196 protein-coding genes, 4 tRNA genes, 2 pseudogenes and 1 riboswitch (2 of these 203 running past the window's edge) are annotated in these 230,686 nt (G+C 42.6%); of the genes and pseudogenes, 143 read left to right on the top strand and 59 right to left on the bottom strand.

The genetic code is table 11. The annotated features are described in order from the left end of the window. Together DS891_RS05230 and DS891_RS05225 are read left to right on the top strand one after the other, a co-directional pair. A protein-coding gene (locus DS891_RS05230; RefSeq protein WP_174169059.1) for a collagenase crosses the window boundary here: on the top strand, positions 1 to 643 show its final stretch. The gene continues 2,156 nt to the left of window position 1, outside the view; only the last 643 of its 2,799 coding nucleotides appear in the window; the start codon falls outside the window, past its left edge; the stop codon is at positions 641 to 643. 232 nt (positions 644 to 875) lie between these two features. Beyond that, positions 876 to 1,628 carry a transporter substrate-binding domain-containing protein gene (locus tag DS891_RS05225; RefSeq protein ID WP_174169058.1) on the top strand — a complete coding sequence of 251 codons (753 nt, stop codon included), beginning with the start codon at positions 876 to 878 and terminating at the stop codon, positions 1,626 to 1,628. A 67-nt stretch (positions 1,629 to 1,695) separates the two neighbouring features. On the opposite strand, the gene DS891_RS05220 is transcribed toward DS891_RS05225, so the two are convergent. Continuing rightward, positions 1,696 to 2,136 carry a VOC family protein gene (locus tag DS891_RS05220; RefSeq protein WP_010604034.1) on the bottom strand — a complete coding sequence of 147 codons (441 nt, stop codon included), beginning with the start codon at positions 2,134 to 2,136 and terminating at the stop codon, positions 1,696 to 1,698. A 182-nt stretch (positions 2,137 to 2,318) separates the two neighbouring features. Here DS891_RS05220 and DS891_RS05215 point away from each other — a divergent pair, with 182 nt between their 5' ends. The 7 genes from DS891_RS05215 (at position 2,319) to DS891_RS05185 (ending at position 10,867) form a co-directional block, all read left to right on the top strand. Beyond that, the gene (locus DS891_RS05215; protein ID WP_174169057.1) at positions 2,319 to 3,488 is read left to right on the top strand and encodes a sensor domain-containing diguanylate cyclase; all 1,170 of its coding nucleotides are present in this window, start codon (positions 2,319 to 2,321) and stop codon (positions 3,486 to 3,488) included. A gap of 123 nt (positions 3,489 to 3,611) precedes the next feature. Next, positions 3,612 to 4,673, top strand: a complete 1,062-nt coding sequence (locus tag DS891_RS05210) for a DUF2066 domain-containing protein (RefSeq protein ID WP_174169056.1) — start codon at positions 3,612 to 3,614, stop codon at positions 4,671 to 4,673. Between the two features lies 1 nt (position 4,674). Further along, positions 4,675 to 5,379: a DnaA inactivator Hda gene (hda, locus tag DS891_RS05205; protein ID WP_010604037.1), complete on the top strand. Its 705-nt coding sequence runs from the start codon at positions 4,675 to 4,677 to the stop codon at positions 5,377 to 5,379. 83 nt (positions 5,380 to 5,462) lie between these two features. Next, positions 5,463 to 6,443 carry a phenylalanine--tRNA ligase subunit alpha gene (gene pheS, locus DS891_RS05200; RefSeq protein WP_010604038.1) on the top strand — a complete coding sequence of 327 codons (981 nt, stop codon included), beginning with the start codon at positions 5,463 to 5,465 and terminating at the stop codon, positions 6,441 to 6,443. A gap of 13 nt (positions 6,444 to 6,456) precedes the next feature. Continuing rightward, a complete protein-coding gene (gene pheT, locus DS891_RS05195) occupies positions 6,457 to 8,844 on the top strand; it encodes a phenylalanine--tRNA ligase subunit beta (RefSeq protein ID WP_174169055.1) in 2,388 nt (795 codons plus the stop codon). 2 nt (positions 8,845 to 8,846) lie between these two features. Beyond that, positions 8,847 to 9,146, top strand: a complete 300-nt coding sequence (gene ihfA / locus DS891_RS05190) for an integration host factor subunit alpha (RefSeq protein WP_010377997.1) — start codon at positions 8,847 to 8,849, stop codon at positions 9,144 to 9,146. 110 nt (positions 9,147 to 9,256) lie between these two features. Beyond that, positions 9,257 to 10,867, top strand: a complete 1,611-nt coding sequence (locus tag DS891_RS05185) for an EAL domain-containing protein (protein ID WP_010604040.1) — start codon at positions 9,257 to 9,259, stop codon at positions 10,865 to 10,867. A 40-nt stretch (positions 10,868 to 10,907) separates the two neighbouring features. Here DS891_RS05185 and DS891_RS05180 read toward each other — a convergent pair whose 3' ends face one another. Continuing rightward, positions 10,908 to 12,527 (bottom strand): alpha-glucosidase family protein, encoded by a 1,620-nt coding sequence (locus DS891_RS05180; RefSeq protein WP_174169054.1) that lies wholly within the window; start codon positions 12,525 to 12,527, stop codon positions 10,908 to 10,910. 635 nt (positions 12,528 to 13,162) lie between these two features. On the opposite strand from DS891_RS05180, the gene DS891_RS05175 reads away from it, so the two are divergent. From DS891_RS05175 to DS891_RS05155, 5 genes are all read left to right on the top strand, one after another. Continuing rightward, complete coding sequence (locus tag DS891_RS05175; protein WP_010604042.1) at positions 13,163 to 16,021, top strand: TonB-dependent receptor; 2,859 nt, start codon at positions 13,163 to 13,165, stop codon at positions 16,019 to 16,021. A gap of 158 nt (positions 16,022 to 16,179) precedes the next feature. Continuing rightward, complete coding sequence (locus DS891_RS05170; protein WP_174169053.1) at positions 16,180 to 17,694, top strand: tryptophan halogenase family protein; 1,515 nt, start codon at positions 16,180 to 16,182, stop codon at positions 17,692 to 17,694. A 119-nt stretch (positions 17,695 to 17,813) separates the two neighbouring features. After that, positions 17,814 to 19,688, top strand: coding sequence for an alpha-amylase family glycosyl hydrolase (locus DS891_RS05165; RefSeq protein ID WP_102056599.1), 1,875 nt, complete (start codon positions 17,814 to 17,816; stop codon positions 19,686 to 19,688). A 3-nt stretch (positions 19,689 to 19,691) separates the two neighbouring features. Further along, positions 19,692 to 21,191 carry an MFS transporter gene (locus DS891_RS05160; RefSeq protein ID WP_174169052.1) on the top strand — a complete coding sequence of 500 codons (1,500 nt, stop codon included), beginning with the start codon at positions 19,692 to 19,694 and terminating at the stop codon, positions 21,189 to 21,191. A gap of 10 nt (positions 21,192 to 21,201) precedes the next feature. Continuing rightward, positions 21,202 to 23,598, top strand: a complete 2,397-nt coding sequence (locus tag DS891_RS05155; RefSeq protein ID WP_174169051.1) for a glycoside hydrolase family 15 protein — start codon at positions 21,202 to 21,204, stop codon at positions 23,596 to 23,598. Positions 23,599 to 23,659: 61 nt separating this feature from the next. On the opposite strand, the gene DS891_RS05150 is transcribed toward DS891_RS05155, so the two are convergent. Further along, positions 23,660 to 24,679, bottom strand: coding sequence for a LacI family DNA-binding transcriptional regulator (locus DS891_RS05150; protein WP_039495539.1), 1,020 nt, complete (start codon positions 24,677 to 24,679; stop codon positions 23,660 to 23,662). 318 nt (positions 24,680 to 24,997) lie between these two features. On the opposite strand from DS891_RS05150, the gene glk reads away from it, so the two are divergent. The 6 genes from glk to adk all read left to right on the top strand — a co-directional run bounded on the left by glk (position 24,998) and on the right by adk (position 31,915). Further along, positions 24,998 to 25,999, top strand: coding sequence for a glucokinase (gene glk / locus DS891_RS05145; RefSeq protein ID WP_039495541.1), 1,002 nt, complete (start codon positions 24,998 to 25,000; stop codon positions 25,997 to 25,999). A gap of 10 nt (positions 26,000 to 26,009) precedes the next feature. Further along, positions 26,010 to 27,029 carry a LacI family DNA-binding transcriptional regulator gene (locus tag DS891_RS05140; protein ID WP_010378018.1) on the top strand — a complete coding sequence of 340 codons (1,020 nt, stop codon included), beginning with the start codon at positions 26,010 to 26,012 and terminating at the stop codon, positions 27,027 to 27,029. Positions 27,030 to 27,582: 553 nt separating this feature from the next. Continuing rightward, complete coding sequence (gene edd / locus DS891_RS05135) at positions 27,583 to 29,436, top strand: phosphogluconate dehydratase (RefSeq protein WP_174169050.1); 1,854 nt, start codon at positions 27,583 to 27,585, stop codon at positions 29,434 to 29,436. Between the two features lie 23 nt (positions 29,437 to 29,459). Continuing rightward, positions 29,460 to 30,080, top strand: coding sequence for a bifunctional 4-hydroxy-2-oxoglutarate aldolase/2-dehydro-3-deoxy-phosphogluconate aldolase (locus DS891_RS05130; protein WP_010378022.1), 621 nt, complete (start codon positions 29,460 to 29,462; stop codon positions 30,078 to 30,080). A gap of 17 nt (positions 30,081 to 30,097) precedes the next feature. Continuing rightward, the gene (gene gap, locus DS891_RS05125) at positions 30,098 to 31,102 is read left to right on the top strand and encodes a type I glyceraldehyde-3-phosphate dehydrogenase (protein WP_010604051.1); all 1,005 of its coding nucleotides are present in this window, start codon (positions 30,098 to 30,100) and stop codon (positions 31,100 to 31,102) included. Between the two features lie 168 nt (positions 31,103 to 31,270). Beyond that, positions 31,271 to 31,915 carry an adenylate kinase gene (adk, locus tag DS891_RS05120; RefSeq protein WP_010378026.1) on the top strand — a complete coding sequence of 215 codons (645 nt, stop codon included), beginning with the start codon at positions 31,271 to 31,273 and terminating at the stop codon, positions 31,913 to 31,915. A gap of 76 nt (positions 31,916 to 31,991) precedes the next feature. Here adk and DS891_RS05115 read toward each other — a convergent pair whose 3' ends face one another. From DS891_RS05115 to cmoA, 3 genes are all read right to left on the bottom strand, one after another. Continuing rightward, entirely contained in the window at positions 31,992 to 32,465 is a 474-nt protein-coding gene (locus tag DS891_RS05115; protein ID WP_174169049.1) for a hypothetical protein, read from the bottom strand. A 183-nt stretch (positions 32,466 to 32,648) separates the two neighbouring features. Then, positions 32,649 to 33,617: a tRNA 5-methoxyuridine(34)/uridine 5-oxyacetic acid(34) synthase CmoB gene (gene cmoB, locus DS891_RS05110; protein WP_174169048.1), complete on the bottom strand. Its 969-nt coding sequence runs from the start codon at positions 33,615 to 33,617 to the stop codon at positions 32,649 to 32,651. Between the two features lie 8 nt (positions 33,618 to 33,625). Beyond that, positions 33,626 to 34,351, bottom strand: coding sequence for a carboxy-S-adenosyl-L-methionine synthase CmoA (gene cmoA, locus DS891_RS05105; protein WP_102056606.1), 726 nt, complete (start codon positions 34,349 to 34,351; stop codon positions 33,626 to 33,628). Between the two features lie 115 nt (positions 34,352 to 34,466). Between cmoA and DS891_RS05100 the strand changes: the two genes are divergently transcribed. After that, the gene (locus DS891_RS05100; RefSeq protein WP_010378035.1) at positions 34,467 to 35,141 is read left to right on the top strand and encodes a DUF3334 family protein; all 675 of its coding nucleotides are present in this window, start codon (positions 34,467 to 34,469) and stop codon (positions 35,139 to 35,141) included. A 99-nt stretch (positions 35,142 to 35,240) separates the two neighbouring features. Here the strand turns inward: DS891_RS05100 and DS891_RS05095 are convergent, their stop codons facing one another. Beyond that, entirely contained in the window at positions 35,241 to 38,972 is a 3,732-nt protein-coding gene (locus DS891_RS05095; protein WP_174169047.1) for a response regulator, read from the bottom strand. Positions 38,973 to 39,077: 105 nt separating this feature from the next. Here DS891_RS05095 and DS891_RS05090 point away from each other — a divergent pair, with 105 nt between their 5' ends. The 13 genes and pseudogenes from DS891_RS05090 to DS891_RS05030 form a co-directional block, all read left to right on the top strand. Next, entirely contained in the window at positions 39,078 to 40,199 is a 1,122-nt protein-coding gene (locus DS891_RS05090; RefSeq protein WP_174169046.1) for a hybrid sensor histidine kinase/response regulator, read from the top strand. Between the two features lie 386 nt (positions 40,200 to 40,585). Then, positions 40,586 to 41,428, top strand: a complete 843-nt coding sequence (locus tag DS891_RS05085; RefSeq protein WP_017219251.1) for an isopenicillin N synthase family oxygenase — start codon at positions 40,586 to 40,588, stop codon at positions 41,426 to 41,428. 310 nt (positions 41,429 to 41,738) lie between these two features. Further along, positions 41,739 to 42,650: an N-acetylglucosamine kinase gene (nagK, locus tag DS891_RS05080; protein ID WP_102056609.1), complete on the top strand. Its 912-nt coding sequence runs from the start codon at positions 41,739 to 41,741 to the stop codon at positions 42,648 to 42,650. After that, positions 42,650 to 43,774, top strand: a complete 1,125-nt coding sequence (nagA, locus tag DS891_RS05075) for an N-acetylglucosamine-6-phosphate deacetylase (protein ID WP_174169045.1) — start codon at positions 42,650 to 42,652, stop codon at positions 43,772 to 43,774. Before nagK ends, nagA begins: the two co-directional genes overlap by 1 nt. 258 nt (positions 43,775 to 44,032) lie before the next feature. Next, positions 44,033 to 45,166: a transmembrane glucosamine N-acetyltransferase NagX gene (gene nagX / locus DS891_RS05070; protein ID WP_010604061.1), complete on the top strand. Its 1,134-nt coding sequence runs from the start codon at positions 44,033 to 44,035 to the stop codon at positions 45,164 to 45,166. Between the two features lie 262 nt (positions 45,167 to 45,428). Further along, positions 45,429 to 46,223, top strand: coding sequence for a glucosamine-6-phosphate deaminase (nagB, locus tag DS891_RS05065; protein ID WP_010604062.1), 795 nt, complete (start codon positions 45,429 to 45,431; stop codon positions 46,221 to 46,223). A 147-nt stretch (positions 46,224 to 46,370) separates the two neighbouring features. Further along, positions 46,371 to 47,273, top strand: coding sequence for an NAD(+) diphosphatase (nudC, locus tag DS891_RS05060; protein WP_010604063.1), 903 nt, complete (start codon positions 46,371 to 46,373; stop codon positions 47,271 to 47,273). A 2-nt stretch (positions 47,274 to 47,275) separates the two neighbouring features. Then, the gene (locus DS891_RS05055; protein ID WP_174169044.1) at positions 47,276 to 48,454 is read left to right on the top strand and encodes a cystathionine beta-lyase; all 1,179 of its coding nucleotides are present in this window, start codon (positions 47,276 to 47,278) and stop codon (positions 48,452 to 48,454) included. A 698-nt stretch (positions 48,455 to 49,152) separates the two neighbouring features. After that, positions 49,153 to 49,410 (top strand): hypothetical protein, encoded by a 258-nt coding sequence (locus DS891_RS05050; protein WP_174169043.1) that lies wholly within the window; start codon positions 49,153 to 49,155, stop codon positions 49,408 to 49,410. Then, positions 49,403 to 49,705 (top strand): hypothetical protein, encoded by a 303-nt coding sequence (locus tag DS891_RS05045; RefSeq protein WP_174169042.1) that lies wholly within the window; start codon positions 49,403 to 49,405, stop codon positions 49,703 to 49,705. Before DS891_RS05050 ends, DS891_RS05045 begins: the two co-directional genes overlap by 8 nt. Beyond that, positions 49,702 to 50,046 (top strand): IS66 family insertion sequence element accessory protein TnpB, encoded by a 345-nt coding sequence (gene tnpB, locus DS891_RS05040; RefSeq protein WP_174169041.1) that lies wholly within the window; start codon positions 49,702 to 49,704, stop codon positions 50,044 to 50,046. The genes DS891_RS05045 and tnpB overlap by 4 nt, the downstream gene beginning before the upstream one ends. Positions 50,047 to 50,126: 80 nt before the next feature. Then, positions 50,127 to 51,005: pseudogene (locus tag DS891_RS05035) on the top strand (IS66 family transposase); the annotation flags it as partial. A 13-nt stretch (positions 51,006 to 51,018) separates the two neighbouring features. Then, a pseudogene (locus DS891_RS05030) lies at positions 51,019 to 51,801 on the top strand (IS66 family transposase); the annotation flags it as partial. 414 nt (positions 51,802 to 52,215) lie between these two features. On the opposite strand, the gene DS891_RS05025 reads toward DS891_RS05030, so the two are convergent. From DS891_RS05025 to DS891_RS04970, 12 genes are all read right to left on the bottom strand, one after another. After that, positions 52,216 to 53,727 (bottom strand): NAD(P)-binding domain-containing protein, encoded by a 1,512-nt coding sequence (locus DS891_RS05025; protein WP_102056616.1) that lies wholly within the window; start codon positions 53,725 to 53,727, stop codon positions 52,216 to 52,218. Positions 53,728 to 53,729: 2 nt separating this feature from the next. Next, the gene (locus DS891_RS05020) at positions 53,730 to 55,466 is read right to left on the bottom strand and encodes an ABC transporter ATP-binding protein (RefSeq protein ID WP_174169038.1); all 1,737 of its coding nucleotides are present in this window, start codon (positions 55,464 to 55,466) and stop codon (positions 53,730 to 53,732) included. Positions 55,467 to 55,469: 3 nt separating this feature from the next. Beyond that, entirely contained in the window at positions 55,470 to 56,762 is a 1,293-nt protein-coding gene (darE, locus tag DS891_RS05015; RefSeq protein WP_010604503.1) for a darobactin maturation radical SAM/SPASM protein DarE, read from the bottom strand. 12 nt (positions 56,763 to 56,774) lie between these two features. Next, positions 56,775 to 57,449: an ABC transporter ATP-binding protein gene (locus tag DS891_RS05010; RefSeq protein ID WP_102056618.1), complete on the bottom strand. Its 675-nt coding sequence runs from the start codon at positions 57,447 to 57,449 to the stop codon at positions 56,775 to 56,777. Next, positions 57,442 to 58,680 (bottom strand): HlyD family efflux transporter periplasmic adaptor subunit, encoded by a 1,239-nt coding sequence (locus tag DS891_RS05005; RefSeq protein ID WP_010604505.1) that lies wholly within the window; start codon positions 58,678 to 58,680, stop codon positions 57,442 to 57,444. The genes DS891_RS05010 and DS891_RS05005 overlap by 8 nt, the downstream gene beginning before the upstream one ends. A gap of 8 nt (positions 58,681 to 58,688) precedes the next feature. Continuing rightward, entirely contained in the window at positions 58,689 to 60,992 is a 2,304-nt protein-coding gene (gene darB, locus DS891_RS05000) for a darobactin export ABC transporter permease subunit (protein ID WP_174169037.1), read from the bottom strand. Position 60,993: 1 nt separating this feature from the next. Further along, complete coding sequence (locus DS891_RS04995; protein WP_174169036.1) at positions 60,994 to 62,070, bottom strand: hypothetical protein; 1,077 nt, start codon at positions 62,068 to 62,070, stop codon at positions 60,994 to 60,996. Between the two features lie 65 nt (positions 62,071 to 62,135). Then, complete coding sequence (darA, locus tag DS891_RS04990; RefSeq protein WP_157782782.1) at positions 62,136 to 62,312, bottom strand: darobactin family peptide antibiotic; 177 nt, start codon at positions 62,310 to 62,312, stop codon at positions 62,136 to 62,138. Between the two features lie 370 nt (positions 62,313 to 62,682). Beyond that, positions 62,683 to 63,234, bottom strand: a complete 552-nt coding sequence (locus DS891_RS04985; protein WP_174169035.1) for a DUF4136 domain-containing protein — start codon at positions 63,232 to 63,234, stop codon at positions 62,683 to 62,685. A gap of 107 nt (positions 63,235 to 63,341) precedes the next feature. Further along, positions 63,342 to 66,119, bottom strand: coding sequence for an ATPase (locus tag DS891_RS04980; protein WP_174169034.1), 2,778 nt, complete (start codon positions 66,117 to 66,119; stop codon positions 63,342 to 63,344). Beyond that, positions 66,116 to 66,664: a hypothetical protein gene (locus tag DS891_RS04975; RefSeq protein WP_174169033.1), complete on the bottom strand. Its 549-nt coding sequence runs from the start codon at positions 66,662 to 66,664 to the stop codon at positions 66,116 to 66,118. Before DS891_RS04975 ends, DS891_RS04980 begins: the two co-directional genes overlap by 4 nt. Positions 66,665 to 66,668: 4 nt before the next feature. Continuing rightward, complete coding sequence (locus DS891_RS04970; RefSeq protein ID WP_174169032.1) at positions 66,669 to 67,913, bottom strand: hypothetical protein; 1,245 nt, start codon at positions 67,911 to 67,913, stop codon at positions 66,669 to 66,671. Between the two features lie 156 nt (positions 67,914 to 68,069). On the opposite strand from DS891_RS04970, the gene nhaD reads away from it, so the two are divergent. From nhaD to DS891_RS04950, 4 genes are all read left to right on the top strand, one after another. Further along, positions 68,070 to 69,317, top strand: a complete 1,248-nt coding sequence (nhaD, locus tag DS891_RS04965) for a sodium:proton antiporter NhaD (RefSeq protein ID WP_174169031.1) — start codon at positions 68,070 to 68,072, stop codon at positions 69,315 to 69,317. A 145-nt stretch (positions 69,318 to 69,462) separates the two neighbouring features. Then, positions 69,463 to 69,633: riboswitch (Lysine riboswitch) on the top strand. A gap of 88 nt (positions 69,634 to 69,721) precedes the next feature. Continuing rightward, entirely contained in the window at positions 69,722 to 71,068 is a 1,347-nt protein-coding gene (gene lysC / locus DS891_RS04960; RefSeq protein WP_017219273.1) for a lysine-sensitive aspartokinase 3, read from the top strand. 122 nt (positions 71,069 to 71,190) lie between these two features. Then, complete coding sequence (locus tag DS891_RS04955) at positions 71,191 to 71,721, top strand: DUF924 family protein (protein WP_174169030.1); 531 nt, start codon at positions 71,191 to 71,193, stop codon at positions 71,719 to 71,721. 79 nt (positions 71,722 to 71,800) lie between these two features. Beyond that, complete coding sequence (locus DS891_RS04950; RefSeq protein WP_174169029.1) at positions 71,801 to 73,126, top strand: sodium-dependent transporter; 1,326 nt, start codon at positions 71,801 to 71,803, stop codon at positions 73,124 to 73,126. Between the two features lie 61 nt (positions 73,127 to 73,187). Here the strand turns inward: DS891_RS04950 and DS891_RS04945 are convergent, their stop codons facing one another. After that, positions 73,188 to 73,988 (bottom strand): DUF2989 domain-containing protein, encoded by an 801-nt coding sequence (locus tag DS891_RS04945; protein WP_095727874.1) that lies wholly within the window; start codon positions 73,986 to 73,988, stop codon positions 73,188 to 73,190. A 188-nt stretch (positions 73,989 to 74,176) separates the two neighbouring features. Between DS891_RS04945 and DS891_RS04940 the strand changes: the two genes are divergently transcribed. The 7 genes from DS891_RS04940 (at position 74,177) to DS891_RS04910 (ending at position 83,164) form a co-directional block, all read left to right on the top strand. Then, positions 74,177 to 75,622 carry a glyceraldehyde-3-phosphate dehydrogenase gene (locus DS891_RS04940; RefSeq protein WP_010604517.1) on the top strand — a complete coding sequence of 482 codons (1,446 nt, stop codon included), beginning with the start codon at positions 74,177 to 74,179 and terminating at the stop codon, positions 75,620 to 75,622. A 245-nt stretch (positions 75,623 to 75,867) separates the two neighbouring features. After that, entirely contained in the window at positions 75,868 to 76,995 is a 1,128-nt protein-coding gene (locus DS891_RS04935) for a carboxypeptidase family protein (RefSeq protein ID WP_174169028.1), read from the top strand. 135 nt (positions 76,996 to 77,130) lie between these two features. Beyond that, positions 77,131 to 78,801 (top strand): sodium:alanine symporter family protein, encoded by a 1,671-nt coding sequence (locus DS891_RS04930; RefSeq protein WP_174169027.1) that lies wholly within the window; start codon positions 77,131 to 77,133, stop codon positions 78,799 to 78,801. A 108-nt stretch (positions 78,802 to 78,909) separates the two neighbouring features. Further along, positions 78,910 to 79,236 (top strand): hypothetical protein, encoded by a 327-nt coding sequence (locus tag DS891_RS04925; RefSeq protein ID WP_010604520.1) that lies wholly within the window; start codon positions 78,910 to 78,912, stop codon positions 79,234 to 79,236. A gap of 2 nt (positions 79,237 to 79,238) precedes the next feature. Further along, positions 79,239 to 79,520 (top strand): YeaC family protein, encoded by a 282-nt coding sequence (locus DS891_RS04920; RefSeq protein WP_010604521.1) that lies wholly within the window; start codon positions 79,239 to 79,241, stop codon positions 79,518 to 79,520. After that, positions 79,510 to 82,194, top strand: a complete 2,685-nt coding sequence (locus DS891_RS04915; protein WP_174169026.1) for a DUF349 domain-containing protein — start codon at positions 79,510 to 79,512, stop codon at positions 82,192 to 82,194. Before DS891_RS04920 ends, DS891_RS04915 begins: the two co-directional genes overlap by 11 nt. Before the next feature lie 355 nt (positions 82,195 to 82,549). Then, positions 82,550 to 83,164: a MarC family protein gene (locus DS891_RS04910; RefSeq protein WP_010604523.1), complete on the top strand. Its 615-nt coding sequence runs from the start codon at positions 82,550 to 82,552 to the stop codon at positions 83,162 to 83,164. A 146-nt stretch (positions 83,165 to 83,310) separates the two neighbouring features. Here the strand turns inward: DS891_RS04910 and DS891_RS04905 are convergent, their stop codons facing one another. Beyond that, the gene (locus DS891_RS04905; RefSeq protein WP_102056631.1) at positions 83,311 to 83,973 is read right to left on the bottom strand and encodes an FMN-dependent NADH-azoreductase; all 663 of its coding nucleotides are present in this window, start codon (positions 83,971 to 83,973) and stop codon (positions 83,311 to 83,313) included. A gap of 107 nt (positions 83,974 to 84,080) precedes the next feature. Between DS891_RS04905 and DS891_RS04900 the strand changes: the two genes are divergently transcribed. The 5 genes from DS891_RS04900 to DS891_RS04880 all read left to right on the top strand — a co-directional run bounded on the left by DS891_RS04900 (position 84,081) and on the right by DS891_RS04880 (position 90,872). Beyond that, complete coding sequence (locus tag DS891_RS04900; RefSeq protein ID WP_174169025.1) at positions 84,081 to 84,968, top strand: LysR family transcriptional regulator; 888 nt, start codon at positions 84,081 to 84,083, stop codon at positions 84,966 to 84,968. A gap of 119 nt (positions 84,969 to 85,087) precedes the next feature. Next, the gene (locus DS891_RS04895; RefSeq protein WP_174169094.1) at positions 85,088 to 85,891 is read left to right on the top strand and encodes a PhnD/SsuA/transferrin family substrate-binding protein; all 804 of its coding nucleotides are present in this window, start codon (positions 85,088 to 85,090) and stop codon (positions 85,889 to 85,891) included. 31 nt (positions 85,892 to 85,922) lie between these two features. Then, positions 85,923 to 87,536 (top strand): sensor histidine kinase, encoded by a 1,614-nt coding sequence (locus tag DS891_RS04890; protein ID WP_254605672.1) that lies wholly within the window; start codon positions 85,923 to 85,925, stop codon positions 87,534 to 87,536. A 244-nt stretch (positions 87,537 to 87,780) separates the two neighbouring features. Beyond that, on the top strand, positions 87,781 to 88,278 hold the full coding sequence (locus DS891_RS04885) for an RNA polymerase sigma factor (RefSeq protein WP_174169024.1): 498 nt from the start codon (positions 87,781 to 87,783) through the stop codon (positions 88,276 to 88,278). A 182-nt stretch (positions 88,279 to 88,460) separates the two neighbouring features. Then, positions 88,461 to 90,872, top strand: coding sequence for a TonB-dependent siderophore receptor (locus DS891_RS04880; protein ID WP_174169023.1), 2,412 nt, complete (start codon positions 88,461 to 88,463; stop codon positions 90,870 to 90,872). Between the two features lie 49 nt (positions 90,873 to 90,921). Here the strand turns inward: DS891_RS04880 and DS891_RS04875 are convergent, their stop codons facing one another. Next, positions 90,922 to 91,296 (bottom strand): VOC family protein, encoded by a 375-nt coding sequence (locus tag DS891_RS04875; protein ID WP_227387189.1) that lies wholly within the window; start codon positions 91,294 to 91,296, stop codon positions 90,922 to 90,924. Between the two features lie 229 nt (positions 91,297 to 91,525). Between DS891_RS04875 and DS891_RS04870 the strand changes: the two genes are divergently transcribed. Both DS891_RS04870 and DS891_RS04865 read left to right on the top strand, forming a co-directional pair. Then, entirely contained in the window at positions 91,526 to 91,831 is a 306-nt protein-coding gene (locus tag DS891_RS04870) for an NIPSNAP family protein (RefSeq protein ID WP_010604531.1), read from the top strand. A 27-nt stretch (positions 91,832 to 91,858) separates the two neighbouring features. After that, positions 91,859 to 92,374, top strand: a complete 516-nt coding sequence (locus tag DS891_RS04865) for a GNAT family N-acetyltransferase (protein WP_174169022.1) — start codon at positions 91,859 to 91,861, stop codon at positions 92,372 to 92,374. 49 nt (positions 92,375 to 92,423) lie between these two features. Here the strand turns inward: DS891_RS04865 and DS891_RS04860 are convergent, their stop codons facing one another. Beyond that, complete coding sequence (locus DS891_RS04860; RefSeq protein WP_174169021.1) at positions 92,424 to 93,323, bottom strand: EamA family transporter; 900 nt, start codon at positions 93,321 to 93,323, stop codon at positions 92,424 to 92,426. A 116-nt stretch (positions 93,324 to 93,439) separates the two neighbouring features. Between DS891_RS04860 and DS891_RS04855 the strand changes: the two genes are divergently transcribed. Further along, complete coding sequence (locus tag DS891_RS04855) at positions 93,440 to 93,922, top strand: MarR family winged helix-turn-helix transcriptional regulator (RefSeq protein WP_174169020.1); 483 nt, start codon at positions 93,440 to 93,442, stop codon at positions 93,920 to 93,922. 654 nt (positions 93,923 to 94,576) lie between these two features. On the opposite strand, the gene speB is transcribed toward DS891_RS04855, so the two are convergent. Continuing rightward, positions 94,577 to 95,497: an agmatinase gene (speB, locus tag DS891_RS04850; protein WP_174169019.1), complete on the bottom strand. Its 921-nt coding sequence runs from the start codon at positions 95,495 to 95,497 to the stop codon at positions 94,577 to 94,579. A gap of 3 nt (positions 95,498 to 95,500) precedes the next feature. Continuing rightward, positions 95,501 to 97,414: a biosynthetic arginine decarboxylase gene (speA, locus tag DS891_RS04845; RefSeq protein ID WP_174169018.1), complete on the bottom strand. Its 1,914-nt coding sequence runs from the start codon at positions 97,412 to 97,414 to the stop codon at positions 95,501 to 95,503. A 694-nt stretch (positions 97,415 to 98,108) separates the two neighbouring features. Here speA and DS891_RS04840 point away from each other — a divergent pair. From DS891_RS04840 to DS891_RS04810, 7 genes are all read left to right on the top strand, one after another. After that, positions 98,109 to 98,951, top strand: coding sequence for an alpha/beta fold hydrolase (locus tag DS891_RS04840; protein WP_174169017.1), 843 nt, complete (start codon positions 98,109 to 98,111; stop codon positions 98,949 to 98,951). 62 nt (positions 98,952 to 99,013) lie between these two features. Further along, a complete protein-coding gene (locus DS891_RS04835; protein WP_174169016.1) occupies positions 99,014 to 99,403 on the top strand; it encodes a hypothetical protein in 390 nt (129 codons plus the stop codon). 3 nt (positions 99,404 to 99,406) lie between these two features. Continuing rightward, positions 99,407 to 100,051: a DUF6058 family natural product biosynthesis protein gene (locus DS891_RS04830; RefSeq protein ID WP_174169015.1), complete on the top strand. Its 645-nt coding sequence runs from the start codon at positions 99,407 to 99,409 to the stop codon at positions 100,049 to 100,051. Positions 100,052 to 100,168: 117 nt separating this feature from the next. After that, positions 100,169 to 101,299, top strand: coding sequence for a type 1 glutamine amidotransferase domain-containing protein (locus DS891_RS04825; RefSeq protein WP_174169014.1), 1,131 nt, complete (start codon positions 100,169 to 100,171; stop codon positions 101,297 to 101,299). Next, a complete protein-coding gene (locus tag DS891_RS04820; protein WP_130126188.1) occupies positions 101,292 to 102,203 on the top strand; it encodes a dienelactone hydrolase family protein in 912 nt (303 codons plus the stop codon). Before DS891_RS04825 ends, DS891_RS04820 begins: the two co-directional genes overlap by 8 nt. Then, positions 102,203 to 102,904 carry a response regulator transcription factor gene (locus DS891_RS04815; RefSeq protein WP_174169013.1) on the top strand — a complete coding sequence of 234 codons (702 nt, stop codon included), beginning with the start codon at positions 102,203 to 102,205 and terminating at the stop codon, positions 102,902 to 102,904. The genes DS891_RS04820 and DS891_RS04815 overlap by 1 nt, the downstream gene beginning before the upstream one ends. Positions 102,905 to 102,925: 21 nt before the next feature. Beyond that, the gene (locus DS891_RS04810) at positions 102,926 to 104,188 is read left to right on the top strand and encodes a sensor histidine kinase KdpD (protein ID WP_174169012.1); all 1,263 of its coding nucleotides are present in this window, start codon (positions 102,926 to 102,928) and stop codon (positions 104,186 to 104,188) included. Positions 104,189 to 104,269: 81 nt separating this feature from the next. Here the strand turns inward: DS891_RS04810 and DS891_RS04805 are convergent, their stop codons facing one another. After that, the gene (locus tag DS891_RS04805; protein ID WP_174169011.1) at positions 104,270 to 104,965 is read right to left on the bottom strand and encodes a hypothetical protein; all 696 of its coding nucleotides are present in this window, start codon (positions 104,963 to 104,965) and stop codon (positions 104,270 to 104,272) included. Positions 104,966 to 105,207: 242 nt separating this feature from the next. On the opposite strand from DS891_RS04805, the gene DS891_RS04800 reads away from it, so the two are divergent. Further along, positions 105,208 to 106,059 (top strand): GNAT family N-acetyltransferase, encoded by an 852-nt coding sequence (locus tag DS891_RS04800; protein WP_174169010.1) that lies wholly within the window; start codon positions 105,208 to 105,210, stop codon positions 106,057 to 106,059. 6 nt (positions 106,060 to 106,065) lie between these two features. On the opposite strand, the gene DS891_RS04795 is transcribed toward DS891_RS04800, so the two are convergent. After that, positions 106,066 to 106,962 (bottom strand): LysR family transcriptional regulator, encoded by an 897-nt coding sequence (locus DS891_RS04795; protein ID WP_010604549.1) that lies wholly within the window; start codon positions 106,960 to 106,962, stop codon positions 106,066 to 106,068. 109 nt (positions 106,963 to 107,071) lie between these two features. Here DS891_RS04795 and DS891_RS04790 point away from each other — a divergent pair, with 109 nt between their 5' ends. Next, a complete protein-coding gene (locus tag DS891_RS04790) occupies positions 107,072 to 107,827 on the top strand; it encodes an SDR family oxidoreductase (protein WP_102056652.1) in 756 nt (251 codons plus the stop codon). A 24-nt stretch (positions 107,828 to 107,851) separates the two neighbouring features. Here the strand turns inward: DS891_RS04790 and DS891_RS24775 are convergent, their stop codons facing one another. After that, a complete protein-coding gene (locus tag DS891_RS24775; RefSeq protein ID WP_174169009.1) occupies positions 107,852 to 109,411 on the bottom strand; it encodes an ATP-binding protein in 1,560 nt (519 codons plus the stop codon). Between the two features lie 158 nt (positions 109,412 to 109,569). Between DS891_RS24775 and DS891_RS04780 the strand changes: the two genes are divergently transcribed. From DS891_RS04780 to DS891_RS04740, 9 genes are all read left to right on the top strand, one after another. Further along, positions 109,570 to 109,950: a BlaI/MecI/CopY family transcriptional regulator gene (locus DS891_RS04780; protein ID WP_010604552.1), complete on the top strand. Its 381-nt coding sequence runs from the start codon at positions 109,570 to 109,572 to the stop codon at positions 109,948 to 109,950. Between the two features lie 3 nt (positions 109,951 to 109,953). Then, positions 109,954 to 111,282, top strand: coding sequence for a M23/M56 family metallopeptidase (locus DS891_RS04775; protein WP_174169008.1), 1,329 nt, complete (start codon positions 109,954 to 109,956; stop codon positions 111,280 to 111,282). A 1-nt stretch (position 111,283) separates the two neighbouring features. After that, positions 111,284 to 112,627 carry a peptidoglycan DD-metalloendopeptidase family protein gene (locus DS891_RS04770; RefSeq protein ID WP_174169007.1) on the top strand — a complete coding sequence of 448 codons (1,344 nt, stop codon included), beginning with the start codon at positions 111,284 to 111,286 and terminating at the stop codon, positions 112,625 to 112,627. Then, positions 112,620 to 113,843, top strand: coding sequence for a DUF418 domain-containing protein (locus DS891_RS04765; RefSeq protein ID WP_174169006.1), 1,224 nt, complete (start codon positions 112,620 to 112,622; stop codon positions 113,841 to 113,843). The genes DS891_RS04770 and DS891_RS04765 overlap by 8 nt, the downstream gene beginning before the upstream one ends. A gap of 88 nt (positions 113,844 to 113,931) precedes the next feature. Further along, positions 113,932 to 114,516, top strand: a complete 585-nt coding sequence (locus tag DS891_RS04760) for a GNAT family N-acetyltransferase (RefSeq protein ID WP_174169005.1) — start codon at positions 113,932 to 113,934, stop codon at positions 114,514 to 114,516. Positions 114,517 to 114,632: 116 nt separating this feature from the next. Then, a complete protein-coding gene (locus DS891_RS04755) occupies positions 114,633 to 115,565 on the top strand; it encodes a class I SAM-dependent methyltransferase (protein ID WP_174169004.1) in 933 nt (310 codons plus the stop codon). A gap of 151 nt (positions 115,566 to 115,716) precedes the next feature. Beyond that, the gene (locus DS891_RS04750; protein WP_174169003.1) at positions 115,717 to 116,739 is read left to right on the top strand and encodes a sensor histidine kinase; all 1,023 of its coding nucleotides are present in this window, start codon (positions 115,717 to 115,719) and stop codon (positions 116,737 to 116,739) included. Further along, positions 116,733 to 117,443 (top strand): LytTR family DNA-binding domain-containing protein, encoded by a 711-nt coding sequence (locus tag DS891_RS04745; protein WP_039495643.1) that lies wholly within the window; start codon positions 116,733 to 116,735, stop codon positions 117,441 to 117,443. The genes DS891_RS04750 and DS891_RS04745 overlap by 7 nt, the downstream gene beginning before the upstream one ends. An 18-nt stretch (positions 117,444 to 117,461) precedes the next feature. After that, positions 117,462 to 118,316, top strand: coding sequence for an acyl-CoA thioester hydrolase/BAAT C-terminal domain-containing protein (locus DS891_RS04740; protein WP_095727840.1), 855 nt, complete (start codon positions 117,462 to 117,464; stop codon positions 118,314 to 118,316). Between the two features lie 43 nt (positions 118,317 to 118,359). On the opposite strand, the gene DS891_RS04735 is transcribed toward DS891_RS04740, so the two are convergent. Then, positions 118,360 to 119,127 (bottom strand): helix-turn-helix domain-containing protein, encoded by a 768-nt coding sequence (locus DS891_RS04735; RefSeq protein WP_174169002.1) that lies wholly within the window; start codon positions 119,125 to 119,127, stop codon positions 118,360 to 118,362. Beyond that, positions 119,105 to 119,566, bottom strand: a complete 462-nt coding sequence (locus tag DS891_RS04730; RefSeq protein ID WP_010604562.1) for a carboxymuconolactone decarboxylase family protein — start codon at positions 119,564 to 119,566, stop codon at positions 119,105 to 119,107. Before DS891_RS04730 ends, DS891_RS04735 begins: the two co-directional genes overlap by 23 nt. Before the next feature lie 133 nt (positions 119,567 to 119,699). Between DS891_RS04730 and DS891_RS04725 the strand changes: the two genes are divergently transcribed. The 3 genes from DS891_RS04725 (at position 119,700) to DS891_RS04715 (ending at position 121,630) form a co-directional block, all read left to right on the top strand. Then, complete coding sequence (locus DS891_RS04725; RefSeq protein WP_174169001.1) at positions 119,700 to 120,707, top strand: phytanoyl-CoA dioxygenase family protein; 1,008 nt, start codon at positions 119,700 to 119,702, stop codon at positions 120,705 to 120,707. A gap of 115 nt (positions 120,708 to 120,822) precedes the next feature. Further along, a complete protein-coding gene (locus tag DS891_RS04720) occupies positions 120,823 to 121,293 on the top strand; it encodes a DUF3291 domain-containing protein (RefSeq protein WP_174169000.1) in 471 nt (156 codons plus the stop codon). Between the two features lie 118 nt (positions 121,294 to 121,411). Continuing rightward, positions 121,412 to 121,630: a DUF6500 family protein gene (locus DS891_RS04715; RefSeq protein WP_010371761.1), complete on the top strand. Its 219-nt coding sequence runs from the start codon at positions 121,412 to 121,414 to the stop codon at positions 121,628 to 121,630. A 51-nt stretch (positions 121,631 to 121,681) separates the two neighbouring features. On the opposite strand, the gene DS891_RS04710 is transcribed toward DS891_RS04715, so the two are convergent. Continuing rightward, positions 121,682 to 121,867, bottom strand: a complete 186-nt coding sequence (locus tag DS891_RS04710) for a hypothetical protein (RefSeq protein ID WP_010604566.1) — start codon at positions 121,865 to 121,867, stop codon at positions 121,682 to 121,684. 146 nt (positions 121,868 to 122,013) lie between these two features. Here DS891_RS04710 and DS891_RS04705 point away from each other — a divergent pair, with 146 nt between their 5' ends. The 8 genes from DS891_RS04705 to DS891_RS04670 all read left to right on the top strand — a co-directional run bounded on the left by DS891_RS04705 (position 122,014) and on the right by DS891_RS04670 (position 127,056). Next, entirely contained in the window at positions 122,014 to 122,811 is a 798-nt protein-coding gene (locus DS891_RS04705) for a PhzF family phenazine biosynthesis protein (protein ID WP_010604567.1), read from the top strand. After that, entirely contained in the window at positions 122,798 to 123,238 is a 441-nt protein-coding gene (locus DS891_RS04700) for a GNAT family N-acetyltransferase (RefSeq protein WP_174168999.1), read from the top strand. Before DS891_RS04705 ends, DS891_RS04700 begins: the two co-directional genes overlap by 14 nt. A gap of 41 nt (positions 123,239 to 123,279) precedes the next feature. Beyond that, positions 123,280 to 123,738, top strand: a complete 459-nt coding sequence (locus DS891_RS04695) for a YaiI/YqxD family protein (RefSeq protein ID WP_010371749.1) — start codon at positions 123,280 to 123,282, stop codon at positions 123,736 to 123,738. Between the two features lie 2 nt (positions 123,739 to 123,740). After that, a complete protein-coding gene (locus DS891_RS04690; protein ID WP_174168998.1) occupies positions 123,741 to 124,178 on the top strand; it encodes a GFA family protein in 438 nt (145 codons plus the stop codon). Then, positions 124,175 to 124,570: an ACT domain-containing protein gene (locus tag DS891_RS04685; protein ID WP_010604570.1), complete on the top strand. Its 396-nt coding sequence runs from the start codon at positions 124,175 to 124,177 to the stop codon at positions 124,568 to 124,570. The genes DS891_RS04690 and DS891_RS04685 overlap by 4 nt, the downstream gene beginning before the upstream one ends. Positions 124,571 to 124,601: 31 nt before the next feature. After that, positions 124,602 to 125,150 (top strand): HPP family protein, encoded by a 549-nt coding sequence (locus DS891_RS04680; RefSeq protein WP_174168997.1) that lies wholly within the window; start codon positions 124,602 to 124,604, stop codon positions 125,148 to 125,150. A 31-nt stretch (positions 125,151 to 125,181) separates the two neighbouring features. After that, entirely contained in the window at positions 125,182 to 125,715 is a 534-nt protein-coding gene (locus tag DS891_RS04675) for a GrpB family protein (protein ID WP_174168996.1), read from the top strand. Positions 125,716 to 126,081: 366 nt separating this feature from the next. Beyond that, positions 126,082 to 127,056: a transposase gene (locus tag DS891_RS04670; RefSeq protein ID WP_174168995.1), complete on the top strand. Its 975-nt coding sequence runs from the start codon at positions 126,082 to 126,084 to the stop codon at positions 127,054 to 127,056. 166 nt (positions 127,057 to 127,222) lie between these two features. On the opposite strand, the gene DS891_RS04665 is transcribed toward DS891_RS04670, so the two are convergent. Beyond that, a complete protein-coding gene (locus DS891_RS04665; RefSeq protein ID WP_174168994.1) occupies positions 127,223 to 129,637 on the bottom strand; it encodes a hypothetical protein in 2,415 nt (804 codons plus the stop codon). 74 nt (positions 129,638 to 129,711) lie between these two features. Between DS891_RS04665 and DS891_RS04660 the strand changes: the two genes are divergently transcribed. Both DS891_RS04660 and DS891_RS04655 read left to right on the top strand, forming a co-directional pair. Then, entirely contained in the window at positions 129,712 to 131,457 is a 1,746-nt protein-coding gene (locus DS891_RS04660) for an MFS transporter (RefSeq protein WP_174168993.1), read from the top strand. 90 nt (positions 131,458 to 131,547) lie between these two features. Further along, positions 131,548 to 132,813, top strand: a complete 1,266-nt coding sequence (locus tag DS891_RS04655) for an amidohydrolase family protein (protein WP_174168992.1) — start codon at positions 131,548 to 131,550, stop codon at positions 132,811 to 132,813. A 189-nt stretch (positions 132,814 to 133,002) separates the two neighbouring features. On the opposite strand, the gene DS891_RS04650 is transcribed toward DS891_RS04655, so the two are convergent. Beyond that, positions 133,003 to 133,266: a RebB family R body protein gene (locus DS891_RS04650; RefSeq protein ID WP_174168991.1), complete on the bottom strand. Its 264-nt coding sequence runs from the start codon at positions 133,264 to 133,266 to the stop codon at positions 133,003 to 133,005. Positions 133,267 to 133,666: 400 nt separating this feature from the next. On the opposite strand from DS891_RS04650, the gene DS891_RS04645 reads away from it, so the two are divergent. Continuing rightward, entirely contained in the window at positions 133,667 to 134,971 is a 1,305-nt protein-coding gene (locus DS891_RS04645; protein WP_174169091.1) for an NAD(P)/FAD-dependent oxidoreductase, read from the top strand. 653 nt (positions 134,972 to 135,624) lie between these two features. On the opposite strand, the gene DS891_RS04640 is transcribed toward DS891_RS04645, so the two are convergent. Both DS891_RS04640 and DS891_RS04635 read right to left on the bottom strand, forming a co-directional pair. Next, positions 135,625 to 136,179, bottom strand: a complete 555-nt coding sequence (locus tag DS891_RS04640; RefSeq protein ID WP_174168990.1) for a M1 family aminopeptidase — start codon at positions 136,177 to 136,179, stop codon at positions 135,625 to 135,627. A gap of 320 nt (positions 136,180 to 136,499) precedes the next feature. Then, on the bottom strand, positions 136,500 to 136,928 hold the full coding sequence (locus tag DS891_RS04635) for a hypothetical protein (RefSeq protein ID WP_174168989.1): 429 nt from the start codon (positions 136,926 to 136,928) through the stop codon (positions 136,500 to 136,502). 420 nt (positions 136,929 to 137,348) lie between these two features. Here DS891_RS04635 and DS891_RS04630 point away from each other — a divergent pair, with 420 nt between their 5' ends. From DS891_RS04630 to DS891_RS04615, 4 genes are read left to right on the top strand one after another with little or no spacing between them, the layout of a single operon-like run. Then, positions 137,349 to 137,996, top strand: coding sequence for a TetR/AcrR family transcriptional regulator (locus tag DS891_RS04630; RefSeq protein ID WP_174168988.1), 648 nt, complete (start codon positions 137,349 to 137,351; stop codon positions 137,994 to 137,996). Continuing rightward, positions 137,993 to 138,934 carry an HlyD family secretion protein gene (locus DS891_RS04625; RefSeq protein WP_174168987.1) on the top strand — a complete coding sequence of 314 codons (942 nt, stop codon included), beginning with the start codon at positions 137,993 to 137,995 and terminating at the stop codon, positions 138,932 to 138,934. Before DS891_RS04630 ends, DS891_RS04625 begins: the two co-directional genes overlap by 4 nt. Positions 138,935 to 138,936: 2 nt before the next feature. After that, positions 138,937 to 139,869: an ABC transporter ATP-binding protein gene (locus tag DS891_RS04620; RefSeq protein ID WP_174168986.1), complete on the top strand. Its 933-nt coding sequence runs from the start codon at positions 138,937 to 138,939 to the stop codon at positions 139,867 to 139,869. After that, on the top strand, positions 139,853 to 140,995 hold the full coding sequence (locus DS891_RS04615) for an ABC transporter permease (protein WP_010371660.1): 1,143 nt from the start codon (positions 139,853 to 139,855) through the stop codon (positions 140,993 to 140,995). Before DS891_RS04620 ends, DS891_RS04615 begins: the two co-directional genes overlap by 17 nt. Positions 140,996 to 141,243: 248 nt before the next feature. Here DS891_RS04615 and metG read toward each other — a convergent pair whose 3' ends face one another. Continuing rightward, positions 141,244 to 143,280, bottom strand: a complete 2,037-nt coding sequence (gene metG / locus DS891_RS04610) for a methionine--tRNA ligase (protein ID WP_174168985.1) — start codon at positions 143,278 to 143,280, stop codon at positions 141,244 to 141,246. A gap of 202 nt (positions 143,281 to 143,482) precedes the next feature. Here metG and apbC point away from each other — a divergent pair, with 202 nt between their 5' ends. From apbC to DS891_RS04595, 3 genes are all read left to right on the top strand, one after another. Further along, complete coding sequence (gene apbC / locus DS891_RS04605) at positions 143,483 to 144,586, top strand: iron-sulfur cluster carrier protein ApbC (protein ID WP_174168984.1); 1,104 nt, start codon at positions 143,483 to 143,485, stop codon at positions 144,584 to 144,586. A 2-nt stretch (positions 144,587 to 144,588) separates the two neighbouring features. After that, positions 144,589 to 145,173 carry a dCTP deaminase gene (gene dcd / locus DS891_RS04600; protein ID WP_010371648.1) on the top strand — a complete coding sequence of 195 codons (585 nt, stop codon included), beginning with the start codon at positions 144,589 to 144,591 and terminating at the stop codon, positions 145,171 to 145,173. Positions 145,174 to 145,633: 460 nt separating this feature from the next. Then, positions 145,634 to 148,099 (top strand): EAL domain-containing protein, encoded by a 2,466-nt coding sequence (locus DS891_RS04595; protein WP_174168983.1) that lies wholly within the window; start codon positions 145,634 to 145,636, stop codon positions 148,097 to 148,099. On the opposite strand, the gene DS891_RS04590 is transcribed toward DS891_RS04595, so the two are convergent. Then, positions 148,059 to 148,847: a CLCA_X family protein gene (locus DS891_RS04590; RefSeq protein ID WP_174168982.1), complete on the bottom strand. Its 789-nt coding sequence runs from the start codon at positions 148,845 to 148,847 to the stop codon at positions 148,059 to 148,061. The genes DS891_RS04595 and DS891_RS04590 overlap by 41 nt on opposite strands. Before the next feature lie 9 nt (positions 148,848 to 148,856). After that, a complete protein-coding gene (locus DS891_RS04585; protein WP_174168981.1) occupies positions 148,857 to 149,447 on the bottom strand; it encodes a tRNA-uridine aminocarboxypropyltransferase in 591 nt (196 codons plus the stop codon). 119 nt (positions 149,448 to 149,566) lie between these two features. Here DS891_RS04585 and DS891_RS04580 point away from each other — a divergent pair, with 119 nt between their 5' ends. Together DS891_RS04580 and DS891_RS04575 are read left to right on the top strand one after the other, a co-directional pair. Continuing rightward, the gene (locus tag DS891_RS04580) at positions 149,567 to 149,911 is read left to right on the top strand and encodes an Hpt domain-containing protein (protein WP_010604592.1); all 345 of its coding nucleotides are present in this window, start codon (positions 149,567 to 149,569) and stop codon (positions 149,909 to 149,911) included. A gap of 198 nt (positions 149,912 to 150,109) precedes the next feature. Beyond that, complete coding sequence (locus DS891_RS04575; protein ID WP_010604593.1) at positions 150,110 to 151,324, top strand: pyridoxal phosphate-dependent aminotransferase; 1,215 nt, start codon at positions 150,110 to 150,112, stop codon at positions 151,322 to 151,324. A gap of 66 nt (positions 151,325 to 151,390) precedes the next feature. Here DS891_RS04575 and DS891_RS04570 read toward each other — a convergent pair whose 3' ends face one another. Together DS891_RS04570 and DS891_RS04565 are read right to left on the bottom strand one after the other, a co-directional pair. Then, positions 151,391 to 154,561, bottom strand: coding sequence for an efflux RND transporter permease subunit (locus DS891_RS04570; protein WP_174168980.1), 3,171 nt, complete (start codon positions 154,559 to 154,561; stop codon positions 151,391 to 151,393). Positions 154,562 to 154,566: 5 nt separating this feature from the next. Then, positions 154,567 to 155,742 carry an efflux RND transporter periplasmic adaptor subunit gene (locus DS891_RS04565; protein WP_010604595.1) on the bottom strand — a complete coding sequence of 392 codons (1,176 nt, stop codon included), beginning with the start codon at positions 155,740 to 155,742 and terminating at the stop codon, positions 154,567 to 154,569. Positions 155,743 to 155,978: 236 nt separating this feature from the next. Between DS891_RS04565 and DS891_RS04560 the strand changes: the two genes are divergently transcribed. Next, positions 155,979 to 156,227 (top strand): YkgJ family cysteine cluster protein, encoded by a 249-nt coding sequence (locus DS891_RS04560; protein WP_174168979.1) that lies wholly within the window; start codon positions 155,979 to 155,981, stop codon positions 156,225 to 156,227. Between the two features lie 261 nt (positions 156,228 to 156,488). Here the strand turns inward: DS891_RS04560 and rsmF are convergent, their stop codons facing one another. Then, positions 156,489 to 157,928: a 16S rRNA (cytosine(1407)-C(5))-methyltransferase RsmF gene (gene rsmF / locus DS891_RS04555; protein WP_174168978.1), complete on the bottom strand. Its 1,440-nt coding sequence runs from the start codon at positions 157,926 to 157,928 to the stop codon at positions 156,489 to 156,491. A gap of 355 nt (positions 157,929 to 158,283) precedes the next feature. Here rsmF and DS891_RS04550 point away from each other — a divergent pair, with 355 nt between their 5' ends. From DS891_RS04550 to DS891_RS04535, 4 genes are all read left to right on the top strand, one after another. Beyond that, the gene (locus DS891_RS04550) at positions 158,284 to 159,711 is read left to right on the top strand and encodes a sigma-54-dependent Fis family transcriptional regulator (protein ID WP_174168977.1); all 1,428 of its coding nucleotides are present in this window, start codon (positions 158,284 to 158,286) and stop codon (positions 159,709 to 159,711) included. 141 nt (positions 159,712 to 159,852) lie between these two features. Continuing rightward, positions 159,853 to 161,235, top strand: a complete 1,383-nt coding sequence (gene ccoG / locus DS891_RS04545) for a cytochrome c oxidase accessory protein CcoG (RefSeq protein ID WP_174168976.1) — start codon at positions 159,853 to 159,855, stop codon at positions 161,233 to 161,235. A 152-nt stretch (positions 161,236 to 161,387) separates the two neighbouring features. Beyond that, a complete protein-coding gene (locus DS891_RS04540; RefSeq protein ID WP_174168975.1) occupies positions 161,388 to 161,963 on the top strand; it encodes a cytochrome b in 576 nt (191 codons plus the stop codon). Between the two features lie 3 nt (positions 161,964 to 161,966). Further along, a complete protein-coding gene (locus DS891_RS04535; protein ID WP_174168974.1) occupies positions 161,967 to 162,539 on the top strand; it encodes a YceI family protein in 573 nt (190 codons plus the stop codon). Between the two features lie 94 nt (positions 162,540 to 162,633). Here DS891_RS04535 and DS891_RS04530 read toward each other — a convergent pair whose 3' ends face one another. Next, positions 162,634 to 163,464, bottom strand: a complete 831-nt coding sequence (locus tag DS891_RS04530) for a transporter substrate-binding domain-containing protein (protein ID WP_174168973.1) — start codon at positions 163,462 to 163,464, stop codon at positions 162,634 to 162,636. 283 nt (positions 163,465 to 163,747) lie between these two features. Here DS891_RS04530 and DS891_RS04525 point away from each other — a divergent pair, with 283 nt between their 5' ends. The 5 genes from DS891_RS04525 (at position 163,748) to DS891_RS04505 (ending at position 173,012) form a co-directional block, all read left to right on the top strand. Then, positions 163,748 to 164,335 carry a dienelactone hydrolase family protein gene (locus DS891_RS04525; RefSeq protein WP_102056692.1) on the top strand — a complete coding sequence of 196 codons (588 nt, stop codon included), beginning with the start codon at positions 163,748 to 163,750 and terminating at the stop codon, positions 164,333 to 164,335. A gap of 69 nt (positions 164,336 to 164,404) precedes the next feature. Next, positions 164,405 to 165,382 carry an acetoacetate decarboxylase gene (locus DS891_RS04520; protein ID WP_174168972.1) on the top strand — a complete coding sequence of 326 codons (978 nt, stop codon included), beginning with the start codon at positions 164,405 to 164,407 and terminating at the stop codon, positions 165,380 to 165,382. A 114-nt stretch (positions 165,383 to 165,496) separates the two neighbouring features. Beyond that, complete coding sequence (locus tag DS891_RS04515) at positions 165,497 to 167,737, top strand: NAD(P)-binding protein (RefSeq protein ID WP_174168971.1); 2,241 nt, start codon at positions 165,497 to 165,499, stop codon at positions 167,735 to 167,737. 250 nt (positions 167,738 to 167,987) lie between these two features. Beyond that, the gene (locus DS891_RS04510) at positions 167,988 to 170,228 is read left to right on the top strand and encodes a TonB-dependent receptor (RefSeq protein ID WP_174168970.1); all 2,241 of its coding nucleotides are present in this window, start codon (positions 167,988 to 167,990) and stop codon (positions 170,226 to 170,228) included. Positions 170,229 to 170,330: 102 nt separating this feature from the next. Next, on the top strand, positions 170,331 to 173,012 hold the full coding sequence (locus tag DS891_RS04505; RefSeq protein WP_102056696.1) for an ATP-binding protein: 2,682 nt from the start codon (positions 170,331 to 170,333) through the stop codon (positions 173,010 to 173,012). Between the two features lie 65 nt (positions 173,013 to 173,077). On the opposite strand, the gene DS891_RS04500 is transcribed toward DS891_RS04505, so the two are convergent. Then, on the bottom strand, positions 173,078 to 173,914 hold the full coding sequence (locus tag DS891_RS04500) for a hypothetical protein (RefSeq protein ID WP_174168969.1): 837 nt from the start codon (positions 173,912 to 173,914) through the stop codon (positions 173,078 to 173,080). A gap of 134 nt (positions 173,915 to 174,048) precedes the next feature. On the opposite strand from DS891_RS04500, the gene DS891_RS04495 reads away from it, so the two are divergent. The 3 genes from DS891_RS04495 to DS891_RS04485 are packed head-to-tail and all read left to right on the top strand — an operon-like array spanning position 174,049 to position 175,898. Beyond that, a complete protein-coding gene (locus tag DS891_RS04495) occupies positions 174,049 to 174,438 on the top strand; it encodes a hypothetical protein (protein ID WP_010604606.1) in 390 nt (129 codons plus the stop codon). Then, positions 174,420 to 175,412 carry an NAD(P)H-quinone oxidoreductase gene (locus DS891_RS04490; protein ID WP_174168968.1) on the top strand — a complete coding sequence of 331 codons (993 nt, stop codon included), beginning with the start codon at positions 174,420 to 174,422 and terminating at the stop codon, positions 175,410 to 175,412. Before DS891_RS04495 ends, DS891_RS04490 begins: the two co-directional genes overlap by 19 nt. 57 nt (positions 175,413 to 175,469) lie before the next feature. After that, on the top strand, positions 175,470 to 175,898 hold the full coding sequence (locus DS891_RS04485; RefSeq protein ID WP_174168967.1) for a GNAT family N-acetyltransferase: 429 nt from the start codon (positions 175,470 to 175,472) through the stop codon (positions 175,896 to 175,898). A gap of 291 nt (positions 175,899 to 176,189) precedes the next feature. On the opposite strand, the gene DS891_RS04480 is transcribed toward DS891_RS04485, so the two are convergent. The 4 genes from DS891_RS04480 to DS891_RS04465 form a co-directional block, all read right to left on the bottom strand. Beyond that, a tRNA-Val gene (locus DS891_RS04480) sits at positions 176,190 to 176,266 on the bottom strand. 11 nt (positions 176,267 to 176,277) lie between these two features. Further along, positions 176,278 to 176,354 (bottom strand) — tRNA-Val (locus DS891_RS04475). A gap of 124 nt (positions 176,355 to 176,478) precedes the next feature. Next, positions 176,479 to 177,474: a DUF3080 family protein gene (locus DS891_RS04470; protein WP_174168966.1), complete on the bottom strand. Its 996-nt coding sequence runs from the start codon at positions 177,472 to 177,474 to the stop codon at positions 176,479 to 176,481. Beyond that, positions 177,449 to 178,807: an MATE family efflux transporter gene (locus DS891_RS04465; RefSeq protein WP_174168965.1), complete on the bottom strand. Its 1,359-nt coding sequence runs from the start codon at positions 178,805 to 178,807 to the stop codon at positions 177,449 to 177,451. The genes DS891_RS04470 and DS891_RS04465 overlap by 26 nt, the downstream gene beginning before the upstream one ends. Before the next feature lie 175 nt (positions 178,808 to 178,982). Here DS891_RS04465 and DS891_RS04460 point away from each other — a divergent pair, with 175 nt between their 5' ends. Further along, positions 178,983 to 179,624, top strand: coding sequence for a riboflavin synthase (locus DS891_RS04460; protein ID WP_010604611.1), 642 nt, complete (start codon positions 178,983 to 178,985; stop codon positions 179,622 to 179,624). Between the two features lie 124 nt (positions 179,625 to 179,748). On the opposite strand, the gene DS891_RS04455 is transcribed toward DS891_RS04460, so the two are convergent. Further along, positions 179,749 to 179,952 (bottom strand): CPXCG motif-containing cysteine-rich protein, encoded by a 204-nt coding sequence (locus DS891_RS04455; protein WP_010604612.1) that lies wholly within the window; start codon positions 179,950 to 179,952, stop codon positions 179,749 to 179,751. 70 nt (positions 179,953 to 180,022) lie between these two features. Next, positions 180,023 to 180,877 (bottom strand): fructosamine kinase family protein, encoded by an 855-nt coding sequence (locus DS891_RS04450; protein ID WP_010604613.1) that lies wholly within the window; start codon positions 180,875 to 180,877, stop codon positions 180,023 to 180,025. A gap of 125 nt (positions 180,878 to 181,002) precedes the next feature. On the opposite strand from DS891_RS04450, the gene DS891_RS04445 reads away from it, so the two are divergent. After that, the gene (locus DS891_RS04445; RefSeq protein ID WP_174168964.1) at positions 181,003 to 181,695 is read left to right on the top strand and encodes a DUF445 domain-containing protein; all 693 of its coding nucleotides are present in this window, start codon (positions 181,003 to 181,005) and stop codon (positions 181,693 to 181,695) included. 70 nt (positions 181,696 to 181,765) lie between these two features. Here the strand turns inward: DS891_RS04445 and DS891_RS04440 are convergent, their stop codons facing one another. Beyond that, positions 181,766 to 182,110, bottom strand: coding sequence for a DUF3718 domain-containing protein (locus tag DS891_RS04440; RefSeq protein ID WP_010604615.1), 345 nt, complete (start codon positions 182,108 to 182,110; stop codon positions 181,766 to 181,768). A gap of 443 nt (positions 182,111 to 182,553) precedes the next feature. Between DS891_RS04440 and DS891_RS04435 the strand changes: the two genes are divergently transcribed. Both DS891_RS04435 and DS891_RS04430 read left to right on the top strand, forming a co-directional pair. Continuing rightward, positions 182,554 to 183,936 (top strand): amidohydrolase, encoded by a 1,383-nt coding sequence (locus tag DS891_RS04435; RefSeq protein WP_010604616.1) that lies wholly within the window; start codon positions 182,554 to 182,556, stop codon positions 183,934 to 183,936. A gap of 12 nt (positions 183,937 to 183,948) precedes the next feature. Then, positions 183,949 to 185,178 (top strand): amidohydrolase family protein, encoded by a 1,230-nt coding sequence (locus DS891_RS04430; protein ID WP_174168963.1) that lies wholly within the window; start codon positions 183,949 to 183,951, stop codon positions 185,176 to 185,178. 300 nt (positions 185,179 to 185,478) lie between these two features. Here DS891_RS04430 and DS891_RS04425 read toward each other — a convergent pair whose 3' ends face one another. Genes DS891_RS04425 through DS891_RS04405 form a run of 5 tightly spaced genes read right to left on the bottom strand, consistent with a single transcriptional unit; the run spans position 185,479 to position 187,495 of the window. Next, on the bottom strand, positions 185,479 to 185,808 hold the full coding sequence (locus DS891_RS04425; protein ID WP_045989037.1) for a TusE/DsrC/DsvC family sulfur relay protein: 330 nt from the start codon (positions 185,806 to 185,808) through the stop codon (positions 185,479 to 185,481). A gap of 5 nt (positions 185,809 to 185,813) precedes the next feature. Continuing rightward, the gene (locus DS891_RS04420) at positions 185,814 to 186,068 is read right to left on the bottom strand and encodes a DsrH/TusB family sulfur metabolism protein (protein WP_174168962.1); all 255 of its coding nucleotides are present in this window, start codon (positions 186,066 to 186,068) and stop codon (positions 185,814 to 185,816) included. Beyond that, positions 186,065 to 186,412 carry a DsrE family protein gene (locus DS891_RS04415; protein WP_368032160.1) on the bottom strand — a complete coding sequence of 116 codons (348 nt, stop codon included), beginning with the start codon at positions 186,410 to 186,412 and terminating at the stop codon, positions 186,065 to 186,067. Before DS891_RS04415 ends, DS891_RS04420 begins: the two co-directional genes overlap by 4 nt. 8 nt (positions 186,413 to 186,420) lie before the next feature. After that, the gene (tusD, locus tag DS891_RS04410) at positions 186,421 to 186,774 is read right to left on the bottom strand and encodes a sulfurtransferase complex subunit TusD (protein ID WP_010604621.1); all 354 of its coding nucleotides are present in this window, start codon (positions 186,772 to 186,774) and stop codon (positions 186,421 to 186,423) included. A gap of 55 nt (positions 186,775 to 186,829) precedes the next feature. Continuing rightward, on the bottom strand, positions 186,830 to 187,495 hold the full coding sequence (locus tag DS891_RS04405) for a Bax inhibitor-1/YccA family protein (RefSeq protein ID WP_010604622.1): 666 nt from the start codon (positions 187,493 to 187,495) through the stop codon (positions 186,830 to 186,832). Between the two features lie 297 nt (positions 187,496 to 187,792). On the opposite strand from DS891_RS04405, the gene DS891_RS04400 reads away from it, so the two are divergent. The 22 genes from DS891_RS04400 (at position 187,793) to DS891_RS04295 (ending at position 217,306) form a co-directional block, all read left to right on the top strand. Further along, positions 187,793 to 187,883 (top strand) — tRNA-Ser (locus DS891_RS04400). 42 nt (positions 187,884 to 187,925) lie between these two features. Beyond that, positions 187,926 to 188,016: transfer RNA gene (locus DS891_RS04395), tRNA-Ser, on the top strand. 172 nt (positions 188,017 to 188,188) lie between these two features. Continuing rightward, a complete protein-coding gene (locus tag DS891_RS04390; protein WP_010371562.1) occupies positions 188,189 to 188,566 on the top strand; it encodes a hypothetical protein in 378 nt (125 codons plus the stop codon). A 121-nt stretch (positions 188,567 to 188,687) separates the two neighbouring features. Further along, positions 188,688 to 189,146 carry a GAF domain-containing protein gene (locus DS891_RS04385; RefSeq protein ID WP_010604624.1) on the top strand — a complete coding sequence of 153 codons (459 nt, stop codon included), beginning with the start codon at positions 188,688 to 188,690 and terminating at the stop codon, positions 189,144 to 189,146. Next, the gene (locus DS891_RS04380; protein ID WP_010371557.1) at positions 189,146 to 189,424 is read left to right on the top strand and encodes a hypothetical protein; all 279 of its coding nucleotides are present in this window, start codon (positions 189,146 to 189,148) and stop codon (positions 189,422 to 189,424) included. Before DS891_RS04385 ends, DS891_RS04380 begins: the two co-directional genes overlap by 1 nt. A 15-nt stretch (positions 189,425 to 189,439) precedes the next feature. Continuing rightward, positions 189,440 to 190,090 carry an RNA chaperone ProQ gene (gene proQ, locus DS891_RS04375; protein WP_010604625.1) on the top strand — a complete coding sequence of 217 codons (651 nt, stop codon included), beginning with the start codon at positions 189,440 to 189,442 and terminating at the stop codon, positions 190,088 to 190,090. 10 nt (positions 190,091 to 190,100) lie between these two features. Further along, entirely contained in the window at positions 190,101 to 192,137 is a 2,037-nt protein-coding gene (gene prc, locus DS891_RS04370; protein WP_102056710.1) for a carboxy terminal-processing peptidase, read from the top strand. Between the two features lie 225 nt (positions 192,138 to 192,362). After that, positions 192,363 to 193,844 (top strand): Na+/H+ antiporter NhaC, encoded by a 1,482-nt coding sequence (gene nhaC, locus DS891_RS04365; protein WP_010371552.1) that lies wholly within the window; start codon positions 192,363 to 192,365, stop codon positions 193,842 to 193,844. A 135-nt stretch (positions 193,845 to 193,979) separates the two neighbouring features. Further along, on the top strand, positions 193,980 to 196,565 hold the full coding sequence (gene pepN / locus DS891_RS04360; protein WP_174168960.1) for an aminopeptidase N: 2,586 nt from the start codon (positions 193,980 to 193,982) through the stop codon (positions 196,563 to 196,565). Then, a complete protein-coding gene (locus tag DS891_RS04355; RefSeq protein WP_010604628.1) occupies positions 196,566 to 196,787 on the top strand; it encodes a DUF2835 domain-containing protein in 222 nt (73 codons plus the stop codon). A 249-nt stretch (positions 196,788 to 197,036) separates the two neighbouring features. Next, positions 197,037 to 199,136, top strand: a complete 2,100-nt coding sequence (locus tag DS891_RS04350) for a DUF1302 domain-containing protein (protein WP_010604629.1) — start codon at positions 197,037 to 197,039, stop codon at positions 199,134 to 199,136. Between the two features lie 11 nt (positions 199,137 to 199,147). Next, positions 199,148 to 200,515, top strand: a complete 1,368-nt coding sequence (locus DS891_RS04345) for a DUF1329 domain-containing protein (RefSeq protein WP_174168959.1) — start codon at positions 199,148 to 199,150, stop codon at positions 200,513 to 200,515. Between the two features lie 78 nt (positions 200,516 to 200,593). Continuing rightward, the gene (locus DS891_RS04340; protein ID WP_248298729.1) at positions 200,594 to 201,595 is read left to right on the top strand and encodes a YCF48-related protein; all 1,002 of its coding nucleotides are present in this window, start codon (positions 200,594 to 200,596) and stop codon (positions 201,593 to 201,595) included. Continuing rightward, positions 201,595 to 203,916, top strand: a complete 2,322-nt coding sequence (locus tag DS891_RS04335) for an RND family transporter (RefSeq protein ID WP_174168958.1) — start codon at positions 201,595 to 201,597, stop codon at positions 203,914 to 203,916. Before DS891_RS04340 ends, DS891_RS04335 begins: the two co-directional genes overlap by 1 nt. Before the next feature lie 211 nt (positions 203,917 to 204,127). Continuing rightward, positions 204,128 to 208,966: an NAD-glutamate dehydrogenase gene (locus tag DS891_RS04330; RefSeq protein WP_010604634.1), complete on the top strand. Its 4,839-nt coding sequence runs from the start codon at positions 204,128 to 204,130 to the stop codon at positions 208,964 to 208,966. A gap of 137 nt (positions 208,967 to 209,103) precedes the next feature. Then, positions 209,104 to 210,114, top strand: coding sequence for a quinone-dependent dihydroorotate dehydrogenase (pyrD, locus tag DS891_RS04325; protein ID WP_039495731.1), 1,011 nt, complete (start codon positions 209,104 to 209,106; stop codon positions 210,112 to 210,114). A 121-nt stretch (positions 210,115 to 210,235) separates the two neighbouring features. Then, the gene (locus tag DS891_RS04320) at positions 210,236 to 210,763 is read left to right on the top strand and encodes a cell division protein ZapC domain-containing protein (protein ID WP_174168957.1); all 528 of its coding nucleotides are present in this window, start codon (positions 210,236 to 210,238) and stop codon (positions 210,761 to 210,763) included. A gap of 90 nt (positions 210,764 to 210,853) precedes the next feature. Continuing rightward, positions 210,854 to 211,237 (top strand): zf-TFIIB domain-containing protein, encoded by a 384-nt coding sequence (locus tag DS891_RS04315; protein ID WP_174168956.1) that lies wholly within the window; start codon positions 210,854 to 210,856, stop codon positions 211,235 to 211,237. Positions 211,238 to 211,329: 92 nt separating this feature from the next. Continuing rightward, positions 211,330 to 213,441 carry a bifunctional 23S rRNA (guanine(2069)-N(7))-methyltransferase RlmK/23S rRNA (guanine(2445)-N(2))-methyltransferase RlmL gene (gene rlmKL, locus DS891_RS04310; RefSeq protein WP_174168955.1) on the top strand — a complete coding sequence of 704 codons (2,112 nt, stop codon included), beginning with the start codon at positions 211,330 to 211,332 and terminating at the stop codon, positions 213,439 to 213,441. Next, on the top strand, positions 213,434 to 213,664 hold the full coding sequence (locus DS891_RS04305; RefSeq protein ID WP_010371514.1) for a glutaredoxin family protein: 231 nt from the start codon (positions 213,434 to 213,436) through the stop codon (positions 213,662 to 213,664). The genes rlmKL and DS891_RS04305 overlap by 8 nt, the downstream gene beginning before the upstream one ends. Position 213,665: 1 nt before the next feature. Then, on the top strand, positions 213,666 to 215,582 hold the full coding sequence (locus DS891_RS04300; protein WP_174168954.1) for an ABC transporter ATP-binding protein: 1,917 nt from the start codon (positions 213,666 to 213,668) through the stop codon (positions 215,580 to 215,582). An 8-nt stretch (positions 215,583 to 215,590) separates the two neighbouring features. Next, positions 215,591 to 217,306 carry a DUF3466 family protein gene (locus tag DS891_RS04295; RefSeq protein WP_174168953.1) on the top strand — a complete coding sequence of 572 codons (1,716 nt, stop codon included), beginning with the start codon at positions 215,591 to 215,593 and terminating at the stop codon, positions 217,304 to 217,306. 116 nt (positions 217,307 to 217,422) lie between these two features. Here the strand turns inward: DS891_RS04295 and DS891_RS04290 are convergent, their stop codons facing one another. After that, positions 217,423 to 217,932 carry a DUF2062 domain-containing protein gene (locus DS891_RS04290; RefSeq protein ID WP_010371507.1) on the bottom strand — a complete coding sequence of 170 codons (510 nt, stop codon included), beginning with the start codon at positions 217,930 to 217,932 and terminating at the stop codon, positions 217,423 to 217,425. Between DS891_RS04290 and DS891_RS04285 the strand changes: the two genes are divergently transcribed. The 7 genes from DS891_RS04285 (at position 217,912) to tcdA (ending at position 225,331) form a co-directional block, all read left to right on the top strand. Continuing rightward, positions 217,912 to 220,158: a DNA internalization-related competence protein ComEC/Rec2 gene (locus DS891_RS04285; RefSeq protein WP_320076055.1), complete on the top strand. Its 2,247-nt coding sequence runs from the start codon at positions 217,912 to 217,914 to the stop codon at positions 220,156 to 220,158. The genes DS891_RS04290 and DS891_RS04285 overlap by 21 nt on opposite strands. Before the next feature lie 62 nt (positions 220,159 to 220,220). After that, a complete protein-coding gene (gene msbA, locus DS891_RS04280; RefSeq protein ID WP_174168952.1) occupies positions 220,221 to 221,960 on the top strand; it encodes a lipid A export permease/ATP-binding protein MsbA in 1,740 nt (579 codons plus the stop codon). Continuing rightward, positions 221,961 to 222,944, top strand: coding sequence for a tetraacyldisaccharide 4'-kinase (gene lpxK / locus DS891_RS04275; RefSeq protein ID WP_174168951.1), 984 nt, complete (start codon positions 221,961 to 221,963; stop codon positions 222,942 to 222,944). After that, a complete protein-coding gene (locus DS891_RS04270; protein ID WP_010371492.1) occupies positions 222,934 to 223,131 on the top strand; it encodes a Trm112 family protein in 198 nt (65 codons plus the stop codon). Before lpxK ends, DS891_RS04270 begins: the two co-directional genes overlap by 11 nt. After that, positions 223,119 to 223,880, top strand: coding sequence for a 3-deoxy-manno-octulosonate cytidylyltransferase (gene kdsB / locus DS891_RS04265; protein WP_174168950.1), 762 nt, complete (start codon positions 223,119 to 223,121; stop codon positions 223,878 to 223,880). Before DS891_RS04270 ends, kdsB begins: the two co-directional genes overlap by 13 nt. Continuing rightward, a complete protein-coding gene (locus DS891_RS04260) occupies positions 223,867 to 224,532 on the top strand; it encodes a TIGR01621 family pseudouridine synthase (protein ID WP_174168949.1) in 666 nt (221 codons plus the stop codon). Before kdsB ends, DS891_RS04260 begins: the two co-directional genes overlap by 14 nt. 1 nt (position 224,533) lies before the next feature. Then, positions 224,534 to 225,331, top strand: coding sequence for a tRNA cyclic N6-threonylcarbamoyladenosine(37) synthase TcdA (gene tcdA, locus DS891_RS04255; protein WP_017218707.1), 798 nt, complete (start codon positions 224,534 to 224,536; stop codon positions 225,329 to 225,331). Positions 225,332 to 225,360: 29 nt separating this feature from the next. Here the strand turns inward: tcdA and DS891_RS04250 are convergent, their stop codons facing one another. From DS891_RS04250 to DS891_RS04240, 3 genes are all read right to left on the bottom strand, one after another. Continuing rightward, entirely contained in the window at positions 225,361 to 225,768 is a 408-nt protein-coding gene (locus tag DS891_RS04250) for a SufE family protein (protein ID WP_010604648.1), read from the bottom strand. 4 nt (positions 225,769 to 225,772) lie between these two features. After that, the gene (locus DS891_RS04245; protein WP_174168948.1) at positions 225,773 to 226,984 is read right to left on the bottom strand and encodes an aminotransferase class V-fold PLP-dependent enzyme; all 1,212 of its coding nucleotides are present in this window, start codon (positions 226,982 to 226,984) and stop codon (positions 225,773 to 225,775) included. A 102-nt stretch (positions 226,985 to 227,086) separates the two neighbouring features. Further along, entirely contained in the window at positions 227,087 to 228,373 is a 1,287-nt protein-coding gene (locus tag DS891_RS04240) for a citrate synthase (protein WP_010371472.1), read from the bottom strand. A 416-nt stretch (positions 228,374 to 228,789) separates the two neighbouring features. On the opposite strand from DS891_RS04240, the gene sdhC reads away from it, so the two are divergent. The 3 genes in view from sdhC to sdhA are tightly spaced (each overlapping or abutting the next) and all read left to right on the top strand, a layout consistent with a single transcriptional unit that may run on beyond the window. Then, on the top strand, positions 228,790 to 229,167 hold the full coding sequence (sdhC, locus tag DS891_RS04235) for a succinate dehydrogenase, cytochrome b556 subunit (protein WP_125252744.1): 378 nt from the start codon (positions 228,790 to 228,792) through the stop codon (positions 229,165 to 229,167). Then, positions 229,158 to 229,505, top strand: a complete 348-nt coding sequence (sdhD, locus tag DS891_RS04230) for a succinate dehydrogenase, hydrophobic membrane anchor protein (protein WP_010371467.1) — start codon at positions 229,158 to 229,160, stop codon at positions 229,503 to 229,505. The genes sdhC and sdhD overlap by 10 nt, the downstream gene beginning before the upstream one ends. Next, positions 229,506 to 230,686, top strand: the 5' portion of a protein-coding gene (gene sdhA / locus DS891_RS04225) for a succinate dehydrogenase flavoprotein subunit (protein WP_010371464.1). Its footprint extends 592 nt past the window's final position; only the first 1,181 of its 1,773 coding nucleotides appear in the window; the start codon lies at positions 229,506 to 229,508; the stop codon falls past the right edge of the window. It abuts the gene before it with no gap.

Genomic DNA, 230,686 nt, shown 5'->3' with positions numbered 1-230,686 from the left:
ACCTGTCACGGTTGCGGGCGAGCAAGATGAACAAGTTGCATTTTCAATTGATGTCGCTGCTGGCACTGATAAATTAGTCATCAGCACGTCAGGAGGTACAGGTGATGCCGATCTTTACCTTAAGTTGGGCTCGGCGCCAACGTTCAGCGAGTATGATTGCAGACCATATCAATCCGGTAACGAAGAGGTATGTGAAATTACTACACCTGCCGCTGGCACCTATTACATTATGCTGCATGGTTATAATCGCTTTGAAAATGTGCAGTTGTTAGGAGAAATCGTAACAAATTCAACAATAGAGGACGTATGTCAGTCGCAGGGTAGTGTCTCTAATGGTAGATTAGCAGCGGATGAAACAATTTGCCTTGGAAGCCAAGAGCCGATGTGGTTTAGCCTTGAGAATGTAAGTGGTCAACAATCTGTGGTGATCAAAACAGCTCATGGTAGTGGTGATCTTGGGCTTGAATACAGCAATGCAGGATGGCCAAATGGTACTAATGTGGATGCAAGCTCGTTCAATCAAGGTAACCAAGAGTGCATTGAGATAAGTGCGCAATCTGAATATTGGGGATACTTGAAAGTGTCAGGCGCACCAATGGGGGCAGCGCTGAAAGTGTCTTATAACAAAGATGGTTGTCAGTAATTGCCTAATACTAAGGCAGACATAATGAAAGTAATAAAACGGGTGATAGAGATCACAGTTATTACTTGTTCATAATTTGTTTTTGTTATATTTTTGTAAAATAAGGGGCCTTTGGTCCCTTTGCTCATTTAAAAATTAAAAACATGTGAAAGGAATTAACCGATATGCCGAGAAGGAGCTAGGCTGTAGTTTTAGACTGTATTAAAAGTTTAGGTTAGACACGAGGCACTCAGTGTTAAAAAAGTACTTTATTGCCATTTCCACTTGGTTAATGGTGGCCTTTTCAGTGACAGCCGCTGAAACCCAAATTCTCTACGTATATCATCACAAGCCGCCCTATATTATTGATCTAGAATCGCAAAAAGGTCTTTATTTTGATTTAGCAAAACTGATTAATGCCGTGCAAAAAGAGCTGCAGGTAGAAGTACGTTTTGTACCACGTAAACGCTTAGATAAGCAGCTTGAGCAGCAAACACTCAAAGGATTTATTTTAGGGGTAAACCCAGCTTGGTTTGATGACCGCAAAAAACAAAAGTATTTGTGGAGCGGCCCGTTAATGTATGACACGGACGAATTCGTCTCGCATGTAGAGCAACCGTTTGAGTATTATCACCCTAGCTCATTGTACGGTAATCAAGTTGGCGCCATTGCTGGGTACTACTACCGCCACTTAGATCAAGGAGTGGAGCAAGCCAATATCCAGCGGGTGAACGTAAATTCCGAAGAAGCTCTATTGGAGATGATCCTCAAAAGGCGGGTGAGTATTGCGATCGTCAGTCGCTCTACGACAGAATATCTTGTTGCTAAAAATGGTTGGAAGCGAGTGTTTCACTTTTCTCAAAATCCCCATGAAACCTATTTTAGAGCAATATTGGCGCCTAAAAATTCAGCATCGGGTTTTGAGGCGCTACAACAGGTGTTGGATTCAAAGCCTTTCAAAAAGCAACTGGTGAAATTGCTTAAAAGCTACCATCTTGCTTATTGAAGTAAGGGGGAAGGAGCGGTAGTTATTCTGATTTCAGGTTAGATACATCGCTCCGGTGCTTTAGTGATCACCAACTACCCGTGTTTTCCATTGACTGCCAAGGCTCAGCTGGAGGCAACGCATCACCTTGTTGGAGTAACTCGATAGAAATTCCATCTGGAGATTTAACAAATGCCATGTGACCACAGCGCGGTGGTCGGTTGATCACCACACCGGCATCTTGCAGCTTTTGGCAAAGTGCATAAATGTTTTCTACGGCAAAGGCCAAGTGGCCAAAATTACGACCACCAGTGTATTCTTCCGGATCCCAGTTATAGGTAAGTTCGATAGTAGGAGAAAAGCTTTGCTGCGCCTGCTCAACTTGATCAGGGGCGGCGAGATAAATTAAACTAAAACGGCCTTGTTCACTGTCATAACGTTTCACTTCAACGAGACCCAAGAGGTCGCAATAAAACTTCATGGATTCATCAAGATCGCGTACACGTACCATAGTATGTAAGTATTTCATTATGTATTCCGTTTAGACTCTAGTCAGCAAATTTTAAAGTGTTACACATCAGATTGAAAGGTCAACAGACCTCAGGCATCCCGATGAGCGGATAAAAAAGTAATTGATTTCTGGTAATTTTTAGCACTGCTAGTTAAGCTTTTGTGAGATTGAGAATTAACGATTCAAAAGGGCGCTCAACGATGGCGGAACTTCCTGAAGTAATAGATAGCATGACAGATATCGTTTCGTGCTTAAACACCAGCGAATCTTTGGAGCACTTCTTGTTGAATGTGCACTGTATTGTGCAAAAAATTACTTACGCGGACAATTTCTATGTGGTTTTGCAAAGACAAGATGGCGAGTTTGAGTTTCCCTATTTCCATGATGTCAAAGACAGTATTTCGCTCGAGGAATTAAATAGCCTAACTAGCACAGAAATAGACAAAACGCTTACTAGTTATGCGCTGCGCTCTGACAGTGTAAAGAACTATTCTGAGCATGCTTTGATGGCACTGACCGAGAAAGGGGTTATTGAAATGTTAGGCAGTTTCCCCAAGCAATGGCTGTGCTTTCCGTTAATCAATCGCGACAAGCATTTAGGCGCGTTTGTGATCCAATCCTACCGTCGTAGCGATGAATATTCAGAAGCCATGGTGGATTTGTTGTATACCGTCAGTCATGTTATTGCCTCTGCGATGGATGCATTTGCAAACCAGCAAGCACTCATTGAAGCGAATACAGCGCTTAAAACACATGAGCTTGAATTGGAAGCAATGGTAGAAAAACGCACCCATGAACTTAGTGCGAGTTTAGAAGAATTAAGAACAGAGGTCGAAAAGCGCAAATCACTTCAAGAAAAGCTAGAGTTTGATGCCTACCACGATAACCTTACGCAATTGGCGAATCGAAAATACCTATTTAACGAGCTGAATAAAATGTCTGCTCGCTCGATGCGACAGCCAGTAAATGTGTATTTAGGGTATCTCGATTTAGATAACTTCAAGCCGATTAATGATAATCACGGCCATCATAGTGGTGACGAGGTTTTGGTTCATGTAGCAAGACGTCTACAAGAAGCGTTACGAGAGTATGACTTTGTTTGTCGTATTGGTGGAGATGAGTTTGTCTTTGTGATTAATGAAAAAATTGCCAGAGACTTGCTTGAAAGCTTAGCAAATCGCCTTTTGAGCGTGATAAATGAAGATATCTTGCTTACCAATGGTGAGTTGGTAAATGTCGGATGCAGCATCGGCATGGCGGTTTCTGAGGGCGTGGAATTCAGTGCGGAATCGTTATTAAAAGTTGCTGATCAAGCGCTTTATGAGTCGAAAGGAAAGGGTAAGAATCGGGTCTCATTTAGCTTTAAATAACACTGAATATAAGATTAATATTTTGTTATTTATCATGTTTTTATAAAATTTCATGATATTGTTCGTTGTCCTTTGCTTTAAGCAGATGATTGATTTAGGATCAGGCTTTATAGTCAGAAAAACATGGACATTATGATCATCAGGCTGATCCTTATTGCACTGTTTTGTTTTGCCATGACGGCAAAAGCAGTAGAAGTTCAAAATTTATATGAAGCCTCGCTGAGTGTTAGCGACAAATCTCGCGCAACGCGAGCGCAAGCGAGCCAACAGGCATTATTAAAAGTGTTGCAAAAGCTCACAGGTAAAGCCGATGATTTTTCTCACCCTTCTATCCAAGCGAGCCTTAAGCGCATCTCAGATTACATGCTGAGATATGAATATTATGATCGACAAGGCGTAACCAAAATAAAGGTGGAGTTTGAGCCTGGTAAGGTCGAAGATCTAGTCAGAGAAGCCGGCTTACCGCTTTGGGGCAACCGCCGTCCTATGGTCGCGATTTGGATGGTGATCGAAGATAACTTCCGCCGAGAGTTTGTTACGCAAGAAAGCTACCCTCAGCTCGAACGCTTGATTTATGACACTGCGGACGAGTGGGGCGTGCCGGTCGTTGTTCCTCTGATGGATCTTGAAGATCGCAGTAATGTGAGTATCGCAGAGGTGTGGGGAAACTTTTCTAACGAAGTAGAAGATGCGTCATTGCGTTATGAGGCGGAGCGCGTTATCACCGCCCGTTTGTTTCAGCCGCCCCATACAAATTCTTGGCAGCTAGACTGGCGCTACACTGACGCTGAATATTTTGAGCCTGAGCAATATGTCGGTGACAAACAGCAAGTTATTATTGATATGGTGAATCAGCTATCTAGCACTTTAGCTCAGAAATATGTTATTGACCCTAATCTCACTTTTGAAGCCCATCGAACTGAAATTGTGGTTGAGCAATTACAGTCATTTACGGATGTAGAAATGGCGAAGCGTCGTTTGCTATCTATGAGTACTGTAGTGGATGTCGATGTGATCTACCGTGCGAAAACAGCAGTGAAGTTTGCGATTGAACATACCTCTAGCGTATCAGACTTGCGTAAAACGATTGCATTGGAGCAAAGCTTTAAGGCGTACGAAGACCCGAGAGCCTATTATCAAATCGCAGACGATAACAACCTTAAATACAATTGGGTGGATAAATAGGATGGAATCGCCACGTCAAATGGCGTTGCCAGTGACGCTGCCTGATGACGAAACCTTTGCCTCTTATTTTGGCGGTGAAGCGTCATTGGAAGTAAGCCACTTAAAAAATGGCCTTGCCCGTCGTTTAATCGGTTTTCAGTACACTTACTTGTGTGGGTTGGCAGATTCTGGCAAGTCGCACTTGCTTTATGCCACGTGCATTGAAGCGCAAGAACTTGGACTCTCGACTATTCTATTGTCAATGCGAGAAGTGTTGGATTTTGGCCCGTTAGTGTTAGATGGGCTCGATGCACTGGATGTAGTTTGTATAGACGATGTGCATTTGGTTGCAGGAGATGAAGCGTGGGAAAAAGCCTTATTTAACTTTTTCAATCGTTTTAATGAAAAAGGCAAATGCCTAGTGGTCACTGCCGATCTGTTACCCAACATGTTGAATTTGTCACTACCAGACTTAGAATCGCGCCTAACCTGGGGGACGACTTTTCAGATCCGCTCGATGAGTGACGATGATAAAGCCGAAGCTCTAGTAAAAAGAGCGCATATGCGAGGCCTTGAGCTCTCTGATGAATGTGCACGATTTTTGCTCACGAGATTGAGTCGTGATATGCGCGCTTTACTTGATGTATTGGATAAACTCGATCACGCATCCATGGCTGCGCAAAGAAAGTTAACAATTCCTTTTATAAAAGCCACTTTAAAGCTGTAACAGGGCTAGAATATCGCCTTGCAATTCAGTTATCATAAGAGATTAAATAACAGCAAATTACCTCAGCAAAGATCAGGTAGACAATGAATTTAGAAAATATTTTAGCGCAAGCGCTTGAAGCCGTTGAGCAGGCAAGCGAAATTGCGCACCTTGAGGAAGTTAGAGTTAACTACCTTGGTAAAAAAGGTGAGATCACAGGTCTTCTTAAAACGCTAGGCAAACTCGCACCAGAAGAGCGTAAAGACGCAGGTCAGGTGATTAACCAAGCGAAGACCCAAGTACAAGATGCGATTACAGTAAAACGTGAAGCGTTAGCCAATGCAGCACTTGAGCAGAAGCTAGCAGCTGAGACGATTGATGTGACGTTGCCGGGTCGTACAATGCCAGCCGGTGGCCTTCACCCAGTTACTCGCACCATTGAGCGTATTGAGCAGTTTTTTGGTGAGCTAGGATTTGCTGTTAAATCTGGCCCAGAGGTTGAAGATGACTTTCATAACTTTGACGCGCTAAATATTCCAGAGCACCACCCAGCGCGTGCCGATCATGATACTTTCTATTTCAATCCTAAATTGGTACTACGTACACAAACCAGTGGCGTTCAGATCCGTACTATGGAAGCTGAGCAGCCGCCTTTGCGAATTATCTCGCCAGGTCGTGTATACCGTAACGATTACGATCAAACACATACGCCAATGTTCCATCAAGTTGAAGGCTTGATGGTCGACACTAACGTGAGCTTTACAGAACTTAAAGGAATTTTGCACGATTTCCTACGCAACTTCTTTGAAGAAGATATGGAAATTCGCTTCCGTCCTTCATACTTCCCGTTTACAGAACCTTCAGCTGAGGTGGACGTAAAAGGTAAAAATGGTAAATGGCTTGAAGTACTAGGCTGTGGCATGGTGCACCCGAACGTATTACGCTCGGTAGGCATTGACCCTGAAAAATACACTGGTTTCGCCTTTGGTATGGGGGTTGAGCGTTTGACGATGTTACGTTATGGCGTAACTGACTTAAGAGCTTTCTTCGAAAACGACTTAAAATTCCTAAACCAATTCAGATAAGAGCGACAAAAGTATGAAATTCAGTGAAAAGTGGTTACGCGAGTGGGTCAATCCAGCAATTGATACTGATGCGCTATCTGAGCAATTATCAATGGCGGGTTTAGAAGTTGATGGTGTAGACCCAGTTGCCGGTGACTTCCAAGGTGTGGTTATCGGTGAAGTGGTTGAATGTGGTCAACACCCAGATGCTGACAAACTTAGAGTAACAAAAGTAAACATAGGCGAAGACGAACTACTAGATATTGTCTGTGGTGCCGCTAACTGCCGTGCGGGTTTAAAAGTAGCGGTTGCTAAAGTGGGCGCAACGCTTCCAGGCGATTTCAAAATTAAGAAAGCTAAACTTCGCGGTCAACCGTCTCATGGTATGCTGTGTGCGTTTGAAGAGCTTGGCATGGCGGAAAGTTCAGACGGTATTTTAGAACTCCCTATGGATGCCCCAATCGGTCAAGATATTCGTGAATACTTCGGCTTGAACGATGTAACGATTGATGTCGATTTAACGGCTAACCGTAGCGACTGTTTAGGGATCAAAGGTCTGGCTCGTGAAGTTGGAGTACTAAACAGCATCGACGTAACAGAAGTTGCTATCACGCCCGTTACGCCAACGATTGATGATAAAATCTCTATTGAATTGGTAAACAGCGAAGCATGTCCACGCTACTTAGGTCGTGTGATCAAGGGCGTTAATGTTAAAGCAGAGACCCCGTTTTGGATGGTAGAGAAACTACGCCGCTGCGGTGTACGCTCAATTGATCCAGTTGTTGATGTTACGAACTACGTATTACTTGAGCTAGGTCACCCTATGCACGCGTTCGATTTAAGCCAAATCGAAGGTGGAATTAAAGTACGTAATGCCTTTGAGAATGAAGAGCTAGTATTGTTAGACGGCAACACGGCGAAGCTTAATCCATCAACACTTCTGATTGCTGATGATAATAAAGCACTTGCGATGGCAGGTATCTTCGGTGGTGAACAGTCAGGTGTTAGTGACGAGACAAAAGACATCTTGTTAGAAAGCGCGTTCTTTGCACCGCTTGCGATTGCAGGTCAGGCACGTAGCTACGGTTTGCATACCGATGCATCGCACCGTTATGAGCGTGGTGTAGACCCGGTACTGCAGCGTGATGCGATGGAAAGAGCAACAGGCTTGCTACTTGAAATCGTTGGCGGTGAAGCCGGACCGATTGTTGAAGCTGTGTCAGAAGCGGATTTACCAAAAGAGCGTCAAGTGACTTTACGCCGTGAGCGTTTAGACCGCGTGATCGGTTATCATATAGAAGATGCTAAAGTATCAGACATCTTGGCGCGTCTGGGCTTAGCAGTAACATTTGCAGGCAGCCAGTGGCAAGCTCAAGTACCAAGCTATCGCTTTGACATTAGTATCGAAGAAGACTTAATTGAAGAAGTTGCGCGCGTATTCGGTTACAACAATATTCCAAATGTGGCACCAACTGCTGCGTTAAAGATGACAGATCATCAAGAAGCACGTTTGCCTGTAGCGCGCTTTAGAGATGAGTTAGTAAGCCGTGGTTATCAAGAAGCCATCACATATAGCTTCGTTGATCCAAAAGCACAACAGCAGCTACACCCAGAAGCAGATGCATTAATTCTTCCGCACCCAATTTCGGTTGAAATGTCTGCAATGCGTGTAAGCCTGATGACAGGCTTGATCAATGCGGTTTCTTATAATCAAAATCGTCAACAATCGCGTATTCGCTTATTCGAAACGGGCCTTAAGTTCATCAAAGACGACAACGCGGAAAACGGCGTACGTCAAACCGCTGTGATCGGTGGTATCGCGTATGGTAATACGCATAACGAACATTGGTCAGTGCCTTCACGTAAAGTGGATTTCTTTGATGTGAAAGGCGATGTAGAAGCATTACTAGCGCTTTGTAACGATAAAGCACGCTTTAGCTTTAAAGCGGAAGTGAGCGATGGTTTGCACCCTGGTCAATCTGCTGCAATTTATGCAGACGGTAAAAAGGTTGGTTTCATCGGTGCAGTACACCCTCAGCTATTAAAGCCGTTAGAACTTAAAGATACGCCATATGTATTTGAAATCGACATGGCTGCTTTAGAAAATCGCCTGCTTCCAGAAGCGGTTAGTATCTCGAAATTCCCATCAAATAGAAGAGATATTGCTATTTTAGTTGCAGATGACGTAAAAATAGGCGATATTTTAGAGTGCATTGAGAAAGTTGGCGGAAATCAATTAGTTGACCTAAACTTATTCGATGTGTACAAAGGGCAAGGGGTTGAACCTGATCATAAGAGTTTAGCCATTGCTCTAACATTACAAGCGGTTGATAGAACGCTCGAAGAGAAAGACATCAACGCGGTTGTAGAAAACGTGGTGGCCGAACTGGCCAAACAATTCAATGCATCGTTGAGGGACTAGATATGGCGCTTACTAAAGCCGACATAGCTGAACACCTATTTGAAAAACTGGGGATCAATAAGAAAGATGCCAAAGACTTAGTTGAAGCGTTTTTTGAAGAAATCCGCTCAGCGCTAGAAAACGGCGAGCAAGTAAAGCTCTCTGGGTTTGGTAACTTTGACCTTCGCGACAAGAAGGAACGCCCAGGTAGGAACCCAAAAACTGGGGAAGATATTCCTATCTCTGCGCGACGCGTGGTAACTTTTAGGCCTGGCCAAAAGTTAAAAACCCGTGTTGAGGTCGGCACAAGCAAAAACTTGTAATATAAGAAAGCCTTGGTGGTGAAACCAAGGCTTTTTTTATATTGAAATAGTTTTGTCACATATTCGAGCTACACTCTGCGCCTGTTTGCGTTCCGTGGAGTGAGGAGCTTATGCGAGGAGCACACTCCTTAAGCAAGTTGTTTAAGAATATCTTTATTGCTTGGTTGTCTTGCACCTTTGTATTTTCAATCGTGGCTGCCTTCACCTATGTGCATCAAAAAGAAACCGCTAAATCCAACCTTGTCACTGTAGCGAGTCGGATTGTATCTGACATCAACAAAGAGTTTGTCGTTGTAGACGATACCTTAAAACATGCTATCCATCTTTCTCCAAATTGCGACCCTGAGGGTCTACACTACATGCGTAGATTGGTTTTTGAAAACCCAGGCATGAGCGAGATAGGGATCGTAGATAGTAAAGGGAAATTGGTCTGCAATTCTTTTGGGCAACTCACTCCACCTGTGAATACCAGCGCCCCAATAAAAAAGCCCGGGCTTAGATACTATGGCCCAATCATTACCGACTATTTAGAACTTCCTGCTTTTGTTTTAGCGCGCACGAGAGACGATGGTTATGAGGTAAATGTGTTGATGCCGGATCATTGGCTAAAGAGTATGCTTGATATCTCAGCTCATCATAATACCGATTTTGCTGCTTTGGTCGACAATAGCACGGGTGTGCCGGTTTTTTTAAATGGCAAATACGCTTTGCCAATCCGCCAAAAACTATTTCCAGTGGCTAATAGCCGCGCAGTAGAGGGGCTCTTTGATGATGCAAAGGTAAAGTTTGCGTATGTTGCAGCTATTCCAAGTTTGCCGCAGATGAGCTTAATTATTGCAAAAAATGATGAGCAACTAGTGAGTCTAGGGTGGTTGTGGCTAGTACTTTGGAGTGTGTTGTATTGTGCCTCTTGGGTTGGCCTCACGTTGTTATTAATCAGTTATGACAAGCGCCAGCTAAGCAGTAAAACACAAATATTAAGAGCATTGGCAAATGATGAGTTATTTAATGTGTATCAACCTCTCGTTAATGCACAGATACCATCGATAGTGGGCGTGGAAGTACTCATTCGTTGGCGTCACCCACTTGAAGGAGTGCTCGGCCCCGCTTACTTTGTGCCTGAAGCTGAGCGTGATGGTACTATTTTAGATATCTCGATAGCACAAGTCGAAAACGCTGTGCGTGATTTGACGGACATCTTAGTCGCTCAGCCAGACTTTAAGGTGTCTTTTAACGTTAATGGTTTACTTTTGGGCTCTAAACGCTATATCGATGCCTTACTTGCTGCAAAAAACCAAATATCTTCATTAACTATTGAATTAACTGAACGTGATGTGCTGACGCAGGCTCAAACGAAAACGGTACTAACCGAGCTCAAACGTGCTGGAATAGAAATCGCGATTGATGATTTTGGTACGGGGTATAGTGGTTTACAGTACTTGCAAAGTTTTCCGATCGACCTGTTGAAAATAGATCAGAGCTTTGTAGCATCAATTGGCCTAGATACTTTGCAATCCCCGGTTTTATCGGCAGTGATTGATATGGCGGAAAAGCTGGATAAGAAACTGATTGCTGAAGGGGTAGAGACTCAAGCTCAAGCTAGTTATCTCAAAAGTCGAGGGGTGAATATCCATCAAGGTTGGCTTTATTTCAAAGCACTAGAGCTACCGCAACTACAGCGTGAGATAGATAAAGTGTTAGATAACAAAAGAGCGGCTTAACCGCTCTTATTTAACCAAAGCTCAGAAAAAGACCTAACTATTATAAAACCTCAGCGAAGTAGCAACCAAATGCATCAAGTATTAGTGCATTTGCGCTCGCCGTGCCGCTTAGGTGCTTCAGGTCGCACTGCGTTAATGCAACTTCAGGAAGTGTCACGCTTTGTTGAGTAGCTGCTAAGTTGAATGCGCACAGCAATGTTTGGGTTTGGGTTCTACGGTAAAAAGCTAATACTGGCTCTGGAGTGTCAATAAACTCAATGTCACCTGTTTTTAGTGCAGGTTGCGCATTTCGCCACTGTAAAAATGCTTGATAGTAGCTGAGCGTTGAATTGCTATCTACTGCTTGTTTGTCTACAGCTCGTAGGGCATGCGCTTCAGAAACTGGTAACCAAGGCTTAGACTCTGAGAAGCCAGCATTAGTTTTTGCCTGTGTCCACGGGATCGGCGTTCTACAGCCATCACGGCCTTTAAAGTTTGGCCAAAAGGTAATGCCATATGGGTCCTGCAGCTCTTCGAAGGCAACGGCGGCTTCGCCAAGCCCTAGTTCTTCGCCTTGGTACATACAGACGCTACCACGCAATGAACCGAGAAGGGCGGTGAGCATTTTGACCTGTGCATCGTTTACCTTGCCATCTATACTCCAGCGACTTGCTACCCGTTCTACATCGTGATTTGCAAACGCCCAACATGGCCAACCTTCGGTCATGACTGACTCTAGGCGAGAAACCGTTTCTCTGATGTACTTTGCACTATAGTCGTTAGTTAGCAGCTCAAAGCTATAACCCATGTGTAGCTTATTACCATCGGCCGTGTACTCTGCCATTGTTTGCAAAGAGTCTTCTGAGCTTATCTCACCTAAGCTAACTGTGCCTGGGTATCTATCTAATAAGGCACGGATCTCTTCCATAAACGCTAAATTTTCTGGTTGCGTATTATTGTAATAATGGTACTGAAAAGCGTAAGGGTTGTCTTCGCTAAAGCCACGACCTTGACGAAGTTCAATGGGTTTAGCTGGATTATCCCTAAGCTGCTTATCGTGAAAACAGAAGTTGATGGCATCTAGTCTAAAGCCATCAACGCCTTTTTTAAGCCAAAATTCGACGTTATCTAGTACGGCTTTACGTACTTCAGGGTGATGAAAGTTGAGATCCGGCTGCTCAGTGAGAAAGTTGTGCAGGTAATATTGGCAACGTCTAGGCTCCCACTGCCAGGCAACACCACCAAAAATGGATAGCCAATTGTTTGGTGGACTGCCGTCTGGATTGGCATCGGCCCATACATACCAATCTGCTTTATCATTTGTGTTGTCTTCACGACTTTCGACAAACCACGGGTGTTGATTTGAGGTATGACTAAGTACCTGATCAATAATGATCTTAATATCACGTTTATGTGCTTCACCAATAAGCGTATCAAAATCGTCGAGCGTACCAAACATAGGATCGATATCGCGATAGTCGCTAATATCATAGCCAAAGTCTTTCATTGGCGATTTAAAAAATGGTGAAATCCATACTGCATCAACACCAAGCGATTTAATGTAGTCTAGTCGCTGAATAATACCCTGTAAGTCGCCAATACCGTCTGCATTACTGTCTTGAAAGCTACGCGGATATATTTGATAGATAACCGCGCCTTTCCACCATTCATTATTTGCCATGCACTTTCTCCAGGCTATGTGCGTGTTTATTCTGTGGCAGTGCTGAGTATCAAGTAAATACTATGCTGGGCACTTTCACCACTAATTTTGCCAAAGAATACGTCATGCTCGGTGGGGTGTAAAAAACCTGCATACGTATGCAGGTTTTGTGAGGTGAATTTATGATAACTCATTCACATAATTTTATTTTATAAAATAAATTTACCAATATTGACCTTTAAAAGGGAATAACCAGACAAATAAAGCTTTGTAAGAGTGAATTTTTGGTAAGACCAATTTAACTTAAGTATAGCTATAGATTACATGTTGAGGATATTTTGGTGTTCAGTCGACAATAATAGCCCGTGAAAGTTAAGATTTAGTGAAATTAAAGCTGGTAAATAAATGTGGTCGGCCTTTTGACCTTACCCAATAAAACTATATATATATCATTGAGTTGAGTTTTGTTCCTGTAAAAAACCTGTAAATTTCGTTGAAATGCACTAGCTTTGAATACGTATGCATAAAGTTGTTTACAAATTTAATCAGCCGCTAGTATTTGACTGACAACAACTGTGCTCGTTTGTTTTTTCATCAGTTTGCACGCCAGATGAACAAATCGCACAATATAATATGGTTAATTGGGATAAAACATTATGTCTAAGTTCAAACCGAGTATGCTAACGCTTGCGCTGATTGCTGCAGGTGTGAGCCATGCTGCTCCTGTTGAAGATAACACTGCTAATAATGAAGAAAAAAACGTTGAGGTGATCGAAGTTCGAGGTATCTCGCGCAGTATCATCGCCTCAATCGATAAAAAAAGATTTAGCGACACCATTGCAGAAGTAGTTGATGCTGGAGACTTAGCTTCCTTACCTGACGTATCAATCGCTGACTCGTTGAGCCGTCTACCTGGGATCACCGCGGTAAGAGCAAGTGGGCAATCTTCGCAACTTAATATTCGCGGGATGAACGGCGACTTTATTCAAACCACATTAAACGGACGTGAGCAGGCGAGTACCAGTGGATATACTGCAGGTAGTCGCTGGATTTCATTCGACCAATATCCGTCAGAATTAATTAATCAAGCCGCAGTGTATAAATCACCAAAAGCGTCGCTGATTGAAGGCGGTGTTGCGGCTACGGTTGAACTTAAAACGGCAAACCCTCTCGATGCTGAAAAAGAACATAATTTTAATTCTTCGGTAAGATATTCCTACAATGATGCTGCATCAGATGTGGGCGCGGATTCAACAGGCGAACGTATTAGTTTTTCATACCGAGGTAAATTCCTAAATGAGACACTTGGTTTTGCTATTGGTGGGGCGTATCTAAACCAACCAAATAACGCAATTGATATCTCAGCGCATGCTCCTACACGCTCTCAAGATTTTGATGGTGATGGTACAGAAGAGCGTTCGGTCAATGGCTTTCAATATCGTTCAGCCAAAGGCAGCGATGAAAGACTTGGCCTGTTAAGCACTTTGGTGTATCAGCCAACAGACGCATTCAAAGTCCAATTTGATTATTTCCATTCTAAGTTTGAATCGGAAGATAAAAAGAGCGGCTTAAATATTGAAGGATTCTCAAAAGATATTAACTCGTTGTATTCGGTTGATAATGCAGTTGTTAAAGACGGTTTTCTAGTTGCTGGGGATGTGACTATTACGGATCCCAATGGCCCATGGGTTGAGATGCGCTCTGAAGACCAATCAACGGATTCAACCACCGACAGCTTTGGCTTAAACTTGCAATACACGACAGATTCGTGGGAATTAAAGTTCGACTGGGCTCATAGTGAAGGGGAAAAAACGCGTAGAGATATGATTGCTTCAATGCATGCATATGAATACGGTACTTCTACACTGGAAGATGGAACGTTAGTTAACACTTGGCAAGAATTAAGAAATCAAACCTTTTCTTTCGAACAAAGAGAGAAAGACTCACCACTGTTAACACTTGGCAATGGGTATACCGACCTATCTAATATGCGACTGGGTGATTGGGAACAATTTCCTCACAAGTACACAGACGAGTTAGATAGCGTTAAGGTTGATTTTAAGTATTTTATTGAGAACAGCTTTATTTCTTCGATTGAAGTTGGTGCGCGTTGGTCTGACCGTGAATTTACGGATCAACGCTCGACATTTAGATGGGGCGCACGCGAAGGCCAAAATGGTTACCAGTTACCGGATGGCACCATCGTCACGAACAAAGGCTGTGAATTTAATGATCAGAACCACCCGTGTATTCCTCACGATTTGACGGGATATGTTTCGGTTAGAGATACTCGAGGTTTCCAATACTTGGAACTAGACCTTGAAGGTATCGCTAACGAAGTATTTGGTCCGGGCAATTATGAGGCACAGCAAACTTGGGGTCACAATTGGACGCTCATTGAAAGTGGAGCTGTTCGAGAAGAAGTATTAGCCGGTTATATTATGGCAAATATAGATACCGAAATTGCCGACATACCAGTGACGGGTAATTTTGGCGTTCGAGTAGTAAAAACTGATACGAAATCAATAGGCATTCAACAGATCCAAGGCGATGAAGTTGGTGACTCAATCATCGATGATAATGGCGTTGAAAGAACCGATTATCGCCATGTTAATTACGGCCCTGAGTATACGGACACATTGCCTTCACTAAACCTCAATTTCAGAGTGAGTGACACGGACCAAATTAGGTTTGCAGCTGCAGAAGTTATTGGCCGTCCACCTGTCTACCAGCTTAGAGGTGGTGCAGGGTCTTGGGCTGACACCGCAAATGATGGTACTAGTCCTCGTTATAATGTGTGGTCAAAAGGTAACCCAAATTTAGACCCGTTTAGAGCGACTCAAATTGATTTATCTTATGAGCGTTACTTTGAAGATGGTGGTGCTTTTGTTGCCGCGATATTCTGGAAAGATATTGAATCTTTGATTGAAAGTATTACTTATCAAGAAGGTGAGGTTGACTGGGCTGATATTGGCCTAGAGGTACCAGATGGGTTTGTTGCAGGTCAATACCAAACGACTCAGAACAATGATCAAGGTGGATACATAAGAGGTATTGAGCTGGCTTATACCACGATGTTTGATAATTTACCGGGTGTCTTTTCGGGCTTAGGTTTTAACGCTAACTATTCATATACCGAGAGCGAAACAACGGTAGATGGCGGTGGTAACTTCCCTGATCAGCAACTGCCACTCCCTGGTCTATCAAAAAATGTATGGAGTGCTACGGTATTTTGGAACATAGATTCGTTCACAACGCACCTGAATATCCGTTACCGTGATGAGTATGTATATGAAGGGGCTTCACCAGGAGGCTCTTCTCTAGCTTGGGCTGATGAATATACTGTTGTTGATTGGCAGGCATCGTACAACTTTGAGAATGGTTTGGAAGCCGTCTTACAGGTTAATAACCTAACTGATGAGCCAAATACTACTAATTATGGTACTGCACTTGCCACTGGTGAGTACAAAGAGTTTGGTCGCCAGTATTATTTAGGGTTCAACTATAGCTTCTAATTATTAGCAAGCATTCATGGCCACCAAAGTAACACCTGCTTTGGTGGCTTTTTTATAGTCGCTCACTGTGTAATGAGTGGTTATCATCAATTATCTAAATTGATATGTTTGTTTCACTTTCAATACGTGGTTTTTAATAGGTTTAAGGTGCGAAGGCGATGAAAAATCAGAAAATAGTGATTTTAGGTGGTGGAACTGCAGGTTGGATGGCCGCGAATATGATGGCAAAAAGCTGGGCAGATAAAGCGATAGAAATCACTGTGGTTGAATCTTCTAGCATCGGAACTATTGGTGTTGGTGAAGGGTCTACTCCGCAGTTCAAAGGATTTATGGATTATTTAGGTATCTCGGAAGCCGAGTGGATGCCGGCTTGTAATGCGACCTATAAAAATGGCATTCGGTTTATAGATTGGTCGACAAAACCTGGGTTTTCTAGCTATTTTCACCCATTTCCTGCACAACCTGATGACTACAGTGCACCGGCTTTTTTTCATAACAGCTTTGTTCGGCGTAAGGCGATTGACGTAGAGGGCCACCCAGACCACTTTTTTTTAGCAACTCACTTGGCTGATTTAAATAAATCCCCAATTGCTGCAGAAAGCTTCCCATTCGAAATTAATTATGGTTATCACTTTGACTCAGCTTTGCTTGGCCAGTTGTTGGCTCGCAAAGCGGCTGAGTTTAATGTAAAACACATTGATGCCACAATTACCGACGTTCGAAAACACGTTGATGGTGATATTGCGGCACTGATAAGGTCTGATGGTACGGAAATCGCTGGTGATATTTTTATTGACTGCTCGGGCTTCAAAAGTTTACTGCTACAACACACTTTAGGCGTGGGGTTCGAGTCATTCGAGTCCAATTTATTTAACGACGCTGCGGTCGTTATACCTACCAAGCAACTTGACACTATCCGCTCCGAAACACAATCTGTTGCGCGTCAATTTGGGTGGTCTTGGCACATTCCATTAACGAATCGTATCGGTAACGGTTATGTTTATAGTCAGCGTTACTGTAATGCGGATCAAGCCGAAACCGAGCTAAGGGCTGCTTTGGGGTTGTTGGACTCTGATGTAGAAGCTCGGCATATAAAAATGAAAGTCGGGCAAGTTAAAGCGCACTGGAGCAAAAACTGTATAGCGATTGGTTTATCTCAAGGATTCATAGAGCCTTTAGAAGCAACCGCTTTGCATATAGTCCAAGAAACCGTTCAGAGCTTTATTGAATGCTACCAAGATGCGGGCTTTACCGATGGTAACAGAGATAAACACAACCGCGCTTTGAGCGAACGGTATCAGGCTATTCGAGACTATATCGTCGCTCATTATCGTGTGAATAGTCGTACTGACACCAACTACTGGCTTGATAATGCCAACAATAACCACTTATCGCGGTCACTCTATCAAATTTTACAGACTTGGGTTTCTGGTAACAACTTATCGGATGAATTAGTTCGCCAAAACGTTGATCAATATTACCCTTCAGTCAGCTGGCATTGTTTATTGGCAGGTTATGGTATCTACCCAGAACAAGCTCAGCTTAAGTCAGGCAATGCCCTAGCAAACCAACATAGCATCGAAAAAGTGAATGACTTCATCAGACGATGTGGATTGAATTTTAAAGATCACCGAATGGAGCTAGAAAGCTTTGTGGCAAATGTTCACAAGTAACTTGGTATTAATCGTTATAAATAAAATCTAATTAAGGGTCTCTCTGAATACATATGTGATGGGTTCAGTACGTTCGTTTACGCAAATAGACTCTTTTAAAACAGCATTATGACAACACTATGAAAAATAAATCTCTACTATTGGCTGTGTCAGCGCTTTTGGGTGGTGCAGTGAGTTTAAGCGGCTGTGGCCCCAAGCCAGTTGATAAAAAAACCGAACAAATGACATTGCAATCGGAAGTGGCGCCAGTGAGCAAACCTGTTGTTTATCAAGTATTCACAAGGCTCTTTGGCAACACCAAAGCGGTGAACAAACCTTGGGGAACAATAGAGGAAAACGGCGTAGGCAAGTTTTCTGATTTTACTCCTACCGCGTTACAACAAATTAAGGCGATGGGTGTGACCCATGTTTGGTATACCGGCGTGCTCCATCACGCAGTAGTGACGGATTATAGTAAGTATGGGATCAGCCAAGATGATCCTGATGTTGTAAAAGGCAGAGCGGGTTCACCTTATGCAATAAAAGATTACTATAACGTTAACCCTGATCTTGCGAACGATCCTTCTGCGCGACTGGCTGAATTTGAAGCCTTAATTGAACGTACACATGACGCCGGCTTGAAAGTGATCATCGATATTGTGCCAAACCATGTCGCTCGTAACTATGAGTCACTCGGTGCGCCTAAAGGAACTGTCGATTTTGGCGCGAATGACGACACGCAAGTTGCATATGCTAGGGACAATAACTTTTATTACGTGGTTGGTGAGGAATTTACAGTACCAACGAGTGAAGGCTATCAGGTGTTAGGTGGTGGATCTCATCCATTGGCGGATGGCAAATTTGCAGAAAATCCAGCAAAGTGGACCGGTAACGGTGCTCGTGCGGCAAAGCCTGATATTAATGATTGGTATGAAACCGTCAAAGTGAATTACGGGGTGAAGCCTGACGGTAGCTACGATTTCGAACGCCTGCCTGACGATTATGCTCAGCAGGATTACCGTGCACATTTTGAATTTTGGCAACACAAGCAATTGCCAGATAGTTGGTACAAATTTCAAGCCATTACGCACTTTTGGTTAGAAAAGGGCGTAGACGGTTTCCGTTACGATATGGCGGAAATGGTGCCAGTAGAGTTTTGGAGCTTCCTAAACTCTTCGATTAAAACAAAAAATCCTGAAGCTTTCTTGCTTGCAGAAGTCTATAACCCCACTTTATATCGCCCGTATATCAAGCAAGGGAAGATGGATTACCTCTACGACAAAGTGGGTTTCTACGACACGTTAAAGGTGTTAATGCAAGGCAAAGGTAGTGCCCAAGCCGTATTGGATAGTCATCTATCGGTAGCCGATATTGCCCCACATATGTTGCACTTTTTAGAAAACCATGATGAGCAGCGTATCGCAAGCCCTGAATTTGTAGGCGATCCGCTAAAAGGTAAACCCGCTATGGTGGTTAGTCACCTGATAAGCACAGCGCCATCGATGATCTATTTTGGACAAACATTAGGGGAGGATGGCTCTGAGCAGGCGGGGTTCGGCAGCCCAAGCAGAACCAGTATCTTTGACTATATTGGTGTACCCGAACATCAGAAATGGATGAATGACGGGAAGTTTGATGGCGCGCTTCTTTCAAATGAGCAGAAGGCGCTTCGTAATTACTACGTCAAATTACTCAATCTTGCAAAACAGCCGGCGATTGCGGCTGGTGAATACCAGCAAGTCACCCTGAGTGCTGAGATGCCAAGCAATGCTGAAACAGTTATGGCATTTGGCCGTAAATTAGGTCAACAAAAGTTGTTGGTCGTGAGCAACTTTAATGCGGAACAAGAACAAATAGTCACCGTAAATCTGCCTAAAGATTGGCATGGTGCTTATAACGATATTTTAGAGTCACACCCGACTTTACAATTACAACCAACGACTGATGGCGAGCACGTCAACGCAACGATTGCGCTAGCGCCGCTTGCCAGCGCGGTTTATCAAGTAGAGAAGTAAGCTATGCAACAAGAACAACAAAAACCACAACTCAGTTTTTGGCAGATATGGAATATGTGCTTTGGGTTTCTTGGGATCCAATTTGGTTTTGCACTGCAAAACGGCAATGTGAGTCGTATTTTTCAAACCCTCGGTGCCAAGGTCGATGACATCCCTATATTGTGGGTTGCAGCGCCCTTAACGGGTTTAATCGTGCAGCCAATTATCGGCTACTGGAGTGATAGAACATGGGGAAAACTTGGGCGTAGAAGACCATTTTTCTTGTGGGGGGCTATTCTCACCACGCTATCGCTTTTCATTATGCCCAATTCTCCAACGCTTTGGATTGCGGCGGGTATGCTGTGGATCATGGATGCGTCGATCAACGTCACGATGGAGCCGTTTAGAGCATTAGTAGGTGATAATCTGAATGAAAAGCAACGTGCTACAGGTTATGCGATGCAGAGCTTTTTCATTGGCGTCGGTGCCGTGGTCGCGTCTGCGCTGCCTTGGATGATGACTAATTGGTTTGAGGTGAGTAACACAGCTCCTGCAGGACAAATCCCTGACTCGGTAAAATACGCATTTTACTGGGGGGGAGCTATCTTGTTCATCTCCGTATTGTGGACGATTCTAAAAACGAAAGAATATAGCCCTGAGCAACTCGCAGCCTTTGAACAAGCGCAAACGAATACGCAGAGCGCAACTCAATCAGGCTTACCTATGAACTTTTTAAAAGGCAGTGCGGTGAGCGGTTTCATTGGCGTTATTGTACTGCTTGCCGTTGCACTTCTTGGCCTTGAAAAAGAGCTTTATTTGCTTAGCGGGCTGCTCATCGCTTTTGCAATTGTATTTGTCATTGCGCATGTGATGCAGCAAAAGCAGCGCGTAAGTAATGGTTTTTATCATGTTATTTTTGACTTATTTACGATGCCAAAGACCATGCAGCAGCTTGCTGTGGTGCAGTTTTTTAGCTGGTTTTCGCTATTTGCCATGTGGATCTACACCACCTCAGCGGTGACGAGCCATCACTATGGTACGTCAGATGTAACGAGCAAGCTTTATAACGACGGTGCTGATTGGGTCGGGGTGTTATTTGCAGCCTACAATGGTTTTGCTGCTATTGCTGCGATGGTGATCCCATTCATGGTTAAGCGCATCGGTCTCAAAGGGGCACATGCAGCTAACTTGTTTTTTGGCGCAGTGTCTTTAATTAGCTTCAAATTTATCGCTGACCCCACATTACTTTGGTTGCCAATGGTGGGCATTGGCTTTGCTTGGGCATCTATTTTGTCATTACCTTACGCGATGTTAAGTAACGCTTTGCCAAGCAACAAAATGGGTGTATTTATGGGGATCTTTAACTTTTTTATCGTGATCCCACAATTACTCGCCGCCAGTATTCTAGGTCTAATTCTGCGTCATGGTTTTGATAACCAACCGATATTCGCACTCGTCATCGGAGGCGTGTCATTTTTACTCGCTGCATTAGCTGTTTCAAGAGTCACGATAAAGGCTCAATAAGGAGAACGAGATGATTAAACTATCAACAATCGCACTTGCCTTGGTAAGTGCTGGCCTCATGGGTTGCGGATCACAGCAATCTGGCAATGAAACCCTGACGGCACCAGGTGCACCTGGCGTTAAACCTTATTGGTCATACTCTGGAAAAACGGGGATTGGTACGTCGTACGAAGCGTACCAAGACGGCAAGTATAGCGATTCTACGGCTACTAAAGCAGTTTCAAAGGTATGGTTTTCTGTTGCAAAAGGGATGATCACAGAGACCATGTTTGGACTTATTCACCAAGCGCAGATCAAAGACATGCAATTTATCATCGTGGGTGACGGCTTTGCAGTGAAAGAATCTGATACTGACGCTCTAGATGTCACGATTGACTACCTTTATAAAGATGCCAGTGGGCGCCCGTTATCGCTGGCTTACAAAATATTAAGCAAGGATAAGCAAGGCCGTTTTACTCTTGAAAAGCATATTTTTACCGACCCTGATGGACAAACCTTGTTTGTTCGAGCAAAAGTAGATACTGAATTCAAAAATGTACAGGCTTTTGTGAACGTTAATCCATACGTGAATAACAATGGCTTAAACGATTTTGCAAAAGTGACAGAGCAAGGTTTGTTAGCATGGGAAGGTAAGAACTATCTCTCATTGCAGAGCAAAACCGGCTTTGTTGAAGCATCTGTCGGTTTTACTGGCACCAGCGATAATTTAGCGGCACTTGAGACTACAGGACATATAGCCCAGGCTTATACATCTACAGGCAAAGAGAGTGGCAACGTTAACTGGTTGGCAAACTTAGGAGAAGTAAAGGGCAGCAGCACCTTTGACCTTACCTTGAGTTTTGGTCATTCTCAGCAGCAAAGCTTTGCTGAGGGGGCAGCCACATTAGCCAAAGGTTACGATAAAGTACTGGCTGATTATAATGGTCAAGGCACTGCGATGGGCTGGCAAGATTATCTCGAAAGTTTAGCGCCACTAGAGTCCATGACGGCAAATACCGCAGACAACGGCAAGTTACTTTACATCAGTGCGCTTGTGCTTAAGGCGCAAGAAGATAAAACCCATGCCGGTGCACTGATAGCATCGTTGTCGAATCCATGGGGTGACACAGTACCAGCAGAGCAAGGCCATACCGGTTATAAAGCAGTATGGGTGCGTGATTTTTATCAAGTAGCGATGGCATTTTTGGCGATGGGAGATACACAAACAGCACTCACTGCTTTTGAGTATCTAGAAAAAGTGCAAGTTACGGATAAAACACCGGGTAACCATGGTGATACCGGCTGGTTCTTACAAAAAACGCATGTAGATGGCGAGCTTGAGTGGGTTGGAGTACAGCTTGACCAAACAGCAATGCCGATTATGCTGGCATGGAAACTGTGGCAAGCGGGTGTGCTAAGCGATGATAGACTGGTTTATTGGTACAATAAGATGTTAAAGCCCGCGGCTAACTTTTTAGTTGAAGGAGGGCTGGCTAAAATATTGTGGAATGACACGCAAATCATACCGCCTGCGACGCAACAAGAGCGTTGGGAAGAGCAAAATGGCTATTCACCATCGACTACCGCGGCAATCATTGCAGGCCTTGTGACAGCGAGCGACATTGCTAAATTGGCCGGTGATAAAGCGGGACAAGAGAAATTCCTTGCGACGGCGCAGCAGTACAATCGTGATGTTGAGTCATTCATGTTCACAACCAAAGGTAATCTGCAAAGCAAACACAGTGACGGTCAATATTTTTTCCGTATTGGACAAGACGAAAACCCTAATTCCAGTACGACCTTAAATGCCAATAATGGCCGCAGCGGAATGGATAAGAAGCAAATCATCGACGGTGGCTTTTTAGAACTTGTGCGTTACGGGGTTAGAGGGGCTGATGCCCCAAGCATCGTGGCTACCATGCCTGAATATGATGATGAGTCGATAGCTGAAAACTTAAGAGTAAAATATAGCTTTAAATTTGATGGCGATGTTAATAGTTATCCGGGGTATCGCCGTTACGGTAACGACGGTTATGGTGAAGACGAGAAGCGCGGTATTAATTATGCCGAAAATGGTCAGAATACCGATGGCCAACGCGGTCGAGTGTGGCCTTTCTTTACCGGAGAGCGTGGTCACTATGATATTGCGCTGGCGCTGCTCGATGGTGAGTTAAGTGCGGATGAACAGAGCAAAATACAAAATACCTACGTGAAGGGGATGGAGCACTTTGCTAATGAAGGCATGATGTTACCTGAGCAAGTATGGGATGGTGTGGGTAAAAATACCTTTGGCTATCAACTTGGCGAAGGAACCAACTCGGCGACGCCTTTGGCTTGGACACATGCTGAATACGTAAAGTTAGTGCGCTCTCTTAATGAAAAACAAGTGTGGGATCACTACCCAATCGTAGAAAGTAAACTGAAATAACAAACAGTAAGTAAACCCATAAAAAATGCCGAAGATGAGTTCGGCATTTTTATCGCTATTGCTACCGTGAAGACTGCCTAACAATCAATTTCGGTGGCAAGAGAGTAGAGGCTACCGCTTCACCTCGGATAAGCGTAAGTAAGTTATCGACCAGCATTTGTCCTGCCAATGTGGTGTTTTGCTGCACAGTAGTTAAAGAGGGAGAAACATAACCCGCAGCGGCAATGTTATCAAAGCCAACGACATGTACATCATGAGGCACGCGAACGCCTGCTTCTTGAAGCGCCTTAATCGCGCCAATAGCAATAAGATCGCTAGCAGCGAAAAGCGCGTTAAATTTAACATTGTTGGCGATTAAGGAGCGAGTTGCATGATACCCAGAGTCTTCTGTGGAAATCGCATTTGCCATCTTACGGTCGCTCACCTCAATACCTTTTGCTTTAAGGGTGTCTCTAAAGCCTTTAAAACGTGCAAAAAACTCCGGGCTGTGATCCGAAGCATCGCCAATAAACGCACAATCTGTTCTGACCATGTCAATTAAATGCTTTGCAGCCAATACACCACCACCGTAATTGTCGCAGCTCACAGTGAGGTCTGGACGGTTATCAACTGTTGCCCCCCAACAAACAAACTTTGTGTGGTTGTCGAGTAGAGTTTGTAACTTTGACTGGTAATCGATGTAATCACCATAGCCTAGTAAAATTAACCCGTCAGCACGGTGACTATCCTCGTAATCGGCATGCCAATCACTGCTCGTCGATTGGAACGATACTAAAAGGTCATAGCCTTCTTTTGCGCACGCTCGGGTAATACTGCCAAGCATACTTAAAAAGAACGGATTAATTTGTGACTCGTCTTCTGTGGGATCTTCAAATAGCAGCAAAGCCAATGTACTGCTTTGCTGAGTGCGCAGATTACTCGCGTTTTTATCGACCTTATAGTTAAGCTTTTTAGCAATCTCATGAACGCGACGACGTGTTTCTTCGTTAACCAAAGGGCTATTTCTTAGGGCGCGCGACACCGTAGATTGCGAAACGCCAGCATAATGGGCGATATCAAATGAAGTTGCTTTACCTTTCATGTTCTTCTCAACGCTTAAGACAGTGACATTGTCAGCCATTCAATTTTTTTTTCAACCAATTTCACCGAATTTGCAAATTTTTATTGATACAGTCTGACACCGGTGTCATAATGTCGATGTTTTATCATTTTGTTGTCAAAACGTATTTGGCTGCCCTATGCCAAGGGCAGCATTTTTTTACCAAATTAACAGAATAACAGGTAAGAGCAAAAGCCAAGGCGTGCAAATTTTGGCGAGTTGAGACAATAAATTGCAGGACGTGTGCTGGCAGCCCTGATGTTAGCCCAAGCATAATCGCAGTGATAAAGAGATAATAATATGAGCCAGACAACAAGCCATTCATCCGTGCCGTTTGAGCCGATTGTCGTTGCCGACATCGGGGGAACAAACGCCAGATTTGCAATCGTGTCAGATTTTGATACACGAACTAACCATTTTGTAATTACGCATCAAGCCACTTTTCCTAGTGCTGAATTCCAGTCTTTTGAATCCGCTATCCAAAAATATTTAACTGAGCTACCTGTAGCGCAGCCAAGCCGAGCCTGTCTCGCGGTTGCCGGTCCTATCAAATCTCAGCAAGTTCATTTAACTAATTTAGGTTGGCATTTTAATTCCGAAGACATCAAAGCCCAGTTCGATTTTACCGAACTTGCCGTGATCAACGACTTTGCCGCTTTTGCCTATGCGGCGCCCTACTTAGCACTAGAGAAAAACCTAGTGATTAAGCAAGGCCAGCCTGAGCTAGGTGCAAATATCGGTGTAATGGGTCCTGGCACTGGATTTGGTGCGGCTTGTCTTGCTAGAGATATTAATGGCAGCGCGGTGATGAGCTGTGAAGCGGGACATATCTCACTTGCACCGGTTACTGCCTTAGATAAAGAGCTGTTAACGGTACTGCGCGCGAGTATTCAACATGTTTCAGTCGAGACGGTGTTTTCAGGCCCAGGTATTGCGAGACTCTACAAAGCCATGGCAGAAGTGCGTGGTGAGCAAGCTAAAGATCTTAATGCGGCGCAGATCAGTGCGCTCGCGAAAGAGTGCAAGGTTTGTGACGCAACATTGAGTCACTTCTGTGACTGGATGGGGAGCGTAGCAGGCGATTTAGCACTGACTTTTGGTGCCTTAGGTGGTGTTTATATAGGTGGTGGGATCTTGCCGCGGATGAAAGCGCGATTACAAGCAAGTAGCTTTGTTGAACGCTTTACCGAAAAAGGCATGATGTCACAGTACACGAGCCAAATTCCAGTTACTTTGGTGGTACAAGATAATATCCCACTGATTGGCGCAGCAGCATGTATTCATGAGCGACGCCGGGCTTAAGGGTAAATCGATGAAAAAAGTAACTATTAATAGCGTTGCCGAATATGCCGGAGTGTCTAAAAAGACAGTATCTCGGGTATTAAATAACGAGCCAAATGTTAGTCCAGCAACGCGGGAAAAAGTCCTGAAGGTCTTTGAAGAGCTGAATTATAAGCCTAATCCTATTGCACGCGGTTTGGCACAAAATCGTAGCTTTATCATCGGTTGTTTATACGACAACCCATCAAAAAGCTATATCACGCGAGTGCAAAGTGGTGCGCTGGAGGCGTGTCAGAAACATAGTTACAATTTATTGATACATCCTTGTGAACTGCGCGGCCAAGACCTTATCGACAATGTTGATCAGCTGCTTACCACATCGAGACTTGACGGTATTGTGCTTACTCCGCCGTTTTCAGACTCCAACGAGCTTATTGCTTTTTTAAAGCAGCGCAATATTCCTTATGCACGCGTTGCTTCAGCCATTGAAGGCGATGATTCGATTTCAATTCGCAGTAATGACGAGCAGGGCGCTTTTGAGTTAACTGAGCACTTGATTAATTTAGGTCATACCGAAATTGCCTTTATTAAAGGTCACCCTGATCACAGTGCCACAGAAAATCGTTTTTCTGGTTACCAAAAAGCACTGGCAAAGCATGGTATTGAATATCGAGAGCGGTTAGTTGCAGAAGGTAACTTTAGTTATCACTCAGGTGCAGACAGTGCAAAAGCCATATTGGACCTAGAGCCAAGGCCAACGGCTGTATTTGCATCAAACGACTACATGGCTGCGGCTGTGTTAAAACTTGCTACACAGCGAGAGATCAAAGTGCCCGAGCAGTTATCTATTGCTGGGTTTGATAACGCACCTATCGCAAGGCATATTTGGCCGGGTCTGACGACAATAGCACAGCCTGTGGAAGAAATGACTCGGATAGCGGTAGAAGAGCTGATTAAGCATATATCTCAGCCGCAAGAAGCACCGTTTCAGCAAGTTTTAGAAGCTAAACTTATCACTCGAGAGTCGACGAAAGCGCGCTCGAATTCATAACTTTTTCAATTTTTATACTTGCCCCAAAGCCCAACGCTTAGCCGTTGGGCTTTTTATTTTCGCAGCTACTAGGGAATATTGCAGTTCCTTTGTAAATTATTCTACGTAAAGCTAGGACTAGATAAATGCGCAGATTTATGTCGCGATAATCAGGCTCGCTGACCCATAGATTAAAGCTCATGTTGCCAAGTTAAGGCTCATTGATAACTTCGCTATCAAATAATGATTTCGCTCAATCATTAATATTATTCTTTTTGTCATAATAATTACTAATAAAATCAGTTAGGTAATGATTTTAAGACTACAGATATCGGCAAAGTTTTAAGTGGTTATAATTTGGTCATTTTAAAAAGTTAGACTAAATTTATAAGAAGGGTTGACACCGGTGTCAGCTTTGTGCGTAAATATAGTGACACCGGTGTCAGGTTGGGGTGAGAGACAACCTGATAGCGTACCTTTGAACGGGTAAATCAAAGCAGCTCTGTACAAGGATTACCACGAATGCTGGTAATCGTGCAGAGCCTTTTTCCTCTAACACTAGAGAGTCAGTAATATGTTGCATCCACGAATTCAGGAAGTCACCGAACGCGTCATTGAGCGAAGCAAAGCAACACGTCAAGCCTATTTAGCTCGAATCCAACAAGCAAAAAAACAAACGCGCGTACGAGCAGGACTGGGCTGTGGAAACCTAGCACACGTAATGGCTGCTTGCTCAAGCAGTGATAAGACTCGTCTAAAAGAAGACGAGCAACCGAACCTAGCAATTATCAATTCGTACAATGACATGTTGTCTGCGCACGAACCTTATAAAGAATATCCAGATTTAATTAAAGCAGTGGCAAACAAGTTTGACGCGACTGCACAAGTAGCGGGTGGTGTACCTGCTATGTGTGATGGGGTTACCCAAGGTCGCGATGGCATGGAACTGTCTTTGTTCTCTCGTGACGTAATTGCCATGTCAACAGCGGTGGCATTATCACACGATGTCTTCGATGGGGTTTTCTGTCTTGGTGTATGTGACAAAATCGTCCCAGGACTATTAATCGGTGCTTTGTCTTTTGGTCATTTACCCATTTTCTTTTTACCAGCAGGACCGATGCAATCTGGGATCCCGAACAAAGAAAAGGCGCGCATTCGTCAAAAGTTTGCACAGGGCTTAGTCAGCCGCGAAGAGTTACTGGAAGCTGAGAGTGCTTCATATCACAGTGCAGGTACTTGTACTTTCTACGGTACGGCAAACTCGAACCAGATGCTAATGGAGATCATGGGTCTTCATTTACCTGGTAGCTCGTTTATCAATCCATACACAGAATTAAGAGATGGCTTAACGGCGAGTGCGGTTGAGACCATGCTAACTCAGCTACTTGACGGTAAAAGCGGCAATGCACTTGCGGATATCGTGAGTGAAAAAACGGTGATCAATGGCTTGGTCGGTTTGTTGTCTACTGGTGGTTCTACCAATCATGCCATTCACTTAGTCGCAATGGCAAAAGCGGCGGGTGTTCAAATCACTTGGAAAGACATGGCGGATTTGTCTGAAGTAGTGCCGTTATTAACGCGTATTTATCCAAATGGTCATGCCGATGTAAACCACTTCCAAGCGGCTGGCGGCATGGGCTTCTTAATGCGTGAATTAAGAGAAGGCGGCTTCTTACACAATGACGTAAAAACAATTGTGGGTGAAGGACTTGATGCTTACACGATGGAACCACTACTGGATATCAACAGCAATGTGATCATCAGCGATAACCAAGGTCCTGCCAAAGTGAAGTGGGTACCAGTACCCGAGAACTCACTGGATGAAGAAGTACTTCGCCCAGTAGCAAATCCATTTAACAAGCAAGGCGGCTTGCAACTACTTAATGGTAATTTGGGTAAAGCGGTGATTAAAGTGTCTGCGGTACAAGAGCAGCATCAAACGGTGACTGCACCGGCGAAAGTATTCAGCTCTCAAAGCGAATTACAAGAAGCCTTTACTGCTGGCAAGCTTAACCAAGACTTTATTGCCGTGATTAAAGAGCAAGGCCCTAAAGCGAAAGGTATGCCTGAGTTACATAAACTGACACCTGTCATGGCTACATTACAAGACCAAGGTTTTAAAGTGGCGATTGTGACAGATGGTCGTATGTCTGGTGCTTCGGGTAAAGTACCTGCGGCGATCCACCTTGCGCCGGAAGCGGTTGAAGGTGGTGCAATTGCAAAAGTACACGAAGGTGATTTGATCACCTTAAATGCACCAAAAGGCGAATTAGTGCTACATGTTTCTGATGAAGAAATGGCACAGCGCGAATTACAGCTCTCACCGCAATCGCAAACATTTGGTACGGGTCGAGAGCTATTCTCAGGATTTAGACACGTAGTGAGCAGTGCAGATCAAGGTGCATGCTCATTTGGCATCGAAGAATAATAACAGTGGGAATGAGGGTGAGCATGAGTATTAAAGAGATATTGTCAGCAGCACCAGTGGTTCCGGTTATCGTTATTGATAACCTAGAAGACGCGGTGCCGCTTGCTACGGCATTGTTTAATGGTGGCTTAAAAGCACTTGAAGTGACACTTCGTACACCGGTGGCAGCGCAAGCGGTAAAAGACATTAAAGCGGCTTTACCAGACGCCTATGTTGGTACTGGTACGGTAGTGGATAAGGCAACCTTTAATGCCTCTGTAGAAGCCGGCGCTGACTTCATGGTAAGTCCTGGTGTCAATGACGAATTATTGGAACTGGCAAAGTCGTCAAGTATTCCATTTCTTCCAGGTGCTGCAACGCCAAGCGAAGTGATGAAGCTTGCAAGTCACGGTTTTGAATTCTTAAAGTTTTTCCCAGCGGAAGCTGCAGGTGGTGCACCAATGCTTAAATCCATTGGCGGACCAATTCCACAAGTAAAATTCTGTCCAACGGGTGGTATTTCGTTGGCAACTGCACCTAAGTATCTTGCACTCGACAATGTGGTATGTGTGGGCGGTACTTGGATGCTTGATAAAGCACTTATCGCAAACAAAGACTGGCAAGCCATTGAAGCGCTTGCGAAACAAGCAAGTGAAGTAAAATAGATTAGGGGACAGTTATCATGATTAATATCGCAATTAATGGCTATGGACGTATCGGTCGTAACGTACTTCGTGCACTGTACGAGTCAGGTCAGAATAAAGACATCAAAGTCGTTGCCATCAACGATCTCGCACCTGCAAACGTAAACGCGCATTTGACTCAATTTGACTCTGTACATGGTCGCTTTCAAGAGCAGGTTGTTCTTAACGACAACACACTCGTTATCGGTGGTGACGAAATCACGCTAACGCAAGAGCGTGACCCTGCAAATCTTCCTTGGAAAGCGCTAAACGTTGATATCGTACTTGAATGTACTGGGTTGTTCACTTCTCGCGAAGCTGCGGCTAAACACATTGAAGCCGGTGCGAAAAAAGTGATTGTATCTGCGCCGGGCACAGATATGGATGCAACGGTTGTTCATGGCGTTAACAGCGAAGTGCTAAATGCTGAATCAACCATTATCTCTAACGCATCTTGTACCACAAACTGTCTTGCGCCTATTGCAAAAGTATTGAATGATACTATTGGTATTGAGCAAGGTAGCATGACAACCATTCATGCCTACACCAACGATCAGAATCTATCAGACGTTTACCACCCGGATTTATATCGTGCGCGTAGTGCTACTCAGTCGATGATCCCGACGAAGACGGGTGCGGCAAAGGCGGTTGGCTTAGTGCTTCCTGAACTTGCTGGCAAACTAGATGGTATGGCGGTTCGTGTGCCAACCATCAACGTATCACTGGTTGATTTAACGTTTGTTGCTAAGCGTGACACTTCAAAAGAAGAAGTGAATGCGGCAATCAAAGCGGCTGCTGAGGGCGCGATGAGTGCAATCCTTGAGTACAATGAATTACCTTTGGTTTCTATCGATTTCAACCACAACCCAGCTTCTTCAGTGTTTGACTCTACACAAACCAAAGTAGATGGAAAGCTGGTAAAAGTGATGGCTTGGTATGATAACGAATGGGGCTTCTCTTGCCGGATGCTAGACCAAGTTAAAGCACTAGGTGCATTTTTATAATCAGGATTAATTTCTGACCAAAAGCTCTGCAGATCGCGGAGCTTTTTTGTTTTTGACGGAAAAATTGCCATTCTTCCTTATCAATTAGTATAAGTTCCTTGAGGATCGGCACCGTATATGGAAAAATTCACCACACAAACACCAATAACTCCAAACGAGGATTCAATTATGCGCATCATCTTGCTAGGCGCGCCGGGTGCAGGTAAAGGTACTCAAGCTCAATTTCTAATGGACAAATATGGGATCCCTCAGATCTCGACAGGCGACATGTTACGTGCTGCTATCAAAGAAGGGACTCCGTTGGGTCTTGAAGCGAAAAAAGTCATGGATGCAGGTCAACTAGTATCTGATGAAATCATTATCGGCTTGGTAAAAGAGCGCATCGCAAAAGAAGATTGTGCAAATGGCTTCTTGCTTGATGGCTTCCCACGCACAATTCCACAAGCAGATGCAATGAAAGAAAATGGCATCAAAGTTGACCATGTTATCGAATTTGACGTGGCAGATGAGATCATCGTTGAGCGTATGAGCGGTCGTCGTGTACACCCAGGTTCTGGTCGTGTTTACCACATCGTTTACAACCCGCCTAAAGTAGAAGGCAAAGATGACGTAACGGGTGAAGACCTAATCATTCGTGATGACGACACTGAAGAGACAGTACGTAAACGTCTGGCGATTTACCATGAGCAAACAAAACCACTGGTAGACTACTACAGTGCGGAAGCGGATGCTGGTAACACGCAATATCACAAACTAGATGGTACACAAGCTGTTGATGCGGTAAGCAAGCAGTTAGGTGAACTATTGGGTTAATAACTAAGCGTTCGCTTGGTTAACGTGTAGGAGTCCTATGGGACTCCTACATTATTTCTAAACTAGCTAAATCGTTTTAATAAGTGCTGTAGTGGAAAGTAATACTTTCTTTTTGACTTGGTTCTGCATAATGGAAGTTGCCTGTGGCTTCTACTCTATGAACGATAGAGGCTGAAATACCCGCTTTAAATGCCTCACCATTAAACGTAGCTGTATTCCCTGAATCGTTAGGATTAATTTCAATGCACTTGAAAGGTGCCGTGCTGTATGCACGACTGAAACAAAGCTCCACCGTTTCATTGCCAGGATCGGCGTAACCCGCTGAAGTATAGCTAACTCCAGTGATAGTACCCGTTTTGCTTCCATATGGGATATCACTTAAATCGATGTTTAATACAGAAAACTCTGTAGTCGAAAGACCGCCTGCTGAGCTTAATACTAGCATCCGACTAGGTTGTTTTTCTTTCGTGATCATAAAATCGTCAGCAATTGCTTGACCACTAAGCGCGAGTGAAGAAATGAAGAGGGCGGTAAGAGACATCTTTTTCATTAACAATTCCTTATTGTATAGTCTAATTCAAGCTATGCAGTGCAACTGCATAGTGGCGTGATTGTAATGAACGAAGAATGTTTGGGTCAACCTTAGATTTGTAAAATAATACAACTAAATCATAGGTTTATGATTTTAATTTGATGGGTCTTATGAGTAAGGGGCTGGTGCCCCTTACCGGTTTTACGCTTTCGCGATAAAAATTGCACGGAGTGGAGCGGGGTAGCCTTCAATGGTCTTGCTGGTGTCTTTTGGATCTAAGAAATCAGCAAGCGACTCTGTTTCCATCCAAGGAGTTTGGCGCTGTTCGTCTAACGACGTGACATCTTTGTTTACTACCTTGATATCTTTGAATCCCACGCGCTCAAGCCATAATGTTAATGCGTCGCAGCTTGGAATAAACCAGACATTGCGCATCTTGGCGTAGCGATCGGTCGGCACCAATACTGTGTTTACATCGCCCTCAATCACGAGTGTTTCTAGCACTAATTCGCCACCTTTTCTTAGCTGAGACTTTAGCTGTGCTAAAAAGTCGATTGGTGAACGACGGTGATATAGCACGCCCATTGAAAACACAGTATCAAATGCTTTTAGCTCAGGAAGTTGCTCTACACCTAGGGGTAGTAAATGCACGTTCGGATCGGGGTTAAAGTGTTTAATAGTTTGGAATTGGCATAAAAATAGATCGGAGGGATCAATGCCAACAACAAGCTCTGCGCCTTCACCGCGCATACGCCACAAGTGATAACCTGAGCCACAACCGATATCCAATACATTACGGCCGTGAAGGTCGCTGATATGGGGGAGCAGTCGGTCCCATTTCCAGTCGCTGCGCCACTCAGTATCAATATGGACGCCATGTAAATGAAATGGTCCCTTACGCCATGGCATCATGCGTTTTAGTAAATGCGTTAACTGCTTTTGATGACCTTCATTGACGTCTTCGCCAGTACCTATCTCAACCTTGGTTTTTATATCAACATGGGTGGTTGAGATCTCTGGTAGATTTTTAATGACTTTTTCCCATTTCGGCCAGTCGCCATGTTGGGCTTCTTTTTGCCAATGGCTAAGCTGCGCAGGCAACGTTTCTAGCCAATGGCTCAAAGGGGTTTTCGCAATGGTTGCATAAAAGTCGGTAAACCAATGATTCATAATTGCCTCTATTTTATTGCTACCATTGAGCAGAAGTTAAAGCACTGATACCACACTTGAGTTTGATTAAAGCCAATAGCTTCTAATCTTGTCATATGGGTACTTAACAAGTCCGTGCGCATCACGTTTTCAATCGCGTTGCGTTTTTGGCTGATCTCTAATTCTGAGTAGCCATTGTGGCGTTTAAAGTCGTGGTGAAGGTCGATAAGTAAGTTGTCTTTAGTATCGTTTTCACCGCGGATTTTTTCACTTAATAGCAGTACACCACCAGGTTTCAAACCCTGATATATTTTTTCTAGAACCGCTTTGCGGTTTTCTGGTGGAATAAACTGTAGGGTGAAGTTCATCGCAACGACAGATGCATTGCTAATCTCTATTTCATTGATATCACCTAACGTGACCGAGACTGGGACGTCGGATTTAAAGCCTTTTAGATGCAGTTGGCAGCGCTCTACCATAGGCTGTGAATTGTCCACGGCAATGATATGACAGTTTTCTTTATCTATATTTCTACGCATGCTTAGCGTGACTGCGCCTAAAGAGCAGCCTAAGTCATATAAGTTTGAGTTACTTTGCGCGTAAGTACCCGCAAGTTTGCCCATTGTGCTTACTATTGTCGCGTAGCCCGGCACTGAGCGCTGGATCATATCTGGAAACACTTCGACGACATTGGCGTCGAAAGTGAAATCTTTCACTGCTTGTTCAGTGGCATAAATACTGTCTTTGCCCGTCACATTTAATCTCTCTTTGAAAATAATCTCGCTATTTTAGCATTTTATGCTGGATAGTCAGTGATAAATTCAGTAGCTTGGCTACTATTAATAATAAGAAGTAACTATGAGACCAAAAATGGCGAAAAGCAAAGTGATTAGCACAGAAGACATCCTCTCAACGCTATGCCACTCAGTAACAGAAGTTCTGTCGTCGGCAAGCGGCAACCAAATTAATTATTCCGCGATGGTACAAAAGATAACTCGTACCTGTATGAGGCCTGACATCGGCTGTTTCGTATTGTTTGATGGCGGCTTTACCGGTTTAGTCGTAACTAATTTTACCGCGCAAGCCGCGATGGAGGTGTATACCGACTACATGCGTAACATGGGCATGCCTGAAGAAGAAATTGCGCATAGTCATTTATCTGATGACGTTGCCAATGTATTGGGTGAGTTGATGAATCAGATTGTTGGTGATTTCACCAACAAAGTACGTGAGCAGCTACATACCTCTATCACGCAAAACCAGCCTAAGATGATGGCTATCAACAAACAGGTGCAGATCTCGGTAGACACAACGATGGATCGCCCGCAGGCGAGACGCGTTACCTTTACCACTCAAGGCCAGAATATTTTCTATCTTGAATTGGCAATGGATAAAACTGAATTCATTAAGCTACATGACTTTGATATTGCAGAGTCGGTAGACCCAGATGACATTATTGCAAGTCAGGCTGAGAAGAAAAAGCCAGCGAAGCCTCAGGAAGAAGATGTTGTAGATGACGACTTTATGGATCAGTTAGGACTGTAAAACCGTATTTAGAGCACCTAACAGAAAGGCCACATCTGTGGCCTTTCTGTTAGGTAAAAATCTTCATTGCGCCCTCGGATAAAATATATAGTAATGGCACTAATGCAGTGCGCCTTTTCCTGCATTGAGCTCAGGTGCTTCTTCTACATGCTTTATGGATGTTAGCATCATAAAGGCTTCATTGAACTCAAAGCGGGCGATGGCGGTTTTTAATTTCTGTAGTTCTGGTTCAGTCAAATAGCTACTTACTGAAATTGAGTCTACTAGCTCTGTGGCTTGAGTATCATAATCTCTTAATGCACATGCGAGCTGGATGAGTTCCTCTAATTGACTATTGCCACCTTTTTCTTCGTTGTTTTTCGTTACACTTTTTACCTGATGAGACGCTTCTTTTTTACGACGCTTTTGGCATTGTTCCAGTGCATATTTAACGTATTTAATCAGCTCGTCAATTTCGCTTGCATTAGGTGGGCGGACATTGAGAGAAGCCTCAATGTGCTTAAATTCCTCGGTCAGCCTAACAATCGAAAGGTTAGCACTAGCACCTTTTAATGCATGTAACATGCTATGTGCCAGTTCAAAATTTTCAATGGCTAAAGCCTGTTTTAAATTGATCAGCTCTTCAATCTGCTGGGACAGGAACTTTTCTAAGATATCGAAGTAAACCTTTTGGTTGCCAGCTGCTCGAGCAATACCCTCGGCAATATCAATACCTTCAAACTCAATGATCTCATCAATTTCCTCTATCTCTGCAACGACTTTTGGTGGGTTAACTTCTGGTGTTGTTAAAAGGCCATCGGCTTCGGGGCATACGTATTTCAAAATACTTTTAACGAGTTGTTCAACGTCGATGGGTTTGGTTACGTGGTCATTCATACCAGCATCGATGCAAGTCTGTATGTCTTCTTCCATGGCATTGGCGGTCATCGCTAGAATAGGAAGTGTATTTTTATCGAACTCTATGCGAAGGTTTTGCGTCGCGGTAATGCCGTCCATCACTGGCATTTGCATATCCATTAAAACAATATCTATGTGTTTGCTATGAACTTGATCAATGGCTTCTTGTCCATTGTCTGCGACCGCTACTTGCGCTCCGAAGCTAGATAAGATCTCCGCTGCTATCTCCTGATTGACTGGCTGATCCTCCGAGACCAAAATTGATATGCCATTTAGTGCTTGTTTACTAATCGTTTGTTCTTTTTTGGTGATAGTGGTTCTTACTTCCGGTGAGTCAAACACGGCATTTTGAATAACGTCCACAAGGTTTGACGGATTAATCGGCTTTAAAAGTACACCATCAATTAAACTGGCTTGGCTATCGTTGAGGTTTAATTCTCGACCATAAGCGGTGACTAAAATAAACTTACTTTGCGACACATCGACCTGCGATTGCAGCTTAGTGATCAGCTCAATGCCATCTAATTTTGGCATATGCCAATCGACAAAAATAAGATCGGGTAACTCTTGTGTCAGGACGAATTGATTTAACGCTTTATGAGGGTCTAAATAAGAACAAACCTGCATACCAAAGTTTGTTAGCATACCGCTTAACACGTCCAATGCGTGTTGGTTATCGTCAATAATTGTTGCTGATAGTTCTGATAAGTGGGTAGAGGCCATTTTCGCCTGACTCAGCTCGTCACTGACTTCCATTTCTAATGTGAAATAAAATTCCGAACCGACGTTTTCCTCGCTCTCAACATATATTTCTCCCCCCATAAGCTTGACCAATTGTTGCGAAATCGTGAGGCCAAGCCCTGTACCGCCATATTTTCGGGTGATCGAATTGTCTGCTTGCGAGAAAGATTGAAATAGGTTTTTTTGCTGGCGTTTATTCATGCCAATACCAGAGTCTTTTACGCTAAACTTAATTTTTGCTAACCCTTTTTCGACATTGACAAGGGCGACACGAATAACAACCTCACCGGTTTCTGTGAATTTAACTGCGTTACCCGCTAAATTGATGAGTACTTGGCTTATTCTAAATTGATCGCCAATCACGCAGTAGGGCACTTGTGAGTCGATATCAAAGACTAACTCTAGTTGTTTTTCTTGGGCTTTTACACTGACGATGGTGGCGACATTGTCGAGTAGTTTTTCTGTTGAAAAGGCCTGATATTCTAACTCGATTTTGCCAGCTTCGATTTTTGAAAAATCGAGTATATCGTTGATCAATCTCAGTAATTGCTTTGCGGCTGTATCTATTTTTGATACGTAGTCGTGCTGTTTTGCATTCAATTCTGTCGCGAGCGCGAGATGAGACATACCAATAATCGCGTTCATTGGGGTTCTAATTTCATGGCTCATGTTGGCGAGGAATTCGCTTTTCGCTTTTGCCGAGTTTTGGGCCAAGTTTTTTGCTTCTATGAGTTCACGTTGTAGTTGGTTCCTCTCCGAAACGTCAAGGTACATGCCAACAATACCAGCTACATCGCCATTTTCATTAAAAAATGGCGCTTCGTATACAATCAGTTCCCGCGGCTGTTCTTGGCCATCGAGCAATAATACTTCATAGGTTTGCTCCTGGGTTGTGGTGGTAATTTCGTGGGCTTTGGATTCAAATAGACTGGCTATTCCTAGATCAAAAACCTCGTCTAACTTGGCGCCAATCACATCTACTTCAAATTGATCTAACAGTGTTAAAAAGGACTTGTTTACGCCCATAAATACACCGTCAGTCGAACGATAATACGTGGGGTTTGGGATAGCATTGATAATATGGTGAGTAAGTTCGAGTTGTTCGCTTAAGGCCGATTCTGCCTTTTGCTGCTTTTCGATATTTTCATTGATGGCAAGCGCGAGGCTTAAGTCCTTACACAAATACTCGAGCGCTTCAAATTGGCTGTCTATCAACACCTGAGCACTACCTACTAGCAGCACATAGACAACATGATTACCGATGGCTAGTGGAAAGCAATAACGGCCTTGTAACTTCACTTCAACTTCTTGTTCTTTGAGCCACAACGGTTCTTGTTGTACTTGTGGTTCATTATTTGCTGCGCAATGCGCTAGAGTGGACGCAATAATTGAATGGCTTGGTGTCACCCCATGGCTTTTCACTAACGACAAGGCGTCGTCTTCTAAATTGGCATAGAGGCAAACACTCGGTGCATTGAACTCATTGGCAATAAACTCTAGTGCATGGCGCACGATAGGCTCGGAGCCGGTGATGGATTTTAGTTCGCGATTATAGTTTTCGATAATTGCGGCTGACGCCAACTTTTGGCTTTGAGAGGTGGTGGCAACATGGATCGCTTGCGTGAGCCGTTTTACATCGACGTCACTGTTTGTAGGCACCACAGAAAGAGGGGCGCCATTTAACGCTTGTGCACGTAGCGTATTGACGATGCGATATAGCGGGGAGAAATGTTTGGTGCGCATAAACCAAACATAAAAGCTTAAAAATAGTGTTAATACCGCGAAGGCAAGGCCGGTAATCAACAGTATTAGGAGTTGTTGATTTGTGCTTGTTTCAAGTTCAGCGTTTGCAATGAGAGGCAATTGTGAGATGGCATTTTGATAACTTTGAGGCAAATCGGCCTGCTCAACCGTATCTGCTAAAAATTGAGACTTTAGTCTTGCTTGGGTTTCATAGATTTGTTGTAACGGAAGTGGTAATGGATGACTTGGTGCAGATTTGATTTCACCTAGCCATTGGACGTTTTTATCTTTGCTATACATCTCTAGTGATAGGTGGTTGTGGTAAGCGGTATTAACGTCGGTCGCGAGAGTGCTGTGAGTAGTTGTTGAGTAGTAGATAAGCGTTGCGCTTCCTAGGGCAGCCATCAAGGCGAAAAGTGCGATCCAACTTAGTAATGCTTTTGAGGACATAAGTTATTATTTACGCGTGAATTTATATATAAACATAGTCGCGATATACAATATCTCAAGCTATGCTGTAAAAAGTGTCTATCTTAAGGACTTGAGTAACGTTACATGTCAGACATTTTAATTGTTGACGATATGCCGGAAAACCTCCAAGTATTGCAGCTCATACTAAGAAAGGAAGGGTATAAAGTATTGGCAGCACGGGGTGGGGATATTGCCTTAGGTATTGTTAAAAAGCACCAGCCTGAGTTAATTATTACCGATATAAAAATGCCAAATATGTCGGGGATTGAACTATGTAAAGTGCTTAAGTCCGACAATTCGGCGGCGGCCATTCCGGTTATTTTTGTGAGTGCTTATGAAGACAGCGAGAGCTTGGTACAAGCATTCGAAGTCGGTGGTGTTGATTACATCACCAAACCTTATAAACCCGCTGAAATCATAGCCAGAGTAAACACCCAATTTAAGTTAATTGAAGCGCAAAAGTTAGCGGTAAAACAGCAGCTATCTAAGGCTATAAACCAAATGGTGATGGGGATTGCACACGAAATTAATACCCCGCTTGGTACCAGTATTACGTCCAACACCTTTTTAGAAGGCGTCATGCAGGAGCTACAAAGTGCACTCACCGCAGGTACGCTTACGCAGGATGAGCTGGTAACGGGGTTTGAGCAGATCAAAGACAGTAGTGCGCTGTGCAGCCGTAATCTAGAAAAAGTGGCTAAGTTTGTCAGTTTATTAAAATCGGTCTCTCAGTCTGAGCGAGATAGCAGTTGTGCTGACGTTAAATTACAAGAAATAGAAACAAGACTGAAAAAAGATTTTTCAAAGCAAGACGTACAAATTCAGTTTGTTGGTAACACAGCAACTGAAGTTTACGTGGATGGTCAAGCACTGGTTGAGGTATTGAGCAACTTAGTTGAAAACTCTATTGCGCATGCCTGGATTGACCATGATCACCTTGCCACTATCACCTTTACGCGCTCAGGTAACAATTTACATGTTAATTATACTGACAATGGAATAGGGCTTAGAGGAATTAGTACACAAGAGTTATTAAAACCATTTGTGACGACAAAAAGAGGTAATGCAGGCCATGTTGGGTTAAGCGCAAATTTAACTGCTAACTTGGTTTCAGGGGCACTCAATGGAGAGTTTAGCGTGAAAAATACACCGCAAGGATTGGAGTGGGATATCCAAATACCGATAGATACCCCCGATAATGCTTGATCTGCATCAAAAGTCTCAGGCCCTATACATAAAAGCGGACATAAGTCCTTATATCATTTGTCCTAATTCAATAAGCTCGCTCGCTGTTAAAACGTAATCTTTAAAAAGTACTCTGCTGACCATGTAATTAGCTACACTTTTTGAAGAATTATCGACAACACGATCGTATAAGGGCTTTTTAGCCTTTGCTGTTGCTGTTTTGAGTGAGGCTTGTTAAATACAAGTTTACTGCTTAAAAACAACCCCCTAGGTTAACAGACCCGATAACATACGCCTTACCTTCTACTAGGTACGCAGTGTTGAGATGACACGGGAAGTGCGTTATTTACCCCGATGTGCAATTGAGTAAATAACCATGAATTACTAATAATTTTGGTGGAACCATTATGCAACAGTTACCTACCGTAGACTATCAATCGCCAAATGCTGCGAAAGAATTTGTAGAATCTTTAAGAAACACGGGTTTCGGTGTACTAAAAAATCACCCAATCCCACAAGAGTTGGTTGAATCAATCTACAAACATTGGCAAGAATTTTTTAATTCAGAAGAAAAACACGAATTCCTTTTCAATAAAGAAACCCAAGATGGTTACTTCCCACCAGAAGTCTCTGAAGTTGCGAAAGGTTTTACAGTCAAAGACATCAAAGAGTACTTTCACGTTTATCCAAAAGGTCGCGTACCGGCTCAATTAGAAGCAGAGATTCGTGAATATTACCGTTTAGCGAGCGAGTTTGCTCAAGAGTTGCTAAGCTGGGTACAAGCGGAAGCGCCTGCAGATGTGAGAGCGAGATTCTCTATTGATCTCAAAGATATGATCAAAGAATCAGAGCAGACATTACTGCGTATTCTTCATTACCCACCAATGACAGGCGATGAAGAACCAGGTGCAATTCGCGCCGCAGCGCATGGTGATATCAATCTACTTACTGTATTGCCTGCGGCAAATGAGCCTGGCCTACAAGTGCAAAGACAAGATGGCAGCTGGTTAGACGTACCATGCGACTTTGGTTCGTTGATTATTAACATTGGTGACATGCTGCAAGAGGCGTCGGGTGATTACTTCCCATCGACAATTCACCGTGTGATTAACCCAACAGGCAAAGCGTCGACGAAATCTCGTATTTCATTGCCGCTATTCTTACATCCAAGACCGGATGTTGTGTTGTCAGAGCGTTACACTGCAGATAGCTATTTGCAAGAGCGTTTGAGAGAGCTTGGGGTTAAGTAATCTGCGAATAACCTGAACGATAAGGTTAAATCGATAAAGCGACTTGATGTAATATTGAGTCGCTTTTTTATTATGTGTCTAACAATCCCTAATCTCTGTTAGTCCTTGTAATTTGACGATTATTGCAATTTTTCACTGACAATCCTCACAATCTGTGCAATATTAGTTTTTTTCAAAATGAAGAAATTTCTTGAAAAAATTAATGACAACGCTGTCATTTGTTGTGTAACATCAATTCAACATGAATGAAAAACCGTGTCCAACGAAAACAATAACGCGGTCTAATCCAGAACAAAGTAGGGGTCTTTACATGATGGCTAAACAGGTTAACCAAGACCAACTATACATCGGCGTCGATGGTGGTGGAACAAAATGCCGCGCTACAATTTATTCTCTTCAACATGGCGTTTTGGGTACGGGTCTAGGCGGTCCTGCGAATCCCCTACATGGTCTAGAGCGCACGCTTGAATCTATCATGGTGTCGACACAAATGGCGTTACAAGACGCAGGTCTTCGTGTTGAACAAGTACATGAGCTAAATGCAGGTCTTGGCCTTGCAGGTGTTAACTTACCCGCGCTCTATGACAAAATCATGCAATGGGAGCATCCCTTTAAACAAATGTTCCTTACCACAGACTTACACACCGCGTGTATTGGTGCTCATGAAGGTAGCGATGGTGCCGTGATTATTACGGGCACCGGCTCCTGTGGTTTTGCCTTAGTTGATGGTAAAACAGTGAACTATGGTGGTCATGGCTTTGCTCAAGGCGATATGGGCAGTGGCGCATGGATGGGATTAGAGGCGGTAAAAGCTGCATTACTCGATCTCGATGGCCTTGGCGAAAAAACGTCATTGAGCCAAGTATTACTAGAGCACTTCAGTGCGAAAGGGGCTATGGGTATTGCTGAACAAATGGCGGGACAACCGTCTAGTGGTTATGCAAAGCTGGCTCGTTATGTATTAGAGCAAGCCAAGCTAAATGATGAAATTGCTCTTACTATCGTAAAGTCTGGTGCGGAATATATTAGTCGTTTAGCGAAGCGTTTACTTGAACTAAACCCACCTAGACTCTCTATGATCGGCGGATTATCAGAGCCGCTACAACCTTGGCTCGACCCAGAAGTTGCAAAGCAAGTCCAATTACCTAAACAACCTCCTGAAATGGGGGCAATTTACTTTGCAATTCAAAGTGCAGGTCAAGAATTAAAAAAGGCGAACTAATGACGACTCAATGTTATTTTGCTCCAGAATTTTTTGATGGTGAAAGTTTTAGAAAAGACGTTTATTTCGAAGTTAACAACGGCCAAATTCGTTATGTAACTGAGTCGCTAGTAACCAATGTATCTAAGCTATCAGGGCTAGTTGCACCAGGTTTTATTGACGTACAAGTTAATGGTGGTGGCGGTGCATTTTTTAATGCCGAGCAATCCACGACATGCTTGGCGACTATGGTTAAAGCACATGGCCAGTTTGGTTCCACGGGATTAATGCCAACCCTTATCACTGACAAGATTGAAGTGATGCAACAAGCGGCAGATGCAACAGCAGAAGCTATTGCTACTAATCAGCCTGGAGTGCTTGGGATCCATTTTGAAGGTCCACACTTATCTCATCCTAAAAAGGGTACGCATAGCGAAAAGTTCATTAGACCAATTTCAGAGCAAGAGTTTGCGGTATACGCGCGTCAAGATTTAGGCATCAAAATGGTAACTTTAGCACCTGAAACTGTGCCACTTAGCGATATCGAACGCTTGATTTCTTTGGGTGTGAAAGTGTGTATCGGTCATTCAAACGCGGACTATGACACCGCTAACGCTGCACTCAATGTTGGCGTGGATGGCTTTACTCACCTATTTAATGCAATGTCTGCGTTTACTTCCCGTGAGCCGGGCGTTGTCGGTGCCGCGCTTTGGAATGACAATAGCTGGTGTGGTTTGATTGTTGATGGCCATCACGTTCATCCATTGTCGGCGCAGCTTGCGATTCGTACTAAGCAGCGCGGCAAAGTGATGCTAGTGACGGATGCCATGCCTCCGGTTGGGACAGATGATACGGAGTTTGACTTTTTTGATGGCAGAAAAGTTATTCGTACTGGCGATCGGTTAAATTCAACAACCGGTGAGCTTGCTGGTAGTGTATTGGATATGGCAAGTGCGGTGCGAAATACCGTCAATACGCTTAACGTGAGCCTAGCGGAGAGTTTGCGCATGGCCTCTCTTTACCCTGCGCAATATCTTGGCCTGTCTCAAAAGGGGCATCTAAGATCGGGTGCTGATGCTGATTTCGTGGTGCTCAACAGCGATTTGATTGTGAAGCAAACCTATATTGGTGGTCAGTTGCTGTAATTGATTTGCAATTGAATAGTGGACGGAAACGGCCGCTTAAGTTTCCCTGATAAAACCCCGCAGCAGTACCGCGGGGCTTTGTTTTTTAAGCTTAGCCGGTATTTGGTTAAGCATGGGTGGATCGACAACTCAGGAAGTTAATGTCGTGTGCGTAATGATAGAGTCATGATTGCAACGCGCATCAAAACTAACCTTGAGGCAAATGGATTTGCTTGATTGAGCGATCCATAGTTAATGTTTTCACGCGGATAAATAGCAATGACAACGAATAATAAGCCAAAGCGACTTGCGTCTTTAGATGCCTTACGCGGCATGGATATGTTCTGGATCTTAGGTGGCCAGTCTATTTTTGCGGCACTGTTTGTACTGACCGGATGGCAAGGGTGGAAGGCTTTTGAAGCGCACACACTGCACAGTCCTTGGCATGGCTTCACTTTTTATGATCTTATCTTCCCACTGTTTATCTTTTTATCGGGTGTGGCGATGGGCTTGTCGCCTAAACGTATCGATCATCTGCCCTTTAATGAACGTAAATCGTTTTATCTCAAAGCACTGAAGCGCCTTTTGTTACTGTGTGCTTTTGGCGTGTTATACAATCATGGTTGGGGAACTGGGATCCCAATGGATCCAGACGGTGTTCGCTACGCTAGTGTATTAGGTCGCATTGCGTTTGCTTGGTTCTTTTGTGCTTTACTGGTTTGGCATACGAGCTTGCGAACCTTGGCTTATGTGGGTGTAGGCATATTGACATTTTATTGGTTACTGCTTTGCTTTATCCCGGTTCCTGGTGGGCAAGCGGGGGACTTAAGTGCAAATGGTGTTGGTAGTTGGAATGCGTTCATTGATACGTATTTACTACCAGGGACCAGTTATCAAAATCGTCCGGTTGACCCAGAAGGTGTGCTGTCAAGCTTACCTGCCATTGTAAATGCTATCGCAGGTGTATTTGCTGGTCGTGCGATCGCCAATGCACAAACGCAGGGAGAGTGGAAAATTGTTGGTATTTTGGCAGGCTCTGGTGTACTCGCCTTAGCACTAGGTTGGCTTTGGGACATGCAATTTCCAGTTAATAAAGAATTGTGGACAAGCTCATTTGTGCTAGTAACCGTCGGCTGGAGTGCAATTCTACTAGCGGTATTTTACGCGATAGTAGATGTACTGAGCTTTCAACGTTGGGCGTATCCATTTGTTATTATAGGAGCCAACTCCATTATTATTTATTTGGCGTCAAGCTTAGTGAATTGGACCTTTATTAGTAAAAGCGTATTCGGTGGCGTGATTGCCGCCGTGCCGGCTGCGTGGCAACCATTAATTGCTGTTTTTGCGCTACTGGCGGTACAGCTTTTAGTGCTGCACTGGATGTATAAACGCCGTATTTTTGTAAGTGTATAATATTCACAAGCCTCCTTTCAAAAAGCCCACCGTTGTGGGCTTTTTAACACCTTTAGATTGCATAGAGTAAAAAATATCCATATTTTTTTTCACTTTTGCTTTACAAGCGAATTATTTCTGATAATAATGACAGCGTTGTCATAATGGTAATAACCTAATGTTGTGTATCCCAATTAGGTTCGATCTGACCTTGCTTTGATTGCACGCGAGGCAAGGCTCAGATCCCATTTTATTCTAATCATCTCAACATTTGGTTAATCGTATGCAAGTAGTCATTTTAAAAGACGCTGCCGAAGTGGCAGCATATGGTGCAGACATTTTTACAACGCAATTAAAGCGTAAAGCTAACTCTGTGTTGGGATTAGCGACGGGTTCAACACCGGTTGCTTTGTATCAAGAATTAATTAAGCGTAACCAAGCAAACGAAATCAGTTTTGCGGAAGTTACCAGCTTTAATCTAGATGAATATTTAGGCTTAGATGGCTCGCACCCACAAAGTTATCGTTACTTTATGCAGCAGCAGCTATTTGACCATATCAACATTGATAGAAGTAACACGCACGTACCGCCGGGGGATGCAAAAAATCCAATTACGGCGTGCGGCGAGTATGAAGCACGTATTAAATCTGCTGGTGGTATTGATGTACAACTGTTAGGTATTGGCAGAAATGGCCATATTGGCTTTAACGAGCCATCTTCTGGATTGACGTCACGCACTCGGGTTAAAACCCTAACGAAAGCGACGATTGATGATAATGCTCGTTTTTTTAAAGCTGATGAGTACCAACCTCATTTGTCAATCACAATGGGTATTGGCACGATTTTAGATGCTAAAAAAGTCGTGTTATTAGCGACTGGTGAAAACAAAGCTGATGCCGTTGTTGCTATGGTGGAAGGCCCGTTAACTGCGGCGTGTCCGGCTTCGGCACTACAAATGCATCGTGATGCTGTAATCGTCATCGATGAAGCTGCGGCATCTAAGCTAAAAGATATTGAATTCTATAAGCATATTGAAAACGAAAATCAAAAGCTGTTGGACTATCTTGCCTCTCTGTAGTGTGAAATCACACTGTAGTTTTCAAAAGCCCATTTATGGGCTTTTTTTTTGCCTGCACCTTTGTGCTATGGTAGCTTTAAGGTCTCGCCGAGGTGGATAAAATGTTCCAGAACACGAAGGAATAGGGGCTTGCTGTATTACACTCAAATGACGTTAGACAGAGCGTCTAACGAAAGAAAAGATCAAAACTGGTTATTATCTCAAATGGGTGACAATAGTCGCTGGTTATTAATTCAAGACGACGCTAATTTAGTGCGTGTCGGAGATAATGAATTACATTATCTTTCTCGCACAGAAGTCGCTGATTTAGCACTTCAAGACGCGATATTCTTAGGTCGTGACGAAGCGCACAGCTATTTTGCGCTTGATGTCTCTAAACAACGAGACAAGCTTTCTTTTATTGACTCCGAGTCAGAATTCATCGATATGCGCCAAGTGGGTCGTAACTTACCAAAGCAACAAGGCTCAATTGGTGTGCTTGCACGAGGCTTATGCTACTGGCATAAAACCCATTGTTTTTGCGGACGTTGTGGGCAACCCAATAAAATGGTTGAAGCAGGTCATGCAAGACGTTGTGTTAACCCTGAATGCCGCCACATGACGTTTCCACGTACAGATCCAGCCGTTATCATGCTTGTCACTCATGTTTTCCCTGATGGCGTTGAACGCTGCTTGTTGGGCCGTCAGGCTGTTTGGCCAGAAGGGGTATTTTCGACGCTGGCTGGGTTTGTTGATCCCGGCGAATCGTTAGAGCAAGCCGTGATAAGGGAAGTGATGGAAGAGGCGGGTGTTGAAGCATACGACGCCACTTATATTGCCTCACAGCCTTGGCCGTTCCCGTCATCACTTATGCTGGGGTTTATCGCGAAGGCAAAAACCACAGAGATTTTTGTCGAGCAAGATGAGCTTGAGCAAGCTAAATGGTTTTCACGGGCGGAGCTTAATACATTTTCAGAGTGGGGTGATACAAAGCCCGGCTATAAACTCACCAGAGAAGACTCTATCTCCAGATATTTAGTTGAATACTGGCGTGCACAATCAGAAGAGTAATTATGAAAAAGCATACTAAAATCGTTGCTGCTGGAAGAAAAGCAGAATATACCAAAGGGGTAGTAAACCCAGTTGTTCAGCGCGCCTCTACTGTAGTTTTTGAGAGCGTTGCCGAAATGCAAGAAGCGATAAAAGGCCGTGGACATCGCACCCTGTTTTACGGCCGCCGTGGCACTAATACCCATTTCGCCTTGCAAGATGCCATTACTGAGCTTGAAAATGGTGCGGGTTGCGCCTTATATCCGTCTGGTGCTGCTGCTATCGCACAGTCACTACTGTCATTTTTAAAAGCAGGCGATCACTTGCTGATGGTGGATACTGCCTATGAACCAACCAGAGATTTGTGCGATAAGCTGTTAAAAGGCTATGGTATCGAAACCACTTATTATGACCCTATGGTTGGCGCTGGTATTGACGCGTTAATTCAAGACAATACCAAAGTGTTGTTCTTAGAGTCTCCAGGTTCAATCACCATGGAAGTTCAAGATGTGCCAGCGATGGTTGAAGTTGCAAAGCGCCGTGGCGTTATCACTATGCTTGATAATACGTGGGGTAATGGCTGGCAGTTTCGTCCGCTCGATCATGGTGTTGATATCAGCATTCAAGCGGCAACCAAGTATATTGTTGGGCATTCGGATGTCATGATGGGGGTTGCTGTTGCAAACGAGCGTTATTGGCCTGAACTTAGAGAACACTCGTATTTACTGGGTCAATGTACCTCTGCAGATGATGCTTATTTAGCACTACGTGGGTTACGTACTATGCCTGCGAGGTTAAAACAACACGAACAGTCGGCAATGATAGTGGCGAAATGGCTCGAAGCGCATCCGCTCGTGGATCACGTTAGACATCCCGCTTTTGATACTTGCCCTGGTCATGAATTCTTCAAGCGAGACTTTGATGGCAGTAATGGCTTATTTTCAATCGTAATGAAAGAAGGTAGCCAAAAGGCGATTAACCGTTTCTTAGATGCCTTATCCCATTTTAAAATGGGTTTCTCATGGGGCGGCTATGAAAGTTTAGTTACAGCCAATAAAACCATGGAGCATTTGCGATCAACTACAGGTTGGACACTTGGCCCCGTGATCCGCCTTCACATCGGTCTTGAAGATGTAGAAGACTTGATAGAAGATTTAGAACACGCACTTAAGGTCTACGAACAAAACCTCGCGAAATCTTAAAACTTCGGCTCAACTTATCAGTATTGGGTGCTTCACTTTTAACGAGGCACCTCGGATTTATTGAGCCATAATCGCTGTTGGATCAAGACTGAAAACTGTAGAAAGCAATACCAGTTTGGCGCAGTTTAAGCGTAAAGCACAGGGAACCTTTAGAGGGAGGTAATGTCCAAGAGCTACGTCATGAAAGTATTGAAAACTAAATTCAAGGAAAGGTGATGAAATTAAACAGACTGATTATGTTACCGGTAATCTCACTAAGCGCTTGTGTGGTAATGCCCGTCCAGGATACTGCCCACATCAACAAGTGTGAGATCTCATCGGATAGAAAAACCCTAAAGATAGTCGATGTTGCAGACGAAACCAATACGTATTATTCCGTGAGTGGAATTATATTAACGCCGATACTCGTTCCTACTACTGCTATTATTTCGGGAACTTATGTGTTGGCAAATAATGCCTATCGTCTTGGGGAAGAGACGATAAAGTGCGAAAACAAATCTTAAAACTAACTACAAACTTATTTAATTGTTGCGTTGTGCTCTGTATTTGAGCGCAGCGGGTCAAAACCACTTGTGCGACATGCTTGGTTTGCTATATTTTACTTTTATAATGTATCGTAAGCGTCGCCAGAACCACACCTAGCTACTGAATACGCTCAGCCTATAAAGTACAGCTCTGAYCTCAATTCGGAGCTGACCATGCCTAAACACAAAACCGCAGAGCAATGGCTGAAACTTATCGAACAACAGGAACTCAGTGGTTTGTCTGTCACTGACTTCTGCACGCAGCACAACCTTAGTACCAAGTCTTTTTATAATCGCCGAAGTAAACTTCGCACTAAAAAACCACCTGAGTCATCTTTTATTGCCGCTAAGCCTGCTGCATCTGAGTCCGTTTCTCTGCCTGAGTTGTTACAGCTCAAGCATGGTTCTCAATTCGGAGCTGACCATGCCTAAACACAAAACCGCAGAGCAATGGCTGAAACTTATCGAACAACAGGAACTCAGTGGTTTGTCTGTCACTGACTTCTGCACGCAGCACAACCTTAGTACCAAGTCTTTTTATAATCGCCGAAGTAAACTTCGCACTAAAAAACCACCTGAGTCATCTTTTATTGCCGCTAAGCCTGCTGCATCTGAGTCCGTTTCTCTGCCTGAGTTGTTACAGCTCAAGCATGGTCAGAATACGGTGTTGTTGCCATCAAACACAGATGCCCTGTGGTTGGCTGCACTGCTCAGGGCGCTGTCTTGATCTGCTGGCACAATGAGTCTGTTTACTTGCACCGCCAGCCAGTAGACTTTCGTAAATCCATCAATGGGCTCGCGGCGRTTGTTGAGCAAGAAATGGCAGCACACGCGATGAGCGGTCAGGTGTTTGCGTTTTGCAATAAAAACAAGGACAAGCTGAAGGTGTTATATTGGGATAAAACCGGCTTTGCCTTGTGGTACAAGCGCCTTGAAAAAGACAAGTTTAAATGGCCCGACAAAGAAGACGATGACGTCATTACACTCAGCGCCGAACAATGGCAGTGGTTATTGTCTGGCTTATCGGTCATTGCCCACAAGCCGCTCAGCTATGGTTATAACGTATGATCATAACAGGGGTTTTTAGATCACGAATTAATCTAAGCTATTAATTTAAAAACAGTTACTCTGTTGATACAGTAGACTGCATGAAAGAAATGAATAAACTGCCTGATGATCCTCAGCAGTTGAAGCAGATCATTGCTCAGCTTCAGGCGCGTAATAACTACCTCGAAGAACAATTCAGACTGGCCCAGCAAAAACGTTTTGGGGCCAGCAGTGAGTCGCACCCTGCACAAGCTGACTTGTTCAATGAAGCCGAAACGCTGGTTGAAGAAGCACCTGAGCAAGACGTGGAAACCATCGAATATCAGCGCAAAAAGCCGACACGTCAGCCACTGCCAAAAGATCTGCCCCGCGAACGTGTTGTGCATGACATCGACAACAAACAATGTGACTGCTGTGGCGGTGAGCTGCACAAAATGGGCGAGGATGTGAGCGAAAAGCTGGAGTTTATCCCGGCCCAGGTCAAAGTCATCGAACATGTCAGACCAAAATACAGCTGCCGGCACTGTGAAAAAACACAAACCCGGGTTGAGATAAAACAAGTCCCAGTCCCACCGAGCCCGGTCCCGAAAGGTATTGCCACGGCCAGTTTGCTGAGCCAGATCATCACCAGTAAATATCAGTATGGCTTACCGCTGTATCGGCAGGAAAGCCTGTTCAAACAATATGGTATCGCGCTGAGCAGGCAAACCATGGCGGACTGGGTGATCCGCTGTGCCAGTTTATTTAAACCGCTCTACGACAGACTGCACGAAGTGTTGCTACAGCAACCGGTGGTGCACGGCGATGAAACTACGGTTAAGGTGGTGAAAGAAGACAAACAGACCAGTTACATGTGGCTGTATTGCAGCGGCACGGACTCGCCTATGGTAGAGGAGAGCATCCCCAATATTGCCCTGTTCGACTATCAGAATAGTCGTGCGAGTCGCTGTCCTGTGGCATTTTTACAGGGCTACAACGGCTNGTGCCAGTTTATTTAAACCGCTCTACGACAGACTGCACGAAGTGTTGCTACAGCAACCGGTGGTGCACGGCGATGAAACTACGGTTAAGGTGGTGAAAGAAGACAAACAGACCAGTTACATGTGGCTGTATTGCAGCGGCACGGACTCGCCTATGGTAGAGGAGAGCATCCCCAATATTGCCCTGTTCGACTATCAGAATAGTCGTGCGAGTCGCTGTCCTGTGGCATTTTTACAGGGCTACAACGGCTATCTGCAAGTTGACGGTTATGCGGGCTATGAGCAAACGCAGGCGACACTGGTTGGTTGCTGGGCGCACGCAAGACGCAAGTTCAAAGAAGCCGCAGATGCGCAGGCCAAGGGTAAAACTGGTAAAGCGAACTGGGCGCTCAACCATATTCAAAAGTTATATCGAGTTGAGACTGCAAACAAAACAGCAAGCGCAGAGGAGCGGCAGGCTGCACGGGTACAACAAAGCGCACCGCTGCWGGCCCAGTTTAAAACCTGGTTAGATAAATCAGCACAAACGGTGGTACCAAAATCGAAGCTGGGCGAGGCCGTCCACTATNACAACCGGGCAGAGCGCGCTATCAAACCGTTCGTCATAGGGCGAAAGAACTGGCTGTTTAGCTTCACCACAAGTGGCGCTGAGAGTAGCGCAATCCTCTACAGCGTGATCGAAACAGCCAGAGCAAACGGCCACACCCCATTCGATTATGTGATGCATTGCTTAAATGAATTAGCCCAGCCACAGTGCGATATCGACAGTTTACTGCCCTGGCATGTTAGCCTCTAGGTGTAGTTAGCCGTACGCTTACCGATTATGTGATGCATTGCTTAAACGAATTAGCCCAGCCACAGTGCGATATCGACAGTTTACTGCCCTGGCATGTTAGCCTCTAGGTGTAGTTAGCCGTACGCTTACGTTACTTGGGATGGTAAATACATATTGTTTAATCGAGGGATGGATAACGAGAATTCCAATGTCGACATCTACTGGATGGATGCAAAGATAATTAATGAGTTAAAAACCAAAAATCTAAGTAAGGAAGCATTATGAGTCGACGTTATATTTTGTCTCTATTATTTATGCTAAGTGGCGCTCGCAAAAGTCATGATACTAAAGCAGTTGCAACAAGTAGCTAGTTAGGCAATCCTATCAACGCAAGTAAACTAACGGGAACTCCTAGCTTACTTGCGTTGTTAATACTTACGCGAAATTAGATACAATTAGTTCCTTTATACCATTGTCCAACTTGCTTAAATCTTCCCATTCACCATAGATATCTTCTAACATATGAACCTCATCGACTAGCTCTCCATTTTTATACTTGCTGACTACAGGATGTAAAAAACCATGTTGAGAAAACTTGAGTTGCTCATCTTTATCACTTGGTATGCGGTAGCTAAATTCCAATCTAAAACCTGAAAATTGCTTAAACTGTTCCTCATTTTCGTAAACAAGTTTTGGGACGCTTTCAAAAAATTCAAAGCCACCATTTGGTTTCTTTGAATACAAATCATAAGCGTTCCCAAACAAAAACCAAATTGTGGTTGCTGATTTTATACGCTCGCTGATCTCATTGTATAATTCTGAAGAAGAATCAAGTTGCTTTCTACTTTGCTGTGCTACAAGATTCAATTTCTTGATAATTATTTCAGATAATGACTCCGCGTTATGCCTAATTCCGTGTATAAAAGGAGTTGAGGAATCTTTGTAGTCATTGCATTGCATATTCGCTCCGCAAAAAAACAGATTCGGAATATTACTACTTTCCCATTTATGATTAAGCTTAGGAAACATGTTTTTCAAGCACAACTCAGGAAAAGTACTTGGTGCGTAGTGATCGAAGTTACACTTAAACCCTGTACAGTTTATGACGTAATCATAAGTGTTTTTTTCTGATTCTCCATCTTCTGAAAAAATCATATCTACCAAATACTGCCCAGAATCTAACTGTTCAATTGATGCAATTTTTCCGTTTAAGATCGCGTTTTGCTGTTTCAAGAAAAAAGTATCTAGAAACGCCTGATTCACTGAGCGTAAATGCCCGGGGTAGTGGCTGACCCAAGCAAAATTGAAATCATCTGGGCTTATTAAATGGGTGTTTGATGAGACTTCTAATAAGCTATCAGCTGTTTCAAATGCCGAGTTACCTTTCCCTAATATGAGTACTTTCTTATTTGTGAATTGAGCTACGTCGTTATTCATTTCTGTATAGGCTATAGAGTGCTCAATGCCTTTTATATTAGGAATGTTGAGTTCGCCGATCCCTGTGGCATCAACTAAGATCTCACTTACATATTCTTTACCGTTACCATCGACGACTGTAAATTGGTGGTCGTCTTTTGTAACCTTTGCAACGTGGGTTTCGTAATGAATAGGTAACTCGTACTTTGTCGCGAATTCACCAAGGTATTTGACAAGGTTGTCCGCACTCGGATAGTAAGATTTATCAAAGTCTTTAAAAGAAAACTTATCGTCGCCATTTAGTAGTGAATTCCAGTCCCATCTAAGGTTCTTCTCTTTATTATCAAAGCCCGTGTTTACCTTATTTATCGATATCAATTTACGATGGACTGGATAAGTTTCAAAGAAGCTTCCTGCAACTTTTGCACGTTCCAAAACAATATGGGACACATTTACTTTGTTAAGATAATAGCTTAATTGTAAGCCCGCAGGTCCAGCACCAATGATGATGACTTTATAATTTAACTCCATTCTCAACACTCCTTTTGTAAGGTTTCGGGGTTTTTGCTTATTTTTCTAAAGTGTTCATTCTTTATTATATTTTGTGGCGTATCAGTAGCCACGATCTGCCCGCTATCAACTACGATAACCTGATCTGAAAGGTAGATGCTATTTAGGTTATGTGTGATTATTAGTACAGTTTTATTTTTTGCTATTTCTTTTAAGTGACTATGAAGACCGGATTCAGTGGCGAGATCGAGAGAGTTTGTAGCTTCATCTAAAATGAGTATATCACTGTCTGAATATAGCGCTCTTGCTATCGCAAGTCTCTGTTTTTCTCCACCAGATAAATTTGCGGCATTCAAGGTGACTTCGCTATTAAAGGTAAAGCCATTGCTTTGCATGACGACATCAAAGTTTGAGAGCTGAGACACTCGCTTGAGCTTTAACTCGTCGACATTATCAAAACTGAGTTGTAGAGTGATATTTTGCCAAAGTGGTCCACTGAAAAAGAAAGGATCTTGTTCGACCATCGTGACCTTTTGGTGAGTCGATTGTGAGTTTTTCTGATTCTGATGAATGAAAATTTCACCTAGATAGCTTTGATATAAACCCGCAATTAGCTTTATTAAAGTGCTTTTCCCGGAGCCTGAGCGGCCGATAATAGAGTAAACTTTATGCTCTTTAAATTTATGCGTTATAGCACATAATGATTCAGAATCTGCCTTTTGATATTTAAACGACAGGTTGGTTAATTCAATTTTATTGTGTGTTGACGTATCTTTGGTGGCGGAAGCTAACCGTTCAGCGGGCTCTTGATTTAGTAAACTATCTAAGCTGCTAACTGCGTTTCGAGCCTTCGTTGTAACGGAGTTTATGTCACTTATTGAGGCGAAGGAGTACGACATCAGTAATAATACCATAATGAACGCGACTAATTCTCCCGACGCCATTGAACCTTCTATGACATTCAACCCGCCTACCCACAAAACAAAGATCACGCTAGAGAAACTGCCCAAAATGATTAATCCAGATACAATAGATTCTAAAGAATGAAGTCTTTTAGTTGCATTGTAGACTTGACTCGCTCCCGATTCTATTTGTTCTCCCAGTAAAGTTTCCATTCTATGGATTTTTATTGATTGTATACCTGATAATGATTCAATGATTGTCGAGTTTAGATTAGCAACGGTTTCCCGTTTATGGGCGTTGGCCTCGGAAACTCGCTGGCTTACTTTAAAAATGATAAGAATAACCAGCGGAACGGTGACTATTGAAAGCAAAGTCATATACAAACTGGTGGCTAATAAATAAATTAGGCCACACAATAAAGTGCCGGAAGCTTGAAAGAAAATGCTTAAAATAAAGTGGACGTAGGTGTTTATAGCTTTAACATCATAGTCGATATTAGAATAAAGCTTGGAAGGGGAAGTAACATCAAATAACTCTTGTTGCTTATATAGCATTCTCCCCATCGCAAAGCTAAGTAGTTTATTGCTTAGCATCTCCTTTATATCAAATACGAGTTTTTGCCTCAAGCCATTCGAAAGCACGAATGTAATTAATAAAAGCAAGATAAATGAGACAAAATAGTTTAAACGTTCTCTCGTGACTGACTCTTGAAACAGTAGCTCAACAGTATAGGCAATGCCAAATGAACTGATGACGACTAAAACATTAAGTACAGCCACAATGAATAGCGTAAAGTGCTGTTTCGCACATAGAGTTTTAAGTTTTTGAAAAACAATACCTTCTGGGATAAATATCATTCTTTATATTGACTCTTCGATAACTCTAAGTAATTTACCAGTTCCACAACATTTATCATTATAGTCTTCGACATGGCGAGCATTTATCACTCTGTCATGCGGACAACCACCATTACAAATTGAGAACCATTCACACTCTCGCATACGATCCGTCGCGTCAATTTCTTCTTTTACAGATGCTTGATTATGATTTGACTTTTCGAGCAGGGTGGCTAGATCTGAATTTAGAAGTGAGCCGTAAATACTGCCAATATCTCCAACATACTTATCACAAGGTGAAACATCACCGTTTGGTTCGACAGTGATTATTTCTTGAGAGCAATTTCCTGCCCAATAACAAGCGGAAAGTTGCTTAGTTTTATCCGATAAAACATCGATAAAATTTTCAAACATTCTGATTCTAACTTTGTCTTTGTAGTGCCCGTACCAAACACGATAAACGCAGCTTAAAAATTCAATGTATTCTTTGTAGCTAATGTAGGCATTACCGATATCATCACCAGGCTTTGCTCGGTTATCTGGGACGATGTTCAGAAATTCTATGTCATTTAATTCAATTGAGTGTAAATAGCTTAAAAGTCGTTCAGGATCTAAGTTGTATACATCTTTGTCGACGACTATTAAAGCACCGTAGGCTATACCATGATGCTTAAGCCGTCGAATTCCTTCAGCAACCTTAATGCTGGTTGGTCTTCCTCGGACGTCAAGTCTCCGAGTATCATTGATTTCAGGTACACCATCAAAGCTAATTCCCACGGACATGCCAATGCCTTTTAAGAAAGTGAGCCACTCATCCGATATATTAACTGCGTTTGATTGCATAGTATTGGTGATGAAGTGATCTGGGCGTCTAAATTGTTCTTGTAACCAAATCAACTTTTTGAAGAACAATGGTCTAAGAAGTGTTACTTCTCCACCGTGCCAAACAAACTCCACTCGAGATACATTTGGGATTGCTAATATTCGTTTAACAATTGAAACGAGGTTTTCGAATTTTATAGATTGATTTGGTCCTTCTGCCCACGAATGGCAATATGTACAGCGTAAGTTGCATAGACGTGTAGCCTTGAGTACAACTACAACTTTACTTGCTTTTAGTGGCTTTGCTTTGAAATCGCTTGCTTTTTCTTCTCTGAAAAGAGCTAATTCTTCATCGTCTAAAATATCATAGTCTTTGATCTCACCAATAAGTTGAGATGCTAAGCGAGAGTACTGATAATCACTCACTTCTATGTCTACGGTTTCTTTACTGTTTTCTGCAGCATCAATAACTTTAATAGAAATATCACCGAGCATAATTTATTTTCCTTAATTAACTAATTCACCATCAACCATACTTACTCGCCTACCTGCAACACTTGCTGCAGCAGCGCTGTGCGTTACCATTATGATTGTAGAAGCGCTTGTGTCATTTACTTCCAGCAGTATATCTAAGACCCGCTGGCCAGTTTTTTCATCCAGATTTCCCGTCGGTTCATCCGCAAGAATAATACTTGGTTTGCACGCCATTGTTCGGGCAATCGCAACCCGCTGTTGTTGACCGCCAGATAATTGACTAGGGTAATGATCTTTCCTCGCAATTAATTCCATACGCTCTAATTCTTGCTCTGCCAGTCCTAGTCTATCTTTGTGTGGCACACCCCTAAATTTGAGTGGCAACATAATATTATCCAACACTGATAGGTCAGGGATTAAATTGAAAGACTGGAACACATACCCCAAATGTTCTCTTCTGTACTTTAATTTCTTTTTTTGAGATATCGCTGAAACATCAAAACCATTTAAATGTAAACTACCGGAGTCAATATTCGAGAATAATCCAATTGCGTTGAGTAATGTTGATTTTCCTGAACCTGACTTTCCTGTAATGGCAATAAATTCACCTTTATCAACTTGTAGAGATACTTTATTTAAGGCAGTAGTTTTAATTTTATTTGTATAGAAGTGCTTACACACGCACTCAAGTTGAATGACGCTATTCAATGTATAATTCCTCCTTATATTTTTTGTTCCAATCTAAAATTACGACGCTTTTACCTAACACCATAGGAGCATCAATCACTACTCGATCCCCAATCCTTTCCTTAATAAGGATAGGAGTCCTAATAGCCTTACTCTGTTTATCCGAGTGAAGATATACGAATGTGGTATCACCTTTTTGAAACGTTGCTTCGGCTGGAAGTGTAGGTAGGATATTCTTATCGCTATTGGCAAGTTCTATTTCGACAGATTGGCCGACTTTAATGTTACCTTGCCATTCATCGGTATTTGGCATCTCAAGGTTCATTTTGAACTTTCCCTGCTTAATTAATGGGAATATTTTTAATATCTTTAAGTTAATATTTTTATTGTCTATCTTGGCTGTAGCTCTTGTTTCTTTATTGATTCGCTCTAGATAAAATTCATTTAACTCTACTTCAATTAAGTATTCACCCACCATATCTAGGGAAGCAAATTCTTCTTTAGGCAATATCTGTTGTCCTGACTCGACATCAAAGCCAACAAGGTTGCCTGTGATAGGGGCCCTAATAAGAAGCTGCTGCTCGCTCTCCTGAAGCTTGAGTAGCAAACTATTTAATATTTCCACCGTTTCACCTATCTGCTTTAGCTGATGTGTAATCTGATTATGTTGTGATTGGTAGTAATTAGTCAGAACACCTTGTTTCTCTTTCCATCGAGTCAGGTTACTTTTTATGTCTTCTACATCTGATTTTTGAGAAAGATTCTTTTCTAATAACCTGAGTTTTTGATCCAGTTCTCTTTCAAGTACATCTACGTTATAAAGGGCATCTTCTAATGACAACTTTGAAGAGGTAAGCTCACGCCTCAAATTTAATCTCATATTTTCCAAATTACTAATCTGTTCTGATATTTGAGCCATTTTTTCTGTCAACTTTAATGTGTAGTCATAGTTTTCTAGCTCTAAAATAACATCTCCCTTTTCTACAAGTGTATGTTGCCGATTGATAAAGCTTTTTACTCTGCCGCCAATGTCAGAGGACAGCTTGATAGATTTCATCGGACGTATCGTACCTATAGATGTAATTGCTGAATGAGAGTTTGTTACGGCAATAATTTTTGCTTTTTCATATGGTATACTTGATATCGACTTGTTGCTGTGGAATAAAAGAAAGAAAAAGATGAATGTCATTAATAAGAAGAACGCTACTATCTTTTTACGCTTACCTTTAGGGTTTTCTATTATAGTGTCCATTTAAATCTTTACTGCCTCTCTAGATACTTTTTGCTAACAACAAAAAAGCTAAGAATTATCACGCTGATGAAGATGGCTGCGATGGCCATAGAAGAAAATATATAGCTCGTAAAACCAAAGGAGAAGTTATCAGATATCAAAAGGTTGTCTTTAAGAATATAATAACCAATGCAAGTTCCAACTAAAGAAGAAAAAGTATATAAATAAATATTGTTTTTTAGGGTGTAAGAAAAGATATCTTTCAATCCAGCTCCTAGTTGCTTCATTATATCTAGAGTGTAACTATTACGCTCTACATCAACTAAGCTGTTGGCAATTGTATTTAGGGAAATCAAAACTATGTTCAGAGCGACAACCCAAAGTAAATAATTGGCGATTTTTGATAAATCTGAATACTCTGACTCAAGTGCTGCATAGCTTGAGCTAAAATCTAATTTATTATTTATGCTTATACGATCGACAATTCGGTTAGAAGTGTTAAGTAATACCGATGTTGCTTTCTCTTCATTAAGGACAATCATAATAGGATCATGAAATGGTTTTACCTTACTTAAAAAAAAGTCACTAACTACTTTAACTATTTCAATTTCTTCTACGCCATTCCCTAAGTCAGCATAAAATTTATGCATTGATAACTTTTCGATAGGAATATTGTCATATAAATTTGCGAATGCTTGAGTTACTACAACCCTTGTCTTTCCATTTATATGGCTGTCATAATTTGAGTGAATGATACTGTCTAAGTCTAGCGGATTTAGACCAAATACTTTTATAAATTCTTCACCTGCATAAAAGTAGTTAATTGGTGTGATATTCTGATCTATTTTTTGTTGTGCTGTGGAAACCGTGACAAAGTGTGATGATTTATCAAATGGGTGCCAGCTAGCTACAGCAGAAACTTCTCCATATTCGGCATTGATTTTATTTCTCAGTGTAATAGGACTTACATCATTAACACCATCTAGCTTTATAAAGTGGCTTTTTGCGATATCGTAGCCGTAGTCGGCCTTTTTTTCGGTAAACAGTTCATAAGTTAAGCTAACTGCGATAAAAATTACAATAGAAGTGATTAACATCTGAAGAAACACAGTGACTTTTGTAAGCCACATCGTTTTTAGTCCTGTCGATTTGGTGATGGACTCATCGCTTTGATACGACAGAACTCTCTTAATAACAAACACATTAGATAGAGTGTATAGGGATGTAATTGTTATTATTATCAAAGATAATGTAAATAACTTTTCCTCTGTGTTGACCGTAGATAAAATATCAAACTCACCGGAAAGAGGTGGGAGGATAAGGTAAAATAATATAGCTGATGTGATATTGGCTATGATAAGAGAATTTTTGTTTTCTAGTAGAGAAATAAAGATAATCTGTATTTCGCTACCGCCAATGCTTGTTAATGTCTTTATACGATCTAATTGAGAGATTTTTATTGAGATTATCGAGCTTAAAAATCCAACGGTTCCAAGAATGAAAGAAAATATGCAGATTCCAAAGATTAGATATAAGCTTGATTTTGAAAATGTAATTCCAAGCGCGTCAGGGTGATTCTTATCATAATGAAGATCTGAAACTGCTCTTTTTGAAAGGTTAATAAATGAACTTGGGGTGAAAGGCGCCCCAGGGATCTGCGGTGCGTTACTACTAACGATTTTTTCTAGATCTAGGTCATTTCTGTTTACCAGTTCGACAAATAGATGAAGATGAGTGTCATACCAATCAGTATAACTTTCTTTTATTTTTCCATTATATAAATGATCGAAGTTAACAATCACATCTGGTTGGATTGATAAGGTGTCATCTATTTTTATTACTTTCTCTATTCTATATAAACCAGTATTGTTTATTTTTATTGTTTTTCCAATTATTTTACTCTTATCTTCCGCTATCTTTTCAGCGAGCGTGGACGAGATGAAAGCTCCACTTATACCCAGCTCTTCAGAGCCTAGATTTAGCATGAGTTGTGCAGTTTTATCTAATGCATAGACTTCAGTGCCTTTTAATTCTATATCATTATATAATATAGTTATATTCTCACGATAAACTTTGCCTACCCTTTTTACAGCTTGATCTTTTTCTAATACAGGTATAAGTGCAGCAGGCGCTTTAGAGCTTACCACGGTTTCACCGGATGGTAGGTTAAATTGGGTTTCAATTTTATATATGTCGCTGGAAAGTCCAGAATTTATAGAGCTGTCTGCTAGAAAAAAAATAAACATCAATCCAAGTAAGACAGCGCCCAGTGATAAAGATAAAACCCCAGTGACAGCGGAAAGTGCTTTTCCATCGCTCAATAGTTTAGACATCTTAACTACCTAAACTCTGCAAATTTTTGAGCGTGTCGAATAGTCTTTGTTCTATTTCAAACTTTGAATCAGTGATAGCATCTAAAAAGCTCGATGATGAAAAGCCTCTAGATGCTTGTTGTAGATAATAATATGCATTATCTGAAGGCTCATAAGCATACGCCTTTCGCCAGAAATTCTTCAAACCATACCAAGTGTAACAGGCTTGAATATAGGTATTTGGATCTAACATTCTACCTGTCCAAGGCGATTTGATGATACGAGAGTGAAATTTTGTTGGTAGACACGGCTCATACAATTCAGCTAGGTCAAATAGATTATGTGTCATCTCATGAACGATAGCATCGGCAATTGTTTCAACACTCACCTCACTAAGATTAGGATTAATCAAGACAATTAAGCCATTGCTAATATTAGTTGAAGCACAGTTAAAACGATTTTTTGTCTTATCAAACCGGATTGCTATTGAGCAAATGCTCTCTTTTAAAATTGTGTAGCACGGATCTGAAACCGCTTTTATGTAATCTAGCGCATTGTAAATTTTTGGAGTCGAGCATTGAATAAGCTCTGGAGTAATGCCCGTATCGTCCCAAGGAATATCTTTTTGGACACCTCTTGCTAGGTCACTAAAGTAGTCTAGAAGAATGTTTGAGTCGGGATGAACATTTTGATTTTTAAACAGTTTATCTGAGGATGCTTGATAACCAAGATTACCGCGTAAGTTCCAAGTGACTGAGGTTTCATCAATGAAATCACTTTGGATAATATAGTCAGGGTTAAATTCCAAGAAAGAAAGTTCTGTAATTAGTAATCTCTCTATCGTTGATTGATATTTTTCATCACCACGGCGTGCGATCAATGTATTCCAAAATCTTGGTAATTTTAAAAGCTGGTACAGATCATTAGTTGACAGTCTTTCAGAGAGCTTATCAAACAATTCTGAGAGCGGTTTGTTTGATAATACCTCTTTCTCAACGATATCTATCATTAATGTTAATTTACATCGCGTAAATATCTCAACAAAGGAGTCGTTCTCAAACTTCAGACAACTGGGTAATTCGCTCGTTAAAATATTCATAACATTCGTCCTAAATAAAGCTGTTAACACTGCACATCTTTAACAGCTAATCAACCAAAAGGTGGTTACTTCTCGAACGACTTAGACCAGTTCCAAGCGGTAATTGGTGGAGCAATCGCAATGCTATCAACACGAGATTGGTCAACGTTTGCAATATTTAGTGTTTGATCTGAAAAGCTAGCTTTTAACGCATCTAGTTTTTCTGCAACAGAAATTTTTTCTTTTGGTGCTTCAACGATCATTTTTAATTCCTTCTTAAAAGTTAAATTATACCTTGAGGATACATCCTCGAAATATTTGTACATTAAATGATAATGCAGTGTCAAATTTTTTATTTTAACTTGTTAGAGTGTGACGTTGGTTTGCACTTATTTTCTTTAACTTAATTTTTTGTAAGTCATTGGATTGTTAGTTTTTATTGGTTTTTTATTTGATGGGCCTAGCTTGGGGCATGGCGAAGCTTACGCTGAGAATGAAGTTGTGTTGAATTTATGTTAATTTTATGGGTTTGTTGGTGGGCTGTTTGGCTATTTTTAGAGTTTGCATTATGGTGATAGATTTTTGGAAGATGTAGATGTAGAAGTGGAGTAATACATACTCCACTTATAAAACTTAATGCTGTGCTTTGGGAGGGAAGTTAGCCAATAGTTCTGAGATGGTTTTGTTTATTGACTCTGTTCTTTGATCTGGTGATTGGTTGCTACGTAAGCGGCCTTCTTTTGCACCGCGCCAAACTAGCTGGTTAGACGCTTTGTCTACCATATCTAGTACTAGCGTGCCCACTTCATATTCACGTGTTGTGGTCTGTGTTTGCCAGCCAATACCCCAGTAATTCCAACGCGCACCATACGTGGTGTGAAGCGAGTCAGATTCAATTTTTGTATCAACTGATGCGTGATAGTTAACCAGTAAGTCAGCCGATTGCGGATCGGTGAGGGTGAAACCTTGTTTGCTCATTTCGTTTTGAATTGCACTGCGGATCCGCTTTTCCATTAAGTCATTGACTTGGTATTCACGACCATTATTTTTTAGGTCCGCTTCAGGTGACCAAGCATAGGTTTTGTAGTTAGCGAATTGTACAGACTTATCATAATCCCAATCAGGGGTTTTGGCGCAGGCCGCTAACATCAGCGCCAAAGTGGCGATAACAATATTCTTAAACATGTGTCTTTACTCCTTAGTCGGATGTTTGCTCTACCTTAACGTGTTAAGGCGTTAAATGGTAGAGACAAGCATCCTTTAATAATTGTATCTAAGACATTAACTTGAGATTAATGTTCCACTTCTATCCAGTCTTTTTCATCTACCCAGTTTTGGCTACCTTGTGCAACACTGCGGATCGGCACTAGGTAGTCACAGCTGATCTGTGGTTTCACCGATGCAAAAATTGGCACAAACCCAAAGCTTAGTGCGGTTTCGATAATGGCCTTTTGGTTTTGTGGGTCGATATCCGCGGCTTCATCGATATAAATCGGGATACGATACATCGCTTGCTCTTGATCAGATAACAGATAGCGAATAAATAGCATGCCACATAAAAGCTTGATGGTGATCCGTGTACCGTTTGAGCCGGCCGAGTCAATTTTATCGAAGTGTTCAATGTCACCCGCGCGGTTGACCACTTCAAAGCGAATGTCAAAGAGGTCAGTTAACGTCAATCCCGCTTTATCACTTGCAAGTTTGATGATGTGATCTTTCGCCTCATTAACGGACTTTTCTGAGCTAGGCTGCTCGCTGAGTAAGTCTAAGCTTTCGCCTTTTTCGTATAAATCTGAAGTGCTGATAATGGTGTCTATGCTATCGATAAGCATTTTACGAGGGATCACATTAATCTTAAACGCTTGCAAGTTAGAGATACGATGCTGGCTTATGCCTTTGTTAAAGCTGTTCATCTCTCGGCGTAAGCGGTCTAAGTCTTGACGCAGTCCTTTAATGGTTGCGGCCACTTCAGTGAGCGCCACTCGTGCTTGTTTATCGACGGCATCTCGTTCGTTATCTAGGTTGTGATACGCGCTGATCAGCTTTTGATACTTAATAGTAACGTCTGACTCGTTTTCAAACTTAGTGATCCCAGCATTGTAGATATGCAAGTAGGTATTACGCACATTAACGTCTAAGTTTCTAAGCTCATTACAGTCTTTATTAAACTGGTGGGTCACTTCAGACAGGTTATCAAAATCAAGATTAATTTCGATTTCGTACGGTGCCAGTTTACCCGAGTATAGGTCTAGTGTGTGATCGATACGTTCTGACTTTACTTGTTTTAAGCGGTCGGCTTGGCGTACCAATAAGTCTTGCTTGCTTTTAATGATAGAGCGGCGATCTGAAATCGAACCGGCATTACGCTGAATATCATGTAAATATTCATCAACTTGCTCACGTTCCATCTCAAGCTGCTCTTTTAGTGCTTGCTGAGCATCGACGGATTGCAACATGGTTTGATATTGCTCAAAGCGTTTCATGGCCGCTTCGGTAGCCATTAGTTCATCATATAGAGCATCACGTTCTTTTTGTTTTTCAGCGACGTTTGCGGCGACTTCACGCTGCTGCTTTAAGTCGTTAAGCGACTGTTGTAGTGACTCCAGCTGTGCTTGCAGTTGGGCTTTGTTCTCACCGCTTTGCATTTGTACTGGACTCAGTTTTTTCAACTTAACGGTAGCACCAGGTACTTTAAGCTCACCACCTTGAACTGACTTAGATAGGGACTCCAAAAATGCGCCAAAGGCATCTTCGTCGGTGATATCAATTTCACCTTGAGAGGTGGTTGAAAACGATAACAAATCCGGATTCAAGATCCGTGAGATCTCTTCCACTTCTTTTAAAGAAAGATCTTCACGCATACGAGTAAACAGGTTGAACTCAAGGTTCTTGAGTTGCAGTTTTAAACTCTTAATCTGCTTTTGCGTTTCGTTGATGCGAAAATCAAGGGTATGGAGACTTTGCCCCTGTGCACTATTAATAGAGAAGGAAAGCTGCTCATATTCCTTTTTCAACAGAGTTAAATTGGTTTTAAGCGTTGCATGATTCGTTAGCTCAAATTCACGTTTTAACGCGTGGAAATCAGTAAACCATTGTTCTATTTGGGTTTGTTTACGCTCGATATCTCGAGACTGTTGGACGTACAGCTGCTGCTTAGACTCAAATTCGCGCTTTTCAGCTTCTATGTCTTCTAGCTGTGTTGCCAGCTCTGCAATTTGCTCGTTGTGATAGTTATCATATTCAACCAAAGCTAAATCGAGTTTCGGTGCGTAAGCCGCCAGTTTACCTTTTAATACCGCCTCATTTTCAAGCATTTTCTCAAGGGCTGAAATTGGCTCTTGCATTGACTCCAGCGCATTTAGTTCACGACGCGCACGGTTAACCTTATCAAAAGCGCGACGCCAGACTTCATAAAAATCGACTTTCGAGTTCGACATATGGCGTTCGAACACCTTGAGCATAAAGCGCTTTACGTCTTGTGCACCGAGTTTGTGCAGATTCAAAATACGACGGAATATTTCTTTATATACAGGCGCATCTTGGACATTATTCAGTGGGATCATCTTCAGGTTGATATCGCCATCAAATGGTGTGGCGCCACCTGTGAGCAGGGCATTAAGTTCTTGTGCTTTTAGCTCTACAGGCTTAAGTTGTTTTTCCTGTAAGTGATTAAATAGCTTGGTGTACTTGATGATACTTTTACCCTGGGTGTAATCATCAAGATTCAGTTTGCCTTGATAGCAAAAAAACTGATGCGCGTAACCGGCGATTTTACCCAGTCCCGCAACGCCAATGACCACATCGCCGTGGGGGAGGTTGGCTTCAAGCAAAATATAGGATTGATCAGAAGAGAAGTAGAACTTACGCGTTTCTTCTAAATCGTGGCCATCCCATTCAGTCAGTCTTAAATCGTTGATAAGTGGAAACTGTAGCGCGTTGATCACCGAGCTTTTACCGGTGTTATTCGGGGCGCAGATAGACGCACTTTTATCCAGAGGAATGACACACTTAGCGTATCCGGCGGTATTTAATAATGCGAGTTTACTTAGGCCGTACAACTGCTCGCTCATAGCTCGTCCTCAATATCATATTGTTCTTCGTTTACTTCCATTAGCGCGTCAATGTAGCGATAAATCGGTGCAAGTAGCATAAAGCCTTGCTCAACCTCACGGGCTAGACCCAGTCTCACCATACGTAAAAACACGTCTTTTCTGAGATCTGAGCCCGAAAAAATCTCCAACTGGTCAAAAAGATGCTTATTGAGCTGTACTATGGTTTGCATTAGCTCTAAATCGCAGCTTTCATCAAATAGTACGCGAAGCGGATCTTTACCTTGGTTGGCATAGTACTCAATTAAAATATAAATGGTTAGGGCAATCGCACGGGAAATTTTCCCCATATTTGGCGTGCTTTCATCGCTTGCCAAATAATAAAAACCACGGGCATCGTGCTGTAAATCATGGCCTAAGGCTGAAAATAGCGCTTGATAGCTATCAATTTGCTGATCTAACTCTTGCCAAAGGGTAGTGTCTTGCTCACTGATATGATACCCGCTCACCAGTTTTTTATTAATGGCTTGGAGTTCATTGAGCATGTCTAAGTTAATTGTCGTCATAATGCTAATCTTGTTTTGCTTTGGCACTAAATGGATATAAAGAGAAGGTATGCGATGCGATAATGATCTTACTCTTTTGTTGCTCTTGGCTGAGTGCCAAGTCAGATTCGTTGATCAGTTTTTGATAAAGGAACAGCATTTCGTCTGCTTCAAGATCTGGGTAGCTATCGCTTAAAAAGCCCAATAGTGCCTGGCGCTTTTTACCGGTTTGTTGAAATCTCGTTTTTACCGAGTTGTAATCTGGAATGTTAGGACTTTGATAAGCTGGCACATCGTCGTGATCGGGCAGCTGATATTCTTCATGCTCAAATTCAACGAGACTTGCCATATATGCGACCATGTGACGCTTTTGCCCAAGGTTAAAACGTTGAATGTCTGACACAAATTCTGGTTGAACTGGTGAGAGTAAACGGTCAACACCGCGCTTTCTAATTTGTCCAAGGACTTTAGAGGCTTGCCGCGTAATGAGTGTATTGCGGCGTAGCTCTTCACGTAACGGCATTAGGAGATCGGCACTGCGGCTTAAACTTTCTCTACCAATGAGGTGCATATCTAAAATGCGTGTTCTGAGCTGCTCCAGCATGCGTTTGTCTGCAGCACCACGGCCTAATTGTTCAATCTCGTCAATTTGCTCACTGACCTGAAGCTCTATCTGATCGAAGCAGCGTTGGAAAGGGCCATGAATATCGACCATTTCCAACATAGGTTCGATATATTCGTCAAACGCTTCTAATACGGCTTTATATCTCATGCCAAGAGACAGCGTTGAGGTGTCAGACTTTGCTTGTTCAACCAAGTTCATGATAGCGCTTTCGTTATGCTCGAACAGCTTAACAATTTTACGAACGCGTTCGTCCATAATGCGGCTAAAGCGGCGTAGCTCAGAGTAGTCAGCCTCTTCACCGGCTTGTGCGATGCGATTACCTAATCTTTCTAAGTCTTTTACCAGCACCGTGATTTCTTCCGCTAAACCGAGGCTTTCTTCTTGTAAAAGAAAGCTGGCGAAGTCAGCGATTGCACGGTTGATTTCTAACTGTGAAGATTTAGCTAAAGGAATAATAATTTCTTGTTGGAGTAATCGATTGGTTTCTTTATATATCCGTTCACTCGACCAGCTAGAATTTTTCTGCTTTAGGATGTTTTGTACATCTTTTAGACTGAAATCTGCGAGCTTAAATCGTTTAAAAAGTAGCTCGAGTACGCTCCAGTGTTCATTTATCGTATTTAATAATTTTTTTGCTGGGATCATAACTTTCCAGTGTGTAGTAGAGAAGTTTCATCACCACTTCATCAAATTGTCACAAAATGTTTATTGTACGTGGCATGGGGCCTGCGATGGTGCTAGAATCCGCCCCGAAATCGAACCCACCCCTTGTTACATTTAATTACAGGTTGTTTGCGCATTATGGTCACGCCCATTATTCTAACCCTGATCGCCATCGCTTTTATACTCATCGTTATAGAAGATATTATTCACGTAAACAAGGCCAAAACAACGCTTTTTTTTGGTACTTTATGTTGGATTATCGCCTTTATCTCTCCAATTCATGGTCAAAGCCCAGAAATTGTACAAATTGAACTAGACCATAACATTTTGGAAATCGCGACGCTTTGGCTGTTTTTAATGGCTGCCATGACGTTTGTGGCCTACTTGAACTCAAAAGGGTTTATCCAAAATATTGTTCACCGGATCATGCCAACCCATATTAGCGAACGCAAGCTAATGTTTTTGGTCGGTGCTTTTGCATTCGTATTTTCGTCAATATCGGATAACATCACCGCGACGCTTATTTCATTAGCTGTAGTCATGTCTTTGAAATTAGACCCGAAAAAGCTAATTAGATATGCGACATTAATCATCTTCAGTGTTAACTCCGGTGGGGTATCATTGATCACCGGTGATGTAACCACCTTGATGATATTTTTGGCCGATAAAGTAACCATCCCTGATCTGCTTTTACTAATTGCCCCTTCTATTTTTAGCGTATTTATCTTAGCTGCGATGCTATCAATCGGCATGAATGATAAGATCATTTTTGAAAAGGCTGAATTACGCAGAATTGAAAAGACCGATATCACCATTGCGCTCATCTTCTTATCAACCATTTTTGCTACGTTATTCTTAAGCGTGCAATACCATGTACCGCCGATGCTGACTTTCTTATTTGGCTTGTCTTTGATGTTCTTAATGGCGCAATTCTTGATGCGCAAAAAGGACGTCAATAAGAAAATCATCGACTATATCCGTGAAATTGAATACGACACCTTATTGTTCTTTGTGGGTGTGCTGTTATTAGTTGGCGCGTTGAAAGAGGTCGGTGTACTGTCTAAGTTTACCGATTTATATCTGCATCTTGCACCGGAATACGCAAACTACTTGGTCGGTTTAATGAGTGCGGCGGTAGATAACGTGCCATTGACGGCGGCGTTATTAAAAGCAGATATTACGATGACTCCAGCGCAATGGCTAACCTTTACTTATGCGACTGGGGTTGGTGGCTCTATGCTTATCATTGGTTCTGCAGCGGGGATCATTGCAATGAGTAAGGTTAAAGCGTTAACCTTCTCAAGCTATCTTAAAATGAGTATCTACCTGCTTATCGCATATACCATTGGATATAGTGGCGCGTATTTCGCGGGTCAGCTTATTTAAGACCAATGGATTTAATTTTTTAGCGCTTTGGGATAAGTTTTTCATAAATAACTTGACACCTAGACGGCTAAAAGATAATTTTCTCACATCGCCCGCATTTATTGCGGGCTTTTATTTTGCTTTTATTCAGATTAACAAAGGCAAAATAAACAGAAGAGGCGCGATGCTTAGGTAGTTAGTGTGAGGTGACGAGACCAATGACCACTAGTGAGGGAAGTATTCGCCGAGGAGAAAAGTTGCTCGTCGCAACGATTCTTCGGTTTACGAGGCTGAATCCTCGGAACTGTCACCGTATTGGTGGAGAGCTTCTGGCAAAGGTCATTTCAAGCGTTCGTCTTTTTAGAAATCCCATGCCGAGTTCTCCTTATAAAATTTGACTGTGCCAACAGTCGAGAGGAGAGAAAATGAATTCGCAGTATGTTGTAGCCAAATTTGGCGGTACCAGTGTCGCTGACTTTGAGGCTATGTCTCGTTGTGCTCACATTGTTCGTGACAACCCAAATGTTCGAGTGGTCGTTGTGAGTGCGTGTGCTGGCGTAACCAATCACCTTGTAACGCTAACCCAACAAAAGGAAGATGAGGCCGGGCGCAAAGCGGTTGTTGCAGCGGTTGAAAACATACAGCAAGCGATTATCGACCAAGTGTCTTTGGATGCTGATCTTGCTGAGGGTTACAAGCAAACTTTCAGTGAATTTGAAAGCCTTGCGAGTTTACCTGCACTTAGCAGACAGCAATGCGATGAAATGTTGAGCTTTGGCGAACGTTTTTCTTCTTATTTGTTTACCCAAATACTACGTAATAACCAGGTTCAGGCGTCGCGCTTTGATGTGCGTAAAGTGCTTAAAACAGATAATCAATTTGGAAAAGCGAATCCAAATGTTGCAGCTACGCGTGAAGCTGCGCAAACCAATTTGGTCGCGCTACTTGGCGACACAGTGCAGGTGACGCAAGGGTTTATTGGTAGTGACCAATACGGCCAGACGACTACGCTTGGTCGTGGCGGTTCTGACTATAGTGCAGCATTGTTAGCAGAGGCAATTGACGCGTCAAGTGTGCATATTTGGACCGATGTCGTTGGTATTTTCAGTACCGATCCGCGTTTGTGTGTAAAGGCTAGACCTATTCCTCGTTTGAGTTTTGATGAAGCGGCAGAAATGGCGACATTTGGTGCTAAGGTGTTACATCCCGCAACTATATTGCCAGCGAGTCGTAAAGGTATTTCAGTATTTGTTGGTTCAAGCCGTGATCCGCAAGCGGGTGGCACTTGGATTGAAAAAGAGAAAACGGCGCAAGCAGGCATTCGCGCAGTGACACAACGCAAAAACCAAATACTATTGACGTTAAAGAGCCCTGAAATGCTTCTTGCTAGCGGCTTTTTGGCTCGTATCTTCACCATTTTAAGCAATTACAATATATCGGTTGACTTGGTAACGACTTCGGAAATTAGTGTTGCACTTACGCTGGATAATGCGCCGAATGCTTCTCGACCAGAGCTAGAACAAGCTTGTTTGGATGAACTTGGCGAGTTTTGTCATGTGACCGTTGAAAATAATCTTACTTTGGTGGCCATGATAGGTTCTGAGATCCAGTTGAAGAAGTGCCAACTTAACCTGATGGATGTGTTGTCAGAGTTTAATATTCGATTGATATGCCATGGTGCGAGCAAGCACAATCTGTGCTTTTTAGTTGAGCAGCAGGAGTCAGATCAGGTCGTGCAGTCAATTCATGCTAAATTACTAGAGGTTGCGTAAGTGAATTTATTGTTTTTTAGGAACTAATAAAAAAGTTGCATTATTGAGTAATGGATGGCACTTTGTTTATAACGGTTAGGGTCTGCTGACCATCAAGTTTGTTTTTCCCTAGGAGTGCCATCATGAATTATAAAGACGTCTACGAATTCTGGTTTGTTGAATGCACTGAATCAGATTGGTGGAAGAAGTCTGCGGACTTTGATCGCATAATAAAAAATCGCTTCGGTATTTTGCACCAAATGGCGCACCAAGGTGAGCTTTCGAGCTGGAGAGCAACACCACTTGGCGCGCTGTGCGAAATCATTATCTTAGATCAGTTTTCACGCAATATATTCAGAGACACTCCAGAGGCGTTTGCCAGTGACGCATTGGCGCTAAGCCTCACCCAACACGCTATCGAAAAGGGCTATCACCGCCAGCTCAACGATACTGAATTGATGTTTTTATACCTACCTATGATGCATAGCGAAAGTCGCATCATCCATCGTGCCGCAGATCATTATTTTCGCGACCTGCCCAATTATGATTTTGAAGTCGCGCATAAAAAAATTATCGATAGATTTGGCCGATATCCCCATCGAAATGAAATACTCAATCGCGATTCAACAGAAGCAGAAATGGACTTTCTAGAGACGCCCAACTCGAGTTTTTGAGGCACGGCTCGAACCTCTCGCATTTTTAGCGGAAGTACGTATAATCGGCCGTCTACAAAAATAATGATTGATTACAGACATGGCTCATACGCGCGATGGATTTCAAAGCCGACTTGGCTTTGTGTTAGCAGCAGCTGGTGCGGCTGTTGGACTTGGTAATATTTGGGGGTTTCCCACACAAGCCGCAAACCACGGTGGCGGTGCATTTTTACTGGTTTATTTTGCGGTAATTTTCTTACTCGCATTACCTGCACTTTACACAGAATTGTACTTAGGCCATCAGGCACAAGCAAACCCAGTTAAAGCACTTAAGACAGCCTGGCGTGAAGGTAATCCGAAAATAGGAGCCGCGGCGGGGTATATCGGCCTTGCTGGTGCTATCGTGATGCTTAGCTTTTACTCCATTGTGGCTGGGTGGATGCTGTCTCATGCACTTGATCCTCTTGCGCAAATGGCTGAACTAGATGCTGCTCATCAGTTTCTTAGCGGTGATTCGATGCTGAGAAACTTTATCTTTACGCCACTAATGTTAATTTTGACTGCGAGCATTATTCTTAAAGGCGTAAAATCAGGCATAGAAGCTTGGTCGCGCAGACTTATGCCGTTGTTACTGGTATTACTGCTTTGCCTTATTGGCTATATGGCGACATTAAACGGTGCAGCAGAAGGGTTTAGAACGTATTTAATTCCGGACTTTTCAAAAATTAGCGATCCTGACTTGATCATTGCGGCGATGGGGCAGGCATTCTTTTCGTTGTCGTTGGGTGTGGGCTGCATGATGATTTATGGCTCGTACTTAAAACCGAATGAAAATCTACCTAAGCTGACGTTTAGTGTTGCAATGCTAGACACCAGTGTCGCATTTTTGGCCGGTTTACTTATTATCCCTGCAATATTCGTTGCGCAGCAAAATGGTGTTCAAGTATTTCAAGACGGCAAATTAATCGGTGAAGGGCGGTTGATTTTTGCCATTTTACCCGAGCTATTTGCCAATATGGGTGAAATGGGATTATTAGTTAGCCTGACTTTCTTTGTGCTTATGTCTATTGCGTCGGTAACGTCTACCATTTCTTCAACAGAAATTCCGGTATCTTTCTTGGTTGAAAACCATGGCTTTCAACGTAAACAAGCGACTTGGTTGGTTACGTTAGTTATCTTATTAGCATCGAGCACGATTATTCTAAACTTTGATTGGTTGTTCGAATTGGTGATCAGTCTATTCACGCAATATCAGCTACCATTGATGGGGCTGTTCTACTTTATTACTGTTGGCTGGGTTTGGAAGCGCGGTAATCAGCTCCACTTAGAATCCCGTGGTGCACATTACTTGTTTGCTCAGTACGTTAGATTTGTTTGCCCAATCTTAATGACCGCGGTATTTATTAACGTAGCACTGGCAAAGTAGTGATCATTTATTCTCAAAAACGGGAAGCATTGGCTTCCCGTTTTGATTTTTATAACTAAGCTCAAAAATCTCGTGGGGAAACAAACTCCCCAGCTTGAATGCTTTCGTAAGTTCTTTGCGCCAATGAATCTAAGTTGGCTAAATCTTTGCCCATTGAAGCCAGTTGGTTTGTTACTGGAATAATATCAATATCTTCAACCCCAGAAAGCTGGGCCACTCGGGCAAAAGTATATGCGTGCTTATACTTTTCGTGTTTGTAGAAAATACTGACTAAAGATGAATAGACTTCTGGGTTAGGGGTATGACCTCTTTTATTCAGCTCTAATACGCGGTAGAGAATATCAACGGTTTTATCGTCATCTACTTTGGCATAAAACTCTGCGAGGAAAAGCTGAATTTCGGGATCGTTTTGGACCCTAGGGTCGTCTTGCATATTCAGTAGCTTGTTCATTGCTGTGCGATCACTGTTACGAGACCAATGATAATAGAGCAGGCCTGGGTGGTTACTGCCTTTTGTTTCATTGTAAATACGCGTCATTTCTTTTAGTGCGGTGAGATGACCTTCCACTCGTGAAGTGGTTTTTTCTTTTAACTTGATGTGCTCAATTTTGGCGGCGCGAGAAACACATTGGTTGTAGCTTTCTAAATTTTGCAACAAGTCATATTTGTTTTCGTCCGTTGGAGACTTGTATTCGTGGTAGCGCGCGTAAATTAGCGACGCACGTTCGTCTTTACAGTGACTGTCTTTATTTAAGTCTTCACAAAAACCAGGCGTTTCGCTACACACTTGGTTCAAGGTTAGGGTGTCGTCGCAACCAGCAAGTAGTAACGCTGCAAAGACTAGCGACTTTTTAAACGCCATAGTTTGACCTCAATGATTTTTTATAATTATAGGGGGTTACGCCCGAATAAACAGGGTAGAGCTAATAGTTTACTAGTTTAACGCAATGAATTGTTCGGTAACAGTGGAGAATCACGGCAGTTTAAATTAGAATAGCCGTGCCCATTCGGGCTATCCGTTCAAAGAAAATTGTTTATTAGGCAGAAAAAATGACCTTATCTCACGAGCAAGAATATCAAAACAGCTGGCAAGAGCGTCAAGATTATGCAGAAAGCATGCAACCCCTAATCGGTCGTCTATACCGTAACAAAGGCGTTGAAATCTCTGTATACGGTCGTCCTCTTGTGAGCGCAAGCACCATTGATGTTATCAAAGCACACAAAACAGTAGCACGCTTTGAAGAGCGTAAACTACGTCTTCGTGAAAGCTTTCCATTCTTAGAAGTGATCAGCAAAATGGAATTAGCACCAGGTCGTGTTGACCTTGGTAAGCTAGCTTATGCCTACATTTATAAAAATGCAGGTGAAGGCCGCTCAATCGAAGAGTTTTTAAATGCAGAACTTGCAGAATTACTAAACCAAGGTGCACGTCCAGAACCTCGTGACGTCGTTCTTTATGGTTTTGGTCGCATTGGCCGTTTATTAGCACGCCTACTTATCGAACGTGGCGGCTCTCACGCTGATTTACGCCTTCGTGCAATTGTTGTTCGCGGTGGCCGCGATGGTGATCTCGAGAAACGTGCAAGCTTATTGCGCCGTGACTCAATTCATGGTCCTTTCAATGGTTCAATCACAGTAGACCATGAAAAAGGTGCGATTAAAGCAAATGGTAACTACATTCAGATTATCTACGCAAACTCACCTGAAGAAGTGGATTACACAAAATACGGTATTGAAAACGCGCTTATCGTAGATAACACAGGTGTGTGGAAAGACGAAGATGGCTTAGGTAAGCACCTTAAGTCAATCGGTGCGTCTAAAGTGTTACTTACAGCGCCAGCTAAAGGTGACATCAAAAACATCGTTTATGGTGTTAACAACTCAGACATTCAGTCTGAAGACAAGATTGTGTCTGCAGCAAGCTGTACAACTAACGCAATCACACCGGTATTAAAAGCACTTAACGACAAGTTTGGTATTAAGAATGGTCACGTTGAAACGGTTCACTCTTACACCAATGACCAAAACTTGATCGACAACTACCACAAAGCTGAGCGTCGTGGTCGTAGTGCAGCATTGAACATGGTTATTACTTCAACCGGTGCTGCGAAAGCGGTTGCTAAAGCACTTCCAGAGCTTGCTGGTAAACTAACTGGTAACGCAATTCGTGTACCAACACCAAACGTATCAATGGCAATTCTTAACCTAAACCTAGGTAAAGAAACAACTGCTGAAGAGCTAAATGAATTCCTTCGTGAGTCTTCACTTTACTCTGAACTACGTGACCAGATTGACTACACTGCATCAACAGAAATCGTGTCTACTGACCTTGTGGGTAGCCGTTATGCAGGTGTGGTTGACTCAAAAGCAACCATCGTTGATGGCGACCGCGTAGTACTTTACGTATGGTACGATAACGAGTTTGGTTACAGCTGTCAGGTTGTACGTGTAATGCAAGACATGGCGGAAGTAAAATTCCCGAGCCTACCTCGCTAACACGAAATTTACGACAAAAAGCCAGCACCAGCTGGCTTTTTTAGTTTTTGAAACAAATTGGTTGTGGTAGGCTTGCAAAGATAGGTCAGCTACAATTAGCTAACAAAAAGTTACACCTTAACTTTGTGCAAAGGCAGGCACAGTATTACCTCTTTTTGAGGCTTAATATTGTTCTAGACTGAAGCAAAGTTGAGTATGGTAACAGTGTATTTACACAACAGTTTTTAACTTATTTAGGGAAACCTATGCGCATTACGAGTAATTTCGATAGTGGTAATATCAAGGTGGTAAAAGCAGAATCACCTGCGGATATTCAACTAGAAATCAATAAAGACAATGAGTCTGACTTTTTTCAATGGTTTCACTTTAGACTTGAGTCTACGCCTTTTTTAGAGCACAAAATTCATATCAACCAACTACTAAACTCAGCATACCCTGAAGGTTGGGATGACTATCATGCGGTTGCATCTTACGATCGTCAAACTTGGTTCCGTGTGCCAACCCGTTATGAGAATGGCACATTAACTATCGATTTTGAGCCTGAATGTGTTCATACCTACTTTGCTTATTTTGCTCCTTATAGTTATGAGCGCCATTTAGACTTAGTCTACTGGGCTCAAGCCCACGATGCGTGCGTTGTAGAGACGCTAGGTCAAACACTTGACGGCCGTGATATGAGCTTACTCACTATTGGTGAGCCGTCAGATGAGAAGAAAAAGATTTGGATCACGGCGCGCCAGCACCCGGGTGAAACGATGGCAGAGTGGTTTGTTGAAGGTCTACTTCACAAACTATTGGATGACGAAGACCCACATGCTGCTGCACTGTTATCGAAAGCGATATTTTATGTCGTGCCAAATATGAATCCGGACGGCAGCGTTCGTGGTCATCTTCGCACTAATGCAAAAGGCGTTAACCTTAACCGTGAATGGCAAACCCCGACACTTGAGAACTCACCTGAAGTTTATTATGTATTAAATAAAATGCATGAAACTGGGTTGGATATGTACCTAGATATTCATGGTGACGAAGCACTACCGTATAACTTCGTTGCGGGCAGTGAAGGTATTCCGAGTTATGATGAGCGCCTACAGCGTTTGGAAGAGTCTTTCAAGGCGGCACTGTTAACTATCACACCTGAGTTCCAAGATGAATTTGGTTACGATAAAGATGCACCGGGTGAAGCAAACCTTACTGTAGCATCATGTGCTGTTGGTGAAGCGTTCAAAGCGTTGGCTTATACCGTTGAAATGCCGTTTAAGGATAATGCAAATCTGCCGGATCCATACTTCGGTTGGTCAGACCGACGCTCATATCAGTTTGGTCAAGACACCTTAGCTGCAATCTTAAATGTGGTTGACGACTTAAGATAAGCTTAAAGACGGGTAATCACCATATTGATTACCCGCTTATTTTTGTGCGTTTAAAAGAACAACAAAATAATATTTAAAAATAATAAGGTAGAACACCTCAACAGGGTGTAATAACAACAATAAAGGGGAATATTCGTGGATGCGTTAGGCAGCTTATTAGATAGCTTGGATGGAATGTTAGGTGGTTCACCTTGGTTCCCGTATGTACTGTTAGGGGTAGGTTTGTTTTTTACAATCTACTTGAAATTTCCACAGATCCGATATTTCAAACATGCTTGTAAAGTCGTTACCGGAAAATATGATAAAAAGGGCCTAGAAGGGGATACCACACACTTCCAAGCACTCGCAACGGCACTCTCTGGCACAGTTGGTACTGGTAATATTGGTGGGGTGGCGCTGGCAATTTCAATCGGCGGGCCAGCAGCATTATTTTGGATGTGGATGACGGCCTTTTTTGGTATGACAACCAAATTTGTGGAAGTCACGCTATCGCATAAATACCGTGTACAAACAGATGATGGCACAATGGCTGGTGGTCCAATGTATTATATGGATCGCCGCTTAAACATGAAGTGGCTAGCGGTATTATTTGCAATTGCTACTGTGATTAGCTCATTTGGTACAGGTAGTTTGCCGCAGATCAACAACATTGCTCAAGGTATGGAAGCGACCTTTGGTTTTGCACCGATGGCAACAGGTGCGGTGCTTTCTATTCTACTTGCTTTGGTTATTCTTGGTGGTATCAAGCGTATTGCTGCCATCACTTCTCGCGTTGTGCCATTAATGGCTGCGATTTATATTCTTGGCTCTTTTGCCGTTATTTTCTACAACATTGAGAATATCGTTCCTTCTTTCCTTTCTGTATTTACAGATGCTTTCACGGGATCTGCGGCAGCGGGTGGTTTCTTAGGGGCTTCTTTTGCGTATGCATTTAACCGTGGGGTTAACCGAGGTCTGTTTTCCAACGAAGCGGGTCAAGGTTCAGCGCCAATCGCGCACGCCTCGGCAAAAGCCGATGAGCCAGTGTCTGAAGGTATGGTTTCCATTCTTGAACCGTTTATTGACACAATTATTATCTGTACCTTGACGGGATTGGTTATTTTGTCATCGGGTGTGTGGACCGAAAAGTTCGAAACTCATTTTGAGCGCTCGTCTATGGTTATCTTAGACGGTAAATATGACGAATCGAATCAACAAGACCGAGATGCATTGTACGCCTACTTGAATGGTAAAAAAGAGCATACTGTCAAACCTTTCAATGGTGAGATTGAAGTCGTACAGGGTAAGGCGGTAACAGAAAACTTTACCGTGATCCACTCGCGTTCTATTGGTGAGCAAGTACGTTTTGGTATTACAGAGCGTCACAAGTACACAGGTACCGTCGAAGTGAAAGACGGCTTGCCAACAGACAATAGCATCAGCGTGATTGGTTACTCTTTAGTGCATTCGGCAGAGCTGACAACCAAAGCATTTACCCGAGGTTATTTGGGCGAAAATGGTAAATACATCGTTTCGATTGGCTTGTTGTTATTCGCGTTTTCTACGGCAATTGCATGGTCATACTATGGCGACCGCGCGATGATTTATCTTCTGGGCAGCCGCTCGGTCATGCCATATCGCGTATTCTATGTTGCAGGTTTCTTCTGGGCGTCGTTTGCTGATACGACACTAGTGTGGAAGTTGGCTGCAGTGGCCATTGTAGTGATGACCTTACCTAACTTATTTGGTATTTTACTACTCAGAAAAGAAATGAAATCTTCAGTTAAAGAATACTGGGAAGATTTCAACAAAGAACACAAACAGTGAGCGAATTTTAATTAAAATTATCTTGTCATTTAAGGACAAGAGTTCGCAAAGGTAGTAGAATAGGGCGCCTCACAGGTGCCCTTTTTTGTATTATGGAGAAGTAACACGATGGCAATAGCACAGTGCCCAAGCTGCGGTAAATCTATTTCCTCCAAACATAAGTCCTGCCCGCATTGTGAAACCAATTTAGCAGACTTTTCTCAAGAAGACAGAGAGAGAGCGGCCTCTAGAAACCGTGTAAAACGTCAGCAATCAGTAATGAATTACTCGTTTATTGCACTGATCTTAGTGCTAGGCGGATTCTTATATATCTATTGGCAGCAGCCTGAACCTAACTCGTTTGAAATGATTGCAAGCAAAAGCGCTATAGGCATAGGTGCGGTTTGGTACTTAATTAATCGAGTCATCCTCGTTATTTTGAAAAAGAAAAAGTAGTAATGAATGTAGATAGCTTAGTTCAAAATATTACCCCTGAAGTATTCGAGCGTTTGCAATACGGCGCGTCAACTGGAAAGTGGCCTGATGGTACGTCGCTAAGTGATGCGCAAAAAGAGCAAACCGTGCAGTTGGTCATGCTATATCAAGCAAAAGTAGCCAAGTCCAATGAGCAGTTCACCATCAACGAAAAAGGTGAAATGGTGCAAAAATCCAAACGCGAATTACAACAAGAATTCAAAGCCGACAACGAAATAGCTAGGTTCAGTGAAAATGATCTTTAAACACCTTTTTACACCGAAATGGAAACACCCTAAGGTTGACGTTCGCTCACAAGCAGTGGACAAGTTAGACTTAAGCAAAGACGCAACTTTACTACATACGCTAGCACTTGAGGACGAGTCTGCACAGATCAGAAAAAAGGTACTTACTAAGGTAAATGACCTTGGTCTTTGGTGGAAAGTTTATAAGCAAGATAGTGAGCTAAAAGAGCTTGCTGAGCAGAAAATTTCGAGTGCGGTTATTAATCAAGACACCGCACTGCAGAGCAACATTCGTGATGAATACATTGAACGCTATGCACCAGCTAAAACGCTTGAGAAAGTCGCGTTAATTGAAACTGATTTAACGAACAAAGTTAAACTGCTTAAGCGCCTTGCGAACGCCACGTTAATCGAAAAATCCTTCAAAGAAGGTGATGAAGCACTTCAGATCGCTATGTTGGAACTGATTGCACAGCATTCACTTGAAAAGAGTGTCCTAAAAGCAGCCAAAGGTGAAGCGCTGACTTCTCTTACTGGATCACTGGAGCAGCAGCGATTAGCAAAAGAAATGCCTACTCAAGTTGCTGAGCAAACGCGGGTTGTACTTGCCAAGTTAAACGCGCTAAGAGATAAGCAAAGCTATGAAATTGTGAACGCGCAAGCACAACAGTTATTTGCACAGTGGCAAAGCATTGAGCTTAAGTGGTTAGATGCTGAAACGGTAACTGCACTAGATGCAAAGTATCAACAAGTAGCAGATAAATTAAACCGTCATCTCAATGAGTTACAAGTTAAACATCAAGCGCAGCAAGCTGAGTTAATGCAAAAGCAAAATGAAGCCCTAGAGGTCGCTGAATTAACTGCTGAACTTGAGGCCATTGAAAAATCGGTCGAAGTTGCATGTAAAACACTAGACTTAGCCCCACACGATGCACTAGTTAAGCGTAGTGAAGTATTAAAAGGCAAAGTGTCTGCACCTCAATATGTCACTGTTGAAGCGCTTGGCGAGTTCACAAGAAAACTGCAAAATATTGAGCGTGATCTTGCCGATTTACCCGCACTTATTGCTGCAAGTGAAACCTTCAATAATGCCTTAGCAGAGTTGAAAGCAGTTGAAGTACCAACTTCATTAGAATCGCTTGATACCCAAATGCAAGCACAAAAAGACCGCTATGTTGCAGCGCGTAAAGCACTAGATTCACTGCCTAAGGTATTGCATAAATCAGCAAAAGCTGAGCTATCAGATGCAAGCCAAGTGTTTATGACAGCTATCGAGCCGCTGAAAAATGAGCAAGAAAAAGCACTCAAAATCGCGAAGAAGAAAGCACGCGATGTGCAACGATTAATTGATCAGGGCCGATTTAACGTGGCATTTGGCGTTTTTAATGGCTTTATCGAGCAGTTTGAGTTGCTAACGCCAAGCTACAAAAAGCAGCTCGAAAACCAGCATGAAAGCTTGTCTCAAGCATTAAAAGATCTTAAAGATTGGCAAAAGTATGCTGCTACACCTAAACGTGAAGAATTGCTTGCGGAGCTTGATAACAAACTCGCTGAGGAGGCGGTTGACCCAGTTAAGCGTGCTGAGGAAGTAAAATTACTTAGAGTACGTTGGAACGAGCTTGGTCATGTTGAAACGGAACAGGAAAAGGCACAAGCCGCTCAATTTGATGAAAAAATTGAATTATTGTTTGTACCGTGTCGCACTTACTTTGCGGAGCAAGAAGTACAGCGTGAGCAGGCAAAAATTGCACGTGAAGCGCTGATCGAGGAAGTGAAAGCGCTGCTTGGTACTTTGGATAACGAAGGTATTGATTGGCGAGAAGTTGAAGCACAATTTAATCGCCTAGCCAAAGCATGGAAAAATGCTGGCAATGTGGATGCCAAAGTCTATCAAAAGCTGAATTCGATTTACCGTGAGCACCATCAAGCGGTTTACGAGAAACTTAAAGCCTTCCATCAAGCCAATGCCGTTGAAAAGACCAAGCTAGTTGAAACTGCACAGCAGCAGCTAGAGGCTGAAGATTTGGCAGCAGCTTGTGACTTACTGAAATCATTGCAAAAACAGTGGCAGCAAATTGGTTTTGCTGGTGCCAAACAAGAGCATACTCTGTGGAAAGCATTTCGTGCCCATAATGATGCCGTGTTTGAAAAGCGCAGCGCACAATATGCAGAGCAAAAAGCACAGGAGAAGTCGCAGGAAGCCGAGCAGCGTCAGTTGTTAGCAGAGTTCGACAACAAGGTCATAGAAGCGGTAACTCAAAATGAACTGGTTGCTATTCGTAACGAACTCAATACGTTTATTGTAGTGCCAGGACTGAAGCAAGAAAAGAATCGTTTATTGTCTCAAGTGAAGTCGAAATTAGATGATCTGTTTTCATCTCAGCGTCGCGAAAAGTTCAATGAATTGGTGGAAGCGGTAGACACTGACGGTGATATTCCAAGCTCGTGGCAAGGTAGCAATAAAACCTCGCTAAACGCTGCTCAGTTGCTATTGAGGCTTGAGATTTTAACGAATCAGTCATCGCCAGAAGCGTTGCAAAGCGAGAGAATGTCTGAGCAAGTTGCGATGCTGGACGCAAAGCTGCAAGGTGAAGAAAGTAGCCTTGAGACTTACCTTATCAGTTATCTAGCTGAGGCTGAAAAAGCCGATATAGTGACTTCAAAGGGGAGATTATTGGCGGTCTTAAACGCTTAACTTCCTATACAGCCAACTTAAACCGTGCGGTTTGAGTTGGCCTCTTTCCGAATCAAGACCTTCCATTATTTTTCTCCTTGTTATCGCTAATTTGTTGATTATATATTTGGATTGCGTTGATTTCGGCCTGATACAAGCTCAATCACTTTCAAACCCACCTAAATCTTAAGTTCATCAGACATGATTAACTTGCTTGATATCAGCTTTAGTAATGAGCACGAAAAATTTAGTTAAGAAAAGCTATTTTATAGATCTATCTATAACAACTTGTGATACTGTTAATTTTAGTAAGATATTGATAATAAGTGAAAGGCAAGCTTCTACACCCCTAGATAATTTAAATTGGAAGCGGTTTATGACTGAAAAAATTTTGCACGACTTTCTAACCATATGGGTCACCATCGACCCTATTGGCACTATGGCGATATTCGTTGCGCTTACAGCTAATCTCTCTACTGAAGAACGTAAGAAGACGGCGATCAAAACTATAGCCTATGCTTCCATCATTTTGATAGGGTCCATAATTATTGGACAAATTCTATTAGGAGCTTTGGGTATTAGCCTACTTTCTTTTCAGGTTGCTGGTGGAGTTATATTGTTCTTATTTGGATTACAAATGGTTTTTTCTAAAGAATCCAGCGAGAATACGAAAGAGCCGATGCATGATATTTCCGTTTTTCCTTTAGCAATACCTTCTACTGCATCTCCTGGTGCAATTTTGGCAGTAATTTTAATTACTGATAATCACGTTTATACCATTCAAGAACAGCTAGTTACAGCTACTACTATGTTGGTTGTATTATTTATCACACTTTTAATGTTACTTTATTCCACGCGAATACTTCAATTTATCGGAGTTGCAGGAGCGTCACTACTTACTCGACTTATGGGCATGATACTCGCAGCATTATCAGTAGAGTTCATTATGGAAGCCATTGGCGTCAGCAAGTGGGTAGAAAACGCGCTATGATTTCATTAAGTATATGCATGCTAATCAATGTGGTTACTACTGTAATAATCCAAATCAGTTTAAAAGGAAAGCCCAAACTCAGAAAGTAAGATTACCTATTGCTATAAGCACTAAGCTGCGTGAGCGTAATACGCTCACTTGTGCTCTTACTTAGCGCTAAGTATTTGCGCTAGTTTGTGTACATCATCAATAGCACGTTGTTTTGAGTGCTTATGCCTGTCATCTCCAAACTCTTGATACTCAGATGCGATTTCATAAAACGCCTCAGCACCTAAATATGGAGCCAACTGCTCGATATGGCTACTTAGATGATTCAAATGATATTGTGACTCACCTTTTTTAAATGCAAATTCTCCCCAAGATGCCAGTAACACGAGAGTTTTACCCGATAAAATTGGCTCAAGTGGTTTATCACCTCGTGCTAAATCAAAGCTGAAGGTTTTATTTACTCGGATCGCCAGATCAAACCAAGCCTTTAGCACGGCAGGCATGCCGTAGTTATACATAGGGCTTGCGATCACGATAATATCGGCATTGGTCACTTCTTTGATAATTTCGTCAGACTCAGCGAGTACTAAGCGTTGCTCTTCGCTCAACACGCCTTTTGCAAATGCAGCCGCTATAAATGCTTCATCGATGAATGCAGGTTGTTTCACGGAGAGGTCGCGATGGGTGATTTCCACTTCATGTGTGAAGCAGCTAAATTTTGTCAAAAATTGCTCACCTAACATCCGGCTAATTGACTGATGTTGCGAACTCGTCTCACTATACTTTCTTACGCTACTACTTATATATAGAATGTTTTTCATGGCTTTTCTCCAGTTGTGTCTTGTGTTTTATTTTGTGCCTGCGAGAGCAATGTGACAACTGAGAAGAATCCATAAATAGATGAGATAAACTAACTTATAGGTTTGCTATGTTCACACATTTACCGTCTTTGAATAACATAAAAACCTTTGCGGTTGCTGCGCACTACTTGAGCTTTAAAGATGCGGCGCGGGTACTTAATGTTACGCCTACGGCAGTGTCACATCAGATAAAGTCACTGGAATCACAGTTAAGGGTTCAGCTTTTTGAGCGAAAAACGCGAGTAGTGCAATTAACATTACAAGGACAGGCACTTGCAAAGGTGTGTATTGATTCACTCAATATGCTCGATAATGCGTTTATTGAGTTTACCGAGCAAAAGAATGATTTGCTTATTTCATGTTGTAATTCATTTGCTGCACTTTGGCTTGCTCCGAATATGGCTGCCATTAATCATGCTTTCCCAAACCAAACCGTCACAATATGCGCGAGCGATCAACTCATTGATTTAAATAAAGAGAAGCATATTGATATCGCCCTGCGTTATGGCAAAGCGGATCCGAATTCTAATGAAACTCATCTTATTACCGAGAAAATTGGGCTTTATGCTAGCCCAAATTATCGGGTGCCAGACCAAGGTAAACCTGTACTATTTCTCACCCATTGGCAAGACGAAACGGGGCTTGAAAATATTCCTTGGCGAGCGCACATTGACGAAAGCCATTATGACTTGCGTTATTTTGAGCAAGAACACTTTGTCTTGCAGGCGGCTGTGGCCGGGCAAGGGCTGGCACTATTGAGCGATGTATTAGCAGAGTTAGCAGTAATACAGGGGTGGTTAAGTAAAAGCCCAACAATGGAGGAATTTTCAGGCTATGGCTATTGGCTCAGGCAAACGACTTATCGCAAGAGTTCGGCGATTGTTCACCAGTTTACCATTTGGCTGGCAAGCGCGTTACAAAATATCAAGGCCAACAAAGATAAGGACATAAGATAAAAAGATAAAGGGCAGGCACTTTTATCAATGAGCAAATAAGCCGTTTTTTAATATTGATCTATACTTTTGTGGAGCTTAAGTCCTTATTCGAAAAGTGTTTATTGCTAGGTGGTGATGTGATGATAAAAATCCTGCTGATGAGTCTCATTTTATTTCCCGCTTTATGTTTGAGTGGTGATTATACCTTCGCCTTTGTGCCGCAGCAGTCTGCAAATAAGTTAGCCAAAAATTGGCAGCCTATTCTCGATTATCTCAGTGATAAGACCGAAGATAACTACACGTTTAAAACCGCTAAAGATATACCAACCTTTGAAGCCCGGGTGTTGAAGCAAGAGTATGATGTAGCATACATGAATCCCTATCACTTTGTTGTATTTAATGAGCAGGCAGGTTATCAAGCTATCGCCAAGCAAAGAGATAAAATGATCAAAGGGATCATCGTGGTTAAAAAGGGAACGGGTATTACTGACTTATCGCAGTTGCGAGGAGAGACGCTTGCTTTTCCGGCTCCTGCTGCATTCGCTGCAAGCATTTTGCCCCGTGGTGAACTTGTGAAACAAGGTATTGAATTTACACCAAGGTATGTCTCTTCCCATGATTCTGTTTATCTCAACGTGTCGAGAGGATTTGTAAAAGCGGGCGGTGGTGTTATGCGTACTTTCAACAACGCCGATCCCAAAATTAAATCACAACTTGACATTCTCTGGATGACAAAAGGTTATACGCCCCATGCATTTGCCGTTAAAAAAACAATGCCAGAAGACGCAAGGCAAAGATTAGTAGAGGCGTTGACCTCTCTTGAACTGAGTGAAGAGGGCATTAGGCTACTCGAAGCCGTGAACTTCAAAGGCATTATGGCGGCGTCGAACGAGGACTGGCAAGACGTAAAAGCATTAGAATTAGAAACCTTAGTTGGCAATTAGTACGCGGACTATTAAGAAGCCCCACAACTGAATGAAAAGGCTATCGTTAAGACTCAAAACCATGATTGGCACCGCTATTATTGAAGCGGTGTTGTTGAGTGCGCTCATATTTGTAGTGATTGATTTTATGATGGAGTCTGCAAATGACGCCATGAATAAACGCGCAACGACGACCGCAAGCCTGTTTGCGAGTGCGACCAAAGATGCGGTGCTGTCATACGATTTGGCCACACTGGATGCTTTTACCAATGAGTTATTAAGTAACCCAGATATCCTTTACGTTAAAGTCATCGATGGTGAAAACCAAACTCTTTCTTTTGCAGGTAACGAGCGCTTAAAAGAACGTACATTTGAAGGTGATACGTTAGTTGAAACAGTTACCGACGGTATTTTTGATATTCATGCTGATATTGTTGAGGGTGGGACACTGTTTGGCACCATTCAAATAGGCATAGATATTGGCACCATAAATCGAGCTATGTCAGAGGTAAAACGCTGGACGGTTTCCATCGCGCTGTTTGAAATGGCGTTAGTTGCTATTTTCTCTTATTTTCTCGGTATATATCTCACAACCAATCTGTATATACTGAAGAATCAAGCTAAATTTATCGCTCGGAATGTCAAAAACGGCGTGTTTGATTTCAAATGGAAACCAATACAGAGTAAAGATGAGTTACAAGAGCTATCTTTGGCGTTTGATGAGCTATCACAAACCTTAGCCGAAGAGCATGAGCGTCGAGAGCGATATAAGCATGACTTGATTGAGCTAAATAAACATCTAGAAGAATTAGTGGCGCAAAGAACTGAAAAACTGAATCAGAAAAATCAGCAGCTTGAGGCTACCAATAGAGAGCTTGAAGCCGCACAGCAACAGCTTGTTCACTCAGAAAAAATGGCATCGGTGGGTCAATTAGCCGCCGGGGTTGCCCATGAAATAAATAATCCGCTCGGTTTTGTCATGAGTAATCTCGATGTGATGCGTCACTATCATGGCGATTATGCCGAACTTGCAAAGCGTGCGATTCAGCTTGGACTTGAACCCAGTACATTCGTAGCGTTTAATCAGTTTATTCAAGACAAAGACTTTGCTTTTATTAATAGCGATTGTACTGAGCTTATTGACGAGTCGATGACTGGGCTACAAAGAGTGTCTGCAATTGTGAACGACCTCAAACAGTTTTCAAGGGCAGATACTATTCAATTGCAACCTTGTGATATTAACGCCTGTATTAAGACAACGTTAAATCTGGTGGAGAGTAAGCTCAAATATCATGCTAATGTGATCACACAACTGAATGAAGTCCCTCAAGTGCTCGGTAATCAAGGTAAACTAATTCAAGTATTAACGAATTTACTGATCAATGCGGCTCAGGCATTGAAAAGCGAAGGAGAGATCCGCGTCTCAACAAGTCTAGAACAACAGCGTGTACTGATCCGAATTCAAGATGACGGGGTGGGGATCCCCGAAGAAATAAAAGATAAAATATTTGACCCATTTTTTACGACTAAGCCCATTGGCAACGGGACAGGCTTAGGCCTTTCAATAAGTTATGACATTATTAAAGAGCATGGTGGCGAGCTTGTAGTAGAAAGTGAGGTTGGGATTGGAAGCTGTTTTACTATCACCCTGCCTGTTTCTCCTTGAACTCGAAAAGCAGTTTGATCTTGCCCTTGTTATTCAACACTCAAGTATAAATTATCCGCAGTTCAGATCCGCATTCTGGTAATGAATATCAGTTGGTGTGAGCCTGAGACAAAGGATTTCTAAATAAAGGGTGATGGATTACCTTCACCTACTTAGGCTTTATATCTCAGAAGTATTGCAATTTTCATAAATGGTAATTATTATCATTCGCAATTTTTGCAAGGACTTGCGTGTTGACTTATAAATGATGTATTCACAAGAAATATTACAGTCACTCTCCTCAAATGAATGTGCACTTAAACGTTTTCTGACTAGCAAGCTTGGTTGCTCAGATACAGCGTCAGACATTCTACAAATCATTGCTGAAAAGCTGTTAAAGATGAAAACAAATCGAAATGTAGAAAATCCAACTGCCTATCTGTATCGCTCCGCCCACAATGAAGTCATTAATTACTTCCGTACTGAACAGGCTAGAACCCAGTATGAAAAAGCGTACATGACGACATGTATTGATAGTCAAATAGCCGATATTTCAAAGTGCCATATCAGCTCGTGTGAGCTTCGTTGCATAAACTTGGCACTGGACGAGCTGCCATTGTTAACCCGGCAGATATTTTTTATGTACACCATCAAGGGTGTTAAACAACGAGATATTGCCACACAGTTAGCAATTAGCCTGTCAAATGTAGAAAAGCGTCTCACCGTAGCAATAAACTTTTGTAAAGAGGTACTGTCTCGGTAAGTACGGGTGGCACTTTCGCTGCTCGCACATAAAAAGTATGACGAACACCTTTCAGTTACTACTTATCTTAATGCTCGCCGTTACGCTAAAGCGGATTTTTATAAGATTTTTACGGGTTTGTTAATTCGTAGACGTCTTAACGATGAATTATATAAATGGGTACATGAAAATAGAGGATGACCATGAAAAGCCATACTTTTAGAATAAATAAGTTTCAGCATGCGATGAATATATGTAGACGGAGCTTATTTATTTCTAGCGCAGGACTCATATTGGCAACTGCGAACGTTTATGCTAGCGATACTACGTACCAACTAAATATAGAACCCCAAACGCTTTCTACAGCGATAACCGAACTGTCAGCTGCAACGCAGCAGCACATTACTGCATATGGTGTCGCGTTAGCAGAGCAAAAAACGATACAATTGAAGGGAAACTATACGACGGAAAAAGCACTTGAAATTCTTTTGAAAGGAAGCGGGCTTGTTGCAACTAAAGTTGACGAAAATCGTTTCTCAATCCATGAAGTAGGCGCAGCTCTCGCGCGTGATAATGAAATTGAACGTATTGCGGTGACGGGCAGTTATGTGGTCAATGAGCCAATAGACACGGCAACAGGTTTGGGTCTGACATTGCAAGAAACCCCGCAAACCGTGAATATTATTACCCGGCAAAGTATTGAAGATCAGGCGTTAACGTCACTAACCGATGTGATTAATAATGCTTCTGGCATTTCGGCCAAAGCTTACGATAGCTCAAGGAATGCGTTTTCGTCTCGAGGCTTCAATGTTGACAACTACCAAATTGATGGGGTGCCAGTACAGTGGAATGGCGCGCAGAGTGCTGGTGAGTCGCTTACCGACACCGCACTCTATGAACGTATTGAAATCGTGCGAGGGGCTACTGGGTTGTTGACCGGCGCAGGAGATCCGTCGGCATCGATTAACTTGGTTCGTAAACACGCAAATTCGAGTGAACTTAGTGGCAAGGTAATTGCGCGCTTAGGGCGCTGGAACAATTATTATGCGAGTGTTGATCTGGGCACCGGGCTAAACGAAAGCGGATCTGTTAGAGGTCGAACGGTTATGGTGCTGCAAGAAGGCGACTCTTTTGTCGACTATGAAAAAAAGAGTAAACAGGTTTTTTATGCCACCGTTGATGCAGATTTGTCGAATGCAACCTTACTGCGATTAGGGTATAGCATTCAAGACAATGAACCCAAAGGCTCTCAATGGGGCGGGCTGCCAATATTCAACTCTGATCTCAGCCGTACAGACTTTGATCGTTCAGCTTCAGTGGCCGCAAAATGGAGTAGTTGGGCCAGTACACACAAAACATTTTTTGCAAACCTACATCACAGTTTTAGTAATGGATGGGAGTTGGTTGCCCATGCGAATAAAAATGTCAGCACTGCAGACATGTATTTACTTTGGGTATCCGGACTTCCTCATCCTGTGACGGGGGCTGGGATGACTGCTTCTGGATCGCGCCTAGAAAATGAAAGAGAGCAGATTGACTTTGGTGTCAGATTACAAGGCATGTACTCTTTATTTGACCACGAACATGAATTTGTAGTTGGGGTTGCAAAGAGCGATCAGGACTTTGTGTATTACGGCTATGAAGGTGGGGGGAGCAAAACTGCCAAACCAGTCACAAACTTTTTTGAGTGGAACGGGGAATTTGACCAGCCAGATTGGGGTCAAAAATACATCAGCCAGGATTACACCACTGAGCAAACAGGTTACTTTGCTGCGACACGAATACATTTGAGCGATAAATTTAAGGCAATTGTTGGTGCTCGGTTAGCGAGTTGGAATAGGCAGGGTGTATCCTATGGAACAGACCAAGACTATGGCGATGATGACGTATTTATTCCCTATGCGGGGCTACTGTATAGCTTAAATGACAGTCATACGATTTATACAAGTTATACGGAAATCTTTAAGCCGCAGAATGCGGTTGACGCTGATGACAATTACTTAGACCCCCTCACTGGGATCAATTATGAAATTGGTTTGAAAAGCACTTATTTCAATGATGCGTTACATACCAATATAACTTACTTTCAAACACAGCAGGAAAACTTAGCGGTTGTTGACCCTGATTTTGTTCCACGTCCTGATAAGTTAGCTGCATACAAGGAAGCAGATGGTGTTGAAAGCGACGGTTACGAGCTCGAAGTAGTCGGTCAGATCATGGACGGCTGGAAGATTAATGCCAATTATACTGCATTCGAAGCAACGGCTGAGGATAGTAGTGGCACATCAAATACGGTTAATACGCGATTTCCTCGAAAAATATTTAGATTATTCAATACCTTTGAATATAACCAATTTACATTGGGGGCAGGTATTTCTTGGGAGGGTGAAAATTACACTGACATAAAATCACCATTAGGCAATGTACGAGTTGAACAGCCAGCCTATTCACTTATCAATTTAATGGCTAGATACCAACACAACGAGGCGCTATCAGTACAACTAAATATTGATAATGCCTTTGATAAAGAATATTACAGTCAGATCGGCTTCTACTCGCAGCTAGCATATGGTGAGCCAAGAAATATTAGTTTGAGTCTTCACTACAAACTATAAATTTGAACTCCATATTCGATGGAAAAAAGGTATAGAGCTAGAAATAGCGCTATACCTTATCACTAGTAAACACGCGAATACGATGTCTATCAGGGTCTAATACGACAAAACTAGCGCCATATCCCTCGGCTTGCGGGACCTGAGCAAACTCAATATCTAGTAATTTCCATGTATCGTATAAAGCCAAAAGCGCTTCTTGGCTTGGTTGCATAATAGAGATTTCAGAACCGCCCCCGGTAATGCAACTTGGTGGTGTAAGGGCTGTGTTTTGTTTAAGTGCAATGGAGACGTTGTGTGCACATTTCATAGAAACAAAAGTTGGAGAAAGCTGCGCTGCCTCACATTGGAATAGCTGTCTATAAAACGCTTCGCTTAGCTTGATATCGCTTACATATAACACCAAAGAATCAATGGTGATCATCATGGGATTCCATCATTTTTTAAAAGTTGCAGCTAAGATACGCTCTTAGTGTGTCAGTTACTGTCAGTAGCTTTACGCTGAGTCCAAAACAGGAGTTTGAGCATTTAATCGAGACCGATAGTCCCATATCACTTTAACTTCATGTTATTAACGCTTAAAGTAATCTCGCACACTGTCTATCGGTGTGTAGAGCAATGTGAAACTGGTGTTTTTAACAAAAAGGAAAGGTTGTATGGTTACTTGCTACTTAAAATATGTTGTTGATCCGGCAAAAATTGCTGACTTTGAGGAATATGCGAAAATGTGGATCCCACTCGTCAATCGCTTTGGTGGGCAGCATAATGGCTACTTTTTACCATCGGAAGGTGCAAGTAATATTGCTTTGGCATTATTCACCTTTCCCAGTTTGGCGGCCTATGAAACGTATCGTAATGAGTCGTTTCAAGATGCACAGTGTCAGGCTGCAATTAAATTTGCAGAAGATACCGGTTGCATAATCAGCTATGAACGCAGCTTCTTTAGACCTGTATTTGAATAGAGGTGAGTAAATGGAGCTGAACATCTCGTGGAACTAGATATTTCTGCCAATCTCAAACTACAAAACCTTGCCGTGACGCATGCAAAGCCATTATTTTATTGCGTACAAAGCAGTCGTGCAAGTTTACAAAATGTGCTGCCGTGGGTTGCGACATTACATACCGAGGCTGATGCAGAGCGATACATCGACACACGTATAAACAACCAAGTCGGCGGACTTTGGTCTGCTATTGAATTTAATTGCGAGTTTTGTGGTGTGTTTGGGATCAAATATATGGATGCGCAAACGCAAACTGCTGAAATTGGCTATTGGCTTGGCGAAAAGGCAAGAGGTCACGGCTTAATCGGTCTAGTGCTTGAACAGGTTATTGCCAAGCTTCGAGAGGTAAGTGATATTAAAACTGTGGAGTTTCAATGCTTACAGTCAAATATTGCGAGCCAGCGGATCATTGAAAAAATAGGCGGCCAGTTTGTTGAGTCCTGTGTCAATGATTTGGGCGTAGCAGGTGACGAGTCGCTATATATCTATCGACTCGCACTCTAATTTCTTCTATTTGAGGGAATGAGCGCATAGTTGCTATGCGCTCAACTGATTAGTTTACCTCACACTTAGCAGGCACAGCTCGGCTTCGTAGGGTAGTGACGATAATTTGCGGTAATAGCGGCATTACAATCATGCCAACCATCAAACTATACTGAAGCGGCGTGAACGTCTCGCCCAGTAGCACCAACCCCGTCAAAATACCCGCAATCGGATTTGCAATACCACCAAAGGTAAAGTCCACCACAGACATACGTTGTAGTAACCACACGTACAAACTATAACCTAGCGCGGTGTTCAGGAGCACGACCCATAATATGCCGCTGAGATTAGTCATCGAGAAATTGTTAAAAGCTGCAATATACTTAGCTGGTGCGATCACACCGTGAACGCTTGATGCGAGTGTGAGAATAACGCCGCCAATAATGAGTTGCCAAGTTAACACTGTCCACCAATGCATGCGACCACCAAGAGACTTAGTGATTGAGCTGCCGATCACGATACAGGTTATTGCCGCAAGTATTGCCGCTAAACCAAGAGGGTTTAAACTCAGTGAACTCGGATCAAATAGCAACCAGGCCAACACAATAAGCGCCGCACCGCATAACGCTTGCACCAATCCCGGACGTTGCTTATTGACTAACCAATGATAAAGCATGGCGAACACCGGCACAGACACCATGCCCACGCTAGATATGGCAGATGGTAGCGTTAACGACATCACGAAGATCATGCTAAAAAAGGCCGCGATATTAATCGCCCCAAGGGCGCATAGTATTTTCCAGTCAGTTTTTTTTGGCAAACTTGGCTTAACTGCTAGCAAAATAAGCCCAGCTGGAAGCGCTCTAATAGCGCCAAGTAAAAGAGGCGGCCAGTCCGCAAGGGTGTATTGTGTCACCGCGTACGTGGTGCCCCATAAAAATGCAGGGATCATCGCAAGGAGTATATTCACATTAACTATCTTTATATTGAGATACTTTTCGCTAAGGTATTACTAAAAACACTTTTTGTAAAGTATCTTTATGTTAAGATATTTCTTTACAACGTTTGTTGTCGGGGCAAATATTAATGGATGCGATTGATAGAGTACAAGAGCAGTGGGCTCGCGAAAAACCACAGTTAGAAACAACGCCCATGGCGATAATGGGTCGCTTAGTGCGCATAGCTAAACATATGGAAGCCGAAGTTGAAAAGCTACATAAGCAATACGGATTAAATTTGGGCGAATTTGATGTGTTAGCTACCTTGCGCCGCAGCGGCAAACCATTTCGCTTAACCCCATCAGAGCTATTTAAAACCATGCTACTCACCTCTGGCGCGATGACCAATCGTTTAGATAAGCTAGCGGCAAAAGGCCTTATTAAGCGTGAGCATTGTAAAGAAGACCGCCGCAGTGTAACAGTTGAATTAACAGCAGAAGGCCTCGCCCTGATTGAAAAGCTGATTGAGCCGCATATCGCCATTCAAGCCCAATTGGTTGAAGGGATGAGTAAAGAGCAGCAAACCTTGTTAAATGGTGTGTTAAAAGAGTGGTTAACGCAATTTGAGTGAGGATATAAACAGTCTTGTAATATGTCGGTTAGGTTGGAATAAGTGAAGCACCACCACAAGTGTTTCATAGTGTAAATAATCTAGTGGGAGGCGGTTCACCCGCCGAGAAGTTATGTTTTCAAGCTATTGTTGATGATGAGTTTGCAGGCGACCACTTCGAGTTGACTAATGAGTAGAGCCTTCCTTGGCTAATATCAAAGCGCATCCACGCGTTCCTCGTTCATTCTTTTGAAACGACGCGGTCGAGCGAACCAAGAAAACGTCGCCCCGACATCACACTTAATCCTCAAATCCTAACCCGATATAGTGCAACCATCATGTAAGGCACATCCCTATGCCAGACAAGACTTAGCCAACATCCTGTCGGCACATTGCATATTGGTTTATACTTTTCGGGTGTGATGGAGGGGGAATAAGTCGCCTGTGGATTTCCACTTTCTCAATAGCAATAGAGTCGTTTACAAGTTCAGAAAATTGAGGCTCCAAATTCGCAGTATAAATATTTTTGTGGGAGGCGGTTCACCCGCCGAGAAGTATGTTTTTTAGGTGTGACGAAGGAGAATAAGTTGCATGTGAGATCTTCTACGACTTTACAGTAAAATCCAAACAAAAAAGCCACCTGGTTAAGGTGGCTTAATCTAACCCCGCATCCGGTTATTTATGCTTTACAGCCCACAGATGCAGTAGTTCGTGTGCAATGGTGGCGGCGGCGATTGCGGTGAGCTCGCTTTGGTCGTAGGAAGGGGAGACTTCTACTACGTCCATACCTATCATGTTTAGCCCTTGCAATGCGCGTAAAACCTTCAGCACTTTGTCGCTGGTTAGGCCGCCGCATACTGGGGTGCCGGTGCCTGGTGCGAATGCTGGGTCTAGACAGTCGATATCAAAGGTTAAGTACACCGGCAAGTCGCCAACGCGTGCTTTGATTTGTGCTGCTATTTCTTCGGCACTTAAGTCGTTTGCTGCCATAGCGTCAATCACGCCAAACTCGTGGCCTTGCTCTGTGTACTCGGTTCTAATGCCAATTTGCATTGAATGCTCTGGGCTTATTAGGCCCTCAATCGGAGCATGATAGAACATAGTACCGTGATCATAGCGTGAGCCTTGGCTGTACGTGTCTGTGTGCGCATCAAAATGTACAAGCGCCATTTTGCCGTGAATTTGCTGATGAGCACGCAGCAATGGCAGGGTCACAAAGTGATCGCCGCCTAGGCTTAATAGCGTTTTGCCTTGCTGCAAAATTTGCAGAGCAGCTAGCTCGAGTTGCGCAGTAAAATACTCAGGATCGCCAACCGGGTAAGTGAAATCGCCAGCGTCCTGAAGTTTAATTTTGTCCCACAATGCAAATGACCAAGGGTATTTTTTACTTTCCCAAGCTAAGTGCACGGATGCGCGACGGATTGCATCTGGACCCAAGCGTGCGCCTGGGCGTCCAGAGGTTGCCAAGTCAAATGGCAAGCCAAGTACCACAACGTCTGCATCAATATCTGTGATATTGCGTACCATTGGCTGACGTAAAAACGTCATGCCGTTGGAGTACAGAGAATGATCGGTGTGATCGAATAAGTGGCTCATGGGTTAAAAATCTTCCAAATAAGTATAGCCGTCAAGGCCGGTTTCAAGCTCTGCCAGGCAAGTAGCTCGTTCTTCAAGCGGTAGTTTGCTTTCAACTAGGTTGGCAAAGTTACGCTTAAATTGTTCAACATCAAGGTGTACATAACGCATCATATCGGCAACAGTGTCGCCCGCATCGACATTACCAAGCGCCAATTCGCCTTGGTCATCTAATGTGGCTACAACGGTGTGGGTGTCGCCAAATAGGTTGTGCATGTCACCTAAAATCTCTTGGTATGCACCCACCAAGAAAAATCCCAATAAATAGGGTTTATCTTTGCAAAACTCTGGTACTGGTAGGGTGGCTTCAATACCTTGGCCATCCACATAATGCTCCACCGTACCGTCAGAATCACAGGTAATATCCAGTAATACCGCGCGGCGCTTTGGCGCCTCTGTTAACCCGCTGAGTGGCAGGACAGGGAATACCTGTTCAATACCCCAAGCGTCTGGCAAAGATTGAAATAGCGAGAAATTCACAAAGAATTTATCCGCAAGCTTAGCACTGAGTTCGTCAATAATTGGGCGATGGAAACGGTTTTTGTTATCCATACGCTTGTTTAGCTCATAACATACGCGCAGGTTTACTTGCTCCGCCCAAGCTCTTTGCTCAAGGCTTAATAGGCCCATCGCAAATTGGCTGTGTACTTCTGCCAAGTCGCCCTGCGTATCATGAAAAATTTCAATCAACGCGCGGTCGTCGCTCTGCTCGTTGAGCGCCTGCCAAGACGTCCACATATTGTGTAGCAGTCTTGGGGCGTCACTTACCGGTGCAGTTATCTCTTCTACTTGATAGCTTTCGGTGCCAATCACATCGGTGATTAATACCGCGTGATGCGCCGTTAACGCACGACCCGACTCAGAGATGATCTTTGGCATTGGCTGATTGTATTGCTTACAGGTATCGCCTACGGTGTAAACGATGTTGTTTGCATATTCAGCTAAGCTGTAGTTCATCGAGTTGGACGACTGGCTACGCGTTCCATCGTAATCCACTGCAAGTCCGCCACCTACGTCTAAATTCAACAGGTTTGCACCTAAACGGCGTAATTCGCAGTAGAATCTAGCTGCTTCACCCACACCAACGCGCACATCACGAATATTGGCCATTTGCGAGCCTAAGTGAAAGTGCACCAGTTGCAGCGCGTCTAGCATGTCAGCTTGCTTTAATTGGTTAACAACCGTAAGGACTTGCGATGCAGACAGACCAAATTTGGACTTTTCACCGCCGCTTGCTTGCCATTTTCCTTTACCTTGTGATGCCAAACGTACGCGTAAGCCTAAACGTGGTTTAACGTTGAGTGCTTTGGCTTCTGCCATCACGATGTCGAGCTCAGAACGCTTTTCTAAAACGATATAAACCTGATGGCCTAATTTTTCACCGATAAGCGCAAGACGGACGTATTCTCTGTCTTTGTAGCCATTACACACGATCACTGCGCTGGTTTTCTCACTGAGCGCCAATACGGTAAGTAACTCAGCTTTACTGCCAGCTTCTAAGCCAAGCTGTTTTTTATCGCTGGCCGTTTGGCTTGCGATAAGCCCCTCAATGACTTCTTTTTGTTGGTTTACTTTAATTGGGTAAACCAATAAATAATCTTCTGGGTAGCTGTAATCAGTAATCGCCTGATTAAACGCACCAACAATATTATGTACGCGCTGTTCAAGGATTTGTGGAAAACGCACTAGCGCAGGTAGGGTATAACCCTCAGATTTAATTTGTTGTGCAATGTTTGTCAGAGTTACGGCGTGCTGTGGCTGCTGTTGGTTCGGCATCGCAGTAACCTCTCCCTGATCATTAATACCAAAGAAGCCTTGGCTCCAGTGGCGCACGTTGTAGCATTCACGTGCTTGCTCAGAAGAGGTAAATTTGGTCATTCAAGTTCCTTAACGTAAGTTAGAGTTCAGCCTGCAGTGCGCCATCAATGGCGGCTACTCACTGAGTGATAGGTAGAATTAACCTGAACTCAGCATAACAACTTATTCTCTGGCAGCTGTTACCCCCTACTACAGCGTTAAATTTGTTTGCAATAGGCCAGCTATTGACGCACAAATTTGCCTTGTATTAAGAAATAACATCTGGCCAGAGCGATATTACGCTTTTGAGCATGGATATTTTAGTTGATTAACTAACTTTTTATCCCGAGTTCAGGTTAATTAATTTTCGCGCATTAGACACAAATAGAAAGTCTCAGTCTAATGAGTTATTTTGCTCGTCAAGAGTGACAAATCTTTCCCTTAGTTTAGTTGCGCTATAACGTGAATTAAGTGAGTGTAAACAAGGAGTAGTAAATTCTACTCTCGTGGTTTTTTAAGCTAACATTCCATCAAAGCGCAAGATTTGCATCGTTGGCAATCAAGATTATTTATATCGCTTTGCTCGGTGTGCCTTTGCTTATTTTTGACGTGAAGCTTATTCGTCGAGAAGTTGATATCTTGTTTATGGGTTATGTAGCTTATTTCATTTATACGTTGAGTCAATAAAGTTTCAGAAGTTTCTGAAACTTCGTTGCGTTTATCGAGTAAACTAATTTAGTATGTTATTGGGAAAACTTAAAAATGAGAAAGGACAATGAAAACAATAACATCAGCAGTACTCGGACTCGTCGCTTACAGTTCAGTGGCCAGCGCCAACCAATCAGTTCATGAACACGATTATCAATATGTGGAAATAAACGGCAACAAACTTGCCTATGCTTGCAAAGGAGAGGGCGAGACTACCGCACTTTTACTAGCTGGTATGGGCCTTGATGCTCATGAAACCTACAAAAACACCATTCATAACATAAATCCAAAAGGCTATCGCTTATGTTTTTATGATAGAGCTGGCACCGGAAAAAGCACTTTTGCCAAGCCTCGAGTACGGACTATGTTGGAGCTTACACAAGAGCTTGAGGCATTCACTCAAGCCACTAAAATGGATAATTTGGTACTTGTACCTCACTCTTTTGGTGGGTTTGTTGCAAGGGCTTATGCCAACCGAAACCCTGAAAAAGTGAAAGGGATGGTACTTATTGATATCGCTCATGAGTCTTGGTATCACGATATGAAAAGTAAGATGTCTAAAGAAGCATGGAAGATAATGGAATGGATCATCAACTGGGAGCGAGATACTCATTCATTAGAAGATTTTGAAGAAGCTTCTGCCCATACAGAGATGTATAGAATCAACCGGAAAATGCCAGTTACCATACTGTCGCGAGGGATCCCTTATGTGACTATCCGCTCTACTGGTATGAGTTATGCTGATGTTGATGTTTATACTCAAACTTCAAAAGGCTCCCAAATAAAGCTGCAAGAAATTGGTGATAATGTTACGCCCATTACCATGAAATATGCATCTCACCTGTTTGATGAAACAGATCCATTTATTGCCATCAAATATATTGAAGAAATGGTGAAAAAGGTACGATAATATTTTTTACGCAAAGGGTTAGCGGTTATACTGCTGCTAACCCAACTAATAATAATAAAGCAATGTTCTCTCATCACATAATCAGTTCAAAAATCACGACTTTCTTAGTAGCTGCAGCCGGCTTTGCAGGGGTGGTATTGTCAGTACTGGGTGTATTTAACCATCCGGAATTGACGTTAATCCTCGACTTTACAGCAAGCTTTTTATGCTTGATGGTCGCGTATAAGTTATATCAAATGCAACTCAGGGCCTTAAGTTGGGCAGCAGTGCTCGGCGCGCTTATGTCCGTTGGCGTAGTCGTCGATGATACGCTAATCCAATTTTCATCAGGGCTGCTATTAACGGTTCAGTTGAACCTAGAAACCATAGCCGTAAACATCAACTTGCTTGGCTTGATTATCATCGCGACTGCGCTCACGGCAAAAATAAAGCTAACTAATTCAAAGGAATAATTAATGGAGCTACTTACCTATCTGCAGACGCATTTTATTACCAAAGAGACTTTGCTACGCGAGTCGCAGTTATCCCATCTTGAATTGGCTATGTTAATTGAAAAGCGTTTGATGCCAAAAGCCGCCTATAAGTTAGCATTAAAGCTTGAATGTGATTCTTTCTTTGGTGAGCACAGTGATGAAAGCTGCCTAGAATTTTATCCGCAAGGCGCTTTAGTGTGGCTTGGTGCGGTATCACAAGTAACGGATGAAGCACAAGCCTTTACACTCTTTAGTAAACGTTATAAAAACCAACTGCATAGATTAAAAGCGCAAGGCTTTAATCCGAGAGGTGCAAAGCTGGATCAAGACATCGACGCGCACTTAGAAAGTGAGTGGCAACACTTCCTTGACGGTATTTACGGACTTTGTACTAAAACGGGTTTACCTGAAGATATTGCAAATAAAGAAGCCGCCATCGTTATCATCAATGAGTATTTGGCAAGAGATGAACACTTGAGTTCAGATGAACTAACCAACCTTCACCAAGTGGTCGATTTATTGGATGAGGCCAGTGCATTATTTGCGCCTCATGAGCGTGAACGTAGCTCACGCAAGCGCTTAATAGATGACGTGAGAGCAAAATTTCCAAAGCCTTTAACATCATAATTAACTGTTTTTCGCTTTTTAAATCATGTGAATTGACTTCACATCCATTTCACACCTGTCCGCATAAAGTGTCTGTAACAAAACAACACAAGGGTCAACAGGCCCGAGGACAGGATGATGAACAAATCACTATTAACCTTATCTCTCGTTGCTGCCTTATCAGCAACTTCAATCAATGTGGTTGCGCAAGATAAAAATACACCTCATGTGCTCATGGTGCTCAGTAGTTATGGCGAAATGGGGGCTGATGGCTCTTTAAGCAAACCTGGATTTGAATTTGACGAGCTCAGTAAAGCGTATGCCGTGTTCAAACAAAATGGCATAAAAGTCACGTTAGCCTCGCCAAAGGGCGGTGAACCACTTGCCGATAAGTTCGATAAGAACAAACCCTACAATCAAGCATACAGTAACGATACGACAGCGATGGTGCAGCTTAAAAACACTAAAAGACTGAGAGAGTTAGAGCCCTCGCAATACGATGCTGTATTTGTGGTTGGGGGCAAAGGCCCAATGTTCGACTTGCATGACTCCAAGCCGTTACAGGCGATTATTCGTGATATCTACGTTAACAACGGCGTGATTGGTGCGGTTTGTCATGGTCCTGCTGCATTGGTGGATGTAAAGCTTGAAAATGGAGAGTACTTAATCGCTGGCAAGCGAGTAAATGGCTTTACCAACGAAGAAGAAGCAGCGTTTGGTAAAAAGTGGACCAAACAGTTTCCATTCCTACTTGAAGATAAACTCATTGAACGTGGAGCATCGTTTGTGCAAGACGGGTTGATGTTGAATCAGGTCAGTATTGACGGTCAATTGATCACAGGGCAAAACCCTTTTTCTACGGTAGACACTGCTAAAGCGATGGTTGCGGCGCTAGGTCTGACGGTAAGCGAGTTACCGCGATTCAAAGACGATGAAAGTATCTTGTTGGTAGAAGAGTTCTTTTCAGATAGTAGCAAAGCGAAGGCGCGTTATTTAGCGGATAAGTCATCATTTGATCCTATGTTGCTCGGGATCTCTGGTTTATATCAAGCGCAGCATGCGCAAACTGCTCATCAACTTGCCGTGGCCATTGAGTTGATGCAATTAACCCTTGCAGATATCGATCACCCCATGTTGTACGAAGCGCTAGTAAATGCACAGCTCAAACTAAATGATGTATCTGGCGCAAAATCCACAATAAAAGCAGCGCTTAAAAAGCACGGTACGGCGGAGAGTTTGATTGCACTAAAAGAGAAAGTTTATGGTTAAGCAAAACTGGAGAAAAGCAATGTTAGTAGTGACTGGAATTATCGCGGGCGTTGCCGCTGTTTGGTATGCAGTATTTGGATTAAAGCCATACAGCGTTACGCCAGAGGAATTAACGCAAATATATAGCTATGAGCAAAAGGCGGTGGAGGTAAAGCTATCGCCGCTCGAGGGCAATCAATTTTCACTCGAATACATTAGTTTTGACGGTGATAAAGTGAATGGCCAAATCATTTACCCCACTAATTACGATGCTAGTAAACCAATGCCTATCATGGTGGGTGTCCATGCGATGGCTCGTAGTTATGTGCGTTGGATGCAGGAGAGTTTTAGAGGATATGATACGTTTGAGCAAACCGATGAACTTACCAAAATGGCACTAGCAAGCGGGTATGCCGTGGTGGCCATTGATTCAAGAAATCATGGTAAGCGTAAAGATCTCGAACATGGTATTTTTAAAATAATGGATGATTTAGATTGGTGGGGCAAGCGCGAACCGTACGAAAAGTTAATTATTGATTCGGTAAAGGATCACAGGGTACTGCTTGATTGGATTGCAACTCAACCGCAATTTGATCAAGACCAAATCAGTGTTGCGGGATATAGCATGGGAGGTCAAATCAGTTTAATTCTAGCGGCGCTGGATAAACGAGTAGATAATGTATTATCAATTGTGCCGCCTTACCTGACTAACGCTGTGGCACGAGTGGCGATTAAAAACTTTGCGACGGCAGTTGATTCTCCCAAGGTGTGGTTGGTCTCGGCTGATGACGATGAATACACAAGCGAGCGTGAAAATGAAGCACTATTTGAAGCCATTGCGAGTGTGCAAAAACATCATGTAGTCATTGAAGGTGGGCATCTCTTGCCTGAAGGCTACTACAAAAAACTACAAGGCTGGTATTAATGAAAGCAAGCTCACAACTCAATATTTTAGTGATTGAAGACAACCCCGCGATTGCAAGTAATATAGCCGATTACTTCGATATGCAGGGACATAATCTGGACTTTGCTTATACGGGAGAGCAGGGTTGTGAGCTTGCATTAACGCAATATTTTGACTGTATTATTTTAGATATTATGCTGCCAGATATTGAAGGGCTTGAGGTCTGTCAGCGATTAAGGCTTCAAGCCGACAGACATATTCCCATCATCATGTTAACTGCTCGAGATACTTTGGACGATAAATTAGCAGGATTTGCGCAGGGTGCGGATGATTACCTCACCAAACCTTTTTCGCTAGAGGAGCTAGCAGCCCGAGTCAGCGCATTAACTTGCCGATTAAATCCCACACCTGCTGCAAGAACACTTAGCGTGGGGAACGCAGATAAACAGGTTACGCTCAATTACCAAAATCAAACGGTAACGCGGGGTGAGACTGCACTCGTGTTACCACCAATATTGTTCAATATTCTTAAAATTTTGATGGAAAGTTATCCTCGAGCGGTATCAAAGAGTGAGCTTGTTGATCGTATTTGGGGCGAGGAGGGCACTGACTCGGACTCTTTACGGTCACATATCTACCAATTACGTAAAGCGGTAGATAAGCCATTTCCAACTGCCATTATTAAAACCATTCACAGCGTTGGCTTAGTGCTGGATTTATAGCTGAAATTGCAACTGAGAAAAATGAAAACAAAACAACTAAGAAACCGCATCATCACCTACTTTGTCTCTATTGTAGTACTGCTCAGTATATTATTTTCACTGATCACTTTGCTTTTCAGCTACATTATAGAAGACAGTTTTTTTTATCAAATTTTAGAGGATGAAAGAAAGCAGATAGCGCTTCAAATCGTCAATAACGAGACACCAGAACCGCATTTTGACTTCGTCACGTTTCATCCGACAACCGACACTTTACCCGCGGTGGTAAGAACGCTACTCGCTGAGGAACCAAACCGTAAAGAGTTTAGTGCTGAGGCGGGTAAACATTATCATATCGCCTTTCTAAACAAGGATGACCGTGGACAAGGCATATTGCTTGCTGAAGTAAGCGGCCATCTTGTGGTGCGCGAACTGCGAGGCTTGATGCTTGGTTTTTCACTGACCTTATTGGCGATTGGATTAATCATTGCGTTATTGTTAGCGCTCGGTACGGTAAAGCTGGCAAAAAAATTACTTAAACCTTTGGATGAGCTCATGGTAATTGTAGAGGCGAGTCCCGTTGAAAACTTCCCGACCAATTTTGCATCTCAGTTTTCGCAAAATGAAATTGGTAAATTTGCACAAACGCTTGAATCAGCCCTTGCTCGTATTCGAGCATTCGTTGAGCGTGAACGCCAATTTACCAGAGATATTTCCCATGAATTGAGAACACCTGTCACCATTTCCCAAGGGGCGGTTAGTTTACTCAACCACACCGAGTTAAACAGTAAACAGCAAGAGCTGGTGGCAAGGATAGCGGAGTCTGACCAGCAGATGCAGCTAACACTAGAGGCGCTACTTGCCCTTGCCCGGGAAAAAGCCGATACACCGGAGCAGACTAATTTACAATCCGTGATTGAAGCTTGCATTATTAATAACCAAGTGCTGTTTGAGCATAAAGTCCTAAGTATTGACTTACCCGGCAATGTATTTGTTCCTATGGCCGCGCAGGAGCTAAGATTGGTAGTACAAAACCTGTTACAGAACGCTGTACATCATAGCCAAGGTGAGCAAATTCATATTCGTTACAGAGATAATACACTAACGATTGCGGATAATGGTCAAGGGTTACCAGAGATCTTTACGGCAAACGAGCAAGCCTTTGAGTCTGGCATGCGGGGTCCTAATAGTTTAGGTACTGGCATTGGCTTATCGCTAGTAAAGCGTCTTTGTGAGAAGTTTTCTGTGGAGGTGATGATTGAAAGTGGCGAAACGGGTGTATCGGTTCACTTAAAGTTTGCTTAGGGTTGTTGTTGACCTGACCCAACATAGTTTGAAAAGGCACGGTGACTTCTGTTATCGTGCCTTGAGAGAATTTAATTGAACTTAAGAAAACTCGGCGATAACCAATACTCTCTTGTGTTTAGCGCTATAAAAAACAATCCCTTCACCACCGCCTTCAAAATAAGTAGAGAAGCAGAAGGTACCAAGGTAAGTAAAATCTACACCGTGCTCTTCATCAAAAAAGCCAATTTCACGAGTGGAGTAGTGGCTGTAATTCTCGCCGCTTTGCTCATCCATAGCGTCAAAATAGCGCGTTTCATCATCACCTTCTTCATCCCACAAGTAGGCGTCCCAATTGCAACCGAGTATGGGTTGGCCACCGAATTCAAATAGCGGATCACTTTCATCATTTTCGTCAAGAGAGTAGTTAAGTCGTTGATGTTTGGCGTAGAAGCTGGCTGCTTGCTGATAGTATTCGCTATAGTCTTCAAAATCCTCCTTCTCTTCACTTAGGTTGTCAACATTGTGAGCGTCAACTTGCCACCCATTGTCTGTCAGTGAGTACGAGATATAAGGAAGGTCGCCATCAAAAATCTCCATAGAAATCGGTAATGCGATAAGTACATTGTCATCGCTGTTTACGTCTAACTTTGAATAGGCAAGTAGTCCTATTGGTAATAACTGATTGTCATTAAACGCGACATCTTGGCTGCTCGGGAATGGCTTGTAAAAATCAGTCGCTTGTAACACTTTTGTCGCAGAGCATGTGAGCGCCGAATCTTTAATGTAGAGGGCCATAAAATAACTCCTTTTTATGGTTTATTTTTTTGGTAATTAATACGTTAGGCTTATATTTGGTGCACACCATATAGCGATGTGTGTGGAAAATCAATCCGTGATAATAATTGTTCGGGCGGCAGCGTGCCTGTCCTTTATATTTTCTCCAAATTTGTAGCTTATCATGCTTATGATAGGGCCATTGCAGTGCTGGATTGTCCGCTATAATACAAACTACATCAGGTGAGAAAAGTAGATACGCCATGGAAAATAGAACATTTAAAATAAAAGTAATGGATTTAACTGAATTAGAAATTGCAGCAAAGTGGGCTCTGCAAGAAGGGTGGAACCCTGGGCTTAGCGATGCTAAGTGCTACTATCAAGCCGATCCAAATGGCTTTTTAATTGGCTATCTAGGCGATGAACCTATCGCTTCGATTTCGGTGGTTAAGTACGATGATTCATTTGGTTTTTTAGGCTTTTATATTGTTAAACCAGAATATCGAGGTAAGGGTTATGGGATGCAGATTTGGCAGGCTGGACTTCAATATTTAGCTGGTTGTAACGTCGCACTGGATGGAGTGGTCGCGCAGCAAGAGAATTACAAAAAATCGGGTTTTAAGCTCGCCTATCGTAATATTCGCTACGAAGGAGTGGGTGGCGGCGAAACGCCTGATTGCACAAACTTAGTGGCACTTGAAAGATTACCGATAGAAGAGGTCATTGCTTACGACAGTGCGTTTTTCCCAGCAAAAAGAGTAGCCTTTGTTGACGCTTGGATTAACCAGCCAAACTGCCACGCTTTAGGCATTAAACAGGATGACACACTTGTAGCCATAGGTGTGATCCGTCCTTGTCACGTCGGCTATAAAATAGGCCCTCTTTACGCTGATAACGTAGAACTTGCAGAAACACTCTTCTTAGCGCTTAGGTCCAAGGTATCAGCAACTGAGGCCATTTACTTGGATGTGCCAGAAGTAAATGCCGCTGCTGTTACGCTTGCACAAAAGTACAAGATGTCGCTTTCTTTTGAAACCGCAAGAATGTACACCGCTGAACGCCCCGATTTGCCATTAACGCGAGTGTTCGGTGTAACTTCGTTTGAAATTGGCTAGTTTGATTCAATCGAAGCGGTATTGCTGATAGGTTGAAGTCAATAGCTCAACAAACTCCCGTACCTTTGCGGGAGTATATTGCTTCGACAAGTACAGCGCGTGAATAGGATAGCTTTCATCGTGTAGTTCAGGTAGTAGCTGTACACAACTGCCTATAGCTAATTCATCTTTAAATGCCCATAGCGGCCCGTAATGCACACCAAGGCCAGCATTTACCCAATTTTTTAGCACTGCAACACTGTTGGCGATGAGTTTACCACTTACCGCGACGGCTTCACGGTGCAGGCCTTTACCGAGAATGAGCTGATTATCAAGTTTAGGTTTATTGTAAAAGATAAAGTCCAGTTTGCTTAAATCGCTAAAGCGTTGTGGTTGCCCCATGCGTTCAATATACGATTTAGAGGCCACCAAGACCCGTGGTACATGACCTAGTTGTCGGCAGATCAAGGAGGAGTCATCCAGTTTGCCAATCCTAATTGCAATATCGATTTGTTTAGCCTTGAGATCTTCAAAATGACTGCCGAGCAGTAACTCGATATTGAGCTCTGGATAGGTGGTTATCATGGTTTGTACCACAGGTGCAATGAAGCGCTCGGCGAAGTCGTGTGGGGCTGCAACCCTCAATGTTCCAGAAGGCAGTGCTGAGGTGCCTGAAATCGACTCTTCTAATTCCCTTTTTTCATCAAGTAATTGCTTTACGCCTTTATAGTACTCAAGCCCAACCTCAGTTGCGGCTGTTTGTTTAGTGGAGCGCTGTAAAAGTTTTACTCCTAATCGACTTTCTAAGTTTGCGAGCTTTCGGCTTACCGAGGACGGATCGGTACCTATCACCTCAGCCGCAGATTTGAGGCTGCCAGATTCAACGGTAAGAACAAATAAATCTTCTTCAGTAATCGATTTCATAGCGGATGTAAAAAATGCAATTAGTAAATGACTAAAATCACTATACCTGTATCCCTTTCACCTAGCTACACTAAAAGTCGATTGAATATTTCAAGTAGGAGAAATAGGTATGTCTAAGCAATTAACAGGTAAGGTTGCGTTTATCACTGGGTCAGCCAAAAATATGGGGAAGGATTTTGCTATTGCGCTGGCAAAGCAAGGCGCTAATCTTGTTATTCACTATCATAGTGCCCATTCTAAACTACAAGCATTTGAAACCCAGAAGGAAGTTGAAGCGCTGGGTGTTAGGACGACGCTAGTACACGGAGATGTCAGCAATAAAGCGCAAGTAATGAATATATTTGAGCATATTATTAGTGAGTTTGGCGGCGTAGATATCGTTATCAATAATGCCGGCACTATCAGCAAAAAACCGTTTGTTGAATATAGCGAGGAAGATTTTGACAGGCTATTTGGGATCAACTGTAAAGGGGCATTTTTTGTGATGCAAGAAGCCGCTAAACATATTCGTGATAATGGTCGGATCATTAATATGGGCACTTCGCTGCTGGCAGCATTTACTGGAAATTATGCACTCTATGCTGGCTCAAAAGCACCACTTGAGCATTTCACTCGTGCGCTGGCAAAGGAAATCGGACATCGAGGAGTGACCGTCAATACTATTGCACCAGGTCCAATTGACACAGACTTTTTCCGTGGCGAAGAAAACGAGCAAACCATTAATTATTTGCAGTCTGCAAGTGTAATGAACCGACTAGGGCAAGTAGACGATATTACCCCTGCGGTGCTTTATCTTGCGTCGGAGCAATCACGCTGGACGACTGGGCAAACTTTGTTTGTTAACGGAGGTTTTGTCACTCGTTAAGTATGCTATTAGGGCACAAGTTGGTTAGGCGGTTTGTGCCAACGTTTTGTTCGCCAACAAGATGGTAAAAGTGGTGCCATTTCCGGCTTTGGAATTGACTTTTAAGTCACCTTCTAAATGTTTTTTGACGAGATTATAGGTGACGGAAAGTCCAAGCCCGGCATGACCATGTTGGCGAGCTGTGGTGTAAAAGGGCTCGAAGATCCGGTTTAGGACCTCATTACTCATACCGATGCCTTCGTCTTTGACTCGAATAAATATTTTATTGTCAGTGATCTCTAAACGAACAGCAGCAAAGGGCTGGGTATTAATATCATCGCTATAACCGTGAATTCGGGCATTCTCAAGCAGTTGTAATAAGGTTTGCTGTAGCGCATTAACGTTGATTTTGACCAGTTGTTCCAGTTTTCCTGTTGCGCTAAATTCAACGCGCATCTTTAACTGGAAACGTGCCGTTTGTTCGCAATAATCGCGAATAACGGCTTCTAGGTCGACAAGTTGCTCGACGTCAGTTTCTTGCTCTGCAGAGATATTCTTGAACTCTTGTACTAGCTTTGCCGTTTTGCCGAGATTTCGCTCTGCGATAGACAACCCAGAATCCAATGCTGCCATAATTTCTAAAAACTCAGCGTGCGATAAACGCTGCGCTTTCATGCCTGTTTCCATCACATCCACTTGTTCTTGGCAGGACGACACCGCGGTAATTGAGACGCCAAGTGGGGTATTTACCTCGTGAGCCAATCCTGAAACTAAACTACCTAGGCTCGATAATTTTTCCGCCTCTACCAGTTGCTGGTGGATCACATGGATGTGGCTAAGGAGCTGGTTGATGGCAAGGCTAACATCAGTCAATTCATTGTGATTATCAATGTCGATACGTTTTTCGAGACTCGAGCTCTCAATAATGTGGTTAATTTGCGAGCGAATATGATCGATTGGATGTTGAATAGAGCGGTATAAGGCGAAGCCAACGGCAATTAAGCTCACTAATACAATCACAGAAAAAGTAATGAGCAACAACTTTAGTTGGCTAAATTGTTGCTCGGTTTGCTCCACAATACCGAGTGCGACATCATTTTGTACCTTGGTGAGTGCTTGTAATGATGCAGTTAACGGATCGAACTTTTCATAGAGTGCGGTAATAAACTTATTTTGCGGAATAGCTAAAAATGTCCCTTGATCTATCGCGCTTTGGATTGTGGCAATATGCGTAAATACGGCCTGCATTTGGAACTCAATGAGTTCGACCTTGACTTGCTCCGCCGTCACCAAATAAGTGTTTAGATAGCTTTGCCACACGTTGTTCATGACCCGAGTAGCATCTGCTATTTGCATCAGCACCTCGTCTTTGGAGACCAGTCCTGCACGATACTTATGAAGTATGTCGACAATTTGAATCGCACCGTGATCTGATACTTTTTTTATTTGAATAAGCGGCACAACACGATCGGCGTATAGAGATTCTACTTCTGACTCAAGGTGAGCGTAACGGTTAAAAGCATATCCAAGCAGTAAGGCAAGCGCGATGACGGGAAATACAATTAGCAGCCATAGTTTATGGCGAATATTAATTAGCTCTAGCACTACAGATAACTCATTTTTTGCATATCAACTTGAAGTATAAGTGCTGTTGATAATGTCGCCATTTTTCGTGGTGAAAATTAAAAAAGCACAATATGCGACTTGTGTCGCACTTTTTTGTTTGTTAATGTGTGACATATGTCGCAGTTGTGAGAAAAACAATGAAACCAAACTCAACCGAACTAATCGTTTTAAAGATCCTTTGGCGTGAACAGCCAAGAACGGGCAAAGAAATTCATACAGAAATAGGATCAAAGCTCAGCTGGAGCTACTCATCAACTCGAAAAACCCTTGAGAGAATGTGTGAAAAGGGTTATCTCACCGAGCAAATGCAAGGCAACAAAAAAATATACTCAGCTGTGCTTGCTAAAGTACCGACTCTCGCACTTTATGCTCAAGAGTTTGCAAAGCAAATCATGGAGTTGGATGAACCACTTCCAGTCGCTATGTTTTCAGATAGTAAGTTAATTGCAGCGGATGAATTAGATGAATTGGAAGCCATGTTAGATGAGTTAGCTAAGACGCAAGGTGATAAAGAGTAGGGTATGGAACTAATATTACTTTCGGTCTTGCTGTGGGTGGCGCTTAGTGGCTTAACGTACGCGCTTGGAGTGAAATTTTCCGCTCGGTATGTACGGAATAAAGGACTTTGGTGGGGCGTGCTGGCAGTGACTTTTGTGCCTTGGATCCCACTTGAACACATGGGGCAACACAACGCGATTCCAGCCGTATTGTTTAATGCCAATTTACAACAATTTGCAGAGCCGCTGCTGGCAATGACGAAGCGCACTCAAGTTGCGTCTGACTGGCTAAACCTGACGCTTATGGCTGTATTTCTGGTCTATTGCGTTGGGCTAATCGCTCATCTTTTGGTACTTGGGCGACAGTATTGGCGAGTAAAACGCCTCTGTAGCACCGCCTCAAAAATAAAGCTCGGTGCACGGAGTTGCTATCAATTGCCAATTACTTGCTCTCCTTTTGTGTTCGGACTGTGGCAACCTAAAGTGTATTTGCCGGTGGAATTTGACACGCTACCAGAGGCAGAGCAGCAAGCACTTATTCTGCATGAGTTAACCCACATAGATAAAGGCGATCACATTGCCGTCGTAATTTGGCGAATACTCGCGACGCTTGCTTGGTTTAATCCGTTTATTGCAAAAATGGAACAGGGCTTTATTCGAGCGATGGAATATCGCTGTGATGAGGTGACGATAGCGAAGCACGGCCTTGAGCCTTTGGCTTATAGCAAAGCATTAATGAACTCTTTAAAACGGGCTGCTGCTCCGCCGAAAACGATGAATATGACAGCAAATTTTGCATCTAACTCTTTGACTTTAGATGATTATAAAAAGCGTTTTAGCGTTATTCTTAAATCTAAAAAGAAGCCAAGTAACCTTGTGTTGATAGGGTTTTTTGTGTTGCTTAGTTCAGGTTTAGCCTATGGCAATATTCAATGGACAATGGGAACGGCGATGGTCAGTAAAACATGGACATACCCAGTCGTCACACCTGAAATAACATCAAGGTTTGGGCATATATCGAACTTTCGTCACAATAAAGCACATCAAGGACTGGATTTAGCTGGCGGCGCTGGTGAACCTGCGATGGCGGTTGCCAGCGGTACGGTCACGATTGCTGATGATAAAACCTTGCCTGAGAATTACGGTAAAGTGGTGTTGATCCATCATGACAATGGTTATCAAAGTCTCTACGCACACCTTGATAGCATTGATGTTGAAGTGGGTGAGCAAGTATCGCAAGGAGAAGTGATCGGTACCATAGGTGAAACCGGTCGAGTCACTGGTCCACATCTACATCTAGAAGCTCTGCATAACAACACGCGCATTGATCCGCTGACCTTATTGGAAAATTAACATGATTAAAAAGCTTTCTATCGCCATTGCAATGATGGCAACTTTTGGCTGCTCGAAACAACCCGAGCAGATACATTCGGTTAATAAAGCGCAAGAGAACACCCTTGTGTCGGCGCAAGCAGAACAAGGCCAAGCTGTTGTACATAATGGATCCGCTGAAGACTCAGTCGCGGCCCAAATCACCCAGGAGCTAAAGCCAGTTCAAGATGTTCGTTTACTTGAACTTAAATCGGGTGAGAGTTTAGCGAATCTTTTAAGTGAGTTTGCGTTCAGTGACCGCGATAGTTGGCTGGTGGAACAAGCCGTGAGTACGTGGACATCACTGACTAAACTCAAGGCTGGACAGTTAATAGAAGCAGAGCTTGTCGACGGACAAGTACAGCAGATCCGCTTTGAATATGCATTTGCACAGGTTATTGAGATTAAAAGAGTAGATGAACACTGGCATGCATCGCTAAGTGAGCTTGAAACCGTCACGCAAACAAAGCGTTTATCGACAAGCATAGATTCTAGTTTTTTTGTGGACGCCAGCAAAATCGGGGTACCCAATGACATTATCAATCAAAGTATCGTGGCCTTATCTCACCTTGTCGATTTTCAAAGAGAAGTATATGCCGGCGATCAAATTGATTTTGTATTTCAAGAACAGCAGCTTGTGGCAGCCGAAGATATACTCAAGCAAATCTCCAAACCTTTAGAATTACAACATGTTGCGCTACTTTCAGGAAAAGAAAAATACCGCTTATACCGGTTTACTGATAATGGCGGAACGACCGCTTTTTACCACTCAGATGGTACCCTCGCACAAAGTTTTTTAATGAAAACGCCGCTTAACGGTGCTCGATTATCGTCAAACTTCGGTAAACGTCATCACCCAGTATTGGGCTATACCCGAATGCACAAAGGGATCGATTTTGGTGCGCCTGTTGGTACGCCTATTATGGCTGCGGGTTCTGGAAAAGTACTCAAAGCTGGGTGGGGCGGCAGCTTTGGTAATCGCGTAGTGTTAGATCACGGCAAAGGCTATCAAACACTTTATGCTCACTTAAATGGCTTTGCGAACGGCCTCAAAGATGGGACGAGAGTAAAGCAAGGCGATGTGATTGGCTACCTTGGTAATACCGGCCTGTCGCAGGCGCGTCACTTACATTATGAAGTGCATAAAGACGGAAAAGCCATCAATCCACTCACCCTAAAACAACCAAAAAACACTAAGCTAAGTGACACGCAATTTGATGAATTTAGCGTGCAGGTTGCACAAATTACCATACTGCTCGATAGCGAAAACACAAAGCTTGCTCACCATGATGGACAGTCGGGCGGCATGGGTAGCTCTGATGACTAGTGCTGAAAAAAATCGTATTAACAGCCTCGACTTTATTCGCGGGGTAGCAATTCTGTGTATTTTGCTTATCAACATCGAAAGCTTTGCCTATCCCAATCCATGGGGCAGTTACCAATATGGCTTTATGACAGATATAGACAGTGAGGTAAGGTACTGGGTTTACGTGTTTGCTCAGGGCAAGTTTTACGGATTGTTAGCGATATTATTTGGCGCAGGTCTCACCATTATTCTTCAAAAACAGCCATTTGAATTTGCTATTAAATTAAGTGCGGCAAGGCTAGTGGCTTTATTTATACTCGGCCTTGTTCATGCTTATTGTATTTGGAGTGGCGACATTCTCTATCACTATGCTGTGATAGGAATGATTGCCACCACCATCATATTACTTGGCACCCGGGCCATCAAAGGCAGCATAGTAATTTGTTTGGCGTTTATATTAGTTGCAGGTTTTGGCAGAGCAGAGCGCACTATCGCCCAATACGATGCTTACCAAGCAGCACTCAATGTGGACGAAGCGTCTCGCACACGAGACCAGCAAAAAGCGATTAATCGGTGGAAGAATAAAACCGAACCACGAACACCCACCCATCGTACTTTGGAAGAAACGCCAAGCTTAACTGAGTATTGGCAGGAAAACTTTGACAGCCCGCAGGTCCACACAGGTAAGCTGTTTTATTCAAGTATTTTTTGGTCCACATTAATGATGATGCTGATAGGCTCGCAGCTGTTTCAATGGGGATTGTTTTCAAAGACTAAACTTAGCCCATTTGCGGTTGTGGCACTGCTTTGCTTGATTGCGGTGTCATGTTATGCCACTCAAGCTCGCTATTTTCATTGGCTACAAAGTTCACATATCCCAGTGTTGTCTTACGCTAAACAAATGGTCATCGTACTTAACCGGGAGCTGCAAGCGATTGTTTACTTGGTTTTGTTATCTTTGCTATATAACCGTTGGTTGCATCGCTTCAAACCCCTTGAGGCGATAAATCAAGTGGGTCGATTTGCGCTGAGTAATTACATTGGACAGTCACTGTTATTGGTGGTCATATTTTATGGCTTTGGATTACATAATACGCTAAGTCGCAGTGAGCTCTTGCTCTTATGGCTTGTGATTATGGCAGTGCAGCTGCTGTTAAATGTGATTTACGGGCGATTCTTTAAGGTGGGTCCCGTTGAACGAGTATGGCGCAAACTAACAATTAAGTTACACACATAATCGACTCGAATTTTTTACAAATTCGAACTTCATACCTAAGCTAATTTTGACCTAATATTGAAGTCGACACGTTAGCTTGAGGTAAGGTATGGAAATAGAAATAACACAAGGATGGGACATTGAGCATGCGCAAGCGGCTGCTGAGCTTTATGTTGACGCGTTTGGTAGCAAATTCAAAGCCGCAGTGCCGGATCGCAATAAGCTGATCACTATTATCGCGAAGAGCTTCATCTCAGAATACTCCTTTGCTGCCTTTGCAGACGGCAAGTTAGTGGGGGTTGCGGGCTTTCAATATGGCAAAAGCGGTTTTACATCAAATATGGGCTTTACTGGACTCATTGATGAATTAGGCTTACTAGGTGGGGTTAAAGCCGCAGCGGTGTTTACCCTATTTGAGCGAAAGCCTGCGCCCAACGAAGTGGTGATGGACGGCATCGCTGTTGCAGAATCGGTCAGAGGACAAGGTGTTGGCACTGCGCTTCTAGTGGCACTGCAGCGCTATACCAAACAAAGCGGGTTTCACGCTTTACGACTTGATGTAATTGATTCTAACCCCCAAGCAAAAAAGCTTTATATGAGAATGGGCTTTGTTGCCTCCCATCACGAAGATTTTTCTTATCTCAATTGGTTAATCGGTTTTAGCGGGGCAACAACGATGTTGTGGCGTCCATAGAACCGGTTTCCTTTGTTGCTAAAAATAAACGTGAAAGATAAGCAGGCCTTAACCATTTGCTTTTGCTGTGAAGTAACAAGTAAAATGCCGAACTTTACGCATAACCAGACACTGATATGACAGCAATAAACCCTGTATCGACCCTCCTTAATCATCTGCAAACCCAAGCCGTACCAAACGAGCTAAGGCGTCTATTTCATGGACGTGGTCGTTGCTATGAAGGGCTTGAACAAATCACAGTAGATTGGTTACAAGGTCAGCTCTTAGTCTCTTTATTCAAGGAGCACGACGTTGACTTGATAGCGTCGTTAAATCAGGCATTATTATCACTTGTGGAGACCGAAGCATTTAACGGAAAACTCTCTGCTATTTTGCTGCAACATCGTTATTTGCCTGACTCAGATCTTGAGGTTTTGTATGGTGAATTAACTGCTATGCCCATCGTTGAAGAAAATGGACTTAAATATGGCCTAAAGCTTGGCGTAAAGCAGAACATGGGACTGTTTTTAGATATGCGTTTGGGTCGTGAGTTCGTTAAAGCTCAGTCTGCGGGGGCTCGGGTACTTAATCTGTTTTCTTATACTTGTGGGTTTTCTGTTGCGGCAATTGCGGGCGGAGCTGCCCATGTTGTGAATCTGGATATGGCAAAAGCGGCGCTCAAGCAAGGCCGAGTCAACCACCAACTCAATGAACACGACCTCAGCAAGGTGTCTTTTTTAGGCCATGATTTGTTTAAATCTTGGGGAAAAGTGCGTAAATATGGGCCGTACGACCTTATCGTAATTGATCCGCCAAGCTTTCAAAAAGGCAGCTTTGCATTGACCAAAGACTATCAACGTATTTTAAGAAAGCTTCCTGAGTTACTTACGCCAAATGCCCAAGTGTTGGCGTGTGTGAATTCTCCCGATGTTTCAAGCCAATTTCTGATTGATGAAATGACCAGAGAGGCACCAACGCTCACATTTGTTGAACGTTTACAAAACCCACCTGAATTTAAAGACATTGATGAGCAAAGCAGCCTCAAGTGTTTAAGATTTAAAGCAAGTTAATCTATTTTTTAGCACTTTAACTTGGATGTAAAAGTGTGGACTAATACAGATAACCATTTAGCATTGAAAAGCGACCATTCAGCAATATTCAGAGTGCTTTTCGACGCTAAATGCGTACCATGAACGTATTCAGTCACTATTTGTATTGATTATGGTCAATCTCACATTGCAGCGAAATGAACAATTCGCAATTTTAGCCATCGTTGCCGCAATAAGTTTTGCTATCAGTCTTACCGATTGGGTGCAGCGGGGCATGTTTTTGTCGGCAAATATCGCGCTTTCTTCTCTTTTGGCGGTTGTGTTCCTCTACTGGTTACCTATGGTGATAAGTTACGTACTCATCATCCGTTTCAAGATAGGCAATTGGCCGCTGCAATATATCGGCTTTTACGGACTGATGGTAATGGGCTGTTTATGTTGGGGTGTACTCAGAAGTGGAATGTTAAATACCCATGCATTTTCACTGTTTGAGGCGCTAACCATCGCACTGCCTTGGTCTAGCGGTATTTTTGTGGTGATTAAGTTCTACCTTTCCCAAAAGTTGCTAAAACAAGAAAAACAGCTTCGCCAACTTGCCGAAATTAAGTTATTACACAGTCAGTTAAACCCGCACTTTATGTTCAATAGCCTCAACACAATTGCAGCCTTTGTACCAAATCAACCAGAAGCAGCACGGTCTTTGGTTCATAATCTCGCTGCGGTATTAAGATATTCATTAACGCATTCTGTGACAAGCGGAAAAATACCGAGCAAAGTATCCGTTGCCGATGAGCTAATTGCACTAAATCAATGGTGCGAGATAGAGCAAAGCCGGTTTGGGGATGCGCTTATCATCGACTTTGATATCGACGATGCATTATTGAGCGAAGTAATACCGCCAATGATTTTACAGCCACTTCTGGAAAATGCAGTAAAACATGGCAACAGTAGGCCGCTTCACATTGATGTATTAATCAAAAAGTTAGCGAACCAGTTAGTGTTTAAAATCAGTGACAACGGGGTGGGCTTTAAGGAGCAGGACATATTGAGTTCGTCAGATGCGGGACTCGGTCTTTCGATCACGCGCTCACGGTTAAAGTTAGAAGAAAATGCTGAACTTAGGCTTGGTAACGACATGCACACAGGTGGTGCTGTTGTCAGCTTTTCACTCACACGAGGAGCAAAGGAATGTTGAACATTGCCATTGTGGAAGATGAGCAACCGGCCATTGATAAATTAACTGAACAACTTAGCCAGATCACCAAGCACAACTTGGTACTGACTTGTAACACGCCATTAGTATTTCTTGATACATATCGAGAACTTGCGATAGATATTGTCTTTGTCGATATTAACTTGCCAGAATGCAATGGTGTTACTTTGGTCGAGAAACTTCAAGCGACGGGGTTTTCAGGTGCGATAATTTTTACCACGGCCTACAGTGAGTTTGCGGTTGAGGCCTTTACGCTCGGCGCGGTTGATTATTTGCTCAAACCGTATAGTACTGAACGCTTAGCGTTGGCGCTATCAAGAGTCAATCGTGTTATCGCGACAGGATTCGCCGCTACTTTAACGAGTAAGGTGGCGGGGAAAACCTCACTAATTGATGTCAGCAGTATCGAACTTATCAAGCTAGAATACGGTCAAGCCATTGCGTTTAGTAATGGACAGCAATATCCCATTGATGGCTCCCTTGAGGAGATCCAACAGCAATTGCCAACACATTTCTTAAGAGTTCACCGTAATGCCATTGTAAACCAAAGCGCGATAACGGCGTTTGAACGCTGGGTTACAGGGGGTTACCTTGTCAAGTTGCGAGATAGCAATTTACAAGTTGTGACCAGCCGGGGCGGTGCAAAACTACTCAAACAACAACTGAGCAACATAGGGCTCAGCTAACTCAAAAAAGGTAATAAAATGATGAAAACTATAATGCCATTTTCTTTGGTAGGGCTTCTTGCGGCCTGCTCAAACACGACTATACCAGATGTTAAACGTCAGTTTATCGATGATGGTCAGACTCATCCATTGGTTGTGGTGTTAGGTGGCAGCGAAGGGGGGAATACACTCGCTAATCCTCAGTGGAAACCATTTTTAGATGGATTTAATGATATTGGTGTCTCAGTAGCTGCACTTGGTTATTATGGCACTGAAAATACATCGAGCAGTGCAGCTGAATTATCTTTGGATGATATAGCCAAACGGATAAAAGCATTGAGTGCAGACCCAAAGATAAACCCAAATTGCGTGGCGGTGTATGGTTTTTCTAAAGGAGCGGAGCTTGCGTTATTACTCGGTGCGCACTTTGATGAGATAAACCATGTAGTGTCCGTCATGCCTAGTCACGTAAGCTGGAATGCTGTTAAGACCTTGTCTTCTCGCTCGAGTTGGATGCTTAGCGGCAATGCTCTGGACTACATTGATGCACCCCTGTTGTCATGGAAAATGCAAAAGGGGAACGTAACGGGAGAGTTTACACCTGCCTTTGAGGCTGCATTGGCAGAGGCAACGCCTGAAGCAATTGCAGCCGCTCGCATCCCGGTTGAAAACACCAATGGGCCAGTGCTACTGGTCTCTGCCAAACACGATGAAATTTGGCCATCGTACAAAATGGCCGGATATATTGAAGCTGATTTACGCGAAGCTAGTTTTTCTCATCCATTTAAACATATCGCACTTAACTCGGGTCACTATAGCTTTAACAAAAAAGTGCAAACCGAGGTAAATCAATTTTTAAGCGAAACCTTGGTAGCACGTTGCGCGAATAAGTAGCAATGAATTCACCTTGCTTTTATATTCTTGGTCGTTGAAAAATTTACCGAGCTGTAGGTAACGTTGTGTCTGCAGCTTTTAGTCGCTTTGTGTATTTTGCCGGTGTGATCTGAAAGATAGTTTTAAATTCGCGAATAAGATGAGATTGATCAGCGTAGCCGCAATCTAGCGCGAGTTGAGCGATGTTAATGTCAGGTGTTTCTCTCAGTTTTTGTTTAGCCAATCGAACTCTATAAATGCGAGCTAAATGTTTAGGGGTAATCCCACAATGTATTTTAACTTGTCTCTCTAATTGCCGTTTTCCGATCGGAGTTTGAGCATATGCTTGCTCTAAAGGAGTCATTGAAACAATATGCTCAAGGAGTGTTTGGGTATGTAGGATAGAATTGTGTCGAGGAATTGGCATATTCAATATTGGTTCTAGGAGTTTAAGTAATGCTGTCAGGTTGGCACTACTTTTTTGTAGCGTGTTCAACAAGGGCAATATATTTTTGGGATTTGCTATAGGATGTTGCAGCGTTTTCAGAAATGCCAGTCCCGCGGGTTTAAAGCGGATCCCGAAAAAACATGCCTGTTCAGAATAGCTGACTTTGCTAGACTGAATGGCAATTGGTTGCAGATAAAAGGGGGCTGTGAGCTGATTGTCGTTGAAACTAACGAGCCCACGAAGAGGGAAGATAAATCCAGTTGCCCCGTCGCTTGGAAGCCAAGTTTCTCCGCACTTGTGTGATTGTGCAAACCAGATAGCTTGCACATAGTTAGCGATTTCACCTGTTGGGTTTATTAATTCAAGCGTTAGATCTGTGCTCATTGAACTCTACATTCGGCTTAAACATTTTCACGATCCGATTCCAGCTGTTGATGGCATTAATAGCGATAGTTAACGTAGTCAATTCTTTATCATCAAATTCTACATTGAGTGTTTGATAAAAAGCGTCGTCAATCATTTGTGCGTTTGTCAGCTTTTCACAAAGCGCTAATGCCAGTTTTTCTTTATTGGTGTATAACGGCATGTCTTGCCATGCACTTAATCCAATAATTCGATTAGTGGTTTCACCATACTCTAGTGCCTGTTTAGTGTGCATTGCAATACAAAAAGCGCATTGATTGATTTGTGATGCTCTAAGTTTAACGAGCTCCCAGATTGTGACTCCAAAAGTTGTATGTGCCTGCTGTTTTAATAATTCCTCTTGTCCCAATAAGTGCTGAATAAGCTCAGGTGCCTGATTGAAGTAGTCTGCTCTTTTCATTTCTGAATCCTCATGTTTAGTGATACGTATAGTGTAATGAGGTGTAAGCGGTAAAAATTGAAAAAAAACGTCTTTGTAATAAAATTTTAAGGAAGGAACACACGACTCTAATTTAAAGGATGGTTGTAAAATAATGTGCGATGTAAACCTTGCTCTAGCGCTTTATCATTTATCCACACTCAAAAAAATCTGGCTTCAGGCCAACGGTACTTTTACAAATAAACAGCAGCAGGTAGAGCCAGTTAGTTTCGAATTATATAAAGCGACTTTTGACATACTGGGCTTAAGTTTATCTCAAGCACATCAGTTACAGTTTCAATATGCTCATGATTACGATAGCTTTATTGATGCAATTGTAACAATTGCTCAGCCGAGTAGTGAAAAAATAGCATTGCTAAAACATGTCACCTGCCACTTACCTTGCCCCGACAGTTATCAAGAAAAAATTGCTGCTGTTCAGAATATGCCGGATGTACTCACTGAGGACGACCTGAAATGCTGGCAGGACAACGGCTATGTCATCGTTAAAAATGCAGTGAGTGCCGAAGGCTGTGCCAATGCGAGAAACGCCATCCAAGACTATTTGGAGATTGAATTAGCAGAACCAAAGACTTGGTATAAGGTTAACCACGAAAAATTGAGTCGCAGTATGGTGCATTTGGTACAACATAAAGCACTGGAAGACAATCGGAATTCAATAAGAATTCATAAGGCCTTTAGCCAGTTATGGCAAAGCGAACAACTGATAGTTTCAGCCGATCAGTGTGGTTTCAACCCGCCTGAAACTGCGCAATGTAGCTTTCAAGGTCCTGATCTACATTGGGATTTAGATTTCTCTAAGCAACTCAAGTTTGGCACGCAAGGAATTTTGTATCTATCAGACACTGAAGAAAAACAGGGTGCAACAACGGTTGTGCCAGGATTTCATACAAAGCTAGAGTCATGGCTTGCAACGGCTCCATGGGATCCATGTGTTCCAAACACAGAATACTTACATCAACTGGGCTCCAAAGCAATTGCAGCCAATGCCGGAGATATGGTGATTTGGCACCAGTTTTTACCTCATGGTGGGAGCGCGAATACAGCAAACGCACCTCGTATAGTGCAATACATCAATATGCATCCATTCCCCGAAATGTAGAAGGTGAAAAAATCTCTACTTGGTTAAATTTTGTCTTAACTTGGCGGCGAGTAAACAGTAGTATGATTGTTAAGTTTGGGAGAATGTAGCAACTCACCACAAGGAAAAGCCGTCGATGCAATTAGCACAACTCAATATAGCCACCGCTAAATACCAAATGGATGCGCCAGAAATCCAATACTTTGTAGAAAGTTTAGACCGCATTAATTTACTCGCAGAGCAAAGCCCTGGCTTTATTTGGCGCTTGAAAGATGAAACCGGTAATGCAACAGAGATTAAGGCGTTTGATGATCCAAATATTATCGTGAATATGTCTGTATGGCAGTCGGAGCAAGCGCTCAAAGATTTTATGTTTAAAACCGCGCATAAGGAATTTTTGGCGCGTAAAAAAGAATGGTTTCACCGCGCTGAACAGGAAACTTACGTGTTATGGTGGGTTGAAGGGGGCCATGTCCCGACACTAGATGAGGCCAAAGAAAGACTCGATTACCTGCGTCGTTTTGGAGATTCGGCTTATGCCTTTACGTTTAGAAATAGTTTCACCGAACTAGACGTAAGGGAGAGGGAAGCTTGTGAAGAAGATTAATCTTGTGCACCGATGAAATGATAATCAACCCTAAGGGGGAGAGCCGCGTGGAGTGGTGAATAGCGATGATGTTGGTGGTACACTTATCGTAGATCATGATGTATGGATTTAACCAAAAATGCGCGCGGCACTAAGAAGCAAGATAATAGAAGTATGTGATAAAAAAATCGCACAAAAAGGAGATAACGTTGGCGTATCATTTTACGCTTTTTTTGCCAATAAAAACACGGACCCTGCATTACTTATGGAAGCGGCGACTTGGTGGATACAAACTCACGAACTAGACCACTTCGAAAAGGCGTTAAAGATAAAAGCAATGGTTGAAAGTGGAAAATAGGTCTTAAAGGATATTGTCATGGGCCATCAATCGAGATGACCCAACTGGCAGTTACAGCGTGTAAAACGAGACAAAAAATACTGCAACAGATGCAAGTGCAAACATAGTGTACTCGGTGATAGTTTGTTTGCGTTTCTCATCATCAGTTTTAGGGGCTGTCGCTATCATTAGCAGGCTAGTGACAAACATTGCTAATGAATATAAACATAGGATTGATAAAGTAGCATCTGTAAACATATAAGCCTCGACTTGGTTCTACTCATTTTAACTACGTGCATCATGGTCATACAGATCAACCTCTATACACGTTTATTTAAGTTGTATTCGCTTTTAATTACAGTAAATTATACTGTGTTTTTAGGTGTTTCTGAAAGGAGTAAAAGATGCAAGTTGAATATTTTGTGGTTGACGCATTTACGCGTAAACGTTTTGGTGGTAACAACGCTGCAATCGTTGAGGTTGAAAACTGGCTTAGCGACGGCCTAATGCAGCAGATAGCCATCGAAAATAACCTTTCCGAAACCGCCTTTTTGAAGCCAGTTGATAACAATCATTATGAGATCCGGTGGTTTTCTCCAATTACTGAAATTGACTTTTGTGGTCATGCCACGCTTGGTGCTGCGTATGTGCTTTTTAATCACAAGGGAAAATCAGGTGAGATAAAATTTCAAACTCAAGAAGTCGGAACACTCACTGTGAAGCAAGTGGCTGATGGTCGCATTGTGATGGAATTTCCGAACTTAGCCCCTGAGTTAACTGAAGCCCCCGACGCACTGCTGGAAGGGCTGAACGTAACACCGACGCGGGTACTTAAAAATCGCCAAGCGTACTTTGTGATTGTTGAGACTGAGCAACAAGTACGTAGCTGTGAGTACGACAGCGATAAATTGAAAACCCTTGCGCCTTTTGACGTTGTGGTAACAGCAAAAGGCAATGACGTTGATTTTGTGTCGCGTTACTTTTGGCCTGCAAATGGGGGCGATGAAGATCCGGTTACCGGTTCAATTCATGCCGGGTTAGCGCCATATTGGGCAAAGGCGCTAAACAAACAGAAACTTCATGCACATCAGGCTTCAAAACGTGGCGGTGAGCTATTTTGTGAAGTGACGGATACGAATGTCATCGTATCTGGGTTTGGTGTACTTTACGCAAAAGGAATATTCGAAATTGAGGACGAATAAGATTCAATTCATACAGGCAAAAGAAAGTGACTTTGACTACCTAGTGGCGCTGCGTAAAGCGACCATGGTGCCGCACTTAGAAAATGCCAGACTGTGTTTGACTGACGCTGAACATAAAGCCAGAGTATTATACGAATACTCAAGCTCACATTTGATTTATATAAATGAAAAGTGTGTTGGCTTGGCTAAGTTTAAGCAACGTGAACATGACTATTACCTCTTTCAGCTGCAAATAGAGCCCCAGCAACAAGGAAAGGGGCTCGGTGCACAAGTCATTAAAAGCTTGATAGAAAACCACTCAACATTGCCTTGGGTATTGACGGTGCTTAAAGCGAATCCCGCGAAGCGTTTATACGAAAAGTTGGGATTTGTGCAGTTTGCTGACGATGAATATGAGTTTCATTTTAGGCGTGAACCTAATCCCTAAATTTAGTATTCTCTAGCCAATTTAAATTTAAAAGAGTTGTTATGGCAAAACAAATATGGGTAGATGCCGATGCCTGTCCCGTGGTGATAAAAGAAATGTTGTTTCGCGCTGCAGTGCGTACTTCTACCACGGTTACATTGGTTGCAAATCAATATCTAAAAACGCCTCCGTCTCCTTTTATTCAAAAGCTTCAGGTTCCAAAGGGATTTGATATTGCGGATAACGAAATCGTGAAGCGCGTGAATGAAGGTGATTTGGTTATTACTGGCGACATTCCACTTGCAGATGAAGTCATTGAGAAAAAGTGCACCGCACTTAACACGCGCGGTGAATTGCTGACGAAAGAAAACATAAAATCTCGCTTAAATATTCGTGACTTTATGGACACGATGCGTGCCAGCGGCGTACAAACTCAAGGGCCACCACCTTTGTCTCAAGCTGATAAGCAAAATTTCGCCAATCAATTGGATACTTGGATCACCAGAAACACAAAGGGGTAGGTATGGCTTACAAGGCGAGTTGTTTGTGTAAAGCGGTTCAAGTTGAGATCCGTGGACCAATCAGCGATATCATCCACTGTCATTGCTCTTTATGTCGCAAGTCTACAGGCACAGCTTATGCCACTAATGGCTTTGTGCTGTGGAGTGATTTTGTGATTCTAAGTGGCGAAGAGGCACTAAACATCTTCGAGTTTAAACCTGGAAGAAAGCGCCATTTTTGCAAACATTGTGCAAGTCCAATTTTTAGTTCGAATGAAAGCGATCCAAAGCGGGTGAGGTTAAGACTTGGCATTTTGGACTCGGATATCAAAGAGCGGCCAATATCACATAATTTTGTCTCTTCAAAAGCCAATTGGGAGGACTTGGACGCGCCGCTTCCTCGTTATGATGCATTTGAACCTAGCCGCGATTTATCAACAACATCGGGAGGTAACTTGTGACGGGTATTAGCGATTTATCTCAATTATTAAAAGACATTTCCCCGACGCTTGATGAAACACCTTTTGTATTTTGTACAGCGCAAAAAAGCCTCGCTGAGTGCGTGATTTTCAATCCAATTGCGACCTTTATGGAGCGCGAGGGGTTAACGCTGGTAGTCACCAAGCAAATGGCAGACGAGCATGGATTGGATTACAGCTGTGTGATGAATAAAATTACCTTGCAAGTGCATTCGAGCCTAGAAGCTGTGGGATTAACGGCTGCATTTTCCAATGCGCTAAAAGATGTTGATATTAGCGCGAATGTAATTGCGGGCTTCTATCATGATCATATTTTCGTACCCGTAAATGATGCTAAGCGGGCGGTACTCGCGATACAAACGTTGGCAAAATGACATTGATAAATCTCGAAGGTTATTAGGTAGCATGAAAGTTTACTTTAAAAGAATGGCCTCCAAAGGTGTGTGTCCTCCGAGAAAACCGCTTAAGAAAATCCTTTGGTCATGGGTTGGTGCAATGGTGGGGATCTTGTTGATTACGGTGATTTCTAACCTCGCTTTACCATATGGTGTTGGCAGCGCATTGCTCATTGGCTCTTTTGGTGCAACTGCCGTTTTACTCTATGGCGCTCCTATGGCAGAGTTCTCTCAACCGAGAAATTTACTGGGCGGGCATTTCTTTTCAGCTTTACTCGGTGTCAGCATTTTTATTTTGCTTGGAGAAGAGAGTCTGTTTGCAGCACCGCTCGCGGTATCGCTCTCAATTGTTGTGATGCACTTTACTCGAACCTTGCATCCACCCGGTGGAGCGACCGCGCTAATCGCCATTATTGGTGGTGAGTCTGTTCATAACTTGGGATATATGTATGCATTTTATCCCGTGTTGATGGGGACTCTGCTGATGTTGTTGGTCGCGCTGTCTGTGAACAATATGTCGCGCAACCCCAAGCGGCATTACCCAGTTTATTGGTTCTAACTATTTTATATAAAAATTTAAAAGGACAGGCATGTCAAAAATTGAATTCGTCCCTTACCAATTAGTCCCAGCTAGCTTTAATCCATGGCGTGAAATATTTGTTGAAGTGGCAGAAGAAGTGATGGTGGCATTAGCACACCCTGAACTTGAATTTCTACACTTTGGTTCTAGCTCTTTTAAGGTTGCTGGCAAAGGGATCATCGATATCTCTGTGTTATACAAACCCGAGCAATTAACGCAAGCAGTTGAACATCTTAAAAATTTAGGCTTTAAAGATCAGCACAGCGATAATCCATTTCCTGATACTCGTCCTAGAAAAGACATCGCGGTGATGTATCAAGGTGAGTTGTTTCAAGTGCATGCGCATGCTATTGAAAAAGGAAGTGAAGAACATATAAAGCAAGAAAAATTTAAAGCTTATATGCTTAGCAACCCTAACGCGCGTGCGGAGTATGAAACTCAGAAACAATTAGTAATAGCGCAAGGTATAGCTTCCCAAGATGCGTATGGAAAAGCTAAAGCACCATTTGTAAAGCGTACTTTGAAGGACATCCAATTTAATTAACTAAAGTTCGAATAACTAATATTTTGCTTGAAGTTAGTGATAAAATTAACTGCTGGTATCCAATCCCAATCGCTCATGGTGATCGCATAAATTATTCATAGTGGAGCACGGTTTGATGTTGCTCCTAAAACTTGCTAACTAGGCAAGGGGGAAAAGTAAAGATTTGCGTTAAGACAGGAACCTCGCTCATTCTCCGAACCAGCATAAGGAGGTTAGCGTTTGCTGTATTTAAGTATCAAGGAGTAGGTGATAACTGGTAGCATGCAACTAAGGACAGGCATGAACAGATGCAAATGTTTACAAATTTGCGACATGGTCTAAGCTTTAATTTCTTCGATTAGCATTGATACGTTCAAGGAGAGAACAATGGGCTTAGCTAGGAAGTATCAAATCAACTTGTCAAATACGCGTTACTATCATTGTGTGTCACGTTGCGTCCGCCGTGCTTTTTTGTGTGGTGAAGATATGTTGACAGGAAAGTCTTATGAGCATCGGAGGGGTTGGGTTGAAACGCGTTTACTCTCTCTAGCCAAAATATTTTGCTTGGATGTTTGTGCTTACGCGGTAATGCCTAATCACACCCATGTGGTGTTGTATATCGATGATAAAAAAGCACAAAGGCTCAATGATAAAGCTATTTTACTACGCTGGAGCAAGCTTTATAAAGTATCTTCACACGCTCAGCAATTTTTACAAGGTGAATGCTTAAACGAAGGGCAAAAAAGTGAATTAAGCAAAGAAATCAATGAATATAGAAGCCGCTTAGCGAGTATTAGCTGGTTTATGAGAGGGCTCAATGAGCACATCGCTCGACGTGCTAATCAAGAGGATGAATGTACCGGACACTTTTGGGAAGGGAGATTTAAATCTCAGGCCTTGCTTGATGCTTCAGCCTTGTTAGCATGCATGGCTTACGTAGACTTAAACCCCATTCGTGCAAAATTGGCTAGTAACCTAGAAGATTCAGAACACACCAGTATAAAACTTAGGTGTGAGTTTGCAAAAAGATGCAAACAGCCGAATTATCTAGCGCGGTTTTTAGGAAATACCAAAAGACATGTACACAAAGGAATTCCTTTTGAATTACGGTCATACCTAGACTTAGTTGATTCAACAGGGAGGTGTATTCGTGCTGGTAAACCCGGGTTTATCGAACCGCGTCAAAAATCTATTTTGGAACAATTAGGTCTAGAAGCATGTAATTGGTTTCAACTTACTACCCAGCTTGAGCAAACTTTTCACGGTGCGATTGGTAGAGCAGATTCGATAGAGGCTTATTGTGAGCAACGCAATTTAAGGCGACGAAGTAATATTTCGCAAAGCCAGCGACTTTTTACGTAATATGAACTAACGTAAATGGCCAATTTAATCCGGTTGTAAGTGTTTAACTGCTCGCTCAGGTTGAGGGAGCAGTTAGTCGTGCACGTTGTATGAAACACTCAATCTTATTTGCACAAAACCATCGGTCTTACTTTATTTGGCTTTTCAGACTTCCAATTAATTGTTTCTACAAATTGATTATTTTAACCAGCCTAATCGGTTCACCATCAACGTCAAACTCACCCGTGATCTCAAGTAATCCATTTTTCAATCCTTGTAACTTATATACTTCAATTACTTGTGTTTGATAAGGTAAGAAAGTAACAGGCTGCTGCCAAAGTGAACCTTCATTTTGAAATGATTGAAATGGAGTAAAATCGACGCGTAATATACCACTCGATGCACCTGAATAGGGACCGGTTAGCGTGATGGTAATATTGTCACGAACAGTGACTTCCATTTTTACCCCATCGAAAGGTTTCTCTGACGTTAGAAGAGGCTTTTGTTGTGTTAATCCGTTCCAACTAATCACTAAGTTCTGAAAAGTATGTTTTGGCAATAGAACACGGTGTTCACCTGAAGCTAGAATTTTTTTGTAGTTACCGTAAGTTAGCGCAACAGCATGCTTACCGGGGTTGTTGACGTAAAGATAGTGCATTCCATCAGAAAAATAGCTTTGGGTGTTGATACCACTTAGCGTAAAGAGCGCATCGTCGCCAAGTGTTGATTGCCAACTTTGCATCAAGTGATTGAGGGTTTTATTCTCAGTTTCAGTGACTGTCCTTGATTTCTGTTTGCTAAATATTTCGCGAAGTGGGGTCATACAGTCACTTAACTGAGCACTATATTCCACACAGGTGTTAAAGGCTCTGCGCAGTAGCGATGCACCTTTAAAGTGCCAGGGATTAGTGGTTTGTTCATTCGTGATCAAGTAATCATACGCGGCAAAGTAGGGCGCTATTCTATGATTATTATTTCGGCCAAGAAGACTGATTTTTTGCAAGCTAAGCGCTGAAATGTCGATTTGGCTCAATTGTAACCTAGCCAGTTGCTCATGATGTTGTGTTTTCATTTTAATAACTAGCGCATCGTCCTGCTTTGAAAGCGTGAGCGCAAGTTGATGATATTGCTTGATATCCATGCGTAATTGCGGCAGCAGTGCGATAGACTTCGAGGAAAACAATGCTTGATTGCTTGAGACCGTTAACTTTACTCCTTCTTGAAGGGTAAATTGCAGTAAGTTGTCTTTACTAAAATCAACTTCTTCAACTTTAGAGCGTCCAAGACGCGCATCTAAGCTTTGGTTTGTTAAATCAGCGATTAACGCAACGCCAATTTCCCCACGTCTAATCTGCTCCGGCTCGAAGTCGATTTGTGCTGCAACACTATTCTCATCAAGTGAGTTGATTAGAGGTGTTTTATCTGATGCGGGAAAATCCATCACGACATGTGTAGAAGAAAAGTTTGGATGAATGTCAAGACGATTAAGTGTTTTGTTTTCGGTATTTCTGAGCCAATATGTGGCACCGTTTTGCTCCCAAGGCCCATCGACAATATAAAAACTTGGTGTGGCAGAGCGCACAAATGCTGCAAACTGCTGTTCAAGCTGGGGCCAATTGGGGAAGGTCTGTTTTAAGAGTGCATTGGCAGTTGGCAAGGTATTTTCAGAGTGGGGGTTTGCTTCCATTAATTTGCTGATAAAGCGTTTAAAATATTGATATCGCTCAGGATCGCTCAATAAAAAATGTACGATAAAAAAGTTGAGCCCGCGTTTGAGTGATGGATCATCATTGATTGCTTCAAAAGATGGCTGTCCATTTTGGTGATACTGCTGTAAACCTAAGTGCAGATAGTTCATTGGAGCACGGTCGAAAACCATTACAGTTAACTGTTTTTTATTTGGATCATATACGTGGCTTGCAATGGCATCTGCCATCCCCTCAGTGATCCAGTTGGGTGCCCAAGTTGAGTGACCGTTCAGGGCCATATGAAACGCATGCATGGTTTCATGGATCACGATGTAGCGCTGGTGATGCTGGCGATGACTCGGAAAGTTGTACCCTGCGCGGTTATAAAACATGGTTTCGCCACCAGCCGTTTTATGTACGCCTCGCAAAAAACCGTCGTCCAGCATGGCTTCTTTTGTACGTTGGCGTGAACTGCCATAAACGACAGCAATTCTCTTTTTATCAATCGCTGCAGGCGCCATACCAAACAATTCAACATAGTGAGGGTAAGACATTTCTAATAATTCTAAATAGAGTTTTACTTTGTCCTCAGGAAAGTCACTTTTTAGCGCAAAATGTTTACTCACCCACCAGTCATATCCCCGCGAGTTAGCTATTTTTCCATCGCTATAAGTCAGCGGAATTTGTTTACCAACATGTTGGATATCAATGTGTCTCAACGTGCTGACTCGACCATTAACGCTTATTTCAGAGCGCATATCAGCGGGGCTTGGAATAGCAGCAATATCGCTTCGCGTAGTTTTACATCCGCAGAGTAAAGCAAGTATTGCAATTAGAGGAGCAAATCCTAGCCGCGGCTTTTGCATAGAGGGTATTCGCCAATAAAAGGTATGGAATAGATAAAATAAAGACATGATACTTTTCTCTCGTTATTATTTGTGTATATTGTATGCAATATAAAATAACAAAGATAACAGGTATTGTCATTATGCAAAATCAGCAGCAGTGGTGTGAACCCGATCTCAATGGAGCAAATCGGTCAAAGTCGTCTTCTGGGTTTGGTCGAACTTTTTACATTGCGAATATCATGGAAATATTTGAACGACTCGCTTGGTATGGTTTTTTCGCCGTGTCATCAATTTATATGACAACACCAAAGTCGCAAGGCGGTATTGGCTTTACTGATATAGAGCGTGGCGCCGTACAGGGGATTATTCCCTTCTTTTTATATCTTTTGCCTGTTGTAACTGGTGCATTGGGAGATCGCGTCGGGTATAAAAAGATGTTCTTTTTTGCATTTTTGGTGATGACACCAAGTTATTATTTACTGGGACAGGCACAGAGTTTTTGGCCGTTTTTTGCTGCGCTGAGCTTTGTTGCGCTGGGGGCTGCCTGCTTTAAACCTGTGGTCGTTGGCACCGTAAGCCACAGTACAAACGATGGTAATCGTGGTCTTGGATTTGGGATCTTTTATACCATGGTGAATATTGGTGGATTTTTAGGTCCATTGGTTGCGGGATATATGCGCGCCATTAGTTGGGATGCAGTATTTATGATGTCGGCAGTTTGGATTGCCATAAACTTTATTCCCTTGATGTTATTTTACAAAGACCCCCAAACATTACCTAAAACCAAGCAATCTCTTACTCTAGTATTAAAAACCGCACAGTCGGTGCTGGGTAATACACGTTTAGCACTTACGCTGTTTGTCGCACTGGCGCTATTGATGTCAGCTGGCGTTGGGTTTTCTAATTACAGTCAAGCGTTTACTTGGATTGCAATATGGTTAGTAGCTAACTGGGTGTGGGACAGAGTGCTTATAAATCGAGCGCCGACTAAAGCATGGTGGCAACAACCGATGAAGGTGAGTAACCTGCCGTTTGCGTTATATTTGCTGATCCTTGCTGGTTTTTGGACTGTGTATAATCAGCTTTTTTATACTCTACCTGTGTATATCCGTGATTATGCAGATACCCGAGATATATTGGCGTGGTTTGGCGATTCTGGCATCGCGTTTTTAGCACATGTTGATATTGATAAGTTAACAGCTGCCATTTCTACGCTGTTCAACGAGCTTAAGGAAAGCGGCGCGGTATCCATTGAAACCATTAGGCTTGAATGGGTTCACCTCAAAGTGAATGTCCCGCATGAGCAAATACAGTTGATACTACAAACGCTAAATGCGCTTCACGATAATGGACAGGCACTTTCACAGCACCAAGCGCAAGCCCTTGCTGAACAACTCGTACAATATCGTCAAATCAATCCTGAGTATCTCATTAATTTAGACTTTGCAGCGATCGTAGTCGCACAAATTTTGGTGAGCTTTCTCTGTCAGCGATTTAGACCATTTTATGTGTTAGTTACGGGCTTACTGGTGATGACGGTTGCGTTTATCGCATTACTTAGCGATAGCGACTGGTTAAGCGGTCAGCTCATTGTCACTGTCATATTGCTTATCGCGCTTGGTGAAATGCTTGCCTCTCCTAAAAGCCAAGAGTATGTCGCGAGTATCGCGCCTCAATCTCAAGCTGCGTTGTATACGGGATACTACTTTGTTTCTATGGCGCTGGGCTTCTTATTTGCTGGATTTTTATCTGGTTGGAGCTATAAAGTGTTAGTACAAGAAATGGCGGCACCTGAGTTAATGTGGGGGCTATTTGCCGCTATCGCGCTTATAACTGCCATTGCATTATTCTGGTTCAACAAAGTAATAATAGACAGAAAAACATAGCACTGTTGAAATGGGAACAGTTATTGGTCGCGATCGATTTGTTTGCAAGGCATATTCTTTCTACACTCAAGCAAAAAATGAGGAAGTAACATGAATAAAAAAATATGGATGAGCGCGGCTCTCTTTGTTTCAAGTAGTGTGCATGCGCAAACGTATGTTTTAAATGCCGACTCTGCGATTGATGTGGTGTCAGGCAAGCTTATCTCACCTGTCACTGTGGTCGTTGAAGACAATAAAATTATTTCAGTCGGAAAATCAAATCGTAAAGCCTATCCAAAAGGCGCAGAGGTGATAGACCTAAGCGGTCACACATTATTACCCGGTCTATTTGATATGCATGTCCACTTAACTTCAGATGCTCATGTTCATGGCTACAAACGGTTGCAACGCACCGCACCTCGTGCGGCAATTACTGGCGTTAGAAACGCCAAGCGTACACTGGATGCGGGCTTTACGTCTGTTCGTAATCTCGGTGCTGCTGGCTATGCTGACATCGCGCTGCGAGATGCCATTATTGATGGTGATGTATCAGGCCCACGTGTAAACGCAGCAGGCCCTTCACTTGGGATCACTGGCGGCCATTGTGACAACAACCTCCTAACCCATGAGCATAAAGTATTTTCAGAAGGGGTGGCTGATGGACCTTGGGCAGTAAGGCAAAAGGTACGTGAAAATATTAAATATGGCGCTAACTTAATCAAGTTCTGTGCAACGGGTGGCGTACTATCTAAAGGCACTAAAGTGGGGGCTCAGCAATATTCCCAAGAGGAAATGACGGCGATTGTGACCGAAGCACACTTACGCGGTTTAACGGTTGCTGCCCACGCGCACGGCACGGATGGTATCAAGTCTGCAATTAAAGCAGGTGTGAACTCAGTAGAGCATGTAAGTTTTGTTGATGATGAAGCCATTCAGCTAGCCAAAGACAAAGGCACGTACTTCTCTATGGATATCTACAATACGGAATATATCCTTGGCGAGGGCGAAAAAGCAGGAATTTTACCAGAGAGTTTAGATAAAGAGCGTAAAGTGGGTGCTACTCAGCGTGCCAGTTTCACAAAAGCGGTAAAAGCAGGCGTGAATATGGTGTTTGGCTCTGACGCTGGCGTTTATCCTCACGGTGACAATGGTAAGCAGTTTAGCCGCATGGTGAAATTTGGCATGACTGAACTACAAGCCTTACAGGCTGCCACTATTAACTCGGCGACGTTACTCAAGCAAAATACACAATTAGGCTCGCTTGAGGCGGGGAAACTTGCTGATATTATTGCGGTTAAAGGCAACCCACTAAAAGACATTAGTGTAATGGAAAACGTCACCTTTGTGATGAAAGACGGCCAAATAGAAAAGCAATAATCTAGCGACTAGCGCAGAGCTTGTTCTAAGTTCTGCGCAGACGCTATGAAACTGTTGGAATTCTTTTTTAGCCTCACTCTCGCTTGCTAGGCTGCCTTAGAGGTTATAAGGAGGCTTTCCTGCACTGCCCATAGTTTTACCTTACTTTGTATGTTATTTACATTGACTCGGGGAATAGGGTGTTTCTTACTATCTGTAAATTTTTATAACAGCCATTGATGCTGCGATATCCACATTCATTAGGGTATTCACTCCCTGCGTCAAAGCCGCTTGAGCAGTGACATTGTTATTTTGTTGCGCATTGATAGCGTTATGTGCAGCGTTTGACAATGCTTGGCTCACGGCAAGCATGAGCTTACTCGTTGCTAATGCTGGTGAGTCTCCAAGCACTTTGGTGTTTGTTTGAGACACTGAATCGGTAACTTGACTATTCACCGCAGTTGGAAATGCCATGTTTATCTCCTTTAAATAGCTGATACAAAAAGACACATAACCCCGTGGAGTGCAGAGATACTATTCTCGGCTCAGAGTATGCTTACATTCAGTCTAGTCTCTATATTAGAAAGTGCATTCAACCTTGAAGGTTAGTACAACAATTACCTAGAACTGAATGTAAAATTGTGCGGCAGAGGGGTTACCTTAGCCGTTATGCGAGCCGCATTTGTTGGCTCTGAGCGTCCTTGGACTTGGGAAAACTGTTGAATAATTTTGACGTTATCCGCTGACAAATGAGCTAAAAAGGCGCACAATAGTAGGCGTTGCCAGACAAGGTATTTCATGATGGATTTGAAATACCTAAGTGCTTTTCCAAGACCCTAGAGTACTTAAGTATTATACTTTTAAGGGCAACATGATGAATACGCAACTTCCTAAAATCGTGATAGTCGGTGGTGGTGCTGGTGGCTTAGAGCTGGCAACACAATTAGGGCATAAACTCGGAAAAAAACGCCAAGCTGAAATCTTATTAATTGATAAAAATCGCAGTCATATTTGGAAACCGTTGCTTCATGAAGTCGCGACAGGGTCTATAGACGCTGACTTAGATGGAGTGGTTTATTCTGCTCATGCAGCAAAGCATTATTATCAGTTTCAGCTCGGCAGTTTTAGCCACGTAGACTCAATCAATAACACCATCACGCTGAGCGAGCTAAAAGACGAACTCGGCCATCGTATTCTCCCAGAGCGACAAGTCAGCTATGACTATTTAGTGCTCGCTATTGGTAGTATTAGCAATGATTTTAATACGCCGGGGGTCAAGGAGCATTGCTTCTTTCTCGATTCAAATCAGCAAGCTGAGCGATTTCAGAATGCACTCCTCGATAACTTTACACGCTTACACCAAGACGATGACCCGAAGCACTCGTTAACCATTGGCATTGTTGGTGGTGGCGCTACTGGCGTTGAGCTTTCTGCTGAGCTGTATCATGTATCAGACATGTTGAAAATGTACGGGCTGAGTAAAATGACAGCCAAACGCCTTCGTATTGATTTAATAGAAGCAGGTCCTCGAATATTACCTGCATTACCAGAGCGTATTGCTAATTCAGCTAAACGGGAGCTTGTGAAGCTAGGTGTCACGGTGCGAGAAGGCACCCAGGTAAAGCAGGCAACTGAAGACAGCTTTATTACTAAAGAAGATGAACAGCTAAAGGCAGACATCAAGGTGTGGGCTGCGGGGGTAAAAGCACCTGACTTTATTAAAGAGATTGGGCTGTTCGAGCTTACTCGCAATAATCAAATTAAGGTAAATCAATACTTACAAAGCAGTGTAGATGAGCATATTTATGTCATCGGTGATTGCTGCGCGTTTACCCAAGCGGATGGCACTCAAGTGCCGCCGCGTGCTCAGTCGGCCCATCAAATGGCGCAATGTGTAGAGAAAAATCTAATCGCGACACTAAAAAATCAACCTTTACATGAGTTTACCTATAGTGACCACGGCTCTTTAGTGAATTTATCTCGTTATAGCACCGTTGGTAGTTTAATGGGGAACCTAACCAGCAATAGCTTTTTTATTGAAGGTAAGATAGCGCGATTCATGTACATCTCATTGTATAGAATGCATCAGCGCGCAATCCATGGTATCGCAAAAACCTTTGCACTATGGATAAGTGAAAAGGTGCTAAGAGTGGTACGGCCAAAAATGAAACTGCACTAAGTTAATCTGAACTTAAGATAATTAATGCCTTTCTAGCAGCTAGTTTTAGCGCTAACCGTAACCTTGCCTACAAAGGGTCTTTGTGGGAGTGGGACGCGAGAGCGTTGCTATCCGTAAAGCCTTTTCTCTAGACAAGGGGGAACATTAATGTAATTTTAAAACAATGTGTTAGCTCACTCTTTTTCCAACCCCGATTGAGTAGCATTTGGTGTATCTAAAACCAAAGACAATTGATTTTTTGCTTTGCTGTTCATATTCCAATTTTCAAAAACTTTTACGTGGCTGTCCACGATATCTATCAATAGTTAAAGTGCCTGTCCATGATAACGGTCTTTCTATTTCGTATGTCACATCAGCGTGATTTTGAAATTTTTATAAAGGCTACCTTACTCGATTTCACAAAAAGACTTCCCACCATTACTCAGCTATACAAAGCTTCTAGAGGTCATGTCTCGTGTGGTTACTTTGCTTTCAAGTTGTTTTAAAACCCTAAAGCCTACCGATCGCGACAGTTGCTTCATCGACTTAACGAGCAGCAATGTTTGCCATAATTAGAGGGTACTAAGGACCAAAATGTAATTGTCCCCCTTTGGTTATCCTTATCATATGATTCAAAAAAGTAAAATTGTCTTCAGTATGAATGAATTAACTAACTAACCTGAACTCTTTGTGGATAATAAACTTTTGAAGTTTTCATGAGACTCAATTTTTGAAGATAATATCTTGTCTAATTTAACTCCTAACGAAGCAGTGCTATCATTTTGTTTTAATAGCTTGTATAAAGAGTTAAATGAATAACCACCTGCAGAGTGCGTGAAAAGCTCTTTGAGAAGTTTATATTTATCATCTTTGTCGAACTTAACGCTGAGGACGTCAAAAATCACATGACCACAAGCGTAAGCAGCAAAGACTGAAGGGGTGTTATCAATACTTCCTAAAGCTTCTGTCTCAAGCACGCTAGAACACTTTTCTATGTCACTTTTATAAAAATAATCATGATAATCTTTAGATATCATGCCTAAGGACAGTAACAGTTGGTAGGATAAATATTCAGCACTACCTTCATATAGCCATGTAGGTGAATCTCCCTTATTTGGAAAAAGATAACCATTCCAAAGATGAACAGCTTCGTGCGCGATTATTAGTAAAATTTCACGTTCATATCTCAAAGGGTTTAAAATAAGATCATCTCCACTTAGAGTTAACACAATTTGACCTGGTAAAGCACCACCTTCAAAGCCTAGATAGTCTCTACTTTTATCATAATAAATTAAAACTTCAATGCTGCCAGGGTGGTTGTGATCTAAAGCCTTTCCTAATAGGTTTATAATTTTTATTGTATTCTCAATAACTGAATTAGTTAGTCTAATATCTATCTCTGAGCTGGTTTTGAAATTTACACCCTTAAATTCTTGTGTTTCAATAGGTGCTAAAAAGTAATAACTTTTAAAATCACCACCTCTAATTTTAAGGTGGTTTCCACTGGTTGTCTGATTGTTGTCTTTCTCTTTACTTATAATTTCGAATTCTATTTCTTCATTTTTTCCTTGCCCATCTTTGTGTAATTTATTTCATTAGGTAAGAAATAGTCTAGAAAAATACCAGTCCCACTTTTGAAAAATAGATATGGAGAATAAGCTCGAATTTCAGATGTGTCGAACCCCTTATCTATTGTTATAGATAAACTTTTTTTGGGGGTGGAAAACTCTATTTTTCCATTGGGTGATATAGTGGGTGGGTGGTTATCTTTAAACCTCCAATAATTCATTATGAAGTCTTCAGGTGCGTTTTTTATCGTTATTGATCTTACGCTTTCTCTAAAAACATACTCTATCTCAAAGTTTTTCTTACTTGTTTCTTTTGTTATTTTTATTTCCACATTGCTTGCAGTGCTTAAAAAGGTGGAAAAAAGAATGCTTAAAAAAAATATTGCCTTGTAAATTTTTATTTCTTTCATTGTAAATTTACCTAGTTAATTACTTCCTGACTTTGTATGATAAGAGAGTCACCTAAAAAATCTAAGTTTCTTTCAATTTCAACCACACTAAAGCCACTTGCTATTAAATAGTTCACGATACAAGGCGTCAACAAGATTGTTACGTGATGATGCTAATTGTAACGACCTAAAAATTACGATGCGTAATCAGATCATAAAAACCCAATACTCGTCAATTTAAACTTCGATCCCGCTCTGTTTCAACTCAGACATCGCTATAAGGGCAAAGTAAGGTGCCTGTCCACAAAAAGGCCAGATAACCAATGAAAGTTTGATGTAGATTAGTGATTAATCATTTCCTCTTTTTTGATTAACGAAAGCTGTCGTGAAGCTTGCACATTTGTCCTAGTATATTAATCAAGTGATTAATGGAGTTGAAACATGACAAATAAGCTAACGGAAGCCGCTGTTACCCCGAGAGAAAAGCTCATCACCGCTGGTAAATGTTTGTTTATTAACCGCGGATATAATCGAGTCACGACTAGAGCAATTGCGGACCTTGCTGAGGTAAACATTGCTTTGATTAAGTACTACTTCGGCGATAAAGCGGGACTGTTTGAAGCGGTATTTCGCGAAGTTGCAGCACCTCTACTGAGCTTGCTTGAAGGGATTAAAAAATCACAGTTACGCGAACTCTCACCGCTCATTTTAACTCAGTTTATAGAGCGCTACTTTCAGGTGATGAGCCAATACCCAACGCTACCTAAGATCATTTTTATGGCACTACATGATACGCACTCTAAAGAGCATGAAATCATAAAAAAGATTTTCTTTGAGCATGTAGAGAACGGTGTCAGTACTTTAAATTCGACCTTTCAAACGCTTTCGCCTGCAGAGCCCATTCGAGCTGAATGGTTACTTTTAACCTGTCTTGGCTTGTCGGCATTTCCTTTTTTGGTGCCACCGGTGATGCAGCCGCTACTTGGTATCGAAAACGTGGATACTGAGCAGTGGCGTTCCCTTGGCAAACATCAGCAAGCTATTTTTAACGTGTTTCTATCCCAGCATATTGAACGGAAAACATCATGAAAACACCGTTTTACATCATTAGTTTTGTGTTATTGACGCTTTTGGTTGGTTGCTCTAAACCTGAGCGTAAAATCTTCGGCATTATCGAACGACCGCAGGTGCAGATCAGCAGCCCAACCGGAGAGTTATTAGTTGAGTTGCTGGTCGAGCGCGGCGATAAAGTAGTAAAAGGACAGCCACTGGCGAAAATCGATGACGTAGCGCAGCAACAACAGGTTAATGCTATTGAACAGCAAATCGCGCGCTTGCAAGCGCAATATAGATTGTTACTCTCTGGCACCCGAGTTGAACAAGTCAAACAAGCCAAAGCAAGGGTGCATGCAGCACAGGCCGCTTGGGAAGAAGCTCAGCGGCAACTTGTTCGACAGAGGCAGTTAATCAAAGACAAGTTGACCTCTCAAGATAGGGTCGATGCCGCCTTTGCCAATGTCGAGTCGACACTTGGTATTTTGCAAGAGGCCCAAGCGCGTTTGAACGAGCTTGAAAATGGCACGAGAGAGGAGACAATCGAACAAGCAAAAATCGCAATTGCAGAAGCACAAACACAGCTAATTATCGCCAACAAGCAGCTCGCTGATCTTACCCTTAAAGCACCCACTTCCGGCATTGTCGAAGATTTACCTTGGCTTGTTGGTGAGCGTCCCATTAAAGGTGCACCGATTATTTTGCTGGCTGCTGACGACAAAACATTCGCTCGACTTTATCTGCCGCAAACCCAGCTTGCTAAAGTCTCTTTGGGAAGTGTGCTAAATGTGCATTTCGATGGCAGTGATAAAAGTCTACAAGGCACCGTCAGCTACATTAGCCAAAGCGCGAGCTTCACGCCTTATTTTGCACTTTCACAAGAAGAAAGAGCACGTTTAATGTATGTGGTGGAAGTGGTGCTCACTGATAAAGTGACTGTCCCGTCAGGCACGCCGGTTTGGGTGGAGCTGTAAGAATGACCAAGGAAATCGTGATCCAAAGTAAAGGGTTGGGTAAGCAGTTTAACGACTATTGGGCGGTTTCAAACCTAGACCTTACCGTAAAACAGGGCGAAATTTACGGTTTTCTGGGGCCAAATGGCTGCGGAAAATCAACCACAATCCGGATGTTGACTGGGCTATTAACACCAACTAAAGGTCATGTCAGTATTATGGGAAAAGATGTCCAGGCACATGGTGAAAGCTTGCGTAATCGACTAGGCTACATGACGCAAAAATTTTCCCTATACGAGTCGCTAAGTGTGCTGGAGAATCTCGAGTTTGTGGCGAAAATTTATGGTTTATCACGCAATGATGTTAAGCGTAGAGTGGCTGAGCTGCTACAGGAATACCAATTAGAAGATAAAAAATCGGTGCAGTCCAGTGCATTGAGTGGTGGACAAAAACAACGCCTCGCGCTTGCAGCTGCGGTTATTCATAAACCAGAGTTGCTCTTTTTAGATGAGCCGACGTCAGCGGTTGACCCGGAAAATCGTCGTGCATTTTGGGAGCAGTTATTTAGTTTAAGTGCGCAGGGCACGACCATTTTAGTGTCTACCCATTATATGGACGAGGCTGAGCGTTGTCACCGCCTTGCTATCTTAGAGCAAGGTGTAAAGCGTGCGGATGATAGTCCCGTCGCGCTGATGGAACAGTTAAAGGTTTCGGTGTGCGAAGTTGTGGGTGACGACGTCGCGGCATTAAAAACACGTTTAGCTTCATTACCCAGTGTGATTTCCGTCTCCCAAATAGGTGCTCGCCTTAGGGTGTTGATAAACAAAAAAGAATCACAACCTTTGGCATTATTGCGAGCTGAATCTGGAGGTGGTTACGAAGTGGATTTCACTCGCGCTAACCTTGAGGATGTGTTTGTAACGAGCACAGGGAGGGGCTATGCTGAGCTTGCGTAGGTTAAATGCCATCGTCAGTAAAGAGTTTATGCAGCTGGCACGCGACCGCATCACCTTTGCGATGATTGTAATGCTGCCATTGGCGCAGCTGTTGCTATTTGGTTATGCAATTAACACTGACGTAAGACATGTTTCCGCAGGTATTGTAGATTTTAGTCAGACTTATCAATCCAGACAGTTGATCCAAACCGCAGCCAACACTCAAGTTGTTGACTTTATCGGCTATTACGATTCAATTGCGGCGGCTGAGCAGGCCATTACCAGAGGAAAGGTGAATACCGTGTTGGTTATTCCTGCTGATTTTGTGCGTCGGCAGCTCAATCGTGATTATCAACTAAGTGGCTATAAAGTGGGTAATAGTACGGCGCAACATAGCGTTGCACAGTGGTTGATTGATGGTTCCGATCCGCTATTGAGTGGTGCCGTGGCAGGACTCAGCAAGTTGCCAATTAGCATCAAAAGGTTACCTATGCCTGCACTGCCAGACCCAGCTTTTGCGCTGCAAAATTACTTTAACCCAGAGAAACGTTCGTCGGTTAATATTATTCCCGGTTTGATTGCTATTATATTAACGATGACGATGATCCTATTTACCTCCTCAGCGCTGGTTAGAGAGCGTGAGCAGGGTAATATGGAATTTCTTATCACCACACCGGTTCGGCCAACCGAACTGATGTTAGGTAAAATTCTACCTTACATTCTTGTTGGCTTTATTCAAATGGCGATAATACTATTTTTAGGACATTGGCTATTTGATGTACCGCTCAATTTTGATATGCCAAGTTTACTTATCGTGACGTTGTTGTTTATCACCGCGAGCCTTACCTTAGGACTGTTGATCTCCACCAAAGCCAAGAACCAATTACAAGCAATGCAAATGACGGTTTTTGTGTTACTGCCTGCGATATTGCTATCAGGGTTTATGTTCCCATTTGCGGCGATGCCAAGAGCGGCGCAATACCTTGCAGAGATCTTACCTGCCACACATTACGTACGGTCGATCCGAGCTGTGGTACTTCGAGGCGCGCATTTCAGCGATTTGTATTTTGATTTACTCTGTTTAGTCGCCTTTAGTGTGATTGGCTTTATGATTGCGACGATGCGCTTTAAAAAGCGATTAGATTAGTTGTGTAAATATTGAACAGCAAAGGATGGGCATTAGTCTTTATTATGTTTACGCTTTTTAGTGAGCAAGTAAATGATACCTTCGGTGCGCTGGGCAATTTAATTCTGGTGTTATGGCTTGCGATACTCAATATTTCGGTGCATTTGGTGTAGATTAAAGCTGGCAACTTGTTGGCGCGAAGGTTTGATATAGGCAAAAATAAAGGCTTCTAAATGGAAGCCTTTATTTGTATACAAGTAATAGGGTGATTACATCACTCGCATGCCAGGCTGTGAACCTTCGTCTGGGTTCAAGATGTAAATTTCTTTACCACCAGGACCTGCAGCCAACACCATGCCTTCTGACATACCAAAACGCATCTTGCGAGGTTTTAGGTTTGCAACCATTACTGTTAACTTGCCGATAAGATCTTCAGGTGAATAAGCAGACTTAATGCCAGCAAACACCTGGCGCGTTTCACCACCTAAATCAAGCGTAAGTTTAAGCAGTTTATCTGCACCTTCAACATGCTCTGCGTTGGCAATTTTTGCGACACGCAGATCAACTTTGGCAAAATCATCGAATTCGATTTCCGCAGCGATTGGCTCTTTGGCAAGCGGGCTATTCGGATCTGCTGCTAAAGATTGACCACCCACTTTCTTTTCAAGACTTTCTTTCGAAGACTCGATCATCGCATTCACTTTATCAAGTTCAACACGCTGCATTAGTGCCTTAAACTTATTGATTTCATGATTAACAAGGGCGTTGTCAACGCTTTCCCAACTTAGCTCAGTGTTTAAGAAAGCTTCTACATTTTTCGCCATACCTGGAAGGATAGGCTTTAAATAAGTCAGTAATACACGGAATAGGTTAAGACCCATAGAGCACACTTGATGTGCACGCTCAAGCGTCTCTTCATTCTTTGCAAGCACCCAAGGTGCTTCGGCATCAATAAACTGGTTTGCTTTGTCAGCAAGGGTCATGATCTCACGTACTGCGCGGCTGTATTCGCGGTTTTCAAAATGTATCGCGATTGAACCCTTTGCAGCAACAAAGCTAGTTAGTAGCGCTTCGTCCATAATAGAGCCGCTTAGCTTGCCGTCAAATTTCTTAGTAATGAAGCCTGCGCAGCGACTCGCGATGTTTACCACTTTGCCCACTAAGTCTGAGTTTACGCGTGCCGCGAAATCTTCTAAGTTGAGGTCTAAATCCGTAACGCCGCTGTTTAGTTTAGCCGCGTAGTAATAACGTAAATATTCAGGGTCTAAGTGTTCAAGGTAGGTACGAGCCTTTACAAAAGTGCCTTTTGACTTAGACATCTTAGCGCCATTCACGGTGACAAAACCGTGAGCGAATACGTTATTTGGTTTGCGGAAATTAGCGCCATCAAGCATTGCAGGCCAGAATAGGCTGTGGAAGTAGATGATGTCTTTACCGATAAAGTGATAAAGCTCGGCGTCAGAGCCTTCACCCCAAAACTCGTCAAAGTTTAGGCCTTGTTTCTCGCAAAGGTTTTTGAAGCTTGCCATGTAACCGATTGGTGCATCCAACCAAACATAGAAATATTTGCCAGGCGCGCCTGGGATTTCAAAACCAAAATAGGGGGCGTCACGGCTGATATCCCACTGCTGCAAGCCGTCTGCAAACCATTCGTCTAGCTTGTTCGCCATTTCAGATTGCAGACTACCTGAGCGTAGCCATGTTTTTAGCATGTCTTCGAATGCTGGTAAGTCAAAGAAGTAATGCTCTGAATCTTTCAAGATAGGTGTCGCACCAGACATCACAGATTTTGGCTCAATCAACTCTGTTGGGCTGTAGGTTGCACCGCAGGCATCACAGCTATCGCCATTTTGATCTTCAGACTTACAAGTCGGGCAAGTACCAGTAACAAAACGATCTGGTAGGAAAATGCCTTTCTCTGGATCAAATAACTGTGAAATTGTACGCTTTTTGATATAGCCTTTTTCGTCTAAACGAGTGTAGATAAGCTCGCTTAGTTCACGGTTTTCGTCACTATGTGTGCTGTGATAGTTATCAAACTCGATATTGAAGTCTGCAAAGTCACGCTGACGCTCAATACTCACCTGCTTAACCATTTCTTCAGGTGTGATACCTTGCTTCTGTGCATTTAGCATGATTGGCGTGCCGTGCGCATCGTCTGCACATACATAATAGGCTTCATGGCCTTGTAACTTTTGGAAGCGAGCCCAAATATCGGTTTGAATATATTCCAGCAAGTGGCCTAAGTGAGTGGGGCCATTTGCGTATGGTAATGCACTGGTAATGAGAATTTTTCTCTTCGTCATAACGATTCCATGAATTTAGCGCGATCTTTCTAATTGATGGTGTTGAATTGGTTGATTATTCACCGAGTTAACACTTGAATGGACAAGTGTGCTTAGTGACTCACCTTCGTTCAGACCATGAACCGCGAATTGACTGGTTTTAATGAGTTGAATGTTACATAATTCCGTGGCTATTTTCATCATCCAGAGGAGTTTAATTTGTATGTTTGGACTGGAAAAATGGTTTGCCAAGGGAAAAAACACCAAACAGGCAATCATTGAGCTTTTAAATGGCTATCGTAGTGCCGCATTACCAGTGGGAATTGATGCAAATTGGGTGATCAAAACACAAGAATCAAAGGCGCAAATTCAAGTACAAATTAATTTTCCATTTGCTATTCAATGTGATCAAGAAATTGCCAGTTATCTGCAGCAACACTTAGGTAAGCCAATTGAGGTGACATCGAAAGTCGTCGTAGTCGGCAGACCAAAATTTAAAGCCATTAAACATATTATTCTTGTTGCCTCGGGTAAGGGCGGGGTGGGTAAGTCTACCACTGCGATTAATTTGGCGTATGCGCTACGTGCTCAAGGCGCGAAAGTCGGTGTGCTAGATGCTGATATTTATGGCCCTTCGCTACCTAGTTTACTGGCTCTTGAGGATGAAAAACCTCAGGCGAAAGATGATAAAACCTTACTACCAATTGAAAAGTCGGGCATTAAAGCCATGTCTATCGGCTTTTTGGTCCCAGCAGAGGACGCCACTGTTTGGCGAGGACCAATGGCTTCTCAAGCGCTTACTCAATTGTTAAATGAAACGGATTGGGGCGAGCTGGATTATCTGATTGTTGATATGCCACCTGGCACAGGAGATATCCAACTTACCATGACGCAAAAAGTGCCAGCCAGTGGTGCGGTGATTGTCACCACACCGCAGACCTTGGCGCTTGCAGATGCCCAGAAGGGCATCGCGATGTTTGAAAAAGTGCAGCTCCCCATTTTAGGTTTGGTCGAAAATATGAGTTACTTCAATTGTGAGCAATGTGGTAGCCGCAACCATATTTTTGGTCACTCTGGTGGCACCACGTTGGCGAGTCGCTATGGTGTGCCTTTGCTTGCGGAAGTACCGCTTAACGAACAGATCAGAACAGCAACGGAGCAGGGCGAAGATATCATTGCCACAGTCCGTGAGCCTAACTCAGAAAGCAAGACTGACAATTATGGTATAGCAGATCACTATGTTGATTGTGCCCAACTGGTTGCCAGTATGTTATATTACCAATCAGACTCAACATCGGGTGTTGAGATTGTGATGACGGAAGACTAAGAATGAGATTATCGGATACCCATATTCGAGAAGCGATTGAACAACAACGCATAATCATCGAACCTACACCTAAGCCAGATATGATTTCAGGCGTTACCGTGGATTTAAGACTGGGTAACAAGTTTAGAGTGTTTCAGGACCATGCCGCGCCTTACGTTGATCTCAGTGGTCCTAAAGATCAGATCAATGCCGCGATGGAATCCATCATGAGTGACGAAATTGTGTTAGAAGATGGCCAAGCGTTTTTCTTACACCCTGGTGAGCTTGCGCTGGCAATGACGTATGAAAAGGTAACCCTACCTGCCGACCTTGTTGGTTGGTTAGATGGCCGCTCGTCGCTGGCAAGGCTAGGTTTAATGGTTCATGTTACTGCGCATCGTATTGATCCCGGTTGGTCTGGAAACATCGTATTAGAGTTCTATAACTCAGGTAAGTTGCCTTTGGCACTTAGGCCAAACATGAAAATAGGTGCGATGAGCTTTGAAACGATGACAAGTGCTGCGCAATTCCCTTATAACGAGCGTAAAGACGCCAAATATAAGGATCAAAATAGTGCGGTTGCTTCGCGTATTAGTGACGACAGTTAATTGAATAGGTAGGCGAGAGGATTTGTGTGTAAATAGTTGGCCTATTACAAACAAATCTGACGCTTAGTTTTGGAATAACAGCGGCTGGAGAACAAGTTGTTGTTCCAATCTTATAATTAAATATTTAACCCCCTATAACGGCATGCCATCTTTACATTTTTGATCCCCCATCAAATAACCATAACGATTTAAATTCAATAATATTTTTGCATTTGCTTTGATCCAAACCATACTTATTGTAATGCGTTTTTTATGTTGTCGGCGAAAGCGTCATGCGAATGACTGCAGTAGACAAAGTGAAATAGGTATTAGTGCGCGAATGGCGTTGCCTTCTGATTTGCAAAGAGAAGCTCATAGCCAATGTTTTCAGGTTGGTGTTTTTCTTGAACGTTAACGCTTGGTTCTTTGCATAACGAATAGGCTGATAAATCACCGTCAAAGTGACTCAAGGAGAATGGGTATGTGGCTTAGCGCTGCTAGGTATGCCACACTGATGTTTACGATAATTGTGTGTTGCATCTTTGCGATGTTGGCTACTGCTGAAACGCAGCTGGCCGCAGAAACTATAGAAGCAAGACCTTTAATTTCAGTAGGCTATGGTGACTTTTCCGAGGCCCAGTTTAATGTATCGCAAGAAACGGTAATTATTCCAAAGGGTGTTGCGGTTTGGCTTCGAATCACAAACCTCGTTCGCGATGATCTGTCAGTCCAAGTGCTAACAGTCGCACGTCCATCCATGGGCAGTGTTGAGTTTTTTACCACGGACCCTATTGGAAAATTAACTCAAATCCCTGCAGGTAATAATCATACATCGTTATCCCATTTTTCCCCCCATTTGGTAATTGATGCAAATAGCCATATTGAGCCGATCGTTGTTAAAGTTCAATCACCCTATGTTTCCTTGTCCAGAGTGAGTATTGATCCTTATGAAGTTTATATAGAAGATACCAATGCTCATCTATTTTTAACTGGATTGTTTCTGGGGGTAATGTTTTTATTGAGTATTTTCATGCTCAGTACCGGTATTATTTCGAAACGCGCAAGCCTGCTTTCGGTTGGTGGCTATTTACTGTCATTAGCCTGCCTTTACGTCACCCATAAAGGACTCGCTGATATCTTTTTCAGCTACCAAAATAGCATTCATTTTTTACATTACAGTGGCAGCTTTGTGTGTTTTGCACTCGGCTTCAGCCTTTTGTTTTTTCATCATTTCCTTACTAAAAATAGGCTTGATAGAAAGATAAAGCTAACCATCAAGACGACCGCATATATCTACTTACTAAGTGGTGTCATTGTGGCGTTTGCTAAAGTGGATTTACCGTTTGCACTTCAGTCCATAATGGTTATTGGTGCGATTGTATTAAGTACGATGATTTTGGTAAGTCAAGATAAAGACAGCCGTAAAGAAGTCTATTTTTGCTGCGCAATTTGGTCTCCTATGGTGGCGGTATTAATTGGTTTTGCTGGGAGTCAATTAATACAACCAAGTGAGCAAATATCAATCGTAAACCATGTGTTGATCAGCCTACATTTAATGCTCTTACTACTGTTTGTGGTTTGGCATGATGCGGAAAAGCGGCGTATGTATATTCATTACGCTGAGTTTGATAAAGAGACTGCACTTCCCAATAAATTCGCCCTGTTTGGTTCGCTCGCTAAGCTTGAGGAGCAAAATAAAGCGCATACATTGTTGCTTTTTAAACCACTGATCCTGCCATCAATAAGGCTGAGTTTTGGCTTAACCTTTGCAAATCAGCACATCAATAAGTTATTCAAAGAGGTCTCTGAGCAAATCAATACTTATGGTAGCGCTGCCGTTGCAAATAAACGAAACACACCTATTTACCGCCTAGAAGACCAAGTGTTTGCCATCGTGCTTGATGGTAAAATAGAGGTCAGTCAAGTTGAGCAATATGTATGTATTTTATCAGCTGTATTCGAAGAAGGGGTTGGCTATAAAGACACGCAGATTGTCGATAGTCTAGAGGTTGGGGTAGCGAATTATCCAATGCATGCAAAATCCACTGAGAAGCTTATCCAGCGCGCGCTGCAGGCTCTTAATACTAAGTCACACAATGGTCAACGTTGGCATCTATTTGATGTTGAAAGCTCTATTTCGACTGAGCGACAATTAAAGCTCACCTCGTTTCTTAAAAGTGCGATAGAACATGAACAGTTCAGTTTATTCTTTCAGCCGCAGGTAGACCTCAGGACTGGCAGGGTATTTGGCTCGGAAGTGCTACTGCGCTGGCTTCACCCTGAACTTGGTTACATACCACCTGACGAATTTATTCCGATTGCGGAGTCTTCAGGGCAAATTTATGAGATCACCGAATGGGTGATTGAGCATGCGCTTCATTATCAAGCTGAGATAACCAAGTTATTGCCTGAGCACGTTATTTCAATCAACGTATCTGGTCGTGACTTGAGTAGAAGAGAGTTGTCGGTACAGCTTATTACGCTTATCAATGAATTATCACTCGCACCTTCTCAAATAATGATAGAGATCACGGAATCTGTAACGATAGGAAAAGAAGCAGAGCTCAAAGGGGTGTTAGATGATTATCGTTCAATCGGCGTAAAGGTGGCGATAGACGATTTTGGTACTGGATATTCCTCACTTGCATATTTGAGTAAACTTGGATTTGATGAACTTAAAATTGATAAAAGTTTTGTGATGGATATTGAGACATCTAAGAGCAACCAAACAATTTGTAAAGCGACGTGTGATATGGCGCACAGTTTAGGATCAAGGGTGGTGGCAGAAGGGGTTGAGGATATCAATAGCTACATTCGTTTGCAGGCCTATGGCTGCGACTTTGCACAGGGCTATTTTATTTCACGTCCGTTGCCGTTCACGGAATTTAAGAGTTGGCTAAGTAAAGTCACCTATGCTGGTGATATAAAATCTTTCCTAGTTCGCTGAAGTAGTGAAAAATGGGCTCAGCGCATCGTTTTCTATGTTCATGCTTTGGGTAAATCCCCAGTTTTTCTTGTTCTGAACCTTTAATTCCCGCGGCCAAAAATGAATTTGATATATCGCTGTGATAGGCAATAATGGCCTCGAACATCCGAGCTGTTAGCTCCTCGGGCAGGGCGTAATATATTTGTTTGTTTGCGCTATCAGCAATCTTGGCGGTATGAAAATACCGATTTGGTTTTTGATGTTGTTCATCTAAAAAGGTATGCGCAAAAAATGTTGCTAAAGCATTGTTCAGAGGGTGTAATACGGTTTCAGTAGAAAGTAACCAAGCTGACGATGCAAAAGGCTTTTTTGGCTGTGTTATTAAATGCTGGCAAATATAGTGATCAAATGCATGCCACCATTCGTGGGCAAGTGCGCCACCGCCGGCATTTTTTGCTAACGCGAGTGTTCTCGTATTTGCCGCGTAATGCGCTTGAATACCTTGTTGACCGCCTGTACCAAAAGCAAAATTAAGTGTTCCCCGAAGGCCAATGACTTCTGGTGGTACCTGTAATATTTGGGCTAGATCTGCGAGGGCATCATAAATGAAGTTGGCGGATAAACGGGTTTCTTCGGGCGTAACCCAATGACCAATGGTCATGGTTTTAAAGCCAAAGGTCTGTTTAATTTTACTGAAATCAACTTGATCGCCGAATCGATAATTGGGTCCTCGGCGAGTGTATCCGCGCAGTAGTCTCGAGCTTGGCATTTTCTTCCTTTAATACCGAGCCTTAACATCATCAGGCATTCGCGTCATCTGTTCTTTCACCATGCCTGCTTGAAGTTTATAGAGATCCGCAGTTTCGCATTGATCTACAATCTCGAGAAATTGAGCTGCCGCTTCAAGTGTTGATAAACTGTATTCATGTTTAGATTTACGAATAGTATATTCACTCGCATTTACCGAATCGAACTGAAAACTGGGTAACTGGCTTAGCCACGGATTGAGCTTATAAAGCTTAGTGGCTTTCTTCCAAGTACCATCCAATAAGATGATGGCATCAAGATTTTGAGCGCGATTATGTTCTGTAGTTAAGGTCTTAGCGTGGCTGTTTGGGTAAAGTAGTGCAACATGGTTTCCGTTGCAGAAGTTAATCAACTCTTCAAAGTCAGTGGTATTTTCTCCAACATACAGCGCAAAACTGTCTAACTGCAAGGCGAGGAGCTTTGCGGTATTCTTGGCGACTTTTACTTCGCTTGGGTGCTGCATGATAATAACTTGAGTCGCATTTGGTATCACGTTACCAATATAGGAGCATACGCAAGTTTTTGTGGGAAACTGACAGACTGGACAGGTATTACGTTTCATGTTTGATGAGGTGTTTCTTAATATAAGTCATATTTTATCATATCTTGCCCGCATTTACTTTGCACAAGAAACCAGATTTGGCTAGCATAAGTAATAGAATATTAAATTTAAGGAAAATTATGAGCATCGTAATAGATGAAGGTGCCCTAGAAAACATGCAAATGTTGCTGGGCGAGCAATTCGAAGATACGGTTCATTTTTGTTGTTCTGAATTCGAGCGGTTAGAATCGGAGTTGATGCTGAATTTGAATCAGGATCAAGAAGCTGCCATTCGTCATGCTCACAGTTTGAAATCTAACGCTGCTCAGTTTGGGGCCGCTAGTTTGAGCGATTTAGCAAAGATGATAGAGCATGCCCTTATTCAAGGGGAGCAGGATATTGTTGATGATTCTATTGAGAAGCTGGCAGCACAAGTTGCAGGTTCAAAAGCGAAACTGCAGCAGTGGGTGAGTGCACAGTCTTAAATCCAGCATAAGCCAAAGAGCGGAAATAAGGTCGTTTATACGGCCTTTTTTATTTTCTGAAACCTAATATTGCGCTTATTTATCCCACCCTAATCACTTCATTTTGTAAGTTGCTTTTTTGAAGCATAAAAAGTTATCACAAGCATAGAATTTAGACGGCATTGTGATATATGCTTGAGCAAAATGAGGGGGTTATAGATGCTACAAATAACAAAAAGTAATAAGCTCAACGGGGTGAGTTACGATATTCGTGGTCCGGTATTGGATCAAGCAAGAAAAATGGAAGACGAGGGCATGAAAGTCCTTAAATTAAATATTGGCAATCCGGCGGCATTTGGCTTTGATATGCCAGAAGATATGCACCGAGATATCATAAAAAACTTATATTCTGCACAGGGCTATTGCGACTCAAAAGGATTGTATTCTGCCCGAGTCGCCGTGTATCAATATTATCAGCAAAAAAGTTTTCCTAATATTAGTGTCGATAACATCTTCATTGGCAATGGCGTCAGTGAATTGATCCAAATGACCGCACAAGCCTTACTCAATGATGGTGACGAAGTGTTGATCCCCGCACCGGATTATCCGCTATGGACTGCCGCTGTTAAATTATCAGGCGGTAATCCAGTGCATTATCTTTGTGATGAAGAGCAAGACTGGTTTCCAGATATCGAAGATATCAAGCGTAAAATCACGAGTCGTACAAAGGCATTGGTGCTGATCAACCCAAATAATCCGACCGGTGCTGTATATGATAAAGCATTGCTTGAGGCATTAATTGAGGTTGCCAGAGAACACAAGCTATTAATACTGAGTGATGAGATCTACGAAAAGATTTTATATGATGATGCAGAGCATTTTTCAATTGCGAGTCTTTGTGATGATATCCCAGTTATCACTTTCAACGGCTTAGCAAAAACCTATCGTGCGGCCGGGATCCGCATGGGCTGGATGGTGATCAGTGGTAAGCATTCAGTGATGCGGGACTTGATCACAGGCTTAGAAATGCTCGCGTCTATGCGATTATGCGCCAATGTTCCTGCACAGTTTGCCATTCAACAAGCGCTCGGAGGCATACAATCCATCGACCAACTCATTGAACCGGGTGGGCGTTTGTATGAGCAGCGTGATATTGCGTTTAAAGGTTTAAACGATATCGAAGGGATAAGCTGTGTAAAGCCAAAGGGCGCGCTTTATGCGTTTCCAAAAGTCGACGTAAAGCGGTTTAATATTAAGAATGATGAGCGCATGGTGCTGGATTTGCTCAAAGAAGAAAAAATTCTACTTGTCCACGGACGTGCTTTTAATTGGCCCAGTGCGGATCATTTTAGATTAGTGTTTTTACCACATAAAGATGATTTACAGCCTGCAATGGATAGAGTAAAGCGCTTTTTTGCGCATTACAGTCAGTAATATCTGTATAAAAAATAAAAAAGCTCGGAAGTTTCCGAGCTTTTTTGTGGGCTAGTAATTTGTTACTTAGTGAGTATTAGAATTTAGCTCCGGTGTCGTTTGTTGGCTATCAGCCGAGCCTTTACCTTTAAACCATTTGCGGCCAACGCGTTTAACATCTTCAAGTGCCACATATTGACAAGGGATAAGTACGAGGGTGATCACCGTGGCAAACAACACACCAAACGCAAGCGATACCGCCATTGGAATAACAATTTTAGCTTGTAGGCTCGTTTCCATAATGATTGGTACAAGTCCGATAAAGGTGGTCAACGAAGTGAGCAAGATTGCTCTAAAGCGTTTACATCCGGCCTCGACGGCCGCGGCTTTCAAATCGATACCTTCTTCGCGTGCTTTATTGACAAAATCAACCATAACCAAAGAGTCGTTCACTACAACCCCTGCCACGGCAATAATACCAAAGAACGACAAACTACTCATTGTCATTCCCAATATCATATGACCGAATACCGCGCCGACTACACCAAATGGGATCACAGACATAATGATGACAGGCTGAGAATAAGAGCGTAGTGGAATTGCCAGTAGTGCGAAGATAATCATTAATGACAGGGCAAAGTCACGAATTTGCTCAGCAACACTGTCCATTTCTTCTTGTACGCGACCCGCCACTGCACTCTGAACGCTAGGGTAGTTCTTTAATAGACTAGGAAGATATTCGTCACGAACCTGTTTTGCTATCTCAAAAGGTTGTGCGATTTCTGTATCAACTGATGCCCAAACATTAATAGTGCGTTTGGCGTTTTCTCGGCGAATTCGGTTAACACCGTCTACCAATTTCACGTCAGCCACTTCTACCAACGGCACTTCTGCACCTTGAGGCGTTAAGATACGCACGTCCTGAATGTCACTAATGGCATCACGGTGTTCTTTAGGATAACGGATCATTACTTTGATCTCTTCACCATCACGTAAAATACGCTGTGCTTCAAGGCCGTAATAACTGAAGTTCACTTGGGATGCAACATCCGCCAACGTGAGTCCAAGGCTGTACGCTAATGGTTTAAGCTCAAGCTGCACTTCATCGGTTGCTGATTGCATAGAGTCATTGATATCACCAACACCTTCAATAGTTGCTAGCTTGTCTTTTAGTTTCTGTGCGACTTCACGAAGCTCTTCTTTGTGTTTACCTTCTAACCTAAAGCTAATGTCTCCGTCATCACGGCCACCATTCATAATGCTATCTTGAATGTTTAGCGATTTAACACCAGGCAGTGCAGGCATTGTATCACGCCAGCGGGCGCTGAGTGCAAAGGTATCGATTGGGCGTGCATCTGGTTCAACCAAGATCACCATAATATTTGCGCTTGTGCGGCCGTTCATATTCACCATGTAATCACGGATCATTTTCTTGCCATACTCAGCCTCAATTTCTTTGTCGACATTCAGTACCATTTGCTCAATTTTTTGAATTGACTCAAGCGTCGCGTTTTCTGACGAAGATAAGTTCATATCAATCGAGATACGTGGAAAATCATGTGGGATTTTTGGGTTAGCAACAAACTTCACTAAGCCACCAGCAAACATCCCGGCGCTAACAATTAAAATGGTTAAAAATCCAACAATAACGGTATAGCGGTAGTGAATACAGCGGACAATGAATGGGCGGTACGTGTTTTCAATGAAAGATTGAAGGCCGCTATCCATTTTTTCTCTGAGGCGGTGGAACGGATTTTTAGGGTTGCTTGGTTTGTCTTTCATCGCTGCTAAATGCGCAGGTAAAACCAGCTTAGATTCAACCAAAGAGAATAGTAAGCAAAGAATTATTACGCCACCAATTGCTTTAGAAAATGCTGCCGTTGGGCCGGTTGCTAATGTTTGCGGCAAGAAAGCAGCAACAGTAGTAAGCACACCAAAAGTGGCTGGGATAGCAACACGTTTTACACCACGAACGACATTATCGAGGCTATGACCATGTTTTTCTATTTCAGCATGGGCGGATTCACCGACGACTATTGCGTCATCAACGACAATCCCCAACACCAAAATAAAGGCAAAGAGTGAGGCTAAGTTAATCGTTACATCTAAATAACCCATTGGCATCATTAAAAATGCACCTAAGAAACTAACTGGCAACCCCATCATGACCCAAAATGCTAAACGCACACGTAAAAATAGAGCAAGCATTAGCATAACTAATACGCCACCTAACGCCATATTTTCTAGCATCATGTTAAGGCGGCCATTAAGGTAATAGGTCAAGTCAATAAAAGGTTCAAGTTCTACGCCTTGTGGCAGTGATCCTTTCTTTGCCTCAAGGTAGTTCTTAATGATATCTGCAACTTTGGTGATGTCTTGGTCTTTTGACGCGCTAACTTCATACACTAGTGAGTTCTTACCATTGTATTTAGAGTATTGAAGTCCTTCTTCAAAGCCATCGTTAATGGTGGCGACGTCGCCTAAGCTAACCTGTGCGCCGTCTGGTAGTGTTAGTAAGGGGAGTTTTCTAAACTCGTCACCGCGATAGGCTTGGTTTTCAACTCGCATTGAAATATAGCCATTCTCGGAGCGAATTTGGCCAGCAGACATGTTCGCTGAGAAGCTCTTTACTGCATCCGAAATTGCTCTAAAACTTAGGCCGTATTCGCGCATTTTATCAGGGCTTATCTCAATAGAGATTTCGTAGTTCAGGCCACCATCAAAGCGTACAAGGTTAACGCCAGGTAACGACAGCATTTCTTCATGAATGCGATTACCAAGCTCTTTAAGATCATGGGGACTCAAGTCGCCATTGAGTGACAACCACATCACTTCTTGGGTTGCTTTGTCGTGACGTACAATAGGGCGTTCCATTCCTGATGGGAAAGTTGAGACGGAGTCTACTTGCATCTTGACTTCGTCGAGTACCTCTTTGGTGTTGTACTGCTCGTCTACTTCTATCCAAGTTTGCGAGTAACCGCGATTAGAGTAGGTGATCAAGCGTTTGATCCCTTCGAGACCTTCCATGGATTCCTCGATCTTAATCGTGATCCCTTCCTCGACCTCTTGAGGTGCCGCGCCCGGATACACAGCTTGAACACTTATCCAGTTACTATCGTATTGTGGAAACATTTGCTTGCGGATCGAAAACGCGGTAAGCAAGCCGCCCACAATAATAAATATCATCAATAAGTTTGCTGCGACTGGGTTACGTGCAAACCAAGCAATTAAGCCTTTTTCTGTACTTTGACTATGCATAAACCTTACTCCTCTTTGAGCGCCAATTGGGTGTTTGCGCTTTGCGAAGGAGTATCGTCTGTACGTAGTTGCATCCCTTCAGACGGATAGTCCAGCGCTGAAGTAATGATCTGTTGGCCTGACTCAACGCCGTTATCAACGACGACCATGCCATTGTACTCTCTAATAATATTGACCTTTTTGTAACTCAGCTTGTTATCGTCATCCAATGTTGCAACGCGACCTTCTTTCACTAAGTGATGAGGAAGCATAGTGGCATTTTGCACTAACAAACCTTGAATATCAGCGTTGATATAAGCGCCAAAACGTAGTGGTTTTACGTTGTTGTGATAAGGCTGTTCGACTTGAGCAACAAGGTAGGTCATGCGACTTTTGTTATCGATAACGCCTTCACTGCGGACTATTTCACCTTTCCAACTCATCGGTTGACCAGCGACTTCTGCTGTGATCACGACATCGGTGCCAACACCTTGTTGCGGTAGGTATTTCAATTCATTATCGGCAACAGGGAGGCGTACTTCCGCAACAGATGTCGCATTGAGTTTACCAAAGCCATTACCGGGATTGACTACACTACCAAGGCTTACGGTGCGAGATTCTATAATCGCATCGTAAGGCGCTTTGATATAAGTACGCTCTAAATTTCGGTTCGCTCTTTTCACCGCTGCCTGCGCAGCTTTAAAGCTTGCTAACTTTTCAGCGAGCTGAGGTTTTCTTAAATAAAGTTCGGAAGGTATTTTTTCGTTAGCGTTTGCTTTAATCCTTTGCCATTCTGCTTTTGCTACTTGCACCTGAGCTTGCTCTATTTCTAGCGCTGAGCTGGCTTGTGCTAAAGCCGCTTCGGCTTCAATCAGCGACGCTTCATAGTCATTCGGGTCGATGCGAGCAAGCACGTCGCCTTCTTTGACAAAGCCACCTTTGACAAACTTGTCAGACAATGAAATGACTTGACCGCTGACCTGAGCAACAAGCTCAGTACTGTATTTTGGCATCACGATACCGTATGACGATACGTTCAGCCTAATTTGGTCAATATGAATAGGTTGAACCTGTACGAGAGGATGTACTATTTCTTCTTTCTTCTCTTCTGGAGGTTGTTTCATTGCAGACATGGCAACAGCCGCTGCAATTCCCACCGCAAGAACGGCAATTGGTAGAATTATTTGTTTTTTACTAGCCACGTTAAAATCCTTCCTGTTGAATGATTCTTGATGACCCAGATTAACGGCTCTAGATCATCGATAAGCTTAAGAATACGCGAATAGTTATGTCGAGGTGTTTAAATCCAGACTGAATATGTAACAAAGCTTTGCGTACCTAAATTTATCGTTACATTCTTAAAAGCGATTGATGCTTTTACGTGTAGTCGATTTTTCGATAAAATGCACCACTTATTGTCAAAATTGCGAGAAACAGAATGGATTGTAGGCTTGGTTGTGGCGCTTGTTGTATAGCACCAAGTATTTCAACACCCATTCCCAGTATGCCAAATGGTAAACCTGCGGGGGAGCGGTGTATTCAACTAGATGAAAATAATCTGTGTAAACTGTTTAACCAGCCAGAGCGCCCACAAGTGTGTTTGCAATTTAAGGCCATGGAAGATGTGTGCGGTGACAGTAATGAAGCAGCGATGCAGATCATCACAGAACTCGAAATGTTGACCTAACTAGCCTCTGGTTAACTGATAAAAAAACGCCCAGAAACTTACCTGCTAAGTTCTGGGCCTAGGGAAAGGCTCAAGATTGAGCCGTGCGCTAACTAAAAACACCTTCTAAGACTGTAGGGAGAAGTAGAAAGTACTGTTAAGTTTAGTTAACCTTTCATTCTTTTTACAAATAAATGAATGATTTATTAAGTTTATATAAAACAAAGAGTTGTTCTTTATATTCATAATTGGTCTTAAAAATATCAAAAGGGTATATTCAGGTTATACCCAAGTTATCAACAGGCCGTCTTTAATTAAATCCCGAGGCAAACTGTTTTTAACTTTATTCTTTTGCCATTTTCCTAACCCGATGGCACTGCCACATAGAGTGAGGATCACCTCTCCCGTTAGTTTGGTAACTTCATCTAGGCGTATATCTTTGCCATTAAAGTAATCTTTTGCTTGCTCTTTTGTTAGTGCTAAAGTGTTTTTAGACGCTAAGTGACCGAAAGTAGTGGCAAACTCATGCTCTAATCTTACCCCGTTTTTATGGGTAGTACCGATTAAAATCCCTATGCGAGAATATTTGATCTTATCTTGGATTGCTTCAAAGTTGTCAGGAAATAACCACACCTCTTTATCGCGCTGCATCAACTTACCGTCAAGTTGGGTAATACCAAACTGTTTTTTTAGTACGGATAACAATAGTTGAGTGGTTTTCTTGTCTAGTTCCTCAAAAGGGAAAGCGCCTTTTTTCTGCTTTGGATTTTTAACGGCAACAGAGTGTAACTTCTTAAATCGAGCAATGAAAAACCCTTCGCTATCATATAGCTGAGGCCACACATGCAAGTATCCTTCGGACGTTGTTGCTTTTTCAGCACCCTCAAATAAGGTCGACAGGTTTTCGACTGCTACTGCTTGAGGATAATTATCAATGAGGTGTTGGCATACTTGCTGATTTTCCAACGGTGTTAATGTGCAAGTTGAATACACTAAGGTGCCACCTGGCTTTAAGGCTTGAAATGCGCTGTCTATCAGTTGCTTCTGCACTTGTGCAATTTCAACATTAGACTCAATTGACCAGTTTTTAAGGGCATTTGGGTCCTTTCTAACAGTGCCTTCTCCAGAGCATGGCGCATCAAGCAAGATGTTATCAAAACATTCATGCATATAATCGCCAAAGATACAGCCGTCAAAGTGAGACAACGCAACATTTCGTATGCCCATACGTTTCATATTTGCTGCAAGCGCTTTGAGTCGAGATGACGATAGCTCATTAGCGATTAGTACGCCACGTCCATCCATATAAGCCGCGAGTTGCGAAGTTTTCGAACCCGGTGCTGACGCCATATCCAAATTAATATCATCACCGCTGATAGTCGATTTCAGTGCCGTGGGCGGCAACATGGAACTAGCTTCTTGGACATAGATGCAGCCACTTAAATGGATATCTGTGTTGCCGATAGCAAGATTAGCTTCTTCTTGCTCATTTCTTGATATCCAAAACCCTTCCTCACACCAAGGGATTGGCTCTGCCTGCCAATCACTTTTTTCGCAGTAGGCTAAGAATTCCGTGATGGACATTTTTAGGGTATTGACTCTGACTGCTCGGCGTAAAGGAGACTGGCACTTATCTATAAAGTCTTCGATGTTAAGATGGTCTGGTAAGTAGGTTTTTATGTCGTCCAGAAACGCGCTGGGAATATAAGTTGATTTGTCCACGCAGTTACTCAAGTTATAAGCTTTCTCTCATTTTACACTTTCATGAGTGAAAAATGCATATTTGTTGTGACGATGGTGATTATTCAACCTGAACTCGGGATAACAACTTGTTCTCTAGCAGTTGTTATTCCTTACTACTGCGTTAAATTTGCTTGCAATAGGCCAGCTATTGACGCACAAATTTGCCTTGTATTAAGAAATAACTTCTGGCTAGAGTGATATTACACTTTTGAACTTGGATATTTTAGTGGATTAACTCACTTCTTATCCCGGGTTCAGGTTATTAAGCAAAACTCATGGCTGACAGTAAAAGACTATGGTTATATAATCCTCGCGAAATATCGCGAGGATTGCTATGTCTATTATCAAACACTTTTTGGCGGACCCTAAATTATTATTGAATGCGGTTGGAGAGGGGATCTATGGTTTTGACCTTTCTGGTAACGCTGTTTTTGTAAACCCGGCCGCAGAGCGTATGACTGGGTGGCAAAGTGATGAGCTTTTGGGGGAAAAAATACATCAGTACCATCATCATAGTCATGCAGATGGGAGTGATTATCCTGCTGATGAATGTAACATCTACAAAACGATGTTTGATGGTAAAACACGACAGGTAACCAATGAGGTGTTCTGGCGTAAAGATGGAAGTTGCTTTCCTGTGGAATATACCTCAACCCCAATCTTTAAAGATCAGCAAATTATTGGTGCAGTCGCGATATTTCGCGATGTGTCGCAACAGCACAAAACTGAAAATGCACTAAGAGAGGCGCTGAATAAAGTTCAAGTACTGACTGAGCAACTTAAAGATGAAAATGCCTACCTGCTAGAAACATTAAATGAAAATTGGCAAGACTCGGGTTTGGTGGGTAGTAGCGCAATATTTCAGGCCATGTTGGCGCAGCTAGAACTGGTTAGTCAGACTGACAGTACGGTATTGGTTTTAGGAGAAAACGGCACCGGTAAAGAGCTTGTTGCTAGAAATCTGCATCGTCTTAGTGAGCGCTCATCGCAACCTTTCGTTAAAGTAAATTGCGCTGCTTTTTCACCAACCTTGATTGAATCTGAATTGTTTGGACATGAAAAAGGTGCATTTACTGGAGCGAATGAAAGACGTAAAGGACGTTTTGAGTTGGCGGATAAAGGGACCATATTTTTAGATGAAATTGGTGAGTTACCGCTAGAAGCGCAAAGCAAGTTATTACGTGTATTACAAGAGCGAGAGTTTGAGCGTGTAGGGGGAAGTAAGTCGATTCAAGTAGATATACGTATAGTCGCAGCGACCAACAGAGATTTATGGCAAATGGTCGAGGGTGGGGAGTTTAGAATGGATTTATATTATCGTTTAAACGTTTTTCCTATTCGAGTGCCTGCACTAAGGGAGCGTATAGAGGATATACCCGTATTGGCCAACAATCTCATCGTGCAGCTCAACAAAAAGCTGGGCAAGCAACTACGCGGGATCTCTAAAAAGGCTATTCATGCGTTACAGCGTTATGATTGGCCAGGCAATATTCGAGAACTCCAAAACGTGTTGGAGCGCGAAGCGATATTATCTAAAGGTCGTTTAATTGATTTATCTCAAGCACTTAACGTTACTGAGCAGCATAAATCTGAAAACGGTGAACTGACTTTAGCGCAGGCGGAAGCTGAGCACATATTAAGAGTGCTAGAAATAAGTAACTGGAAGATCGCTGGCAGCAACGGGGCGGCTGATAAGTTAGGGCTACCCGAAAGTACGCTAAGGTCGAAAATGAAAAAACTAAAAATTGCTAAGCTTTCGTGATATTTCGCGCCTACTCGTGATATTTCGCGATGTTTAAAATATAATAAAAATAAATACGATAAAAATCAAAATGTTATAAACTTTCAGATTGGTCTGAAAGTTGCAATATCAAACTCGTGTATTACCAATGTAGCAAATAACATGAAGTTTGATATCAAAGAAGAAGACATGATCATTAAGCCCTATAAACAAGAAGGGCCTATTTACGTCAGAGAGCAAAAAGGTTTTTTCCAAAAAATAAGAAGAAACCTTGGCTGGTTTTTAATGTTAACTTTCGTTCTCATTCCTTGGATCCCGTACAACGAGCAGCAGGCCATCTTGCTTGATTTTGGTAAGCAGCAATTTAGAATATTTGGTGCCACCTTTCTCCCTCAAGACTTTATGATTTTAGCCTGGATTTTTATGGTGGGTGCCTTTGCTTTATTCTTTGTCACGACTTGGCTGGGTCGCGTGTGGTGTGGTTATACTTGCCCACAAACAATTTGGATGCTGATGTTCACTTGGGTTGAGCACCGAGTGGAGGGGACTCGTAACCAAAGAATAAAGTTAGACAAATCAAACTGGGATAGCAAAAAAGTCGCGAAGAAAACGGCCAAACACGCTATTTGGTTGATAATTTCGGTGTTTACTGCCACTTCATTTATGGCCTATTTTATACCTGCAAAAGAGCTGTATCTAGACATGTTTACGCTTGAGTGGACTGGCCTTACTTCCTTCTGGGTATTCTTATTCGCACTTTGTACCTATGGAAATGCGGGCTTTCTACGAGAAAAAATGTGTACTGTGGCATGTCCATATTCTCGTTTCCAATCGGTTATGTTTGACAAAGATACGTTAGTCGTCACTTATGATAGCGAACGAGGTGAAAATAGGGGCCGTCGTAAACGCAAAGAGGATCCAAAACAGCTGGGGCTCGGCGACTGTGTAGACTGTAATTTATGTGTTGAAGTGTGCCCAGCTGGTATTGATATTCGTAATGGCTTGCAATACGAATGCATTAACTGTGGTTTATGTATCGATGCGTGTAACGAAACGATGAATAAATTCGGCTATCAGCCAGATTTGATTAAGTATCAAAGTGAGCATCAGCAAGCTGGTAAAAAATCCAATCCGTTTAGGTTAAAAATAGTAGGCTATGGTGCTATTACCGTATTGATACTAGTCACTATGGTGATTTGGGCATTCAATCGAACACCAATAGAAGCTTCTGTCATTCGCGACCGTAATGCGCTTTATCGTGTTAATTATGAGGGGTTAGTCGAGAACCCATACACCTTAAGTGTAATAAACAAAACACAGCACGATTTAACTTACACCGTGAGCTTAAAGGGACTGCCAGATGCGAAACTTACAGCTCCAATCACAACGCATATCGCTGGCGGCGACATGGCGTTAATCCCAGTAACAGTGACCGCTGATGGCTATGAGCTTAAAGGTAAGCGCACTCCAATCCAATTCACTATAGAGTCGCAACAAGATGCCAATATTAGCATCACGAAGGACAGCTACTTCTATAAAAATTAGTTTACACTCCCCCGACTCAAGGCGTTTGTATTATGAAGCGCCTTTTTTGTGTGCATATATGCACAATCTAACGCTAAATTTATGGCTTTCTCTCTGAACTTTTAGCATATAAGCTTACTCTTATTGAGAATGAGTTTTATTAGCTGAATATTATGTTTAAAAATACATCGCAACACTATGGTTTGTTAGCCATCATCTTTCACTGGGTTAGCGCGCTTGCGGTATTTGGCATGTTTGGTCTCGGGTTGTACATGGTTGAACTCAGTTATTACGATCCTTTCTACCGTGATGGCTTACATATTCACAAAAGCATAGGAATACTGCTAGCAGCTTTGATAGTACTTAGACTGATTTGGAAGGTTACTAACCCTAGCGTGAAACCCGAAAGCGAAGCCACTCCCATGGACAAATTGCAAAACACAATAGCACATGTCGTTCACGTCGTTTTGTATTTAGGTTTGTTTGGGCTGTTTGTCACAGGTTACTTAATTTCTACCTCAGATGGTAGAGCAATAGAGGTGTTCAACTGGTTTTCTGTTCCAGGTATTGGGGAGCTGTTTGATGAACAAAGTGATATTGCAGGCACTGTGCATTTATATATTGCTTGGGGGCTCATTGGATTAGTGGCGCTGCACATTGTGGGAGCGCTAAAACACCACTTTATTAATAAAGATCGTACCTTAGTTCGAATGCTCAAGGTACCAAACGCTACAAAAGTTGAGGATTAAAACATGAAAAAAACAATCATTGCATTAAGCATGGCAGCTATGACCTTATCGGCCGGAGTAAATGCCGCGGATTATGTAATTGATACTAAAGGTGCACATGCCTTTGTAAACTTTAAAATTAAACATTTAGGATACAGCTGGTTGCATGGTCGATTTAATAGCTTCGAAGGCGACTTCAGCTATGATGCAAAAAACCCAAATGCGTCAAAAATCAATGTAGTGATCGATACTGCTTCTGTTGATTCGAACCATGCAGAGCGTGATAAGCATTTGCGCGGTAATGATTTTTTAAACGTAAAAGCAAACCCAAAGGCGACTTTTAAGAGTAACTCGATTACTTTTAGCGATGATACAAATGCGAAGGTGAAAGGAAGCTTCACACTCAATGGGGTAACAAAGCATATCGAGTTTGATGTTAAAAAAGTGGGTGAAGGTAAAGATCCATGGGGCGGCTACCGAGTTGGCTTTGAAGGTGAAACTCAGTTAAAACTTGCTGATTATGACATCGACTATGATCTAGGCCCTGCATCAACACACGTTACCATTGGTTTGCACTTAGAAGGTATTCGTAAATAATCTCTGCTAGCACCACGTGTTACTACATACGTGGTGCTGCGCTTTACACTCTAGGAGAAGTCCACTTTTCAAATGCAATATTAGTTTTAGAAAGTTAGTTTTTAAAGATACTAGCTAGCTGTGGCTGAAACTGCTCTGGTAACCAACGAGACATAGCCAGTCTAAACTGTTCGTTTTTATGGGCTTGTTTTAACGCTTCGCTAATTGCAGCTATCTGTTCCTTACCAATCGCATTGTTATTACAGCCCGCATATCCAGCTGTTATCTGCGAGGCAATACTCAATCTAACTTGTGTCAATTCATCTTGCTTATCAACATGCAATTTGTGGTAGTGGTGTTCGCTTGGGTATCCAAGTATCACATCGACTCTTTTTTTAAGTAGCATGATAGTCAAACTCTCTAACGTATCTCTTCCTGGTCTTATGAGCACTTGCTTGGAAGGCAAACTCGCCAATAACGCATCAATTTCATGGCCAAACGATCGATTTGCCGCGACACCTACAGTTAGTCCGTGCTCAGTTACGAGTTTTTCCAAATCAATTGCGCTGTTGGTAATGCCAAGTGACTGTGCAACATCTTTCCTTAGTGCGGCAGAGGTTGATAATCCGATAGTGGAATACTCCTCACTAAAAGCGATATGTCTTTGCCGCTCGACTGTTTTATAGAGGGAGATCATACAATATTGGTTGTTGAAATTAGAGAGCTCATGTATGGCCCTAGATGCGGGGAATACTTTATAATTAAAAGTGTAATCGGGCATCTGTTGTTGAATGAGTTTTATCAATAACTCGTCTCGTCCTTGCCCTTCCAAATCGTCAGCAAGGATATAATAAGGCGCGAAATCTATCGCAATCCAAGTTATTTGTTTTGCAAATACAAAACTGGATTGAAAGGCAATGAAGAGGAGTAAGATGATTTTGATCAAATTGGGTCACTCTTGCTGAACTTACAATAAGCTTAGCATTGTTTGCGATGTTGATGATTAAATTAATGTTTATTTAATTTGTATTTAATGTTTACAGAGGTTGGCGGTATGCTAGCTTTAAAAGAAGTTTTAGTTTTGGGTAAAAGCATGCTAGCAAAGCTCAGTTAAGCGATTGAATATAGAGTTTGATTGCAGTGCGTTAATCCAAATATAAGTAGATAAGGCCACATGGCAAGGAAAGTCATAAAAGCCAATAACGATAAATTATTAATAAGGAAAACCTATGGCTATATTAATCGTTACCGATATTTTCGGTCATACGGATCATATTGATCGTTTTGCTAAATCGCTTGGAAGTGACGTGCAGGTGCTTTCACCATTTATAGAAGAACCAAATAGTGTCTCAGAGTCGGATTGTTATGAGCTGTTTTTGGCTCAGTGTGGTCATCGTTTATATGCTGATAAAATATCAGCAGCGATTTCTGAATACAAACCAAAACTTATTATTGGCTTTAGTGCAGGCGGGGCTGCTGCGTGGGTTGCATTGTCTGAACAAGGTGCATCTCACTCTGTCGAGCAACTTATTGCATTTTATCCCAGCCAAATACGTAACCATCTAAATATTAAGCCCAGCTGCGATGTGTCTATCTTCTTTGCTCAAGTTGAATCTCATTTTGACGTTGAGCCCGTCATTGAGCAGTTAAAAGATAAAAAAGGGTTGAATTGTATCCGAACGCGGTATTTACACGGTTTTATGAACAAGCTTTCGGGTAACTATGACGAGTACGCATACTCGCATTATCAGTATTTTTGCCAGCGAGAAGCGCGTAACTATTTTGAGGTTGTGCAACAAGAAGCGGAGTTTTCATAACAACATACGCAAAAGCGGCTTGAGCGAACTACACTAAACACTAACTTATCATACTTTAAGGAGTGAAAGATGTATCCAGAGTTGCCTGATTATCAACATTTTTATAGTAATCCGATCGCCAAACCTCCATGCAGAATGCTAAATGCACAAATGTACGGTTTTTTTGTCAAAGGAAAAAAATCAACAATCCAAACCTATGTTGATAAAACGCTTAATTCGGTTTCTAGTAGTGAATTTGTATTCAGGGCCCTAACCGATTGGTGCTTATTGACATTTACAGATATTGAAAATATCGCGTCAAAAGTGCCGCCATTTAGTAACTATGGATATATGCAAGAAACCGATGTCATCATCTGGTTGCCAATTCTGCAAGTCAATCTCGAAACGTTAAAGGCAGAACATCTATATTGGTATCCAGCATTTATCTCGGTCAATAACATTAACGCGCTGATAAATGGTCGAGAAATATGGGGCTACAACAAATATTTATGTCGCTACGAAATGCCTGGTAACTTTGGCGACCCACTGAACTTTTCCCTCTCTCTGGAGACCTTTAAGGAATTTGATCCCAACGTCAAAATGGCATGGCATGAATTGTTATCCATTGAACCTGAGGATGACGGGGAGTCGTGGTTAAAAGAAGTGTTGGAAGTGGGTGAAGAAATTGCTGAGCTTTTCAAAGATTCAGTGTCTGATTTAAACGTCGATAGCCAATTTCTTAAGCAGTTCTTATCGGGGTTTACCCACCCGCAAATGGATCAAATATTATTTAAGCAGTTCCCAGATGGCCATGCCGAGAAGTCTGTATATTCGGCAGTGGTGCATTCCCCTTCAGAGGTGAAGAAAATCCACAAAATTGGTTTTATCAAAGATGATTTAAGCTTGAATCTACAACGAATGGATGCGTTTCCACTCGATAAAATGTTTGGCATTCCATTAGGCAAAAGCGAGGTCAAACTACCTTACTTTGTGAAAATGGACTTCGATCAGGCAGGAGTGGAAGAAATTGTTTCCAGTGCTCAGAGTATGACTAATCTCCATCGTTAGTGTATTTGTGGCATAAAAAACACGATTTTTTACTAAAGCGATATTTGCATGTTTAGTTGTCTTCCTATGTGGCTTTAGATGTTGCTCGTCAACAGGTTAGAAAAAGGAAGGTTTATGAGTAAACAAAAAGTAGCAATACTTGGCGGCGGTGTTTCGGCAATGACTGCTGCGGTATACATGACTGAACAAGACGATTGGCAAGAGCGCTATGATATTACCGTTTATCAGCAAGGTTGGCGCTTGGGGGGCAAAGGGGCGAGTGGTCGTAATGCTGAATACGGCGAACGTATAGAGGAGCACGGTCTTCACGTTTGGTTTGGTGCCTATGTCAATTCTTTTAGGGCAATTGAGACCGTTTATAATAAGCTTGAGCGCTCAAGTGATATCCCCATTCACACTTGGCAACAAGCGCTAAAACCACATAGTTTGGTGGTGTTGCAAGAATATATTGATCAGCAATGGCAAACTTGGTCAGTAGATTTCCCTGAGATCCCAGGTAATCCAGCAGATGGCACACTCGATTTACATTTTTGGCAGATTTTAAAATTACTTGCGGCTTGGCTGCACAAGTGGGTTGATGATTTGGAATGCGAAGTTGAGAAAACCCACAAATCCACACAACTCAAAACAAAAAAAGAAAGAGACAAAACGCTGCTTGCTCACTTGGGACAGGAAGTTAAAAGTTTTTTTGATAGTGTAGAAGAAAAAGCTAGAGCTCTATTTGATGACGCAGAAAACCAAGCCCAAGAGGTCGTATCCACACCAAAGCTGTTAATAACGCAACTTAGTAATTTTCTAACGGTACGTGAAGCTGATCATCGTTTAGAAAATAAGAAAGATCACTTAGTTGTTTGGTATATGGTTCGAAAAATTAGGCGCTGGTTGCAGTCTGAAGTAAATGACTTAATTGATGACAACCCTGTCATTAGACGTCTATATATATGCATAGATTTAGGTGTTGCGATGACCATTGGCATGCTCCGAGACAAAGTCTATTCACGAGGGTTTGGTTATCTTGATCAATACGATTTTAAACAGTGGCTCAAGCGCAATGGCGCAAATGAATTGCTGTCTGTGGAGTCTGCACCAGTCCGCGGCTTTTATGATCTCGTTTTTGGCTATGAGAACGGTGATTTTAAAAAGCCGAATGTTGAAGCTGGAGTTGCGGCTTTGGCCATGCTTAGGATTATGCTGTGTTATCGCGGTGGTGTGATGTGGAAAATGCAAGCGGGAATGGGAGATATTATTTTCTCTCCTATTTATGAGCTGCTCAAACATCGAGGCGTTCAGTTTGCGTTTTTTCATCAGGTTGAATCGTTACACTGTACACAGGATGATGATGGTCATTATGTTGATAGCATTCAATTAATTCAACAGGTTAAACTAAAAGAGACGCAAAGTTACGAGCCTCTGGAATTAGTCAAAGACTTGCCATGTTGGCCAAGCTCGCCACTGTGGCAACAAATTGACCCGCAGCAAGTGGCACTACTTAAAGAACATGAGATTAACCTAGAGTCTTACTGGTCTAATTGGGAGGCGGTTTACCAACAAGCATTTGGACAGAGGTTACCGAGAAAAACACTAAATAAAGGTACTGATTTCGATTTAGTGATTTTTGGGATCTCAGTGGCAAGTCTTGAGCCACTTTGTCAGCAATTATTGGCTAAAGATAACGGCTTAAAGTTGCAAGCTGAAAAGGTCAAAACTGTTGCGACTCAAGCATTACAGTTGTGGCTTACTAAAACTGACAGTGAACTGGGTTTTCACGATCCTTCTGGTAGTAATGAGCCACCAATATTAAGCGCATTTTCTCAACCTTTTGACACTTGGGCCGCGATGTCTAATTTAATTGAGGTTGAAGATTGGCCAAATACACAGCCAAATAACATTGCCTATTTTTGTAGTGCTTTTACCTGCGCAGATTATCCACCTCCGAGCGATCATGAGTTTCCTGAGCGCATGAAAGCTCAGGTAAAAGAAAACGCATTGCAAAAACTTAGATTACAGATGCAGCCACTGTGGCCAGAGGCTTATCATGGTAACGACTTCGACTGGAACGTATTGTTTGATGTTGATAATAACGAAGGTGAAGTTAGGTTCAACACTCAGTATTGGAGGGTGAATGTCGACCCCAGTGAGCGTTATGTGTTAAGTGTTGTTGATAGCAGTCAATTTCGACTGCCTACGGACGGCTGCATATTCAATAACCTCTACATTACTGGAGATTGGATTAAAACCGGTGTCAATGCAGGTTGTGTTGAAGCTGCAGTGATGGCTGGCATGCAAACGAGTAGAGCCATCACCGGATATCCTCAAAGCATTAGTGGAGAATCAGGGTTTGAGCCGTTTAAATAACCGAGTTATTACTCTTTAGGCGCTAAACGAACGCTTGATTTTTGAACCGTTAGTTGTACAACTGTATTAGCTTAACCTATATTCTACGCCCTGCAATTTGCAGGGCTCAAATTCCACCTTGGTATAATTTGTATGTATTATGAACGATAACTTGAACCTTAAAAAGGTAATCGGGTTCATTTGTTTGGGGGTCTTTTTAATTCAGCTATACTGATAGTGCAATTGCATGATATAGCTCGGGATTCAAACTATGCCACATCCAAATGTGCTGTTAAATACGATAACACTAACATTACTCTTAGCAGTCTCGATGGAAGCATCAGCACAAGTCGAAGAAGAAATCGAAGTCATTGAGGTCTACGCTCAAAAAAGAAAGCAATCTATCAATGATGTTGCTATCGCTATTAAACCCATATCCGGACAAGTCATCACTGACGCGGCGCTGAAAGATACGACCGAACTAGGTAGTTTAGTTGCGAATGTAAAAATCAGTCAAAATGCAGCTGAGGGTACGCCCCCTGCGGTCAGCATTCGAGGTGTCGGACTTGTCGATTATAACACGGCTAACACTTCTCCGGTTGGGGTGTATTTAGATGGTATATCTGTTGGGTCTGCGAATAATCAAATCATTAACTTGTTTGATGTTGAACAAGTTGAAGTGTTGAAAGGTCCACAGGGTACACTTTTTGGTAGAAATACCACTGGGGGGGCAATTTTAGTGCGCACGGCGCGCCCAACAGATGGTGATTTTACTTCTGTCAGTGTAGGGGTCGGTTCTGACTCTTTATCAAGAGCTCGTGCGACGCTCAATTATAGCCTAGATCAAAATAGCGCGGTGCGACTTGCAGCTAGCCACAATAACTATGAGTACACAACGTATAACTTACAGCCTGACGCTCCTGAGGCGTATATGGAACAAAATGATGTTCGACTAAGTTATTTTGGCGAGTTTGATAAGTTCAGTGTTTTTGTGAAATTAGATTATGGTCATTGGAATGGACTGGTTCAGCCAGTCGGGAATATCGGATTATTCTCAAACCCTTTGGATGGTTCATTATGTTCTCCAGCCCAAGCGGGCACTAGCAACTGCGTTGATGCGCTTGGCTTTAATATTGGCAGTGACGATTTTTGGGCTGTACGGGTCAATAATTATCAACAACATCACAGTATAAGCAAAGGCGTTACAACAGAGGTCGCGTATGCACTGGATGACCGGTCTCAACTTATTTATCTCGGGGCTTTCAATCGCTTAGATAGGATACATGGATTTAATTGTGATGGAAGTCCATTTTCATTGTGTGAAGGCGAGTTAGGACTTAAAAATGAAAAGCTGGTGAATGAGCTTAGGTTTGAGCAAAGTATGGAGACCGGCTTTCTAACGGTAGGTTTATTTCAACTAGAAGAGCGTATTTATCAAGATAATTTTAATGACTTATTACGTGATTTTAGGGGAACCCCTAATGGTGCAAGTGCGGCGACCTTTTTCTATGATAATGATATTAAAGTAAAATCAATGGCCTTATTTGGTCAATATGAATATGAAGTTAGTGAGCATACAGATGTACTCGTAGGAGTAAGATATAGCGATGAAGATGTGAAGTATGACTCTTTTTCCTATTTAAACGTGCCTTTTGGAGGTAATCTCGCTGGCATTTTAGTTCCTGCCTACGACATTGAGGGAAAAGAGTCCGATAGTAATTTGTCTGGAAAATTGTCGGTTATCCATAAAGTTAAATCGGATAAAAGTGTTTATTATAGTTTATCTAATGGTGTAAAAAGCGGCGGCTATAACGGTGGCTTCCTTATTTCGAAGGATGCCGCGATACAGGCAAGTTATGGCCCTGAAGAACTAATCGCTCATGAAGTAGGCGCTAAGCTGTTATTTAATGACCTTAAACTTCGTACAAACTTGGCTGCTTTTTACTATGATTATAAAGATCAACAGGTATTTATGAATCAGGCTTCAGAAGTACCTGGAGCGCCGCCTTATCAGTTACTTGAAAACGTAGGTAAGTCCAAAATCTATGGTGCTGAGATAGAAAATACTTGGTATCTATCGGAGCAAACTCAGATAGGCTTAGATGTAGGGTATATACCTGAAGCTAACTTTGAGGAGTTTATCGATCCAGTTGGCGTTGTATTGACCGACAATCGTTTACCGTTTACATCCGAATGGAATATCTCTGGGCAAATAAATTATGCATTTAATTGGGATGAAGTTAGTATAAAAAGTAGAATAGCATTTGATTATCAAAGCGAATATTACTTTGACCAAAACGAATCTCCGTATGCTAAGCAACCCAGTTATATGCTTTGGAATGCTAATCTACAGCTGGAGTATAGAGACTGGCAGTTAGGTATTTGGGGTAAAAATCTTCTAGATAAAGAGTATAGCCACCTTAAATTTGACCTGAGTAGTTTTTTGGGAATGTTAGAAGACTTTAAAGGTGAGGGAAGAAGAGTAGGCATGGATGTAACATATCGATTTTGATTTTGCTTAATCACTATACGTATAAGTCACCTGACTTGGGGGTTGAAAACTTGCAGATACAATACCGAATCACAGGTAACTTTACTGAGGTAACAGGCTAGAATGCGTTTACTCCTGATCATTTTCAGCATAATTCTGGTTTCTAGTTTTGCCTATGCAGATCAGGCTGTGTTGAAATTGACGCAGCCTTGGCAATATCAAAATTTACACCATGTTGGAAAGGCTTATGAGGCAAATTCTAGCACAAGATTTCCTCAAAACTGGGCTGAATTGAGTGCGTGGGAATCTATTCATGAACCACTAAAAAACAGAGCGCTGTTTTCTGGTCGTTATTTCTTGGTTACTAAAGTCAGAAATGAAACACCCTTAAATGAATTTGTGCTTTATCCATACAATACGGTATTAAGCAAAGTTGAGTCGAGGATATATACACCGGAAACAGTCTTGCGAGTTTTCTCTGGGGGTAAGGTCGAAAATGAATTTGCATTTCATTATGGCAATCAAGTCACGTTAGAGCCTAGTCAAGATTATTATATCGTTACTCTCTTCGAGAGTGATTTCTTTTACACCCCGGTAAAGTTGACCATTGAGCCTCTTAGAGACTTTCAGCAGGAAGTGGTCTATGAAAATCTTATTATGACGCTTTGTTTTGGTGTCGGCATTGTTTTGGGGCTGTATAACTTATTAATCTACATCGGCTCTAAAGATATCACTCATTTTTATTACGCATTATTCACTTGTGTGTGGGTATTTGCGTGGAGCCATTTTTTTCATATTCCCGACGAGTTATTTGGGTTTTACTCTGCAAACTTACATTGGTTAGGTTTTGCGCTTGCGCCATTAACTAACGCGTTATTTTATATCCATCTTCTAAAACTCAAGGACGTTCATCCAAACTATGTGTCGATTTCTATTTGGCTTGGTGTGATAGCTGCGCTTGGACTACCGTTTTGTATTCTTTTCCCTGGCTTTGGTTTTATTTGGGCGACTTTAGTAACGGGGTTAGCGCTTTGCTTCGGACTATTTGTTGGTATTACGCGTTGGACTGAAGGATTTAAGCCCGCTCGCTATTTTGTAATGGCATATATTGCAATGGCGATCCCCAATATGGTGGGTAATTTAACGAACTTAAGTTTGCTGCCTGAATCGTCGAGTAACTTATATCTTTACGGTCTAATAGGTACTGCGCTTGATGCATTACTGCTGGCCTTCGCAGTTGCGGACAAGTTTAGAATTACCAGTGAAGAAAATATAGAACTCAATAAAAACCTTGAAGCAAAGGTGTTAAAGCGGACCTATGAGTTAGAGCAGGTGGCCTCAGAACTTAGAGATGCTAGTGAGGCAAAAAGTCGATTTTTGGCAAACATGAGTCATGAAATAAGAACACCAATGACGTCAATTATTGGCTATGCCGATGGCATTATGCTCGGAGATATTAAGCCACATGAGCGTAATCACGCTATCTCCGTTATTTTGCAAAACTCGCGTCATGTACTTGGGCTAATTAATGATATTCTGGATATGTCTAAAATTGAGGCCAATAAACTAGAAGTTGAGTTGGTGGAGTCAAACCTTTTTCAAGCGATTGCGCATGTCGATTCATTATTGGGTAAGCAAATTAGAGATAAAGGACTGGAGTTTGCGCTGAATTATCATTTTCCGCTGCCTGATTTTGTGGTTATTGATCCCACTCGTTTGCGACAGATATTACTAAATCTCACATCTAACGCAATGAAGTTCACGACGGTTGGTAAAATCTCGATTGATGTGGCGTGTCAAAACGAGCGTCTCATGATTACAGTGCGAGATACCGGGATAGGAATGACAGCGGACGAGCAAAAAGAATTATTTAGCGCGTTTTATCAAGCTGACTCTTCCACATCAAGGAAATATGGTGGGACAGGGCTTGGACTAAATATCTCCAAAAGCTTAGCGAGAAAGTTAGATGGTGATATTTCGGTAGAAAGTGAGGTAGGCTCAGGTACTGCCTTTACTCTTACTGTTGGCCTATATACCACCGAGAAAACAAAGTGGGTGCAAAGTCTCGCTCAAATTGGTGATGTTCGTGAACAAGGCACAATACCTGATGAAATAAATCAAGAGCTTAAAGGTGAGGTGTTATTAGCTGAAGATAACACAGACAATAGTAAGCTTATTAAGCGTATTTTAGAGCGTATGGGTTTATCTGTGACGGCGGTTGAAAATGGTCAGCTAGCGGTACAGGCGGTACTAGATGGTGATTTCGATTTGATATTAATGGATATCCAAATGCCTGTAATGGATGGTGAGCAGGCGTTTAGCTTTATTCAGGCAACAGGGTGTAGCACGCCTGTGATTGCATTAACTGCCAACACCATGCAGCATGAAATTGAGCGTTACTTAAAACTTGGATTTAGTGATCATCTTGCAAAACCTATTGATAGAGTCGTGTTCAGTCAAAAGGTAGCCTATTATTTGGATATCCAAGTCGACGAGGAAGTTGATCTTCCTGAAGCCGAATTTTATCAGTTAAAACAACAGTATATTTCTGGGCTGCATGAGCAAATCATTCAGATAAAGAATCAAGCTAAGTATCAGGACTACGATGCGTTAGCAAGAACAGTTCATGCGATTAAAGGTACTGCTGCGATGTTTGATTGTATTGATATTCATAAAATTGCAAACGAGTTGGATGTTAAGCTGAAGAATAAACAACTAGAGTGTGTTGAAGTGCAGCTAACTGAGTTACTTGGTGCGATGACAACCGCTATTGAGTCAGAAAAGCAGCAAACCAAACAAGCTTAGGATTCTACGCCTTGTTAATATTTATAGCGGATAGGCGTGATAATGAAAGGATTTTATACAACACCTTATCTTAATGGCTGCAGACTGTAGATTTGAGCCTTACTTAGGTCAGGGAAGTCCTTCCGCTGTTTATAGTTGGCATATAGATTGGAAAATATGGTGGTTTTGGATAGTTTATCTAGACTCGCAATAAATAAACGTCCACTGTTACGGTCTCCCGATATTACACTGCCTTTACAACACTGCTGAAATGAGGAGATAAGCGCTCTGATTGTGTTCTTATTGCCCGTATCCTGCAGTGCAATTTCTGCATCTATAAAGAATGCAACCCCACTCCAATAGACTCTTTGTTGTGCGTTTAATGACCACATTTGTTCGCTCACTGTTTTAAGTGCTCCTTTATTCATTCGCGTATTTTTTGCGCCTCGGCTGAGCCCTGAGATTAATCTTGTACGAAACTCTGCAACATTAAAAATATCGTTCTCTAGCATAATGACATTTTGTAAATAGGTAGCAAGCCCCTCTGCAAGCCAGAAATCTGAGTGGTCAAGCAACGGGTGATAAAGGTGAGCAATTTCATGGTACAAGGTCCAATCTTTAATCAACACTCGGCTTGAGGTAAATCGTTTGATTTGGAGTAGAACAGCGTCGGGTTTGCCACGTTGAACCGTGGCCCATGGCACAGGCTCAGATGCGAATAAGCTCGGTTCAATGATAAATGGAAGTGTATCTTGTTGTAATATTCCCAAGGAACGCTCTGTTGCTTTAACACCGTGTTTTAGCCAAGTTTCCACATGTTGTCTATCACTGCCACTGATCCAGCTCTTATATTCGATTTCAATTTCGGTTGCCTGAGTGGATGCAATTAAGCCAAACAACAGTATAAACATTAATAATTTCATTATTTTCTCTACAATGGTTACTTTGTAAATAGACCTGAGAACGCATTATTTCATTCTTGATGTTGAGATTATCTCAACTGACCTGGTTGGGTGATTGTGTAAAACTGAATAAAACAACGTTAAAGGGAAATAAGATGAAAGTCACCGCACTTAGTTTATTGTTATTGAGTCCAATTGCTTTGGCAAACCCACTTTTAGGTACTTGGGAATTTGTTGAGGGAAAATATGCCACCACAGATGGCATTGTATCAGCGCAAGCGCCTAGCTTGACGTCGATAAAGTTAATTACGGAGGCTCACCACAGCTACATTACGCAAAGTGAAGGAAAGTTTAAATACGCTGGTGGAGGGAGTTACAAAATAGAGGGAGATAGATTTATCGAAACCTATGAATATGGAAATGTTACTTCCTTACTTGGTCGAACGATGTCATTCAGCTACAAGATTGATGGTAATTTATGGCATCATGAACTGTATGAAGATGGTAAGTTCGTCGAGAAGGAAGTATGGAAAAAAGTTCAGTGATCCCAAAGAAGATGCGTTATATCAGTCACGCATCTTCTCAGCTTCAAATCCAGTACACCGAAACACCAACATTGAGTGCAAAGCAAGTGCTAATCAAAGTGCATGCGTTTGGGGTTAATAGAGCTGACATTTTGCAAAAACAAGGGAGATACCCTGCGCCTGAGGGTGATAGTGAGATATTGGGTTTGGAAGTGTCTGGAACGATAGTTCAGGTGGCGTCTTCTGAGCTTGAACATTTACTTGGTGATCAAGTGTTCTGTTTAACCTCTGGCGGCGGCTATGCTGAGTACGTGATTGCACAAAGTGAATTACTCATGCCGTTAACCGAAGGCTTGTCATTGAGCTATGCGGCAGGCTTAGCAGAAGTATATCTTACGGCCTATGATGCGATTGTGCGAACTGGGCAGCTAAATTCTAATGGGGTTTTACTATGCCATGGCGGTGCTTCAGGTGTTGGCAGTGCTGCCATAAGGATTGCAAAAAGGCTAGGTGCAACGGTCATTACGACCCAAAGTAGCAAGGAAAAGGCCAAGTACGCAAAGGCTCTGGGGGCGGATTACACTATTAATTATTTAGACTGTGATTTTGCTGAAGAAATGAAAAAGCTTGGTTTGAAAGCAAATGTCATTCTTGATCCAGTCGGTGGTGAATACCTCAGAGCGAACCTAAGAGTTGCAGCAATGGATTGTCACTGTGTGATGCTCGCTATGCTAGGCGGAAGATATACAGAACTAGACTTTGCCAAGTTACTCGCGAAAAGGTTTAACTTGCACGGAAGTACGTTGAGAAACCGCTCATTGGACTATAAAACGGAATTAGTGAAAGATTTTCTGAATGAGTTTGGCTCGGACCTGCCGGATCAGACAATGAAGATACCAATATATAAGGAGTTATATTGGGATGAAATTGAGCAAGCCCACGATATTCTCGAACACAACCAGAACCTCGGGAAGGTGATAGTTAGAGTTAGTTGACTGTTTATTTATACAGTTGTTGTGCTATCACTCTTAGTGATTAGAGGAGTGATTATTTTGACGTTCAAAATTGAAGAGAAAGTACCTTGCCCAGAGGAATATTGTGATTTGCGAATAGCCGCTGGATTATCTGCAAAATCTCTAGAAGCAGCCACAAGGGGACTACCTAACTCATTATATGGGGTTGCAATTCGACATAACGAACAACTTGTGGCAATGGGCCGGGTGGTTGGAGACGGAGGTTGCAATTTTGAAATTGTCGATGTTGCCGACAATCCGCTTTATCAAGGGCAGGGATTAGGGCGTACAGTAATGGAATATATTGATGGTTACTTAGCATCAAATGTTTTGCCGGGCTCGTATGTTTCAATGATTGCAGACGAACCAGCCTTTTACGAGAAACTGGGTTATCGCTTAGTAGCTCCAGCGAGTCAAGGAATGACAAAGAAGTTCACAGTAGGCTCCATTAAAAGCTCTAAAGTTTGAATTTTCAACTTTTTTCTTGGTAGATTAAGAAATAGCGATAGATATAGATAACTTTTGAAGGGTTGCAACTGAGTGGATCCGAATTATCGAGCTTTGGCACGGGTTATAGAGAGTAGGTAGTGCTTTTTCTTTATTTTAATTAGATCTAAGGTTGGTACAACCGAGTGGATCCGAATTATCGACCCTTGGCACGGGTTATAGAGAGTAGGTAGTGCTTTTCTTTATTTGAATTAGATCTAAGGTTGGTACAATCGAATGGATTCTTATTAGATAAGACTGAATATTTAGGAGTGGTACAACCGAGTGGATTCGAACCACCGACCCCTACCATGTCAAGGTAGTGCTCTAACCAACTGAGCTACGGTTGTATTATAAGATTTGGTACGACCGAGTGGATTCGAACCACCGACCCCTACCATGTCAAGGTAGTGCTCTAACCAACTGAGCTACGGTCGTACAATAACATTCGTTTATTAATTGTTTTCAGGTCTGTGCCTGTCAACGCGTTGTAATATATAGTGACTCAGCTAACGGATCAAGCGGCTTTCAGTAATTTTTTGATTGTTTGCCTTTTTTTTGTTCATACTGGAGGGATTTCACACAGCTCGTAAAATTTTTGCCACCATTTTACATGTGCTTTCGCAGAATCTTTAAGGTTATCCAAGTGTTGATGAAGCGTGAGCGGATCGGCAAGGTTATTATTTTGATACAATAGGTGAATAGGCTGCCAGGCAGCGATCAACTCTTCCGTAGAAAGAGATAGCATTGCCTGATACGGCTGAAGAATGGATAAATAATACTTGTTGAAGATATTGTTTATGATCTGTGCCTGCTTTTTATTTCCGCTGCTTTTGCAAATGCCATCTTTTAGCCTAAGTTGTTGTAATTGGCGTGTAGTCGCATTATTCAGCTGAGTCTGTTTACGAACGCTCGTCACCAAAGATGAGACAAATCGCTGAGAAAGCACTTTTATAGCGGGTGTGAGTGTGGTTGGGTTGAGATTTTCTGGCGTATCCATGTTTATTGCCAGCTCTGCAAGCTCGTTAACGGCCTCTAGCATGTTGCTGTGGGCTGCTGGCAGCTCTAGTGGCACTTCTTCAGCGATTAACAAACTCAAACTTGCCAACTCTCTTTCAAATGTCATCATATGAAGAAAATAGCGTGGAAGCTGTTGATTCTTTTCCTGTACTGCTTGAGTTAATGTTTGTTGCAGCTCGTCGCTCGTGTTTGGGTGCTGAATGCAGTGAGGCGCTTGTTGAATAAATAAGATGTTGTATTTCAAGCGTTCGCTTGGGTAACTTACTTTCCCTAATTGATTATTGTGCGCAGCGATGAGATTTGTGACTTTGCAGTGTCCAGCGGTCGCGATGTCTAACATAGAAATAGTTAGCTCACTTGTCGGCAATGGTACTTTTTGTACCTCCGGATTGTAAAGTGGCGCTGGGAGTACCACCTCTATGTCTGTTGCGCTCGCCAAACGTTGTTGATATTCAACGGCAATATCGGTCGGCTGCTTGCTGCAACCGACCAAAGTAAAAAGTAATAGCGTACTAGCTATTCGCTTGACTAATCTCAAATTTCACCCGTTTGTTTACGCATGTCACCAATAATACAGCCGCCGTACTCAAGCCAATAATAATACCAATCCAGAAGCCTTGAGGACCCATCGCAGGCATTATTAAATCGGTCTTTGCTAATACATAGCCTAATGAAAACCCAATTAGCCAATATGATACAAAGGTAACCCAAGATATTGGCTTAGTATATTTTAGCCCCCTTAACACACCATTTGCCGAGACTTGTAATGCATCGGGCAATTGATACAAACAAGCCAGCACCATAATGCTGGTTGCAAGAGCGGCTACTTCAGTATTGTTGGTATAGAGCCAAACAATCTGATCTCTTCCTATATACGTAATGAGTGCGACAAATAGAGCAATTAAGGTGGCCAAAAGAAACGCGGTATTCACCGAAAGCTTAAGTTGGTCTAAGGCTCCTTGTCCAGTTAGGTTACCGATCCGGATGGCAATAGCCATCGACAAACTTAATGGCATCATAAACAGCATTGTAGTGACGCTAGCTGCGATTTGGTGACCGGATACGGAAATAGGACCTAGATCTGCAATAAATAATGGAATGCACGCAAATAGCGTGACCTCAAAGAAGGTAGCCAACGCAATTGGAAAGCCAAGTGCTGCAACATATTTCATCATAGATAGACTTGGCTTGGTAAAACCGCTAATGAGGGCCTTTCCATCTATGTGTTTACTGTTCAAGCTATACACCCACTGTGCAATTGCCATTGACCAAAGCACGATGGATGTAGCGAGGCCACAGCCCGCACTACCAAGCGCTGGCGCGCCAAATTTACCATAGATAAAAATATAGTTAGCAACGACATTGATACAAAGACCAACAATACTGATGTAAAAAGCAGGCTTTGTTTGGCCAACCCCTTCGGTGACATTGCGGTATACCGTAAAGATCAAAAAGCCCAATAGACCCCATTTCACAAAATCAATATAGCCTTGAGCGAGGGCCTGAACATTCTCACTTGCCCCAATATTTGAAAAAACAATAGAAGTAAAGTTCGCTAAAACCAAACCGACGGTAAAAAGCGCTAAAGCGAGATACAAGCTTTGCTGGAAAAATCGTTTGATCCCTGCGGGGTCATTAGCACCATGGCAATGCGCAACAATACTCGTAAGTGCAAGTAAGATCCCTTGTAAACTAAAAATCAAAGGGTTCCAAACACCCGTAGCAATAGAAAGAGCAGCTAAGTCTTCAGCACTGACTTGACCTGCCATCATCGTATCAACGACGGTCATTAAGACTAAAGTAACTTGAGCGAGAAAAACGGGGATCGCAAGTTGAAGCAAGCGCCTGGCTTCCCAAGTTGAAAAATTCATGGTGAGATACTACTTAAGGCGTAAAAACGTTAGTTTATTTTAGTGCTTTGTTTTTAGCAAAATTTTGCGGCTAGCAGTCGCAACTATTTTTATCTAGTCGAATATTCAATACAAATTAAGTACATCTCTTAGTGCGATTTCGCTACAATCTCAAGGATAAATTAAGAGGGTAGATATGTTTACAGGAATTGTTCAAACAAAAGCGACGGTGGTGTCGGCGAAGCAGGTCGATAATATTTTAAAATTAGTTATTTCTGTTGGTGCTGAATACCTCGATAAGCTGACCTTGGGTGCGAGCATAGCAATTAACGGATGCTGCCTAACGGTGGTGCACTTCGAACAGCCAGAAAATGACGTGGTAGGGCAAGTTTGCTTTGATGTGATTGATGAAACATTGAGACTCACTAATCTAGGTGAAGTACAAAGAGGGTCACAGGTAAACTTTGAGCGCTCGATGACATTTGGTACAGAACTCGGCGGTCATATAATTTCAGGGCACATTCAAACAAGCGCGAATATCAGTGAAATACATCGCAACGAAGGCAACTGTAGGATGCATGTAGCATTGTCAGAAACGTGGCATAAGTATGTTATGTACAAAGGCTTTATTGCGGTAAATGGTGCGAGTTTGACTGTGGGTGAGCTTGATCACACCGGCTTTTGGTTACACCTAATACCTGAAACGCTGGCGCTTACCAATTTGGGTACGATGCGTGTGGGAGATACTGTGAATATAGAGGTTGACCAACAAACCTATACGATTATTAATACCGTTGAAAACTACATGAAGAAGCAAACTCTATTGAAGCACAACTAGTACCTTGCCCGAGTAACGCCCTTTACCTCTATTTGCAGGTACCAAAAGCATTAGCTAAGGTTGTGTCAACTTGATAAGCCGCTCGCAAATGAGCTGCCCGTAATCTATAGGGCTTCTGCTTTGATTAAAACACTTGTTCGTCGTCGCTATCAACCCTAAGTTCAAGCTTATTGTGCAGTTGGTCTAAGTGCATATTTAGGTGTATTGGATTGCAACAAGCAGCACAGTCTTCGTAGTAGTCCTGATCGCCTTCACTTGTATCAAGATTGACAAAAATATGATGTCCACAATGCGGACATTCAATACGTTGTTGATATAGGTTTTTCATTGGCCCTCCACCTGAATTGGCCAAACTAAATACCTTTTAACTATAGCGCATTGTGACGAAAATATGGCAGTTATTTGAGCAGGGCTTGCACTTGTTCTGCCGCATCCCGTATGTACTTGCCAGCAAACAAGTTTGCCTGCACCAGAAGAGGATATAAGCGATAAATGTCTAAACGCTCAGGTGAATTTTCTGCGAGTGGATAGATAGACTCGTAACCACGATAGAAGTCATCTGGTAGTGGAGCGAATAACGAAGCCATCGCAATATCAACTTCTCTATCACCATAATAGCAAGCAGGGGAAAATAGCACGGGTTTTTGATGGCTAAAGCCAATGTTACCATGCCAAAAATTACCGTGAACCAGAGACGGTTGAACTTGGTGCGGAAGAAGTGGCTTAAGCTGCTCCACAAATGTGTCGATATCAGTGAGGATAATCCCTTTTTCAGCGAGCAGTTGTAGTTGCCAACCAATTCTTTCCTCAGCAAAAAAAACTTCCCATTTTTTGTGCCATTGATTTGGTTGCGGCAGCTCATGAATGTAATTGTCTTCTTCTAGGCCGTACATTTCCTGTTCATGACGTTGGTGCATTTTAGCAAGGCTTTGACCGCACTCAAGCCAGTTTTCATTGCGATGATCTAGTTCTAACCATTCCAGTACAATAAAACAAAATTCAACACTCGTACCCAGTGTTATTGTATCGGCCACGAGGAAATCAGAGTCGCGAATAAGCTTTTCACGATTAGATGCTTCACACTCAAATCGCTCTAAAGCTTGAATAGGAGCTACTTTGACCAAAAATTGATGGGTATCGTCTGCAATCTTATAAAGTTTTTTAGACCCATAACTTTTTAAGGTTTTTTTCGAAGAAAACTCAAAAGCGTCATGGAGAGATTCAGAGATTTGTTGGTTGACTTTGTTCCACATAAGTTAGATCCAACATATTCACTTACTCTAAAATATGGTTGAAATTCTCAAGATCACAAATACTTGAGGCCTTTTTCTAAAAAAAATAAAATATCATGTCTGTCATTTTATCCAAGGGAAGTACATTGAATAAAAATATCATCACCAATCTACTGGCGATACTGCTAACCGGTACTGGCTTCGCACTGGAAAACGATGTGTTGTTTTCGGTTGGATTGTTTGCACTATCTGGTGCAATGACGAATTGGTTAGCGGTACATATGTTATTTGAGAAAGTGCCTTTCCTCTACGGTTCAGGGGTTATTACGCTCAAATTCGAGTCGTTTAAAACGTCGATTCGAGAGCTCATCTTGAGCGAGTTCTTTAGTAAAGAAAAACTAGAAAAGTTTCTCGGCAAGGAGCACCCAAAGTTTGACTTGGCACCTATCGCTAATAAAGTCGATTTAAATCCTGCGTTCGACCGTTTGTTAAGTGTGATTGAGGCGTCTCAATTTGGCGCGATGTTACAGATGTTTGGTGGGACTGAAGCTGTACAACCGTTGCGAGAACCATTTATAGAGAAAATGCGATTAGCAATAGTTGAGCTTGGTGAACAGCCAGAGTTTGATGCTGCAATTGGTGAGTCACTCAGTAGTGGCCTACTTGGCGATGATTTACATCAAACCATTGAAAAAGCGGTAGATGAGCGACTTAATGAGCTAACGCCGCAAATGGTAAAGGAAATTGTACAAACCATGATTAAGACTCACTTAGGTTGGTTAGTTGTGTGGGGTGGGGTTTTCGGTGGTCTATTTGGGTTGTTGGCTGCAATCGTATAGTTGAACAGAGAAAAAGGCGTAGTCAGGGATTGCTACGCCTTGCTTGCTGTTTACAAACATGTCGACATGACTACTTTGAACCTGAGACAAAAATAGTCTTTTGGTCTACTTGAGCGATGTCTTTGATGCTGGTCCGTGTACTGCTGTCTACACCGAGGAAATCAGCGGCTTTGTTGAATCCATAGGTGGCTGCAAATTTACCGATTGGCATATCATTACAGTGTAGTTTTTCCTCGACAACTCGTTTTTTGAGGTGATTATCTTTAATGGTGTGGAACAGGTGGATTCTATTGTCTTTGACAACCGACATACAAACTTTGGTGGCTCTGCTATCATCCGCAGCAACAAAATCTGCTGCAGAAGCTGTTCCTACTACTAAAAGCGAGGTTGCACATACTAAATTTAACAGTTTCATGATTAGCTCCTTGGCTATCTCTAGGACACGTTATTAGTATTGCGAAAGTTTTCATGTAATGCTGTAAACCAAGTAATTCTGAATGTAATAGAGTATGTCAAATGTGTACCAGAATTCTAACTGCATGTAAAATATTGGATTATTTTATTTCTGAAGATACAGATAGTTGAAACTTTTTTTGCTATAAAATACTATTATCGATAATTTAACACCTCATTCTTACATTTACCTCTCATCTGCTACTTGTGTGTCAAAACGTGTCAATATAGATGCTAATTTACATTTTGTAATGGCAGCTAAGCCTTTTCAAATTACTCACTGATGACAACATGCGTTATAATATCTGGACGTTCGTCGTAATTACTTGTGACTGAAGCTCATAAATGCGTAAAGTGCGATGGCATGAGTTAAAGTCACAAAAAAAACAATAGAGATGACAAAAAATGTATAAATTTGCTCCCTCCATAGTCGTAGCTGGCATTGCCGCAGCTTTGATGGGCTGTCAGGATAATGGCCCACAAAAAGAAAAAGTTACCATAGAGAAAAACCCATACCCAAGTACTTACAAGCCTGTACCTTCTCAATCAACCCTAATCACTAATGCAACCGTTCTGACCGGAACCGGTGAAAAGATAGAACAAGGTGATGTATTTATTGTTGACGGTAAAATCAAGCAAGTTGGTAAAGACCTATCTGTCACGGCAGATATTACCATTGATGCTGAAGGTAAATGGGTAACTCCTGGCATCATCGATGTACACTCTCATTTAGGGGCTTACCCCAGCCCAAGCGTAGAATCGCACAGTGATGGTAATGAAATGATTAATCCTAATACTTCACAAGTATGGGTTGAGCATTCTGTATGGCCGCAAGATCCTGGCTTTAACCGAGCTAGAGAAGGGGGGATCACCACGCTACAAATCTTACCTGGCTCTGCAAACCTATTTGGTGGTCGTGGTGTTACCTTAAAGAATGTGCCAGCACCAACAATGCAAGCAATGAAATTCCCAGATGCGCCATATGGATTAAAGATGGCATGTGGTGAGAATCCAAAGCGTGTATATGGCTCCAAAGGTGTTGCCCCTTATACTCGCATGGGTAACATGGCAGGATACCGTGAAGCTTGGATTGAAGCTGGTGAATATAAGCGCGCTTGGGAACAGTACGAAGCCGAATATGCTGCTGGCTTGAATCCGGATGCACCAAAACGTGATATCAAGTTCGATACGCTTCGCGGTGTGCTAGATGGTGAAATCTTGATTCATAACCATTGTTACAAAGCCGAAGAAATGGCAATGATGATCGACTTGTCTAAAGAGTTTGGTTATCACGCAGGGACCTTCCACCACGGTATTGAAGCATACAAGATTGCAGATCTGTTAGGTGAAAACGGTAACTGTGCTGCGCTGTGGCCAGATTGGTGGGGCTTTAAGATGGAAGCCTATGATATGGTTCAGGAAAACGTTGCAATTGTCGATGCAGTGAAAAACTCATGTGCAATTGTTCATTCGGATTCAGATACCACAATTCAACGCTTGAATCATGAAGCCGCAAAAGTGATGAACACGGCTAACCAGTCTGGCTTTAACATCAACGAACAGCATGCAATTAAATGGATCACCTCGAACGCTGCTAAATCGTTAGGCATTCAGGATAAAACAGGATCGCTTGAGCAAGGCAAACAAGCCGATGTAGTAATTTGGAACACCAACCCGTTTAGCGTGTACTCTCGTGCAGAGCAGGTCTTTGTGGATGGTGGTAAAGTCTATGATCGTCACGATGAAAAATATCAAGCGGTTAGTGATTTTATGTTAGGTCAAAAGTAAGGAGTTGATGAGATGAAAACCATGAAACTAACCATGATCACTAGCGCATTGCTAGCTCACTCTGTTGCTTTTGCCAATGTTACCGCAATTACTAATGCAACGATCCATACCGCGACAGATGCTGGCGTACTTGAAGGTGCGACCTTAGTTATCGAAAACGGTAAAATAAAAGCGATTAACCCAGATAACGTGACTGCTGATGTAACGATTGATGCCAGCGGTAAGGTTGTGACTCCAGGTTTTATCGGCTCAATGAACCAACTTGGTTTAGTTGAAGTTGGTGCTGTTGCTGCTTCTCGTGATGCAGGCGATGACGATGCCGGAGTAGATTTTGATGCAAGCACCGCATTTAATCCACGTAGTAGCTTAATTGCCTATGCAAGAAAAGGCGGTGTAACGCAAAATTTTGTTGCACCTTGGGGTGGTAAAAGTGAGTTTGCAGGGCTTGGTTTTGTTGTTGACTTATCTGGTGAATTTAACAGTGTGACCGACAAGCAAACAGCGTTAATTATTCATCTGGGTGCCAAAAGCAAAGGGTCTCGTGCAAAAGCGTTAGATAACGTTGTTAAAAAGTTTGAAGCACAGCAAGAAAAGCTTGCTAAGAAAGACAAAAAAGACGAGGGAAAACCGAGTTCAGAAGAACAAGTGTTAACTCAAGTGCTTGCGGGTGATATGCCTGTGATTGCGACGCTTTCAAGAGCGTCGGATATTCTTGAAGCGATTAAGCTAAAAGAAAAGTTTGGTTTAGATCTGATTATTCAGGGGGCAGATGATGCGGTAGTGGTCGCTGAGCAATTAGCTGAGGCGAAAGTACCAGTTATTTTGAGTGCGGTATCAAACCTACCAGCTAGCTTTGACTCAATGCATGCAAGTCTAGATAACGCAGGTAAGCTTGAGAAAGCAGGTGTCAATGTCATCCTGTCAATTGGTGGTGACGGTAGTCATAACGTCTACCAGCTACGTTTTGATGCAGGTATTGCTGTAGCAAATGGCATGAGTCATGAAGGCGCACTTAAGGCGGTTACCGCTAACCCTGCGAAAGCACTGGGCATTGATGGCGGTGTGATTGAAGCAGGTAAACGTGCAGACATCGTAATGTGGAGTGCGGATCCTTTCGAATTCAGCACCACAATCGATAAAATCTGGATCAATGGTGAGGAAGTGTCTACTGAGTCACGCCACGATAAACTAAGAGACAGATATACGACAGATTCTGATATGCCAAGAGCGTATACGAAGTAATGTTTTTATACAGGGCCTCATTTGAGGCCTTTTTTAGTTCGATTTGTCCCGTCCTAAATAACCTGAGATTTGGGTAAGGAATGAGCTAACTAATTGTTCTTAAAAATAATTAAATTATTTCCTTATCTAGCCAGTGAGTTTTAGGGATAACTCCGCTCTCGCGTCCTGCTACCGCCTAGGTACCTACATCCTTGTAGGCAAGGCGAATTTACGCACCAATAGCAGGCTATTGGAAGTGAATTCAACGCAGTTAGCGCTAAAACTGGCTGCTAGAAAGGCATTAATTATCCGAAGTTCAGGTTAAATACATTTGGCGGGTTTTGGCAACCCCGCTATTTTTGTTGCTTGTTTGGCTGGGCCTTTTGGAAATAACTTATACAAATAGATGCTATTGCCTTTATCCTCGCCTAGTGCTTTAGCCATTGCCTTTACCAGCATGCGGATCGCGGGGCTGGTATTGTATTCGAGATAAAAATTTCTCACAAACTCAATGACTTCCCAATGTGCATCTGAAAGCTCAATATTTTCTTCTGCGGCTAGAAGTGGTGCTAAATCTTTAGTCCATTGAGTATGGTCTAGCAAATAGCCTTGTTTATCTGTCTCGATAGTTTGGTTGTTAAATTCTAGCATGATGATTACCAAGTAATTGAATTGTTCATCGTAATGGTCAGCTCAACCCAATCTTTGTCAGAAATAAGCTTTACTCCGGCTTCTGGGACAATACCTCTGGCACTGGCGCAAGTTTGCAGCATCACCACATTTGCATCTCCAGCTGAGATACGCGTTTGACCAAAGCAGCCATCATTACATAATAAAATAGTGTCGTGATGGGATACAAACTGCAGCTGATCGCATGCTTCGATACTAGAAATAATATGTAGCGTACTCATAGTGTCACCACAAAGTCATGTTGTTTGATTAACGCAAGGATTTCATGTTGATTTTTGATTTCAGTATCAACAGCAAGGGAGTGTGCCGATACGTTAAACTCCTCCATAGCTGACTGGCAGGCATAAACTCGCTCGACATCATAAATTTCCAGAGTTTTTAATTGCTTAAACATGTCTTTTAAACCCAGTGTGGGCGCATTGAGGGTTTTCTGGAGCGATAGCACTGCAGGACCGGTAAAAAGCCAACTTACTTGTTGATCAATCGCTGCATAGATTAGTGCGACATCCAGCGCTTCTTTCAGACTATTTTGGTCAAATGGACTGGTTTGAGAAATGATTAACACGTTTTTACTCATTTAAACTGCATCCACTTATCAGACTTACTCGAGATCATGGCAAACTCCGCAAGGCCAGCAACGGTGAAAGGGCTAACGTCTTCGATGCTAACGCCGCGTTTTTCCGCAGCTGTGACACACAGCAACAGGGGGATCCCTTTATCTTTGATGCGTTGCCAAAGTGCGTTGACTTGCAATTCGTCGGAAGCGTGTACGATATTTTGACTGGCGTGATAAACACCATCTTGGTATAGAAAGATACACGCGATTTGATGGTCACTTTTAATAGCGGCATCGACATACCGTTCTAGTAAAGTTAACTTTGACTGTGCAGCTACGCCAAAGTGAACTGATATGGCTATTTGACTCAAATTTTACTCATAAAAAAAGCCCCGTAATGGGGCTTATTTTATCAGAAATTCTGAGTTAGTCATCCGACGCGCCTAAAAGGGCAAGGATACTGGTAAATAAGTTATAAATACTTAAATACAAGCTCACAGTTGCAAGCACGTAGTTTGTCTCGCCGCCATTGATAATTCGGCTTGTATCATAAAGGATAAAGCCAGACATTAATAACACGACTGCCGCGTTAATTGCCATAAACGCGATGCTAGATCCAATGAACAAGTTTACTAGGCTTGAGATAATAACCACGATTAAACCAACCGTTAAAAAGCCACCCATAAATGAGAAGTCTTTTTTCGTAGTTAGTGCATAAGCTGATAAACCGAAGAAAATTAACGCTGTTGTGCCAAGTGCTTGTGCTATCAACATGCCACCATTTGGTAGTGCAGCATAGTGATTAAGCATAGGCCCAAGGCCGAAGCCTAAAATACCAGTAAATAAGAATACAAGACCGATAGCAGAAGATGAGTTTGCTTTTTTACCGATAACAAAAAGCAAACCAAATGCAACTAATGAACAAACAATACCGGTAAATGCTGGTAATGCCATTGTCATTGAAATTGCGGCTGTTACTGCACTAAACGCTAATGTCATTGCCAACAGGAAGTAAGTGTTTTTCAACACTTTGTTTGTTTCCATTGTCGACATGACAGGTTTTGCAGTGTTGTATGAATGATTGAATGCCATGATTCAAGCTCCTTAATAAAACATGCTGATCCCAAAAATAACTAAGATAAGAGTATCAATTGTTATATGTTGGGGCAATGATTTCTGGATCAATATCTGTCGTTAATTGGGTCTCTACAGTAATATTTACTCAATACGTAAGACTTTGAATATTTTCAAAAGTTCGCTGAAATATCTAAAATACGCATAATTTTGACTGGTTCTTAGACGATTGAGCCAAATTTTACGCAAACGATCAAATAATTGAAAAAAAAGCTTCACAAGCGCACAGGGATTCTCTATTATTCGCCCCGCTGCGGAGAGATGGCTGAGTGGTTGAAAGCACCGGTCTTGAAAACCGGCATACGTTAATAGCGTATCTAGGGTTCAAATCCCTATCTCTCCGCCACTTATTTTAGATTCGTGCTATTAAGCGTGGATCATAGGTTTTGGAGAGATGGCTGAGTGGTTGAAAGCACCGGTCTTGAAAACCGGCATACGTTAATAGCGTATCTAGGGTTCAAATCCCTATCTCTCCGCCACATTTAAAGCCCTCATATTTGAGGGCTTTTTTGTTTCTGATAACAGAAATCTCCGGTCACCAGTATACTCTCGATAAAAATACCTATTAGACCAAAGTCGGCTAGTGCAGAGGCACTGCTTGCACAATACTCAGTAGTGTTGAATGAATAATTAGTGTAGAGAGTGTTGAATATGAAACAAGTTGGCAAAGGAGTAGGGTTCTCTTTATTATCACCGTTAATCGTGGGTGGTGTGCTTGGGATTTACTACAGCTTTACACTCGGTCGCAGTGAGATGTTCTTTAACTTACTACTCAGCGCAATTTCTAACGCATACATCGTTGGTCTTGCTATGTGCCTATTCGTTGTTCCCGGATATATCCTTATGTTTAGGTACAACAAGGTGCAATATGGTGGTCTGTTAACACTGGGCTTACTTGGTGGTGCGGTATTTAGCTATCTTTTCGCTGCACAATCGGGTGTCGGTTTTATTGTTAACGCCTTAATGTCAATGCTCGCAGCGGGGCTATTCTTGTTTGGTTTGCGGGCAGGTCATCGTAAAACTGAGTGATAATTAACCGAGCAGTCTCAGTTTTACAGATAATTAATACTTTTTCAGTCGAAAAGGTTTTAATTATTTCTCCGAAAGAGTACCTTTAGCTTTTGTCGTTCAATTCGTGAATTTGATGGTAATGCAAAAGCAAGACTTTTATCAGACTTTAGTTAAACAGGCTCAAGGGCTAATCAGTGGTGAACACAATGTGATTGCCAATATGGCAAACTTGAGTGCGCTTTTATTTACAACTCTTGAAGATATCAACTGGGCAGGCTTTTATCTTATGGATAGCGCTGAAGAGTTGGTTCTTGGGCCATTCCAAGGCAACCCAGCCTGCATCCGAATTCCTGTTGGTAAAGGGGTATGTGGCACAGCAGCTGCAACTTGTGAAACGCAATTGGTTGAGGATGTTCATGCGTTTGCAGGCCATATTGCTTGCGACGCGGCATCAAATTCAGAAATCGTGATCCCTGTTTTTAAAGATAATAAAGTGATTGCCGTGCTAGACATTGACAGTCCTAGTCTGGCAAGATTTGACGAGCAGGATAAGATCGGATTAGAAGCGTTAGTTAAAGTGTTTGAGGAAACGCTTTAATGAAAGATATGCTTCAGGTACAAGATTATTTGTTTTCTTACGCCGATGTTGGTGATTGGGAAGGCGAAGAAGAAGTTGTTGCAGAACGCTTAAATGAACTTATTCATCACGCATGGGATTTACTTCCTGAAGATTTAGACTGTGACACAATAGATAGGCTCATAGAAGGTATTTGGGAACATCTTCGCGGTGATTTAGCGCTTCTTGAAGCAGATATAGAAGAGCTAATTGACTGGGTTACACACTATATAAACTCGTCGCTCGATGAGCAGATGTAATTAATAGGTTTAAAAATGGAAACCACAAACAAGCTAAAAGACACAAATGAAGTATTAGACTTCTTATTTTCAGAATTTCCTAACTGCTTCAAGCAAAAGGAGGGGATTAAGCCATTAAAGGTTGGTATTTTCAAAGATATCGCTGAGCGTATTGAGGGTTCTGACAAAGTCAGTAAAACCCAAGTACGTCAAGCGCTTCGTAAATACACTTCAAACTGGCGTTATCTCGAAGCAGTCACTAAGAACGAGTTTCGTGTAGACCTAGACGGCAATCAGGCTGAAAAGGTTGAACAAGAGCACGTTGAACACGCAGAAAAAGCATTGGCCGAGAGCCGTGCCAAAATGGCTAAGCGTAAAAAGCCGCAGCGTCCAAACAATCGCGATGGCGAAACAAAATCTTACAAAAAGAAACCTCACTCAAGGGATCGTCAAGACCAAAAACGCCCTAAAATGAGTAATAAACCTGCTGAAGTTAAACCTAAGCGCAGTGGTAAAGTTGAACCTTTACCGGCTGAACAGGTCAAGGTTAATAACAAAGTTAAAGTTAAACTTGGTCAAGCGCTTGTTAACGCTACTATCACTGAAGTCAAAAATGATGAAGTGCACGTAGAGCTTGTAACAGGAATGCAAGTTAAAACTAAAGCAGATAGCCTATATATTCAGTAAGGAGTTGTATATGAGTAAAAAGTTACCACTCATTTCCCTAGTCGCCGCGTTCGTATCGAGTGTTACTTTAGCCTCAACAAGCACAGTCACTATTAAGGACTTGCCAGTTCTTAAACCTGAAGCGCAACACACCACGGCTAGTAAACGAGTGACTAACCTATTTACTCGGCAACACTACAAACGCTTCAGCTTTGATGACAGCTTATCGGATAAAATTTTTGATCGTTACGTAGAAGCCATCGACTTTAACAAGTCTTTGCTTTTGCAGTCGGATATCGATAGTTTTCAACAGTATCGTAAGCAATTTGATGATGCATTGATCTCAGGAAAACTGGGTTTTGCTTATGATATGTTTAACCTAAGCATGAAGCGTCGCTTTGAGCGCTATGATTTTGCCATTGGCTTACTCGACAAAGAAATGAACTTTGACAAAAAAGATGAGTTTATTTTTGATAGAGAAGAGCAAAATTACGCAACCGCGACAAGCGAACTTGACGAATATTGGCGCCAGCGCGTTAAATCTGATGCGCTGCGCTTAAAATTGACTGGGAAAAATTGGGAAGAGATCAAAGAAGTCCTTACCAAGCGCTACAAAAATGCGCAAAAACGTCTAGTCCAAACGAATAGTGAAGATGCATTTCAAGTAATCATGAATGCGTTTGCACGCAGCATTGAAGCGCACACATCTTATCTTTCGCCACGCCGTGCCGAACAGTTCAAAATGGATATGGACTTAGAGCTGGAAGGTATTGGTGCGGTATTAAGTTATGATGAAGATTATACTGTGATCCGTAGTTTAGTCCCAGGAGGCCCTGCGGACAAAACCGAAAAGCTTAAGCCAGACGACAAAATCATCGGTGTAGCACAAGATAATAAAGAATTTGTAGATGTTATCGGCTGGCGTTTAGATGATGTGGTCGATCTCATCAAAGGCCCTAAGGGGACCAAGGTTAGACTTCAATACCTTAAAGGTACTGATAGTCACGGTACGCCAAAAGTCGTTGAAATTGTTCGTGACAAAGTAAAATTAGAAGACCGCGCAGTTAAGTCTTCAGTCTTTGAAGCCAAGTATTCTGAGCTACAAAGCAAAATAGGCGTGATAGAAATCCCAAGTTTCTACAATAATCTTTCTCAAGATGTAAAAACTGAAATCGCTAAACTTAAAGAAGCCAAAGTAGATGGGGTTATCATTGACCTTCGTCAAAATGGTGGTGGCTCGCTTTACGAAGCGACCCAGCTATCCGGTTTATTCTTTGACCAAGGCCCAGTTGTTCAGATCCATACCGCTTACAATCGTGTCGAAAGTCAACAAGATAGGGATGGCATTACCTTCTACGATGGACCTTTGACTGTTTTAGTTGATCGCTACAGTGCATCGGCATCCGAGATTTTTGCTGCTGCGATGCAAGACTATGGCCGAGCAGTAGTGATTGGTGAGCAAACCTTTGGTAAAGGCACCGTGCAACAACATCGTGGCCTCGGTAAAAATTACGATTTATTCGAAAATCCTTTGGGAAGTGTAACCTACACTATCGCGAAGTTTTATCGTATCGATGGTGGCAGTACACAGCATAAAGGCGTGATCCCTGATATCTTGCTACCATCGGCAATCAACCCAGAAGAGTGGGGAGAGAGCCAAGAGGATAATGCGTTGCCTTGGGATAGTATCGTTCGTGCAAAATATGCGAGCCTCGATAATTTGTCGCCAACTATCCAATACTTGAGTAAGCGCCATGATGAGCGAGTAAAAGCAGAGCCAGAATTCGAATATATTTATAAAGATATTGAAGAATACAAAGCGCGCAAAGACGATAAGGCGATTTCATTAGTTGAAGCTGAGCGTATCAAAGAGCGTGAAGACCGCGATGATCTGGTATTAAAACGCACGAATGAAAGGCTGAAACGTCTCGGTTTAGAGCCAGTTAAAGATTTGGACGATGCACCAGAGGTTATTTCAGAATTAGACCCTTACCTTGAAGAGGCTGCGCTTATCACGCAGGACCTAATTTCATACGGGCGGGTAGCCAAAAACGAAGTTAAAAAATAAATAAAAGGCGCTTCAAGCGCCTTTTATTATGCCTTTTACACTTACTTTTACTTAACTAATTTTGTTATCATCTGCCAGATTTTCTAAGCTGATACTCTTTTGAGGCTTTTTGAGAATGGTGCGTGGCTCGACCACTGGCAACCTAGCTACTCAAAACGGCTCAAAACGGTATACTGCAAATAAAATAATTATAAGCATGGGTCGTCGTGCGTAGGAGTATTCCTTTTGAAACAACAAAAACAGCCGTCATTTATTGACGCCCTTATTCCGATCACATTGTTGGTCGCTTTGCTCGGTGCTGCGGTGTACCTCTATGGTGACAGCTCATCATCAGGTCCAAATCAAATAGCCCTACTTTTTGCAACATTCACTGCGGCGCTTGTCGGTCTAAAAAACGGTTTTACGTGGAAGACGCTTGAAGAAGCGATGATAAAGGGGATAACTATCTCTCTTGGTGCTATTATCATTTTATTGATGGTAGGTGCCTTAATCGGTACTTGGTTGCTGTCTGGAACAGTCCCAACACTGATATATTACGGACTACAAATTATCAATCCAAGTTGGTTTTATGCCGCGAGTTGTTTGATTTGTGGAATTGTGGCGATGAGTATAGGCAGCTCATGGACGACGGCCGCAACCATAGGTGTAGCGCTACTAGGTGTCGCGACGGGGCTTGGCTTAGATCAGGTCGTAACCGCGGGTGCAGTCATTTCAGGTGCTTATTTTGGCGATAAGTTAAGCCCATTATCTGAAACCACAAACTTAGCGCCTGCAGTTGCCGGTAGTGATTTATTTGATCATATTCAGCATATGCTTTGGACCACAGTACCTAGCTTTGTAATCGCACTTATTATATTTATTGTCATGGGCTTTAATGCTGAAGCGTCAAGTGAAGCGGGGCGAATAGATGAAATTGTGTCGATACTACAAACTAACTTCAACATTAACCTGCTAATGCTAGTTCCTTTGCTGGTGCTGCTTGGGCTTGCTATCAAGAAGATGCCCGCTTTTCCGGCGATTTCAATCGGCGCGGTGATGGGGGCGATATGGGCAGTGCTGTTCCAAGGAGACCTTATTGCAAGTCAAATTGATGCTAGCCAAGGTGAGTTAGTGGGCTATGTGAAATTGGTGTGGGCAACTTTCTTTGACGGTTTTGCGTTGCAAACAGGCGATGCAAAAATGGACGATTTGCTAAGTGGCGGTGGCATGTCATCAATGCTAACGACAACTTGGCTGGTGATGACGGCATTGATGTTTGGTGCCATTATGGAAAAAACTGGCTTACTTGATGTCTTCGTACGCAGCATTCTTAAAATTGCAAAAAGCACAGGCTCACTAATTGCCTCGACTATTGCAACTTGTATTGGTACAAATCTAGTTGCCGCGGATCAGTACATCGCGATTGTTGTTCCTGGTCGTATGTTCAAAGAAGAATACAAAAAGCGCGGTTTGAAGAGTGTAAACCTCTCACGTACGCTGGAAGATGGTGGCACAATCACCAGTCCACTGATCCCTTGGAACACCTGCGGCGCATATATGCAGAGTGTACTACTGATCAATCCGTTTGATTATGCCATGTACGCATTTTTTAACTTGATCAATCCTGTGCTGGCGGTCATCTACGCGTATCTTGGTATCAAGATCCTTAAGATTACGCCACCAACAGTAAACGCGGAAGAACCAAATGAGAAAGCAGGGCAAGCGTAAAATAGCGCATTTGCAATCTTGATCAGGCCTTTTCCAACAGGTCAAGTAGAAATTAAACGCCTATCCTTAGAATTGGCGATATCAAATTTGTTTTATCACTCGCCCCTTTTTGGGGCGTTTTTGTAAGGACTATATATGACTCAAAAACCACAAGCCAAATTTCTTAAAGATTACCTTGCACCAAGCCATACCGTTGATGCGCTTTGCTTGACCTTTGAGTTAAGCCCAAGAAATACCTTAGTGACTGCTGTAAGTCAGTTTGTCGCTGTGAGCGATGCGACACAATTAATTTTGGATGGTGTCGACTTAGAGTTAGTATCTTGTCAGGTAAATGGTGAAGAGTGGCAAAGCCTTGAAAAATCTGACTCAGAATTGATTCTTTCTAACTTGCCAAAGGCCTTTGAGCTTAAAATTGTCACTAAAATTTCGCCGCAAACAAACACCTCACTTGAAGGCTTATACCTCTCTGATGGCGCTTATTGTACGCAATGTGAAGCGGAAGGTTTTAGAAAAATCACCTACTTTATGGATAGACCTGATGTACTGACGACATATACGGTGACGATCATCGGTGAGTCAAAGTATCGTTACTTATTATCAAATGGCAATAAAGTTGAAGAAGGAAGCTTAAGTGACGGCAGACATTTTGCAAAATGGCACGATCCGCACAAAAAACCAAGCTACTTGTTTGCCTTGGTTGCTGGCGATTTTGATGTATTAGAAGACAACTACAGCACTAAGTCGGGTAGAGAGGTGAAGTTGGCGTTATTTGTCGATAAAGGCAATTTACATAAAGCTCCCCATGCTATGACGTCACTAAAAAAGGCCATGGAGTGGGATGAGTCAAGGTTTGATTTGGAATACGATCTCGATATATACATGATTGTCGCGGTTGATTTTTTCAATATGGGGGCAATGGAAAATAAAGGTCTGAATGTTTTTAACAGTGCCTGTGTGTTGGCAAGCCAAGAGACTGCGACAGACCGAGACTTTCACACCATTGAATCGATAGTTGGACATGAATACTTCCATAACTGGACTGGGAACCGGGTTACTTGCCGTGATTGGTTTCAGCTTAGTTTAAAAGAAGGCTTAACCGTATTTAGAGATCAGGAGTTTAGCAGCGATCTAGGTTCTCGAGGCCTAAACCGTATTGACGCGGTAATGGCGATGCGTACGCACCAGTTTGCAGAAGACGCGGGGCCAATGGCACATCCGATAAGGCCACAGCAAGTTATTGAAATGAATAACTTCTATACCGTAACTGTTTATAACAAAGGTGCTGAAGTGATCCGTATGATGCACACCTTATTGGGGGAAGCAAACTTCCAAAAAGGGATGAAGCTCTACTTTGAGCGTCATGACGGACAAGCTGTGACGTGCGATGATTTCGTTAATGCAATGATGGATGCTTCTGGTGTTGATTTAACGCAATTTAAACTATGGTACGAGCAATTCGGCACGCCAAGAGTAAAAGTGGCTACCGAGTATGACAAACAGGCACAAACATATGCAATTACGGTGAGCCAAAGCCATGCTGATTGCGACCCCGTAAAAGCGCCACTGCATATTCCTTTTAAGCTAGAGCTTTTGGATGAGCAAGGTGAAAGCATTCCGTTGCTAACAAAGCACGGAGAAATACAACGAGCGTTAGATATTACTGAATTTGAACAGCGGTTTGAGTTTGAGCAAGTTGTAAGTAAACCAGTTCCTGTATTACTAGAAGATTTCTCAGCACCTGTGCTTATGGAGTACAGCTATACTATTGATGAGTTACTACACATATTGCGTTTTGCACGTAGTGATTACGCTCGTTGGGAAGCAGTGCAGCAAATCTTTATGATTGAAGTTAAACGAGCGGTTACGTCAGACGACTTCGCACTGGATTCAAAAGTCCTCGGTGCATTGTCCTCATTGGTGGAAGCGTTAGATGGAGACCTTGCGCTACTGGCTGAGCTATTGACTTTACCAACGTTTGATACGTTAGCCAGTCAATTTGAAATTATCCCAGTAGACAAACTCGTTTCAATTTCTGATGCATTTGAAATGCAAATTGCGCAATCACTGCAATCGGTGTTTGAACACGCTTATTTATCTTTGCAAGACTCAGGCTCATTAGAAGCAAAGGATGTCGCGATCAGAGCCTTTAAAAATAAAGCGCTTTATTACTTAGCGAAAACAGATTCCGATAGTGTTGACAGCGCGCTAGATAATCAATTTTCTTCAAGCAATATGACCACTAAGTTGGCATCATTAAAAGCAGCCGTCGCCGCGCAGCACACAAAGATGGAAAGCTTGTTCAGTCAATTTGATAGTCAATGGCGTCACGATAGTCTAGTCATGGACAAATGGTTTGCATTAAGTGCAAGCTTATCCAACGACGAGGTGATATCGAATATAAATACGCTTTATGCGCATCCTTGTTTTGACAAAGGCAATCCTAACCGTGTTCGCGCATTGATAGGAAGCTTCGCAAGAACTAACCCTGCGCAATTCCATCGTACAGATGGTAAGGGCTATGCGTTATTGGGAGACCTATTAGTGGAGCTAAACAGTATCAATCCACAAAATGCGTCTCGTATGATCACGCCGTTCATGTCATGGAAGCGTTATGATGAAACGCGGCAACAGCTGATGCGGGCACAGTTGAGTCGTTTGGCTAACTTAGAAGGCTTAAGCGACGACTTATATGAGAAGGTAGAGAAGGCGCTAGCGCAGTAGATGAAAGAGTACTTCTTTTACATGGATTTGAGTTATGACAAGTGCCTCGGTTACTACTACGGGCACTATACTTCAGTGCAAGTGATTGAAGATGGGGGCAAGAGTATTCGCTTCCCCGCAGAGCGTATTCGCCCCTTTATTTCATCAATTGGGATCAGGGGGAGATTCCGTCTCATCTTGGATGATAGCAATAAGTTTCTATCGTTAGAAAAAGTCACTTAATCGAAGTAGAACTGCAAAACATATTTTATTTTTGTTAAATGAGTTTGTTATAAGCTTGAAATACGTGTTATAAATTATCTGGTAGGACGTCTTACCAAGAGTAAAATACGCCCCTAGAGGCGAAAAAGCGTTGATTTAGTGGAGCAGTATTTGTATTTTCGCGGTTTCGCTTCTATCGTTTAGACAACAAAAAACAATAACTCTAAGAGCTTAAGCTCTAGACATGACCCGCCAAAAGGGGGAGAAATAATGATAAAAAGATCGCTCTTTGTGAAAAACAAAATCATGCTCGGTCTTAGTGCGGCAGTAATGGGAGCTGCCGCCACGTCAGTACACGCGGCCAGTTTTGAGGTTGGTGATTTCGAAATTACCTTCGACTCGACTTTTTCTTATGGTCAAAGCATTCGCGTTGAAGATCGTAACTTTGATTTCATCGGTAAAAGTAATCATCCACAGTTTAACTGGGATGGTTATAAAGCAACCACTGGCAATACCATCTATTCTTCGTCACAGATCTGGTCACAACAGGGTGCCTATTCAAATAATGGTGATGCTGGTAACCTAAATTTTGACTCTGGAGATACTTTCTCTCAGTTGTTAAAAGGTACCCATGATTTAGCAATTACCAAAGATAACTATGGTTTGTTCACTCGTTTCATGTATTTCTACGACTTTGCGATGGAAGATGGGGATTTTGCGTATAGCAACCCTGTTTCAGGCAAAAAAGTTGACCCGTGTGAAGACGACGATACCAGAAAACAAGTCTGTTCGGATTTACGCTTGCTAGATGCATTTGTTTGGGCGGATTTTGACCTCAATGATGGCAAAAACCCGCTCTCCGTGCGTTTAGGTCAGCAAGTCGTTAACTGGGGTGAAAGTACGCTTATTTCCCACGGCATTAACGTCAACCCAGTGGATATTGACCGTTTGAAAGCGCCTGGCTCTGAAGTAAAAGAAGCCTTTATCCCTGTCGGTATGCTTTGGGCGTCGATTGGTTTGTCTGAAAACGTTAACCTTGAAGGCTTTTATCAGTATCAATGGCATGAAACCAGATTGCCAGCAACAGGTAGTTACTTCTCAACCAATGATTTTGCATCTGAAAACGGTTATATGCAAAACGTTCAGCTTGGTTTTACCTCAAACCCTGATATTGATCTGTATCACCTAACGGATGCATTAAACAGCTTATATGCTGATGCAACGGCCGCATTGGTTGCTCAAGGTGTAGTACCAACAGCACAAGCAGTTGGCAGCGCTGCAGCGTCCATGTATATGGCTTATCCGACTAAAGTGGCGCTTAAAGGAAAAGGGAATAACGGTAAGAGCGAACCTGATGATGGTGGTCAGTACGGTTTACGCTTAGGTATTTTCTCTCCAGAGCTAAACGACACTGAATTTGGTTTGTATTACATTAATTACCACAGCCGTAGACCTCTGATTTCTGGTAAAGCTTCTAACTTTACAGAGCAAGCGATCATGGCTGATTTAGCTTACATCGCACAAAATCAAATTACCGCAGACAATGTCACTAACTTAAATGCCTTTACTCAAGCGCAAATTACCTACCCAGAAGACATCAAACTGTATGGTTTAAGTTTTAATACCGCGATCGGTGAAACCGCATTTGCTGGTGAAGTGGCATATAGACAAGATGAGCCACTACAGATAGATGACGTTGAACTACTTTACGCAGGTATGGTTGAGCAGTTAGCCGCTGCGGGTCTGCGTGATGATTTGGCTGGTTTATCTCAGCTTAGTCAAGGGGACGATATCGCTTTTGTGGGTCCTGGTGAAGTGGCGCAAGGTTATATCTTGCGAGACACTATTCAAGCACAGTTTACAGCAACACATTTGTTCGGCCCATCGCTCGGTGCAGATAGTTGGGCTGTGGTTGGTGAAGTAGGCGCAGTTACTATTAAAGACATGCCAGAGTACGATGAGCTTCGTTTGAATGTTTCTGGTACTGGCCGAAGTGGCACGATTGAGGGGCTTTCTGGCCGAGATTACAATCTTATCCACCAAGCGGTTTCAAATGGTCCAGAGACCAATCCATTCCCATCGGCTTCTGCATGGGGCTATCGCCTTATTGCAAAGGGTGAGTATAACAACCTATTCAGTGGTGTGAATTTTTCTCCACGCGTAGTGTTCTCACATGATGTTAACGGTATCACCCCTGATCCTATGTTCTTGTTCATTGAGGATCGTAAATCGCTGGGCATTAATCTTAACTTTAACTACCTAAATTCGTGGTCATTTGATTTTGGCTATAACACGTTTTGGGGTGGTGGTAAGACGAATACCTTTGCGGACCGTGATTTCATCTCATTCAACATTAAGTATTCAATTTAAGGGCTTTCGATATGTTTAGAAAACCTACATTTATCGCAGCAACAATAATTACAATGCTGTCTGCCAGCAGCGCTATGGCTAAGATGAGCGCTGACGAAGTTGCACGTTTAGGTAAAGACTTGACGCCTATCGGTGCAGAGAAAGCGGGTAATGCTGATGGCAGTATTCCGGCTTGGAATGGTGGGATCACAGCGCCTCCAGCTGGTTATGAAGTGGGCATGCACCATCCAGATCCATTTGCTGATGACAAAGTATTGTTTACAATTGATAAATCAAATTTAGATAAATACAAGTCATTATTAAGCCCTGGCCAAATTGCGTTATTTGAAACGTATCCAGAAACGTTCAAAATGAACATTTACCCAACTAGACGCAGCGCGTCTTATCCGCAGTTTGTGTATGATGCAACAAAGAAATACGCATCTACAGCAGAGCTGATCGAAGGTGGTAACGGCATTAAAAATACCGCTATCGGTATTCCGTTTCCGGTGCCGAAAGATGGCTTAGAAGCTATCTGGAACCACCTATTGCGTTTCCGTGGCTTGTCGATTGCACGTTTCGGCGGTCAAGCGATGCCAACGGAGTCAGGTGCTTACAACATTATCGGTTTCGATGAGCAACTATTGGTTAAGTACTCTGCAACAGACGCAACCCCTGAAGCGTTGCAAGAGTCAAATATCCTGTTTAAGTTTAAGCAGCAAGTGACAGAACCTGCACGTCTCGCTGGAACTGCATTGCTTGTACATGAAACCATGGACCAAATTTTGACACCTCGTCAGGCTTGGACCTATAACGCAGGTCAGCGTCGTGTAAGACGTGCGCCAAACGTTGCATATGATGCACCAGGAACTGCGTCAGATAGCTTACGTACAACAGATGACTTTGATATGTTTAACGGCTCTCCAAACCGTTATGATTGGAAACTTGTTGGCAAAAAAGAGATGTATATCCCTTACAACAGTTACAAGCTACATAGCGACAAGTTGAAGTATGATGATATCTTGATGGCTGGCCACATCAACCCTGAACACGTACGTTACGAAAAACACCGTGTATGGGTAGTCGAAGCTAACCTGAAAGAAGACACTCGCCATATTTACAAAAAGCGTGTGTTCTATATTGATGAAGATAGCTGGCAAATCCACGTAACGGATATCTATGATAACCGTGATCAGATGTATCGCGTCGCGATGGCACATGGTCTTAATTACTACGAAGTGCCGACGCATTGGAGTACGTTGGATGTCTATCATGATCTAAACTCTCGTCGCTACCTTGCGATTGGGTTAGATAACGAAGAAGACATGTATGACTTCAGTCAGTCTTTCAACGATAACGAGTTTACTCAGGGTGCGCTGCGCCGTGAGGGTCGCCGTTAATCAAATATTATCAGGCTGAAGCAACCTCGCTTCAGCCTTCTTCCTCCTTTCCTCTCACAACTCGAGTGTTTTCTCATGATGAAGAAGTTAGTAGCAGCCTCGATTTTAACTATGGCGCATGTAGCAGTAGCCGAAAGTAGTGATCAGATTTCAGCAAAATCAGCCCTGATGGTCGCTCACCCAGAACAAACGCTTTTCACGGATATTACAGATAACGGTGATGCGTTAATTGCGGTAGGTAAACACGGCACAATAATTATTAAACAAGAAGGGCAAAACTGGACGCAGGCAGAGGTGCCAATTCAATCACTGTTGACCTCTGTGACATTCAAAGGCAAAGATATTGGTTGGGCTTGTGGCCACGACGCTAGCATAATCAAAACCACAGACGGTGGTAAAACATGGGCGCTAAAACAATATCTACCAACATTGGAAAAGCCTTGTCTTGATATTGAGTTTATTGACCAACAACACGGCTTTGCTGTGGGCGCTTATGGCATGTTTTTTGAAACCACTGATGGTGGTGAGTCTTGGACAAAACGTTTTATCAGTGAATTTGTTCACCCCGATGATGTCGACTACTTAGCCGATTTAAAAGAGCAAGACCCCGCGGCATACGAACAAGAAACGGCGTTTATTCTTCCCCATTTTAATCGCCTGTTGATCGCCGAAGGCATGATGTACCTTGCCGGTGAAATGGGACTTGTGGCACAAAGTGATGACTTAGGAAAAACATGGCAAAAATTTGAGCCTTTTTATCGCGGTTCATTTTTTGCTGTTGATCAAACCTCAGATAAGCAACTTATTGTTGCGGGCCTTAGGGGTAACGCATTTATTGGCAATGCACAGCAAGTAGTTCAACTTGATACTCAAAAAACGGCGACAATAAATAGTATTGCCCACAAAGATAATGTGACCTATATGTTTGCTAACAGCGGCGTAATATTCACGTTGAAAGCAGGTAAGCTAACCTCAAAACAACTAAAAACCGGCCACTCTATTTTAGCAGGTGTGGTTAAAAAGAATCAGCTAATTCTAGCTACGGAGCAGGGGATTGCTGAGGTAGAGGTGAACAACTAATGCAAGCGTTTTTAAATCAATTGGTATACGCCATCTTTAGGCATCGTATTACCGTCGTGTCTTTTTTCGTACTGACGACGATATTTTTGGGCTTCAAAGCCACGCAAATTCAGCTCGATGCTTCATTTAACAAAAATATTCCACTAAATCATGAATACATGAAAGTTTACTTGAAGCACGAAAAACAGTTTGGTGGTGCAAATAGTATTCTTATTTCTGTTTGTGATAAAGATGGTGACATCTTTAATGAGCCATTTTTCACTCAGCTAAAAGCGGTGCATGATCAGCTCTATTTTATCCCAGGTGTTAATCGTCCACTGGTGAATTCAATCTTTGCACCCAGTGCGAGATTCGTTGAGGTGGTAGAGGACGGCTTTGCCGGTGGACCTATTATTCCCGCTAATTTTCAACCTACTGAACAAGGCCTAGCGGTTGTAAAGCAGAACATTGAAAAAGCAAAAGTTGTGGGTCGTATGGTTGCGAGCGATTATTCTTGTGCCACGGTAACCGCTCAGCTAATGGAAACCGATCCGCAAACTCAAGAAAAGCTTGATACCTTAGCCTTTGCGCAAAAATTAGAGTCTGAGATCCGAGCGCCTCTTAGCACTGAAAAAGTGAGCATACATATTATTGGCTTTGCGAAAATGGCCGGTGACATTGCTGATGGTGCGAAAGGTGTAGTGCTTTTCTTTGCGTTAGCAATTGCTTTTACTTTTATTATGGTCTGGATGTTCTGTAAGAGCTTTAAGCTTACGCTGCTTCCGATTGTTTGTTCATTTATTGCTGTGATTTGGCAGATGGGCTTACTCAGTACTTTGGGTTTTGGTGTTGACCCTATGTCTATTTTGGTGCCTTTCTTAGTCTTCGCTATTGGCGTGAGTCACGGTGTGCAAATGATCAACGCGATAGGTAAAAAAGTAGCGGAAGGGGTAAGCTGCAAAGTGGCTGCTGAAGCGAGTTTTAAAGCATTACTTATCCCAGGTGGCATTGCTCTACTTTCGGACACCGTTGGCTTCTTAACCTTACTGGCAATCGACATCGGCATTATTCGTGAACTTGCTATTACTGCCAGTTTAGGGGTTGCAGTTATTATCTTTACCAACTTGGTACTGCTTCCTGTAATGGCATCGTTCTTTGAGTCTGCAAATATTAAGCGACTTGGTGATGGTAAAAACGCCAGCCATGGTATGTTTGAGACAATGCGAGAGGCCTTGGTGAAAACCACAGACAAAAAAGTGGCCAGAGTGATTTTACTTATCAGTGCAGTACTATTCGCATTTGGCTACTGGCAATCTGAAAAAATGCGTATTGGTGATTTACATGCTGGTGCACCGGCGCTACATGAAGATGCCAGATACAACCAAGACACTTTCCTTATCTCAGACCGTTATGCAATTTCTTCTGATATCTTAAAGGTCATTGTCGAAGCGACACCTGCGGCTTGTACCGAGCACGATACAATGGAGCGTATTAGTCGTTTCCAATGGCGAGTAGAAAACTTACCGAGTGTACAATCGGCTGTTTCTTTAAGCTCCGTTGCACAAGCGGTTAATGCTGGGTACAACGAAGGTAACTTAAAGTGGCAGACGTTACCAAGAAATACCGCTTCTCTAGTTCAAGCTACCTCTCGAGTGGAAACAAGCTCAGGGCTACTTAACGGTGATTGTTCGGTGATGCCTATTATCATCTTTATGGCAGATCATAAGGCCGAATCTATCGACCATGTGATTGCGAAGATAAAAGCGTTCTCAGAAGAAGAGGGAACTGATGACGTTGCCTTTAAATTAGCATCAGGTCCAATCGGTGTGATGGCGGCAACAAATGAATCCGTTTCCGAGGCGCAGGTTCCTATGATGATCTATGTGTACGGCGCGGTGATCCTGTTGTGCCTAGCGAGCTTTAGGAGCGTGCGAGCGACTATCGCAGTGGTACTACCTTTATATGTGGTATCAACGCTGGCTCAGGCGCTTATGGTGCAGCTTGAAATCGGGTTAACAGTATCGACGTTACCAGTAATTGCTTTGGGTGTGGGAATAGGTGTCGATTATGGCATTTATATTCTATCCTCTATGATGGGACAGCTTAAGCAAGGTATGCCGTTGTCGGTCGCCTATCGAAATGCACTTGCTGAACGAGGCAGTGCGGTACTGTTTACGGGTATCACATTGGCGATTGGCGTAAGCACATGGATTTTCTCTGCGCTTAAGTTCCAGGTTGATATGGGTATCCTTTTAACCTTCATGTTCTTGGTAAATATGCTGGGTGCTGTGCTGCTTTTACCGGCAATTGGAACGCTCATCTGGTCTGACCAGAAAAAATAATGTGAATAATTGTGCTCCTTTTTATTTGGTATTGGCGATTTATATCTATTTTTTGTGAATAGATGAGCAAACAGCTGAAAAGCTTGAAATGTTTTCGTCAAAAAGGCTGTTTATTAGCGTCAGAAAGGTTAGAATTTACCTGACTCCACGCTAATAAATGGCTGTACAAATAATCTACCGTTCAAAGGTGGTATAGATTAAGGAACACATAATGACACAAAATGAAGGCACAGCTTCTGTTATCCTAGATAACGTCTGCAAGCTTATCCATAAAAAAGTCCATGCTGACAAAGTGTCACTTGTCGAAACGTTTGCCAAAACCTTGTACAGCAACATGTCTAAAGAGGATTTGGCACATCGTAACGACAGTGACTTATACGGCGCAGCATTGAGCCTTTGGAATGCCCTTGATAAAAACAAGTCTGACGATGCCGTCATTCGCGTTTTTAATCCTGAGGTTGCAAAGGATGGATGGCAATCATCGCATACGATTGTCGAGATAATCGCTAAAGATATGCCGTTTTTGGTTGATTCAGTGCGCATGGCGATGAATCGCAAAAACATAGTCTCTCACCTATTACTTCATTCTCCACTTAAGTTACAAAGAAATGATGCAGGTGCAATCACCGCAGTTTCTAACTTAAAAGCAGAACAAGAATCTACGTCTACTAAGACCGTATTCTTTATCGAAATCGACAGGCAAACAGATGATTCGGTGATCGCTGATTTTACAGCTGAGCTTGAATCTGTCTTAAATGATGTTTCTGTTGCGGTTGCTGATTGGCTACCAATTCGCGATAAATTGGTGAGCGTAAGTAAAGAGCTGCCGACCCGTCATTATAGTTGTTCAAAAGAAGAAGTTGCTGAAGCCGTCGAGTTTTTAGACTGGCTGGTTAGCGACAACTTTACCTTTATGGGCTATCGCCAATATGATTTGACTCCAGTTCAAGGTGACTATGAGCTGAAGCCAGTTGAAGGCACAAGTCTCGGCCTGATGAAGAACTCTGGTGACGATCACAGCCGTTTATTGTCTGAACTGCCTGAAGTTGCGCGCAAAGAGGCACGCAGTAACAACTTGTTGATCTTAACCAAGACAAATTCACTTTCACGCGTTCATAGACCAGCGTATATCGACTATGTTGGTATCAAGCGTTTTGATGATGAAGGTAACGTGATTGGTGAAGACCGTTTCATTGGCTTGTTCTCTTCTAGCTTCTACAACAACAGTGCGGTAGATGTTCCGGTACTTAAGAGTAAAATTAACCGTATCATGGAGCAATGTGACTTTGCTAAAGGCACACATGCATACAAGGCGGTACTCAATATTCTTGAAACCTATCCTCGTGATGAGTTAGTACAGGCACGCGAAAGCGAGCTGCTTGAAGTGGCAATGGGCGTTTTACAAACTCAAGAGCGTGACATGTGTCGCTTATTTGTGCGTAAGGATGTGTATGGTCGTTTCTTCTCTTGTATGGTTTATGTGCCAAGAGAGAGATACAACACAGCGTTACGCCGTGAAACTCAACAACTGCTAGGCCGTGCATTTAAGTCTAGCGACAAAGTAGAGTTCACCACCTTTTTCTCTGAATCAACACTAGCGCGTACGCATTACATCGTGCGTGTTGATGACAACAACATAGATTACAACGTGAAAGAAATCGAAAATAACTTGGTAGAAGCCGCTCGTACTTGGGAAGACAAGTTACAATCTGCACTTCTTGAAAGAACGGGTGAGTCTCGTGGTAACGAGTTAAACCGTAAATATACGAATGCCTTCCAGTCTGCTTATAAAGATCAAGTGTTGCCGAGTGCAGCAGTAGTAGACATCGAAAAGCTAGAGCAACTAAACGAAGATAACAAACTTGAGATGCTGTTCTACAGACCTCAAGAAGAAGCAACGTCGCAACTTGTTCGTTTGAGTCTGTTCCATAAAGCAGAGCCAATTCACCTATCAGACGTGATGCCAATGCTTGAGAACTTTGGCCTACGTGTTATTGGTGAAACACCATACGCTGTGAAGACGACTGATGGTCAAGTAAACTGGATCATGGATTTCTCTATGCTTATCGACAGCAAAGGGATCACAGATTTTGACAAAGTATCAGCACGTTTCCGTGCGGCATTGACCAATGTGTGGAATAACCGCCTAGAAAACGATGGTTTCAACCGTTTAGTGTTATTAGGTGGTTTAACTGGTCGTGAAGCATCTATCTTACGCGCATATGCTAAATACATGCGCCAAATTGGTGTGACGTTCTCGCAATCTTACATCGAAAATACATTTGACCGTTACCCGCACATTGCAGCGATGATCGTTGATCTATTCGTGAAGAAGTTTGCACCGAAGAAAGTTGCCACTGAAAAGGCACTTCAGAAGGTTGTTGATGCAATCTACCTTGAGCTTGAAAACGTAGCGAATCTAGATGATGACCGTATCATTCGTTTGTACGTTGATATGATCAATGCAACGCTGCGTACTAACTTCTATCAAAAAGAAGCTGATGGCACGAATAAGTCGTATACATCATTCAAGATCCAGCCAAGCGCAGTGCCAGATATGCCATTGCCATTACCAGCGTTTGAAATCTTCGTATACTCTCCACGCGTAGAAGGTGTTCATCTACGTGGCGGTAAAGTGGCTCGTGGTGGTCTACGTTGGTCAGACCGTCGTGAAGATTTCCGCACAGAAGTACTTGGCCTAGTTAAAGCACAGCAGGTTAAGAATACAGTTATCGTACCTGTGGGCTCTAAAGGCGGCTTTGTTTGTAAACAACTTCCAACTGAACGTGAAGCGTTCTTCAAAGAAGGCCAAGAGTGTTACAAGATCTTCATCCGTGGTCTACTAGACATCACAGATAACATCGTACATGGTGACATTGTGCCGCCAGTGGATGTTGTACGTCACGACGAAGACGACCCATACCTAGTTGTTGCAGCGGACAAAGGGACTGCGACTTTCTCTGATATCGCAAATGGTATCGCTGAATCATATAACTTCTGGCTTGGTGACGCTTTCGCGTCAGGTGGTTCAATTGGTTACGACCACAAGAAGATGGGTATTACTGCTAAGGGCGCTTGGGAATCGGTTAAGCGTCACTTCCGTGAAATGGACATTGACTGTCAGACGACTGATTTTACTGCAGTTGGTATCGGTGACATGGGTGGTGACGTATTTGGTAACGGGATGCTGCTATCTAAGCACATTCGCTTACAAGCGGCATTCAACCACATGCACATCTTTATCGATCCAAACCCAGATGCAGCAAGCTCGTATGTAGAGCGTGAGCGTCTATTTAATCTGCCACGTTCAAGCTGGGAAGATTATAATAAGGATCTGATCTCTGAGGGCGGTGGTATTTTCTCTCGTGCAGCGAAAGCAATTACGCTAAGCGCTGAAATGAAGAAGATGATAGGCACTAAGAAATCGAGCATGACACCAAATGAGTTGATCAAAGCATTGTTGAAGATGCCAGTTGATTTATTGTGGAATGGTGGTATCGGTACTTACATCAAGTCTAAATCTGAAACTGACGCTGAAGTAGGCGACCGTGCAAACGACGCGCTACGTATCAACGGTGGTGAGCTTGGTGCGAAGATCTTTGGTGAAGGTGGTAACTTAGGTGCTACTCAGCTGGGTCGTATCGAATTTGCTTCAAACGGCGGTCGCATCAATACTGACTTTATCGACAACGTAGGTGGTGTTGCCTGTTCGGATAATGAAGTTAATATCAAGATCCTACTTAACGGCCTAGTTGCTGAAGGTGAATTGACGAATAAGCAGCGTAACGAATTACTGTATTCAATGACAGATGAAGTATCAGAATTGGTACTGAAAGATTGTTACCGTCAAACGCACACGCTTTCGGTTACTAAGTCTAAAGGTCCAGCGACGCTGAAAGAGAAAGTACGCTTTATCCATGCACTTGAAAAAGACGGCAAGTTAAATCGTGCAATCGAATTCTTACCAACTGATGAAGAGCTAGCAGAGCGAGCGGCGGCAGGTAAAGACCTAACACGTCCTGAGCTATCTGTACTGGTTTCTTACTCTAAGATGGTATTAAAAGAGACATTAGTTGTTGATGAGATCTCAGAAAATCCATACTACCGTCAGTTGCTAGTGAACTCGTTCCCAGCACCGCTGCGCGAGCGCTTCAATGCTGCGATGGATAATCACCCGCTACGTAAAGAGATCATTGCAACGAAACTTGCAAACAATATCGTTAACGATATGGGTCTAAACTTCATGGTTCGTATGCACGAAGAGACAGGTGCAACGGATGCAGAAATTGCGGTTTGCTACTCAATTGCAAGTGCAATCTTTGAAATGAAGGAAACGTGGTCAGCGATTTCTGCGCTTGATAATAAGATCCCAGCGGCAGTTCAAACGGAAATGCTATATCAATTACGTCGTACGGTTCGCCGTGCAACGCGTTGGTTCTTACGTCACCGTGACAAGTCTCAAACTATCGAGCAAACCATTGCGTTCTTTGCACCTACATTTAAAGATTTAAGTGCAAATCTACACAACTACATGGTTGCAAATGAAAGCGAGCAGATCGTTGATAAAGCACGTGACCTTGAGTCTCAAGGTGTACCTGCTGAGATTGCACTGCGTATCGTGTCACTTTCAAGCTTGTTCTCGGTCATGGACTTAGCGGAAGTTGCACATAGCTCAGGTCGTAAGATCGGTGTTGTGTCTAATACTTACTTCACGCTTGGTGCAAACATGGGTCTACATTGGTTCCTTGACCAAATCACGGCTCAACCTGTGGCAAACCATTGGCAGGCGCTTGCTCGTGCTTCATATCGTGAAGAGCTTGATTGGCAACAGCGTTCATTGTCAGAGGTTGTGTTAAACAGCTTTGCTGGTGATGACAGTGATATCAATGAACAGATTGAACAGTGGATGGATAAGCAAGCTGGCTTACTACACCGTTGGCAGCAAATGTTAACTGAGTTTAAGACCTCGCAAAGTCATGACTTTGCTAAGTTCTCAGTTGCACTTCGTGAGCTAATGTTACTAAGCCACAACTGCGATACTTCCAAATAATCTAGAAATCGCTACAATACCCCAGCTTTGACTGGGGTATTTTTTTGTCCAATGCCATTGGCATAATCCATTTAGCTAAAGTTACGCTTGAGTAATTTTAGCTAAGTTGATTACGTTACCAATACTGAGGAGCTACCATGTTTTACGATCTTGCGCGTCGTTTTATGTTTAATAAAGATGCGGAGTGGGCACACGATTTTGCCCTAAACAACCTGCGCCGCTTTGCGAATACGCCAATGAGCCTTGCATGGTCTCAATCAGTTCAAGACAAACCTGTTAATTTTCTAGGGTTAGAGTTTAAAAATCCAGTCGGGTTGGCCGCCGGTCTTGATAAAAATGCTGAGTGTATCGAAGCATTTGCGCAAATGGGTTTTGGTTTCATTGAAGTGGGAACTGTCACGCCGAGACCACAAGCGGGCAACGACAAGCCTCGGATCTTTCGTTTACCAGAGGCAAATGCAATTATTAATCGCATGGGGTTCAATAACAAGGGCGTCGATTACCTAGTCAACAATGTAAAAGCAGCAAAATACGATGGGATCCTTGGGATCAACATTGGTAAGAATAAAGATACACCAAATGAACAAGGTAAAGATGACTACATTCACTGTATGAGAAAAGTATTTGAGCATGCCTCATATATCACCGTGAATATCTCTTCACCAAATACACCGGGCCTTAGAGATCTACAATATGGCGAAGCGCTAGATGATCTATTGCAAAGCCTGAAAAATGAACAGATGGATCTGATCGCCAAGCATAATAAGTCAGTGCCTATGTTGGTAAAGATCGCACCAGATGTTGATGGCGTTCAGTTAACCCAGATCGCAGAATCGTTAGTTAATAATCGTATTGATGGTGTTATTGCAACTAACACAACATTAGCCCGAGATGCGGTAGAAAACCTAGAGTACGGTAATGAAGCAGGTGGTTTGTCTGGTAGACCTGTTCGTGAAAAATCGACGCATGTTGTCAGCGAATTGAAGCGTATTACCGACGGTAAGCTACCAATCATCGGTGTAGGTGGTATTGACAGTGCGGAATCTGCAAAAGAGAAATTTTCAGCTGGTGCAGATTTAGTACAAGTCTACACAGGCTTTATTTATGAAGGGCCTGCACTTGTTAAAAAGATCGTTTCGTCCTTATAAGGATCGGTCATATAACCAAATGATCCAAAACAAAACGTTATTATAAAAAATTTCATCATTGCGTTTTTCGCGTTATACTCCCACTTACTAGTTGAGCTAATTGGTTGGTGGGAGAGAAGTTTTGCAAGCTTCAAAAGAGTGGCAATGGATCCGCTGCACAGAAAGGAACAGGTTGTTAATTGATTTGGGTGAAGAGCTTCAGCTTTGCACGCCTTTTCGGTTGCGCCACCTTACTGAAGACTCAACCGCTAATCCCAATTTTAGTCTCAGCGAAGCTGAATTTTATCAGAGTGTATTTTCTTACCTTTGCGGTTTTGGTGTTTGGAATGAGCCCAGATGCTGTCAAATCGCTTTGAATGCAACTGCGGCAAAGTTTCATCTGCAACCGATGCAAGCAAAAAGCTGGTTTTTTAAGCCATATTTTGGTGGTGAACCTGTGAGTGAGGCGGTTGTGTGTTTAAATTCCAAGTTAAGCCGTGGCGAGTTTCTAATTATCGAGCATGATGGTCAGTCAAGTCTTTGTTTAAGCTTGAACGAGCAATTTATTCTTGATGAAGGAATAGAGCTTGAACAATTTCAAGCGATAAAAGTACTGAACGATCGGTTAGCGCCTCTTGTGTTAACACACCAAGTTCATCAAAGCGCATAGCCAATTTCATCCCATCGTTTTATTGACCAGCAATTATTTCCTGTATTAACCTGTACCTAATTTGAATTGTTTGCTGATCGAGGGATTAGAATGCGCTGCCTCTGCGATAAAACATTAAAACTAACTTATGCCGACGCTGAAGGACATTGCGGTTATCAATGTCAGTCATGCGGTGCCATTTGGTTGCCGCGCAAATTTATTGATTCCATTAAACATACTTATCACTTTAGTTATACCGATTTTATTGCAAAGCGGTCGTTGGTTGAGCGTGACGTTTTACAATTATGCCCTGATGATGGTCATACACTTAAAGACTATACGCTCTTTGAAGCTAGTTTTAGTGAGTGCGGGTGCTGTGGTGGCGTGTGGTTTGAAAAAGGGGAGCTCCATAACTTACTGCAAAATTACCAAAGTAGGAACTCGAACATAAGCGCGCTAGATAAGTTAAATTTTCTGAACTTGCTAAATTTTTAACGTAATTTATCCCCATACAACCAAGCTCAACTAATAACTAACGATAACTTGTGTGTTATACTGCGCCCAGTTGAAATTTAAGGGTATTCAAATTGCAATTTATCGCATTGACATCTATTGGTGTAGAGCAGTTACTGGTTGAAGAATTAACCGAGTTTGGTTTTGAAATAAACAAGCAAACCGTTGGTTCAGTTAAGTTCACAGGTGCTAATCTAGACGTACAAAAGTTCTGTATGATGACACGATTTGCAACGCGCGTGATGTTGCTTATTGATGACAAACCAGAAGTGAATGACAAAGATTCTCTCTACAAGTTTGTTCGTTTTCAGGCATGGCAAGATTGGTTTAGCCCAAAGCAGACCTTTGCAGTAGAGTTTAATGGTACGAATAATGCGCTTAAAAATACGCAATTCTCTGGCTTGGTGGTTAAGGATGGGATCGTTGACTACTTCAATGACCTGTTTGAGCAACGTCCAGATGTTGACAAACAGACACCGGATATTCGCATCATAGCGAAATTATCTAAGCAAGGCTGTGCGCTATATATCGATTTCTCGGGACCTCGCTTATCTGATAGAGGTTATCGTGACAAACAAGGTAAAGCGCCAATTCGTGAACATTTAGCGGCAGCGCTGGTTAAACGTAGCGGCTGGCTTGAAGATACTAATAAGCCGCTTTTTGACCCCTGCTGTGGTTCTGGCACGTTATTAATCGAAGCGGCATCTATGGCGCTTGGCTTACCTACTAACCTTAATAAAGATTTTGCCTTTAAACGCCTGCCGAGTTTTCGTGAAAGTAAGTTCACCGAGCTTAAAGCACAATTAAAGGTACAGCCAGAGCAAAAGAGCTTATGGCTGATCGGTAGTGATATCGATGAACGTGTGCTGTCAATTGCTGAGCGTAATGCCAAGCGCGCAGGCGTTGAGTCACATATTAAGTTTAAGTTTGAAGATGCCAATCACCTTAGCCTTGCTGCTAAACGTCCTGGCATTGTGCTGAGTAACTTGCCTTATGGCGAACGTCTAGGTGGTATGGCTGAAATTATTACGCTATATCGCAATATGGGTATCGCCTTTAAAAAGCACTATAAAGACTGGAATTTGGCGTTACTTGCGAGTGAAGAAAGCCTATTAAAAGTGCTAAAACTAGCGCGTAAAAAGTCTTATAAATTCAAAAATGGCCCGCTCGACGTGCTGCTTAACTTGTATGAAATGAATGAAATGCAGGTACAGCAAAATAAACAGAGCAGTGGGCTTAATTTTGAAGGCTCGACTGCGTTTGGTAACCGCTTGAAGAAAAATCTACAAGGCTTAAAATCTTGGCTGAAAAAAGAAGACGTTAACGCGTATCGTGTTTATGACGCGGATATCCCTGAGTACAATGTTGCGGTTGATGTATATAACGACAACGCAGTCATCTTTGAATACAAAGCGCCAAAAGAAATTGACGATAGCGTTGCACAAAAACGTTTGCAAGACGTGATCACACTGACCGCCGAGCAGCTTAATATCGACCCGCTGAACATCGCGGTAAAAGTAAGAAAGCGCCAAAAAGGTCAAGAACAATACAAAGCCCTAGACAAGCAAAACCGTACTGAGGTAGTAGAAGAGTACGGTGCTAAGTTTAAGGTTAACCTATTTGATTATCTCGATACTGGTCTATTCCTTGACCACCGTTTAGCCCGCAAGTTTATTCAGCAACATTCGAAAGATAAACGCGTGTTGAATCTATTTGCATACACAGGTAGTGCTTCTGTGCACGCTGCAGTTGGCGGTGCTAAGTCTGTTACCACAGTAGATATGTCAAAGACCTATCTAAAATGGGCTGAGGAAAACTTTGAGCTAAATGGTTTGAAGAATCCACGTTTCAGATTTGAGCAAGCGGATTGCTTAAAATGGCTTGAAAGAGCAGTTGGTCAATATGATTTGATATTCTTAGACCCACCAACATTCTCTAACTCTAAACGTATGTCTGACGCATTTGATGTACAAAGAGATCATTTAAAACTATTTGGTTGGGTAAAGAAGATATTAGCACCGAACGGTGTACTACTGTTTTCTAACAACAAACGCGGATTTAAAATCGATGAAATGGGACTTGCGGCACTTGGCCTAACCGCTGAGGAATACTCATCGCAAACCTTGTCTTTGGATTTTAAGCGTAACAAACAAATTCACAACAGCTGGTTGATCCGTCATGATTAAATGTACTTTATTTCACACCGATGGTTGTCATCTTTGTGAAGAAGCATTGGCGATGTTAATTCAATTTTTGCCTGAAGCCGAAATTGAACTAGTCGATATCGTCGATAGTGAAGAGACGATGACGGAATATCAATATAGAATTCCAGTGATTAAAAAAGGCGAGACAGGTCAGGAACTTGGCTGGCCTTTTACTCAACAACAACTACAAGAATTTATAGAATAATATGGATCTCATTCGAATTGCTAAAGCGCAACTGGCTTTTGGCTCACACCCTATACTTGACCAAGCTGATGCCGTTATTGAATCTGGCGAGCGCGTTTGTATCGTGGGCCGAAACGGTGCCGGTAAATCAACGTTACTGAAAGTACTTGATGACCAAGTTCAACTTGATGATGGTGAAATCAATCGTGTTGGTGGATTAAAAGTTTCAAGACTAGAACAAGACCCACCAAAGGGCGCAAATGGGTCGGTCTTTGATTATGTTGCAAACGGTTTACCTGATGTTGCTGAGCTACTCATTGAATTTCATGAAGTCAGTGAAAAACTACAAACCAGCCAGTCAGATAAACTGATGACCTCGCTTGAGCGCCTGACTCAGCGATTGGAAAGCGAAGATGCGTGGCGTTTTGAGTCACGGATCAAGCAAGTGCTTAGCCAGTTGCAATTAGATGCGAATATGCGCCTAGAAGAACTCTCAGGTGGCTGGCTACGCAAAGTTGCACTGGCCAAAGCCTTGGTGAGTGACCCAGATTTACTGTTACTCGACGAGCCGACTAACCACCTTGATATGCAAAGTGTCATCTGGCTTGAGCAATTCCTGAAAGAGTTTAAAGGGGGGATCGTGTTTATCTCTCACGACCGTGCCTTTATTCGCGCAATGGCGACCCGAATTTTAGATTTAGACCGTGGCAAGTTGGTTTCATACCCTGGAGATTATACGCAATATCTAGAACAAAAAGCTCATGATTTAAAAGTGGAAGAGCAACAGAATGCCTTGTTTGATAAAAAGCTTGCCGAAGAAGAAACCTGGATAAGGCAAGGGATCAAGGCCCGCCGAACCCGTAACGAAGGGCGTGTGCGAGCACTAAAAGCGCTTCGTGTTGAGCGCAAGCAACGCATCGAGCAACAAGGTAAGACAGACTTCAACATCGAGACGGCGGATCGTTCCGGTAAGCTGGTCTTTGAAGCGAAACATTTAGACAAAGCATTCCAAGAAAAATGCATTGTAAAGGACTTTTCAACGCTGGTGATGCGTGGCGATCGTATTGGCTTGGTCGGTCCTAATGGAGCAGGTAAAACTACGCTGTTAAAAATGCTTTTTGGTGACATTAAACCTGACGCAGGCAGCGTAAAACAAGGCGTGAACCTGGAAGTTGCGTACTTCGACCAATACCGTGAAAAATTGGATGAAGAAGCAACTGTGCAGGATAATGTCGCAGAAGGTAAGCAAGAAGTAATGATGGGCGGCCGCTCACGTCATGTGCTTGGCTATCTGCAGGACTTTTTATTTCCGCCTGTGAGAGCTCGAACCCCTGTAAAGGCATTATCAGGCGGTGAAAAAAACCGCTTATTGCTTGCTAAGCTCTTCCTTAAGCCTTCAAATATTATTGTGCTGGACGAACCGACCAATGATTTGGATATTGAGACGCTTGAGTTACTTGAAGAAATCTTAAACCAATACCAAGGCACGGTGCTGGTCGTCAGCCACGACCGAGAGTTTATCGATAATACCTGCGGCAGTGTCTGGGCGTTCGAAGGCGAGGGCTTGGTGACAGAAATTGTTGGCGGTTATAGTGATTTTGAACTGTACCAGCAAAGACGAGAGCAGCAAAAGAAAGAAGCACAAAAGGTTCATCAAGAAAAGCAGCAACAAGTCGAGACTAAAAAAGCAGCTGCACCTGCTCGTTCAAATAAGCTGAGTTACAAATTAAAACTTGAATTAGAGTCGTTGCCCAGTAAAGTAGAGGAACTTGAAGAGGCTGTGAACAAACAACAAGCACTGGTCAGCGATCCAGACTTCTTTAAACAAGATCAAGAAACGACCCACAAGGCATTGAACCATTTGACTGAGCTAGAGTCGAAGCTGGAAGCCGCGTTTGAACGCTGGGAAGAACTAGAAGCATTACAGAATCAGCAGTAAGGATTAAAATGAAATTTAAACTTTTAGCCGCGAGTGTCGCCGTAGCCCTTTCACAACAAGCGGCCGCTGCCACCTATCAGTTAACTGAATTACCAAGACATGATAATAGTAAATATAGCTACGTGTCGGACGCAAATGAAGCTGGAGACGTGATTGGTCATGCTTCCAATTTATTTGGTGTTAAGATTGATGTGTCATATATCGACTTCGATGATTCAACACTGAAAAGCGATTATGACAATGTAAAGAAGCAATATGAGCAGATAGAAGAAGAAATTACCTTCACCTTAGATGATATTCAAAATAATGATGCTGCAAATACCAACGCACAAGCTCATGCATTTATGCTTTATCACTTAAGTCGAAGAGGGGCTAATCAATTTCAAACTGTTGTTCAAGCAATCTCTCTTACGTACAACAACAATACTGCTGAAGAATTTGTAGTATATGATGAACAATCTCCTGATTACGAAGGGCTAACTCGCTCGGTCACTAACTACCTTACAAGCATCGCAGAAGACGGTACAATAGTGGGCTGGGGCTCTGCACCTTTTAAAAAGATAACTTTTACTCCTGAGGGTGAAACAGAAGAAGAAACTTATTTTGTACGCGATTGGCGAAATAAAGGAATTTTGGTAACTCCTGCTGGTGAGAAAGTTAGGCTGGAGCCCGCATTTACTGAGCATGGCGGTATTTCTATCGCGACAGACATCAAGCAAACTAACGAAGGTGGTTATATTGTCGTCGGGCAAAGCTCTACGTCATTATCTCAAAGAGCAATCGAAAATATAGCGGATGATTGTGATGGTGTAGATGAGCCAGTGGATGTTTGCATCCAGAGTATCAGCACTCCATATCACACTAGGGCATATAAATGGACTTTTGATAACAACTTTAATTTAGTTGATGCAACAGATTTAGGGCTCGGTTTTACGCCTGATGAAGATAGTGAAATTGCATACTCTAGTATTGCTGTTGCGACTAACTCGGATGGGTTAACCGTTGGTTACTCTCGAGTACGTAGACAAAGAGATGATAGACTACTGCCATATGAACAAGCTGTTTATTTCGAAGACGGTGAAATCAAACGAGTTAGAGAAGTTGAGAGCTTTATTGAATATAGCCAAGCAGTCGATGTGAATGACAACGGTACCATAGTTGGTGTATTTGGACGTTTCAGTGGAGGCTCTAGAGACTATGACGCAACTGGCTTCTACTTTAATACTACAAGTGCTGAGTTTAAGGAGATGCCCACATACTTTGAAGGTTCAGCAACAGCAATAAATGACATTAACAATAATGGCTTTGTTGTTGGTCAAGGTGTGATTGAAAAGAGTGGTTCAAACCGTCGTCGTGAAGCCTTCTTATATGAAATCGGGGCGGAAAAGCTAGTAAACATTAATTCTCTTCTTCCCTGTAAGAGCGATACCTTCCCTTACACGATTGCGGAAGCAGTAAAAATTACTGACGATAACAAGATCTATGCGATTGCCACCAAAACGGTTGAAAGACGCAATACACTTGGTGAAATTGAGAAGGACAGCAAAGGTGAGACTGAGTATGAGTCGGTAAGCTTACCGGTTCTACTTACGCCAATTTCTGGTGAACCTGAAAGCTGTACACCACCTGAAGCAGAGACATATGAGCGTCAATCTGCAAGTTGGTCTTGGCTTAGTTTACTCGCGCTACCACTAGTGGCGCTGAGAAGACGTCGTAAAGCCTAAAGTACAATTTATACGATAAAAAAGCCCGGAAGGGCTTTTTTTGTGTTTGAAAAGAAATATTCGCAAATTCAATTCGATATTTAATTCAAGCGATAAAAATCTTAACTATACTGGTATTAGCCTTGGCCGCGACTTTGCCACGCTTTATTCACTGAGCGTCGCCACAGGTAGTCGATACCGAAAAAGCCGATAATGGCGGCAAGTGTTGCGCAGATCAAAGAGCCGACGATAAATGCAGGCCCAATCGTTGTTAGGCTTTGTGCAAGCCATTCCCAACTCGCCTCAAAATGGAATGGTTGCTGCTCTTGACCAAGAGCAAATACACCGACTAGGTATGAGCAGTAAAATATAGGTGGCATCGTAAGTGGATTGGTGATCCACACGAGTGCAATAGACAAAGGCAAGTTAACGCGAAATGGAATCGCTAGTGCTGCCGCCAGTACCATTTGAAAAGGAACAGGGATGAATGCGAAAAATAGCCCCACCGAGAATGCGCCGCGTGCTGAGCGCCGGTTTAAATGCCACAGGTTGGCATCATGCAGTAACTTACCAAAGATTTTTAATGATTTCTGTTGTTTGATTTTATTATGATCAGGTAAAAAGCGTTGAATCGTTTTTTTCGCCATTTGCAGCTGCCATCTACTTGGATTCTGATATGTTTTGGAATAATTCTGGGTTGCTTCAGTGCGGTATTTCTTCTCGACAATTGGCGATCAGCCGCACTAAGCATATTCCTCTACTTCATGGGCCGCTATTCTAAGCTTTTTTGTCCTATATTGGCAGGATTTATTTTAGGGATTTCCATTGCTATTGGTCATTACTTTGTTTTTTATCAGCTAAAAATACCAGAAATGTGGCAATCGCAGCTTGTTACTGCTTCGGGTAAAGTTATTGAGGTTGATAATTCTGTGATTGGTGAAGCGTTAAAGGTAAAGCTTGAGCAAGTTGATGGCTACCAATTTGCCCGTTGGCGTACAGTAAACGCAAAACTCTATCGTAACTCATCCACGCCTATGTTGCGTGTCGGTGACCACATTGAATTTACGGTAAAACTTAAGCGTTATCGTAGCCGAATTAATATCGGACTTTTTAATGCTGAATTGCATGCGTTTAGGAAGCATATATATTTTAAGGGTAGCATCAAAACAATCAAGTCGGTAGTGAAGGACACTACGTGGCGAGATAACTACCGCTTATTCATAGATAAAACGCTTGATGGGCGAAGCTATGCTTGGCTGTACTATATTTTGTTAACTGGCGATACAAGCAAAGTCGACTTCGAAAACAAAACACAATTTAGAAGTCTTGGCTTGAGCCATCTGTTAGCGATTTCAGGGCTGCATATCGGAATGGTATTTGCCATTGCGTTTTTGCTGATAAAAGTCGTGCTGTATTGTATCCCGGTAATAATTTCCCAAGCAGCTAACTTACATCAATGGTGTTTGGTTTTTGCGTTACTGTTGTGTTTTGGTTACGTCATTCTCTGCGGTTACAGCGTATCGGCGACTCGAGCTTTAATCATGGCAATGGTGTGGGTTGCTTGTTACCTCTTTGCTGTGCGCCTTAAAGCGCTTCAGGTGCTAACAGTAGCGTTGACCATCGTCTTGATAGTAGACCCGTTTTCACTACTTAATCCTGGTTTATATTATTCCTTTTTTGCGGTTGCTATCATCGTAACGTTAGTGACAAAAGTTGGTAGAGGTTTAGGTGCAAAGCTACTTGCCTTAATCAAGTTGCAGCTTGCGTTATTTACCTGTCTGTTGCCACTCAACCTGTATTTCTTTTCCGGTGCGAGTATTATCTCATTGGTTGCGAACATCATTGTGATCCCGTTGGTTTCCATCGTGGTATTTCCGCTACTACTACTTCATGTTACTGCGCTGCACGCTATTGGTTGGCAACTTCCACTTCATTTAGTTGATAATGTGTTAGTGTTTCTTTTTGAGCTGTTGCAAAGTGCTCCACTAACTTGGGTAGATATACCTGGCGTTTCGTCCATGTTTCTAATAACCAGCTACTTAAGTGCTTTGCTGCTGTATTTATTCAGAAATTATCTTGGTTTATTACCCATATTGTTTTTCCTCGTTCAGTATCAATTTCGAGCTTCTCCGCTATGGCAAATCGATATCTTTGACGTGGGTCACGGAACGGCAGTGTTAGTTTCTCGCAATAACAAAGGGCTGCTCTATGATGTGGGGGCCAAGTATTTTGGTTATTTTTCGATGTTCGAGTTTGTGATCAAACCTTATCTTTTGAATAATCGAATTACGCTGCAAGATACCATCATTAGTCATAATGATGGCGACCATAATGGTGGCGTTGACGACCTCATTGCCTATGATGGCGGAAAATCGTTACAGCGTTTTCACCCTGCAAGTCCAGCTGATAGTTGTGTGCTAGGAACACATCAATTTCAAGGGCTAGACGTATCTGTGATCTGGCCTCAAGAAGTGTCGAACAATGACAATAATAATTCTTGTGTGGTTCGTATCTCTGATGGGCGTTTTACGCTTTTATTACCAGGAGATATCGAGAAAATAACCGAAACTAAGCTGCTTAACATTGAAAAAGAAGCTCTTAAGGCCGATATATTACTGGTTCCGCATCATGGTAGTGGCAGCTCTTCAAGCGAGCAGTTTATTCAAGCGGTTGACCCAGATATTGCGATATTTTCTCGTGCCTTTTATTCGCCGTGGAAAATTCCCAATGAGAAAGTGATTGAAAGATACCAAAGAGTAGGGAGCACACTATTGGATACCGCTTTAGATGGCCATATAAAGATCTCAATTTTTGCTCAAGAAATTACAGTTGAACGAGCTCGGGAAGTGGAAAATTACTGGTTTCTCAGATAATCCATTCAGTTTTAATGATTTGAAAGTTACAATAATGCCATATAGAAAAGTAGAGGCTGGCAATGCAACCAACCGACAAGCAGATTTACGCTAGATTATTTAGCTATGTAAAAGACTTTAAACTCGCTGCCATATTTTCAGTAATTGGCATGATAGGGTACGCTGCGATGGACGCTTCGTTCGTTGCCTTAATGGATCCGTTTATCGATGAGGGTCTCACTGCAGGCAATCGCGACGTACTAAAATTAGCTCCCTTTGTTGTCATCGCGTTAGTTATTGGACGCGGCATCTTTAATTATATGGCATCGTATTGCTTGTCTTATGTCGGGTCGCAGGTTGTGCGTGCTTTGCGACAGCAACTATTTGAACACATGTTGTATCTACCAGTGTCGTTTCATGATCAACATTCTAATGGTGAAATGATATCAAAAATCACTTTTGATACGGAGCAGGTACAGCAAGCCGTCACTAAGGCACTTCAAGTGCTGATCCGTGAAGGCGCATTTGTTTTTTTCTTACTTATCACGATGTTTTATGCAAGTTGGCAGCTATCGCTCATTTTCTTAGTTGTGGTACCGATCGTGGCGGTGATCGTTACTGTGGTGTCTAAGCGCTTCAAGAAAATCTCCAAGAATATTCAAGATGCGATGGGAGAAGTGACGAAAAGCTCTGAGCAAATGATGGCGGGTCATAAAGTCATTCATGGCTTTGGTGGCCAAGAAAAAACCATCTCTCACTTTGCTAAAGTTAATAATCATAACCGTCAGCAACGCGTAAAAATGGATGCGACTAAAGCGCTGAGCGTATCTATCATCCAAATCATAGCGGCGAGCGCAATGGCGGTGATACTCGCGATTGTCGCGATGCCTACTATGGTAGACAAAATTTCATCGGGCACTTTTGTCACTTTGATCACCTCTATGATGATGCTGCTGCGTCCTTTAAAACAACTTGCCAATGTGAATAGCGACCTGCAACGCGGGATCTCTGCGGCGAAAAGTGTGTTTGCGGTGATTGATCTTGAACAAGAAAAGGACACTGGCACTCAGTCTTTATCTCGTGCTCAAGGTAACCTACAAGTCAAAGACTTAACCTTTACTTATCCATCTAAAAACGACCCGGTGATTGAGTCATTAAACCTTGAAATCAAAGCTGGGCAGAGTATTGCGTTGGTAGGTAGAAGTGGTTCAGGCAAATCAACTATCTCTAATCTATTACCACGTTACTATGATATTGAAGCGGGCAGTATTGAGTTAGATGGCACGAACATAAATGATTACCAGCTTGCGGATCTACGCGCGCAGTTTTCCATCGTGTCGCAGCAAGTGGTGTTGTTTAATGACACCATTGCAAACAATATTATGTACTCGTTAAAGCAACCCTTATCGCAAGAAGCCCTAGAAAAAGTAGTAAAACAAGCCCACGTCTGGGAATTTGTTAAAGATCTTCCTGAGGGCCTAAATACCGTTGTTGGTGAAAATGGCGTGATGCTTTCTGGCGGACAACGACAACGTATCGCTATCGCGCGTGCTATTGTGAAAGATGCACCTATCCTTATTTTAGATGAAGCAACATCAGCATTAGACACAGAATCTGAGCGTTTGATCCAACAAGCGTTAGAAGAGCTGATGGCCGACAAAACAACCATAGTAATTGCCCATCGGTTATCGACAATCGAGCGTTGCGACTGCATCTATGTGCTAGATAAAGGCAAGATCATCGAACAAGGCAAGCATGCTGAATTGGTCGTGCAGGAAGGGGTTTATCATGCACTTTGCAAAATGCAGTTTGGTGAGCAATAAATGGCATCCAAAATAGAGCAAAGTTGGTATAAAAAACCGGGACTACTAACGCTATTATTGCTTCCGCTAAGCCTGTTATTTGGACTTATTAGCTCGGTGAGAAAGGGGCTTTATCAACTCGGCTTTTGCCCTGCGTACCGCTCGCCTGTTCCGGTTATTATTGTCGGTAACATCAGTGTGGGCGGTAACGGCAAAACGCCATTTGTACTTTGGTTAGTCCCTTTTCTTGAAAATCTTGGTTTTAAGGTTGGGGTGATCAGTCGAGGCTACGGTGCAAAACCCAGTTCAACCCCATTTTTGGTCACTGAAGCGACCTCAACGGAAGAGGGCGGTGATGAACCTTGTTTGCTCGCCAAACGATTGAAATGCCCAGTGATGATTGGTGCTGATAGACAAGCCAGTATTGAAAAATTATTGGGTAATAGCGATGTAAACATCATCGTCAGCGACGATGGGCTACAGCACTATAAATTGGCACGAGATATTGAGTTCTGTATTGTTGATGCTGTGCGACGCTTTGGTAATGGCTTATGGATGCCAGCAGGGCCGCTTAGGGAATTACCTAAGCGTATTCAGAGTGTTGATCTTGCCGTATATAATGGTGGATGCGAAAGTTATTCCTACACGTTAGAGACTGTTGGTTTTTTTCGTGTTACAGATGATAGTCCAGCATCCAATATTGAAATGGCTGGCGCTTCAGTCTGTGCTATCGGCAATCCCGCGCGATTTGAAAATACGCTACGAGATAAGGGGATTGTTCTGAGTGAAAGCCTACATTTTGCGGATCATCATCCATATCAAGCGTCCGACTTCGCGCAAATCGATAACGGCGCTATTTTTATGACAGAGAAAGATGCGGTAAAGTGTCGCACTTTTGCAAAAGATAATTGGTATTACCTCAAAGTAGATGCCAAACCTACATCAGCGCTTGAAAAAGCGGTATTAAATTTACTTAAAAAGAAAGAGATTTATCATGGCCTTTGATACCAAATTACTAGAAATAATTGCCTGCCCAGTATGTAAAGGCAAATTAAGATATGACAAAGAAAACAAAGAGTTGATCAGCACAGCAGCTAAGCTTGCTTATCCAATTAAAGATGATATTCCTGTGTTATTGGAAAACGAAGCGCGCGAGCTGAGCAGCGATGAGGTTGAGCAGTGGAATTCGTAGTCGTTATTCCGGCGCGTTATGCTTCAAGCAGGCTGCCTGGTAAACCACTTGCTGATATCGGCGGTAAACCAATGATCCAGCGTGTTTACGAACAGGCGATTCAATCTGGCGCGGCAGCGGTTTATATCGCAACCGATCACAGTGCGGTATTTGAGGCAGCGCAAAACTTCACTGATAATGTGCTCATGACGCGTGAAGATCACCAATCTGGAACTGAGCGACTCGCCGAAGTTGTTGAACAACTGGGGCTGAACGAACAAACCTTGGTGGTCAATGTACAAGGTGATGAGCCACTGCTAGAGCCTGATAACATCGCACAAGTGGCAGCACTACTGCACCATTCTGATGCACCGATGGCGACTTTGTGCGTTGATGTGGAAGATGTGGAAGAGGTGTTGAATCCGAATGCGGTGAAAGTGGTGTCTGATATTCAAGACAACGCACTGTATTTCTCTCGCTCTTCTATTCCGTTTCAGCGTAACAGCATGTTAACGCTCGACAAAAATAGCATTCCAGTGAGCCATTTTAAACGTCATGTTGGCATATATGCCTATCGTGCGGGCTTTATTCAAACCTATTTATCGCTAAGTGTTTCACCGCTAGAGGTGCAAGAGTCACTAGAGCAGCTACGTGTGCTGTATCATGGATACAAAATTAAGGTCGCTAAAGCGGTTAAGCCGGTGCATGCTGGAGTGGATACCCCCGAAGATTTGGCACGGGTTCAAGAGATACTGAATGGAAAAGTTTAAGCTCATTGCGGACGAGATAGACTATGTGGTTGCATACAAACCACAAGGTTTGAGCTTCCATAGTGAGGACGGTGCAGGTTTTGTTGCCTTACTGACGGAGCAACTAGGCTATCCCTTATTTGCGGTTCACCGCCTCGATAAAGTCACGTCGGGACTCATCCTTTTAGCGAAGTCTAGTGAGGCTGCAAAGCAGCTGACGAGCCTGTTTTCCGCTCGAAAAATAGATAAATTTTACCTGGCGTTAGTTAGTGCGAAACCGAAGAAAAAGCAAGGTTGGATAAAAGGCGATATGGCTAAGTCGCGCAGAGGCACCTATAAACTGATTAAAACTAAGCTAAATCCTGCGGTGACTCGATTTTATTCATGCTCTGTTGCGACCAACCTACGCGCTTGTATTGTCAAACCGTTTAGCGGTAAAACACACCAAATTCGGGTGGCACTAAAAAGCATCGGTGCACCAATTTTAGGTGATTTAGCCTATAGTGGAGAGCCTGCGGATAGAACGTATCTTCATGCATTTTGCCTTGAATTTGAATGGCAAGGTATACATCAACGCTATCAAGCTGCGCCTGAAGGTGATGGTGCATTTGGCCATTTATTGGCACATGAAATCTTTGCAAGTTGGCAAAATCCAAGTCAATTAGAGTGGTAACATGACGGATTCGAATAGAGAACTAAGATTTGGCGGTATTGGTCGGTTATACGGTAACGCCGAGTTGGAAGCATTAAGTAAAGCACACTTTTGTGTCATTGGTATTGGTGGCGTTGGCAGTTGGGCTGTAGAAGCGCTAGTGAGAACGGGTATAGGTAAAATAACGCTTATCGATATGGACGATATTTGTGTAACCAACATCAACCGTCAGTTACATGCTCATAGCGAAAGTATCGGGATGCAAAAGATTGAAGCAATGCGAGATCGCTGTCTTGCGATTAACCCAGATTGTGAAGTTACCCTGATCGATGATTTTCTGATGTTAGATAACATTAGAAACTACATTCAAGGCTTTGATTATGTTATCGACTGTATCGACGCGGTTAAAGAGAAAGCGGCGCTAATCGCACATTGTAAGCGCAATAAAATACCGGTGATCACCACAGGTGGTGCAGGCGGTCAAACCGATCCGAGCCAGATCCAATATGGGGATGTGGCAAAGACGACCCATGATCCGCTGCTGGCAAAAGTACGCTATATTCTCAGAAAACAATATAACTTTAGCGATAATCCAAAACGTAAATTTGGCGTAGATTGCGTGTATTCCACAGAGCAACTCGTTTACCCAAGTACCGATGGCACCGTGTGCAAAGCAAAGCAACAAGCTGAAGGTGGGAAAAACATGGACTGCGCCACCGGGTTTGGCTCTGCCACTATGGTAACCGGGAGTTTTGGTTTTTTTGCGGCGTCCAAAGCAATACGTAAGTACCTCGATAAACAAAGCAAAAGCAGCGAATAAGTGTGCTCGTTTGAGCACCTTATATCACGTTATTTTAATATCTCCGCCTGCACTTGGATCTGTTCAACAATCGCACGTATACCATTACCTCTTGATGGGCTTAGGTGAGCAATTAATCCAAGCGACTCGAACAGCTTATAAGCATTAAATTGGCTCGCTTGCTCAGGCGTTTTACCTGCGTACGCTGCAATGATGATTGCAAGTATGCCTTTAACAATACGCGTATCTGAGTCGGCAATAAGTACGAGCTGCTGCGCGTTTTCATCTAAGTCCAGATAGAGCCAAACTTTACTATCACAGCCCGACACTAACGCTGAGTCAACTTTCAACGCATCAGGAAGCTCAGGAAGTTGTTTACCTAGCAGCATAATTTCACGATACTTGGCTTGCCAGCCATGACTTTCAGACAATTTTTTTGTGATATGTTCAATATTCATAAGTTCAATCTAATAATTCTATTGTGGCACTTAACGCATTAATAAAATGCTCAATATCGTCTTGGTTATTATAAAAAGCCAAACTTGCACGTACTGTCCCATTAACCTTGAGCATTTTCATTAGCGGCTGAGTACAATGGTGTCCGCTTCTGACTGCTACGCCGTATGTATTGAGTAGTGTGGCAAGATCGTAGTGGTGTTCGTTTTTATAGTTAAAACTGACGACGCCAACATTGTTTTGTGTATCGCCATAAACCGTGATGCCTTCAATCTGTTTTAGCTTTTCTAGAAGGAAGTGATAGAGCGCTTGCTCATAACGTTGAAGTGCACTGGGATCAATCTCGTTTACATAATCTATCGCTGCGGCAAATCCGATAACGCCAGAAATATTGGGAGTGCCGGGCTCAAACTTGCCAGGTGCCTCTCGATAGCTGGATCGCTCAAAACTCACTTCTTTTATCATTTCGCCGCCGGTTTTGTATACGGGGAGCGCATTTAGTTGCTGGTATTTACCATAAAGTCCGCCGACACCTGTTGGTCCAAGCGCTTTGTGAGCTGAAAAAACATAAAAGTCGCAATCCAGCGCCTTCAGATCAGGTCTTAAATGCAGTAAAGACTGTGCGCCGTCGATAACCGTGATGGTACCCAAGGCTTTGCAAACCGAGATGAGCGACTCAACTGGATGAATATTCCCAAGTGCGTTTGAAACATGGCCCATCGCTAACACATCAGGTTTATGCTGCTTTAACATCGCAATGGCACCTTGCTCATCGAGGACGCCGTCTAACATAGGTAACACCAGTAAAGTTGCGCCGGTACGCTGACAAGCTTCTTGCCAAGGCACTATGTTAGCGTGATGTTCAAAGGGACTGATGGCAATTACACTGTCTGAAGTGAAGCGTGCACTCAGGCCATGAGCCAACAAGTTTAGTGATTCAGTTGCGCCGCTGGTCCATACTATTTCTCGTGTTTCAACATTTAAAAAATTGGCAATTGTTTCTCGGGCACTTTCGTAGCGAACAGTGGCGTTTTCACTAAGCGTGTGTAAACCTCTATGTACGTTTGAATTCTCATCTTGATAAAAAGTTTTTATGACATCAATGACTTTGTTCGGTTTTTGCGCAGTTGCAGCAGAGTCAAGATAGCAAAGCGGCTGTCCATCAAGTTGTTTGTTCAAAATTGGAAAGTCGTTGCGCAGAGATTGGATGTCAGTCATAACGTACCTGAGTTAATTGAGCAGCGCGATTCTAACGAATACGCGGCGATATTAAAACAAAAAAGGCCGCATTAAGCGGCCTTTTCAAACACAATAACGAGATTATCTGTCGTTTTGTGTTTTGTAGTCGCGAGACGTGTAGCCTTTGTAAAGCTGACGCGGACGACCAATTTTGTGTCCTGGTTGAGAAAGCATTTCGTTCCAGTGTGAAATCCAGCCCACAGTACGAGACATCGCGAAGATAACCGTAAACATGCTTGTTGGAATACCGATTGCTTTAAGAATGATACCAGAATAGAAGTCTACATTCGGGTATAGTTTCTTCTCAATGAAGTAAGGGTCTTCTAGGGCGATCTGTTCAAGTTTCATTGCTACGTCAAGCAGTGGATCTTGAATGTTTAGCTCTTTAAGTACTTCGTGGCACGTTTGACGCATTACTGTCGCGCGTGGGTCAAAGTTTTTATAAACACGGTGACCAAAGCCCATTAGACGGAACGGATCGTTCTTATCTTTTGCTTTTGCAACGTACTCGTCAATACGATCAACAGAACCAATTTCTTCAAGCATAGTTAAACATGCTTCGTTTGCGCCGCCGTGTGCAGGGCCCCAAAGTGATGCAATACCTGCCGCGATACACGCGTAAGGGTTTGCACCTGAAGAGCCAGCAAGACGAACTGTTGAAGTTGACGCGTTTTGCTCGTGATCTGCGTGAAGCATGAAAATACGATCCATTGCTTTAGCAAGTACAGGGCTGACGTTGTAGTCTTCAGCTGGCACAGAGAACATCATGTGAAGGAAGTTTTCTGCGTAGCTCAAGTCGTTACGTGGATATACGAACGGTTGGCCAACGTTATATTTGTACGCCATTGCAGCAATTGTTGGTAGCTTAGCTACTAATTTGATTGCACAACGCATACGTTGATCTTCGTCAGAAATATCCAAATCTGAGTGGTAGAACGAAGATAACGCACCAACTACACCACATAGCATTGCCATAGGGTGTGCATCTACACGGAAGCCTTGGAAAAACGCAGCAATCTTCTCGTGCATCATTGTGTTGCGAGTGATCTCATCTGAGAACTCAGCTAGTTGTTCTTCGCTTGGTAATTCACCGTTTAATAGTAGGTAGCAAAGTTCAATATAGTTAGAATTTTCAGCAAGTTGCTCAATTGGATAACCGCGATGAAGCAGTACACCTTTGGCACCGTCAATGTAAGTGATAGACGAGTCACAAGAGGCAGTCGACATAAATCCTGGGTCATACGTAAATAGGCCGTGAGCACCTAAAGAACGAACGTCAACTACGTCTTGACCAGCTGTACCTTCGTAAATTGGTAACTCAATCGGATCGTGACCATCAATATGGACTGTGGCTTTTTTATCTGCCATCTATTTGTCTCCTATTTAATAACAATATTCTGATTGTTATGTTGTGATACTAATGTTAAGCAAATTCAGATCATTCTAACTTATAACCTAGGTTAAAAGTCAATTTTTCTGTGATTTATGCATAAATGTATAATAAATATTCTACGGCGATTAAATATTAGACCATTCGCTAATTCGCAAGCGTCTCTATCTAAACAAGAATTGTAAAAGGGCGCATAGCCTTATATACTGTCAACGGTTTTATACCGTATCGTCTGTGGGTAAACCTATTTTTACATCAATTTTTACACTCGAGTGAACTTTTTGGTGTCCTAATTGGTTTATCTAGAGTGTGCCACCTACATTTGCAATATGTAGGTGGGTTTCATAAAAACAAGTAGATGAGCTCCTTTGTGGGCAAAGATGGGCAAGTAACTGTGAAAAAGCAAAGACCTGTAAATCTAGATCTTACGACTATATCTATGCCGCCAACGGCTAAAGCGTCGATTCTTCACCGTGTCACCGGTGTTGCTTTCTTCTTCGCTTTGACCTTTGTGATTTGGGCTTGGTCTGAATCCCTTTCTTCTCCTGAAGGCTTCGAGTTTGTAAAAGAACTGATGTCTGGCTTTATCGCGAAATTCATCGCGTGGGGCACCCTAACTGTATTGTCTTACCACATCATCGGTGGTATCCGTCACATGATCCAGGATATGGGACATTGGGAAGAATTAGAATCAGGCAACAATAGCGCGAAGATTGCACTAGCACTTTGGGTTATCGTAGCAATTTTGGCTGGAGTATGGATATGGTCTTAAATCAAGCGACTCTAAAGCGTGATGGCGTACAAGACTACGTGTCACTACGTACAACTGCGTTAATTATCCTAGCTTACGCGGTATTCATCGTAGGCTATCTTCTAATTACTCCTGAACTAACTTATGAAGCTTGGTCAGGGTTGTTCTCAAATTTAGCTGTGAAAGCAGCAACGATGATCACACTAGTATGTATCATGGTACATACACGCATCGGTTTGTGGCAGGTTCTAACTGACTACGTTAAGAACTCAACAACTCGCACTATTCTTGGCTTTGTATTAAACCTTATGGCTTTAGCTTACGTAGCTATTGGTCTGTTTGTTCTGTGGGGTGTTTAAGTGAAATATAACGTACGTGAATTTGACGCAGTTGTAGTCGGTGCAGGCGGTGCGGGTATGCGCGCGGCACTTGCTATCTCGGAATCAGGCAAAACTTGTGCTCTTATTTCAAAAGTTTTCCCAACTCGTTCTCATACAGTATCAGCACAGGGTGGTATCACCGTTGCGCTAGGTAACTCTCACGAGGACAACTGGGAATGGCACATGTACGATACGGTTAAAGGTTCTGATTACATCGGTGACCAAGACGCTATCGAGTACATGTGTAAAACAGGTCCAGAAGCTATCACTGAACTTGAGAACATGGGTCTACCTTTCTCTCGTTTTGAGAATGGTCGCGTATATCAGCGTCCTTTCGGTGGTCAGTCGAAAAACTTTGGTGGCGAGCAAGCTGCACGTACAGCAGCCGCAGCGGACCGTACTGGTCACGCGTTGCTACACTGCCTATACCAGCAAAACGTTAAAAACAAAACAAACGTTTTCTCTGAGTGGTATGCACTAGACCTAGTAAAAAATGACAATGGCGATGTAGTGGGTGTCACCGCAATCGACATCGAGTCAGGTGAAATCACCTATTTCAAATCAAAAGCAGTTGTTCTTGCAACTGGTGGTGCGGGTCGTATTTTCGCATCAACAACGAATGCGCACATCAACACAGGTGACGGCGTTGGTATGGCGGTTCGTGCTGGCATTTCAATGCAAGACATGGAAATGTGGCAGTTCCACCCGACAGGTATCGCAGGTGCGGGTGTACTAGTAACAGAAGGTTGTCGTGGTGAAGGTGGTTACCTTCTAAATAAAGATGGCGAGCGCTTCATGGAGCGTTATGCGCCAAACGCGAAAGACCTAGCATCACGTGACGTTGTTGCACGTTCAATGATGACTGAGATCCGTGAAGGTCGTGGTTGTGATGGTCCTTGGGGTCCGCACATCAAGCTGAAGCTTGACCACTTAGGTGCTGAGACACTTAATTTACGTCTTCCTGGCGTTTGTGATCTAGCGAAGACATTCGCACACGTAGACCCAGCGGAAGAGCCAATTCCAGTAATCCCGACTTGTCACTACATGATGGGTGGTGTACCTACTAACGTAAACGGTCAAGTACTGAACGTAGACGGTCAAGGTAATGAAAAGATCGTTGAAGGTCTATTTGCAGTAGGTGAGATTGCGTGTGTATCTGT

This window comes from Pseudoalteromonas sp. JC28 (assembly GCF_013319255.1).
Taxonomy (GTDB): domain Bacteria; phylum Pseudomonadota; class Gammaproteobacteria; order Enterobacterales; family Alteromonadaceae; genus Pseudoalteromonas.
The sequence above is the reverse complement of the archived record's forward strand: the minus strand, read 5'-3'. Positions and strand labels throughout refer to the sequence as shown.

Excerpts from the sequence above, each read along its gene's own strand:
- nudC (WP_010604063.1), top strand. The coding sequence starts at position 46,371 with ATGACGTTAGACAGAGCGTCTAACGAAAGAAAAGATCAAAACTGGTTA.
- DS891_RS04940 (WP_010604517.1), top strand. The coding sequence starts at position 74,177 with ATGACCTTATCTCACGAGCAAGAATATCAAAACAGCTGGCAAGAGCGT.
- DS891_RS04770 (WP_174169007.1), top strand. The coding sequence starts at position 111,284 with ATGATTAAAAAGCTTTCTATCGCCATTGCAATGATGGCAACTTTTGGC.
- DS891_RS04620 (WP_174168986.1), top strand. The coding sequence starts at position 138,937 with ATGACCAAGGAAATCGTGATCCAAAGTAAAGGGTTGGGTAAGCAGTTT.
- DS891_RS05020 (WP_174169038.1), bottom strand. The coding sequence starts at position 55,466 with ATGATATTTATCCCAGAAGGTATTGTTTTTCAAAAACTTAAAACTCTA.
- DS891_RS04340 (WP_248298729.1), top strand. The coding sequence starts at position 200,594 with ATGAAGAAGTTAGTAGCAGCCTCGATTTTAACTATGGCGCATGTAGCA.
- glk (WP_039495541.1), top strand. The coding sequence starts at position 24,998 with ATGAGCCAGACAACAAGCCATTCATCCGTGCCGTTTGAGCCGATTGTC.
- DS891_RS04910 (WP_010604523.1), top strand. The coding sequence starts at position 82,550 with ATGACTGAAAAAATTTTGCACGACTTTCTAACCATATGGGTCACCATC.
- DS891_RS05175 (WP_010604042.1), top strand. The coding sequence starts at position 13,163 with ATGTCTAAGTTCAAACCGAGTATGCTAACGCTTGCGCTGATTGCTGCA.
- DS891_RS04915 (WP_174169026.1), top strand. The coding sequence starts at position 79,510 with ATGATCTTTAAACACCTTTTTACACCGAAATGGAAACACCCTAAGGTT.
- DS891_RS04300 (WP_174168954.1), top strand. The coding sequence starts at position 213,666 with ATGGATCTCATTCGAATTGCTAAAGCGCAACTGGCTTTTGGCTCACAC.
- DS891_RS05090 (WP_174169046.1), top strand. The coding sequence starts at position 39,078 with ATGTCAGACATTTTAATTGTTGACGATATGCCGGAAAACCTCCAAGTA.
- DS891_RS04820 (WP_130126188.1), top strand. The coding sequence starts at position 101,292 with ATGGTTAAGCAAAACTGGAGAAAAGCAATGTTAGTAGTGACTGGAATT.
- prc (WP_102056710.1), top strand. The coding sequence starts at position 190,101 with ATGAGTAAAAAGTTACCACTCATTTCCCTAGTCGCCGCGTTCGTATCG.
- DS891_RS04895 (WP_174169094.1), top strand. The coding sequence starts at position 85,088 with ATGATAAAAATCCTGCTGATGAGTCTCATTTTATTTCCCGCTTTATGT.
- nagB (WP_010604062.1), top strand. The coding sequence starts at position 45,429 with ATGCAAGTAGTCATTTTAAAAGACGCTGCCGAAGTGGCAGCATATGGT.
- DS891_RS04670 (WP_174168995.1), top strand. The coding sequence starts at position 126,082 with ATGGGCTTAGCTAGGAAGTATCAAATCAACTTGTCAAATACGCGTTAC.
- DS891_RS04645 (WP_174169091.1), top strand. The coding sequence starts at position 133,667 with ATGAATACGCAACTTCCTAAAATCGTGATAGTCGGTGGTGGTGCTGGT.
- DS891_RS04955 (WP_174169030.1), top strand. The coding sequence starts at position 71,191 with ATGAATTATAAAGACGTCTACGAATTCTGGTTTGTTGAATGCACTGAA.
- DS891_RS04715 (WP_010371761.1), top strand. The coding sequence starts at position 121,412 with ATGCGCGCGGCACTAAGAAGCAAGATAATAGAAGTATGTGATAAAAAA.
- DS891_RS04720 (WP_174169000.1), top strand. The coding sequence starts at position 120,823 with ATGCAATTAGCACAACTCAATATAGCCACCGCTAAATACCAAATGGAT.
- DS891_RS05115 (WP_174169049.1), bottom strand. The coding sequence starts at position 32,465 with ATGAAAAAGATGTCTCTTACCGCCCTCTTCATTTCTTCACTCGCGCTT.
- DS891_RS04750 (WP_174169003.1), top strand. The coding sequence starts at position 115,717 with ATGGTCAATCTCACATTGCAGCGAAATGAACAATTCGCAATTTTAGCC.
- DS891_RS04690 (WP_174168998.1), top strand. The coding sequence starts at position 123,741 with ATGGCTTACAAGGCGAGTTGTTTGTGTAAAGCGGTTCAAGTTGAGATC.
- DS891_RS04305 (WP_010371514.1), top strand. The coding sequence starts at position 213,434 with ATGATTAAATGTACTTTATTTCACACCGATGGTTGTCATCTTTGTGAA.
- DS891_RS04385 (WP_010604624.1), top strand. The coding sequence starts at position 188,688 with ATGCAAAAGCAAGACTTTTATCAGACTTTAGTTAAACAGGCTCAAGGG.
- speB (WP_174169019.1), bottom strand. The coding sequence starts at position 95,497 with ATGAGCCACTTATTCGATCACACCGATCATTCTCTGTACTCCAACGGC.
- DS891_RS04730 (WP_010604562.1), bottom strand. The coding sequence starts at position 119,566 with ATGAAAAGAGCAGACTACTTCAATCAGGCACCTGAGCTTATTCAGCAC.
- DS891_RS04500 (WP_174168969.1), bottom strand. The coding sequence starts at position 173,914 with ATGAAATTATTAATGTTTATACTGTTGTTTGGCTTAATTGCATCCACT.
- DS891_RS05095 (WP_174169047.1), bottom strand. The coding sequence starts at position 38,972 with ATGTCCTCAAAAGCATTACTAAGTTGGATCGCACTTTTCGCCTTGATG.
- DS891_RS04380 (WP_010371557.1), top strand. The coding sequence starts at position 189,146 with ATGAAAGATATGCTTCAGGTACAAGATTATTTGTTTTCTTACGCCGAT.
- DS891_RS04840 (WP_174169017.1), top strand. The coding sequence starts at position 98,109 with ATGAAAACAATAACATCAGCAGTACTCGGACTCGTCGCTTACAGTTCA.
- DS891_RS04430 (WP_174168963.1), top strand. The coding sequence starts at position 183,949 with ATGAAAACCATGAAACTAACCATGATCACTAGCGCATTGCTAGCTCAC.
- darB (WP_174169037.1), bottom strand. The coding sequence starts at position 60,992 with ATGTCTAAACTATTGAGCGATGGAAAAGCACTTTCCGCTGTCACTGGG.
- DS891_RS04590 (WP_174168982.1), bottom strand. The coding sequence starts at position 148,847 with ATGCCAAGCTCGAGACTACTGCGCGGATACACTCGCCGAGGACCCAAT.
- DS891_RS04240 (WP_010371472.1), bottom strand. The coding sequence starts at position 228,373 with ATGGCAGATAAAAAAGCCACAGTCCATATTGATGGTCACGATCCGATT.
- DS891_RS05170 (WP_174169053.1), top strand. The coding sequence starts at position 16,180 with ATGAAAAATCAGAAAATAGTGATTTTAGGTGGTGGAACTGCAGGTTGG.
- DS891_RS05140 (WP_010378018.1), top strand. The coding sequence starts at position 26,010 with ATGAAAAAAGTAACTATTAATAGCGTTGCCGAATATGCCGGAGTGTCT.
- DS891_RS05220 (WP_010604034.1), bottom strand. The coding sequence starts at position 2,136 with ATGAAATACTTACATACTATGGTACGTGTACGCGATCTTGATGAATCC.
- DS891_RS04695 (WP_010371749.1), top strand. The coding sequence starts at position 123,280 with ATGGCAAAACAAATATGGGTAGATGCCGATGCCTGTCCCGTGGTGATA.
- DS891_RS04945 (WP_095727874.1), bottom strand. The coding sequence starts at position 73,988 with ATGGCGTTTAAAAAGTCGCTAGTCTTTGCAGCGTTACTACTTGCTGGT.
- DS891_RS04615 (WP_010371660.1), top strand. The coding sequence starts at position 139,853 with ATGCTGAGCTTGCGTAGGTTAAATGCCATCGTCAGTAAAGAGTTTATG.
- DS891_RS04315 (WP_174168956.1), top strand. The coding sequence starts at position 210,854 with ATGCGCTGCCTCTGCGATAAAACATTAAAACTAACTTATGCCGACGCT.
- DS891_RS05085 (WP_017219251.1), top strand. The coding sequence starts at position 40,586 with ATGCAACAGTTACCTACCGTAGACTATCAATCGCCAAATGCTGCGAAA.
- dcd (WP_010371648.1), top strand. The coding sequence starts at position 144,589 with ATGAGATTATCGGATACCCATATTCGAGAAGCGATTGAACAACAACGC.
- DS891_RS04245 (WP_174168948.1), bottom strand. The coding sequence starts at position 226,984 with ATGACTGACATCCAATCTCTGCGCAACGACTTTCCAATTTTGAACAAA.
- DS891_RS04650 (WP_174168991.1), bottom strand. The coding sequence starts at position 133,266 with ATGGCATTTCCAACTGCGGTGAATAGTCAAGTTACCGATTCAGTGTCT.
- DS891_RS04270 (WP_010371492.1), top strand. The coding sequence starts at position 222,934 with ATGGCCTTTGATACCAAATTACTAGAAATAATTGCCTGCCCAGTATGT.
- DS891_RS05160 (WP_174169052.1), top strand. The coding sequence starts at position 19,692 with ATGCAACAAGAACAACAAAAACCACAACTCAGTTTTTGGCAGATATGG.
- speA (WP_174169018.1), bottom strand. The coding sequence starts at position 97,414 with ATGACCAAATTTACCTCTTCTGAGCAAGCACGTGAATGCTACAACGTG.
- ccoG (WP_174168976.1), top strand. The coding sequence starts at position 159,853 with ATGAAGTTTGATATCAAAGAAGAAGACATGATCATTAAGCCCTATAAA.
- DS891_RS05155 (WP_174169051.1), top strand. The coding sequence starts at position 21,202 with ATGATTAAACTATCAACAATCGCACTTGCCTTGGTAAGTGCTGGCCTC.
- DS891_RS04675 (WP_174168996.1), top strand. The coding sequence starts at position 125,182 with ATGTCAAAAATTGAATTCGTCCCTTACCAATTAGTCCCAGCTAGCTTT.
- DS891_RS04550 (WP_174168977.1), top strand. The coding sequence starts at position 158,284 with ATGTCTATTATCAAACACTTTTTGGCGGACCCTAAATTATTATTGAAT.
- nagK (WP_102056609.1), top strand. The coding sequence starts at position 41,739 with ATGATGGCTAAACAGGTTAACCAAGACCAACTATACATCGGCGTCGAT.
- DS891_RS04810 (WP_174169012.1), top strand. The coding sequence starts at position 102,926 with ATGAAAACAAAACAACTAAGAAACCGCATCATCACCTACTTTGTCTCT.
- DS891_RS04330 (WP_010604634.1), top strand. The coding sequence starts at position 204,128 with ATGACACAAAATGAAGGCACAGCTTCTGTTATCCTAGATAACGTCTGC.
- DS891_RS04880 (WP_174169023.1), top strand. The coding sequence starts at position 88,461 with ATGAAAAGCCATACTTTTAGAATAAATAAGTTTCAGCATGCGATGAAT.
- DS891_RS04515 (WP_174168971.1), top strand. The coding sequence starts at position 165,497 with ATGAGTAAACAAAAAGTAGCAATACTTGGCGGCGGTGTTTCGGCAATG.
- DS891_RS05055 (WP_174169044.1), top strand. The coding sequence starts at position 47,276 with ATGAAAAAGCATACTAAAATCGTTGCTGCTGGAAGAAAAGCAGAATAT.
- DS891_RS04450 (WP_010604613.1), bottom strand. The coding sequence starts at position 180,877 with ATGTGGAACAAAGTCAACCAACAAATCTCTGAATCTCTCCATGACGCT.
- DS891_RS04575 (WP_010604593.1), top strand. The coding sequence starts at position 150,110 with ATGCTACAAATAACAAAAAGTAATAAGCTCAACGGGGTGAGTTACGAT.
- DS891_RS04425 (WP_045989037.1), bottom strand. The coding sequence starts at position 185,808 with ATGCTAGAATTTAACAACCAAACTATCGAGACAGATAAACAAGGCTAT.
- DS891_RS04665 (WP_174168994.1), bottom strand. The coding sequence starts at position 129,637 with ATGTCTTTATTTTATCTATTCCATACCTTTTATTGGCGAATACCCTCT.
- DS891_RS05025 (WP_102056616.1), bottom strand. The coding sequence starts at position 53,727 with ATGGAGTTAAATTATAAAGTCATCATCATTGGTGCTGGACCTGCGGGC.
- DS891_RS04295 (WP_174168953.1), top strand. The coding sequence starts at position 215,591 with ATGAAATTTAAACTTTTAGCCGCGAGTGTCGCCGTAGCCCTTTCACAA.
- DS891_RS04905 (WP_102056631.1), bottom strand. The coding sequence starts at position 83,973 with ATGAAAAACATTCTATATATAAGTAGTAGCGTAAGAAAGTATAGTGAG.
- DS891_RS05165 (WP_102056599.1), top strand. The coding sequence starts at position 17,814 with ATGAAAAATAAATCTCTACTATTGGCTGTGTCAGCGCTTTTGGGTGGT.
- DS891_RS04465 (WP_174168965.1), bottom strand. The coding sequence starts at position 178,807 with ATGAATTTTTCAACTTGGGAAGCCAGGCGCTTGCTTCAACTTGCGATC.
- DS891_RS04535 (WP_174168974.1), top strand. The coding sequence starts at position 161,967 with ATGAAAAAAACAATCATTGCATTAAGCATGGCAGCTATGACCTTATCG.
- DS891_RS04435 (WP_010604616.1), top strand. The coding sequence starts at position 182,554 with ATGTATAAATTTGCTCCCTCCATAGTCGTAGCTGGCATTGCCGCAGCT.
- DS891_RS04420 (WP_174168962.1), bottom strand. The coding sequence starts at position 186,068 with ATGAGTACGCTACATATTATTTCTAGTATCGAAGCATGCGATCAGCTG.
- DS891_RS04335 (WP_174168958.1), top strand. The coding sequence starts at position 201,595 with ATGCAAGCGTTTTTAAATCAATTGGTATACGCCATCTTTAGGCATCGT.
- DS891_RS04460 (WP_010604611.1), top strand. The coding sequence starts at position 178,983 with ATGTTTACAGGAATTGTTCAAACAAAAGCGACGGTGGTGTCGGCGAAG.
- DS891_RS04950 (WP_174169029.1), top strand. The coding sequence starts at position 71,801 with ATGGCTCATACGCGCGATGGATTTCAAAGCCGACTTGGCTTTGTGTTA.
- DS891_RS04595 (WP_174168983.1), top strand. The coding sequence starts at position 145,634 with ATGTGGCTTAGCGCTGCTAGGTATGCCACACTGATGTTTACGATAATT.
- DS891_RS04405 (WP_010604622.1), bottom strand. The coding sequence starts at position 187,495 with ATGGCATTCAATCATTCATACAACACTGCAAAACCTGTCATGTCGACA.
- pyrD (WP_039495731.1), top strand. The coding sequence starts at position 209,104 with ATGTTTTACGATCTTGCGCGTCGTTTTATGTTTAATAAAGATGCGGAG.
- DS891_RS05215 (WP_174169057.1), top strand. The coding sequence starts at position 2,319 with ATGGCGGAACTTCCTGAAGTAATAGATAGCATGACAGATATCGTTTCG.
- DS891_RS04585 (WP_174168981.1), bottom strand. The coding sequence starts at position 149,447 with ATGAAACGTAATACCTGTCCAGTCTGTCAGTTTCCCACAAAAACTTGC.
- DS891_RS04510 (WP_174168970.1), top strand. The coding sequence starts at position 167,988 with ATGCCACATCCAAATGTGCTGTTAAATACGATAACACTAACATTACTC.
- DS891_RS04250 (WP_010604648.1), bottom strand. The coding sequence starts at position 225,768 with ATGAATATTGAACATATCACAAAAAAATTGTCTGAAAGTCATGGCTGG.
- DS891_RS04725 (WP_174169001.1), top strand. The coding sequence starts at position 119,700 with ATGTGCGATGTAAACCTTGCTCTAGCGCTTTATCATTTATCCACACTC.
- pheS (WP_010604038.1), top strand. The coding sequence starts at position 5,463 with ATGAATTTAGAAAATATTTTAGCGCAAGCGCTTGAAGCCGTTGAGCAG.
- DS891_RS04580 (WP_010604592.1), top strand. The coding sequence starts at position 149,567 with ATGAGCATCGTAATAGATGAAGGTGCCCTAGAAAACATGCAAATGTTG.
- DS891_RS04630 (WP_174168988.1), top strand. The coding sequence starts at position 137,349 with ATGACAAATAAGCTAACGGAAGCCGCTGTTACCCCGAGAGAAAAGCTC.
- DS891_RS04540 (WP_174168975.1), top strand. The coding sequence starts at position 161,388 with ATGTTTAAAAATACATCGCAACACTATGGTTTGTTAGCCATCATCTTT.
- DS891_RS04345 (WP_174168959.1), top strand. The coding sequence starts at position 199,148 with ATGTTTAGAAAACCTACATTTATCGCAGCAACAATAATTACAATGCTG.
- DS891_RS04260 (WP_174168949.1), top strand. The coding sequence starts at position 223,867 with ATGGAAAAGTTTAAGCTCATTGCGGACGAGATAGACTATGTGGTTGCA.
- DS891_RS04825 (WP_174169014.1), top strand. The coding sequence starts at position 100,169 with ATGAACAAATCACTATTAACCTTATCTCTCGTTGCTGCCTTATCAGCA.
- darA (WP_157782782.1), bottom strand. The coding sequence starts at position 62,312 with ATGATCGTTGAAGCACCAAAAGAAAAAATTTCTGTTGCAGAAAAACTA.
- DS891_RS04800 (WP_174169010.1), top strand. The coding sequence starts at position 105,208 with ATGGAAAATAGAACATTTAAAATAAAAGTAATGGATTTAACTGAATTA.
- DS891_RS04875 (WP_227387189.1), bottom strand. The coding sequence starts at position 91,296 with ATGATGATCACCATTGATTCTTTGGTGTTATATGTAAGCGATATCAAG.
- DS891_RS05150 (WP_039495539.1), bottom strand. The coding sequence starts at position 24,679 with ATGAAAGGTAAAGCAACTTCATTTGATATCGCCCATTATGCTGGCGTT.
- DS891_RS04735 (WP_174169002.1), bottom strand. The coding sequence starts at position 119,127 with ATGAGCACAGATCTAACGCTTGAATTAATAAACCCAACAGGTGAAATC.
- DS891_RS05210 (WP_174169056.1), top strand. The coding sequence starts at position 3,612 with ATGGACATTATGATCATCAGGCTGATCCTTATTGCACTGTTTTGTTTT.
- DS891_RS05050 (WP_174169043.1), top strand. The coding sequence starts at position 49,153 with ATGCCTAAACACAAAACCGCAGAGCAATGGCTGAAACTTATCGAACAA.
- DS891_RS04970 (WP_174169032.1), bottom strand. The coding sequence starts at position 67,913 with ATGATCCCAGCAAAAAAATTATTAAATACGATAAATGAACACTGGAGC.
- DS891_RS04835 (WP_174169016.1), top strand. The coding sequence starts at position 99,014 with ATGTTCTCTCATCACATAATCAGTTCAAAAATCACGACTTTCTTAGTA.
- DS891_RS04455 (WP_010604612.1), bottom strand. The coding sequence starts at position 179,952 with ATGAAAAACCTATATCAACAACGTATTGAATGTCCGCATTGTGGACAT.
- DS891_RS04870 (WP_010604531.1), top strand. The coding sequence starts at position 91,526 with ATGGTTACTTGCTACTTAAAATATGTTGTTGATCCGGCAAAAATTGCT.
- metG (WP_174168985.1), bottom strand. The coding sequence starts at position 143,280 with ATGACGAAGAGAAAAATTCTCATTACCAGTGCATTACCATACGCAAAT.
- gap (WP_010604051.1), top strand. The coding sequence starts at position 30,098 with ATGATTAATATCGCAATTAATGGCTATGGACGTATCGGTCGTAACGTA.
- DS891_RS04355 (WP_010604628.1), top strand. The coding sequence starts at position 196,566 with ATGAAAGAGTACTTCTTTTACATGGATTTGAGTTATGACAAGTGCCTC.
- DS891_RS04680 (WP_174168997.1), top strand. The coding sequence starts at position 124,602 with ATGAAAGTTTACTTTAAAAGAATGGCCTCCAAAGGTGTGTGTCCTCCG.
- DS891_RS04760 (WP_174169005.1), top strand. The coding sequence starts at position 113,932 with ATGGAAATAGAAATAACACAAGGATGGGACATTGAGCATGCGCAAGCG.
- DS891_RS04635 (WP_174168989.1), bottom strand. The coding sequence starts at position 136,928 with ATGAAAGAAATAAAAATTTACAAGGCAATATTTTTTTTAAGCATTCTT.
- DS891_RS04980 (WP_174169034.1), bottom strand. The coding sequence starts at position 66,119 with ATGAGCGAGCAGTTGTACGGCCTAAGTAAACTCGCATTATTAAATACC.
- DS891_RS04350 (WP_010604629.1), top strand. The coding sequence starts at position 197,037 with ATGATAAAAAGATCGCTCTTTGTGAAAAACAAAATCATGCTCGGTCTT.
- DS891_RS04775 (WP_174169008.1), top strand. The coding sequence starts at position 109,954 with ATGGAACTAATATTACTTTCGGTCTTGCTGTGGGTGGCGCTTAGTGGC.
- lysC (WP_017219273.1), top strand. The coding sequence starts at position 69,722 with ATGAATTCGCAGTATGTTGTAGCCAAATTTGGCGGTACCAGTGTCGCT.
- sdhD (WP_010371467.1), top strand. The coding sequence starts at position 229,158 with ATGGTCTTAAATCAAGCGACTCTAAAGCGTGATGGCGTACAAGACTAC.
- DS891_RS04765 (WP_174169006.1), top strand. The coding sequence starts at position 112,620 with ATGACTAGTGCTGAAAAAAATCGTATTAACAGCCTCGACTTTATTCGC.
- DS891_RS04805 (WP_174169011.1), bottom strand. The coding sequence starts at position 104,965 with ATGGCCCTCTACATTAAAGATTCGGCGCTCACATGCTCTGCGACAAAA.
- adk (WP_010378026.1), top strand. The coding sequence starts at position 31,271 with ATGCGCATCATCTTGCTAGGCGCGCCGGGTGCAGGTAAAGGTACTCAA.
- hda (WP_010604037.1), top strand. The coding sequence starts at position 4,675 with ATGGAATCGCCACGTCAAATGGCGTTGCCAGTGACGCTGCCTGATGAC.
- pheT (WP_174169055.1), top strand. The coding sequence starts at position 6,457 with ATGAAATTCAGTGAAAAGTGGTTACGCGAGTGGGTCAATCCAGCAATT.
- DS891_RS04815 (WP_174169013.1), top strand. The coding sequence starts at position 102,203 with ATGAAAGCAAGCTCACAACTCAATATTTTAGTGATTGAAGACAACCCC.
- DS891_RS05130 (WP_010378022.1), top strand. The coding sequence starts at position 29,460 with ATGAGTATTAAAGAGATATTGTCAGCAGCACCAGTGGTTCCGGTTATC.
- apbC (WP_174168984.1), top strand. The coding sequence starts at position 143,483 with ATGTTTGGACTGGAAAAATGGTTTGCCAAGGGAAAAAACACCAAACAG.
- DS891_RS04855 (WP_174169020.1), top strand. The coding sequence starts at position 93,440 with ATGGATGCGATTGATAGAGTACAAGAGCAGTGGGCTCGCGAAAAACCA.
- DS891_RS05100 (WP_010378035.1), top strand. The coding sequence starts at position 34,467 with ATGGCGAAAAGCAAAGTGATTAGCACAGAAGACATCCTCTCAACGCTA.
- DS891_RS05005 (WP_010604505.1), bottom strand. The coding sequence starts at position 58,680 with ATGGACACTATAATAGAAAACCCTAAAGGTAAGCGTAAAAAGATAGTA.
- DS891_RS04745 (WP_039495643.1), top strand. The coding sequence starts at position 116,733 with ATGTTGAACATTGCCATTGTGGAAGATGAGCAACCGGCCATTGATAAA.
- DS891_RS05185 (WP_010604040.1), top strand. The coding sequence starts at position 9,257 with ATGCGAGGAGCACACTCCTTAAGCAAGTTGTTTAAGAATATCTTTATT.
- DS891_RS04290 (WP_010371507.1), bottom strand. The coding sequence starts at position 217,932 with ATGGCGAAAAAAACGATTCAACGCTTTTTACCTGATCATAATAAAATC.
- DS891_RS04755 (WP_174169004.1), top strand. The coding sequence starts at position 114,633 with ATGACAGCAATAAACCCTGTATCGACCCTCCTTAATCATCTGCAAACC.
- ihfA (WP_010377997.1), top strand. The coding sequence starts at position 8,847 with ATGGCGCTTACTAAAGCCGACATAGCTGAACACCTATTTGAAAAACTG.
- DS891_RS04440 (WP_010604615.1), bottom strand. The coding sequence starts at position 182,110 with ATGAAACTGTTAAATTTAGTATGTGCAACCTCGCTTTTAGTAGTAGGA.
- DS891_RS04780 (WP_010604552.1), top strand. The coding sequence starts at position 109,570 with ATGAAACCAAACTCAACCGAACTAATCGTTTTAAAGATCCTTTGGCGT.
- DS891_RS05180 (WP_174169054.1), bottom strand. The coding sequence starts at position 12,527 with ATGGCAAATAATGAATGGTGGAAAGGCGCGGTTATCTATCAAATATAT.
- DS891_RS04885 (WP_174169024.1), top strand. The coding sequence starts at position 87,781 with ATGATGTATTCACAAGAAATATTACAGTCACTCTCCTCAAATGAATGT.
- DS891_RS04925 (WP_010604520.1), top strand. The coding sequence starts at position 78,910 with ATGGCAATAGCACAGTGCCCAAGCTGCGGTAAATCTATTTCCTCCAAA.
- cmoB (WP_174169048.1), bottom strand. The coding sequence starts at position 33,617 with ATGAATCATTGGTTTACCGACTTTTATGCAACCATTGCGAAAACCCCT.
- tcdA (WP_017218707.1), top strand. The coding sequence starts at position 224,534 with ATGACGGATTCGAATAGAGAACTAAGATTTGGCGGTATTGGTCGGTTA.
- lpxK (WP_174168951.1), top strand. The coding sequence starts at position 221,961 with ATGGCATCCAAAATAGAGCAAAGTTGGTATAAAAAACCGGGACTACTA.
- nagA (WP_174169045.1), top strand. The coding sequence starts at position 42,650 with ATGACGACTCAATGTTATTTTGCTCCAGAATTTTTTGATGGTGAAAGT.
- DS891_RS04655 (WP_174168992.1), top strand. The coding sequence starts at position 131,548 with ATGAATAAAAAAATATGGATGAGCGCGGCTCTCTTTGTTTCAAGTAGT.
- DS891_RS04705 (WP_010604567.1), top strand. The coding sequence starts at position 122,014 with ATGCAAGTTGAATATTTTGTGGTTGACGCATTTACGCGTAAACGTTTT.
- DS891_RS04505 (WP_102056696.1), top strand. The coding sequence starts at position 170,331 with ATGCGTTTACTCCTGATCATTTTCAGCATAATTCTGGTTTCTAGTTTT.
- DS891_RS04390 (WP_010371562.1), top strand. The coding sequence starts at position 188,189 with ATGAAACAAGTTGGCAAAGGAGTAGGGTTCTCTTTATTATCACCGTTA.
- darE (WP_010604503.1), bottom strand. The coding sequence starts at position 56,762 with ATGCTCGGTGATATTTCTATTAAAGTTATTGATGCTGCAGAAAACAGT.
- DS891_RS04890 (WP_254605672.1), top strand. The coding sequence starts at position 85,923 with ATGAAAAGGCTATCGTTAAGACTCAAAACCATGATTGGCACCGCTATT.
- DS891_RS04790 (WP_102056652.1), top strand. The coding sequence starts at position 107,072 with ATGTCTAAGCAATTAACAGGTAAGGTTGCGTTTATCACTGGGTCAGCC.
- nhaD (WP_174169031.1), top strand. The coding sequence starts at position 68,070 with ATGGTCACGCCCATTATTCTAACCCTGATCGCCATCGCTTTTATACTC.
- nagX (WP_010604061.1), top strand. The coding sequence starts at position 44,033 with ATGACAACGAATAATAAGCCAAAGCGACTTGCGTCTTTAGATGCCTTA.
- DS891_RS04995 (WP_174169036.1), bottom strand. The coding sequence starts at position 62,070 with ATGAATATTTTAACGAGCGAATTACCCAGTTGTCTGAAGTTTGAGAAC.
- msbA (WP_174168952.1), top strand. The coding sequence starts at position 220,221 with ATGCAACCAACCGACAAGCAGATTTACGCTAGATTATTTAGCTATGTA.
- DS891_RS04625 (WP_174168987.1), top strand. The coding sequence starts at position 137,993 with ATGAAAACACCGTTTTACATCATTAGTTTTGTGTTATTGACGCTTTTG.
- DS891_RS04495 (WP_010604606.1), top strand. The coding sequence starts at position 174,049 with ATGAAAGTCACCGCACTTAGTTTATTGTTATTGAGTCCAATTGCTTTG.
- DS891_RS04560 (WP_174168979.1), top strand. The coding sequence starts at position 155,979 with ATGGATTGTAGGCTTGGTTGTGGCGCTTGTTGTATAGCACCAAGTATT.
- DS891_RS04525 (WP_102056692.1), top strand. The coding sequence starts at position 163,748 with ATGGCTATATTAATCGTTACCGATATTTTCGGTCATACGGATCATATT.
- pepN (WP_174168960.1), top strand. The coding sequence starts at position 193,980 with ATGACTCAAAAACCACAAGCCAAATTTCTTAAAGATTACCTTGCACCA.
- DS891_RS04490 (WP_174168968.1), top strand. The coding sequence starts at position 174,420 with ATGGAAAAAAGTTCAGTGATCCCAAAGAAGATGCGTTATATCAGTCAC.
- edd (WP_174169050.1), top strand. The coding sequence starts at position 27,583 with ATGTTGCATCCACGAATTCAGGAAGTCACCGAACGCGTCATTGAGCGA.
- DS891_RS04795 (WP_010604549.1), bottom strand. The coding sequence starts at position 106,962 with ATGAAATCGATTACTGAAGAAGATTTATTTGTTCTTACCGTTGAATCT.
- proQ (WP_010604625.1), top strand. The coding sequence starts at position 189,440 with ATGGAAACCACAAACAAGCTAAAAGACACAAATGAAGTATTAGACTTC.
- DS891_RS04935 (WP_174169028.1), top strand. The coding sequence starts at position 75,868 with ATGCGCATTACGAGTAATTTCGATAGTGGTAATATCAAGGTGGTAAAA.
- DS891_RS04710 (WP_010604566.1), bottom strand. The coding sequence starts at position 121,867 with ATGTTTACAGATGCTACTTTATCAATCCTATGTTTATATTCATTAGCA.
- DS891_RS04740 (WP_095727840.1), top strand. The coding sequence starts at position 117,462 with ATGATGAAAACTATAATGCCATTTTCTTTGGTAGGGCTTCTTGCGGCC.
- DS891_RS04900 (WP_174169025.1), top strand. The coding sequence starts at position 84,081 with ATGTTCACACATTTACCGTCTTTGAATAACATAAAAACCTTTGCGGTT.
- DS891_RS04920 (WP_010604521.1), top strand. The coding sequence starts at position 79,239 with ATGAATGTAGATAGCTTAGTTCAAAATATTACCCCTGAAGTATTCGAG.
- DS891_RS04570 (WP_174168980.1), bottom strand. The coding sequence starts at position 154,561 with ATGCATAGTCAAAGTACAGAAAAAGGCTTAATTGCTTGGTTTGCACGT.
- DS891_RS04520 (WP_174168972.1), top strand. The coding sequence starts at position 164,405 with ATGTATCCAGAGTTGCCTGATTATCAACATTTTTATAGTAATCCGATC.
- DS891_RS04985 (WP_174169035.1), bottom strand. The coding sequence starts at position 63,234 with ATGTTTAAGAATATTGTTATCGCCACTTTGGCGCTGATGTTAGCGGCC.
- DS891_RS05045 (WP_174169042.1), top strand. The coding sequence starts at position 49,403 with ATGCCTAAACACAAAACCGCAGAGCAATGGCTGAAACTTATCGAACAA.
- DS891_RS04830 (WP_174169015.1), top strand. The coding sequence starts at position 99,407 with ATGGAGCTACTTACCTATCTGCAGACGCATTTTATTACCAAAGAGACT.
- DS891_RS04660 (WP_174168993.1), top strand. The coding sequence starts at position 129,712 with ATGCAAAATCAGCAGCAGTGGTGTGAACCCGATCTCAATGGAGCAAAT.
- DS891_RS04975 (WP_174169033.1), bottom strand. The coding sequence starts at position 66,664 with ATGACGACAATTAACTTAGACATGCTCAATGAACTCCAAGCCATTAAT.